At 52.3% G+C, this 230,686-nt stretch carries 214 protein-coding genes, 1 tRNA gene, 15 pseudogenes and 1 riboswitch (2 of these 231 only partly in view); of the genes and pseudogenes, 98 read left to right on the forward strand and 132 right to left on the reverse strand.

What is annotated here, in order from left to right:
• On the reverse strand, positions 1 to 1,377 hold the 5' portion of the coding sequence (locus VSR74_RS02240) for an NAD-dependent malic enzyme (protein WP_347793189.1). Its footprint begins 321 nt before the window's first position; only the first 1,377 of its 1,698 coding nucleotides appear in the window; it begins with the start codon at positions 1,375 to 1,377; its stop codon lies off the left edge, out of view.
• A gap of 174 nt (positions 1,378 to 1,551) precedes the next feature.
• On the opposite strand from VSR74_RS02240, the gene VSR74_RS02245 reads away from it, so the two are divergent.
• Positions 1,552 to 1,983: an OsmC family protein gene (locus VSR74_RS02245; RefSeq protein WP_347793190.1), complete on the forward strand. Its 432-nt coding sequence runs from the start codon at positions 1,552 to 1,554 to the stop codon at positions 1,981 to 1,983.
• A 180-nt stretch (positions 1,984 to 2,163) separates the two neighbouring features.
• Positions 2,164 to 3,129 carry a TauD/TfdA dioxygenase family protein gene (locus VSR74_RS02250; protein ID WP_347793191.1) on the forward strand — a complete coding sequence of 322 codons (966 nt, stop codon included), beginning with the start codon at positions 2,164 to 2,166 and terminating at the stop codon, positions 3,127 to 3,129.
• 44 nt (positions 3,130 to 3,173) lie between these two features.
• On the opposite strand, the gene VSR74_RS02255 is transcribed toward VSR74_RS02250, so the two are convergent.
• Both VSR74_RS02255 and VSR74_RS02260 read right to left on the reverse strand, forming a co-directional pair.
• Positions 3,174 to 4,271, reverse strand: a complete 1,098-nt coding sequence (locus tag VSR74_RS02255; protein WP_347793192.1) for an alpha/beta hydrolase — start codon at positions 4,269 to 4,271, stop codon at positions 3,174 to 3,176.
• A gap of 229 nt (positions 4,272 to 4,500) precedes the next feature.
• Positions 4,501 to 5,262, reverse strand: a complete 762-nt coding sequence (locus tag VSR74_RS02260; RefSeq protein ID WP_347793193.1) for a lytic polysaccharide monooxygenase — start codon at positions 5,260 to 5,262, stop codon at positions 4,501 to 4,503.
• A gap of 290 nt (positions 5,263 to 5,552) precedes the next feature.
• On the opposite strand from VSR74_RS02260, the gene VSR74_RS02265 reads away from it, so the two are divergent.
• The gene (locus VSR74_RS02265; protein ID WP_347793194.1) at positions 5,553 to 5,798 is read left to right on the forward strand and encodes a DUF2545 family protein; all 246 of its coding nucleotides are present in this window, start codon (positions 5,553 to 5,555) and stop codon (positions 5,796 to 5,798) included.
• Here VSR74_RS02265 and cho read toward each other — a convergent pair whose 3' ends face one another.
• The 5 genes from cho to ycgZ form a co-directional block, all read right to left on the reverse strand.
• The gene (cho, locus tag VSR74_RS02270) at positions 5,799 to 6,662 is read right to left on the reverse strand and encodes an excinuclease Cho (RefSeq protein ID WP_347793195.1); all 864 of its coding nucleotides are present in this window, start codon (positions 6,660 to 6,662) and stop codon (positions 5,799 to 5,801) included. It abuts the gene before it with no gap.
• A gap of 93 nt (positions 6,663 to 6,755) precedes the next feature.
• The gene (locus tag VSR74_RS02275) at positions 6,756 to 7,313 is read right to left on the reverse strand and encodes a helix-turn-helix transcriptional regulator (protein WP_347793196.1); all 558 of its coding nucleotides are present in this window, start codon (positions 7,311 to 7,313) and stop codon (positions 6,756 to 6,758) included.
• Between the two features lie 45 nt (positions 7,314 to 7,358).
• Positions 7,359 to 7,637, reverse strand: coding sequence for a biofilm development regulator YmgB/AriR family protein (locus VSR74_RS02280; RefSeq protein WP_411914222.1), 279 nt, complete (start codon positions 7,635 to 7,637; stop codon positions 7,359 to 7,361).
• A gap of 37 nt (positions 7,638 to 7,674) precedes the next feature.
• Positions 7,675 to 7,938 carry a hypothetical protein gene (locus VSR74_RS02285; protein WP_347793198.1) on the reverse strand — a complete coding sequence of 88 codons (264 nt, stop codon included), beginning with the start codon at positions 7,936 to 7,938 and terminating at the stop codon, positions 7,675 to 7,677.
• A gap of 108 nt (positions 7,939 to 8,046) precedes the next feature.
• The gene (gene ycgZ, locus VSR74_RS02290; protein WP_347793199.1) at positions 8,047 to 8,292 is read right to left on the reverse strand and encodes a regulatory protein YcgZ; all 246 of its coding nucleotides are present in this window, start codon (positions 8,290 to 8,292) and stop codon (positions 8,047 to 8,049) included.
• 321 nt (positions 8,293 to 8,613) lie between these two features.
• On the opposite strand from ycgZ, the gene VSR74_RS02295 reads away from it, so the two are divergent.
• The 3 genes from VSR74_RS02295 to VSR74_RS02305 all read left to right on the forward strand — a co-directional run bounded on the left by VSR74_RS02295 (position 8,614) and on the right by VSR74_RS02305 (position 11,153).
• Positions 8,614 to 9,834 (forward strand): diguanylate phosphodiesterase, encoded by a 1,221-nt coding sequence (locus VSR74_RS02295; protein ID WP_347793200.1) that lies wholly within the window; start codon positions 8,614 to 8,616, stop codon positions 9,832 to 9,834.
• Between the two features lie 228 nt (positions 9,835 to 10,062).
• Complete coding sequence (locus VSR74_RS02300) at positions 10,063 to 10,794, forward strand: MerR family transcriptional regulator (RefSeq protein WP_347793201.1); 732 nt, start codon at positions 10,063 to 10,065, stop codon at positions 10,792 to 10,794.
• Between the two features lie 200 nt (positions 10,795 to 10,994).
• Positions 10,995 to 11,153, forward strand: a complete 159-nt coding sequence (locus VSR74_RS02305) for a YqaE/Pmp3 family membrane protein (protein ID WP_347793202.1) — start codon at positions 10,995 to 10,997, stop codon at positions 11,151 to 11,153.
• A gap of 504 nt (positions 11,154 to 11,657) precedes the next feature.
• Here VSR74_RS02305 and VSR74_RS02310 read toward each other — a convergent pair.
• The 4 genes from VSR74_RS02310 to VSR74_RS02325 all read right to left on the reverse strand — a co-directional run bounded on the left by VSR74_RS02310 (position 11,658) and on the right by VSR74_RS02325 (position 14,302).
• Positions 11,658 to 12,197 carry an NAD(P)H-dependent oxidoreductase gene (locus tag VSR74_RS02310; protein WP_347794341.1) on the reverse strand — a complete coding sequence of 180 codons (540 nt, stop codon included), beginning with the start codon at positions 12,195 to 12,197 and terminating at the stop codon, positions 11,658 to 11,660.
• A 144-nt stretch (positions 12,198 to 12,341) separates the two neighbouring features.
• The gene (locus VSR74_RS02315) at positions 12,342 to 12,713 is read right to left on the reverse strand and encodes a DUF2255 family protein (RefSeq protein ID WP_347793203.1); all 372 of its coding nucleotides are present in this window, start codon (positions 12,711 to 12,713) and stop codon (positions 12,342 to 12,344) included.
• A gap of 127 nt (positions 12,714 to 12,840) precedes the next feature.
• Positions 12,841 to 13,044, reverse strand: coding sequence for a hypothetical protein (locus tag VSR74_RS02320; protein WP_347793204.1), 204 nt, complete (start codon positions 13,042 to 13,044; stop codon positions 12,841 to 12,843).
• A 160-nt stretch (positions 13,045 to 13,204) separates the two neighbouring features.
• A complete protein-coding gene (locus tag VSR74_RS02325) occupies positions 13,205 to 14,302 on the reverse strand; it encodes an alpha/beta hydrolase (protein ID WP_347793205.1) in 1,098 nt (365 codons plus the stop codon).
• Between the two features lie 29 nt (positions 14,303 to 14,331).
• Here VSR74_RS02325 and VSR74_RS02330 point away from each other — a divergent pair.
• Positions 14,332 to 14,514: pseudogene (locus VSR74_RS02330) on the forward strand (hypothetical protein); the annotation flags it as partial.
• On the opposite strand, the pseudogene VSR74_RS02335 reads toward VSR74_RS02330, so the two are convergent.
• Positions 14,461 to 15,471: pseudogene (locus VSR74_RS02335) on the reverse strand (iron-containing alcohol dehydrogenase); the annotation flags it as partial. The pseudogenes VSR74_RS02330 and VSR74_RS02335 sit on opposite strands and share 54 nt — an antisense overlap.
• Positions 15,472 to 15,579: 108 nt before the next feature.
• Here VSR74_RS02335 and VSR74_RS02340 point away from each other — a divergent pair.
• Positions 15,580 to 16,344: pseudogene (locus tag VSR74_RS02340) on the forward strand (AraC family transcriptional regulator); the annotation flags it as partial.
• 17 nt (positions 16,345 to 16,361) lie between these two features.
• On the opposite strand, the gene VSR74_RS02345 reads toward VSR74_RS02340, so the two are convergent.
• Positions 16,362 to 17,255, reverse strand: coding sequence for a LysR family transcriptional regulator (locus VSR74_RS02345; RefSeq protein ID WP_347793206.1), 894 nt, complete (start codon positions 17,253 to 17,255; stop codon positions 16,362 to 16,364).
• A gap of 185 nt (positions 17,256 to 17,440) precedes the next feature.
• Here VSR74_RS02345 and VSR74_RS02350 point away from each other — a divergent pair, with 185 nt between their 5' ends.
• The 5 genes and pseudogenes from VSR74_RS02350 to VSR74_RS02370 all read left to right on the forward strand — a co-directional run bounded on the left by VSR74_RS02350 (position 17,441) and on the right by VSR74_RS02370 (position 23,553).
• Positions 17,441 to 18,598 carry an iron-containing alcohol dehydrogenase gene (locus VSR74_RS02350; protein ID WP_347793207.1) on the forward strand — a complete coding sequence of 386 codons (1,158 nt, stop codon included), beginning with the start codon at positions 17,441 to 17,443 and terminating at the stop codon, positions 18,596 to 18,598.
• A 54-nt stretch (positions 18,599 to 18,652) separates the two neighbouring features.
• Positions 18,653 to 19,112: pseudogene (locus VSR74_RS02355) on the forward strand (MFS transporter); the annotation flags it as partial.
• Between the two features lie 316 nt (positions 19,113 to 19,428).
• Positions 19,429 to 20,604 (forward strand): NAD(P)-dependent alcohol dehydrogenase, encoded by a 1,176-nt coding sequence (locus tag VSR74_RS02360; protein WP_347793208.1) that lies wholly within the window; start codon positions 19,429 to 19,431, stop codon positions 20,602 to 20,604.
• Between the two features lie 143 nt (positions 20,605 to 20,747).
• Positions 20,748 to 21,956: an MFS transporter gene (locus tag VSR74_RS02365; RefSeq protein WP_347793209.1), complete on the forward strand. Its 1,209-nt coding sequence runs from the start codon at positions 20,748 to 20,750 to the stop codon at positions 21,954 to 21,956.
• Positions 21,957 to 22,359: 403 nt separating this feature from the next.
• Positions 22,360 to 23,553, forward strand: a complete 1,194-nt coding sequence (locus VSR74_RS02370) for a multidrug effflux MFS transporter (RefSeq protein ID WP_347793210.1) — start codon at positions 22,360 to 22,362, stop codon at positions 23,551 to 23,553.
• On the opposite strand, the gene VSR74_RS02375 is transcribed toward VSR74_RS02370, so the two are convergent.
• The gene (locus VSR74_RS02375) at positions 23,550 to 24,599 is read right to left on the reverse strand and encodes an alpha/beta hydrolase (RefSeq protein WP_347793211.1); all 1,050 of its coding nucleotides are present in this window, start codon (positions 24,597 to 24,599) and stop codon (positions 23,550 to 23,552) included. The two genes, VSR74_RS02370 and VSR74_RS02375, sit on opposite strands and share 4 nt — an antisense overlap.
• A gap of 239 nt (positions 24,600 to 24,838) precedes the next feature.
• Between VSR74_RS02375 and VSR74_RS02380 the strand changes: the two genes are divergently transcribed.
• The 12 genes from VSR74_RS02380 to VSR74_RS02435 all read left to right on the forward strand — a co-directional run bounded on the left by VSR74_RS02380 (position 24,839) and on the right by VSR74_RS02435 (position 37,052).
• On the forward strand, positions 24,839 to 25,519 hold the full coding sequence (locus VSR74_RS02380; protein WP_347793212.1) for a heavy metal response regulator transcription factor: 681 nt from the start codon (positions 24,839 to 24,841) through the stop codon (positions 25,517 to 25,519).
• 15 nt (positions 25,520 to 25,534) lie between these two features.
• The gene (locus VSR74_RS02385) at positions 25,535 to 26,995 is read left to right on the forward strand and encodes a heavy metal sensor histidine kinase (RefSeq protein ID WP_347793213.1); all 1,461 of its coding nucleotides are present in this window, start codon (positions 25,535 to 25,537) and stop codon (positions 26,993 to 26,995) included.
• 100 nt (positions 26,996 to 27,095) lie between these two features.
• Entirely contained in the window at positions 27,096 to 27,716 is a 621-nt protein-coding gene (locus VSR74_RS02390) for a flavodoxin (RefSeq protein ID WP_411914234.1), read from the forward strand.
• Positions 27,717 to 27,767: 51 nt separating this feature from the next.
• Entirely contained in the window at positions 27,768 to 28,424 is a 657-nt protein-coding gene (locus VSR74_RS02395) for a DUF4405 domain-containing protein (protein ID WP_347793214.1), read from the forward strand.
• 97 nt (positions 28,425 to 28,521) lie between these two features.
• Positions 28,522 to 29,001, forward strand: a complete 480-nt coding sequence (locus tag VSR74_RS02400; protein WP_347793216.1) for a (R)-mandelonitrile lyase — start codon at positions 28,522 to 28,524, stop codon at positions 28,999 to 29,001.
• The gene (locus VSR74_RS02405) at positions 28,979 to 29,740 is read left to right on the forward strand and encodes a carboxymuconolactone decarboxylase family protein (protein ID WP_347793217.1); all 762 of its coding nucleotides are present in this window, start codon (positions 28,979 to 28,981) and stop codon (positions 29,738 to 29,740) included. Before VSR74_RS02400 ends, VSR74_RS02405 begins: the two co-directional genes overlap by 23 nt.
• Before the next feature lie 132 nt (positions 29,741 to 29,872).
• On the forward strand, positions 29,873 to 30,724 hold the full coding sequence (locus tag VSR74_RS02410) for an aldo/keto reductase (RefSeq protein WP_347793218.1): 852 nt from the start codon (positions 29,873 to 29,875) through the stop codon (positions 30,722 to 30,724).
• Positions 30,725 to 30,735: 11 nt separating this feature from the next.
• Positions 30,736 to 31,782: an NAD(P)-dependent alcohol dehydrogenase gene (locus tag VSR74_RS02415; RefSeq protein ID WP_411914235.1), complete on the forward strand. Its 1,047-nt coding sequence runs from the start codon at positions 30,736 to 30,738 to the stop codon at positions 31,780 to 31,782.
• Positions 31,783 to 32,052: 270 nt separating this feature from the next.
• Positions 32,053 to 32,307, forward strand: coding sequence for a YdgH/BhsA/McbA family protein (locus tag VSR74_RS02420; RefSeq protein ID WP_347793220.1), 255 nt, complete (start codon positions 32,053 to 32,055; stop codon positions 32,305 to 32,307).
• Positions 32,308 to 32,372: 65 nt separating this feature from the next.
• Positions 32,373 to 32,723: a helix-turn-helix domain-containing protein gene (locus VSR74_RS02425; protein WP_347794343.1), complete on the forward strand. Its 351-nt coding sequence runs from the start codon at positions 32,373 to 32,375 to the stop codon at positions 32,721 to 32,723.
• Between the two features lie 18 nt (positions 32,724 to 32,741).
• The gene (locus tag VSR74_RS02430; RefSeq protein WP_459349918.1) at positions 32,742 to 33,911 is read left to right on the forward strand and encodes an efflux RND transporter periplasmic adaptor subunit; all 1,170 of its coding nucleotides are present in this window, start codon (positions 32,742 to 32,744) and stop codon (positions 33,909 to 33,911) included.
• Between the two features lie 6 nt (positions 33,912 to 33,917).
• Positions 33,918 to 37,052, forward strand: a complete 3,135-nt coding sequence (locus VSR74_RS02435; RefSeq protein ID WP_347793222.1) for an efflux RND transporter permease subunit — start codon at positions 33,918 to 33,920, stop codon at positions 37,050 to 37,052.
• Between the two features lie 34 nt (positions 37,053 to 37,086).
• Here VSR74_RS02435 and VSR74_RS02440 read toward each other — a convergent pair whose 3' ends face one another.
• Complete coding sequence (locus VSR74_RS02440; RefSeq protein WP_347793223.1) at positions 37,087 to 37,980, reverse strand: LysR family transcriptional regulator; 894 nt, start codon at positions 37,978 to 37,980, stop codon at positions 37,087 to 37,089.
• A 141-nt stretch (positions 37,981 to 38,121) separates the two neighbouring features.
• Between VSR74_RS02440 and VSR74_RS02445 the strand changes: the two are divergent.
• Positions 38,122 to 38,891 (forward strand): annotated as a pseudogene (locus VSR74_RS02445) (SDR family oxidoreductase).
• A gap of 43 nt (positions 38,892 to 38,934) precedes the next feature.
• Here the strand turns inward: VSR74_RS02445 and VSR74_RS02450 are convergent.
• The 5 genes from VSR74_RS02450 to VSR74_RS02470 form a co-directional block, all read right to left on the reverse strand.
• Positions 38,935 to 39,990: an NAD(P)-dependent alcohol dehydrogenase gene (locus VSR74_RS02450; protein ID WP_347793224.1), complete on the reverse strand. Its 1,056-nt coding sequence runs from the start codon at positions 39,988 to 39,990 to the stop codon at positions 38,935 to 38,937.
• 77 nt (positions 39,991 to 40,067) lie between these two features.
• Positions 40,068 to 40,898 carry an SDR family oxidoreductase gene (locus VSR74_RS02455; RefSeq protein WP_347793225.1) on the reverse strand — a complete coding sequence of 277 codons (831 nt, stop codon included), beginning with the start codon at positions 40,896 to 40,898 and terminating at the stop codon, positions 40,068 to 40,070.
• Between the two features lie 363 nt (positions 40,899 to 41,261).
• On the reverse strand, positions 41,262 to 42,380 hold the full coding sequence (gene asd, locus VSR74_RS02460) for an aspartate-semialdehyde dehydrogenase (protein WP_347793226.1): 1,119 nt from the start codon (positions 42,378 to 42,380) through the stop codon (positions 41,262 to 41,264).
• Between the two features lie 222 nt (positions 42,381 to 42,602).
• Positions 42,603 to 44,072, reverse strand: a complete 1,470-nt coding sequence (locus VSR74_RS02465) for a pyridoxal phosphate-dependent decarboxylase family protein (protein ID WP_347793227.1) — start codon at positions 44,070 to 44,072, stop codon at positions 42,603 to 42,605.
• Positions 44,073 to 44,081: 9 nt separating this feature from the next.
• Positions 44,082 to 45,467 carry a diaminobutyrate--2-oxoglutarate transaminase gene (locus VSR74_RS02470; protein ID WP_347793228.1) on the reverse strand — a complete coding sequence of 462 codons (1,386 nt, stop codon included), beginning with the start codon at positions 45,465 to 45,467 and terminating at the stop codon, positions 44,082 to 44,084.
• A gap of 617 nt (positions 45,468 to 46,084) precedes the next feature.
• Here VSR74_RS02470 and lysC point away from each other — a divergent pair.
• The 8 genes from lysC to VSR74_RS02510 all read left to right on the forward strand — a co-directional run bounded on the left by lysC (position 46,085) and on the right by VSR74_RS02510 (position 53,094).
• The gene (gene lysC / locus VSR74_RS02475; protein ID WP_347793229.1) at positions 46,085 to 47,446 is read left to right on the forward strand and encodes a lysine-sensitive aspartokinase 3; all 1,362 of its coding nucleotides are present in this window, start codon (positions 46,085 to 46,087) and stop codon (positions 47,444 to 47,446) included.
• Between the two features lie 99 nt (positions 47,447 to 47,545).
• Entirely contained in the window at positions 47,546 to 47,824 is a 279-nt protein-coding gene (locus tag VSR74_RS02480; RefSeq protein ID WP_347793230.1) for a VF530 family protein, read from the forward strand.
• A 65-nt stretch (positions 47,825 to 47,889) separates the two neighbouring features.
• Positions 47,890 to 49,218, forward strand: coding sequence for a glycoside hydrolase family 10 protein (locus VSR74_RS02485; protein WP_347793231.1), 1,329 nt, complete (start codon positions 47,890 to 47,892; stop codon positions 49,216 to 49,218).
• Positions 49,219 to 49,278: 60 nt separating this feature from the next.
• Entirely contained in the window at positions 49,279 to 49,722 is a 444-nt protein-coding gene (gene lysM / locus VSR74_RS02490; protein ID WP_347793232.1) for a peptidoglycan-binding protein LysM, read from the forward strand.
• A 77-nt stretch (positions 49,723 to 49,799) separates the two neighbouring features.
• A riboswitch (TPP riboswitch) is annotated at positions 49,800 to 49,901 on the forward strand.
• Between the two features lie 62 nt (positions 49,902 to 49,963).
• On the forward strand, positions 49,964 to 50,647 hold the full coding sequence (gene tenA, locus VSR74_RS02495; protein ID WP_347793233.1) for a thiaminase II: 684 nt from the start codon (positions 49,964 to 49,966) through the stop codon (positions 50,645 to 50,647).
• Positions 50,644 to 51,384 (forward strand): ABC transporter ATP-binding protein, encoded by a 741-nt coding sequence (locus VSR74_RS02500; RefSeq protein WP_347793234.1) that lies wholly within the window; start codon positions 50,644 to 50,646, stop codon positions 51,382 to 51,384. The genes tenA and VSR74_RS02500 overlap by 4 nt, the downstream gene beginning before the upstream one ends.
• Complete coding sequence (locus tag VSR74_RS02505) at positions 51,381 to 52,133, forward strand: ABC transporter permease (RefSeq protein ID WP_347793235.1); 753 nt, start codon at positions 51,381 to 51,383, stop codon at positions 52,131 to 52,133. Before VSR74_RS02500 ends, VSR74_RS02505 begins: the two co-directional genes overlap by 4 nt.
• Positions 52,134 to 52,143: 10 nt before the next feature.
• Positions 52,144 to 53,094: an ABC transporter substrate-binding protein gene (locus VSR74_RS02510; protein ID WP_347793236.1), complete on the forward strand. Its 951-nt coding sequence runs from the start codon at positions 52,144 to 52,146 to the stop codon at positions 53,092 to 53,094.
• A 46-nt stretch (positions 53,095 to 53,140) separates the two neighbouring features.
• Here VSR74_RS02510 and mqo read toward each other — a convergent pair whose 3' ends face one another.
• Positions 53,141 to 54,796 (reverse strand): malate dehydrogenase (quinone), encoded by a 1,656-nt coding sequence (gene mqo / locus VSR74_RS02515; RefSeq protein WP_347793237.1) that lies wholly within the window; start codon positions 54,794 to 54,796, stop codon positions 53,141 to 53,143.
• Between the two features lie 215 nt (positions 54,797 to 55,011).
• On the opposite strand from mqo, the gene VSR74_RS02520 reads away from it, so the two are divergent.
• Entirely contained in the window at positions 55,012 to 56,013 is a 1,002-nt protein-coding gene (locus VSR74_RS02520; protein ID WP_347793238.1) for a glycosyltransferase family protein, read from the forward strand.
• Between the two features lie 291 nt (positions 56,014 to 56,304).
• On the opposite strand, the gene VSR74_RS02525 is transcribed toward VSR74_RS02520, so the two are convergent.
• The 7 genes from VSR74_RS02525 to sad form a co-directional block, all read right to left on the reverse strand.
• Positions 56,305 to 57,219, reverse strand: coding sequence for a bestrophin family protein (locus VSR74_RS02525; RefSeq protein WP_347793239.1), 915 nt, complete (start codon positions 57,217 to 57,219; stop codon positions 56,305 to 56,307).
• 239 nt (positions 57,220 to 57,458) lie between these two features.
• A complete protein-coding gene (locus VSR74_RS02530) occupies positions 57,459 to 58,910 on the reverse strand; it encodes a tagaturonate reductase (RefSeq protein ID WP_347793240.1) in 1,452 nt (483 codons plus the stop codon).
• Between the two features lie 112 nt (positions 58,911 to 59,022).
• Positions 59,023 to 59,550 (reverse strand): GNAT family N-acetyltransferase, encoded by a 528-nt coding sequence (locus VSR74_RS02535; protein ID WP_347793241.1) that lies wholly within the window; start codon positions 59,548 to 59,550, stop codon positions 59,023 to 59,025.
• Positions 59,551 to 59,633: 83 nt separating this feature from the next.
• A complete protein-coding gene (locus tag VSR74_RS02540; protein WP_347793242.1) occupies positions 59,634 to 59,993 on the reverse strand; it encodes a DUF4186 domain-containing protein in 360 nt (119 codons plus the stop codon).
• Complete coding sequence (gene glsB / locus VSR74_RS02545) at positions 59,993 to 60,919, reverse strand: glutaminase B (protein WP_347793243.1); 927 nt, start codon at positions 60,917 to 60,919, stop codon at positions 59,993 to 59,995. Before glsB ends, VSR74_RS02540 begins: the two co-directional genes overlap by 1 nt.
• Positions 60,920 to 61,081: 162 nt before the next feature.
• Positions 61,082 to 61,234, reverse strand: a complete 153-nt coding sequence (locus tag VSR74_RS02550; protein WP_347793244.1) for a Hok/Gef family protein — start codon at positions 61,232 to 61,234, stop codon at positions 61,082 to 61,084.
• Between the two features lie 207 nt (positions 61,235 to 61,441).
• Complete coding sequence (gene sad / locus VSR74_RS02555; RefSeq protein WP_347793245.1) at positions 61,442 to 62,827, reverse strand: succinate-semialdehyde dehydrogenase; 1,386 nt, start codon at positions 62,825 to 62,827, stop codon at positions 61,442 to 61,444.
• A gap of 104 nt (positions 62,828 to 62,931) precedes the next feature.
• Here sad and ptrR point away from each other — a divergent pair, with 104 nt between their 5' ends.
• Positions 62,932 to 63,795, forward strand: a complete 864-nt coding sequence (ptrR, locus tag VSR74_RS02560) for a putrescine utilization regulator PtrR (protein WP_347793246.1) — start codon at positions 62,932 to 62,934, stop codon at positions 63,793 to 63,795.
• Between the two features lie 59 nt (positions 63,796 to 63,854).
• Here ptrR and VSR74_RS02565 read toward each other — a convergent pair whose 3' ends face one another.
• Entirely contained in the window at positions 63,855 to 64,661 is an 807-nt protein-coding gene (locus tag VSR74_RS02565) for a PhzF family phenazine biosynthesis protein (RefSeq protein WP_347793247.1), read from the reverse strand.
• 156 nt (positions 64,662 to 64,817) lie between these two features.
• Between VSR74_RS02565 and VSR74_RS02570 the strand changes: the two genes are divergently transcribed.
• Positions 64,818 to 66,017, forward strand: a complete 1,200-nt coding sequence (locus VSR74_RS02570; RefSeq protein ID WP_347793249.1) for a sugar transporter — start codon at positions 64,818 to 64,820, stop codon at positions 66,015 to 66,017.
• Positions 66,018 to 66,056: 39 nt separating this feature from the next.
• Here the strand turns inward: VSR74_RS02570 and VSR74_RS02575 are convergent, their stop codons facing one another.
• Entirely contained in the window at positions 66,057 to 66,728 is a 672-nt protein-coding gene (locus tag VSR74_RS02575) for a MarC family NAAT transporter (RefSeq protein ID WP_347793250.1), read from the reverse strand.
• Positions 66,729 to 66,968: 240 nt separating this feature from the next.
• Here VSR74_RS02575 and marR point away from each other — a divergent pair, with 240 nt between their 5' ends.
• From marR to marB, 3 genes are read left to right on the forward strand one after another with little or no spacing between them, the layout of a single operon-like run.
• Complete coding sequence (gene marR, locus VSR74_RS02580) at positions 66,969 to 67,403, forward strand: multiple antibiotic resistance transcriptional regulator MarR (protein WP_347794344.1); 435 nt, start codon at positions 66,969 to 66,971, stop codon at positions 67,401 to 67,403.
• 23 nt (positions 67,404 to 67,426) lie between these two features.
• Positions 67,427 to 67,810, forward strand: coding sequence for an MDR efflux pump AcrAB transcriptional activator MarA (gene marA, locus VSR74_RS02585; protein WP_347793251.1), 384 nt, complete (start codon positions 67,427 to 67,429; stop codon positions 67,808 to 67,810).
• 30 nt (positions 67,811 to 67,840) lie between these two features.
• Complete coding sequence (gene marB, locus VSR74_RS02590; RefSeq protein WP_347793252.1) at positions 67,841 to 68,059, forward strand: multiple antibiotic resistance protein MarB; 219 nt, start codon at positions 67,841 to 67,843, stop codon at positions 68,057 to 68,059.
• 33 nt (positions 68,060 to 68,092) lie between these two features.
• Here the strand turns inward: marB and eamA are convergent, their stop codons facing one another.
• Complete coding sequence (gene eamA / locus VSR74_RS02595; protein WP_347793253.1) at positions 68,093 to 68,992, reverse strand: O-acetylserine/cysteine exporter; 900 nt, start codon at positions 68,990 to 68,992, stop codon at positions 68,093 to 68,095.
• 143 nt (positions 68,993 to 69,135) lie between these two features.
• Here eamA and ydeE point away from each other — a divergent pair, with 143 nt between their 5' ends.
• The gene (ydeE, locus tag VSR74_RS02600) at positions 69,136 to 70,371 is read left to right on the forward strand and encodes an efflux MFS transporter YdeE (protein WP_411914236.1); all 1,236 of its coding nucleotides are present in this window, start codon (positions 69,136 to 69,138) and stop codon (positions 70,369 to 70,371) included.
• A gap of 7 nt (positions 70,372 to 70,378) precedes the next feature.
• On the opposite strand, the gene VSR74_RS02605 is transcribed toward ydeE, so the two are convergent.
• On the reverse strand, positions 70,379 to 70,798 hold the full coding sequence (locus VSR74_RS02605; protein ID WP_347793255.1) for a rhodanese-like domain-containing protein: 420 nt from the start codon (positions 70,796 to 70,798) through the stop codon (positions 70,379 to 70,381).
• A 122-nt stretch (positions 70,799 to 70,920) separates the two neighbouring features.
• Between VSR74_RS02605 and ftrA the strand changes: the two genes are divergently transcribed.
• Positions 70,921 to 71,883 (forward strand): transcriptional regulator FtrA, encoded by a 963-nt coding sequence (gene ftrA / locus VSR74_RS02610; RefSeq protein WP_347794345.1) that lies wholly within the window; start codon positions 70,921 to 70,923, stop codon positions 71,881 to 71,883.
• Between the two features lie 159 nt (positions 71,884 to 72,042).
• Here the strand turns inward: ftrA and VSR74_RS02615 are convergent, their stop codons facing one another.
• Positions 72,043 to 72,213 (reverse strand): hypothetical protein, encoded by a 171-nt coding sequence (locus VSR74_RS02615; protein WP_347793256.1) that lies wholly within the window; start codon positions 72,211 to 72,213, stop codon positions 72,043 to 72,045.
• A gap of 141 nt (positions 72,214 to 72,354) precedes the next feature.
• Complete coding sequence (gene dcp, locus VSR74_RS02620) at positions 72,355 to 74,400, reverse strand: peptidyl-dipeptidase Dcp (protein ID WP_347793257.1); 2,046 nt, start codon at positions 74,398 to 74,400, stop codon at positions 72,355 to 72,357.
• Positions 74,401 to 74,524: 124 nt separating this feature from the next.
• Here dcp and ydfG point away from each other — a divergent pair, with 124 nt between their 5' ends.
• Positions 74,525 to 75,274 (forward strand): bifunctional NADP-dependent 3-hydroxy acid dehydrogenase/3-hydroxypropionate dehydrogenase YdfG, encoded by a 750-nt coding sequence (gene ydfG, locus VSR74_RS02625; protein ID WP_347793258.1) that lies wholly within the window; start codon positions 74,525 to 74,527, stop codon positions 75,272 to 75,274.
• Positions 75,275 to 75,366: 92 nt separating this feature from the next.
• The gene (locus VSR74_RS02630; RefSeq protein ID WP_347793259.1) at positions 75,367 to 76,053 is read left to right on the forward strand and encodes a GntR family transcriptional regulator; all 687 of its coding nucleotides are present in this window, start codon (positions 75,367 to 75,369) and stop codon (positions 76,051 to 76,053) included.
• Between the two features lie 40 nt (positions 76,054 to 76,093).
• On the opposite strand, the gene VSR74_RS02635 is transcribed toward VSR74_RS02630, so the two are convergent.
• A complete protein-coding gene (locus VSR74_RS02635) occupies positions 76,094 to 76,528 on the reverse strand; it encodes a universal stress protein (protein ID WP_347793260.1) in 435 nt (144 codons plus the stop codon).
• 300 nt (positions 76,529 to 76,828) lie between these two features.
• Between VSR74_RS02635 and ydfZ the strand changes: the two genes are divergently transcribed.
• On the forward strand, positions 76,829 to 77,032 hold the full coding sequence (ydfZ, locus tag VSR74_RS02640) for a putative selenium delivery protein YdfZ (protein ID WP_347793261.1): 204 nt from the start codon (positions 76,829 to 76,831) through the stop codon (positions 77,030 to 77,032).
• Positions 77,033 to 77,086: 54 nt separating this feature from the next.
• Here ydfZ and VSR74_RS02645 read toward each other — a convergent pair whose 3' ends face one another.
• The 10 genes from VSR74_RS02645 to VSR74_RS02690 all read right to left on the reverse strand — a co-directional run bounded on the left by VSR74_RS02645 (position 77,087) and on the right by VSR74_RS02690 (position 87,086).
• Entirely contained in the window at positions 77,087 to 78,547 is a 1,461-nt protein-coding gene (locus VSR74_RS02645) for a mannitol dehydrogenase family protein (protein WP_347793262.1), read from the reverse strand.
• Between the two features lie 132 nt (positions 78,548 to 78,679).
• Entirely contained in the window at positions 78,680 to 79,957 is a 1,278-nt protein-coding gene (locus tag VSR74_RS02650) for a TRAP transporter large permease (RefSeq protein WP_347793263.1), read from the reverse strand.
• The gene (locus VSR74_RS02655; RefSeq protein ID WP_347793264.1) at positions 79,951 to 80,430 is read right to left on the reverse strand and encodes a TRAP transporter small permease; all 480 of its coding nucleotides are present in this window, start codon (positions 80,428 to 80,430) and stop codon (positions 79,951 to 79,953) included. Before VSR74_RS02655 ends, VSR74_RS02650 begins: the two co-directional genes overlap by 7 nt.
• Before the next feature lie 49 nt (positions 80,431 to 80,479).
• Positions 80,480 to 81,457, reverse strand: coding sequence for a C4-dicarboxylate TRAP transporter substrate-binding protein (locus tag VSR74_RS02660; protein WP_347793265.1), 978 nt, complete (start codon positions 81,455 to 81,457; stop codon positions 80,480 to 80,482).
• A gap of 49 nt (positions 81,458 to 81,506) precedes the next feature.
• The gene (locus tag VSR74_RS02665; protein ID WP_347793266.1) at positions 81,507 to 82,790 is read right to left on the reverse strand and encodes a TRAP transporter large permease; all 1,284 of its coding nucleotides are present in this window, start codon (positions 82,788 to 82,790) and stop codon (positions 81,507 to 81,509) included.
• Between the two features lie 14 nt (positions 82,791 to 82,804).
• The gene (locus tag VSR74_RS02670) at positions 82,805 to 83,290 is read right to left on the reverse strand and encodes a TRAP transporter small permease (protein WP_347793267.1); all 486 of its coding nucleotides are present in this window, start codon (positions 83,288 to 83,290) and stop codon (positions 82,805 to 82,807) included.
• A 107-nt stretch (positions 83,291 to 83,397) separates the two neighbouring features.
• Positions 83,398 to 84,372: a TRAP transporter substrate-binding protein gene (locus tag VSR74_RS02675; RefSeq protein ID WP_347793268.1), complete on the reverse strand. Its 975-nt coding sequence runs from the start codon at positions 84,370 to 84,372 to the stop codon at positions 83,398 to 83,400.
• Positions 84,373 to 84,402: 30 nt separating this feature from the next.
• Positions 84,403 to 85,428 carry a Zn-dependent oxidoreductase gene (locus VSR74_RS02680; protein WP_347793269.1) on the reverse strand — a complete coding sequence of 342 codons (1,026 nt, stop codon included), beginning with the start codon at positions 85,426 to 85,428 and terminating at the stop codon, positions 84,403 to 84,405.
• Between the two features lie 9 nt (positions 85,429 to 85,437).
• Complete coding sequence (gene manD, locus VSR74_RS02685) at positions 85,438 to 86,652, reverse strand: D-mannonate dehydratase ManD (RefSeq protein ID WP_347793270.1); 1,215 nt, start codon at positions 86,650 to 86,652, stop codon at positions 85,438 to 85,440.
• A 107-nt stretch (positions 86,653 to 86,759) separates the two neighbouring features.
• Positions 86,760 to 87,086 (reverse strand): YnfA family protein, encoded by a 327-nt coding sequence (locus VSR74_RS02690; RefSeq protein ID WP_347794346.1) that lies wholly within the window; start codon positions 87,084 to 87,086, stop codon positions 86,760 to 86,762.
• 149 nt (positions 87,087 to 87,235) lie between these two features.
• Between VSR74_RS02690 and VSR74_RS02695 the strand changes: the two genes are divergently transcribed.
• Together VSR74_RS02695 and speG are read left to right on the forward strand one after the other, a co-directional pair.
• Complete coding sequence (locus tag VSR74_RS02695; protein ID WP_347793271.1) at positions 87,236 to 87,577, forward strand: DUF1283 family protein; 342 nt, start codon at positions 87,236 to 87,238, stop codon at positions 87,575 to 87,577.
• Positions 87,578 to 87,640: 63 nt separating this feature from the next.
• The gene (gene speG, locus VSR74_RS02700) at positions 87,641 to 88,201 is read left to right on the forward strand and encodes a spermidine N1-acetyltransferase (protein WP_347793272.1); all 561 of its coding nucleotides are present in this window, start codon (positions 87,641 to 87,643) and stop codon (positions 88,199 to 88,201) included.
• On the opposite strand, the gene VSR74_RS02705 is transcribed toward speG, so the two are convergent.
• Positions 88,195 to 88,905, reverse strand: coding sequence for a YnfC family lipoprotein (locus VSR74_RS02705; RefSeq protein WP_347793273.1), 711 nt, complete (start codon positions 88,903 to 88,905; stop codon positions 88,195 to 88,197). The two genes, speG and VSR74_RS02705, sit on opposite strands and share 7 nt — an antisense overlap.
• Positions 88,906 to 89,006: 101 nt before the next feature.
• Between VSR74_RS02705 and VSR74_RS02710 the strand changes: the two genes are divergently transcribed.
• The 11 genes and pseudogenes from VSR74_RS02710 to clcB all read left to right on the forward strand — a co-directional run bounded on the left by VSR74_RS02710 (position 89,007) and on the right by clcB (position 101,808).
• Positions 89,007 to 89,276, forward strand: a complete 270-nt coding sequence (locus tag VSR74_RS02710; RefSeq protein WP_347793274.1) for a DUF1161 domain-containing protein — start codon at positions 89,007 to 89,009, stop codon at positions 89,274 to 89,276.
• Between the two features lie 132 nt (positions 89,277 to 89,408).
• Positions 89,409 to 91,844 (forward strand): annotated as a pseudogene (gene ynfE / locus VSR74_RS02715) (selenate/tellurate reductase subunit YnfE).
• 66 nt (positions 91,845 to 91,910) lie between these two features.
• Positions 91,911 to 94,340, forward strand: coding sequence for a selenate/tellurate reductase subunit YnfF (ynfF, locus tag VSR74_RS02720; RefSeq protein ID WP_347793275.1), 2,430 nt, complete (start codon positions 91,911 to 91,913; stop codon positions 94,338 to 94,340).
• A gap of 10 nt (positions 94,341 to 94,350) precedes the next feature.
• Complete coding sequence (locus tag VSR74_RS02725) at positions 94,351 to 94,968, forward strand: DMSO/selenate family reductase complex B subunit (RefSeq protein ID WP_347793276.1); 618 nt, start codon at positions 94,351 to 94,353, stop codon at positions 94,966 to 94,968.
• 1 nt (position 94,969) lies between these two features.
• On the forward strand, positions 94,970 to 95,827 hold the full coding sequence (locus VSR74_RS02730) for a dimethyl sulfoxide reductase anchor subunit family protein (protein ID WP_347793277.1): 858 nt from the start codon (positions 94,970 to 94,972) through the stop codon (positions 95,825 to 95,827).
• A gap of 46 nt (positions 95,828 to 95,873) precedes the next feature.
• A complete protein-coding gene (dmsD, locus tag VSR74_RS02735) occupies positions 95,874 to 96,488 on the forward strand; it encodes a Tat proofreading chaperone DmsD (RefSeq protein ID WP_347793278.1) in 615 nt (204 codons plus the stop codon).
• 277 nt (positions 96,489 to 96,765) lie between these two features.
• Positions 96,766 to 97,476 (forward strand): osmoprotectant ABC transporter permease OsmY, encoded by a 711-nt coding sequence (osmY, locus tag VSR74_RS02740; protein WP_347793279.1) that lies wholly within the window; start codon positions 96,766 to 96,768, stop codon positions 97,474 to 97,476.
• 16 nt (positions 97,477 to 97,492) lie between these two features.
• Positions 97,493 to 98,395, forward strand: coding sequence for an osmoprotectant ABC transporter substrate-binding protein OsmX (gene osmX, locus VSR74_RS02745; RefSeq protein ID WP_347793280.1), 903 nt, complete (start codon positions 97,493 to 97,495; stop codon positions 98,393 to 98,395).
• 9 nt (positions 98,396 to 98,404) lie between these two features.
• Positions 98,405 to 99,052, forward strand: coding sequence for an osmoprotectant ABC transporter permease OsmW (gene osmW, locus VSR74_RS02750; protein ID WP_347793281.1), 648 nt, complete (start codon positions 98,405 to 98,407; stop codon positions 99,050 to 99,052).
• On the forward strand, positions 99,052 to 100,200 hold the full coding sequence (gene osmV / locus VSR74_RS02755) for an osmoprotectant ABC transporter ATP-binding protein OsmV (protein WP_347793282.1): 1,149 nt from the start codon (positions 99,052 to 99,054) through the stop codon (positions 100,198 to 100,200). The genes osmW and osmV overlap by 1 nt, the downstream gene beginning before the upstream one ends.
• A gap of 315 nt (positions 100,201 to 100,515) precedes the next feature.
• Complete coding sequence (gene clcB, locus VSR74_RS02760) at positions 100,516 to 101,808, forward strand: voltage-gated ClC-type chloride channel ClcB (protein ID WP_347793283.1); 1,293 nt, start codon at positions 100,516 to 100,518, stop codon at positions 101,806 to 101,808.
• On the opposite strand, the gene bioD is transcribed toward clcB, so the two are convergent.
• The 3 genes from bioD to VSR74_RS02775 all read right to left on the reverse strand — a co-directional run bounded on the left by bioD (position 101,761) and on the right by VSR74_RS02775 (position 104,832).
• A complete protein-coding gene (gene bioD, locus VSR74_RS02765) occupies positions 101,761 to 102,456 on the reverse strand; it encodes a dethiobiotin synthase (protein ID WP_347793284.1) in 696 nt (231 codons plus the stop codon). The two genes, clcB and bioD, sit on opposite strands and share 48 nt — an antisense overlap.
• A 127-nt stretch (positions 102,457 to 102,583) precedes the next feature.
• Complete coding sequence (gene mlc / locus VSR74_RS02770) at positions 102,584 to 103,804, reverse strand: sugar metabolism global transcriptional regulator Mlc (RefSeq protein ID WP_347793285.1); 1,221 nt, start codon at positions 103,802 to 103,804, stop codon at positions 102,584 to 102,586.
• Positions 103,805 to 103,914: 110 nt separating this feature from the next.
• Positions 103,915 to 104,832 (reverse strand): LysR family transcriptional regulator, encoded by a 918-nt coding sequence (locus tag VSR74_RS02775; protein ID WP_347793286.1) that lies wholly within the window; start codon positions 104,830 to 104,832, stop codon positions 103,915 to 103,917.
• Positions 104,833 to 104,952: 120 nt separating this feature from the next.
• Here VSR74_RS02775 and VSR74_RS02780 point away from each other — a divergent pair, with 120 nt between their 5' ends.
• The 5 genes from VSR74_RS02780 (at position 104,953) to VSR74_RS02795 (ending at position 109,306) form a co-directional block, all read left to right on the forward strand.
• Entirely contained in the window at positions 104,953 to 106,203 is a 1,251-nt protein-coding gene (locus VSR74_RS02780; protein WP_347793287.1) for an MFS transporter, read from the forward strand.
• 97 nt (positions 106,204 to 106,300) lie between these two features.
• The gene (locus tag VSR74_RS02785; RefSeq protein WP_347793288.1) at positions 106,301 to 107,785 is read left to right on the forward strand and encodes a carboxypeptidase M32; all 1,485 of its coding nucleotides are present in this window, start codon (positions 106,301 to 106,303) and stop codon (positions 107,783 to 107,785) included.
• 153 nt (positions 107,786 to 107,938) lie between these two features.
• Entirely contained in the window at positions 107,939 to 108,229 is a 291-nt protein-coding gene (asr, locus tag VSR74_RS02790) for an acid resistance repetitive basic protein Asr (RefSeq protein ID WP_347793289.1), read from the forward strand.
• 72 nt (positions 108,230 to 108,301) lie between these two features.
• On the forward strand, positions 108,302 to 108,385 hold the full coding sequence (gene ydgU, locus VSR74_RS23295; RefSeq protein ID WP_459349919.1) for a small membrane protein YdgU: 84 nt from the start codon (positions 108,302 to 108,304) through the stop codon (positions 108,383 to 108,385).
• 102 nt (positions 108,386 to 108,487) lie between these two features.
• Positions 108,488 to 109,306, forward strand: coding sequence for a trypsin-like serine peptidase (locus VSR74_RS02795; protein ID WP_347793290.1), 819 nt, complete (start codon positions 108,488 to 108,490; stop codon positions 109,304 to 109,306).
• Positions 109,307 to 109,345: 39 nt separating this feature from the next.
• Here VSR74_RS02795 and mdtI read toward each other — a convergent pair whose 3' ends face one another.
• The 3 genes from mdtI to VSR74_RS23300 form a co-directional block, all read right to left on the reverse strand.
• Positions 109,346 to 109,675 carry a multidrug/spermidine efflux SMR transporter subunit MdtI gene (gene mdtI / locus VSR74_RS02800; RefSeq protein WP_347793291.1) on the reverse strand — a complete coding sequence of 110 codons (330 nt, stop codon included), beginning with the start codon at positions 109,673 to 109,675 and terminating at the stop codon, positions 109,346 to 109,348.
• Positions 109,662 to 110,024 (reverse strand): multidrug/spermidine efflux SMR transporter subunit MdtJ, encoded by a 363-nt coding sequence (gene mdtJ, locus VSR74_RS02805; RefSeq protein ID WP_347793292.1) that lies wholly within the window; start codon positions 110,022 to 110,024, stop codon positions 109,662 to 109,664. The genes mdtI and mdtJ overlap by 14 nt, the downstream gene beginning before the upstream one ends.
• Positions 110,025 to 110,140: 116 nt before the next feature.
• The gene (locus VSR74_RS23300; RefSeq protein WP_459349916.1) at positions 110,141 to 110,239 is read right to left on the reverse strand and encodes a protein YdgV; all 99 of its coding nucleotides are present in this window, start codon (positions 110,237 to 110,239) and stop codon (positions 110,141 to 110,143) included.
• A gap of 210 nt (positions 110,240 to 110,449) precedes the next feature.
• On the opposite strand from VSR74_RS23300, the gene VSR74_RS02810 reads away from it, so the two are divergent.
• Positions 110,450 to 111,484, forward strand: a complete 1,035-nt coding sequence (locus VSR74_RS02810) for an AI-2E family transporter (protein ID WP_347793293.1) — start codon at positions 110,450 to 110,452, stop codon at positions 111,482 to 111,484.
• Between the two features lie 47 nt (positions 111,485 to 111,531).
• Here VSR74_RS02810 and VSR74_RS02815 read toward each other — a convergent pair.
• Positions 111,532 to 112,948 (reverse strand): annotated as a pseudogene (locus VSR74_RS02815) (SmvA family efflux MFS transporter).
• 187 nt (positions 112,949 to 113,135) lie between these two features.
• Here VSR74_RS02815 and VSR74_RS02820 point away from each other — a divergent pair.
• The 3 genes from VSR74_RS02820 to VSR74_RS02830 all read left to right on the forward strand — a co-directional run bounded on the left by VSR74_RS02820 (position 113,136) and on the right by VSR74_RS02830 (position 115,113).
• Positions 113,136 to 113,711: a TetR family transcriptional regulator gene (locus tag VSR74_RS02820; protein ID WP_347793294.1), complete on the forward strand. Its 576-nt coding sequence runs from the start codon at positions 113,136 to 113,138 to the stop codon at positions 113,709 to 113,711.
• Between the two features lie 606 nt (positions 113,712 to 114,317).
• Positions 114,318 to 114,794, forward strand: coding sequence for a hypothetical protein (locus tag VSR74_RS02825; RefSeq protein WP_347793295.1), 477 nt, complete (start codon positions 114,318 to 114,320; stop codon positions 114,792 to 114,794).
• A gap of 166 nt (positions 114,795 to 114,960) precedes the next feature.
• The gene (locus VSR74_RS02830) at positions 114,961 to 115,113 is read left to right on the forward strand and encodes a hypothetical protein (RefSeq protein WP_347793296.1); all 153 of its coding nucleotides are present in this window, start codon (positions 114,961 to 114,963) and stop codon (positions 115,111 to 115,113) included.
• Between the two features lie 81 nt (positions 115,114 to 115,194).
• On the opposite strand, the gene patD is transcribed toward VSR74_RS02830, so the two are convergent.
• On the reverse strand, positions 115,195 to 116,619 hold the full coding sequence (gene patD, locus VSR74_RS02835; protein WP_347793297.1) for an aminobutyraldehyde dehydrogenase: 1,425 nt from the start codon (positions 116,617 to 116,619) through the stop codon (positions 115,195 to 115,197).
• Between the two features lie 333 nt (positions 116,620 to 116,952).
• Positions 116,953 to 118,365: an aminotransferase-like domain-containing protein gene (locus tag VSR74_RS02840; protein WP_347793298.1), complete on the reverse strand. Its 1,413-nt coding sequence runs from the start codon at positions 118,363 to 118,365 to the stop codon at positions 116,953 to 116,955.
• A gap of 309 nt (positions 118,366 to 118,674) precedes the next feature.
• Between VSR74_RS02840 and VSR74_RS02845 the strand changes: the two genes are divergently transcribed.
• Positions 118,675 to 118,890 (forward strand): ECs_2282 family putative zinc-binding protein, encoded by a 216-nt coding sequence (locus VSR74_RS02845; RefSeq protein WP_347793299.1) that lies wholly within the window; start codon positions 118,675 to 118,677, stop codon positions 118,888 to 118,890.
• A gap of 457 nt (positions 118,891 to 119,347) precedes the next feature.
• On the opposite strand, the gene VSR74_RS02850 is transcribed toward VSR74_RS02845, so the two are convergent.
• Complete coding sequence (locus VSR74_RS02850) at positions 119,348 to 120,238, reverse strand: nickel/cobalt efflux protein RcnA (RefSeq protein ID WP_347793300.1); 891 nt, start codon at positions 120,236 to 120,238, stop codon at positions 119,348 to 119,350.
• A gap of 122 nt (positions 120,239 to 120,360) precedes the next feature.
• Here VSR74_RS02850 and rcnR point away from each other — a divergent pair, with 122 nt between their 5' ends.
• Complete coding sequence (gene rcnR, locus VSR74_RS02855) at positions 120,361 to 120,633, forward strand: Ni(II)/Co(II)-binding transcriptional repressor RcnR (RefSeq protein WP_231827328.1); 273 nt, start codon at positions 120,361 to 120,363, stop codon at positions 120,631 to 120,633.
• A 14-nt stretch (positions 120,634 to 120,647) separates the two neighbouring features.
• On the opposite strand, the gene VSR74_RS02860 is transcribed toward rcnR, so the two are convergent.
• A tRNA-Glu gene (locus VSR74_RS02860) sits at positions 120,648 to 120,723 on the reverse strand.
• Between the two features lie 311 nt (positions 120,724 to 121,034).
• On the opposite strand from VSR74_RS02860, the gene VSR74_RS02865 reads away from it, so the two are divergent.
• The gene (locus VSR74_RS02865) at positions 121,035 to 121,337 is read left to right on the forward strand and encodes a hypothetical protein (protein ID WP_347793301.1); all 303 of its coding nucleotides are present in this window, start codon (positions 121,035 to 121,037) and stop codon (positions 121,335 to 121,337) included.
• A 47-nt stretch (positions 121,338 to 121,384) separates the two neighbouring features.
• On the opposite strand, the gene VSR74_RS02870 is transcribed toward VSR74_RS02865, so the two are convergent.
• Positions 121,385 to 123,343 (reverse strand): peptidase U32 family protein, encoded by a 1,959-nt coding sequence (locus VSR74_RS02870; protein WP_347794347.1) that lies wholly within the window; start codon positions 123,341 to 123,343, stop codon positions 121,385 to 121,387.
• A 189-nt stretch (positions 123,344 to 123,532) separates the two neighbouring features.
• Positions 123,533 to 124,114, reverse strand: coding sequence for a helix-turn-helix domain-containing protein (locus tag VSR74_RS02875; protein ID WP_347793302.1), 582 nt, complete (start codon positions 124,112 to 124,114; stop codon positions 123,533 to 123,535).
• A 118-nt stretch (positions 124,115 to 124,232) separates the two neighbouring features.
• On the opposite strand from VSR74_RS02875, the gene VSR74_RS02880 reads away from it, so the two are divergent.
• On the forward strand, positions 124,233 to 125,399 hold the full coding sequence (locus VSR74_RS02880; protein WP_347793303.1) for a benzoate/H(+) symporter BenE family transporter: 1,167 nt from the start codon (positions 124,233 to 124,235) through the stop codon (positions 125,397 to 125,399).
• On the opposite strand, the gene VSR74_RS02885 is transcribed toward VSR74_RS02880, so the two are convergent.
• Positions 125,379 to 126,251 carry an AraC family transcriptional regulator gene (locus VSR74_RS02885; RefSeq protein WP_347793304.1) on the reverse strand — a complete coding sequence of 291 codons (873 nt, stop codon included), beginning with the start codon at positions 126,249 to 126,251 and terminating at the stop codon, positions 125,379 to 125,381. The genes VSR74_RS02880 and VSR74_RS02885 overlap by 21 nt on opposite strands.
• A 181-nt stretch (positions 126,252 to 126,432) precedes the next feature.
• Between VSR74_RS02885 and VSR74_RS02890 the strand changes: the two genes are divergently transcribed.
• Positions 126,433 to 127,329 carry a DMT family transporter gene (locus VSR74_RS02890; protein ID WP_347793305.1) on the forward strand — a complete coding sequence of 299 codons (897 nt, stop codon included), beginning with the start codon at positions 126,433 to 126,435 and terminating at the stop codon, positions 127,327 to 127,329.
• Between the two features lie 35 nt (positions 127,330 to 127,364).
• Here the strand turns inward: VSR74_RS02890 and VSR74_RS02895 are convergent, their stop codons facing one another.
• The 3 genes from VSR74_RS02895 to tehA form a co-directional block, all read right to left on the reverse strand.
• Positions 127,365 to 128,033: a DUF3313 domain-containing protein gene (locus VSR74_RS02895; protein WP_347793306.1), complete on the reverse strand. Its 669-nt coding sequence runs from the start codon at positions 128,031 to 128,033 to the stop codon at positions 127,365 to 127,367.
• Between the two features lie 158 nt (positions 128,034 to 128,191).
• Complete coding sequence (gene tehB, locus VSR74_RS02900) at positions 128,192 to 128,788, reverse strand: tellurite resistance methyltransferase TehB (protein WP_347793307.1); 597 nt, start codon at positions 128,786 to 128,788, stop codon at positions 128,192 to 128,194.
• A gap of 2 nt (positions 128,789 to 128,790) precedes the next feature.
• Positions 128,791 to 129,789 carry a dicarboxylate transporter/tellurite-resistance protein TehA gene (gene tehA / locus VSR74_RS02905; RefSeq protein ID WP_347793308.1) on the reverse strand — a complete coding sequence of 333 codons (999 nt, stop codon included), beginning with the start codon at positions 129,787 to 129,789 and terminating at the stop codon, positions 128,791 to 128,793.
• 112 nt (positions 129,790 to 129,901) lie between these two features.
• On the opposite strand from tehA, the gene ydcK reads away from it, so the two are divergent.
• Positions 129,902 to 130,882: a YdcK family protein gene (gene ydcK, locus VSR74_RS02910; RefSeq protein ID WP_347793309.1), complete on the forward strand. Its 981-nt coding sequence runs from the start codon at positions 129,902 to 129,904 to the stop codon at positions 130,880 to 130,882.
• Here ydcK and rimL read toward each other — a convergent pair.
• The 4 genes from rimL to hglS all read right to left on the reverse strand — a co-directional run bounded on the left by rimL (position 130,874) and on the right by hglS (position 136,260).
• Positions 130,874 to 131,425: a 50S ribosomal protein L7/L12-serine acetyltransferase gene (rimL, locus tag VSR74_RS02915; RefSeq protein WP_347793310.1), complete on the reverse strand. Its 552-nt coding sequence runs from the start codon at positions 131,423 to 131,425 to the stop codon at positions 130,874 to 130,876. The genes ydcK and rimL overlap by 9 nt on opposite strands.
• A 56-nt stretch (positions 131,426 to 131,481) precedes the next feature.
• Positions 131,482 to 133,137 (reverse strand): glucan biosynthesis protein D, encoded by a 1,656-nt coding sequence (locus VSR74_RS02920; protein WP_347793311.1) that lies wholly within the window; start codon positions 133,135 to 133,137, stop codon positions 131,482 to 131,484.
• Positions 133,138 to 133,364: 227 nt separating this feature from the next.
• Entirely contained in the window at positions 133,365 to 134,876 is a 1,512-nt protein-coding gene (locus VSR74_RS02925; protein ID WP_347793312.1) for a carboxylesterase/lipase family protein, read from the reverse strand.
• A 40-nt stretch (positions 134,877 to 134,916) separates the two neighbouring features.
• On the reverse strand, positions 134,917 to 136,260 hold the full coding sequence (gene hglS, locus VSR74_RS02930) for a 2-oxoadipate dioxygenase/decarboxylase HglS (protein WP_347793313.1): 1,344 nt from the start codon (positions 136,258 to 136,260) through the stop codon (positions 134,917 to 134,919).
• Positions 136,261 to 136,478: 218 nt separating this feature from the next.
• Here hglS and pcaH point away from each other — a divergent pair, with 218 nt between their 5' ends.
• From pcaH to VSR74_RS02950, 4 genes are all read left to right on the forward strand, one after another.
• The gene (gene pcaH / locus VSR74_RS02935; protein WP_347793314.1) at positions 136,479 to 137,219 is read left to right on the forward strand and encodes a protocatechuate 3,4-dioxygenase subunit beta; all 741 of its coding nucleotides are present in this window, start codon (positions 136,479 to 136,481) and stop codon (positions 137,217 to 137,219) included.
• Positions 137,216 to 137,836, forward strand: a complete 621-nt coding sequence (pcaG, locus tag VSR74_RS02940; RefSeq protein ID WP_347793315.1) for a protocatechuate 3,4-dioxygenase subunit alpha — start codon at positions 137,216 to 137,218, stop codon at positions 137,834 to 137,836. The genes pcaH and pcaG overlap by 4 nt, the downstream gene beginning before the upstream one ends.
• A 177-nt stretch (positions 137,837 to 138,013) precedes the next feature.
• Positions 138,014 to 138,937 (forward strand): LysR substrate-binding domain-containing protein, encoded by a 924-nt coding sequence (locus VSR74_RS02945; RefSeq protein ID WP_347793316.1) that lies wholly within the window; start codon positions 138,014 to 138,016, stop codon positions 138,935 to 138,937.
• Between the two features lie 293 nt (positions 138,938 to 139,230).
• Positions 139,231 to 141,603, forward strand: coding sequence for a glucose/quinate/shikimate family membrane-bound PQQ-dependent dehydrogenase (locus VSR74_RS02950; RefSeq protein ID WP_347793317.1), 2,373 nt, complete (start codon positions 139,231 to 139,233; stop codon positions 141,601 to 141,603).
• 37 nt (positions 141,604 to 141,640) lie between these two features.
• On the opposite strand, the gene VSR74_RS02955 is transcribed toward VSR74_RS02950, so the two are convergent.
• The 5 genes from VSR74_RS02955 to cybB all read right to left on the reverse strand — a co-directional run bounded on the left by VSR74_RS02955 (position 141,641) and on the right by cybB (position 146,309).
• Positions 141,641 to 143,317, reverse strand: a complete 1,677-nt coding sequence (locus VSR74_RS02955) for a methyl-accepting chemotaxis protein (RefSeq protein ID WP_347793318.1) — start codon at positions 143,315 to 143,317, stop codon at positions 141,641 to 141,643.
• Between the two features lie 152 nt (positions 143,318 to 143,469).
• Positions 143,470 to 144,588 carry an S-(hydroxymethyl)glutathione dehydrogenase/class III alcohol dehydrogenase gene (locus VSR74_RS02960; RefSeq protein WP_347793319.1) on the reverse strand — a complete coding sequence of 373 codons (1,119 nt, stop codon included), beginning with the start codon at positions 144,586 to 144,588 and terminating at the stop codon, positions 143,470 to 143,472.
• Between the two features lie 24 nt (positions 144,589 to 144,612).
• On the reverse strand, positions 144,613 to 144,888 hold the full coding sequence (locus VSR74_RS02965; protein ID WP_347793320.1) for a metal/formaldehyde-sensitive transcriptional repressor: 276 nt from the start codon (positions 144,886 to 144,888) through the stop codon (positions 144,613 to 144,615).
• Between the two features lie 173 nt (positions 144,889 to 145,061).
• Positions 145,062 to 145,700, reverse strand: coding sequence for a leucine efflux protein LeuE (gene leuE, locus VSR74_RS02970; RefSeq protein WP_347793321.1), 639 nt, complete (start codon positions 145,698 to 145,700; stop codon positions 145,062 to 145,064).
• A 78-nt stretch (positions 145,701 to 145,778) separates the two neighbouring features.
• The gene (cybB, locus tag VSR74_RS02975; RefSeq protein ID WP_347793322.1) at positions 145,779 to 146,309 is read right to left on the reverse strand and encodes a cytochrome b561; all 531 of its coding nucleotides are present in this window, start codon (positions 146,307 to 146,309) and stop codon (positions 145,779 to 145,781) included.
• Between the two features lie 200 nt (positions 146,310 to 146,509).
• Here cybB and gap point away from each other — a divergent pair, with 200 nt between their 5' ends.
• A complete protein-coding gene (gene gap, locus VSR74_RS02980; RefSeq protein ID WP_347793323.1) occupies positions 146,510 to 147,511 on the forward strand; it encodes a type I glyceraldehyde-3-phosphate dehydrogenase in 1,002 nt (333 codons plus the stop codon).
• Positions 147,512 to 147,554: 43 nt separating this feature from the next.
• On the opposite strand, the gene VSR74_RS02985 is transcribed toward gap, so the two are convergent.
• Complete coding sequence (locus VSR74_RS02985; protein WP_347793324.1) at positions 147,555 to 148,355, reverse strand: YdcF family protein; 801 nt, start codon at positions 148,353 to 148,355, stop codon at positions 147,555 to 147,557.
• A 396-nt stretch (positions 148,356 to 148,751) separates the two neighbouring features.
• Between VSR74_RS02985 and VSR74_RS02990 the strand changes: the two genes are divergently transcribed.
• Positions 148,752 to 150,071, forward strand: a complete 1,320-nt coding sequence (locus VSR74_RS02990; RefSeq protein WP_347793325.1) for an MFS transporter — start codon at positions 148,752 to 148,754, stop codon at positions 150,069 to 150,071.
• Positions 150,072 to 150,114: 43 nt separating this feature from the next.
• On the opposite strand, the gene VSR74_RS02995 is transcribed toward VSR74_RS02990, so the two are convergent.
• Complete coding sequence (locus tag VSR74_RS02995) at positions 150,115 to 150,630, reverse strand: DUF805 domain-containing protein (RefSeq protein ID WP_347793326.1); 516 nt, start codon at positions 150,628 to 150,630, stop codon at positions 150,115 to 150,117.
• A 368-nt stretch (positions 150,631 to 150,998) separates the two neighbouring features.
• Between VSR74_RS02995 and VSR74_RS23225 the strand changes: the two are divergent.
• Positions 150,999 to 151,181: pseudogene (locus tag VSR74_RS23225) on the forward strand (transcriptional regulator); the annotation flags it as partial.
• A 177-nt stretch (positions 151,182 to 151,358) separates the two neighbouring features.
• Here the strand turns inward: VSR74_RS23225 and VSR74_RS03005 are convergent.
• The 12 genes and pseudogenes from VSR74_RS03005 to hrpA form a co-directional block, all read right to left on the reverse strand.
• Positions 151,359 to 151,970, reverse strand: a complete 612-nt coding sequence (locus tag VSR74_RS03005; RefSeq protein ID WP_347793328.1) for a hypothetical protein — start codon at positions 151,968 to 151,970, stop codon at positions 151,359 to 151,361.
• A gap of 205 nt (positions 151,971 to 152,175) precedes the next feature.
• On the reverse strand, positions 152,176 to 152,412 hold the full coding sequence (locus VSR74_RS03010) for an RHS repeat domain-containing protein (RefSeq protein ID WP_347793329.1): 237 nt from the start codon (positions 152,410 to 152,412) through the stop codon (positions 152,176 to 152,178).
• A 168-nt stretch (positions 152,413 to 152,580) separates the two neighbouring features.
• Positions 152,581 to 152,859 (reverse strand): hypothetical protein, encoded by a 279-nt coding sequence (locus tag VSR74_RS03015; protein ID WP_347793330.1) that lies wholly within the window; start codon positions 152,857 to 152,859, stop codon positions 152,581 to 152,583.
• Between the two features lie 2 nt (positions 152,860 to 152,861).
• Positions 152,862 to 153,269, reverse strand: a pseudogene (locus VSR74_RS03020) (RHS repeat-associated core domain-containing protein); the annotation flags it as partial.
• A gap of 151 nt (positions 153,270 to 153,420) precedes the next feature.
• A complete protein-coding gene (locus VSR74_RS03025; RefSeq protein ID WP_347793331.1) occupies positions 153,421 to 153,888 on the reverse strand; it encodes an Imm42 family immunity protein in 468 nt (155 codons plus the stop codon).
• Between the two features lie 139 nt (positions 153,889 to 154,027).
• A pseudogene (locus VSR74_RS03030) lies at positions 154,028 to 154,429 on the reverse strand (RHS repeat-associated core domain-containing protein); the annotation flags it as partial.
• A 54-nt stretch (positions 154,430 to 154,483) separates the two neighbouring features.
• Positions 154,484 to 156,082 carry an RHS domain-containing protein gene (locus VSR74_RS03035; protein WP_347793332.1) on the reverse strand — a complete coding sequence of 533 codons (1,599 nt, stop codon included), beginning with the start codon at positions 156,080 to 156,082 and terminating at the stop codon, positions 154,484 to 154,486.
• A 218-nt stretch (positions 156,083 to 156,300) separates the two neighbouring features.
• Positions 156,301 to 156,645, reverse strand: a complete 345-nt coding sequence (locus VSR74_RS03040; protein ID WP_347793333.1) for a DUF7716 domain-containing protein — start codon at positions 156,643 to 156,645, stop codon at positions 156,301 to 156,303.
• On the reverse strand, positions 156,642 to 161,294 hold the full coding sequence (locus tag VSR74_RS03045) for an RHS repeat-associated core domain-containing protein (protein ID WP_347793334.1): 4,653 nt from the start codon (positions 161,292 to 161,294) through the stop codon (positions 156,642 to 156,644). The genes VSR74_RS03040 and VSR74_RS03045 overlap by 4 nt, the downstream gene beginning before the upstream one ends.
• A 40-nt stretch (positions 161,295 to 161,334) precedes the next feature.
• The gene (locus tag VSR74_RS03050) at positions 161,335 to 161,760 is read right to left on the reverse strand and encodes a DcrB-related protein (protein WP_347793335.1); all 426 of its coding nucleotides are present in this window, start codon (positions 161,758 to 161,760) and stop codon (positions 161,335 to 161,337) included.
• 120 nt (positions 161,761 to 161,880) lie between these two features.
• A pseudogene (locus VSR74_RS03055) lies at positions 161,881 to 163,722 on the reverse strand (type VI secretion system Vgr family protein); the annotation flags it as partial.
• 235 nt (positions 163,723 to 163,957) lie between these two features.
• A complete protein-coding gene (hrpA, locus tag VSR74_RS03060; protein WP_347793337.1) occupies positions 163,958 to 167,860 on the reverse strand; it encodes an ATP-dependent RNA helicase HrpA in 3,903 nt (1,300 codons plus the stop codon).
• 238 nt (positions 167,861 to 168,098) lie between these two features.
• Here hrpA and azoR point away from each other — a divergent pair, with 238 nt between their 5' ends.
• A complete protein-coding gene (gene azoR / locus VSR74_RS03065) occupies positions 168,099 to 168,704 on the forward strand; it encodes an FMN-dependent NADH-azoreductase (RefSeq protein WP_347793338.1) in 606 nt (201 codons plus the stop codon).
• Positions 168,705 to 168,744: 40 nt separating this feature from the next.
• On the opposite strand, the gene VSR74_RS03070 is transcribed toward azoR, so the two are convergent.
• From VSR74_RS03070 to paaA, 14 genes are all read right to left on the reverse strand, one after another.
• Positions 168,745 to 169,614 (reverse strand): aldo/keto reductase family oxidoreductase, encoded by an 870-nt coding sequence (locus VSR74_RS03070; protein WP_347793339.1) that lies wholly within the window; start codon positions 169,612 to 169,614, stop codon positions 168,745 to 168,747.
• A 134-nt stretch (positions 169,615 to 169,748) separates the two neighbouring features.
• The gene (gene paaY / locus VSR74_RS03075) at positions 169,749 to 170,345 is read right to left on the reverse strand and encodes a phenylacetic acid degradation protein PaaY (RefSeq protein ID WP_347793340.1); all 597 of its coding nucleotides are present in this window, start codon (positions 170,343 to 170,345) and stop codon (positions 169,749 to 169,751) included.
• Entirely contained in the window at positions 170,326 to 171,291 is a 966-nt protein-coding gene (gene paaX / locus VSR74_RS03080) for a phenylacetic acid degradation operon negative regulatory protein PaaX (protein WP_347793341.1), read from the reverse strand. Before paaX ends, paaY begins: the two co-directional genes overlap by 20 nt.
• 129 nt (positions 171,292 to 171,420) lie before the next feature.
• A complete protein-coding gene (paaK, locus tag VSR74_RS03085) occupies positions 171,421 to 172,734 on the reverse strand; it encodes a phenylacetate--CoA ligase PaaK (RefSeq protein ID WP_347793342.1) in 1,314 nt (437 codons plus the stop codon).
• Between the two features lie 28 nt (positions 172,735 to 172,762).
• On the reverse strand, positions 172,763 to 173,968 hold the full coding sequence (gene pcaF, locus VSR74_RS03090; protein ID WP_347793343.1) for a 3-oxoadipyl-CoA thiolase: 1,206 nt from the start codon (positions 173,966 to 173,968) through the stop codon (positions 172,763 to 172,765).
• Positions 173,961 to 174,386 carry a hydroxyphenylacetyl-CoA thioesterase PaaI gene (gene paaI, locus VSR74_RS03095; protein WP_411914223.1) on the reverse strand — a complete coding sequence of 142 codons (426 nt, stop codon included), beginning with the start codon at positions 174,384 to 174,386 and terminating at the stop codon, positions 173,961 to 173,963. The genes pcaF and paaI overlap by 8 nt, the downstream gene beginning before the upstream one ends.
• Positions 174,379 to 175,794, reverse strand: coding sequence for a 3-hydroxyacyl-CoA dehydrogenase (locus VSR74_RS03100; RefSeq protein ID WP_347793344.1), 1,416 nt, complete (start codon positions 175,792 to 175,794; stop codon positions 174,379 to 174,381). Before VSR74_RS03100 ends, paaI begins: the two co-directional genes overlap by 8 nt.
• Positions 175,795 to 175,797: 3 nt before the next feature.
• Positions 175,798 to 176,586: a 2-(1,2-epoxy-1,2-dihydrophenyl)acetyl-CoA isomerase PaaG gene (paaG, locus tag VSR74_RS03105; RefSeq protein WP_347793345.1), complete on the reverse strand. Its 789-nt coding sequence runs from the start codon at positions 176,584 to 176,586 to the stop codon at positions 175,798 to 175,800.
• Positions 176,587 to 176,588: 2 nt separating this feature from the next.
• Positions 176,589 to 177,356: a 2,3-dehydroadipyl-CoA hydratase PaaF gene (gene paaF / locus VSR74_RS03110; protein WP_347793346.1), complete on the reverse strand. Its 768-nt coding sequence runs from the start codon at positions 177,354 to 177,356 to the stop codon at positions 176,589 to 176,591.
• Positions 177,353 to 178,423, reverse strand: coding sequence for a 1,2-phenylacetyl-CoA epoxidase subunit PaaE (paaE, locus tag VSR74_RS03115; protein WP_347793347.1), 1,071 nt, complete (start codon positions 178,421 to 178,423; stop codon positions 177,353 to 177,355). The genes paaF and paaE overlap by 4 nt, the downstream gene beginning before the upstream one ends.
• Before the next feature lie 7 nt (positions 178,424 to 178,430).
• Positions 178,431 to 178,928, reverse strand: a complete 498-nt coding sequence (gene paaD / locus VSR74_RS03120) for a 1,2-phenylacetyl-CoA epoxidase subunit PaaD (protein WP_347793348.1) — start codon at positions 178,926 to 178,928, stop codon at positions 178,431 to 178,433.
• A 13-nt stretch (positions 178,929 to 178,941) separates the two neighbouring features.
• Positions 178,942 to 179,694 carry a 1,2-phenylacetyl-CoA epoxidase subunit PaaC gene (gene paaC, locus VSR74_RS03125; protein WP_347793349.1) on the reverse strand — a complete coding sequence of 251 codons (753 nt, stop codon included), beginning with the start codon at positions 179,692 to 179,694 and terminating at the stop codon, positions 178,942 to 178,944.
• Positions 179,695 to 179,702: 8 nt separating this feature from the next.
• Positions 179,703 to 179,990 (reverse strand): 1,2-phenylacetyl-CoA epoxidase subunit PaaB, encoded by a 288-nt coding sequence (paaB, locus tag VSR74_RS03130; protein ID WP_015964556.1) that lies wholly within the window; start codon positions 179,988 to 179,990, stop codon positions 179,703 to 179,705.
• Between the two features lie 11 nt (positions 179,991 to 180,001).
• On the reverse strand, positions 180,002 to 180,931 hold the full coding sequence (paaA, locus tag VSR74_RS03135) for a 1,2-phenylacetyl-CoA epoxidase subunit PaaA (RefSeq protein ID WP_347793350.1): 930 nt from the start codon (positions 180,929 to 180,931) through the stop codon (positions 180,002 to 180,004).
• A 286-nt stretch (positions 180,932 to 181,217) separates the two neighbouring features.
• On the opposite strand from paaA, the gene paaZ reads away from it, so the two are divergent.
• Together paaZ and tynA are read left to right on the forward strand one after the other, a co-directional pair.
• Positions 181,218 to 183,257, forward strand: coding sequence for a phenylacetic acid degradation bifunctional protein PaaZ (paaZ, locus tag VSR74_RS03140; protein WP_347793351.1), 2,040 nt, complete (start codon positions 181,218 to 181,220; stop codon positions 183,255 to 183,257).
• 282 nt (positions 183,258 to 183,539) lie between these two features.
• Positions 183,540 to 185,807, forward strand: coding sequence for a primary-amine oxidase (gene tynA, locus VSR74_RS03145; protein WP_347793352.1), 2,268 nt, complete (start codon positions 183,540 to 183,542; stop codon positions 185,805 to 185,807).
• A 208-nt stretch (positions 185,808 to 186,015) separates the two neighbouring features.
• Here the strand turns inward: tynA and VSR74_RS03150 are convergent, their stop codons facing one another.
• Positions 186,016 to 186,330, reverse strand: coding sequence for a hypothetical protein (locus tag VSR74_RS03150; protein WP_347793353.1), 315 nt, complete (start codon positions 186,328 to 186,330; stop codon positions 186,016 to 186,018).
• Positions 186,331 to 186,963: 633 nt separating this feature from the next.
• On the opposite strand from VSR74_RS03150, the pseudogene VSR74_RS03155 reads away from it, so the two are divergent.
• A pseudogene (locus tag VSR74_RS03155) lies at positions 186,964 to 187,303 on the forward strand (transposase); the annotation flags it as partial.
• A 118-nt stretch (positions 187,304 to 187,421) separates the two neighbouring features.
• Here VSR74_RS03155 and VSR74_RS03160 read toward each other — a convergent pair.
• The 3 genes from VSR74_RS03160 to VSR74_RS03170 all read right to left on the reverse strand — a co-directional run bounded on the left by VSR74_RS03160 (position 187,422) and on the right by VSR74_RS03170 (position 189,535).
• The gene (locus VSR74_RS03160) at positions 187,422 to 188,495 is read right to left on the reverse strand and encodes a T6SS immunity protein Tli4 family protein (protein WP_347793354.1); all 1,074 of its coding nucleotides are present in this window, start codon (positions 188,493 to 188,495) and stop codon (positions 187,422 to 187,424) included.
• A 164-nt stretch (positions 188,496 to 188,659) separates the two neighbouring features.
• Positions 188,660 to 188,809: a hypothetical protein gene (locus VSR74_RS03165; RefSeq protein ID WP_347793355.1), complete on the reverse strand. Its 150-nt coding sequence runs from the start codon at positions 188,807 to 188,809 to the stop codon at positions 188,660 to 188,662.
• A gap of 189 nt (positions 188,810 to 188,998) precedes the next feature.
• Positions 188,999 to 189,535 carry a hypothetical protein gene (locus VSR74_RS03170; protein ID WP_347793356.1) on the reverse strand — a complete coding sequence of 179 codons (537 nt, stop codon included), beginning with the start codon at positions 189,533 to 189,535 and terminating at the stop codon, positions 188,999 to 189,001.
• A gap of 602 nt (positions 189,536 to 190,137) precedes the next feature.
• On the opposite strand from VSR74_RS03170, the gene VSR74_RS03175 reads away from it, so the two are divergent.
• Positions 190,138 to 191,349 carry a DUF3142 domain-containing protein gene (locus VSR74_RS03175; RefSeq protein WP_347793357.1) on the forward strand — a complete coding sequence of 404 codons (1,212 nt, stop codon included), beginning with the start codon at positions 190,138 to 190,140 and terminating at the stop codon, positions 191,347 to 191,349.
• Positions 191,336 to 193,474, forward strand: coding sequence for a hypothetical protein (locus VSR74_RS03180; RefSeq protein ID WP_347793358.1), 2,139 nt, complete (start codon positions 191,336 to 191,338; stop codon positions 193,472 to 193,474). The genes VSR74_RS03175 and VSR74_RS03180 overlap by 14 nt, the downstream gene beginning before the upstream one ends.
• A gap of 37 nt (positions 193,475 to 193,511) precedes the next feature.
• Here VSR74_RS03180 and VSR74_RS03185 read toward each other — a convergent pair.
• The 7 genes and pseudogenes from VSR74_RS03185 to VSR74_RS03215 all read right to left on the reverse strand — a co-directional run.
• Positions 193,512 to 193,817, reverse strand: a pseudogene (locus tag VSR74_RS03185) (aldehyde dehydrogenase family protein); the annotation flags it as partial.
• A gap of 229 nt (positions 193,818 to 194,046) precedes the next feature.
• The gene (locus VSR74_RS03190) at positions 194,047 to 194,442 is read right to left on the reverse strand and encodes a hypothetical protein (protein ID WP_347793359.1); all 396 of its coding nucleotides are present in this window, start codon (positions 194,440 to 194,442) and stop codon (positions 194,047 to 194,049) included.
• A 25-nt stretch (positions 194,443 to 194,467) separates the two neighbouring features.
• A complete protein-coding gene (locus tag VSR74_RS03195) occupies positions 194,468 to 194,845 on the reverse strand; it encodes a hypothetical protein (protein WP_347793360.1) in 378 nt (125 codons plus the stop codon).
• Between the two features lie 35 nt (positions 194,846 to 194,880).
• A pseudogene (locus VSR74_RS03200) lies at positions 194,881 to 194,982 on the reverse strand (hypothetical protein); the annotation flags it as partial.
• A gap of 49 nt (positions 194,983 to 195,031) precedes the next feature.
• Entirely contained in the window at positions 195,032 to 195,490 is a 459-nt protein-coding gene (locus VSR74_RS03205) for a hypothetical protein (RefSeq protein WP_347793361.1), read from the reverse strand.
• A gap of 196 nt (positions 195,491 to 195,686) precedes the next feature.
• On the reverse strand, positions 195,687 to 196,517 hold the full coding sequence (locus tag VSR74_RS03210; protein ID WP_347793362.1) for a T6SS immunity protein Tli3 family protein: 831 nt from the start codon (positions 196,515 to 196,517) through the stop codon (positions 195,687 to 195,689).
• 475 nt (positions 196,518 to 196,992) lie between these two features.
• Positions 196,993 to 198,492: an aldehyde dehydrogenase family protein gene (locus tag VSR74_RS03215; RefSeq protein WP_347793363.1), complete on the reverse strand. Its 1,500-nt coding sequence runs from the start codon at positions 198,490 to 198,492 to the stop codon at positions 196,993 to 196,995.
• Between the two features lie 235 nt (positions 198,493 to 198,727).
• Between VSR74_RS03215 and feaR the strand changes: the two genes are divergently transcribed.
• Positions 198,728 to 199,633, forward strand: coding sequence for a transcriptional regulator FeaR (feaR, locus tag VSR74_RS03220; protein WP_347793364.1), 906 nt, complete (start codon positions 198,728 to 198,730; stop codon positions 199,631 to 199,633).
• On the opposite strand, the gene VSR74_RS03225 is transcribed toward feaR, so the two are convergent.
• The 3 genes from VSR74_RS03225 to VSR74_RS03235 are packed head-to-tail and all read right to left on the reverse strand — an operon-like array spanning position 199,634 to position 202,795.
• Positions 199,634 to 199,954 carry a YdbL family probable chaperone protein gene (locus tag VSR74_RS03225; RefSeq protein WP_411914224.1) on the reverse strand — a complete coding sequence of 107 codons (321 nt, stop codon included), beginning with the start codon at positions 199,952 to 199,954 and terminating at the stop codon, positions 199,634 to 199,636.
• A gap of 10 nt (positions 199,955 to 199,964) precedes the next feature.
• Positions 199,965 to 200,156 carry a YnbE family lipoprotein gene (locus VSR74_RS03230; RefSeq protein WP_015964564.1) on the reverse strand — a complete coding sequence of 64 codons (192 nt, stop codon included), beginning with the start codon at positions 200,154 to 200,156 and terminating at the stop codon, positions 199,965 to 199,967.
• On the reverse strand, positions 200,153 to 202,795 hold the full coding sequence (locus VSR74_RS03235) for a YdbH family protein (protein ID WP_347793366.1): 2,643 nt from the start codon (positions 202,793 to 202,795) through the stop codon (positions 200,153 to 200,155). Before VSR74_RS03235 ends, VSR74_RS03230 begins: the two co-directional genes overlap by 4 nt.
• 351 nt (positions 202,796 to 203,146) lie before the next feature.
• Here VSR74_RS03235 and VSR74_RS03240 point away from each other — a divergent pair, with 351 nt between their 5' ends.
• Complete coding sequence (locus tag VSR74_RS03240) at positions 203,147 to 204,136, forward strand: 2-hydroxyacid dehydrogenase (RefSeq protein WP_347793367.1); 990 nt, start codon at positions 203,147 to 203,149, stop codon at positions 204,134 to 204,136.
• A 128-nt stretch (positions 204,137 to 204,264) separates the two neighbouring features.
• Entirely contained in the window at positions 204,265 to 204,705 is a 441-nt protein-coding gene (hslJ, locus tag VSR74_RS03245) for a heat shock protein HslJ (protein WP_347793368.1), read from the forward strand.
• Positions 204,706 to 204,710: 5 nt separating this feature from the next.
• Here hslJ and VSR74_RS03250 read toward each other — a convergent pair whose 3' ends face one another.
• Positions 204,711 to 204,977 carry a putative hemolysin gene (locus VSR74_RS03250; RefSeq protein WP_347793369.1) on the reverse strand — a complete coding sequence of 89 codons (267 nt, stop codon included), beginning with the start codon at positions 204,975 to 204,977 and terminating at the stop codon, positions 204,711 to 204,713.
• Positions 204,978 to 205,305: 328 nt separating this feature from the next.
• Between VSR74_RS03250 and nifJ the strand changes: the two genes are divergently transcribed.
• The 3 genes and pseudogenes from nifJ to VSR74_RS03265 all read left to right on the forward strand — a co-directional run bounded on the left by nifJ (position 205,306) and on the right by VSR74_RS03265 (position 210,614).
• Complete coding sequence (gene nifJ, locus VSR74_RS03255; protein WP_347793370.1) at positions 205,306 to 208,833, forward strand: pyruvate:ferredoxin (flavodoxin) oxidoreductase; 3,528 nt, start codon at positions 205,306 to 205,308, stop codon at positions 208,831 to 208,833.
• Positions 208,834 to 209,175: 342 nt separating this feature from the next.
• Positions 209,176 to 210,316: pseudogene (gene ompC / locus VSR74_RS03260) on the forward strand (porin OmpC).
• A 127-nt stretch (positions 210,317 to 210,443) separates the two neighbouring features.
• Complete coding sequence (locus tag VSR74_RS03265; RefSeq protein WP_347794384.1) at positions 210,444 to 210,614, forward strand: hypothetical protein; 171 nt, start codon at positions 210,444 to 210,446, stop codon at positions 210,612 to 210,614.
• Between the two features lie 60 nt (positions 210,615 to 210,674).
• On the opposite strand, the gene VSR74_RS03270 is transcribed toward VSR74_RS03265, so the two are convergent.
• The 4 genes from VSR74_RS03270 to VSR74_RS03285 form a co-directional block, all read right to left on the reverse strand.
• Positions 210,675 to 210,959: a heavy-metal-associated domain-containing protein gene (locus tag VSR74_RS03270; protein ID WP_347793371.1), complete on the reverse strand. Its 285-nt coding sequence runs from the start codon at positions 210,957 to 210,959 to the stop codon at positions 210,675 to 210,677.
• A complete protein-coding gene (locus VSR74_RS03275; protein ID WP_347793372.1) occupies positions 210,956 to 211,312 on the reverse strand; it encodes a hypothetical protein in 357 nt (118 codons plus the stop codon). The genes VSR74_RS03270 and VSR74_RS03275 overlap by 4 nt, the downstream gene beginning before the upstream one ends.
• Positions 211,290 to 212,435, reverse strand: a complete 1,146-nt coding sequence (locus tag VSR74_RS03280; RefSeq protein WP_347793373.1) for a transglutaminase-like domain-containing protein — start codon at positions 212,433 to 212,435, stop codon at positions 211,290 to 211,292. The genes VSR74_RS03275 and VSR74_RS03280 overlap by 23 nt, the downstream gene beginning before the upstream one ends.
• A 182-nt stretch (positions 212,436 to 212,617) precedes the next feature.
• On the reverse strand, positions 212,618 to 212,896 hold the full coding sequence (locus VSR74_RS03285) for a YdgH/BhsA/McbA family protein (RefSeq protein ID WP_015964590.1): 279 nt from the start codon (positions 212,894 to 212,896) through the stop codon (positions 212,618 to 212,620).
• 214 nt (positions 212,897 to 213,110) lie between these two features.
• Between VSR74_RS03285 and VSR74_RS03290 the strand changes: the two genes are divergently transcribed.
• Complete coding sequence (locus VSR74_RS03290) at positions 213,111 to 213,323, forward strand: KTSC domain-containing protein (RefSeq protein ID WP_347793374.1); 213 nt, start codon at positions 213,111 to 213,113, stop codon at positions 213,321 to 213,323.
• 163 nt (positions 213,324 to 213,486) lie between these two features.
• Positions 213,487 to 214,422: a tRNA 2-thiocytidine(32) synthetase TtcA gene (gene ttcA, locus VSR74_RS03295; RefSeq protein WP_347793375.1), complete on the forward strand. Its 936-nt coding sequence runs from the start codon at positions 213,487 to 213,489 to the stop codon at positions 214,420 to 214,422.
• Between the two features lie 45 nt (positions 214,423 to 214,467).
• Here the strand turns inward: ttcA and dbpA are convergent, their stop codons facing one another.
• The 3 genes from dbpA to zntB all read right to left on the reverse strand — a co-directional run bounded on the left by dbpA (position 214,468) and on the right by zntB (position 217,323).
• A complete protein-coding gene (gene dbpA, locus VSR74_RS03300) occupies positions 214,468 to 215,841 on the reverse strand; it encodes an ATP-dependent RNA helicase DbpA (protein WP_347793376.1) in 1,374 nt (457 codons plus the stop codon).
• 28 nt (positions 215,842 to 215,869) lie between these two features.
• Positions 215,870 to 216,061, reverse strand: coding sequence for a proline-rich small protein YnaL (gene ynaL / locus VSR74_RS03305; protein WP_459349920.1), 192 nt, complete (start codon positions 216,059 to 216,061; stop codon positions 215,870 to 215,872).
• A gap of 278 nt (positions 216,062 to 216,339) precedes the next feature.
• Complete coding sequence (gene zntB / locus VSR74_RS03310; protein ID WP_347793377.1) at positions 216,340 to 217,323, reverse strand: zinc transporter ZntB; 984 nt, start codon at positions 217,321 to 217,323, stop codon at positions 216,340 to 216,342.
• 432 nt (positions 217,324 to 217,755) lie between these two features.
• On the opposite strand from zntB, the gene VSR74_RS03315 reads away from it, so the two are divergent.
• The gene (locus tag VSR74_RS03315; protein WP_411914237.1) at positions 217,756 to 219,891 is read left to right on the forward strand and encodes an EAL domain-containing protein; all 2,136 of its coding nucleotides are present in this window, start codon (positions 217,756 to 217,758) and stop codon (positions 219,889 to 219,891) included.
• Positions 219,892 to 219,936: 45 nt separating this feature from the next.
• Here VSR74_RS03315 and VSR74_RS03320 read toward each other — a convergent pair whose 3' ends face one another.
• A complete protein-coding gene (locus VSR74_RS03320; protein ID WP_347793379.1) occupies positions 219,937 to 221,553 on the reverse strand; it encodes a peptide ABC transporter substrate-binding protein in 1,617 nt (538 codons plus the stop codon).
• Between the two features lie 177 nt (positions 221,554 to 221,730).
• On the opposite strand from VSR74_RS03320, the gene mpaA reads away from it, so the two are divergent.
• On the forward strand, positions 221,731 to 222,450 hold the full coding sequence (gene mpaA / locus VSR74_RS03325; RefSeq protein WP_347793380.1) for a murein tripeptide amidase MpaA: 720 nt from the start codon (positions 221,731 to 221,733) through the stop codon (positions 222,448 to 222,450).
• Here mpaA and ycjG read toward each other — a convergent pair.
• Positions 222,441 to 223,406 carry an L-Ala-D/L-Glu epimerase gene (ycjG, locus tag VSR74_RS03330; protein ID WP_347793381.1) on the reverse strand — a complete coding sequence of 322 codons (966 nt, stop codon included), beginning with the start codon at positions 223,404 to 223,406 and terminating at the stop codon, positions 222,441 to 222,443. The two genes, mpaA and ycjG, sit on opposite strands and share 10 nt — an antisense overlap.
• Positions 223,407 to 223,506: 100 nt before the next feature.
• On the opposite strand from ycjG, the gene tpx reads away from it, so the two are divergent.
• Entirely contained in the window at positions 223,507 to 224,013 is a 507-nt protein-coding gene (tpx, locus tag VSR74_RS03335) for a thiol peroxidase (RefSeq protein WP_347793382.1), read from the forward strand.
• A 51-nt stretch (positions 224,014 to 224,064) separates the two neighbouring features.
• Here tpx and tyrR read toward each other — a convergent pair whose 3' ends face one another.
• From tyrR to pspA, 7 genes are all read right to left on the reverse strand, one after another.
• Positions 224,065 to 225,606 carry a transcriptional regulator TyrR gene (gene tyrR, locus VSR74_RS03340; RefSeq protein ID WP_347793383.1) on the reverse strand — a complete coding sequence of 514 codons (1,542 nt, stop codon included), beginning with the start codon at positions 225,604 to 225,606 and terminating at the stop codon, positions 224,065 to 224,067.
• A 178-nt stretch (positions 225,607 to 225,784) separates the two neighbouring features.
• Complete coding sequence (locus VSR74_RS03345; RefSeq protein ID WP_347793384.1) at positions 225,785 to 226,837, reverse strand: YcjF family protein; 1,053 nt, start codon at positions 226,835 to 226,837, stop codon at positions 225,785 to 225,787.
• Positions 226,834 to 228,231: a YcjX family GTP-binding protein gene (locus VSR74_RS03350; protein ID WP_347793386.1), complete on the reverse strand. Its 1,398-nt coding sequence runs from the start codon at positions 228,229 to 228,231 to the stop codon at positions 226,834 to 226,836. The genes VSR74_RS03345 and VSR74_RS03350 overlap by 4 nt, the downstream gene beginning before the upstream one ends.
• 122 nt (positions 228,232 to 228,353) lie before the next feature.
• Positions 228,354 to 228,578: a phage shock protein PspD gene (gene pspD, locus VSR74_RS03355; protein WP_347793388.1), complete on the reverse strand. Its 225-nt coding sequence runs from the start codon at positions 228,576 to 228,578 to the stop codon at positions 228,354 to 228,356.
• Positions 228,579 to 228,590: 12 nt separating this feature from the next.
• Positions 228,591 to 228,950, reverse strand: a complete 360-nt coding sequence (gene pspC, locus VSR74_RS03360) for an envelope stress response membrane protein PspC (protein ID WP_347794350.1) — start codon at positions 228,948 to 228,950, stop codon at positions 228,591 to 228,593.
• A complete protein-coding gene (gene pspB, locus VSR74_RS03365) occupies positions 228,947 to 229,171 on the reverse strand; it encodes an envelope stress response membrane protein PspB (RefSeq protein WP_347793389.1) in 225 nt (74 codons plus the stop codon). The genes pspC and pspB overlap by 4 nt, the downstream gene beginning before the upstream one ends.
• 51 nt (positions 229,172 to 229,222) lie before the next feature.
• Positions 229,223 to 229,891 carry a phage shock protein PspA gene (gene pspA, locus VSR74_RS03370; RefSeq protein ID WP_347793390.1) on the reverse strand — a complete coding sequence of 223 codons (669 nt, stop codon included), beginning with the start codon at positions 229,889 to 229,891 and terminating at the stop codon, positions 229,223 to 229,225.
• A 151-nt stretch (positions 229,892 to 230,042) separates the two neighbouring features.
• Between pspA and pspF the strand changes: the two genes are divergently transcribed.
• Positions 230,043 to 230,686 carry the 5' portion of a phage shock protein operon transcriptional activator gene (pspF, locus tag VSR74_RS03375; protein WP_347793391.1) on the forward strand. 340 nt of this gene lie beyond the right edge of the window, so only the first 644 of its 984 coding nucleotides appear in the window; its start codon is at positions 230,043 to 230,045; its stop codon lies off the right edge, out of view.

Raw genomic sequence — 230,686 nt, forward strand, 5'->3', positions numbered from 1 at the left:
CGCGATAGGATAAACTTTATCTTTCCACACAACCGGGCTAAATGGGCTACCCGTTGCAACCAGTGCATTGCCTTCCGTCCAGGCGATAATATCCTGCGGAGTCGCTTCCACGCGCGATGTCGGGTTAGAAAGCGGCATCACAATCGGGCGCGGGCAGTGTTTATGCATTTCCCGGATAATCTCTTCCGTAAATAACCCGGTTTGCCCCGAAACGCCAATCAGAATATCCGGCTTCACGTTACGTACAACATCCAGCAATGACAGCACTTCGTTATCGCTATCCCATCCTTGCAGGTTGCTGCGTTTCTGTACCAGTTTGGTCTGGAAGGAGAGCAGGTTTGGCATCTGATCGGTCAGCAGACCAAAGCGGTCAACCATGAATACACGCGCACGCGCCTGTTCTTCACTTAGCCCCTCTCGCTGAAGCTGGGCGATAATCTGTTCCGCAATACCGCAGCCGGCAGAGCCTGCGCCAAGGAAAACAATTTTCTGTTCGCTGAGCTGACTACCGGCCGCACGGCTGGCGGCGATGAGTGTTCCAACCGTGACGGCAGCGGTGCCCTGAATATCATCATTGAACGAACAGATTTCATCGCGATAGCGATTGAGTAACGGCATGGCGTTTTTCTGCGCAAAATCTTCAAATTGCAGCAGGACGTTTGGCCAACGCTGCTTAACCGCCTGAATGAAATCATCGACGAACTGGTAGTAATCGTCATCAGTAATACGCGGGTTGCGCCAGCCCATATAGAGCGGGTCGTTGAGCAGTTGCTGATTGTTTGTTCCGACATCAAGCACCACCGGCAGCGTATACGCCGGGCTAATGCCGCCACAAGCCGTATAGAGAGAAAGTTTACCGATAGGTATGCCCATTCCGCCGATCCCCTGATCGCCGAGGCCAAGAATACGTTCGCCATCGGTGACGACGATGACTTTAATATTGTGGTTAGGGACGTTTTGTAGAATGTCATCCATATTGTGACGATTCTGATAGGAGATAAACACCCCGCGCGAACGGCGGTAGATCTCTGAAAAACGTTCACAGGCGGCGCCAACGGTAGGGGTATAGATGACCGGCATCATTTCATCGAGATGGTTTTCTACCAGACGATAGAAGAGCGTTTCGTTGGTGTCCTGAATATTGCGCAGGTAGATGTGCTTGTCGATTTCTGTTTTAAAACCCTGGTACTGGATCCATGCGCGCTCCGCCTGCTCTTCAATCGTTTCAACGACTTCAGGCAGCAGGCCAAGCAGGTTGAAATTGCTGCGTTCCTCTTTGCTGAAGGCGCTGCCTTTGTTCAGCAGCGGAAATTCCAGCAATACGGGGCCTGCGTAAGGGATATACAAAGAACGGTTGTTTTTGCCTTGTGACATCATTGACTCCATTGTCTTCACGCCAGCACTTTTACCGGCTGGCTGGAACAGCAGTACGGGGATTATAAAACAACTGTTTTCCGCTGTGTGGCAAAATTGCCAGCAACGCCGCCTCTTTTAGAGAGCCCGGAACGGATGTTCTATACTTATACGTTCCGAAAGCAAAAGGAGTGATATATGACGATTCACAAGAAGGGTCAGGCACACTGGGAAGGGGATCTGAAGCAAGGCAAGGGCACCGTATCGACTGAAAGCGGTGTGTTGAGCCAACAACCTTATGGTTTTAATACCCGTTTTGAGGGCGCGAAGGGAACCAACCCGGAAGAACTGATTGCCGCCGCACATTCAGCCTGTTTCTCCATGGCGCTCTCTCTAATGCTGAGTGAGGCAGGCCATGTGCCGACGTCGATTGATACGGTTGCGGATGTGTCGCTGGATAAAGTCGATGCCGGGTTTGCCATCACCAAAGTTGCCCTGCAAAGTAAAATTGTTCTGCCGGGTATTGATGCGGCTAAATTTGATGAAATTATTCAAAAAGCAAAAGCCGGTTGCCCGGTATCTCAGGTATTGAAGGCAGAAATTACCCTCGATTATCAGCTCAATAACTAATTTTCTTTCGGGCTGCGCATTCCGTGCGCCGCCCATTAAGTGACAATGTCACTTAATGCTTTGCTATTTTCCCCCTTAGCTTATGAAGCCGCGCCTTATAACGTAAGTCTGAGATAGCATTTGTCACCGTAGCACTTCGTTTTAGAGTGAAATTCCTGCTGACTCTTTAAGGAAAAAACGATGGCTACTGAATCTCTTCTTACCGACAGTGAATTTCCTTTATTAACGCTGCGTCGCGTTGCCGGGCATATTGGGGCGGAAGTGCAAAACATTGTGCTTTCCCCGCTACTGGATGATGCCACGTTTACGCAACTGAATGCGGCATTGGTGAAATACAAAGTGCTCTTTTTCCGTCGACAGGCGCATCTAACTGATGAATCTCATCAGGCCTTTGCTGCACGCTTTGGCCGCATCGTCGCACATCCAACAGTACCGTCACCGACAGGTACTCAGTTATTTGAGCTGGATGCTTCAAAAGGGGGCGGCCGTGCGGATTCATGGCATACGGATGTCACCTTCGTTGAGGCTTTCCCGAAGATCTCCATCCTGCGCGGCGTTACCATACCGGAATATGGCGGAGATACAGTCTGGGCAAATACCGCCAGAGCCTACGAACAGCTTCCGGACGAACTCAGGAAGTTTGCCGCTTCGCTGCGCGCTGTTCACAGCAATGATTATGACTATGGCGCAGAGCGGGTGGTCGTCGAGCCAGGTCGGCTAAATCATCATAAAAACGTGTTTGTTTCATCTGTCTGGGAAGCAGAACATCCGGTGGTGCATGTGCATCCAATTAGTGGAGAAAAATGTTTGCTGCTCGGTCATTTCTTTAAGCGTTTGGTCGGTTTTAGCAGCCGCGAATCCGCCACGCTATTTGAATTACTGCAAAATCGGGTGACACGGCTGGATAATACTGTCCGCTGGCAGTGGCAGCAGGATGATGTTGTTATCTGGGACAATAGAAGCACACAGCATTATGCCGTAAACGATTACGGTAACCAGCCACGCGTCGTTCGTAGGGTAACGGTTGAAGGGGCTGCGGCGGTAGGCGTTGATGGAACGCGCAGCCGAACCATTGCTCGTGGGCAGACCGATCCCCAACAGCATGCGGCGAATACGGATACTCGCCCTGGAAGTGTGGCTTCCTGAGTTATTGCGCAGGGAGATAGGCCTTGCGTTCTCCCTGCAATCGGTTATTTCGTGGTTGTACGTAGAATGAACGGTACAGAATCACGCAGTGACGGGTTAACGGTGCCGCTGTGATCCAGACCTTCGTAAATGCGAATTTCCGTTGGCGTACCGGCATCTTTCACTGCTTTCGCAAAGCGTTTTTGCATCGCCGTGGGAACATTGATGTCGTTACCACCAATACCGATAAATACCGGATGAGAAATCTTCATCGTTGGATAGGTCATCGAACCAATGCTCTCGCTTAACAAGGTCTCTATCGCGGGTTTAAGTGTATTCGCGGCATTGAGCTTTGCGGCCATCGTATTTTCCGTCAGCGGGGTGATACACAATTTTTGGGCTTCCTGCACCCAGGGTAACGCCTCGTTCTGGAAATAATCAGTTACTTTTAGCTCGCGGTTCCCATCTGCCGCAGAAAGGTAGATATAGAATATATAGGGAATTTTCGGATCGCCCGCGGTGCTTGGCGCCGCCGTGACCGGAGGCAAAATATCCGCCGCGCGCGTGTTTTTCTCAAAATAAGGTGTGCCGGTGAGCACCGTTGCCCTGATATTCAGCTCCGGGGCATATTCCGGTTGATAGCCTGCCGTTGCAAAGGCGGCATGTGCCCCCTGAGATTGCCCAACCAGGATCAGCTCATTACGCAACGGATAATCTTTCAGCGCTGCACGAACACCATCAAGAATGCTCCAGGCTTCGCCACGCGCGTTCAGATAGTGGTGCAATCCTGATGAACCCAGCCCGGCATAATCAGGTGCGACAACCGCATAGCCCAGTGAAAGCCAGGTGTTCAGATACTGCTTGTCTCTGTCAGTACGGACGTTAAGAGAGGGTGCGCAACCGCTCGCGACGCCGACGGTACCATGAGCCCAGACGACGACAGGCCACCCGCCGTCAGGTGTCTTACCATAGGGGATAAACACGGCTGCACTGTCTTCTCGCGGCGTTTTGCCATCCACGCCGCTGACAGAAGGGTAATGAATCAGCGATTGTTTCGCGGCTTCGCTGAGGCCGTGCTCTTTTGGCAATTCAATTGCCGCCTGCGTTGTTACGGAGGATAACGACAAGGACAGCGCAGAAGCCATAAGCACTATTTTTTTCATGGTATTCCATTCCTTACATACGATGCTCACAGTGTAGCGGAGCTGGAATGAATAGCAGTTTAACAAAGGCTATTAATCAGAAATACCTGATTTCAATAGTGAGGGAAATATAAAACATTCGCGTCGTAGCTATTTTACGTGTAAGGCGTCATTAATCTTCATAAATGGCCTCTCATTTGAGATGCGCCCGGACCAGGACAGTCCGGGCAAAGCAGGTTAACGTTTTGAATTAACCTTTTGAAAATTTCACGTCACTGCAGCTAAAGAAGGTTTCGTGCGGGCCTTCATCACGCTCCCATACGACATACAGCAATGTCTGCTGGTCATTAACGCGAGCCTCAGGAATTTTTACTTTGACCTCATAAATACCTGGATAGCGATAATTGTTCTTCTTATTTTTTGCTTGTTGCTCAGGAGGGACAATAACATCAGGTTTATCCAGTTCATCCAGATCGGCCCATTTCAAAATATCCGTATGGGCATTAAATGTGGGTTTAGCCAGATAAATCTTCCAGAGACTTGGCTCATGTACCTGTGTTGCGTCATAGGTTAACGATGCGATACCATCCTTCACGACAACAGTGCTGACGTGCCAGTCTTTATGCGGCTGATCTATACCAGTAAAGTTCTGGGGATTACCGGTATCAGATCCATCTTTCCCCCCTGCACACAATGCACCATCAGGGACTTTGTCTTTAGGATCAGCGCCGTTTAAGTTCTGAGAGTAGGCGGGCCATTCATTAAACATCTGGTTGCGTTGCCATGGTTCCAGATCAGGGACAAATAAATAAGCGTTTTTACACGCTGCATTTGGGATCCCAGCGCCGTCTGGGGGCGACTCGAAGTGCCCATCATTTTTACATTGAAGCTGGCGGGCGATTGGGTTTAACGTCGCGCCATGTTTAATTTCAATCCCCTTAGTATCTTCCGCATGTACCGGTACAGATAAGGTACATGCCATTCCAGCCAGAAGTAAAACGGTCTTATTCATATAAATACCTTATTTTTACGCATTGTAGGAGGAGTTATCTCGCAGTACTCAATTACTCTATGCTGCATAAAAATTGTAGGCGAAGAAATGAATTATGAAATTATACTTTTTAGTATCTGGGGTATTGATATCCAGAAATACAATTTCAAGGAGTGATTATATTATTTGCGTTTATTACTGGCGTAGGGTATTTCGAAAACGGCATAAATATTGATGGTGGTCAATGTGATCATGCAACGCGGCAGGCAACCTGACAGTAGAAGAATCGGTTAAAAAGAGCAGGGGGGCATATGTTATATTTATTGCTGTTTATCCTGGTGAGCATCGGTTCTGTTTCTTATTACAACGGTTCCGTGCTGGGCATCAAAAGTGGCTTACTCTCTCTTGTCTGCATGATACTCATCGCTTACGGTATCTATCTTTTTACGGATTGGCTGACTCAAGGGCACAACCTGGTGACGGGCTTATACATGATGCTATCTCCGGCTGCGGGGCTGATTGTGACGATTATGCTGAAGTCTGCGAGAGTGCGTTGATTATTCCAGCACATGAATGGGATAGGTGCCGCTCAATAGGGGTCGGCACAAAATTTTGTAACCATCCTGATCGAAACCTGATGCCGACCGTTTTAGCGTTTGCGCTTCGGTCAGAGAGGTGACAGCGCCCAGCCAGTACCAGTTATGGATAATATGGAACTGCGTCAGACCTTCGCCTTTTTCTTCCAGCGCAATCGCGGCTTTCCATGGCCAGCACACCAGTTGCAGATGCATCATCCCCTGACGTAAGCGGGCATTATGCGCATCCAACGTCTCGCGGCCGCAGCATGCGCCAGCACAGCGGCCAAGCATCGAACGAAAACAGGCGCGACCCCGATTAAGTGATTCCAGCCCCATAACGGAATAACAGAGTTGCTGTTCATCAGCGAGCGACTTCAGCATTTCCAGCGCAGCCCGCCGGTTGGCGAACAGACCATAGAGATCTGGCGTATGTGAGAAATCAACATCCCGGGAATAAACCACTTCCGGGCGATTACCGCGAAGCTGCAGGGAACAGAGTTGCCGGTTTCGCCGCAGGCGTTTATTGAAGAGCGGTTGTTGCTCTTTAATCAAACTGGCCTCAAGAAGCAGAGCCCCCAACTCGCCTGCGGTTTGTTGCCAGCTAATGCGGCGTGTTTGCTGCAGCAATGCTGCTTCCTCCGGGGTTCGGAAATGGGACATTACCCGGTTGCGAATATTGATGCTTTTACCAATGTACAGCGGCAGCGTGTCGCTCTCACCATGAAAAATATAGACACCAGGTAAGCGAGGAAGCGTTGCGAGAGCAGGGCGTAGATGCTCTGGATAGGTATATACCGGGCCGGAAGGAGGCTCAGAACGAAGAGAAACCCTGCGGTTGACCATAATAACTCCATATACTGTTTATGCGTACAGCATACCGGGCAGGAGGATAATGTCAATCCTGCCCGGAGTCGGCACAAACATCATGGAAGGCGTTTATACATGCTGCTCGGTGAGCCAGCTTTTAAAGGCATCAGTACGCAACGTCTGCATAAAATCAATATGGCCGGAACACCCCAGCTTCTTAATCAGATTGGAGCGAATCTGGTAAACTGTTTTAATATGGACGTTCAGATCCTGGGCCATCTCATTGATCTTTTTACCATCCGACATCTGATTAATCAGTGTGGTTTCACGCGGCGAAAGTTTCACTTTCTGTTCACTTCGGCGGGCTCCCTCCCGTGTCTTACGTAGTGACGTGAGGAACCTTGTCATCTCACCAATCGTTACTTTTGATGAAATATGGTTGACGGAAAAGGAGTCAAGAAAGTTATACAAATGGCCATCGCTCAGCAAAATAAAACAGTGGCGACGAAGATCATATCCATGATTCTTTACATGAGGATATTGATTCGCGGAAAAAATGACATAACGAATATCCCGATGCTCAAATCGAATATTGCCAAGAACCTGTCGCAGACCTAATTCAAGAAAATTATCTTCCAGCCAGAGATCAACCAATTCAAGTTTAACAGGGTTAGCTTCACCGTTCATAATGACTCCACATTAAAAAAGAATTGTTTATCGGAACACCTGATTTCAGATGTCGTCGAGGGTATAATCCATGACAATTTCAAGCGTTTTACGAATGACATCCGCGGAAACAACACTTTCTGTTTCCTCCAGTGCGCTGAGCAGAGCAGTAATAATACTCTTATTATTAATTTTTTCGCCGGTAGCAAGGAGTTGGCGAACTGTACTGCCCAGCACATCGGCTTCTTCAGCTAACATATCTCCCGCTTTCAGGAAATGTTCGGATAACGCTTTGTTGTGCAGGGATTGATAGAAATCATATTGCTGTAACATGGCGATTCTCAACTGTTAGTTGTGTGAGTATTGTTCATTGAAAACACTGTCAATGAAATTTTTTATTTCCGTGTTGCTGTTGCGATATTTCATTATGACTGGAGAAATCTCGCTCTTTCGCTGCCGTCAGGGCAGTAATCTCATGAATGATATTCTGCAATATCTGTAACCTTACGCTATCTAATTCCCTGCCAAGCATGGCATTTAATTTATTAAGCAAGGCAGGCGAGGTTATCGGCTTTTTATCCTGAATGATTGATATTACGGCTTCACCAATCAGGGTATCAGCCAGTTTTTTTTCACTACTTTTCATAACGACCATCTCTTATTGCTGTATGTCCCATGCGTGGACAACAGCATTAAGTTATCTCAGGGCGGGGGTTAACATGTATTCACGCGCACTGAGAGAAAACCTCCCTCATTATCGATTTTCAAAAAGTAAGCCAATCAGCGTGTTGTAGTGCTTCTCTTCTTCCATGCCGGAAGCTTGCTCCAGACGACCCAATAACTTAGTACACAATGATTTTCGGTTCAGGTTTTTACCATCCGCCAGGATCTCTACCACGATCTGCCCCAAAGTTTCTTGCTGGGTAGGGAGGGCCGCTTTATCAAAGTAACTGGAAATGGCACTGGCTGAATCCATAACGTACTGACGGTTCTGCTGCATGTGTCGCTCCTGTTAATAAGGTTATCTTTTGTTGGTTTGTTTTAACATGCTCGTAAAAATTGTACATAAATACTGTACACGTGACGCATTAATTTTTAACAAAAAATGCTAATCCTTTTAAATCAACATGATGTAGGTTGTACATGCATTTCTGGTTAGGAATTATCTGTACAGATCGCAAAAGGGGGCAATGAGGGATTGGGAAGCAAAACCGATATGTAGAGTTTGTTTGAAAGCAATGTTAAATCAATGTATTAAAACAAAAGCTATTTCTAATCTTATCTGTTAATGTTTAGAAAATTTCCTGTTGCCGGAACTTCTATGCTCACGACCATTATCTACCGCAGCCATTTATGTCACGAGGTTCCTGTTAAAGCCCTTGAGGGAATGGTTGCAGCAGCGAATATCAGAAATTCAAACCAGAATGTGACGGGAATACTCCTGTTCAATGGCACCCATTTTTTCCAGTTGCTGGAGGGGCCTGATGAGAATGTCCGCCGTATATACAGTGATATCGCAAAAGATAAGCGCCACTATAACCTCGTTGAATTACTGTGCGATCACGGCCCGACACGCAGATTTGGTAATGTGGGAATGGAACTCTTTGACCTGCGCGAGCATGCGCGCGAAGAGGTACTGCAGGCCGTTTTGAGTAAAGGCACATCGCCGTACCAATTGACCTACAATGACCGTGCATTACAATTTTTCCGCACCTTTGTCGAGTCGACGGAAAAGGGTAATTACTTCGAGATCCCACCTGCGGATACCTGGGCATTTATCCCGACAGAAGTCACGGATAGCCTTGGCCCTTATAAAGCATCGAATGCAGCGGAGTACACGCTTGCACTTCAGCCGATCATCGACCCGCTTGCCCAGGAAATTATTGCTCTTGAGGCGCTGATTTTTACCCCCCAGGGCGAGATTTCAGACGCCTATTTTGACAGCCTGAGTGGTGAAGAGATCTATAAAGTTGACCTTACCAGCAAAAAGGTCGCTTTCGAGATGGTCAAAGACCGCAATCTGCATGGGAAAATCGTCTGCATTAATTTGCTGCCAATGACGTTGGTCAAAATTCCCAACGCAGTGGATTACCTGCTTGATGAGATAAAACTGAATGGTCTGGTACCAGAACAGGTGGTGGTTGAATTTACCGAACACGAGGTCGTGTCTGGTATTGAAGAGTTCACCCGCGCAGTCAGGGCGCTAAAATCTGCCGGTATCAGCGTGGCCATCGATAACTTTGGCGCCGGTTTCGCTGGTTTGCAGCTTTTGGCACAATTCCAGCCCGACCGCATCAAGATCAATGCTGAGCTGATCCGCGATGTTCACAAAAGCGGGCCGCGACAGGCCATTGTGCAGGCGATTATCGGCTGCTGCCAGTCGCTGGAAATCGTCGTCTCAGCGCTGGGTATCGAAAAAGCGGAAGAGTGGATGTGGCTTGAATCCGCGGGCATCTCACATTTTCAGGGCGATCTTTTTGCCAGGCCATATCTTGAAGGGGTACCTGCCATCGCGTGGCCCGAGAAAAAAGGTCTCCTGTAAGGCTGTACAACTTTCCTGCTCCCATTTCCCTCTTGCCGCAACACGCCGCAAGAGGGCGATTAATCCTGGTTTTTTCTCTTACCCCCTTGAAGTTGCGACTTTTTAATAACTTGTTTAATAAAAGTTAATGACATCCATGCACTCAACGCGAAAAAGACTGTACAATAAAGTTTAAGTTATACAGATCTTCATCCTGACGGGGATGCAAGGGTTGAGTTGCGAGGTGTTATGGCTTTTTACAGTATCGGTGATGTTGCCGAAAGATGCGGAATCAACCCCGTCACGTTGCGAGCATGGCAGCGGAGATACGGGTTACTCAAACCCCAGCGTAGTGAAGGGGGTCATCGACAGTTCGATGAGGAAGATATTCAGCGTGTTGAAGAGATCAAACGCTGGATTAAGAGTGGCGTTCCTGTCGGCAAAGTAAAAGCGCTACTGGAAGAAAGTCGGACGATGACTCACGATGACTGGACATATCTTCAGGAAGAGATGATGTCGGTGCTGCGTTTTGCCAACCCGCCCAAATTGCGGGCGAAAATCGTCGCAGCAGGGCGCGAACATCCCATCGACGCACTGATAGACCATGTTTATATACCGGTGCGCCAGCGTTTGAGTCTCGATCACAATACGGCGCGTATCATGTGCAGCATGCTCGATGGCGTGCTGATAGAGTATGTTGCCGCTACGATGTCGGAACGACGCCGCAAAGCAGGGAAGGAGGCTCTTCTGATCGGCTGGGACATCGACGACCGTGCCCGTCTTTGGCTGGAAGCCTGGCGGCTCTCCCAATCAGGTTGGCATATTTCGGTTCTGGCAGAACCTCTGGAGGCGCCACGGCCTGAACTTTTTCCAGGGCAAACCATTTTCGTCTGGACTGGCGTCACACCAACACGCCGCCAGCAAGAGTTGCTGCAACACTGGAATGAACAGGGTTATACCATCACTTTTCATCAACCTTGAATGACCGTCTTGACATTTCTTCTCTCAATCGCGGTCGGCTAAAAACCTCGCGAAGCCGCTATGTGTTTTACAGACTTCCAATATAGAAAACTCTGAAAACTGTTCAGATATGGGTATAACTTAATGTTTTATCGTAAAAATTTTGCATAAACCACTATGCTTATCGTTGTGTTATTTGATGATGTAATAGGGAGTTAAAGATGGGATTCTGGAGAATTGTTATAACGATCATTTTGCCTCCTTTGGGGGTATTGCTGGGCAAAGGGTTGGGTTGGGCATTTTTGTTAAATATCCTCTTGACGTTATTGGGCTACATACCCGGTTTGATACATGCATTCTGGGTGCAGACAAAAGATTAATGAATGAGGCGGCGCATTAGCGCCGTTTTTGCTGGCGCAATTTTCGATAATACATTCATCCGGCCAGTTCGCTAATCTCAGTGAAGGCCGCAAGACATTTCAATCGTTAGGCGTACAAACGCAGCCATTAGCGACCAGGGCAATCATGACGACAAAACGCCGGATTCTATCTGATGTCACACTGGTACGCATAATGTATATTATGTTAAATCACCTACAGTGGTAAATAAGTTCACAAGACACTCCCACTAACTGATAAATCAATACGTTAGGATTTCTGATCTCCCTCTCGTTTCTTGCATCATGTTGATCGTTAACTTACTTCATGAACTTAGATGGTTCACATAAAATCATAGGGTTAAGTCACCCTTAATCTTTCGTTTGCTGGCATTATGTTTAAGAGCTATTTTCTTAATATCCACATATAGATAATGAAATTCGTTGTGATTTCTGACTACTCTCCGGATGGGAAGAATAAAATCCGCCTTCTGTGAAGGCGGATTTCTACTTTGTCAGGCGTTCAATCAGCTGGCGCTGGTATTCAGGCAGCTGGCTGGTTCTCACCCCCTGAAAAACAAGTGGCGGGAGCCATGTCATGCCCGCATGTAATGCACTGGCTTTCATGGGTGTGAAAACATCGACAAGCTCGGTACCTGTTCTGCCATTTTTTCCGTATGTTGAGTCATCACCGGCAGCAGTAGTAACAATAAGCATTTCCTTACCCTTCCATAAATCCGGGCCAACGCTACCCCATGTGTCATTCATATACGCTTTCATCATTGGGGTGATATTGAACCAGTGAGTGGGGAAGATAAACACTATCCTGTCATTCTGGCGTGTGATACGCCTCTCCTCATCACCGTTTATCTTGCGCGTATCGAAACCATAGAGCGTTTCAAGGTTACGAACTGTGACTCCATCTACGCTCTCAGCCGCCTGCTGTAGCCCTTTAATCATAACGGACCGTTCCGGATACGGATGAGAAACGATTACAAGCGTCCTTATATGGCTTTTATCTTTACTGATGGCAGCTTTAAGTGGCATCACTAAGACCAGCAGAAAAAGCGCCAGCATTTTAACAGGCAGCCCCGGAAAGAGTGGTTTCATACTTGCCTCCAGTTCAGGGAAATTAAAGTTAAACAGGCAGATTTTGCCTCACAGAACACGCAGTATCACTGCGACAGGAAATCACGAAGGTAAAATCTCAATCGTGGCCGCTCTGGCGCGTGTCCCTGTCATTGCGGAAACATAGCTGCTGCCGGAGTACTTTTTCTGGTAAGCCTGATCTATTTTATTTTCAAGCTCAGGGTCTGATGGTTTTGCGAACAGGACGTCGAACTCCTGTCCAATAGCCAGTATCTTACCCGCCTGCTGGGACAATGCAGCCTGATACCATTTTGAACGGGTACCACTATAGGCTCGGACGAAAAGTCGGTTATCCACCTTCACTTCCCAAATCCATGTCGGCGTACCGGTCGTATTCATATCGGGATGATACGGAGCGATTTTTAGGTCATCGGCCGCATCTATTCTTGTTAATACTTCAGAGTTCCAGAACATAAACCTCTCCTCTTTCATATGCGGCTGTTTTTTTCTCTTGCAGCATTAACTCGATAAATTAATGTTGCATGAGAAATTAGAGCCTGCGTCACCAGTAACAGCAGAGTGGCTGTTATTTGAATTAGGATTAATGCATCTCAGCGACGGAATTACCGGCTATCAACTGAATAATGTATTGGCGGTCCATAATAAAACTGAGCTGGCATGCCTTTCCTGCGGTTGCCAGTCGACTCCAGAGTACCAGCACTGCCTGTATTTTTGCCTGTTCGAGCGCAAATCCAATACCATCAAGACTGTCTGCGTTTGTCTGAAGTTCTTTTATCATCTTCACGCATTCGCCGGTCAGGTCATCATAGCTAAGTGAAAACGTTTGTTTAGTATCTATTCGGCACGCTCTTTAGGGGGAATACACAACACCCCATGCTAAGAGAGCAGTGTCTGTCGTTTGTCGCACAGACACTGCATCTGAAAACACCGGACGGTGCTATGGCTTACTTATTAAGATTTTTGTTGAAAAATGCAGTGATGTTATCGAACGGGATCTTATCCATACGATCATATAAATCGACATGTGTGGCATCTTTAACAATCAGAAGCTCTTTTGGTTGATTTGCCGCTTCATAAGCCGTTTTGGAGAAGTAAAGCGAATGCGCTTTTTCGCCATGGATGAACAGGATCGGGCGCGGAGAAATTTCCTTAATATAGGTCATGAGCGGGAAATTCATGAAGGCCATCGGCGTTGTCACGGACCATGAGTTACCAGAGTTGACGGCTCGTGGATGATAGCCGCGTTTGGTCATGTAATAGTCCGCATAGTCCACGAGGAACTGTGCTTCACCGCCCTTCAGTTTATTATAGGCTGGCTGGTATGCAGGTTTGCCGTTTGCCGCATCTTCCCAGAGCTGGAGGCTCATCTTCTCCAGCGCCTGCTCGCGTTGCTCCGGCGTTACGCTGTCGTTGTAGCCTTTCGACATCACGCGGCTCATATCATACATGGTGCTGGCAACGACCGCTTTTACGCGTTTATCCACGGCAACAGCGTTCAGGGCAATCCCCCCCATGCCGCAGATACCGATGACACCGATACGTTCACGATCCACATAAGGTTGTAGTCCAATGAAATCGACTGCGGCCATAAAGTCTTCGGTATTGATATCAGGCGAAGCAATATTGCGGGGTTCACCACTGCTTTCACCGGTATAAGACGGATCAAATGCCAGCGTCACGAATCCGCGCTCTGCCAGGGTCTGAGCATAAAGACCTGAAGCCTGCTCTTTTACCGCGCCAAATGGCCCGGAAATCACAAGCGCAGCAAGCTTCTTGTTCCCGCGCTCTTTAGGAAGATACACATCAGCGGCCAGCGTAATGCCGTAACGGTTCTTAAAAGTAACTTTTTGATGATCCACTTTTTCGCTCCTTGGGAAAGTTTTATCCCACGTCTGAACCAGACGGACTGAAGAATCTGCTGTGCCTGGTGCAGGCTGGGCGACCGCAGCTTCTGTTGAAATCAGAGCCATCGCTCCGGCAAGGAGTGCGCCATTAAAAAAGCGCGTTGAAGATTTTAGCGTCATGATATTAAAACCTTTCATCGGATATTGAGGGATATGTTTCAGACAGCATGCATGAGTATTTCAGTTACTACTTCCGGCGGGTAATCACTGGCGATACCAAACGCTTTGACATTGATCTGGACGTTCTCAACGATAGCGGGCAGATCTGCTTCCCTGATGTTCAGCTGTTCAAGACGTGTTGGCGTACCAATTTCTTCGAACCACTTCTCAAGCGCTGCGATGCCGTCATCTGCCGAACTGAGTCCGAACACATATTTTGCGAAACGCTCAAACTGCGGTGTATTTCGGTTTTTGTACCATTTCATCCAGGCGGGCATAACAACGGACAACCCTGCCCCATGCGGAACGTTGAAAAGTGCTGATAAAGAGTGCTCGATTGCATGATTCGGATAACTGAATCCGGCACAGCCTGACAGGATCAAACCGTTTTGGGCAAGGGTTGCAGCCCAGGCAAATTCCCCACGCGCAGCTTCATCATCCGGACTGGCGATGAGCGTTTGTGTGGTTTCAATTACCGTATTTAGGAGTGCTTCAACCAGACGCGACTGAATTGCAGGCTGAACGGTTGCGGTGAAGTACACTTCGATAAGGTGTGAAATGATATCAGCGGCAGAATAGACCAGGTAATCCCGGGAGACGCCCGCCATCAGTGCCGGACTCAGGACGGATACCACAGGACGCGTGTAGTCGTTACCGATCGATAATTTTTCATGTGTTTCTTCATTGGTGACAACGGCATACGGGTTCATTTCGCTTCCCGTTGCGGCCAGGGTCAGAATGGCAAACAAAGGTAAAGCAGAGGAAAGCTCGCCTTTACCAGCGAATAAATCCCAGACGTTACCATTATAATGTGCGCCGGCCGCAATAGCCTTAGCACTGTCAAGTACGGAGCCGCCGCCAACGCTCAGGATAGCGTCCACGTTATGTTGTTTGGCCAGTTCCACCCCTTCACGGACTTTGGATATCACCGGGTTACTTACGATACCGCCAAGTTCTATATACTCGATGCCGTTATCGGCAAGATTCTGGCTGACCGTATCGAACAGGCCTTCTCGTTTAATACGTTCGCTTCCGTAGCACAGCAGGACTTTACGTGCGCCAGCACTGGCAATGTGTGCACCGATAGTATCCTCTTTTCCGGAACCGAATTCGATTCGGGTTGGGTTGTAGAAAGTAAACTCTTTCACGTATGTCTCCTCCGGATAACCTGTCTGGCAGTTAAAATAGCTTTAACCTGAACGGTTTAAACTTGCTCGCTGTGAGACCTGACTTACAGGTCACAGCCTCATTTCAGGGTCCCTCCCAGTATCGTTCTGGTGGCTGATGGCGTGAAGATCATGTGGGTTGGGGGTGAACCTTACGAATATAATGCGGAAAAATTCCTGATCACCTCTCTTGACCTGCCAGCCAGTTCGGAAGTATTACAGGCTTCGGCATCCCGGCCCTGCGTCGGCGTAGCCTATAAACTTGACCAGCGCGTGCTGATGGAATTAATTGCACAGGGAAGCCTGCCGCCGGTCAAAAAACGAGATGCGGGAACGGGTGTCGGTATAGGAACTATTACTGATGTTTTGCTGGAGCCTTTCTGCCGTCTGCTTTCTTTGCTTGACGAGCCTGAAGCCATTCCTGTTCTCGGGCCGCTGATTCAGAGAGAGATACATTACAGACTTTTGATGAGTGATCAGTCTGATCATCTCAGGCAGATTGCAGCAGTAGACGGCCATGGTTACCGTATTGGTAAAGCTATCGACTGGTTAAAGACCAATATTGCTTCACCTTTACGTGTTGAGGAGCTGGCAAACCGCGTGCAAATGAGCACCCCCTCTTTTCACCAACACTTCAGGCAGCTTGCGGGAATGAGTCCGCTCCGGTATCAGAAATGGCTGCGCCTCAATGAAGCCAGGCGACTGATGCTGAATGAACATTACGATGTCACCACAGCAGCCTATGCTGTCGGTTACGAAAGCCTGTCCCATTTCAGCCGGGAATATACGCGGATGTTCGGGGAATCACCCAAGAAGGATATAACCGTGCTGAGAAAGTCAGCTGGTAAGCTTTAGTATTATCGTAATGTATTTTACCTTATCCTGTTATTGTACCGGTTGCGCAAAACTTGCAGGAAAGCCATAAAGGCGGGAGAATCCTGTCGGCGGTGAGGATAAAAGATGTGGTAGCCCTCAAACCAGGGGCACCACTCGGTCAGTACCACAATCAACCTGCCGTTTCTGATATATTCATCCGCAACATATTCTGGAAGGCAGGCTACGCCCAGGCCATCAAGAGCTGCATCAAGCTGATGTACCGTGCTGTTCGCAATATATTGCCCCTTCACCTTCAGGTTGAACTTCTGGTCTTCCTTCTCGAATTCCCAGGCATACAAACCACTCGTGTCGGAATACCGGACATTGATGCAATTGTGGTTCAAAAGATCCTGCGGTTTTTTAGGCTTCCCATAGCGTTGAAAATAATCCGGTGCTGCAACAATCAATTGCCGCCAGTCCTGGCTGATTTTAACGGCAATCATATCATTATTCAGCGCATCTCCGGGGCGGATCCCCGCGTCAAAACGCTGATCAACGATGTCGGTAAATCCATAATCAATTCCGATTTCAATCTGAATGTCAGGGTAGCGGCTCAGGAAGTCAGGCAACACCGGGCGGATCAGGTACTGGATAACGTCATCTGAACCCGTAAGGCGAATGATGCCAGTGGGCTTTTCACGAAGCTCACTCAGCCGACTAATTGCGTCATCAACCTGCTCCATCAAGGGGCCAATTTCGTTGATGAGCCTTTCACCCGCTTCTGTGGTGGAGATACTGCGGGTGGTTCTGGCCAGCAACCTGATCCCAAGCCTTTCTTCCAGGGATTTTACTGTATGGCTGACAGCTGAGGGCGTCACACCGATCTCTGCTGCCGCTTTAGTAAAGCTCTTGAGTCTGGCCACGCTTAAAAAAACTTTCAATTCATCCACACTCGCCTCCTCCAGGGGAGAAGCCAGCGTACCAGCCAATGGTTAATTATCAAATATTATTCACAAGTAAGTGAAATAAATGCTGATTAATTAATTTTATATCAAATGTTACCTTCACATCATCAATAGTGAGCGTGTCATTACTCTGATAACGCGTTTGTGGCTCTGATCCTGAGGTAACTGTTATGCAAGATTTCATCTATCAAAACCCGGTAAAAATTCTGTTTGGGCATGACCAAATCCCTGCACTTGCGCAGGAAGTCCCGCAGGATAAAAAGGTCATGATCGTCTATGGCGGGGGCAGCGTAATAAAACACGGCATTCTGCAACGCGTAAAAGGATCCCTTAAAAACACCCTTGTTTTTGAATTTGGTGGGGTGGAACCCAATCCACATTACGAAACCCTGATGAAAGCGGTCGAGATTGTCAAAGCGGAAAAAATTGATTTTCTCCTGGCCGTTGGCGGTGGTTCAGTCATCGATGGTACAAAATTCATCGCCGCGGCCGCTCTTTATGAAAATGATCCATGGGAAATTATCACCAGCTATGGCAGCGTAGTGAAACAGGCTTTGCCTTTTGGATGCGTACTGACGCTTGCAGCGACGGGGTCCGAGATGAATAACACGGCTGTGATTAATCGTGCCACCACGCAGGATAAACTCTTTTTTGCATCTCCGTGCGTTATGCCGCAGTTTTCCGTGCTTGAACCGGAAATTACCTACACGCTGCCTGAGCGGCAAACCGCAAACGGGGTTGTGGATGCCTTTGTCCATATACTTGAACAATATATCACTTACCCGGTAAACGCGAAGGTGCAGGACCGCCTGGCGGAAGGATTGCTCAATACGCTGAAAGAAGAAGGCCCGACAGCCCTTAAAAATCCTCAAGACTACGACGCCAGAGCGAACATCATGTGGGCGGCAACAATGGCCCTGAATGGGATGTTAAGTGCCGGTGTACCGACAGACTGGGCTTCTCACTTGATTGGTCAGGAAATTACAGCCTTGTATGGCATTGACCACGCCCGCACTCTGGCGATCGTGATGCCTGCCCTGTGGCGCTACTGCAAAAATGAAAAATCTGAGAAGCTGGCTCAGTACGGTGCTCGGGTCTGGAATATTCCCGAATCTGATACCGAAAAAATGGCCGATGAAGCTATCAATGCAACGGTCGATTTTTTTGAACAACTGGGGGTTAAAACCAGACTCTCTGACTATGATTTAGGGGATGAAGCCATTGCAGAAGTTATTCGTAAGTTAAAAGAACATGGTCACATTGCCTTGGGTGAGCATGGAAAAATTACGGCCAGAGAGGCTGAGGCCTTATTGAAGATGGCGCTTTAATAAGTATAGCCTGCGATTTTCGCAGGCTAAATATAACATGAACGATATTCTGCTATGCAGCAAAATAAAACATCCCTCCCTTATATGGCGTTAATGGCTTTCGCCATGACCGGTTTTGTCTGCATCATGACGGAAACAATTCCGGCTGGATTATTACCGGAAATAAGTAGTGCAATGAGCATATCCCTTTCCTGTGCGGGTCAGTGGGTCGCTGCCTCTGCACTGGGGTCATTATTTGCAGCTATTCCATTAACGGTCGCGACCCGTACATGGAACCGTAAATCAGTCCTACAGATGACGGTCGCTGGATTTCTGATATTTAATACCATTACCGCAGTATCATCGAATGTCTAATGACTCTTTTGGCTCGTCTGGGAGCTGGTGCGGCGGCGGGACTGGCATGGAGCCTGCTGGCTATTCACGCAGGATTGTGTTGCCGCATCTTCAGGGCCGGGCTATGGCCATTGCTATGGCGGGGACGCCACTGGCGCTGTCGCTGGGCGTCCCTCTTGGAAAAGAGTCAGATGCCCGACTCATTGCCGTATTAGCGAAAGACTGTACCTTCATTGTCACCGCACCACAGACTTGATCTACCAATACAATCCTCAGAGGATCAGGCAAGTAATTTGAAGTATTTGTGTATTTTATGTTACCTCAAGCCTGTAAATTGTTATCTGCTCACTTAACAGATGAATTTATCTGAAAGTACGCTGGCGTTTTCCTGGCCTCCAGGAAAATTTAACTTGCCGGGATTAACCATTATTAGCATACATTCGGCTTCCTTTCAGAAGCGGAAAGCAAACCCGGTCAAAAATATGAGCAGGAGTGTAATGATGGATGAAGAAAAAAATCTGACTCGTCGCGAATTTGTTGTTCGTTCTGGGGTTGTCATAGGAGCCGGTGTGTTGCTGAGCAGTCCAATTGGTTCACTTGCCGCTGATGTAAATGGTTCCAGAGTGAGAACTCGCGGTTATGCAGCGTTTGACACTTCCGGAAAACTCTCGCCCTGGTCCTTTGAACGCAGAGCAGTTGGTGACAACGATATTTTGATTGAGACTAAATATGCAAGTATTTGCCACTCTGATATCCATCAGATGAAAGGACACTGGGGGGTCCAAAAATATCCTCAGGTTCCAGGACATGAAATCGTAGGCATTGTGGCGGCGGTTGGAAAGAATGTCACCCGGTTCAAGATCGGTGATCGAGCAGGCGTTGGATGTATGGTCAACAGCACTCTTCCAGACTCAGAGCTGATGCAGCTTGAGAACACGGAGCAATACAGTCCAGCTACTGTCTTCACTTATGGTTTCCCTGAAAACGATTCTCCCACGGGAATTTCACAGGGAGGGTATTCCACAAACATCGTGGTGCGCGATCATTTTGCTGTCCATATTCCTGAAAACATTACCTTCCAGGAAGCTGCACCCTTGCTTTGTGCAGGCATTACCACTTATTCACCGCTCATGAAGGCTGGTATCGTCAAGGGAATGAAAGTTGGAGTGGCCGGAATTGGTGGTCTGGGCCATATGGCCATAAAGCTTGCCGTGTCTAAAGGAGCGGAGGTATATGCATTCACAACTACGCCATCGAAAGTTGACGATATTCTTTCCTTCGGGGCCAAAGAAGTAATTGTGGTCGATAGTTCTGACAAATTGAAGGCTTATCAGGGAAGTCTGGACTATATGATTTCCACGATCCCTTATCAGTTCGACGTCGCAGCCTACGCATCAGTTGTGAAGCCATACGGAACTTTCACCCAGGTCGGCATGCCAGAAGGTTTTCAGATTACACTCAATGCGCTTGGTCTTGCAGCATCAAGAGTTAATTTCAATGCGTCAATGATTGGCGGCATGAAAGAAACTCAGGAAGTGGTAAATTACTGTTCTGAAAATAAAATATTACCTACCATCCAGATAATCAAGGAAGAGCAGATTAATGAAGCATGGGATAACGTGTTTAATAAGAAAGCCCGATATCGCTATGTTATAGATGCGTCGACGATGTGATATCAGGAATATGTAACACTTTCCAGATTCATAAGTCCACTGACGTTGTGATGTTCATATTAATCCTCTCTTTTTAATTTTAACCCTCTTTTTGGGGCCGGTGGCCCCGTTTTTTTTCAATGCCCGTTTTAAAGGTACTGACGATGACAAAAAAGCATTCAAAAATAGAACAAACATATTTGAATGATACTTCAGATAATTCTAACTGGAATGGTGTATTCGCTATTTCACTCTGCGTGTTTGCTCTGATCGCTTCAGAGTTCATGCCTGTCAGTCTGTTAACTCCACTTGCCCATGATTTAGGGATAACGGAAGGTACAGCTGGTCAGGGAATGACAATCTCAGGTGTTTTTGCAGTATTTACAAGTCTTAGCATACGCAGACTAGCCGGAACACTGAACAGAAAGTTTCTTTTACTGGCGTTGACAGCTCTGATGGGATTATCTGCCGTGTTAGTCGCACTCGCCCCCAATTATCTTATCTATATGCTGGGGAGAGCCATGATTGGTGTTGTCATTGGAGGATTCTGGTCAATGTCAGTCGCTACAGCAGTAAGACTGGTGCACATTAGTAAGGTACCGCGTGCCCTGGCCGTGTTCAATGGAGGAAACGCTCTGGCAACCGTAGTGGCAGCCCCACTTGGAAGTTATCTTACGGCTGCCATAAGCTGGCGCGGAGCTTTTCTGTGTTTAGTACCTGTCGCAATAATTACGTTTGTATGGCAATGGATAAGCCTTCCTTCTATGGAGCCCGGCAAATCTGGTAAAACCGGGTCATCTGTTACCTCTCTTTTACGAAACAAGAATGTCGCGGTTGGTATGTGTGCTGCCGGTATCTTTTTCATGGGGCAGTTTACTCTGTTTACCTACATCCGACCGTTTCTGGAGAATGTCACGAAAGTTAATTCTGATGAAGTAACGCTAATATTGTTACTGATTGGGGTAGCTGGACTTGCCGGAACGACAGTGATTGGGTTTGTGATCAAAAATCGCCTTTATCAGACACTGGTTGGGATACCAATTGTCATGGCTTCAGTCGCTGTAATCCTGATCCCTATGGGTAACAATATTCCTACCGTCTGTGTTTTGTTGGGACTTTGGGGCGTGTTATCAACAGCTGCACCGGTAGGATGGTGGAGCTGGGTTGCCAGTGCCACTGCGTCAGATACAGAATCAGGGGGCGGTCTTATGGTAGCAACAGTTCAGTTCTCAATCGCACTGGGGTCTACAGTGGGCGGGATTTTGTTTGATCAGTTTGGTTTTCAAAGTACATTTGCGTTAAGTGCAGGAATACTTATTTTCTCAGCGATGTTGACTCTGTGGACCTCAAAGCTAAGAACAGTACCTGTATGAATCGTCGCTTAGCCTCCTTAAAGGGGGCTTTTCAAGCTATCTGGCACCATACCCCGTTGCCAATATTAAGTAGTTCATGAAGTGATCTTGAATTGAGTTAAGATTTACATTATAAATACCAAGTAAAACAATGATATATGACATTCGTTTCTTATGAACTGAGTTTTCGCACAACATAAGTTAAATCAAGGATGTCATTGCTGACTCCCGATAAGGTGTTAAAATACCGCCGTATTTCTCCCCCGGCACCTCATCACATATCCCCACTGAACTAATGAAGATCAAACGACGTATTTCATTTATTCATGAGTACGACTCATAACGCCTATCCAGCTTACGATGATTATTATTTGCCGACGGGTCGCTATTATTGAACGCAGTATTCTTTTTGAAGCAGGCGTTTATGAACCGTTCCCCCTCGGTTAAGACAACCGGACTACTTTTTATTATGATCCTCAGCGCCCTGATGGCGTTTACGTCCTTGTCTACCGATATCTATCTTCCCGCTATGCCCATTATGGCGAAGGAATTGCAAGGTGATGCTGAATTAACTATCACCGGTTTTTTGATTGGCTTTTGTCTGGCGCAGCTCATATGGGGGCCGGTTAGCGATCGCTTCGGTCGTCGCCCTCCCCTGATAATCGGTATGGTGTTATTTATTATCGGTTCGGCAGGATGCGCACTTTCAACTGACATCACGCATATCGTTTTCTGGCGCGTATTTCAGGCACTGGGGGCCTGCACCGGCCCGATGCTGGCGCGCGCCATGATTCGTGATCTGTTTAGCCGTACTCGTGCCGCCCAGATGCTTTCAACATTAACCATCGTTATGGCGATTGCCCCTATTGTTGGCCCGCTGCTTGGCGGGCAGATGATTAAATTCACCTCCTGGCATGCTATTTTCTGGTTGTTAACGGCCATTGGCGTGTTCATGCTGCTGTCACTCTACTGGCTTCCTGAGACGTTGCCGCTTGAACGTCGCGTATCGGCCTCAATTAATGGTGCATTCAGGACATATTATCGCTTGCTCAGTAATGTGAACTTTATGAAGTTCACCCTAAGTCTGACTTTTTATTATGTGGCCGTTTATGCATTTATTGCAGGCTCTCCGTTTGTCTATATCACCTATTTCCATGTTGATCCGCAGCATTACGGTTGGTTGTTTGCCGTCAACATTGTCGGCGTAATGGGGCTAAGTGCGGCGAACCGTCGTCTGGTGCATCGTTACCCACTGGAAACGCTGTTAAAAGGCGCCGTGCTGATTGCTGCTACAGCATCCCTGGTGCTGGCGGTTGCAACAAAACTAAATATCGGTGGCATAGCTCTGATTGCCCTCGCAATTTTCATCCTGTTTTCAATGAATGGCATTATTGCCGCCACGGCAACGGCTGCCGCGCTGGACGCGGCACCGAATGCTGCGGGGTCGGCTTCAGCACTGATCGGTTCACTCCAGTACGGCAGTGGCATCATTTCATCATTGCTGTTAGCGATGTTCAGCGACGGAACCCCCTGGACTATGGGCTGGGTTATCACCCTTTTCACTCTGGCCAGCGCAGCTATGGCGCTGACCACGCGAGTGAGTAAGGTGGGTCATTAAATATTTTTGCCAAAGAAGATATCAAGTTGCCCCATAGCGGCATCGACATAACGCGGTACCCAGTAGGTCTCGATATGCGTGGCTCCGTCAATCAGGAACAGTTTTTTATTCTGCGTGCCGGTGGCCTTCTGGAATGCGCTTTCGGTCATATACAGCGAGTCGGCTTTAGTGCCCGCCATCATCAGAAGCGGCTGATTAATAAGATCCATATTGCTTTGTGCATCAAAACGTATCAGCTCAAGCAGGCTACTGGTGGTATAGCGGAAAGTTGAGTTCGGATGGGCGTGGGTTTTCTTGTAATACTCGTAGCCCTGACGGTACAAATCATAGGGAAGTTTAGCAATCTGTTCGTCAGTAAGGTTGGCATCCCCGGAGTAGCTGACTTCACCCGTCGCCACTTCGCGTGAGCGCGCATCGCTCGCCTGCTGCAGACGTTCCTGGATGGTGGACAACTGTGAATCCTGATAACCATTACGGCGAACTAAACCGGAGTCAAACATGCTTAATGTTGCCAGAGCCTTAAAACGTTTATCAGTCTGTGCGGCTTTTAATGAATAACCACCGCCACCGCAAATACCTAACAGGCCAATGCGAGCGCTATCAACACCGGGATACTGGCTGAGGTAATCAGCCATACCGTGGATATCCTCAATACGATTAGCTGGTTTATCCACGTTGCGCGGCATTCCACCGCTGGCACCCTGGTAAGCAGCATCGGCGGTAATCATGATGTAGCCCTGCTCAGCAAGGCGCTGCGCATACAGCCCGGCAACCTGCTCTTTTACGCCGCCATTCGGATGTGCCACAACGATGGCCGGATATTTTTTAGCGGGATCGTAGTTAGCCGGGGTATAGACATTCGCGGCAATCTGGATGCCATGCAGATCGTATTTCACCGGATGAATGTTGATCTTACCTTTGACATTCTCAGTGATGGCACCGTCATAAACCAGTGTGAAGGGATTTTTTTTGTAATCAGCCGCATTAGCTGAGGTCGCTCCGGCCATTGCCGTGAGCAGCATTGCACTTAAAAAATTGAATTTCATTTTATCTCCCGGTGAGTGTCAGCCTGGTGATGCAGGCTTGCAGCATTCGATTTACAGACTCAGGTTAGGGAGTGATGGCTGTCAGTATCGTGACGGAGAAATAACATTTTCGTCAGGAAGCGAACGGTGATAACGAGGCCTTCCTGACAATGCTGTCAGATAACTGTCAGCGTTATGTTGGCTCCCGGAGAGCAAAATAGTTTTGATTACAGATTTTCAAAAGTAGAGGAAGCCCTGTTATGCGCCTGTTGTTAGTTGAAGATGAAGAAAAAACGTCAACCTATCTCAGCCGTGCGTTGAGTGAATCCGGGTTTACGGTCGATGTTTCTGCTGATGGTGCTGAGGGGCTTCATTACGCGCTGGAGTTCGACTACGACACAATAATTCTTGATGTGATGCTGCCCGGGATGGATGGCTACCGGGTACTTGAAGGTGTGCGGGCCGTCAAACAGACACCGGTACTGATGCTCTCAGCACGGGGATCGGTCGACGAGCGGGTTAAGGGGCTTCGTCTTGGCGCGGATGATTATCTGCCCAAGCCCTTTTCGCTTATTGAACTGGTGGCGCGTATTCAGGCACTGGTGCGTCGCCGCGCTACGGATGGCGCAGACATCACTCAGTTGCAGATTCACGATCTGCATCTCGACCTGCTGGCTCGCCGGGTATTTCGCGCCGGAACGCGACTGGAACTCACTGCGAAAGAGTTTTCTCTGCTGAGCCTTCTGGCCCGGCATCAGGGAGAGATACTGTCAAAGATGATGATTGCCGAGCAGATATGGGACATGAATTTTGACAGCGACGCCAATGTGGTCGAAGTGGCCATTAAACGCCTGCGAGCCAAAGTGGATGCGCCGTTCGACGTCAAACTATTACAGACCGTTCGTGGCATGGGTTATGTCCTCGAAGTCCGGCCCGAATAAATGAAGGGGATAAGCATGCCTAAGCGTTCCATCTCCGTTCACCTGGCGCTGATGTTTGCCTTATCCGCGCTGCTGATTGTGTCTGTTATCGGTATCCTGCTCAGAAGCTCTTTGCATGACTCTTTGCAAAAGCAAATGCACAACGAATTGTTGTTCCGCGAATCATTAATGAGCCCGTGGATCACCGCCCGAACGTCGGCTGACGGCTGGTCACTGCTTGCCAATAAATTCACCGTATTAACCAATTCCGAAGGTGAACGCGTTCGCTACTGGATCGTGAGCGATAACCCACGCTTTAGCATGGGAGGGACACCACCAGTGGGTGTTCAGTGGTCTTCTTTGCAGGAGGGCTTTAATAAAGTGCCCGGCGCATCGGAAGGTGCATGCTCGCTGTTCCTGCTAGTGAAAACTATCCCCGCCAACGGTGAAAGGCCTGAGTTGCGCTATATTGTTGCCATCGACTCCACACCGTACATGGGCACACTGAATGCCTTTACCAGGACGCTGCTCATCATAGCCGCACTGGGCGTCGTGATTGTCGCCTTGCTGGGATACATCGTATCAAGGATCGGTCTTCGTCCCGTAGGAGCACTCAGTAAAGAGGCCCAGCATCTTGCACCGGGAGACCATGGTCAGCGCCTGAACACTCGCGATTTGCCCGAAGAACTGCAGCAACTGGCGTCATCATTTAATGGCGTGTTAGAACGTCAGGAAATTGCCTGGCGTCAGCTTGACAGCTTTAACGCCGATGTTGCGCATGAGCTCCGTACCCCGCTGACAAACCTTATTGGTCAGACGCAACTGGGTCTCTCGCGCCGACGTTCGCATGATGAACTGGAAGAGTTATTGGGTTCCAATCTGGAAGAACTGGAACGCATGACGTCTATCGTTAACGACATGCTGTTCCTGTCCCATGCCCACGCGGGTGAACATGCTTCCCTGCTTACCCTGGTGTCCCTGAGAGAAGAAACCCTGAAAACAGCGGAGTATGTGGAACCCTCTTTTGCTGAAAAACAGCTTTCACTGGATGTAGAGGGCGACATCACCGTATACATCGACCGACGACTGTTCCACCGCTCGCTGGCTAATTTACTGGAAAACAGCGCAAGACACTCGCCGTCCAATAGCACGGTTACGGTGCGATTAAGCGAAAAAGGTCATCAGGCCTGTGTTGAAGTGTCAAACCCGGGCGATCCAATAGCACCAGAGCACTTACACCGACTTTTCGAGCGGTTCTATCGCGTTGACACCTCCCGGGCGAAAAGTGATACCCACCATGGACTTGGCCTGTCGATCGTCCGTGCCGTCGCCATTATGCACCGGGGGGATGTCTTTGCGCGTAGCGAGAACGGTATCAATACCTTTGGGCTGACGTTTGCTAAACAGCCTGACCCTACCCGCACAAAGGAACCCATGTCAGAGCAGCGCCTTCCCTCTAAGCCTGCTGACAAAATTGTAAGAGAGCCGTCAGTCTGATGTCAGGCTACCTGCGCCAGAATCACCGCTAAGACTCACAACGGCTGATTAAAGGAAGGAAACAGTGAGAATAAGAAAAATTTTTAGCGGGTTTCTGGCGATGATGGTCATGGGGCTTCTGGGACATCCCGCGTTCGCCGCAGAGAACTCATCCACACCGTCCCGCACGCTGATTATCTGGTTTTCCCAACCCGAGGAAATGAAGCCCGATGCTGTTGACGGTTTTTCCGGGGCCAGCGTATTGCAGAAATATACGCCGGAGACCGGCAGCACGCAGTTTGTTGCGCAGCTAATTCAGAAGCAGACGCTGGGCGACCTGTTTCGCCTTGAAACGGCCACTCCCTACCCTCGCCAGCATGATGCCCTGTTACGCGTTGCCGAAAAGGAGCAGCAAACTAACGCCAGGCCCTCACTGAAAACGCCACTCCCCGACCTCAGCAATTACGACACCATCTATGTTGGATATCCCATCTGGTGGTATACCATGCCAATGGTGATATATAGCCTCTTTGAGCAAAACGACTTTGCCGGTAAAACGATTATTCCCTTTACCACCCATGGCGGTAGTCGGTTAGCCGACTCCCTGCGACAAATAGCCCGCATGCAGCCGCAGGCCAGGTTAGTCACTCGCGCACTCTCGATCTCGCGCAATGATGTTTCAGGCCCTGACGTACCTGTGCAGGTTGAGCAATGGGTGAAACAAGTTCAGCCGCAGCGTTAACCCATCAACATGAAGAAGATTTATATTTTCCAGGTCATGCAGGATACGCTGATGATGTTACTTCTGCTGGTACTGATGGGGTTTCACCTTCATGGTGAAATCGTGCATGAATGGGTAGGGATTATTTTTACGCTGCTCATTATGTTGCATCTATACCTTAACCGGCATCGATTATGGTCACTGTCTCCGAATATTCCGTTAACGATGCAGAGAGTGAACAGAGTTATTAATGCAGTGACGTTCGTTGTCATCCTGACCGCTATTGTCTCTGGCATGATGCTGTCCCGGCATATTCTTCTGGCGCTGCCGTTTCACAACCCGGCGAATTGGGTCAGAAAAGTACACATGACGTCGGTTCATTGGGGGATGCTCATTCTGGCGCTGCATATCGGCTTGCACTGGAAAATGCTGGCCACGTTTTTCTGCCGGATCCTGAACATCTCCGGCAACTCACACGTTGCAAATGTCATTATGCCGGGCGTTTTTTCACTCATCGCACTACTGGGATTGTACGGACTCCTGAGTCAGGACTATCTCGATTATTTGCTGATGAAGGTCGATTTCTCCTTTTTCGATTACGATGAATCTGCCCTTCTTTTTTATTTCCGCAACCTCGCCATTATTGTTTTATTTGCCTTAACGACACGCTTTTTGCTTTGGTTTTTTATATTCAGAAAATGCAAAGCGATGTCACTTAATAGAGGTTAACTGACAGAATTGTCAGGCTGGCGTCAGTCTGACGACATGTCACCCTGATTAGAATCATTGCAGACCTTCCCCATCATCGTAGATAAGGATGCTTTGCATGATTAGACGTTTACGCTACCTCGGGCTTTTAATGCCCCTCTTCACATTTTCATCCTGGGCCGTAGAGCAAAATCCCGCCGTCCATATCGCCCCCGCAGGAAGTCAGGACGCGGTGTATGGGACGGCCGAGAACTTTACCGGACGCGTCCGGGTTGATCCTCTCTTCAGGCCAGATAACGACATCTCTGTTTCCGGGGCTTATGTCACCTTTGAGCCTGGCGCTCGTTCCGCCTGGCATACGCATCCGGCAGGTCAGCGGCTGATTGTGACCTCGGGTGTTGGGCTCACCCAACAAGAAGGCCAGCCGGTGCAGGTTATCCGCGCCGGTGACGTTGTCTCCTGTCCGGCGGGCGTCAAACACTGGCACGGGGCGGCCCCCGGCAGCGCGATGACGCATCTGGCGATAACCGGGATTGTGGATGGCAAAAGCGTTAACTGGATGGAGTTAGTGACAGATGAACAATACCACGCCCATTAAGGCATTAGCGGCAGCGGTACTGCTGACTTTTAGTTTTGGTCTCGCGGCACATGCTGCGCCGATCAATAAAGGAGCCTCAGAAATGAACCACGAACAAAAGGTTTCAGATACGCTGTCAGCACGCCAACAGGCCATCCCGCTGATTGCGGCATCGATGGCCAGCAGCCAGATGGATAAGCTGAATGCAGCACTGAATCAGGGGCTTGACGCAGGGCTCACGATAAACGAAGCCAAAGAGATTCTCATCCAGCTTTATGCCTATACGGGCTTCCCCCGTAGCCTGAATGCGCTTAGTGAACTGATGAAGGTCGTCGAAGCACGTAAACAACGTGGTATCAAAGACGTTGAGGGTAAAGAACCGGTTGCCCCGATCCCTGTCGGGGATGAGCTTCGCCGTGTCGGTACCGCAAATCAGACGAAAATCTCAGGCGCTCCCGTCCAGGGCCCGCTGTTTGATTTTGCTCCAGTGATTAACCAGTTCCTGCAAGCTCATCTTTTCGGCGACATTTTTGCCCGCGATAACCTCGACTGGCAAAGCCGCGAGCTGGCAACGGTTGGCGCATTAGCGGCCACGCCGGGCGTCGAATCACAACTGCTGTCGCATACGCGAGCCAGCATGCGGGTCGGCCTGACGGCAGCGCAGTTGCGCCAGTTGGCACAGGTTCTGCGTGAACATGGCCAAAATGATGCAGCAACGCGAGCTGAAAAGACGCTGCAGCAGGCGCTCGCAAACCATTAAGAAGGGAAGCTTTTCTGCTGGCGGTACTTCATTTATGAATACTGCTAATTAACCTTAGAAAATTTCCCCCTCTAATCAAATAAATAAGGCTGCGTTAAGCTCTTCTCACACCCTGAGATTGAGGATATTCATGTGCAAACAGTAAAACTGAACAACGGTATTGAAATGCCCCTGGCAGGTTTCGGCGTTTTCCAGATGACAGATGCGGCTGAATGCGAGCGTGCGGTGATTGACGCCATCGAAACGGGTTATCGTCTGATTGATACTGCCGCCGCCTACCAGAACGAAACTCAGGTCGGAAATGCCATAAAGCACAGCGGTGTTGATCGCGAAGAGCTGTTTATCACCACCAAACTATGGGTTCAGGACGTGAATTATGAGGGCGCAAAAGCCCAGTTTGAGCGTTCAATTAACCGTCTCCAGTTGGACTATGTCGACCTGTATTTAATTCACCAACCCTACAATGATGTCCATGGTGCCTGGCGAGCAATGGAAGAATTGCTTGCTGCCGGGCGAGTTCGCGCCATCGGCGTCAGTAATTTTCATCCAGACAGGCTTGCCGATCTTATCGCGTTCAATAACGTTGTACCGGCGGTCAATCAGATTGAAGTAAACCCTTTCAATCAGCAACTTCACGCCACGCCGTGGATGCTAAGCAGGCAGATCCAGCCTGAAGCCTGGGCCCCCTTCGCCGAAGGAAAGAATGGATTGTTTGAACATCCGGTGCTGGCGGCCATCGGCCAGAAATATGGTAAGAGCATAGGACAAATTATCCTGCGCTGGCTTTATCAGCGAGGCATTGTGTCGCTGGCTAAAACGGTCAAAAAATCACGCATGGAAGAAAATATCGCTATTTTTGATTTTGAGATAAGTGGTGAAGACATGCAGAAAATTACGGCAATCGATACCGCGACGAGTGCATTTTTCTCCCATCGCGATCCGGCGCGGGTGGAATGGATCGCGGACTGGAAACTGGATATCTGAGGTAAATCATGATTAAAACAATAAAAGCATTGGGCACCGATGCCGCAAACAACCCCTTACGGGAATTCAGCATCAAACGTCGTGGATTATTAAGTGATGATGTGGAAATAGAAATTCTGTACTGCGGCATCTGCCATTCAGATTTGCATCAAATCAAAAATGATTTTGGCGGTACCCATTATCCGGTTGTGCCCGGGCATGAAATCGTCGGCCGGGTGATAGCTGTTGGTGAGAGTGTCACCAAATTTAAACCCGGTGATTTTGCCGCTGTCGGCTGTATCGTTGATTCTTGCGGCGAATGCCCTGCCTGCCGCCACGATTTGGAACAATTCTGCGAATCGGGTACGACATTATCATTTAATACGCCAGATAAACATCTGGGTGGCATGACCTATGGTGGATTTTCACAAACCTATGTTTGCCGTGAAAGCTACACCCTGAAAATGCCGGATAATTTAGATCTTGCCGCCGCCGCACCGTTACTTTGCGCCGGTATTACCGTCTATTCGCCACTCAAACACTGGCAAGCTGGCGCCGGTAAAGTTGTGGGGATCCTTGGGATCGGCGGGCTTGGGCATGTTGCGATAAAAATAGCAAAAGCCATGGGCGCTCATGTTGTGGTCTTTACCACATCGCAGGCTAAAGTCGAGGATGCGCATCGCTTAGGCGCACACGAAGCGGTGCTCTCTTCCGATGCAGAACAAATGGCAAAATTTGCCGGCAAGCTGGATCTGATTTTAGATACCGTATCGGCAAAGCATGATGTTAATACATATCTGAAATTATTAAAAATTGATGGTTCCGTGGTGCTTGTCGGTCTGCCCCCAGAACCTATTGAAATTTCCGCATTTAATGTCGTGAAAGGCCGTCGTAGCTTCTCAGGCTCTAATATTGGCGGCATTGCTGAAACCCAGGAGATGCTTGATTTCTGTGCTGAAAACAATATTACCGCAGATATCGAACTGATTGATGTTAGCCAGATAAATGATGCATTCAGCAGGCTTGAAAAAGGTGATGTGAAATATCGCTTTGTGGTAGATATGACAACATTAAAATGATGAGTGTGTTGCAATGCAGCCTTCGGGCTGCATTTTTTTTCGCTTATTGCCATGAGTGCCTTCAAGATCATCTTATTACTCAAGTTCAATAATAACGACACTTTTAGTGATGGCATTCACAATATGCTCGTTTCAAATCTCGATAAACAATGCATTTATGCTTTTTATTCATAGGTGTTTGCATTCTGGCTATCTTAATCAACCGCGCTCAATCCGTTATGATGTCCTCGTTCCGTCATATTATTGAAAAAATTACTTACGAGGTTTCATATGAAAAGTATCGTATTAACTCTCTCCGCACTTTTGTCTATCTTGACCATTAACAGTGCATTTTCCGCACAGGTAATCTCCAGTGATGCCGGTAAAGTTAAAATTGGCGTAGTATCAGCCAGTGGTGCCAGCACGCTGGACGATCTTGTCGGCAAACTCTCAAAACAAGCAGATAAACAGGGCGCATCTTCATTTAAAGTTCTGTCGGCTACTGGTAATAATAAATTACATGGCGTCGCAGAGATTTATAAATAAACCTGCTTAGTTTTCTCACGGGTTCATTTGATCCTCTTACTGGCTAAAACAGCGTAAGACCGATGATGATTAAACTTGAGCAAATGATAAGCGAAATAATCCTATGGATAGACGACAATATACATCAGCCACTCAGTATCAATGATGTTGCCGCGCGCGCGGGGTACTCAAAGTGGCATCTCCAGCGTGTTTTCTTTCAGGTGAAGGGACAGAATATTGCAACTTATATTCGGGATAAAAAACTGGCGTTAGCGGCAAGCGATCTCATCCACAGCCGTGACAGGATACTTGATATCAGCTTCCGCTATGGTTTTGAATCCCAGCAGTCCTTCACCCGTTCATTCTCAAAAAAATACAGTGTTCCACCACAAGCGTATCGCCGCTTATATACCAAAAACATTTTTAAACTGCACTGATAATAAGAGTAAAATATGATGAAAAGTTCGGTGGCTTATTTGCCTCTGGCTATGCTATGCATTTTTGCTACGACGACAGGGCTGGCCGGGTGCGACGGTAACGATGCGTCTACCGCCAGCAAAAATATTCCTCCTGATGTCGTTGTCGAAACAGTAAAAGTAACGCCCCTCACTCTCACCAGCGATCTCCCTGCAAGAACGGTGGCATCTCGTATTGCAGAAATCCGCCCGCAGGTTTCAGGGATAGTGCTGTCCCGTGATTTTACCGAAGGCAGCGAGGTTAAAGCCGGTCAGCCGCTCTATCATCTCGACCCGGCGACCTTCCGTGCTTCAGTGGATAATGCCCGGGCGGCAGTCAACCAGGCGAAAGCCCAGTCGCAGCTCGCTCAGACGACACTTTCCCGCTATCGGGCGCTGAGCGGGAAGAATTATATCAGTCGTCAGGATCTCGATCAGGCTCAGGCCACTGCACATCAGTCGCATGCGGCAATCGATGCGGCCAGCGCAGCCCTTCGCTCTGCCGAAATCGACCTGGCCCACAGCACGGTGACGTCACCACTAAATGGCCGCATCGGGTTATCAAGCGTCACGGAGGGAGCGCTGGTTCAGAACGGACAAAGCACCTCGCTGGCCACCGTACAACAGTTAGACCCGATGTACGTTGATATCACCCAGCCGGGCGAGGCGTGGTTGCGGCTACAGAGTGCGCTGGCAAGCGGTCAGATTAAGCAGGAAAACGGCAAAGTGCCCGTCCATGTGCTTATGCAGGACGGAAGCACATATCCGCTGAGCGGCACGCTGGCGTTCTCTGATGTCACGGTGGATCAGACCACGGGCGCAATTACCCTACGCGCCATTATTCCTAATCCAAATCATCAACTGCTCCCTGGTATGTTTGTTCGCGCCCGTCTTGAAGAAGGTGTCGCACCAGAAGCACTGCTGGTTGCCCAGCAGGCTGTCACCCGTACACCACGCGGTGACGCCACGACGCTCGTTGTCGATAAACAAAACCGGGTGCAGCCCCGGGCGATAACCGTGACGGGAACGTCTGGCGATCGCTGGCAGGTCACTGAGGGTCTTCAGGTCGGTGAACGGGTCATTGTTTCAGGCAGTCAGCGCGTTAAACCTGGCGACGTTGTCACCCCACACGAACGCGCCACGCTCTCCGGTTCGTCTGCACAGGAATAATTATCCATGTCTAAATTTTTTATTAACCGCCCTATTTTCGCCTGGGTGCTGGCTATTATCGTGATGATTGCCGGGGGGATTGCGATTATGGGGTTACCCGTAGAGCAATACCCGGACGTCGCGCCAACGGCGGTACAGATACGCGTGACCTATCCTGGCGCCGATGCCACCACGCTGCAAAATAGCGTTACACAGGTGATTGAACAGAACATGACGGGTCTGGATGGACTCATGTACATGTCTTCAACCAGTGACTCCTCCGGGACGCTGCAACTGACTCTCTCCTTTAAAAATGGCACCGATCCGGATATCGCACAGGTTCAGGTGCAGAATAAGCTTCAGGTCGCAACCCCCCTGTTGCCGCAGGAAGTGCAGCAACAGGGGATTACGGTGATGAAATCCTCCAGTACCTTTTTCCTGGTACCCGGCTTTGTTGATGAAACCGGGCACATGAGCATGGAAGACATCGCCGACTTCGTGGCATCGACCATTAAAGATCCGATCAGCCGTATTGATGGCGTGGGCGACACGACGCTGTTTGGTTCACAGTACGCGATGCGCATCTGGCTGGATCCCAACAAGCTCAACAACTTTCAACTGACCCCCGTTGATGTCAGCAACGCCCTTAAGGTGCAGAACGCGCAAATTGCCGCAGGTCAACTGGGTGGCGCGCCCGCGATAAAAGGCCAGCAGTTGAATGCGTCTATCATTGCGCAGACTCGCCTCACCTCTCCTGAAGAGTTCGGTAACATTTTGCTCAAGGTTAACAGCGATGGCTCTCAGGTGACATTGCATGATGTGGCACGAATCGAACGCGGCGGTGAGAACTATCAGTTTGTGGTGAAAATAAACGGTAAACCTGCTTCCGCGCTGGGGATCCAGCTTGCCAGCGGGGCGAACGCCATGGATACCGCCAGGGCCATTCGCGCGAAACTGGCTGAGCTGGAGCCTTATTACCCGCAGGGGCTTAAGGTTGTTTACCCTTATGACACTACGCCGTTTATCAGCATCTCGATTCATGAGGTGGTGAAAACGCTGTTTGAAGCGATTATCCTTGTCTTCCTCGTGATGTATCTTTTCCTGCAAAGCTTCCGCGCGACGCTTATTCCCACTATCGCAGTCCCGGTCGTGCTGCTGGGGACGTTTGGCATCCTGAGCGCACTGGGCTACTCCATTAATACACTGACGATGTTTGGCATGGTGCTGGCCATCGGCCTGCTGGTTGATGACGCCATTGTGGTGGTAGAAAATGTTGAGCGCGTGATGGCCGAGGAAGGACTCAAGCCCCGTGCGGCAACGCGAAAATCGATGGATCAGATCCAGGGCGCGTTGGTGGGCATTGCGCTTGTCCTGTCAGCAGTATTTATTCCGATGGCCTTTTTTGGCGGTAGTACGGGCGTCATTTATCGCCAGTTCTCCATCACTATCGTCTCAGCGATGGTTCTGTCAGTGCTGGTTGCACTCACCCTGACGCCCGCACTTTGCGCCACCATCCTGAAACCGGTCAAACCCGGTGAACATGCTAAAGATCGAGGATTGTTTGGCTGGTTCAACCGCCGCTTCGATGCCAGCAGCTCACACTACTCACGAGCCATTGCCCGTATGTTGAACGGTACCGGGCGCTATTTAATCGTCTACGGCGTGATTGTACTCGGTATGGCCTGGCTGTTTGCCCGCTTGCCAACCGCCTTCCTGCCGTCAGAAGATCAGGGCGTCCTGGCGACGCAGGCGGTTCTGCCTGCTGGCGCCACGCAGGAACGTTCGCAGCAGATTCTGGATCAAATTAACGACTGGTATCTGAATGATGAGAAACAAAACGTTGCCAACGTGCTGACCGTCAACGGTTTTGGTTTTGCCGGGCGCGGACAGAACATTGGTATTGCCTTTATCGGCCTGAAAGACTGGTCTGAACGTGACGGTGGCGAAAGTAGCGTTGATGCTATCGCAGCCCGTGCTAACCAGGCGTTTTCGAAGCTCATTGATGCACAGATAGCAGCGTTCAACCTGCCCCCTATCATTGCGCTGGGTAACGCCACCGGCTTTGATTTTGAGCTGATCGATCAGGCGGGTCTGGGGCATGAAAAATTGATGGAAGCGCGTAATAGCTTGCTACAGATGGCGCAGGAGCACCCTGACGTGCTGATGGCCGTGCGGCCAAACGGCATGGAAGATACGCCACAGTATCGGATCAATATCGATCAACATAAGGCGTCCGCGCAGGGGGTTTCGCTGGATGATATCAACACCACGCTCAGCACCGCCTGGGCAGGCAGTTACGTCAATGACTTCATGGACAGAGGCAGGGTCAAAAAAGTCTATGTGATGAGCGATGCGGCATGGCGCATGATGCCGGACGATCTCAATAACTGGTATGTGCGCGCCGGTAACGGCAAGATGGTGCCCTTCGCAAGCTTTGCTGACGCGCAGTGGATTTACGGTTCTCCGCGCCTTGAGCGGTATAACGGCCTTTCTTCGCTGGAAATACTGGGGCAACCCGCACCGGGTCGAAGTTCAGGTGAAGCGATGGCTCTGATGGAGCAACTGGTCTCGCAGTTACCGAAAGGGATTGGCCACGACTGGACAGGGATGTCGTATCAGGAACGCCTTAGCGGCCAGCAGGCTCCAGCGCTTTATGCCCTGTCGTTGATTATCGTTTTCCTGTGCCTGGCGGCGCTGTATGAAAGCTGGTCGATTCCGTTCGCCGTGATGCTGGTAGTACCGCTTGGCGTCGTCGGTGCGCTGCTCGCGACAACCTTGCGTGGTCTCAACAACGATGTCTATTTCGTGGTCGGCCTGCTGACAACCATCGGTTTATCGGCGAAGAACGCGATTCTTATTGTTGAATTTGCCAACGACATGATGGTGAAGGAAGGCAAAAACTTGATTGAAGCGACGCTTGAGGCGGCACATATGCGTCTGCGCCCGATATTAATGACCTCACTGGCCTTTATTCTCGGGGTTCTGCCTCTGGCATTAAGTCGTGGTGCCGGGTCTGGCGCACAGAATGCCGTTGGCACTGGTGTCATTGGTGGGATGGTCGCGGCAACGCTGCTGGCTATCTACTTTGTGCCGGTGTTCTTTGTTGTGGTACGCCGCCGCTTTGCCGGCAAGCGTGTCACTGATGACGAGGATGATGAGTAATTAACCCCACCGGAGCGCCTGCTCCGGTGTTTTTTTACGCGCTATAGCGTAAGGCATCAATCATCAACGCAAAGGCTGGTGGATGCTGCTTGCGGCTGGGATAGTAAAGGTAATAGCCGGGAAATACCGGGCTCCACTCCTGCAATACCTCAATCAATGTCCCTGATTCAAGCTGCTGCTGGATCACATCTTCAGGGACGAACGAAAGCCCGAAGCCTGCTTCTGCCGCATCGATTCTTTCAGAGAGATGATTAAAGGTAAGCTGGCCCTCTACTTTAACCTGAAGGGGTTTGCCGTCCTTTTCAAATTCCCACTGGTATAGCCCTCCAAGCGTCGGAAGCCGCATGTTAATACAACGGTGGCGCTGAAGGTCATGTGGGGTATCGGGAATACCATAACGTGTAAAATAGTCGGGTGATCCCACCACGACCAGTCGCAGGTCTGGCCCGATGCGTACCGCAACCATATCTTTATCGAGGCTCTCCCCAAGACGAACGCCCGCATCGAAACGGCCTTCAACGATATTCACAAAGCCATTATCAACCACCAGTTCAACATTGATTTCGGGATATTCGCGAAGGAACGGTTTGAGCTTCGGCCATACCAGACTCTCTACCGCATGCTCTCCAGCCGAAATGCGGATATTCCCGGCCGCAATACCGTTGAGCTGCACCAGTTGCTCCAGCTCTTGCTCCAGTTCCGTCAGACGAGGCTCCAGACAGGCGATGATCCTCTCCCCCGCCTCCGTGGGTGCCACGCTGCGCGTAGTACGGGTAAGCAGACGAATGTTAAGTCTGGCCTCCAGCGCCTTCATAGCATGGCTTAATGCTGACTGGGAAACACCGAGTTTAGCCGCCGCCCGGGTAAAACTTCGCTCCCGCGCTACGGCAAGAAAGAGCTGAAGTTCATTAAAATTTTCTTTTAGCACGCGTAACCTCTGAGTGTTTTAGTTAAAAAATTAATCATGAGAAGGGTTCATAGACGCAATCATTTTAGCCCCGTTACTCTCAATAATCACAGTTGATACACTTATCACAGTGAAATTTTCCGATGAGATAAAGGGTTTATAATGAAAGTCTTAATTGTCGGTGCGACCGGCAGTATTGGTCGTCATGTTGTGGAAATGTCGATAAACATGGGTCATCAACCGAAAGCCCTTGTCCGTTCCCCGCAAAAAAGCAAATTGCTGCCACAGGGCATTGAGATTGTTTATGGCGATGTTTCTGTCCCGGAAACATTGACCAGCATTGGTGATGATATTGATGCCGTTATTTTCACTCTCGGCTCCGATGGATTAGGGCGCATTGGCGCACGAGCTATTGACTACGGCGGCGTCAGAAATATTCTGCAACGACTAAAGCATCGGCCAGTCAAAGTCGTGCTGATGACCGCTATCGGCGTGACAGAAAGAGAAGGTTCCTATAACCGCCAGACACAGGCGCATGACTGGAAGCGACGCGCGGAACGCCTGGTTCGCGCAAGCGGGCATCCCTATACCATCGTCAGGCCCGGTTGGTTTGATTACAACAAACCAAATGAACAACACATCGTCATGCTGCAGGGAGACAGACGTCACTCAGGCACACCGGCTGATGGCGTGATTTCCCGTAAACAAATTGCCAGAGTACTGGTTTGCGCATTAACAGATGACGATGCTAAGAATAAAACGCTGGAACTGATTGCCGAAAAAGGGAAAGAGCAGCATAGCCTCTCCCCGCTATTTTCAGCCCTGCAACAGGACAGCGCAGATAAAAATGATGGTATCCAGGATATAACAATATGCCCCTGGACTCAGAGCCTGAGTGCGTTATTCGCGATCTGAGTGCGATGGCGCAATAAAGAGCAACTTAAAAGCGGCGGTATATTCTACCGCCTTTCGTATTCACGCCTTCAGTGAAGCCATATCAATCACGAATCGATATTTCACATCACTCTTCAGCATTCGCTGCCAGGCCGCGTTAATATCCTGAATATTAATCAATTCAATATCAGACGTTATCTGATGTTCTGCACAGAAATCGATCATTTCCTGTGTCTCCGCAATCCCGCCAATGACCGATCCGGCCACCGATTTCCGCCCTAAAATGAGCGGCGTGCTGTTCAGCATTGGATTCAAATCCCCCAGATACCCCACAAGCACCAGCGTTCCGCTCAGCGCCAGCGTCGGAATATAGGGATTCAGATCATGAACATAAGGTACCGTGTCGATAATTAAATCAAACTGGTTATGAGCACCCTGCATCTGTTTTTCATCGGTTGAAATGACAATATGCGTGGCCCCCAGACGGCGAGCATCGGCCTCTTTGTTCGGCGAACGACTGAACAAGGTAACTTCAGCCCCCAGCGCTTTCGCTAATTTGATCGCCATATGGCCCAGACCGCCTAACCCAACGACCGCGACTTTGCTGCCAGGGCCAACATTCCAGTGGCGAAGAGGCGACCAGGTGGTGATACCCGCGCACAGCAGCGGTGCTGCCCCTTTTAAGTCCAGCGTCTCAGGCACTTTGATAACGAATTTCTCGGTGACCACAATCTTGTCCGAATAGCCGCCATAGGTTGGCATATGATCGTGCCGGTCAATATCGTTATAAGTGAGGGTATTGCCCTCTTCACAGTACTGCTCCAGCCCCTGTTCACATGGCTTACAATGCTGACAGGAATCCACCATGCAGCCCACACCAGCATAGTCACCCACGCGAAATTTGGTTACGGCCTTGCCAACCTGGGTGACGCGGCCAATGATTTCATGACCCGGCACCATCGGATATTTTGCACCGCCCCAGTCATTAAAAGCATTGTGGATATCTGAATGACAAACGCCACTGTATAAAATCTCGATAACCACATCATTATCGCGCGGATCGCGGCGGACAAAGTTGTGCGGTACTAAATCCTCTTTTGCGGCAAAAGCGGCATAACCTTTCACATTTAAGGTCATCTTTGAATCTCCGAATAAGTAGTGAAGCATTATGATTGCCACGCAGCGGCCATCATAACGTGGGAAGAATAAGCGATTTATTGCGGGCGTAATTCGCCATATTTATAAGACGCCGTTGCGCCGCCATCAATTAGCAGATCGCTTCCGGTGACATAGGTGCCATTAGGCCCAAACAGAAACTCTGCCAGCGCGCCAATTTCATCCGGCGTGCCGCCCCGGCCTGCCGGTGATTTATCCAGCATATTACGATAAAACTCTCCACGCTCTGCGCTATTAAGCTCGTCATAGGCCAGCGGCGTAAAGATGATCCCGGCGCTGATGCAGTTAATACGTGCACCACGCTTGCCCCACTTCACCGCTTCTGACATGACACGGAGTGCATTACAACGCTTGGCAATCTGGTAGGCATATAAGCTGTCTTCGATATCTTTGACCAGCGGCAACTTAAGCAGGTCTTCCGGCGGTAACGTGGCTAATGCATCCGCCTGTGCCTGGGTCAGCGCATCAACGGCTAAGCGATGGCTGGACTGTGAGCCAATCACCACGCAGGAGCCCCCGCGTGCAATCACGTTGCCAAACTCCTCAAAAAGCACGGCGGTACCGTACAAATCGACCCGGAGAAGATCCTGTGCTTTGGCCTGTGAAGGGGAAAGCCCTGCCGTATGAATAACGCCTTTAATCTCACCTAACGCACAGGCTGACTTCACCAGAGCCTGAACCGACTGGCGAGAGCTCACATCGACAGTCGTTGTGCTTACCACAAAACCCGCACGAGAAAGCGTATTTTCAGCCTGCCGGGCATTTTCTGTTTTGATATCGGCCAGAAGAATATGTTTCCCGACGCTGACGCGTCTTGCGATAGCTTGTGCGATAGAGCCACTACCAATAACAACCATGACATCTTTCATTTTTATCTCTCTTTCATGATGCTAACTGAAGAAGCATAGCGGCTGGACAAGCGTTGGTTAAGGTAGCCAGAGAACATGCCCTTATGAAAATTGTTCATGAATGAACACGTTTGTACCTTCTTTCTGAAAGTAAGTCTTTGTTCGCAGGAGGGAGAAAACAAAACTGTCAGGATATGACCGGGCGCGTGCGCGTTACATTACCGCCACGGTTTGAAAATCAGGATATTGTGCGTCACCTACTCCGCTTGCCTGGAACTAAAATCCTACACGACCTGTTCAGAGAATAGCCGGATTTCTGGCATCAAACATGGATCTGCCAAAAATCCGGATCGATTCAGTAGATATTTTGCTCAGAAGTATGTCTTAAATTTTGCCAAGCAGGATATTCAACATGCGGCGCAAGGGTTCTGCCGCTCCCCACAATAGCTGATCGCCGACCGTCAGAACCGAGTATATAGGATCGCCGTTTAACGACATTTTCTTGTAACGGCCAATACCAACCTGTAGGGAACCGCTGATATGAGCCGGGGTCAATTTACTGACGCTTTCATCCTTGTTATTGGCCACAAAATTGACCCATGGATGGGAATGTGTCACTAACTCTGCGAACTCTTCTTCGCTGACTTCACGCTTGAGTTTCAGGGTAATTGCAGCACTATGGCACCGGATCACGCCGACACGAATACACAAACCATTTACCGGGATCGTGCCGGGAGAAAGACCAAGAATTTTGTTCGTTTCTACCTCTCCTTTCCACTCTTCGCGACTATTTCCATCGCCTAAATCGCTATCAATCCATGGAATGATGCTCCCCATCAGAGGTGCGCCAAAATTCTGGATGGGCATGCCAGCACTGTTAATAATCTCACTAACTTTATTGACTAAAGGAAGAACTGAACCTGATGACGTCAGTTCATCGGAGGACAAATGCTTACTGATATATGCGCTTTGAGCGATTAACTCCCTAACATATTGCGCACCAGCACCTGATGCAGACTGATAGGTCATCACGCTCATCCATTCGATCAAGTCAGCCTTTATCAGTCCAGCCAGCCCCATAAGACTCAGAGTGATGGAACAGTTGCCACCAACAAAAAGTTTAATTCCTTCTTTGATTGCCCTATCGATATTGGGACGGTTGACGGGATCGAGAATAATACAGGCTTTCTCATCCATCCGTAATGCTGAAGCCGCGTCAATCCAGTAGCCGTTCCAGCCATGAGCAATTAAAGCAGGATATATTGCTTTAGTATAATCACCGCCCTGACAGGTTATGATGATATCCATTTCGGTAAGAGCACTAATGGAATTAGCATCTTTTAGCGTGTAGCTGACGCCACCTATAACAGGGCCGGCGGCACCGGCACTTGACGTACTGTAAAAATGAGCAGAAAAACCGTCGAAGTCATTCTCTTCGACCATTCGTTGTAACAAAACAGAACCTACCATTCCTCGCCAACCAACAATGCCGACCTGCTTCATTTGCTCAACCTTAATGATGTTATGATAGTGTTAATTTATTTTCGAAACACGTTATATCTCATCTCAAATTGAAGGTCATTACGCACTTCATAAGATTCATTCATTATTAAAATGTTTCATACGGCATCAGCGATTTTTATACTCAAACAAGAGTCGCGCACAAACAAAAAGCCTCTGCTTTTACACAGAGGCTTCTATCAGAGAATCATTGAGTATTTACGACTATGCGTTCAGCAACGTCTCCGCGGTCTCTTTAACGCTTGCCAGCAGAACTTTTACATCCTCCAGGCAAACCGTTGGATTCAGCAGCGTCAGCTTCAGGCAAGTCACACCATCGGCTTCCGTTACGCCAACGTTAGCGCTACCGGATGCCAGCAGTACGTCGCCGATGCGTTGATTCAGCAATGCAACAAATGCAGTATCGTTGCTTTCCGGGCGGTACCGGAACAGTACGCTGGCCAGTTGTGGCTGCATAACCAGTTCCAGGTGCGGTTGCGCGGAAACAAACTCAGCAACCTGCTGCGCCAGCGTAACGCCGTTATCAATAATTTCGGCGTACTGCTTTTTCCCCAGCGCTTCAAGACCCATCCACAATTTCAGGGCATCGAAACGACGGGTGGTTTGCAGCGATTTTGACACCAGATTCGGCACACCGTGTTCTTCGTCAAAATCAGAGTTCAGATAAGCCGCCTGATAACGCATCAGTTCATAATGACGCGCATCTTTCAGCAGAAACGCGCCGCAACTGATGGTCTGGAAGAACTGTTTGTGGAAATCCAGTGTGACGGAATCCGCAGACTCCAGCCCATCCAGGTAGTGACGATACTTCTCAGAAAGCAGCAACGCCCCGCCCCACGCGGCATCCACGTGAACCCAGATCTTCTCGGCAGCCGCCAGTTTAGTTATCTCCACTAACGGATCGATTGCTCCGGCATCGGTGGTTCCGGCCGTGGCAACAATCGCCATCACCTGCTCACCGTTAGCTTTCGCCTGCGCCAGTTTATCTTGCAGATCGGCAATATCCATACGGGAGAACGCGTCGGTTTTCACCAGCGTAACGGAGCGGTAGCCCAGCCCCATCAACGCCATGTTCTTCTGCACTGAGAAATGCGCATTTTCTGAACAGAACACTTTGATTTTGCTCAGATCGCCCGTTAAACCATTCTGCTGAATGGAGTGCCCCTGGCGGGCAAAGAATGCGTCACGCGCCAGCATCAGCCCCATCAGGTTGCTCTGGGTTCCACCGCTGGTGAAAACACCGGCGTCGCCAGCCGCATATCCCACCTGTTCACGCAGCCATTCGATCAGCTTCATCTCAATGATGGTGGCCGACGGGCTCTGATCCCAGGAGTCCATGCTCTGGTTGGTCGCGTTAATCAGCACTTCCGCGGCCTGGCTAATCACCAGGCTCGGGCAATGAAGATGCGCAACACACTGTGCATGATGTACAGAAAGGCTGTCTTTGAGGAAATACTCAACTGCACGTTCGATAGTGGCCTGGTTACCCAGGCCCTCGTCGGTGAAGTTCAGGTTAATTCGCTCGCGCAACTGGTCAACCGTTTTGCCCTGATACATCTCAGGTTGTTTCAACCACTCAACGACCGCTTTGCTGCTTTGTTCAATGGCGTCCTGGTAAGCGTTGATGCTTTGCGCTGAACCGGACAGAATCGGATTATTATCTGACACGTTCATAGACTCCGATTAAACCGGCTTAATGCCAGCGCCCAGCAAGGCGTTCTCGAATTTATCGAGGAAGATTTCCAGCTCTGCGTTGGTGATCAGCAGAGACGGCAGCAGGCGCAGTACGCAACCGTTACGACCGCCGCGCTCCAGAATCAAGCCAGCTTCAAAGCATTTTTTCTGCAGCAGAGCAGAAAGTTCGCCATCCGCCGGGTAGCAACCCATGTGATCCTGCGCTTCATTCGGTTTAACGATTTCCAGGCCGATCATCAGGCCCAGACCGCGAACCTGGCCAATCACCGGGTAACGTTTTTGCAGGTCAGCCAGTTTACCTTTCAGCCACTCGCCCTGGGCGGCAACTTTATCAGCAATCTTCTCTTCTTTGAGGATCTTGAGCGTTGTCAGGCCGGTTGCCATCGCCAGTTGGTTACCACGGAACGTCCCCGTGTGGTGGCCAGGAGCCCAGGCATCGAACTGTTTTTTGATGCCGAGCACCGCCAGCGGCAATCCACCACCAACAGCTTTAGACATGACGATGATATCCGGCTCAATACCGGCGTGTTCGAAGGCGAACAACTTACCGGTGCGCGCAAAGCCTGCCTGAACTTCGTCGATAATCAACAGAATGCCGTGTTCCTCGGTCACTTTGCGGATGCGCTGCAACCACTCAACCGGAGCCGGGTTAACACCGCCCTCGCCCTGTACGGCTTCGAGGATAACGGCAGCCGGTTTACGAACACCGCTTTCAACGTCGTTGATCAGGTTTTCGAAATAGTACGTTAATGCTTTAACGCCAGCTTCGCCGCCGATACCCAGCGGGCAACGGTACTGATGCGGATAAGGCATAAACTGCACTTCCGGCATCATATTGGATACGGCTTCTTTCGGCGACAGGTTACCAGTGACGGAGAGCGCGCCGTGGGTCATCCCATGATAGCCACCGGAGAAACTAATGATGCCTGAACGGCCTGTCACTTTTTTCGCCAGTTTCAGTGCTGCTTCTACCGCATCGGCGCCTGACGGGCCGGTGAATTGAAGGCAATACTCTTTGCCCTGACCTGGCAATAAAGAGAGTAAATAAGATGAAAATTCATCTTTTAAAGGCGTGGTAAGGTCAAGCGTATGTAACGGTAAGCCGCTGCTGATGACACTTTGAATACTTTCAAGCACGTCGGGATGATTATGACCCAGCGCCAGGGTACCTGCGCCTGCCAGACAATCAAGATACTGATTATTCTCGACATCAGTGATCCAAACGCCCTGCGCTTTGGCAATCGCCAGCGGCAGTTTACGCGGATAGCTTCTGACGTTAGATTCAAACTCAGCCTGTCTTGCTAAAAAGGTATCATTGCTTTGTGGTAATGAATTAGCACTTAAAGTATCAATACGGACTTTATCCGTCATCATATCACTCCCACAACCTCGGGTATTATTAACGCCGGGTTGAATAAAAGGTTAAGGGGATTGCCTGTAAAAAAACGCGGCTAATATATGTTGTTTTAAGGAAGGACTCAATCATTTATTTTCGTGCGACTTTTTATGGGATTTTTCACCCTAATATCAGTGACTAAGCAAATCCTTACCCCCACTCCCGTCTTAAGTTTTGTTACTCTTTTACCCAATCAGTTACCAACGGTCAAAGTGCATACAAGCTGATGAAATCCATCGTTTTGGCATGGATTTATCCTAACTTTACAGTTTTTTACTATTAATAACCCCTGCGCAAAGGCCATAAGACATTCATTTACACTGGATTAATAAGAAACATAATAAAAACATCGATCCATAAAGACAAATCACTTACTATGGCGCGCTTATTTGCACTTCACGTAAATAAAGAACTAATGCGCATCACACCGATAACGCGTAAGAGGCAATACATGTTATCGACAACAGGATGTTTTTCCTGGGTTGTCATCAGAAATGTTCGCGGGCGGACATTTCGTAAGGCGAAGCTGCTTCCCTTATGCCGAGAATGAAAATTTTCTAGCCATCTTTGTATGGCGCCCTGATATGAGATTGTTATGACACGCATTTATCCACAATTCGTCGTTGCCAAATTTGGCGGTACCAGCGTTGCTGATTTTGACGCGATGAATCGCAGTGCCACTATTGTCCTTGCAGATGATCATGTTCGTCTGGTCGTTTTATCTGCCTCCGCCGGTGTTACAAATCTGTTAGTCGAACTTTCTGAAGGGCTGGAAAGTTGTGACCGTATGGATAAAATCGATACCCTACGCACTATCCAGTACAACATCATTTCCCGTCTGCAGCGGCCCTCCGTTATCAGTAAGGAAATTGATCATCTCCTTGAAAATATTGCTCACCTTGCCGAAATAGCCTACTCAACGCCTTGCTCGTCATTGAGCGATGAACTTGTCAGCCACGGTGAGCTTATGTCGAGTCTGCTGTTCACCGAAGTGCTGCGCGAACGCGGTGCAGAAGCGCAATGGTTCGACGCGCGCAAAGTTATTCGCACTAACAGCGATTACGGTTGCGCCGAGCCTATTGTCAGCCAGGTGGCTGAGCAGGCGGAAATCCATCTGCGCCCGCGCATTGAACAGGCGATTGCCATCACGCAGGGCTTTATTGGCAGCGATGATGCGGGTCATACGACGACGCTTGGCCGCGGCGGCAGCGACTACACCGCGTCTCTTCTTGGCGAAGCATTGCAGGCTGCGCGTGTAGATATCTGGACTGACGTCGCAGGCATCTACACCACTGACCCGCGTATCGTGAACCAGGCTCAGCGCATCGACCACATCTCGTTTTCTGAAGCCAGCGATATGGCCGCCTTTGGCGCCAAAGTGCTCCATCCGGCAACGCTTTTACCGGCGATGCGAAAAAATATTCCGGTATTTGTCGGCTCCAGTAAGAACACGGCAGCAGGCGGCACGCTGGTGCGTCGGGAAACAGAAAACCCGCCACGCTATCGCGCCATTGCCGTTCGCCGTAAGCAAACTCTGCTGAGACTGCACAGCCTACACGAACAGCCCGCCTACGCATTCTTTGCCGAAATGTTTGCCATTCTGGCCAACCATGAGGTTGCGGTGGATCTGCTTACCACTTCCGAGAATAGCGTTGCACTGGCGCTCGACTCCACGGGGTCGACGTCCGGGGAAGACCACACGCTGACCACTTCGCTGCTGACGGCACTCTCCTCTCACTGTCGGGTTGAAATTGAAACCGGTCTGGCCCTTGTTACGCTGATTGGCAACCAACTTCACCAGGAAACAGGCGTATGCCGGGACGCATTTAGCGGCCTTGCCGATCATGCAGTGCGCATGATTTGCCATGGCGCTTCAGATAATCATCTGAGCGTCTTGTTACCGGGGGAATCCGCCGATAGCGCCGTCATTGAACTGCACCGCAGGCTGTTTGAGTAAGACGCATTGGGGCGCTAACGCGCCCCTGTTCATTGCTGAAGCAGCAAGTTTCTTGTAACCTTCCCCGCTTCCAGGTCGCACTTCACTACCGGACGCCTCATGACAACTCACCGCTCCAACGATCCTTTACACGGCGTTACGCTCGAGATGCAGATAAATGCTCTTGTTGCCCGCTATGGTTGGGAACAACTGGCTAAACGGGTCAACATTAACTGCTTCAAAAAAGATCCCAGTGTGAAATCCAGTCTCAAATTTTTGCGACGCACCCCGTGGGCTCGCGCAGAAGTTGAAGCGCTTTATCTCGATTCACTGGAAGATAACACCGCTCCCGAACCCACGTTTAACCCGTGGTTGCAGGGACGTGACGATAAGATCTGATTCCCTTCCCCCGCAAATCGTAAGAGAATATCGCCACTCAAGGGACTAGTAGAAAACAGGCGTTTATGATCATCTCTTTGCGGGGCGTCTCCCCGGTCACTCAGGTTAAAAAAATTGGCACCCTGGTTGCCGCCGCTTTACTTGTTGTCAGTTGCTCTTCTAAACCGCCGAGTTCGCTGGTTACACCCTCTGGCAATCAATCACAGCCTTCGGTGAAGTCACCACAAAACAGTGAACCGATGCGCGGCGTTTGGCTGGCGACGGTCTCTCGCCTCGACTGGCCTCCGGTTAACACCGTGAATATCAGTAGCCCGGCCATTCGTATTAATAAACAGAAAGAAGCGCTCACCGCCAAGCTGGACAATCTTAAACAGCTCGGTATTAACACCGTGTTTTTCCAGGTCAAGCCAGACGGAACTGCCCTATGGCCATCAAAAATTTTGCCCTGGTCCGATACGTTAACCGGCAAAATTGGCGAAAACCCCGGTTACGACCCCCTGCAGTTTATGCTGGATGAAGCGCATAAGCGCGGCATGAAAGTCCACGCGTGGTTCAACCCCTATCGGGTGACGACAAATACCAAACCCTCGACGGTGGCGGAGCTTAATCGCACATTGTCGCAGCAGCCGGCCAGTATCTTTGTTTTGCATCGTGACTGGATCCGCACCTCCAGCGACCGTTTTGTGCTCGACCCCGGTATTCCTGAAGTCCGTGACTGGATAACCAGCATTGTGGCGGAAGTGGTGACAAACTATCCCGTTGATGGCGTGCAATTTGATGATTATTTCTATACGGAAACCCCCGGTTCTGCGCTGAATGATAACCAGACATGGCGCACATACGGGCAGCAATATGCCTCGAAAGCGGACTGGCGTCGTCACAATACGCAGAGCCTGATTGAGCAGGTTTCACACACCATTAAGCAACTGAAACCTGGCGTTGAGTTCGGCGTAAGCCCGGCGGGCGTCTGGCGTAACCGCTCTCACGATCCGTTAGGCTCAGATACGCGCGGGGCGGCGGCTTATGATGAGTCCTTTGCCGATACACGCCAGTGGGTGAAACTGGGTCTGCTGGATTACATCGCCCCGCAGCTATACTGGCCGTTCGCCCGGGATGCAGCCCGTTATGATGTGCTGGCTAAATGGTGGGCAGACGTCGTTAAACCCACCAATACGCGGCTATACATCGGGGTGGCGCTTTACAAAGTCGGAGAACCCTCCAGGAAAGAGCCCGACTGGGCGATTAATGGCGGTGTGCCGGAACTGAGCAAACAGATCGATTTAAACGAATCGATTCCCGGTATCAACGGCACCATCCTGTTCCGGGAAGATAATCTTAATCAGCCACAAACGCGTCAGGCCGTGAACTACCTCAAAACTCGCTGGGGACACTAATGCACGGAATCGATAACCCTCTGCTATGCTTACCCTGACATTCTTTACTGGAGAAAGGATATGGGACTGTTTAACTTCGTGAAAGAAGCTGGTGAAAAACTGTGGGATAAGCTGACGGATACGCATCAGGATCAGGGTGAAAAAGTGATGGAGCACCTGAAGAAACTTAACATTCCTGGCGCGGATAAGGTTCAGGTCACCGTGGTCGATGGCAAAGCCAGCGTCACTGGCGATGGCTTAACCCAGGAACAGAAAGAGAAAATCCAGGTGGCGATCGGTAACGTCGCGGGCGTCAGTGAAGTTGAGAATAACATTAAGGCGGCGGATACTTCCGATGAAGCGACGTACTACACTGTGAAATCCGGTGATACGCTGAGCGCCATTTCAAAGTCGGTTTATGGCGATGCCAATAAGTATAACGCCATTTTTGAAGCCAACCGCCCTATGCTCTCCCACCCGGATAAAATCTATCCTGGCCAAACTTTACGTATTCCTAAAATCTGATACCCCCCGCTTACCGGGAGAGCTACCCGGTAAGCCTCCTCTCTCGTTGTATTCACAAGCGAAATATCGTATAAAACCTCCTGTCCGAGGGGTGTCCAGAATGGGCTGAGATGGCGTAAGCCGAACCCTTAGAACCTGATCTGGGTCATGCCAGCGAAGGGACGGGTTAGCCATTTTTCTGTACAGCCATTCCTGTTCTTCCCTCATTGCGCCCGGATCTCCACTCATTACTGGAGGTCCCATGTCTTTATCGATGTTTGAAAGCGGTCTTTACGGACGCCTTCGCCAGCAGGCAGGTAGCCACTGGCGCGGTTATGTCGCCCATGATTTTGTGCAGCAACTTGGCGCGGGCACTCTGCCTGAGCCTGCGTTCCGCCGTTATCTGACCCAGGATTATCTGTTTTTAATTCATTTCGCTCGTGCCTATGCTTTGCTGGTGAGTAAGCTGCAAACGCCTGCACAGATGCGTGCCGCAAGCGCATCGTTGAACGCCATTCTGAATGAACTTCCCCTGCATCTCAGTTACTGCCAGCAATGGGGATTATCGGAATCGGATATCATCCAGGTCGAAGAGGCCGCAGAGACCATCAATTACACTCGCTATGTACTGGATGTCGGCCATTCCGGCGATGTGCTGGATCTGCTTACCGTCCTGATGCCCTGCGTTGCGGGCTATGCCGAAATCGGTCTGCGCCTTCTGAATGACCCCGCGACAGTTTTCGAGGGCAACCCTTACGGCCCGTGGATCCGCAACTACGGTGATGAAAGCTATCTTGCCGGTGTTCAGTCATCACTGACCCTGTTCGAAACCCTGGCGCAGCAACGCGGCGGCGACAGCCGTTTCGCCGAACTGACTACGCTTTTTACCACCGCAACCCGACTGGAAGGCGCATTCTGGCAGATGGGGCTGGATGCCAAATCATGATGGATGTGAATACATCACCGGCCATCAGAGTGGCTGATTTAACGTTACGCTATGGGGCTAAAACGGTATTTGAAAAGCTCAATATCGACATTCCGGCGGGACGTTTTGTCTCTTTATTGGGCGCGAGCGGTGCGGGAAAAACCAGTCTGCTGCGTATCGTCGCCGGGCTGCTGTCCCCTACGTCAGGCACAGTAACGGATGACAAAGGTCGCCCACTAAGCGGGCGGATCGCCTGGATGGGGCAACGCGATTTGCTCTATCCGTGGCTGACGATTGAACAGAATGTGTGTCTCGGTTCACGTCTGCGCGGCGAAAAAGCTGACCGTGAGCGTGCGCAATATCTGCTGGAGCGCGTGGGGCTGAGCGGCTGCGGCGCATCACTCCCTGAAACGCTTTCTGGCGGGATGCGCCAGCGCGCCGCGATTGCACGAACCCTCTACGAGCAACAACCCATCGTGCTGATGGATGAACCCTTTTCAGCGCTGGATGCCATTACCCGGGCAACCATTCAGACAATGGCCGCAGAACTTCTGGCCGATCGTACCGTGCTACTGATTACGCACGATCCTGCGGAAGCATGTCGCCTCAGCCATAAGATCCTTGTGCTATCGCAACATCCGGGTGGAATTGATGATACGAACTCGCCCGACGGATCTCCGCCACGCCAGATTGATGACCCTGCGGTCATCCAGAGTCAGAGTGCCCTGATGAGATTGTTAACCAGGAGCACACAATGAGCGTTCTTTCACGTATCTGGCGCGGGTTAACCCTGTTTATTGGGCTAATCGGTTTGTGGTGGCTGGCGACGCTGGGAGATATTCCTGCTTTTCTGCTCCCGTCCCCCGTCGCGGTGATCCAGGCGCTTCACGATAACGCCCGCTATCTGGGGTGGCACACGCTGATTACTCTTTCTGAAATCGCCAGCGGTTTGGTCATCGGCGTGCTGCTGGGGGCGATACTGGCGCTCTGTATGGTCTTTTCTCCCCGCCTTCAGCGCTGGGTTATGCCAGTGGTGTTAACCAGTCAGGCGATCCCTGTCTTTGCCCTCGCCCCTTTACTGGTGCTGTGGTTTGGCTTCGGGATGAGCGCCAAAGTGACGATGGCGGTATTAATTATCTTCTTCCCGGTGACATCCGCGCTGTTCGATGGCCTGCGGCGGGTTAGCGGTGATTATCTGGATCTTGCCCGTACCCTGGGAGCCTCGCGTTGGGCGTTGCTACGCCATGTTCAACTGATGGCCGCCCTTCCTGCTTTCGGCTCCGGGCTGCGCATGGCCGCTGCCGTCGCCCCCATCGGCGCCATTATTGGTGAATGGGTCGGCTCGGCTGAAGGGCTTGGCTATGTGATGCTAAATGCCAATGCGCGTATGCAAAGCGATATCTGTTTCGCCGCCTTATTAATATTGATTCTGCTGACCATCTCCCTGTGGATGGCCATTGATACCCTGCTTCGCCGCCTGATTTACTGGGTGCCGGATAACCATTGAGAAACGACAAATGACGAAAAACAGGATTAAACCCGCTCTTGCTGTCCTGCTGGCCAGCAACCTTGTTACACAGAATGCATGGGCGCTGGAAAAAGTTTCGCTGGTGCTGGACTGGTATATCAATCCGGATCATGCCCCTATTATGGTGGCACAGCAGATTGGCGCGTTTAAAGACGAGGGGCTGGAAGTGACGATTATTCCCCCGTCAGACCCTGCACTCCCCCCACGACTGGTGGCGGCAAAGCAGGCCGATCTGGCTATCACCTATCAGCCGCAACTGCATTTCTTTGCCGATCAGGGTTTACCGCTGATGCGCGTGGGGGCACTGATCAATACGCCGCTGAACACGGTGATAGCGCTGGATAAAAACATCAAATCACCGGCGGATTTAAAAGGCAAAAGCGTGGGATATTCGGTAAGCGGCATTGAGCAAGCAACGCTTGATACCATGCTGAAACATGTCAATACCCCCGCAGAGGCCGTCAAACTGATCAACGTCAATTTCCAGCTTACCAGTGCCCTGCTGACCGGAAAAGTGGATGCGGTGATTGGAGGTTATCGCAATATCGAAGCGCTTGAAATCAAGCTACAGGGGAAAGATCCTGTGGTCTTTAACGTCGAGGATTATGGCGTTCCTGCCTACGATGAGCTGATTCTGGTGGCACATAAAGAGGCCATAAATGAACCGAAGATTAAAAAATTCCTCGCCGCGCTGAAAAAAGGCAGTGATTACCTGCACGCACATCCGCAGGAAAGCTGGAATACCTTTGCCAGTGAGCACCCGGAGCTGAACACCGAACTAAATCGGCAAGCCTGGATGAAAACGTTGCCACTGTTTACCCAGAACCCGGCAAAGCTTGATAAAGCACGCTACGCGCACTACGAGCAGTTCTTATTTGATAACAAGCTGATTAAAAAAATAACCCCGGTTGAGCAATATGCCACCGGGGTTACTGAGTAAGTTATCTTTTGTCGGATGGCGCAATTTACCGCCATCCGGCAATCATTTACAGCGCCATGTCGTGCTGCGCTGAGGCTTCGGGTTGTTTCGCCTCTTGCGTGACGTTGTCACTTGCAGGCGTCGTCATTTGAATCACTGGCGGTTTAACCAGTTGCAGCGTTGCCGCTGTATCATCCCAGACCTGCTGGGTCAGCGCGCTATTACCGTTCAGTTTCTGGCCGTAGCTTGGGACAATGGCGTGAATCTTTTGCTGCCACTGTTCTGAGTTAAACTGCGCCGGGAACATCTTCTTGATCACGTTCAGCGTGATCGGCGCGGCGGTAGATGCGCCAGGAGAAGCCCCGAGCAATGCGGAGATAGTGCGTTGCTCATCCAATACCACTTCAGTACCCAGCTTCAGTACGCCGCCTTTATCAGCATCTTTTTTGATGATCTGTACACGCTGGCCGGCCTGAATCAGTTTCCAGTCCTCTTTGCGCGCCTGCGGATAATACTCTTTCAGCGCCGCAAAGCGGTCATCATCACTGAGCATCACCTGGCTTATCAGATATTTCACCAGATCAAAATTATCCAGCCCGACGTGTGTCATCGGCATCACGTTACTGGTAGTTGTAGTGCTCAACAGATCGAAGAACGAGCCATTTTTCAGGAATTTGGTGGAGAACGTTGCAAACGGCCCGAACAGCACCACGCGTTTACCATCAATAAAACGCGCATCGATGTGCGGTACGGACATCGGCGGTGCGCCTACCGAGGCCTGGCCATACACTTTCTGCAAATGCTCTTTGGTGATCGCCGGGTTTTCCGTCATCAGGAAAGAGCCGCCGACCGGGAAACCCGCATAATTATCAGCTTCAGCAATGCCGGTTTTTTGCAGCAATTTCAGCGCCCCGCCGCCAGCACCGATAAAGACATATTTTGCGTCAATCGCATGTTCTTTACCGCTATTCACGTCTTTGATGGTTACATGCCAGGAGTTATCACCATTGCGTTTAAACTCAGTAACTTCAGATGACGTTTGCAAAGAGAAATTCGGGCTTTTTTTCAGGCTACCGATAAGTTGACGGGTAATTTCGCCATAGTTCACATCAGTACCGGCTGGCGTCCAGGTGGCCGCCACTTTCTGCTGTGGGTCACGCCCTTTCATCACCAGTGGAGCCCACTGCTGAATCTGTTGATGATCGGTGGAGAATTTCATCCCCTGGAACAGGGTCGTTTTTTGCAGCGCATCGTAACGTTTCTGCAAATAATTAACGTTGGTATCGCCCCAGACAAAACTCATATGCGGCGTGGAATTAATGAATGAGTGAGGTTCGCGTAAAACACCTCGTTTTACCTGCGCCGTCCAGAACTGACGAGAGATCATGAACTGCTCATTAATATCCAGCGCTTTACTCACGTCGATGGAGCCATCTGCGCGCTCAGGCGTGTAGTTCAGCTCCATATTCGCGGAGTGGCCGGTTCCGGCGTTATTCCATCCATTAGAGGATTCCAGCGCGACACCGTCGAGTTTCTCGACCATCACCTGTTTCCAGTCAGGTTGAAGTTCCTGAAGCCAGGTTCCCAGAGACGCGCTCATAATACCGCCGCCAATCAACAGGAAATCAGTTTTTTGAGGGTTATCAGAATTAGCCCAGGTTGCTGAACTAACAAACAGCGCTACAGAGGTGAGTGAGATAATTGTCTTTTTGAATGCAGGCATAATAGTAATATCACATAGCATTGATGAAACATGGACTATTATAGTAATGCATTTTTACTGTATTTTAAAATATTCACAACATTTTTAGCACTAAATATATTTAATTACTTTATTAAGTTATTTAATTAAATAAATAAACAACACTCATTGTCTGGTATTTACACGCGTTGATTTCAGCTATGCTGTAAAAAGGTTCCATTATCAGAGTGTTAGCCATGACAAAATCGGTAATGCAGTTCCCCGGGAGTTTGCTTTCTGATAACGCGCATATTGTTGCCTCCTGGGATATTGAGCAAGGCAAAACCTACGGCCAGGTGATGCCGCTGCATCACCCGTCAGTGCTCAATGCCGCGCTATCGCCGATTCAGGTCAGCTATACCGAGGGGATGCGGCTCAACCTGATTAATGCCATGGGAGTCACCATCGGCGATTCCATTGTTGGCCTGAACGTCTGCCATTATCTGAAGTATGTCTGTCCGGAAATACACATCAATCTGCTACGCCCGGAAACACCTCTCCCCGCCGTCGATGCAATCTATCACCTTGCCCGACGAACTGGAGTGATTGATACCTTCAGTTGCCTGCCCTGGCCATTGGCCTACGGCGGCGACTACGATGTCAATATTGATATGGGGAATCAGCTCTATCGCGATAGCTTTCAGAGCATGGAAATGCATGATTATTTTTACCATAGCGTGGGGCTTGCCCCCCAAAGTGTCCCGGACAAGTTCAAACAAAATTGCTGGCTGCAACGGCATTTCAGCAAAAGTGACCGTTCACCGTATATTCTTTTTTGCCCTGGTGCCAGTACACCACTAAGAGCAATACCGGACGTTTGGCACCGGCGTATTATCACCGGGCTACAGGAGCGCTACGCATTACCCGTCCTGGGATTTAGCCCTATTACCCTGCCCGGCTATCAGAATATCAGCCAGCAGGTAACCACGACGGATGCCTATATAAATGTCATTCGTCAGGCAGATTTTGTCTATACGGCGGACTCATCTGCCCTGCATATTGCGGCAGGTTTTGCCATCCCTACTCATGCCATTTTCACGTCAATCGATCCGGCCCTGCGTGTCCGTTACTACCCACAAGTCACCTGGTCGCTTCCGGGTTCAATTGAGCCGGATGGCGCACATGCTTCAGCCGATAGCCAACGACTGGCGCAGCTACATCAGCACTATGCGGATTTCTATCAACGGGGAATTATGTGAGTGATACCCCCGCCCGTCGGGCGAGGGAGAGAGGAAAGTGATTACCAGCTAAAGTCCCGAACCAGCGATAGATCCCAGGCGGTAGCAAACAGTGAAATAAAGATGATTAGATTCACCGCGGTTTCGATTCTTTTTTCCATTTTGATTCTCCTTATGCCGGTTACAACTATCTAACACGGAAAACCTTAATGATTTCTTAATGCTGCCACCAGTATCAAACGAACGCAGCAGAATGTGAATACGAGTATGCCAATAAAAAACGGTGACGTCCCCCTCTTTTACCTTTCGACGCTAGGTAAGCTGATAATGTTTGTCGGCGGTAAGTCGGGCCGGGATATTCGTCTCATCATTCATCTGTAACAGTTCTATCTCGATAGCGTTGCAGATAGCATCCAGCGGTAAATCGTTATTTTCCATGCCAAAGGGCTCTTCCAGTTCTTCCGCAAGGGTATCAAGCGCAATGAAGGTGTAGGAGATCAGTACTGATACAAAAGGCGTCATATAGTGAAGGTCAACGACCAACGCAAACGGGAGCATAATGCAGAACAGGTATACGGTGCGATGCAGGATCAGTGAGTACGCGAAAGGTACCGGTGTATTGGCGATGCGCTCACACCCGGCCAGCACGGAAGACATGTCATTCAGCCGATTGTTCAGGCTGTGGAACAAAATATCGGAAAGCTTACCTTCACGACGGCGTACTGCCAGCCACTCGCCCATCATTAACAAAATGCGGTTAGCCGGTGTCTGAACCGCAAGCACCTGCGCCAACTGCTGTTCATCCAGATAGCGAGCAAGCACGTCTTGTGGCGGCTGTCGACGCAACTGCAAGCGTAAACTGTGCGCAAACGCGATTTGCAGCCGGGTAAATTCAGCAATGTGCGGCTCATCATGCAGTGTGTTCTTCACTTCGCGCAGGAGCGAGCGTGAGGCAATCATCAATTGCCCCCACAGTAAACGCGCCTCGACATAACGTGCATAACAGGCGTTATTACGAAACCCGAGAAAAATAGCGATAGCGACGCCGAGAATACTGAATGGGGCGACGGTCAGTTTAATACCAAGCGTGGTGTACCAGGGCAGGATCATGATCACCACAATAGAGAGCAGGAAGTTAAGCAGTAACCGTGAGGATATTTTTGGAAGTACCGAGCCATGCCAGACGAGAATACGGGGCAACCAGTGTTGATGAGGACGCGCGATCATAAATTTATCAGCCAGGTTAAAAACTTGTTTATTAAACGTGATTGTCGTCACACATTCAAGCGATTTACCCCACTCCAGGGTATACTGTTACGCCCGTCCACCACTGCTCAGCACACCGTGGCAGGTTGTTTCATTTGCGATTAATAATATACAACAAATGTATGTTGTAACTAATTAGACTTATAAATAAACCCGGCAAGCGCCGGGCCTTTTCTACACTACATAGAATGAGAGCAATCTTAGCAGAGCGGCTGAACCGCTTTACGCATCCCCTGCAACAGAATGGCATCCAGGTCGAGAGAAACCTGTTCTACCAGTCCTGAAATCTGGGTCAAATCCTGCTCCCAGTGTTCGCTGACGGAAAGTACTGCTTTTACCAGCTCGCTGGTGCTGATTTGCTGGTCACGGTGCTGTGCCCACAGTTGCTGATAACGTTCAATCCAGTGCGCATCATCCTGAACCGGGTATGTTTCACCGTCGCGCTCGGCCCGGTAGAAAGCAATCAACGCAGCCAGTGCAAACGTCAGACGCGCAGGCAATTTACCGGTCGCCTTCTGCCCTGCCAGCAGTTGCGGCAAAATACGGGTACGGAATTTGGTCATCCCGTTCAGGGCAATAGAAAGCAATTGATGTTTGATATACGGGTTACGGAAACGGCTCGTGACGGCGCTGGCAAAGGACTCCAGCTCATCACGCGGTAAATCCAGCACCGGGATAATCTCTTCGTAGATAGCCTTCTCCACAAACGCGCACACTTCTGCGTCATTCATCGCCTCACCAACTGTATCAAGCCCGGCCTGATACGCAACCGGCACCAGCGCAGTGTGGGCACCGTTGAGGATCGCAACTTTACGTTCTTTATACGGTTTGATGTCATCAACAATCAGGACGTTCAGTGGTAATTTGTCGAGACGCAGTTCACCGGCGAGCGATTTTGGCCCCTGGATCACAAACAGATAGAAGTGCTCTGCGGTATCCAGGAAACCATCTTTGTAACCAAGCCCGGCTTCAATCTCCGCGGCTTCGTCGCGAGGATACCCCGTCACGATACGGTCAACCAGCGTGGAGCAGAACGTGTTGGATTCATTCAACCAGGTAACAAATTCCACCGGCAGCGCCCACTCCTGTGCGTAACGCAGCACCAGTTCATGCAGGGCATCACCGTTATAATCAATCAGTTCGCACGGAATAATCACCCAGCCTTTATCTGCCGCGCCATTGAAGTGCGTATAGCGTTCAAACAGCAGGCGCGTCAGCTTGGCGGGATAGCTTACGGCTGGCGCATCATCAAATTTATCACCCGCGTGGTAGCTTATCCCGGCTTCGGTGGTATTAGAGAAGACAAAACGCATGTCCGGGTTGTGTGCCAGTTTCAGGAAAGCGTCGTAATCGGTATAGGCGCTGATTTCACGGTTAACGGAGCGAATCAGACGCGCATCGCTCACCGCTTCACCCTGCTCATTCAGGCCACGAATAATAGTGGTATACAAACCATCCTGAGTGCTGAGTGACGGCGGGAAATCACTGGCAATCGGGCGAACAATCACCACCCCGGCATTGAGATCGGTGTGCTCGTTCAGCAGGTCGATCTGCCAGTCAACGAATGCGCGCAGGAAGTTACCTTCGCCAAACTGAATGATACGTTCAGGGTATTGCGCTCCGGGAAAGTCCTGGCGGTTCAGAGTCTTCACAATCGTTTCCTTCTAATTAGTCATACAACCTGGTTGAATTGGTGTAATAACTTACCAGATTTTTCGACAATGAAACCCTGTTTTGATCAAAATGTGGAGACTAATTCCTGAATCAGAGGAGTTTGTAGAATACGCTGGTTGCCGTGAGTTCTCCCCCGGGCAACAGAGCATAGCGCGGGATTTCCCCCGCCTTTTGCCAACCGTTATGTTGGTAAAATGTCTCCGCCCCACTCCCGGTTGCGGTGTCGAGCACCAGTACATTTTTGCCTGCTTCCCGCGCAATGTTCTCCAGTTGCATCATGAGTGCGCGTCCAACACCATCACGACGAGCCGCTTCATGAACCAATAGCTTAGCGACATCAGCCCGGTGTGGCTGGTTTTCGGGTTGATCGGTGATGAGCTGGACTGTGCCCACAATTTTATGCTGCTCATTTTCAGCGACCAGGACAATACGTTCGCTTGCGGCCACGCTTGAAGCGGTGCGTTGCCAAAAGGCAATGGCGCTGTCCCGGCTCAGGGGCGACATAAAGCTGACCGATGCCCCGCCTTCGACGCAATTGATCAGAACATCGCTGAGTGCAAAGATATGCGAAAGAATATCGTCACATGATAACGTGCGCAGAATAAGAGAGTGCCCCATGAAATTCTCCATTATGAATTTCATATCACTATCACTGGTGGCGCGTAACAGCACAAGTTATGCCGTCATCGCATTTACTTATGTCAGGGATTATTCATCTGGATAACCAGCCAGTGATGGATAACGCTAACGATATAGCGCTGTTGGGCATCATCCAGCGTCGTTCCGGCGGGGATGTTATGCCATTTTGCCAGGCAGCCGCGACAGCAGGTAGCCGTCGCATGTTGAGCGATAAACACCGGATGCCCGCGCATCGGCGTCTGTTTACCATCGTTTTTAGGTAAAGCAGGCGCCAGACGGGTGGCGATAAAATCCGCCGCATGGCGGTCGATGACTTCCGGGCCCTTGTCATAGCAATACTGCCGCTCTTTTACGCCCAGTTTAAAACGGCTGCGAAACGGCGAACGCGCCAGGCGCTCAAACAGATTATCGAGTGGAACCATTAGTACACTGAACGTCCTATCTTTTGCGTTAATCTTTCCAGAACGGCGACACCCGCCAGGGAGTTACCGGCTTCATCCAGTTCCGGGCTCCAGACAGCAATAGCCATCTCATGCGGGACGATTGCCACCACACCGCCACCAACGCCGGATTTTGCAGGAAGCCCCACACGCCACGCAAATTCACCGGCATTCTGATACATTCCGCTGGTCGCCATTAGCGCGTTAACCTGACGCGCCTGCATCGGTGAAATAATCGGGTGATGAATATGCGGCGCTCGCCCCTGATTGGCCAGAAACAGAAATGCCCGCGCTAACTCGTTACAACTCATCTTCAATGCGCAATAGTGGAAATAGTTTTGCAGTACCGTTGCCACATCATTATGAAAATTGCCGAACGACTTCATCAGCCAGGCAATCGCCGCGTTGCGGGCAGAATGCTCAAACTCCGAACGCGCGACAACCGGGTCGTAGGCAATATCCTGAATGCCGCACAACTGGCGAACAATCTCCAGCATGCGCATACGCGGCGCGCTAAGCCTTCCCTGCAGCATATCGCAGACAACCAGCGCTCCGGCGTTAATAAACGGATTGCGAGGTTTTCCCTGTTCGATTTCCAGTTGTAACAATGAGTTGAAGGGCTGACCGGAGGGATCTTTACCCACGCGTAGCCAGATTTCCTCTTCCGGATAGTGGTTCATCGCCACCACCAGACTGAGCACTTTTGAAATGGATTGAATGGAGAAACGTTCGTCGGCATCACCTGCCGAGAAGTGATGACCATCTACCGTACTTATGGCAATCGCCAGCTTATTACCGCTTACCTGAGCCAGTGCCGGAATGTAATCCGCCACCTTACCTTGCCCAATCAGCGGCCTGACGTCAGTTAAAATCGACGCCAGCATGTCATTATCGATGACCGTAGTCACTTACTACTCCTTGCCCGCAGGCTATTTCCGGCCTGCAAGTATAACAGAGCATGATGGATGAAACATAAGAAAGCCCGCACGAAGCGGGCTGAGGAAAATTGGGTGCGTTGTGGATATGCCCGACACAGAAAGAGTGGCGGGGAACGCTCCCCGCTGGTGCTCTTACACGGATCGGCACGCTGTGAAAACAGCAATCTCTGTTTGGCCAGTTCGGATGTGAACCTCACAGAGATCTTTTCTCATGACCAGCACCGCCACATTGGCGGAAACACAGATAATGATCAGGGCCAGTAGCATCCCTTTGTACTGTTTCATCGCGCTCTTTTCCTTGACCTTACGGTCTGTAAGAGGCACTCTACATGTGCTGACATATAGGGGGCCTCGGGTTGATTGAAAAATCACTCGGGGCTTTTCTCTATCTGCCATTCTGCAAATGCCTGAGACAGATAGCCTCAAGCACCCACAATCATCTTACGCCGCACCTTCCCTGTTTACGCATTGATAAATAAATCGTTTTCGGAATTATCGACGGTCTTTCCACACCGTTTGTACGTTGCAGAACTCATGCAAACCAAAATGCGACAGTTCTCGACCAAATCCGCTTTTCTTCACACCGCCAAAGGCAACGCGCGCGTCACTGGCGCTGTAACCGTTGATAAATACCCCGCCGCATTCGAGCTGTTCGGCAAAGCGCTGAGCCTGGGCATCATCTGCGGTAAAGACGGTTGCTGACAGGCCAAATTCGCTGTCGTTTGCCAGTTCAAGGGCATGATCCGCATCACGTGCTACGGCGATCGCCGCAACCGGGCCGAACATCTCCTGACGAAACGCTGTCATTTGCGCAGTAACATTGCCCAGTACGGTTGGTGCATAGAAGTTTCCGTCCCCTGCCATTTTTTCACCACCAAGCAGCAGTGTCGCGCCTTCGGCAAGCGTCGCTTCCACTTGCTGATGAAGTTCATCGCGCAGATCGAATCTCGCCATTGGCCCCAGATAGTTCTGCTCATCCAGAGGATCGCCCATCTCCAGTTGTTCCGTTGCGGCGACAAACTTGCGCGTAAAAGCATCTGCGACACCCGCCTCAACGATAAAGCGTTTCGCCGCCGCGCAAACTTGCCCGGTATTCTGATAACGCCCGATAACCGCCGCCTGCACCGCAGTATCGAGATCCGCATCGTTCAGCACAATAAAGGGATCGGATCCCCCCAGTTCAAGCACGCATTTTTTCAGCGCCGCGCCTGCTTGTGCGCCAATAGCACGACCCGCGCGCACGCTTCCCGTTACCGTAACCGCAGCGATACGCGGATCGTTAATCGCCTGGGTAACGCCATCATTTGTGGCATTAACCCAACCAAAAACGCCCTCGGGAAGACCGGCTTGCGCAAAAATCTTGCCGATCAGTGCCGCACTGCCCATTACATTAGGCGCATGCTTCAGCAAATAGCTATTCCCCGCAAGCAGGATAGGCACCGCCCCACGCAGAACCTGCCACAGCGGGAAGTTCCACGGCATAATTGCCAGAATCGGCCCCAGAGGACGATACTCAATAACCGCTTTTTGTTCTTCCACCAGCGTCGCTTCGGTGCGTAGCATCGCGGGGCCGTGTTCCGCATACCAGTCACACAGGTTAGCCGATTTCGCCACTTCTCCCCGCGCCTGGGCAATGGGTTTACCCATCTCGCGGGAGATCATTTGCGCCATCTCTTCGCCGCGCTGACGCAGGACATTCCCTACAGAACGCAGTGCGTCCGCACGCGCAGCGACGGGGGTATTGCGCCACTGGCGGTATCCAGCCTCAGCGAGGGTTATCGCATTATCGACCTGCGCCGTTGTCGCCCAGGGCAGCGCTGAAAGGGTTTCGCCATTAGCCGGGTTGATGGAAATCGCGTGAGTTGCAGGTGAAGTCATTCTCTTCTCTCTTATCCGGTGATGTGATGCTGACATCCTGGCCCCTTGTTGTCTTTCTGGAAAGTGAATAATATTGAGCCAACCATTCACGAATCGAGAATACTATGGATCTGACGCAGCTTGAGATGTTTAACGCCGTCGCGCAAACCGGCAGTATTACCCAGGCGGCGCAAATAGTGCACCGCGTTCCGTCCAATCTCACCACCCGGATTCGTCAACTGGAAGCAGACCTTGGCGTGGAGCTATTCATCCGCGAAAGCCAGCGGCTGCGGCTTTCGCCCGCCGGACACAGTTTTCTGCGCTACAGCCAGCAGATCCTCGCACTGGTCGATGAAGCAAGAATGGTCGTTGCTGGTGATGAACCGCAGGGGCTGTTTTCCCTGGGCGCGCTGGAAAGCACCGCCGCAGTGCGGATCCCGGAAACGCTGGCTCGTTATAACCAGCGTTACCCGAAAATCCAGTTCGACCTGGCCACCGGCCCTTCCGGCACCATGATTGACGGGGTAATGGAGGGAACGCTGAGTGCCGCATTCGTTGACGGCCCGGTCATGCACCCCGGTCTGGAAGGGATGCCGGTCTACCAGGAGGAGATGATGATTGTCGCAGCCAGCGGCCACCCTCAGATTACCCGCGCCAGCGAGGTTAACGGCACCAGTATTTATGCCTTCCGGGCTAACTGTTCTTATCGCCGTCATTTTGAGAGCTGGTTTCAGGCTGACCATGCCACGCCGGGCAGGATCCATGAAATGGAGTCATACCATGGAATGCTCGCCTGTGTCATCGCGGGAGCAGGCTTAGCGTTAATGCCGCGCAGTATGCTGGAAAGTATGCCTGGGCATCATCAGGTCGAAGCCTGGCCGCTCGGTGAAAAGTGGCGCTGGCTGACGACATGGTTGGTCTGGCGGCGAGGCGCAAAGAGCCGACAACTGGAGGCATTTATAGCCTTGCTGGATGAAACGGTCGCTTAATCCGCAATAGGCGGAACCTTACGTGATCCGCATTCTGGCGCTCTGTGCCGGAGCTGTAGTTATCTTCCCAATGTAACCTCAGGCAAAAAAAGCGTTCCTTTCAAATAAAGGGACGCTTTACCGCCCATCAGCACCCGACTCCCCTGCCACTCGCAGCGTACATCGCCACCGCGTGCGGAAACCTGACGCGCCAGCATCTGCGTTTTACCGAGCTTTTCTCCCCAATAAGGAATGAGCATCGTATGCGAAGACCCTGTGACAGGATCTTCCCACACCGCTTCGCCCGGAGAGAAAAAGCGGCTGACAAAATCATATTCACCATCACCGCGTGCGGTAATCGCCACTTTATGTTCACCGGGGATCATTGCGCTGATGTTCGGCGTCACCGCTTCAACCTGCTGACGGTTTTTGAGCTCAATCACCCAGGCCCGGCCTTTGCGCGCGCTCACATAATCGGTAATGCCTAATGCCTGAAGCATCCCGGCGGGCGGCGTTGCGGGTTGCGTTTCACCGACGGGAAAATCAAGCGTCAGCCATTCACCATCACGGGTTACGGTAAGCTGACCGGATGCGGTTTCAAAACGCACTATGCGTTCCGGATAATTAAGCTGCTGGAAAATCACATACGCTGTCGCAAGAGTTGCATGCCCGCAGAGATTCACTTCCTGACGCGTCGTAAACCAGCGCAGTTCAAAACCGCTCGGATGCTGAACCACAAACGCGGTTTCCGATTGGTTATGCTGCTGTGCCATCTTCAGCAACAGCGGGTCTGGCAACCAGTTTTCCAGCACACATACTGCAGCCGCATTCCCTTCAAAGGGGCGTTCGCTGAACGCATCCACCAGATAAATATCGATTTCCCGCATTCTTCTCTCCCGTCGTGTTGAAAACATAAAATGACATGTTTCTATTGAGAGAACAGATAGCAAAACGAGATCTAAATCACAAATTTATTGTCAGGCAACCGATAATAGCTTTAAGATCGACCACCTCATCCTGACCAGACTATCCCAGAAAATCCTATGACAACGAACACAGTCTCGCGCCACATCGCATGGCTTCGGGTGGTGACGCTCGCCATCGCGGCCTTCATTTTTAATACCACGGAGTTTGTGCCGGTGGGCCTGCTCTCTGACATCGCTGACAGCTTTGACATGACAACCGCGCAGGTCGGGATCATGCTGACAATTTATGCGTGGGTGGTGGCATTAATGTCACTGCCATTTATGCTGTTGACCAGCCAAATGGAGCGACGCAAATTATTGATTGGCCTGTTCGTTCTGTTCATTGCCAGTCATATCCTGTCGTTCTTCGCATGGAACTTTACCGTGCTCGTCGCCAGCCGTATCGGCATTGCTTTCGCTCATGCGGTGTTCTGGTCGATAACCGCTTCACTGGCCATTCGAATGGCACCTGCCGGAAAACGTGCGCAGGCGCTGAGCCTGATAGCCACCGGCACCGCACTGGCGATGGTCTTCGGTATTCCGATTGGCCGTGTCGTCGGGCAATATTTTGGCTGGCGCACCACCTTCCTTGCCATTGGCATCGGTGCATTATTGACGATGGTGGCGCTGATAAAACTGCTGCCGAAATTGCCAAGCGAACATTCCGGCTCACTCAAAAGCCTGCCGGTACTGTTTCGTCGTCCGGCGCTGATGAGTATCTACCTGCTGACCGTGGTAGTGGTTACTGCTCACTACACCGCCTATAGCTATATTGAACCCTTCGTGCAGAACGTTGCAGGTTTAAGCGGCAACTTTGCCACCATGCTGCTGCTCATTCTCGGCGGCGCGGGCATAATCGGCAGTGTTCTGTTTGGTAAGCTTGGGAATCTTCACGCCTCCGGGCTTATCAGCATGGCGATTGGCCTGCTGCTGGCCTGCCTGCTGCTGCTGTTACCGGCATCGCATCAGGCTGGCAACCTGGCAGTGCTCAGCGTCTTCTGGGGCATCGCCATCATGATTATTGGCCTGGGTATGCAGGTGAAGGTGTTATCGCTGGCGCCGGACGCGACCGATGTGGCGATGTCGCTGTTTTCGGGGATCTTTAATATTGGTATTGGCGCGGGCGCGCTGTTAGGAAGCCAGATCAGCAGCCATGTATCCATGTCCTCAATTGGCTATGTCGGCGCCGTCCCGGCGCTGGCGGCATTGATTTGGTCAGTGATTATTTTCCGCCGCTGGCCCGCGGCATCATTAGAAGAGCAGGCACACCGCCCGTAATGATGTGACAGGCGCCGGGTAACACCCGGCGCCTTTCCATTAAATACCCGGCCAGGTGGTGATGATTTCCACCACGCCGTTGATGATAAACTGTACGCCCATACACACCAGCAAAAAGCCCATCAGCCGTGAAATCGCCTCAATACCGCCTTTCCCGACCCAGCGCATAATCGCCCCGGAGCTACGTAAACTGCCCCACAGAATAATCCCCACCAGCGCAAAGATAATCGGCGGTGCAATCAATACCACCCAGTCAGGGAAACTGACGCCATGCTTAATGGTAGAGGCGGAGCTGATAATCATGGCAATTGTCCCCGGCCCTGCTGTGCTCGGCATCGCCAGCGGGACAAACGCGATATTAGCCGTCGGCTCATCTTCCAGCTCTTCCGATTTGCTGGACGCTTCCGGTGATTCATGCGCCTTCTGCTGCGGGAAAAGCATCCGGAAACCGATAAAGGCCACGATCAACCCCCCGGCAATACGCAGACCAGGTATAGATATGCCGAATGTATTCATCACCAGTTGCCCGGCATAGTACGCCACCATCATGATGGCGAAGACATAAATCGATGCCATTCTTGCCTGATGGTTACGTTCTGCCGCGTTCATATTTCCCGCTAAACCCAGAAACAGCGCGACGGTGGTCAGGGGGTTTGCCAGCGGCAAAAGCACCACCAGACCAAGCCCAATTGCCTGAAAAAGTTCAACCATATGAGATATTAGCCTTCTCTGTTTTATCAATGAAATAGCAGTCTACGCCATGCAGTATAGCGTTTTCGCAGCATCTCTTGCTATGCAGCGACATTTCACAGAATTTTGTCTGACGCGTTGCTGGTTAGTCTCTGTTCAACGTTTTAGCAAATCGTGGCATCGATCAATCCATTCAGTTGACTTATGATTGCACGGGAAATAATATCCACCGCAACTAAAGTACTTGCCAGGGCAACCATCGTGAATATCACAAGCGACCTCTTCGATGAAATCATCCCGCTTGGGCATTTGATTCACATGGTTAATCAGAAAAAAGATCGTTTGCTCAACGAGCATCTATCGCCCGAAGACATTACTTCCTCACAGTTCAGGGTTCTCTGCTCTATCCGCTGCAAAGGCAGCATTACACCGGTAGAGCTGAAAAAGATCCTTTCGGTCGATCTGGGCGCGCTTACCAGAATGCTTGACCGATTGCTTTGCCGGGGCTGGATTGCCCGTTTGCCGAATCCCAATGACAAACGCGGCGTGCTTATCCAGTTAACAGCAGAAGGTGCTGAAATTTGTGAGAAATGTCATCGACTCGTTGGGCAAGACCTGCACCAGGAATTAACAAAAAACTTAACGGCAAACGAAGTTGCAACCCTTGAGCTTCTGTTAAAAAAGATTTTGCCGTAAACAGAAAAGAAAGAGGTAAGACGATGTCCAGACGCAATACAGACGCTATCACCATTCATAGCATTTTGGACTGGATCGAAGATAACCTTGAATCGCCCCTGTCGCTGGAAAAAGTGTCAGAGCGGTCGGGTTACTCCAAATGGCACCTGCAACGGATGTTTAAAAAGGAAACCGGACACTCTTTAGGTCAATACATTCGCACCCGTAAATTGACCGAGATTGCCCAGAAATTAAAAGAGAGCAATGAGCCGATTCTGTACCTGGCGGAACGCTATGGTTTTGAATCTCAGCAGACGTTAACGCGAACCTTTAAAAACTATTTCGATGTGCCACCGCATAAATATCGCGTCACGAATATGCACGGGGAAGCTCGCTATCTCTACCCACTCAACCACTGTAGTTATTAATCGCCTGCACAAGACGTATTGAGGAATACCATGAAACTGTTCGCCTCCGCTGCCTTCGCTATTTTGGCGTTGGTTTCCAGCCAGAGTTATGCGGAGCAAACCCTGACCCCAACGCAACACAACGCCCGAGACACCATGATTATGCCGTCAGACAATCAGCAGTCGCCGTTTGATTTTAATCATATGGATGCCGGTAGCGACAAATCTGACGAGCTGGGAGTGCCTTACTACAACCGGCATGGTCTCTGATTTGTGTCCGCCCCGCATATGCGGGGCGTTGCTTTATCCCCTCGCCGCCCGCATGCCGGGTAATCGCAAGCCAAAGACATTAATAAACAGCCCAGCCATAATCAGCACCGCCCCCAATAATTGCAGCGCCGACAACGTTTCATCCAGCAGCAATGCCGCACTTGCCAGCCCGACCACCGGCACCAGCAGCGATAACGGCGCAACACGCCAGGTTTCGTAACGCCCCAGCAACGCTCCCCAAATACCGTAACCAATAATCGACGCCGCAAAAGCCAGGTAAACCAGTGACAGAATGGTCATGAGATCGATGGCCAGCAGACTCTGCGCCATCCGCGTTGCCCCGTCAAAAATCAACGAACTGAGAATAAACGGAATGATCGGGATCAGCGCGCTCCACACCACCAGTGACAGTACCGCAGGCTTTGATTCGTGCTGCATAATCCGCTTATTGAAGATATTGCCGCATGCCCAACTGAACGCCGCCGCAAGCGTCAGCATAAAGCCCAACAACCCGACATGTTGACCATTCAGGCTGCCTTCTATCAGAACCAGTACGCCAAACACTGCCAGCGAAATTCCCGCCACCTGCTTACCCTGCAAGCGTTCACCGAAAACAAACGCTCCGAGAATAATGGTAAAGAACGCCTGCGCCTGTAACACCAGCGAGGCAAGCCCGGCGGGCATACCGAACTTAATGGCGCAAAACAGAAAAGCGAACTGACCAAAACTGATGGTCAACCCATAGCCCAGCAACAAACGAAACGGAACCTTTGGCCTGGCGACAAAAAAAATCGCCGGAAACGCCACTAACATAAAGCGCAACCCTGCCAACAACAGTGGCGGCATGTTGTGCAGGCCCACTTTGATCACCACAAAGTTGATACCCCACACTATCACCACCAGCAATGCCAGTAGCCCATCTTTACGTGTCATACCCTGCCTCATTATTTATTAAAATTATGTAAACAGATTCAACATAACGAAAAATAGCAAGATCGAACAGATCATTATTTTTAGCGGGGAGAAAACGCCAGACAACCGCTCAGCGTGGGTATACAACTGCTCTGCGCCATGATATTTCTGACAAAACACAACATAAAAAAAACAATTCATCAGGCACAAAAATGAAAGCAACTCTACGACGCTCCACGGGCGCGCTGCTGGCGTCGTCACTCCTGTTGACTATCGGACGTGGCGCAACGCTTCCCTTCATGACCATCTACCTCACGCGCAAATATGCCATGACCGTGGACACCATCGGTTACGCCATGACGATAGCTCTGACGATCGGCGTGATTTTCAGCCTGGGTTTTGGCATCCTTGCGGATAAATTCGACAAAAAACGCTACATGCTTCTGGCGATCGCGGCGTTTATTGCCGGGTTTATCGCCATTCCGCTGGTCAATAGCGTCACGCTGGTGGTGCTCTTCTTTGCGCTCATCAACTGCTCTTACTCCGTTTTCGCAACCGTTCTGAAAGCATGGTTCTCCGACGCCCTTTCCTCGACGGAAAAAGCGCGGATCTTCTCACTCAACTACACCATTTTGAATATCGGCTGGACGGTCGGCCCGCCGCTTGGCACCCTGCTGGTGATGTACAGCATTAATCTGCCATTCCTGCTGGCGGCCATTTGCGCCGCGCTACCGCTGGTATTCATTCAGCGCTATGTTCAGCGTATTGTCGTGGCCGACAAAGAAAATAGCCCCGCAGCCTGGGATCCCACCGTTTTGCTGCATGACAAAGCGCTGATGTGGTTTACCTGTTCGGGATTGCTGGCATCCTTTGTCGGCGGTTCGTTCGCCTCCTGCATCTCACAATATGTGCTGGCTATCGCAGACAGTGAGTTTGCTGAAAAAGTCGTGGCCGTGATCCTCCCGGTGAATGCCGTCATCGTGGTCACGCTGCAATACGCCGTGGGCCGACGTCTTACCGCCAGTAATCTGCGCCCATTAATGACGTTTGGCACGGTCTGCTTCGTGCTTGGGCTGCTCGGGTTTATGTACTCCGGAAGCAACCTGATCTACTGGGGGCTGGCCGCGGCGGTGTTTACTCTGGGTGAGGTTATCTACGCACCCGGCGAATACATGTTGATCGACAACATCGCACCGCCGGGCATGAAAGCCAGCTATTTTTCCGCCCAGGCATTAGGCTGGCTGGGCGCGGCGATGAACCCTATGCTTACCGGGCAGATCCTCACCCATCTGCCTTCTGCGTCTCTGTTTATGATTATGATTGCCGCCATCGTCATGGCCTGGTTTCTGATACAGAAAGGCATGCGCGCCAGCAGGCGTAAAGAAATTGCATCGCTTTAATCTTCCCTCAGCGCGCGTTTACTGCGCGCGCGGATTCATCAGCAAAAGCGAATCCCTCGTCCCGCCAGCCGGTTATTCCTCCGAGCATCAATTTCACCGGACGACCAAGCTGCGCCAGCTTAAGCGCGGCACGGTCGGCGCCATTGCAGTGCGGCCCGGCGCAGTAAACCACAAACAGTGTGTCCGCGGGCCACTCCGCCATTCGCGCTGCCGTTATCTGGCGATGTGGCAGATGTATCGCCCCCGGAATATGGCAGCCGGAAAAATCCTGCGGACTTCCCACGACGTGAAGCAGCACAAAATCCACATCCTGCTGACGCTGTGCGGCGTGCACGTCTGCACAATCGGTCTCCATACTCAAACGCTGACGGAAATGGCGTAATGCCTCCTCTGATGAAGCCACCGCAAATTCACTCACATAACTCATAGTCACATCCTCTGCTCTGTGTTAACACTATATTTACCGCAACAGCGGTATTGACTAACGTGAGTATAAACATGGGATTAACCGCTAATCCGCCCGTATTCCTGACAGAAAACGGCCAGAAGATGACAATTGCCACCTCCCACAACGTTGTTGTGCTGGCTTACGATGGGCTTTGCACATTTGAGTTCGGCGTCGCCGTTGAGATTTTCGGGCTACCGCGTCCGGAGATGGGCGGTGACTGGTATCGCTTTGCGGTGGCGGCCGTTGATGAAGGCGAGATGCGGGCGACGGGCGGTATTCGCCTGGTCGCTGATGGTGGGCTGGATCTGCTCAATGAAGCCAGTACTATTGTCGTCCCTGGCTGGCGCGGCATTGATGCATCCGTCCCGCAAGCGCTTTGTGAAGCACTACGTCAGGCACATGCCCGTGGCTGCCGAATTATCTCCATCTGCTCCGGCGTCTTTGTGCTGGCGGCCGCAGGATTATTAAACGGCAGGCAAGCCACCACCCACTGGCGCTATACCGATACGTTACAGCAGCGTTTCCCGGCGATCGATGTCGTCGCGGATGTGCTCTACGTCGCACAGGATAATGTTTTCACCTCGGCGGGCAGCGCTGCCGGAATAGATCTTTGCTTACATGTCGTCCGGCTCGATTTCGGCCTGGCGGCCGCCAATCGGGTGGCTCGTCGGTTAGTTGTCCAGCCTCATCGCGACGGTGCGCAAAAGCAGCAGGTAGAGCGCCCGGTTGCGCGGGATCGAGAAAGTTTGCGTCTGGGCGCGCTGTTCGATTATCTGCGACAAAACCTGGCGGATAACCACACCGTCGCGTCGCTGGCGCAGCGTATGGGGATGAGTGAGCGCACGTTTCTACGCCGTTTTCAGGAAGCAACAGGTAAAACCCCTGCCCGCTGGTTGCTCGACGAACGCCTCAGCCAGGCACAGCATTATCTGATCACTACCCGCATCGGCATGGAGATCATCGCGGAACGTTCAGGCTTCGGTAACGGTAAAAATCTGCGCCGCCACTTTCAACAACACATGGCAATGAGTCCTGTTGCCTATCGAAAAAAATTCACACCATGACAAATACGGAAGTTCAGGCAAAAAAAAAACCGCCAGGTAGCTGACGGTAAATGCTTGCATGGATAGATCTGTGTTATTGATTAAACAATCAGTCGTAGGCATCCGTGATTACGATGATTGTTGTTGTAAGCATCCTGACACAGACATCCTCAATGAAGATTAAACAACGAATACGTTATTTGCCGTATTCGCCTTCCAGCCCTTTTTGCTTTTACAGCAGGCGGTACGCTCCGCCCACAATCTGCCAGAACGCGACGTCTGTAAGTCCTGATTTTCTGGGGTCGTAGACCAGGTAACGCCACGGCGAATTTTACGTGTGATATTTTTCATACTACCCTCCGGCAGATTGTCGACATTTAATCCGTTAACTCAACAAGTTACAAAGCAATAGTAGCATCCTGAATAGCGATTTATTTCAATAAATGCGCGTATTTGTAAAGACACCGTGAGGTACTGTACGATCCCGCTGATTTACTCGCTTAACCCGCGGTTTCTCAGCATCGGATCAATCAACGGATCGTGCCCGCGCCACACGCGATAAAGCGTTTCTAAATCACTGCTATTGCCGCGCGATAAAATCGCCTCGCGAAAACGCTCGCCATTTTCACGACTCAACCCGCCGTGTTCCTCAAACCACTGATAGCCGTCATCTGCCAGCATCTGCGTCCACAGATAGGCGTAATAACCGGCGGCATAGCCACCGCCAAAAATGTGCGCAAAATAACTGCTGCGATAACGTGGCGGCACGGCAGCGAGATCCAGATGTTCCTGCTGTAACGCCTGTACCTCGAATTGTTCAACGCTGTTTACCACCGTCTGCCCATCCAGCGTATGCCAGTGCATATCGAGCAGCGCCGCGCTGAGCAATTCCGTCATATCGTAGCCCTTATTAAATTTCGCCGCGCGGAACATGCTGTCGCGCAACGCTTCAGGCATGGGCTCACCCGTCTGGTGATGACGCGCATAGTGAGCGAATACGTCAGGATGACTGGCCCAGTGCTCATTGATTTGCGAAGGAAACTCAACAAAATCGCGCGGCGTGCTAGTGCCGGAGAGCGTCGCATATTTCTGGCGGGCAAACAGGCCGTGTAACGCGTGACCAAACTCATGGAACAGGGTGATGACATCATCCCAGGAGAGCAACGCACTATTCCCGTCGACCGGTTTTGCGTAGTTGCAGACGTTGTAAATCACCGGGCGCGTATTCAGAAGCGTCGACTGCTGGACAAAGTTATCCATCCATGCCCCGCCGCTTTTGCTATCACGCGCGAAGAAATCACCATAAAACAGCGCAATTCCCTCGCCATTTTCGGCGAAAACCTCCCAAACACGCACGTCAGGATGATAGACGGGAAGGTCAAAACGCTCGACAAATCGCACACCAAAGAGCTGTGTCGCCGCCCAGAACACACCGTCGATCAACACACGCTCAAGGGCAAAGTACGGTTTGATTTGCGCTTCATCAATCGCGTATTTCTCACGGCGAACCTGTTCAGAGTAGAAGAGCCAGTCCCACGCCTGTGCCGAAAATGGCTGTGGTTTAGCATCGATAATTTGCTGAATATCCGCCAGTTCGCGCTCTGCGCGCGCCCTCGCAGCCGGAGCAATTTCCCGCATAAAATGCAGCGCGGCATCGGGTGTCTTCGCCATTTGATCGGCCATGCTCCAGCTTGCGTAATCGGCAAAGCCCAGCAGCTTCGCCTGTTTTGCGCGGATCTCCGCAAGCGTCAGCACCAGTTTGCGGGTGTCATTTTCGTCACCCTTTTCCGTGCGCGACCATGCCGCTTTAAACAGCTTTTCGCGAGTCGATTGATTACGCAGGGTTGCCAGTAACGGTTGTTGGGTGGTGTTCAGTAGCGGCAGCAGCCAGCTATTATTCAGACCGCGAGCCTGCGCTGCCGCTCGTGCAACGGCCAGCTCTTCCGCGCTCAGGCCGTCAAGCTCGAGAGGATCCTCGACGACAAGCCCCCCTGCTTTGCTGGCTGCCAGCAGGCGTTGATGAAACTGGCTGCTGAGGGTCGCGGCCTGGGTGTTCAGTGCTTTCAACTGCGCTTTTTGCTCAGCGCCGAGCGTGGCGCCAGCCAGAATAAAGCGCTGATAAATCACCTCGACCAGCCGGAGAGACTCTTCGTCCAGAGACGACGTGTCTCGCGCCAGCCAGACCGTTTTAACCCGCGCAAACAGGGCATCATCAAGATAAATATCGTTAGCCAACTCCGCCAGTTCCGCAGAGAACTGCTCATCAAGACGCTGGATCTCATCGTTGGTATGAGCAGCCGCCATCGCAAAAAAGACGCTGGTGACGCGGGTTAACAGTTCACCGCTTTTCTCCAGCGGGATAAAAGTATTTTCGAAGGTAGCCGGTTGCGGGTTTTGCGCAATCGCCTCGATCTCTTTACGTTTACGTTTCACGGCTTCATTAAACGCCGGGCGGTAGTCGCTATCGCTGATTAAATTGAACGGCGGTGCCTGATACGGCAGTGTACTGGCGGCGAAGAAAGGATTGCTGGCCAACATGATCGACTCCCTGGAATGACTTTCCCATAGAGTAGGCACCCCCAGGAAAGACCGCAACCACTTCCCGCGAGAGAAAAGAGCATGCTATCGTAATAACACACAAAAAGCGTTGAGGAACAGAGAGATGATCATACTGGTTACCGGGGCAACGGCAGGTTTTGGTGAAAGCATTACACGTCGTTTTGTCGCCAATGGGCACAAAGTCATCGCCACAGGACGCCGTCAGGAGCGTTTGCAGGTATTAAAAGATGAACTTGGCGATAGCGTGCTGACTGTTCAACTGGATGTCCGCAACCGTGCGGCCATTGAGGAGGCCATCAGCCACCTGCCCGCAGACTGGCAGTCTATTGATGTGCTGGTGAATAACGCCGGGTTAGCGTTAGGTATGGAACCGGCGCACAAGGCAAGCGTTGAAGACTGGGAAAACATGATAGACACCAACAACAAAGGGCTGGTGTATATGACCCGCGCGGTGTTACCGGGCATGGTGGAACGCAATCGCGGCCATATTATCAATATCGGTTCGACAGCAGGAAGCTGGCCTTATGCAGGCGGCAACGTGTACGGCGCAACGAAAGCATTTGTGCGTCAGTTCAGCCTCAATCTGCGCACCGACCTGCACGGCACAGCCCTTCGCGTGACCGACATTGAACCCGGCCTGGTTGGCGGCACGGAGTTCTCAAATGTGCGTTTTAAAGGCGATGATACGAAAGTGGAAAAAACGTACGAGAACACCCATGCGCTGACGGCGGAAGATGTCACTGAAGCCGTCTGGTGGGTGGCGACGTTGCCAAAACACGTCAATATCAACACCGTTGAAATGATGCCGGTTAGCCAGACCTACGCCGGTCTGAGCGTTCACCGCCAAAATTGATCTTTTTGCCCCTGCCCGACGCCCGTCGGGTATGGGCTCATCAACAAAAAAAGCGTAAAATAGAGGCCAATTCAGCTAATAAGAACGAGTCAATGGCCGCCGAAACACAACTGAACCCAACACAGCCTGTTAATCAGCAGATTTATCGCATTCTTCGTCGCGATATCGTGCACTGTTTAATCCCGCCGGGAACGCCTCTTTCTGAGAAAGACGTGTCGATGCGTTTTGACGTCTCGCGCCAGCCCGTGCGCGAAGCCTTTATCAAACTGGCAGAAAATGGCCTGATTCAGATTCGCCCGCAGCGCGGCAGCTACGTCAATAAAATCTCGCTTTCTCAGGTTCGCAATGGCTGCTTTGTACGCCAGGCCATTGAATGTGCGGTGGCGCGTCGGGCGGCGGGAATGGTCACTGACAAGCAGCTTTACCAGCTCGAACAAAACCTTCATCAGCAGCGTATTGCCATTGACCGGCAGCAACATAATGACTTCTTCCAGCTTGATGATGAGTTTCATCAGCTTCTGTCACTGATTGCTGACTGCCAACTGGCATGGGATACCATAGAAAATATTAAAGCGGCGATTGACCGGGTGCGCTATATGAGCCTCGACCACATCTCATCACCGGAAATGCTCCTCGCGCAACACCACGAAATTTTTACGGCGCTGGAAAAACGCGACCCGGACTTAGTGGAAAAGGCGATGACGATTCACCTGCAGGAAATTAGCGAATCGGTACAACTGATTCGTCAGGAAAAGCTCGATTGGTTTAGCGAAGAGTAATAAGAAACCTTCACACGTGTGTGAAGGTTTCTTAGTGCATTCAGGATCCTCTGACAACCATCGTCGGTATTGCCGCATGGCGCAGAATCGACTCGGCATTTGATCCCAGAAGATGCGTAGTCCTGCCCGGCGAGCGTGAACCAATAACAATGGCGTCGTAGCCGTCATTTTTGCTCATCTCGATAATCTCATCACGGATATTACCAAAGCGAACCTCGGTACGCAGACGAGACTCAGGAATATCTAATAAGCGAAACAGGCGTTTCATCTTAATTTCCGATTCGTTTTTCATAAATGAATCGAACTTTTTAATATCTGAGGCGAAGCCGCGTAACAGTGAACGACTGCTGTTAGGCAGAACGTTTACCAGCGTGATCTCCCCCCCTTCACCGGCCAACCAGGCCGCATGGCGCAACGCTTTGTCACTCAAATCCATTTCAAAAACATCTACAGGCATCAATATTTTTTTGTACATAGCCCGAGCTCCTTATTCCAGAGAATAACTATTGCAGCCACGTAACAATGACATAATTAAACTGAACAAAAAAGCATTAATTACTCAATTAAACTATTCACCACTGAAAATATTCGTCCATTAATTCAGCTACTATTAATTAACCTAAAGATATGTATATCCCCACCCTTTCTCTAAAAAAAACGAGTAATTGATCAAAAACAATTTAATTTTTGCAGAAAAGCGTATCTATAAACACCGTCGTTGCCAAACCGTCTTTTGTAATCGGCTTCGATGTGAAAGAAAAGAAAGGAGAACACCATGATGACTTACGATCGTAACCGCAATGCAATTACTACTGGCAGCCGTGTAATGATTAATGGTACCGGAAAAACCGGTACAGTTAAGGCGATTAACGCTAACGGCCTGACACCTGCTCAGGTGCGCCGCAGCAAAACAGTAGAAATTGATGGTTGTGACGGAGAGTTTGAGCCGATCGAGCTTATTCGCCTCGGCATGCACTAATTAGTGGTGTAATTCGGGTGGTCTTGTTCTTAGACCACCCGGTAAGATAATGCATTAACCCTTAACAAACTCCGCAACCGTCGCTTTCGCACCCTGCGTCAGCAGTGACTTGTACGCCTTTGTCACTTGCGCCACAAATTTCGCTTCGTGTGGTAGCTCATTACCAAAGATAGCTTCAATACCCAGCAGCGCTTTCACGCGGGCTTCACCCTCTTCGCTCTGCGCCACTGTCGCCTGAATCACTGCCAGCAGCGGATCGCACACTTCAATTGCAGCGCCCTGCTCATCCACACCACCGACATAACGCATCCAGCCCGCCACACCCAATGCCAGCAGAGCAAAGCTGCTGTTATGTGCCAGGTGCCAGCGAACAGAGTCCAGCATACGCTGTGGGAGCTTCTGGCTACCGTCCATCGCTATCTGCCATGTGCGATGGCGCAGCGCCGGGTTAGTGTAACGTTCAATCAGCAGATCGGCATAACGCGCCAGATCCACACCCTGCACCTTCAGGGTTGGCGCCTGCTCTTTCAGCATCAAATCATGCGCGGCACGACGATAGTTTTCATCTTCCATGCATTCATTGATATGCTGATAGCCCGCCAGATAACCCAGATAAGCCAGGAATGAGTGGCTACCGTTCAACATACGCAGCTTCATCTCTTCGAACGGGATGACGTCAGAAACCAGTTCTGCGCCCGCTTTTTCCCACTCAGGACGACCTGCGACGAAGTTATCTTCAATCACCCACTGACGGAATGGTTCGCACGCCACACCAGCCGGATCGCGCACACCGGTCAGATGTTCAATTTTATCCAGCGTATCGGCGGTAACGGCTGGAACGATACGGTCAACCATGGTAGACGGGAACGTCACGTTCTGTTCAATCCATGTCGCCAGTTCTGCGTCAACCGCACGGGCATAAGCGGTGACGACGTTGCGCATCACATGGCCGTTTTCCGGCATGTTGTCGCAGGACATCACGCTGAAAGCCGGCAAGCCTGCGGCCTTACGGCGCGCCAGGGCTTCAACAATGACGCCAGGTGCCGATTTCGGCTGCTGCGGGTTCTGCAAATCCGCCACGATAAAGGGGTGATCGAGCATCAGTTGCCCGGTTGCCGGAGAGTGGCAGTAGCCTTTCTCGGTGATCGTCAGGGACACGATAGCCACCTGAGGTTCACACATTTTGGCGAGTACGGTTTCAAGACCGTCAACCTGCGCATGCAGGGCTTCTTTGACCACGCCTACAACACGCGCAGTCCAGGCGTCGGCAGACATCTCCGCTACCGTGTATAAATTGTCCTGGCTCTTCAGGTCAGCAATCTGCTGCTCGCCGCCAATCAGGTTAACTTCGGTATAACCCCAATCGCTGCCGTGCTCTGTGGCAAGGATATCGGCATAGATTGCCTGATGGGCGCGATGAAACGCACCGAATCCGAGATGAACAATGCGCGGCACCAGTTTGCTGCGATCAAAGCTCGGGCGGGTTGCTTTAGCGGTTAATAGCTTATTTTGCATCTTTATGACTCACTGTAGAGAACGTTGATTGCCATACTAGATTAACGAGTTGATTCTGCGTGTTTTTGATTTGAGTTAACTTATTGGCGATTGGTATGACATGATTTTTAAGTTGTGTGACAGCTATCGCCACTACATGAGTGTCTCCGGCAGGAAGAGAACGATTTGCGGAAAGATCACCAGCATCGCAATGAAGATAAAAAAGGCGATGAGATAAGGAACCGATGCCCGAACAAATGCCACAGTACTACAGTTCAGGATCCCGCAGACGGTGTACATACAGATGCCAACGGGTGGCGTATTCGCCCCTAAGAGGGTCAGAACCACGAAGATTAAACCAAAATGGATGGGGTCAAAACCGGCTTCAATGGCGATAGGCAAAAGAATGGGGGTTAATAGCAACACGATAACGCTCCCATCAAAAAGCATGCCTGCTACAGTGATAAGCGACAGTAACAGTATCAAAATGCCATATTTGTTCTCCGTCAGTTGCAGGATAGATTCCGCAAGCTGTTGGGGGATTTGATCAAGTATGGTGATGTGACCAAGAATAGCCGCCGACATAATCAATAGCATGACCACGCCAATGTCATTAACCGTCTGTTTAAGTACCTCCCACAAAGCCTGATTATCCAACGCCTTATAGACGTAACGGCCAATCACGAATGAATAAAGCACAATAAACGCCCCCGCTTCAGTGGTGGTAAAAATACCGAGCCTGATAACCACAATCAGGACAACGGGAAACATCAGCGCCCAGAAGCTGTTTTTAAAACTCACCCAGAGATCACCGCGGTTTGGTTTTGACATCATCTCTGGCCGGATATCCATTTTTTTAGCCAGCACATAATTCGTCCCCATCAGGATGAGAGTCAGCAGCAGCCCCGGAAATACGCCAGCAACAAACAGCTTTCCGATTGAAACATTCCCGACGAACCCATAGAGAATAAGCAATATGCTGGGGGGGATGGTTGCCGTAATGAGTGAACTGAATGCAATGACAACCGCACTGAACGCCTTTGGATAACCACGCTGAACCATTGGCAGCCCCAGCACCCTCGACTGCATCGCGGCATCCGCTGTGGCTGACCCTGACACCCCACCCAGTAAACACGCCAGCAAGACGTTGATTTGCGCCAGGCCGCCGACCATCCAGCCGGAAATCACCCGGGCAAAATCCAGTAACCGGCTGGTGACGCCCGACTTGTTCAATAAATTACCGACAAGGAGAAAAAGCGGTGTCGCCAGAATAGGGAAAGATTGTGTGGGCGCAGAAAATTTCTGGAACGCAATACCGACCGGGAGAAAATCGGCCATAAAGAAATAGCTCAGGCTGGAAATGGCAATAACCATACCCACAGGCATGCCGATGATTAAAAGCACGGTAAATAAACAAACTGTTATCAGCATACATCCTCCCTGCTCTGTGTATTTTCCTTCCCGCGCCCCCTTTTTAATAGCCATGACAAGGATGTCAGAACCATCAGTAAACATCCGGTTGGTACTGCGCTGTTAAGCCAGGCGAGCGACAACTCAGTTACAGGTAAAACCTGATGCTGTGTAGTCCAGGTAAATTTAAAGCCGTACCACACGCCACAGAGTAAAAATGCCAGAATAAGAAGTTCATTTATCCACAGACAGGCGCGTTGAATTTTTACTGGCAACAAATTAACTACGGCATCAATGCCGATATGGCGTCGGGTCTGAAAAGCGTAATCAATAGCAAACATGCTTACCCAGGCAAACAGCATCATGGCTATCTCCAGCGACCAGATAATGGGATGTCCTGTTGCCCTGCCCACGCCACCTGCAAGAATAATCACAACAATTGCCAGCAGGCCTATTCTGGCAATGCTCAGTTCAAACTCACGAAAACGATCCATGACATGCTCCCTGCCAATATGCAGGACTTACGCCCTGCATTAAGTCAGCTTAATTAATTACGCTATCAACTTGCTCTTTCGCTTTTGCCAACCCGAGTTTTTCAGGAACATATTGGCATCCTTCAATGAAGGGCTTCACGTCCACGTCCGTAATGGTCATGCCTTTTTTCGCCATTTCAGCCAGCAGGATATCGCCGGCCTTTATCGTATTCTCCGAGGCCGCATCGCCACTCTTTGCGGCTTCTTCACGCAGAATGGTTTGCACTTCCGGGCTCTGGCTGGAGAGCCATTTTTGCGAAACAATCATGCCGGTCATCAAATGGATATGGTTGGTTTTAGTAATGTATTTGGTGATTTCATACAGTTTGGAACCGTACACGGCCGTCGGTTGTGCTTCTGCCGCATCCACGACCCCCGTCTGAATGGAGGAATAAATTTCCGACCACGCGAGTGGTGTCGGCGCGCCCCCCATGCATTTGATGGTTTCAATCGTGACTGGCGCTTCCAGTGCGCGGACACGCACACCATTAAGATCGGCTGGCTTCGAGATGGGTTTCTGCGTCACCAGCATCCGGGCGCCCTGATACCAGTTGAATGAGAGCGCCGTCAGACCTGCATCTGTCGACATTTTTTCACTCCACTGGTTAAACACCGGGCTGGAAATAAACCTTTTCAGGGTCTGATAATCCTTAAAAACGAAAGGCGCGGGAATTATCGCCATCTCTGGCACAAACTGCGCAAGCCTTGCGCCGTCAACAATCACCGCGACGTTACTTCCGGCCTGCGCATGCTGCAATAGTTCATTATCCGCACCAAGCTGGCCGCTGGAAAAAAGCTTTATTTTCAGTTCGCCTTTGGTTCTGCTTTCAACCCCCTTTTTAAACGCCTGCAACCCTTTGTAGACAGGATCATCCGGCGATAATGACGTGCTAACATTTAGTGATTCCGCCCCCCAGCTTGCGCTGGCCGCTAAAATAGAGAGCGAACAGACCATTTTTATAAATCGGGTTCTTTTTATCTTTTCCATTTCTGTATTGATCCTTTTTAAACCAGGCTGATTAACGGCGCATGTTTGATTATTTCATTCCCAGCAATGTGGGTAACCACAATGACAGGCCAGGAATATAAGCGACTAAAAACAGTAAGATAATATTGCTGGTGATAAACGGGATAACGGCTTTACTGATTTCCCCCAGGGAGACCCGCGCAATCCCCTGGGAGACAAAAAGACAGACTCCAACAGGCGGCGTTGTTAATCCAATAACCAGGTTCATCACCATCATGACGGCAAAGTGGATAGGATCCATACCTATTGCCGTGGCGACGGAAAGCAGTGGTGTAAATAAAATTAATAATGCTGCAATGGTTTCCATAAACATCCCCACCAGTAGCAGCAACAGGTTAATCATCAGAATCAGAACGTACTTATTCGAGGTTAAAGAGAGCATGCCATTGGCAATCTCCTGCGGGATCCCTTCGGATGTCAGTATCCAGGCAAAGACATTGGCAAACCCCACCAGCATCAGGATCCCCGCGGTGCCACTGATGCTTTCCATCATGCAGCCCATAAATTTCTGTACGGTCAGGTCGCCATAAACAAAGAACCCGACAATCAGCGAGAAAACGACGGCAAATACTGACGCTTCCGTTGGCGTGAATAATCCTGTCACCAGGCCGCCAATGATCAGAAGTGGCATCAGAATGGCCCAGATTGCGCCACGCGTTGCCTGTAAACGTTGACGGAATGTCGCGCGCTCACCTTTCGGATACCCTCTCTTTTTCGCCAGGTACCAGGCGATGCCTGCCATGGTTGCCCCCATCAGTAATCCCGGTACCGCGCCGGCAATAAAAAGCTTACCAACGGAGAGGCCCGTCAGCGTCCCCACGATAATCATCGGTACGCTGGGGGGAATGATTGGCCCGACAGTTGACGCAACGGCCGTAATCGCCCCTGAGAAAGGCGCATCATAACCGCTTCGTTTCATGGCCGGGATCATCACCGAACCAATACTGGCGGCTTCCGATACGGCAGTACCAGAGATGCCGGCAAATATCATTGAGCCACTGACATTCGCCATTGCCAGACCGCCGCGAATATGACCAAGCCAGGCGTTGCCAAAAGAGACAATGCGCTCGGTGATCCCACCCCCGTTCATTAACCCGCCAGCCAGTAAAAAGCCGGGAATACATAACAGCACAAATGAGTCCATACCGCTGAAAAACTGATTCGCCATGATGGCAATGCCCATGTCCGTGGCCATCAGATAAAATATCGAGGATAACGCCAAAGCAAAAATAACCGGCAGCCCTAACATCAACGAGATAAAAAAGATTAAGAACAGACCAATTGTTGGATTCATACGTAGTTCTCAAGTTAGTGAGTTTTATTCGCTATCTGCGGCGTCAAATCCCGGATTAAGTTGAATAACGTAAACAATATAATATTCACAGTTATAATAATTACCGATGAAGTGACCCAGGCCTGTGATATTGGCAAGGTAGTTGCCATACGCCAGTAAGTGCTTTCAACGTATTCGAAAGAGTTAATAAGCAGAGTGGAAGAGCAGAATATAATGGTCAGATCGATTACCACCATCAGGTAACGCTTTAGTTTCTGCGGCAACAGACCAATAATTAAATCAACATTCACCAGCTCACGCCGCCCTGTTGCCAGACCACAGCCAAATGCCACCACATAAACCAGCAGAAAACGCGCCGCTTCTTCCGTCCATGCAGGAGAACTTATCGGTAACGGCCGGGAAATAACCTGAATCAAGACCACGCAAATCAGCGCAATTAAAAGCACGGAGCCAATAATAAGATAAATTCGTTCAATATATCGATATAATGAATGCAACATCTTTTGTCCCTCAGGATGTTGTGCAGTGAAAGAGAAAATGACACTTTCAGTTCAGCTTATCCCTGTCGTCGTCACCTTCTCTTCTCATTTTTAATGGATTCACTAATTTATTTTGTATCTCTTGCTTTTTCGTACAGCGGCTTTATTTGAGGGTTAATCAGTTTTTCTACTGCTTTGTTGGCGATAGCGGCAAATTCATTCTGATGCACATCGACCAGAATCATGCCTTTGGCCTGTAAGGTATCAATCAATTTTGCTTCATCGGCAAGATAAAGCTCATGCTCATAACGTTGGGCTTCCTTACCGGCATCCAGAATCGCCTGTTGATATTCGGGCTTCAGTTTATTAAATTTTTTAGAGCCCATCATCAGGTAGATCCAGCCACGCACGTGCTCGGTACGGTTAAGATACTTTTGCACTTCAAAGAAGCTCCCACTCATAATCATAGACAGCGGGTTTTCCTGGCCTTCGATGACGCCCTGCTGCAAGCCAGTAAAGACTTCGGAGAAAGCCATTGGCGTAGGCTGCGCACCCAGTTCCTTCCAGACACCGATGAACAGAGGCACATTCGGCAGACGTAACGTCAACCCCTTTAATTCCGAAGGATTGGTTATCGGGCGATTAGCCGTCAGATTACGCGGGCCGCGTTCAAACCATGCAATGGTTTTAAGTTTTGCTTTCTCTTCAATATCTTTTGCAATTTGCGCACCCACTTCGCCGTTAACAATCTTCGCCATCTGCTCTGATGAGGTGATCATATAGGGAACACCGAGCAGTGCGGCCGAAGGGGCCCAGTTTTGCAAAGACTCCCCGGTAATGGTCATATCCACGCTGCCAAGTTGGATGGCGTTGATAATATCCATCTCTTTCCCCAGCGACTCATTGGGATAAACTTTTACTTCTACCTCACCATTGGTTTTTTGCTTTACCTGTTCTGCAAATTTCAGCGACGCTTTATGCCAGCTATGCTCTTCATTTACCGGATGGCCTAATTTCAATGTCACATCAGCAGCCCATGACGACACGGAAAATGAACATGTTAATAAAACGCCTAACGCCAGCGACAGATTTTTTCTTATCATAATCCAAACTCCTTTTAAGGATGGTTTACATTACTCAGAGGTATGTGGGAATTTTAGTAAGACTTTACAAACACCGTCCGCTTTCGAATCAGCGAGGTGCATGGCGCTATCTATATCTTGAATATCAAAAACATGGCTGATAATATTTTTCGGATGAATTAACTCTTGTTCCATCCATTTAATAACCGTCGAAAACATACGACAATTCAGGCGTGAAGAATAGAGTGTTAGCTCACGCCGCGTTAATTCTTGCTGTATCACAGAGGAAGGCGATGCGGAAAAACCTAACAAACCAATACGCCCTGCCGGTGATATAAGTGTGACCGCTTCTTCAAGTATGGAGGGATGGCAAACGACATCGATAATCAGCGTTGGCAATAATTTCTGCTGCTGCAGAAATTCCGCCACCGAACCATGACTATTATTAAATACCCAGTTTGCCCCACAGCGCTGCGCTTTCTCCAGCCGTTGCTCATTTTTATCGATGACAATAACCGGAACCTGCCAGACGTGGCGCAACACATCAATAATCGTCATCCCCGCGGGCCCGGCACCATAAACCAGCGCCACATCATTCGGGTAAACGCCAGTTCGCTGGGTCACATTGGCGGCGACCGAATACGGCTCAATCGTAACCGCTATTTCGGCCGGTATCGAACGAGGAACCGGCCAGGCATTCGTGGCTGGCACACAAACGAAATCGGCAAAGCCACCGTCGCGATGAACCCCCAGCACCACAAGGTTTTCACAGACATTAGGACGCTTAATAGAACAGGGGTAGCAGTGTCCGCAACTGATCACCGGATCAACCGCCACGCGCTCGCCTTTTCGCCCGGGATCGACCCCCTCGCCCACAGCGACAATCTTGCCGACAAATTCGTGTCCAACCACTCTCGGATAAACAGCGAAAGGATTCGCGCCATGGTAAATATGCAAATCAGAACCACATATTCCGGCATATTCAACCTGAATACACACCTCGCCCGCCTCGGGTGGCTGGCATTCCGTCTCCTGGCGTCGCATCACGCCTGGTTTCTCAATCACCACACTTGCCATTGTTTTCTCCTACCAGTTCCACAGCGTGCCATCTTCCAGGCGCGCTACCGGCAAATACGCCGGATCATAGGGATATTTCGCAGCCAGTTTTTCATCGAACTCAATGCCCAGCCCGGGTTGATCTCCCGGATGCATATAGCCGTTATCAAACGTCCAGCTATGGGGGAAGACTTCCAGCATCTGTTCGGAATAGCCCATGAACTCCTGAATGCCGAAATTTGGCACCCAAAGGTCGAAATGCAGCGCCGCCGCCATACAAACTGGCGAGAGATCGGATGGGCCGTGCGAACCGGTGCGCACCTGGTAGAGTGACGCGAAATCAGCGATGCGACGCATGCCGGTAATACCGCCAGCGTGAGTGAGCGTAGTGCGGATATAGTCGATGAGCTGCTCTTCAATTAACTGCTTGCAGTCCCAGATACTGTTGAACACTTCACCGACGGCCACTGGCGTGACCGTATGCTGGCGAATGAGGCGGAAGCTCGCCTGATTCTCAGCGGGCGTGGGATCTTCCATCCAGAACAGGCGATAATCCTCAACGCTTTTACCAAAGCGCGCGGCTTCAATCGGCGTCAGGCGGTGGTGCATATCGTGCAGCAGATGTTCGTCAAAACCGAACTCGCGACGCACGGCGTCAAACAGTTTCGGCGTAAAATCGAGGTATTTTTCGCTGGCCCATAGCTGTTCTTCCGGCCACAGCCCTTTAGTTGCAGGTTCGTAAGCCAACCCTTTGCCTTTCGACATACCGTAGGTCGTTTTCATTCCCGGCACGCCGCACTGGACGCGAATCGCTTTAAAACCCATCTCTTTATGACGGGCATAATCCTCCAGCACGTCATTAAGGGTGTGACCAGTGGTGTGGCAGTAGACCATTACCCCTTCGCGGGAAGCGCCACCCAGCAACTGATAAAGCGGCATATTGGCGGCTTTCGCTTTAATATCCCACAGCGCCATATCGACCGCGGAAATCGCCGACATGGTAACCGGGCCACGACGCCAGTACGCGCCTTTATAGAAGAACTGCCAGATATCTTCGATCCGCTGCGCATCGCGGCCAATCAGTTGCGGGCAAAGGTGATCTTTTAGATAAGAGGCGACAGGGAGCTCGCGCCCGTTAAGCGTTGCGTCTCCATAACCCACCAGCCCTTCTGCCGTGGTGATTTTTAGCGTGACAAAATTTCGCCCCGGACATGTGACAAAAACATCTGCTGCAACAATCTTCATCTCTATTCCTTGTTCCTGTCGGTAGTGCCGCCAATTTACTCAGCGACAGAACTACCATACAAGTATATAGATCAAAATTGTCGCAACCGATCACAAAAAAAGAGGCGCTATGCGCGCCCCCATCCAGCCACAATGATCAACATGCCGCAGAAGGCTACCCCTGCGCCGACCCAGTCATAAAGCGACAGTTTCACCCCATCGACAACCCGTAGCCAAATCAATGCAGCCATGACATAAACCCCGCCGTAGGCGGCATAGACCCGCCCGCTTGCCGCAGGATGCAATGTCAGTAACCAGACGAACATTGAAAGCGCCACCGCCGCCGGGAGAAGCAGCAATGGGGTTGCGCCACGTTTAAGCCATAACCAGGGAAGGTAGCAGCCAAGAATTTCACACAGTGCCGTCGCGAAGAAAAGTAAGGCGGTTTTTAGCATCATTGTCGTTACGTTAAGAGAGATCCCCCCATGATACGAAATAATCATCAGCAGGATGCCCCATTTTTCTCATGGGTATGCCGCGCAAATGAGTTGTAGTAAACTTATCGGTAGGGTTTATCATTTAAGTAACGCCAAAGGAATCTGCAATGAATATGACATCTGGCAAACGCCTGTGCCTGACGGCGATGCTGGCACTGAGCGCCGTTATGTATACCGCGTCGGCTTCAGCAAACACCAGCAAACTGATCATCGAGTCTGGTGACAACGCCCAGACGCGTCAGGATGCAGCAATGGACAAAGAGCAGTGGAACGACACGCGTTCGCTGCGTAACAAGGTCAACCATCGCGTAGAGAAAGAGTGGGATAAAGAAGACGCCGCCTTCGACACGCGTGATAAATGCCAGCAGAGCGCCAACGTGAACGCGTACTGGGAACCCAACACCCTGCGTTGCCTTGACCGCCGCACTGGCCGTACCGTTAATCCGTAGTATCCGGGCGCAGCCTGCGCCCTTTTCCTCTTTTCTCTCAACGTCAGCCTGAAAGGATTTCACATGAGTGACGCCTGTAATATCAGACTCCGCCCGCTTGAGCGCGAAGACCTGCGATTCGTCCACCAGTTAGATAACAATGCAAGCGTAATGCGTTACTGGTTTGAAGAGCCTTACGAAGCATTTGTCGAGCTTTCCGATCTCTATGACAAGCACATCCATGATCAAAGTGAACGCCGCTTTGTCGTGGAGTATGAAGGTGAAAAAGCCGGTCTGGTCGAGTTAGTGGAAATTAACCACGTTCACCGCCGTGCAGAGTTCCAGATCATTATTTCACCGGAATATCAGGGAAAAGGGTTAGCCTCGAAGGCCGCTAAACTGGCGATGGATTACGGTTTTACGGTGCTGAACCTCTATAAACTTTACCTGATTGTTGATAAAGAGAACGAGAAAGCGATTCACATCTACCGCAAACTCGGTTTTATGGTGGAAGGCGAGCTGATCCACGAATTTTTTATCAATGGTGAATACCGTAACACCATCCGCATGTGCCTGTTCCAGCATCAATATATGGCGATGCACAAACCTCAGACTTCCGGGTTACTTAAGCCGACGGCTCAATAGTAGTCAATCACGTTTTTGATAGTGTAGCGGAGAGTGGTCGCCGGGTTGACGCTCATGTCGATCATCTCCAGCTCGCAATTAAGCGGGTTATCATGGCGATCGTAATCACACCGCTGCTTCACGTTACCGACAGGCTGCTTGTTGAATAACGTCACGGAGGTGTAGTCGAGTTTTTTACGGGGATCTTCTGAAGGCGTGGACATTATCGCCAACGTATCGCCTTTGGTTTGCGATGTTTTGCCAAGCGGATAGCCCTCTTTATCGTACTGGTACTCTACTTCCCGATCTTTACTGAGGGATTTCACCACAAACCCCTCGTCATTTGTCTCCCATGCCACGCCTGCCGCGGGCAGTTCTGCCAGTTGACACTTGCCCTGAAGGCGAACCTTTTTCTCCTGAGTGATGCCATCGACATAATAGTTAGCGTCCAGCACCAGCGTCGCGCCGGTCTCATTCTCCAGGTCGTGAAACTCCAGCACGTCAAAGCATCCCTCTTCGGACATCCGTCCGCTTACCCGCTTCGCCACTTCGCCCTTCTCATTCATTAACGTCTGGCTGAAATCTTTAACCGGCCCCCGTAGCGGATCAAAATCGAACTCATTAGAAAAACTCGCCATTTCCGGAGAGAAAGCAGCAGGTGAATCATTTTTATCGCAACCTGCAAGTAGCACCAGCAATGGCGTTAACAACAGAAGTCTCTTCACAGCAGGATCCTTGGTAGAGAATTTTCTCAATCATATTAGCAAATACAGCTATTTACACTAATTTTGCTATACTTCATTTACATTTCAAAAAGGAGATTACCATGAGATCTTCACGCTGGTTACTCGCGTTATTGTTAGCCGGAGCCGCTGTGCCTGCGCTGGCTGCACCTGACTCATGCGAACGTGTCAGGAGTGATATTCAACAAAAAATCGTTAACAACGGGGTTGCGGAAAGCGCGTTCACCCTCGAGATCGTGCCAAACGATCAGGCAGATAAATCGGGGGCACAGGTCGTGGGCCACTGCGCCAATGATACGTTTAAAATTCTCTACACCCGCACGGACAACACCCCTTCCGACGATGCGCAGTAAGCATTAATTATTATCCCTGGCTTGACCAGGGATAATAATTACCTACCCCTTAATATGTATTATTCGCTCACCATTAGCCTTAATTTAATTTCACTATGAAATTAATTAGTCAAAATAATAATGGAGTGAGCGATGTCAACAATGGAATCTCCCGCCGGGATAAGCCGACGGACGCTTATAAAATCTTCAGCGATGGGCTCACTGGCCCTGGCCGCTGGAAGTTTATCTTTACCCTTTGCCCTACGCCCTGCCGCTGCAGCCCTGTCATCCGCGAATCAACCCGAAGATAAAGTCGTCTGGGGCGCCTGCTCCGTTAACTGCGGCAGCCGCTGCGCCTTGCGCCTGCATGTACGCGATGACGAAGTGTATTGGGTGGAAACGGACAACACCGGCGACGATATCTACGGCGATCACCAGGTGCGCGCCTGTCTGCGCGGACGCTCTATTCGCCGCCGCATTAACCACCCCGACCGTCTTAATTACCCGATGAAACGCGTAGGTAAACGCGGTGAAGGTAAATTTGAGCGCATCTCCTGGGATGAGGCTCTCGATACTGTCACCAAGAGCCTGAAAAAAGTGGTCGCGCAGTACGGTAACGAGGCGGTGTATATCAACTATACGTCGGGGATCGTCGGCGGCAACATCACCCGTTCGTCACCCTACGCCTCCCTGGTTGCCCGCCTGATGAACTGCTACGGCGGTTTTCTCAGCCACTACGGCACCTACAGCACCGCACAAATTGCCGCCGCCATGCCCTACACCTACGGCACTAACGAAGGTAACAGTACCTCCGATATCGAAAACAGTAAGCTGGTGGTGATGTTCGGCAACAACCCGGCAGAAACCCGTATGAGCGGCGGCGGGATCACCTGGTTTCTCGAACAGGCGCGCGAACGCTCGAATGCGCGCATGATCGTTATCGATCCGCGTTATACCGATACCGCTGCGGGTCGGGAGGATGAGTGGATCCCCATCCGTCCGGGAACCGATGCGGCGCTGGTGGCAGGTATCGCCTGGGTGTTAATTAACGAAAATCTCGTCGATCAACCTTTCCTCGATAAATATTGCGTTGGTTATGATGAGAAAACCCTGCCAAAAGATGCGCCGGTTAACGGCCATTATAAGGCCTATATTCTCGGCCAGGGCGAAGACGCTACAGCGAAAACGCCCGAGTGGGCATCGCACATTACCGGCATTCCCGTTGACCGCATCATTAAACTTGCCCGTGAAATTGGCACGGCAAAACCGGCATATATCTGTCAGGGCTGGGGGCCACAACGCCAGGCTAACGGTGAACTGACTTCCCGCGCAATTGCGATGTTACCCATTCTGACCGGTAACGTCGGCATTAACGGCGGTAACAGCGGCGCCCGTGAATCAACCTACACCATCACCATTGAGCGCATGCCGTTGCCGGAAAACCCGGTAAAAACGCAAATATCCTGCTTTAGCTGGACTGACGCCATTGACCATGGGCCAGAGATGACCGCCCTGCGCGACGGCGTCCGCGGCAAAGATAAGCTTGATGTGCCCATTAAGTTCATCTGGAACTATGCCGGCAACACCATTATCAACCAGCATTCTGATATCAACCGCACCCATGACATTCTGCAGGACGAGTCAAAATGCGAAATGATCGTGGTTATCGAGAACTTTATGACCTCATCGGCGAAATACGCCGATATCCTGCTTCCTGACCTGATGACGGTCGAACAGGAAGATATCATCCCCAACGATTACGCCGGAAACATGGGCTATCTGATTTTCATTCAGCCCGCCACCGCCGCAAAATTTGAGCGTAAACCGATCTACTGGATCACCAGCGAAGTGGCAAAACGGCTGGGGCCAGATATCCACCAGCGCTTCACTGAGGGTCGAACGCAGGAAGAGTAGCTGCGTTACTTATACGCTAAAATGGAAGCCAAAGATCCGCAACTTCCATCTTATAACGCGTTGAAAGAAATGGGGATTTATAAGCGTAAAGATCCGAACGGCCACTTCGTTGCTTACAAAGCCTTCCGCGAAGACCCTCAGGCAAACCCGCTAAAAACGCCGAGTGGAAAAATTGAGATTTACTCCAGCCGTCTGGCAAAAATCGCCGAAAGCTGGGCGCTGCAAAAAGACGAAGTGATAAGCCCGCTTCCCGTTTACGCCTCTACATTTGAAGGCTGGGACGATCCGAAACGCAGCCGCTTCCCGCTTCAGTTGTTCGGTTTTCACTATAAAGCCCGGACGCACTCCAGTTACGGCAACGTTGATGTGTTACAGGCCGCCTGTCGGCAGGAAGTGTGGATTAACCCGGTTGACGCGCAGTCCCGCGGCATTGCCAGTGGCGATATGGTTCGCGTGTTTAACGATCGTGGCGAAGTCCGTCTGCCAGCCAAAGTCACCCCGAGGATCATGCCCGGCGTGAGCGCCATGGGCCAGGGAGCATGGCACGACGCCAATATGGCGGGCGACAAAATCGACCACGGCGGCTGCGTCAATACCCTCACCACGCAACGACCTTCCCCGCTGGCGAAGGGCAATCCACAGCACACCAACCTGGTACAGGTCGAAAAAGTATAACCGTTTTACCCGAGTGCTTCGGCACTCGGGTGTTTGTGATTATGGAATAGCAAAAAGTGAGCCACTATGAAAATCATTGCGCCTGAGGCGCTTATGACGGCGAAAGTCAGCCGCCGAAATCTGGTGAAAACCTCCGCGATAGGCAGCCTTGCCTTCGCCAGCAGCGCCTTCACTCTCCCCTTTAGTCGCATTGCCAATGCGGCGGATAAACTCGTACCGCCTGAAGAGAAAGCCGTCTGGAGTTCGTGCACCGTTAACTGCGGCAGCCGCTGCCTTCTGCGGCTTCACGTAAAAGACGACAGTGTCTACTGGGTCGAATCAGACACCACCGGCGATGATATCTACGGCAATCATCAGGTTCGTGCCTGCCTGCGCGGGCGCTCAATTCGTCGGCGTATGAACCATCCGGATCGCCTCAAATACCCAATGAAACGCGTGGGTAAACGAGGTGAAGGGAAATTTGAACGCATCTCCTGGGATGAAGCGCTGGACACCATCGGTGATAACCTGAAACGCATCCTTAAAGATTACGGTAACGAAGCGGTTCATGTGCTTTACGGCACAGGCGTCGACGGCGGCAATATTACCAACTCCAACGTGCCGTATCGCCTGATGAACGCCTGTGGGGGTTATCTGAGCCGTTACGGTAGCTACAGCACCGCGCAAATCAGCGCGGCCATGAGCTATATGTTCGGCAGCAACGACGGTAATAGCCCGGATGATATCGCGAACAGCAAGCTGGTGGTGATGTTCGGCAACAACCCGGCGGAAACCCGCATGAGCGGCGGCGGCGTCACTTACTACGTCGAACAGGCGCGCGAACGCTCCAACGCCCGAATGATCGTTATCGACCCGCGCTACAACGATACCGCCGCCGGGCGTGAAGATGAGTGGCTGCCGATAAGGCCTGGCACCGACGGCGCGCTGGCGGCGGCGATAGGATGGGTGTTAATTACCGAAAATCTCGTCGACCAGCCCTTCCTTGATAAATACTGCGTGGGTTACGACGAAACCACCCTCCCTGCCAGCGCTCCGCGTAACGGACACTACAAAGCCTGGGTTCTGGGGGATGGCCCGGACGGTATTGCCAAAACCCCGGAATGGGCCGCGAAAATCACCAGCATCCCGGCAGACAAAATCATCAAGCTGGCCCGTGAAATTGGCAGCGCTAAACCGGCCTATATCTGTCAGGGCTGGGGGCCGCAACGCCACTCCAACGGTGAGCAAAATGCCCGCGCGATTGCAATGCTATCCGTCCTGACTGGCAATGTTGGCATCAACGGCGGTAACTCCGGCGTGCGTGAAGGCACATGGGATCTTGGCGTTGAGTGGTTCTCCATGCTCGATAACCCGGTGAAAACGCAGATTTCTGTTTTTACCTGGCCGGATGCTATCGATCACGGCGAGAAGATGACCGCTATTCATGATGGCGTGCGCGGTAAAGATAAGCTTGATGTGCCAATCAAATTCCTTTGGTGTTACGCCAGCAACACGCTCATCAACCAGAACGGGAATATCAGCCGCACCCATGAGATTTTGCAGGACGACAGCAAGTGCGAAATGATTGTTGGCATTGAGCACTTTATGACGGCGTCAGCAAAGTATTGCGACATCCTGCTACCAGACTTAATGCCCACTGAACAAGAAGATCTCATTTCTCATGAATCCGCCGGGAATATGGGCTATGTGATCCTCGGCCAACCGGCGACCAGCCGTAAGTTCGAGCGCCGTCCGATTTACGAAATTCTTTCTGACATTGCAAAACGCCTTGGCCCGGATGTCTACCAAACCTTTACCGAGGGGCGTACCCAGCATGAGTGGGTTCAGTATCTGCATGCGAAAACCAAAGAGCGCAACCCGGAAATGCCCTCCTATGAGGAGATGAAAAGCCTCGGGATCTTCAAGAAAAAATGCCCGGAAGAGCACTATGTCGCCTTCCGTGACTTCCGCGAAAACCCGGCCGCCAATCCACTGAAAACGCCATCGGGGAAAATTGAAATTTACTCTGAACGGCTGGCTGAGATCGCGCAAACCTGGGAGCTGAAAGAGGATGAGATTATTCACCCGCTTCCGGTTTACGCGCCGGGCTTTGATGGCGTCAGCGATCCGGCACGGAAAACCTACCCACTGCAGCTAACCGGCTTCCACTACAAAGCGCGTACCCACTCAAGCTACGGCAATATTGACGTGCTGCAACAGGCATGCCCGCAGGAAATCTGGATCAACCCGGTAGATGCGCAGCCACGCGGCATTCACAACGGCGATACGGTTCGTGTCTCCAGCCAGCACGGGCAAATGCTGATCCCGGCGAAAGTGACGCCGCGCATCCTGCCTGGCGTGACCGCCATTGGTCAGGGTGCCTGGCTGAAGGCGGATATGTTTGGCGATCGTCTCGATCACGGCGGCAGTATCAATATTCTCACCTCTCACCGTCCATCTCCGCTGGCGAAAGGGAACCCGTCCCACAGCAATCTGGTTCAGGTTGAAAAGGTATAAGGAGTAACCGATGACAACCCAATATGGCTTTTATATCGATTCCGCCCGCTGCACAGGCTGCAAAACCTGCGAACTGGCGTGCAAAGACTACAAAGATTTGGGCCCTGACGTCAGTTTCCGTCGCATTTATGAATACGCGGGCGGCAACTGGCAGGAGGATAACGGCGTCTGGCATCAGGACGTTTTTGCCTATTATCTCTCAATATCCTGCAACCACTGCGAAGATCCGGCGTGTACCAAAGTCTGCCCGAGCGGCGCAATGCACAAGCGGGAAGATGGTTTCGTCGTCGTGGATGAAGATGTCTGCATCGGCTGCCGCTATTGTCACATGGCCTGCCCTTACGGCGCACCGCAGTACAACGCCGCCAAAGGCCACATGACCAAATGCGACGGCTGCCACGACCGCGTCGCCGAGGGTAAAAAACCAATCTGCGTCGAGTCCTGCCCGCTGCGCGCGCTCGATTTCGGCCCGATTGACGAACTGCGTAAAAAACATGGCAATCTGGCGGCCGTCGCCCCGTTGCCGTCTGCGCACTTCACCAAACCCAATATTGTTATTAAACCTAACGCTAACGCGCGCCCGACCGGCGATACCACCGGTTATCTGGCAAACCCAAAGGAGGTCTGAAATGGGAAATGGATGGCATGAATGGCCGCTGGTACTCTTCACCGTACTGGGCCAGTGCGTTGCTGGGGCGCTGATCGTCAGCGGGCTGGGCTGGTTTGCGACGAAAGATGATGGCGTAGCCCGCCAGCGCCTGGTGCGCAGCATGTTCTTTTTATGGCTGGTAATGGGCATTGGTTTTCTCGCCTCGATCATGCACCTCGGTTCGCCGCTGCGTGCATTTAACTCGCTGAATCGCGTGGGTTCATCCGCATTGAGTAATGAGATTGCCGCCGGGTCGATATTCTTCGCCGTGGGAGGATTCTGGTGGCTGGTCGCCGTACTCGGTAAAATGCCGGAAGCGCTGGGTAAGCTCTGGCTGCTCGTCAGCATGGTGCTGGGGCTGGTATTTATCTGGGCAATGACCCGTGTTTATCAGATCGATACCGTGCCAACCTGGTATAATGGCTATACGACACTGGCGTTCTTCCTTACCGCCTTCGTGAGCGGCCCACTGTTTGCGGCATTACTGCTACGATCTGCGCGCGTGAGCTTTAACGGTGTCACCTTTGCGGCCATCGCTGTTCTTGCCCTGCTGGCAAGCATTGGCGTTATCGTCCTGCAGGGCGTGTCGCTGGGTGAAATCCATAGCTCCGTGCAACAGGCCAGCGCGCTGGTGCCGGACTATGGTCGCCTGCAGGTCTGGCGCATCGTGCTTATCGCCGCGGGTCTCGGCTGCTGGATTTGCCCACTGGTTCGTCGCAAAGACCCTGCTGTCATGGGTCTGCTGGCGGGGCTGATTCTGGTGCTGGCCGGCGAACTGATTGGCCGGGGGCTTTTTTACGGTCTGCATATGACCGTTGGTATGGCCGTTGCGGGTTAACGAATGACATTGTGCGGGGCAACCCGCACCTTTTAGGATGGTTTTAATGACTGATTTTTCCCAACACGACGCATTTCCCATGACGGCCCGCGTTCTCGGCGCGCTGTTTTATCTGTCACCGGAAAGCCCGGAAGCCGCACCGCTGGTTGAGGCTCTGAAAGGCAGCGAATGGCTGACGCAGTGGCCATTAGCGCAGGATCTCCTGCTACCGCTGCACGAGAAATTTAATGCGGAGTGCGAGGAGTCTCTGCCCGAAGCCTGGCAGCGGCTGTTCGTCGGCCCGTATGCATTACCTTCACCGCCATGGGGCTCCGTATGGCTCGATCGGGAATCGGTACTGTTTGGCGATTCAACCCTGGCGTTGCGCCAGTGGATGCGCGAAAACGGCATTCAGTTCGACATGGAGCAAAACGAGCCGGAAGACCATTTTGGCTCGCTGCTGCTGCTCGCGGCCTGGCTTGCCGAAAATGGGCAACATACCCTGTGCGAACAGTTGTTAGCCTGGCATCTCTTCCCGTGGGCCGGGCGTTTTCTCGATGAGTTTGTCGCCAACGCGAATCACCCGTTCTACCAGGCGTTGGGGGAGTTAGCACAACACACCCTCGCGCAGTGGCAGTCGCAACTGCTGATCCCGGTTGCCGTGAAAACCCTGTATCGCTGAGTGTTATATTGCCGGATGGCGGCGTGAATCCCCTGTCCGGCCTGCAACGCCCGCCCTCATTGTGACGGTGTCACTTTTCGTTTTTATTTTTAAGACTATTCTATACCTGCGCCTCAATCCGTTATCCCATATAGGCAAACCTCTGATTTTCTTCAGAACCTCAACAAATTAAATTGCCACTTTTCTGGAATCCCTGCGACTACGTTGCTATAGGTCAAATGCGTCACTGCGAAACATGATGCGTTTATAAAAACCAATAACAGGGAGAAACACAGCAATGCACGCTTCCCCCCTCATGCGCTTTTTGGGCATAACTGGCGCGATTATTCTGGTACTGGCTCTCCTGGTCTGGAGGATCGGCCCGGAAACAATCAAAGCCCGACAGGTTGACCTTATCTACCTGGGTCAACAACATCTCAAACTGGTCTTTATTTCCATGTTCTTTGCGCTGCTGGTTGGTATTCCCAGCGGGATCCTGCTGAGCCGTCCGGCGGCAAAAGGTATCGCTGAACACGTCATGCAGATCTTCAACGTCGGGAACACCCTACCGCCGCTGGCGGTGCTGGCACTGGCCATGGTGGTTATCGGCATTGGTGATTTACCGGCCATCGTTGCGCTGTTTCTCGCCTCGCTGCTCCCGATTGTGCGTAACACCTACTCTGGCCTTAAATCGGTACCGCCCTCGCTGATAGAAGCGGCAAACGGGATAGGCATGACCAAACTACAGCGCCTCTGGCAGGTTGAACTACCTAACGCCTGGCCTGTCATGCTTTCCGGTATACGTATTGCCACCGCGATCAACGTCGGTACGGCGCCGCTGGCCTTCCTGATTGGCGCCAGCAGCTATGGTGAACTGATCTTCCCCGGCATCTATCTTAACGACTTCCCAACGCTGATTTTAGGCGCGACAGCCACCGCCCTGTTCGCCCTGATCCTTGATGCCCTGCTCGCCTGGCTTGGCCGCATTCTGAGCCCGCACACAGCCTGAACATAAGGAACATGACATGACACTGAAAAAGCACCTTCTGGGATGGCTTAGCGCAACGCTACTGTTTACGGCAACCGCGCAGGCCGCGCCCATCACGCTGGCAACGAAAAGCTTTACTGAACAGCACATTTTATCCGCCATGACCGTGCAGTATCTGCAAAAGAAAGGCTTTCAGGTACAGCCGCAAACCAACATTGCTACCGTCATCTCGCGTAATGCGATGATCAACAAGCAAATTGATATGACATGGGAGTACACCGGCACCTCACTCATCATCTTTAACCACATCAACAAACGCATGAGCCCGCAGGAATCTTATGACACGGTAAAACGCCTTGATGCCAAACTCGGCCTGATATGGTTAAAACCAGCGGATATGAACAACACCTACGCCTTTGCCATGCAGCGCAAACGCGCTGAAGCAGAAGGCATCACCACTATGTCGCAGATGGTGGAAAAAATTGAACACATCCGCCAGACCGACCCGGACAAGAACTGGCGACTGGGGCTGGATCTGGAATTTGCCGGGCGCAGCGATGGCATGAAACCGTTACAGGAAGCCTATAACATGCCGCTCGATCGCCCGCAGATCCGTCAGATGGATCCGGGGCTGGTCTATAACGCCGTGCGCGATGGCTTTGTTGATGCGGGGCTTATCTATACCACCGATGGCCGTGTAAAAGGTTTCGACCTGAAAGTGCTGGAAGATGATAAAGGTTTCTTCCCGAGCTACGCCGTCACCCCGGTGGTACGCAAAGAGGTACTGGAGGCGAATCCGGGTCTTGAAGAAGCGCTGGATACGCTTTCCGGTCTGTTAAATAACGACGTGATTGCAACCCTCAACGCACAGGTTGATATCGACCATAAAACCCCGCAGCAGGTGGCCCGTAAATTCCTGCAAGACAAAGGCATGCTGTAAGGAGCGCTTATGGACACTCTGCATTACATGATGGATAACGCGGGTTATCTCGCCACCCTCACCCTTCAGCACCTGTGGCTGGTGGCGCTGGCGGTTGGCCTCGCGATAATTATCGGCGTACCGCTTGGTATTCTGATTGTGCGCCATAAATGGCTGGCAACGCCGGTGCTGAGCATCGCCACGCTGTTACTGACTATCCCTTCCATCGCGCTGTTTGGCTTGATGATCCCCCTGTTTTCGCTGATCGGTCACGGTATTGGCGTCCTGCCTGCCGTCACCGCCGTCTTTCTTTACTCTCTCCTGCCCATTGTGCGCAATACCCATACGGCACTCAGCGCCCTGCCGCCGGGGTTGCGCGAAGCCGGACGGGGTATCGGTATGACCTTCTGGCAGCGTCTGCGCTGGGTCGAAATTCCCATGGCGCTGCCGGTCATATTCGGCGGGATCCGTACCGCCGTCGTGATGAATATCGGCGTGATGGCGATTGCCGCGGTCATTGGCGCAGGCGGCCTGGGGCTACTGTTGCTTAACGGTATTGGCGGAAGCGATATCCGCATGTTGATTGCTGGCGCACTGATGATTTGCTTACTGGCGATTGTACTCGACTGGCTGCTGCACCGCCTGCAAATCGCTCTGACACCAAAGGGGATACGATAATGATAAAACTGGAAAACCTCACCAAACAATTTTCACAGAAAAATGGCCAACCGCTGAAGGCCGTCGACAACGTCAACCTGAATGTGCCAGAAGGTGAAATGTGCGTTCTGCTGGGGCCATCTGGCTGCGGCAAGACGACCACGCTCAAGATGATCAACCGTCTGATCAAACCGAGCAGCGGCACAATCCTCATCAATGGCCAAAATACCGATGAAATGGATACGGTTTCGCTACGCCGTAATATCGGTTATGTCATCCAGCAAATTGGTCTGTTTCCAAACATGACCATTGAAGAGAACATCACCGTAGTGCCGCGTATGCTCGGCTGGGACAAAACGCGCTGCAAAAATCGGGCAGAAGAGTTAATGGAAATGGTGGCGATGGATGCGAAAAAATTCCTTCACCGCTACCCACGAGAAATGTCCGGCGGGCAACAGCAGCGTATTGGCGTGATCCGCGCACTTGCGGCCGATCCGCCGGTGTTGCTGATGGATGAACCTTTCGGCGCCGTCGACCCCATTAACCGTGAAGTGATCCAAAATCAGTTCCTCGAAATGCAGCGCGCGCTGAAAAAAACGGTGATGCTGGTAAGCCATGATATTGATGAAGCACTGAAACTGGGCGATCGTATCGCGGTTTTCCGTCAGGGGCGCATCATCCAGTGCGCCAGCCCGGATGAGCTACTGGCGAAACCCGCAAATGAATTTGTCGGCTCGTTTGTCGGCCAGGATCGCACACTGAAACGCCTGCTGCTGGTTTCTGCGGGCGATGTGACCGATCAGCAACCCACAATCACCGCTCGCACCTCAACCCCGCTGACGGAAGCGTTCGGGATCATGGACGATAACGACATTCGCGCGCTGACGGTGGTCGATGAACAGGGTAAGCCACTCGGCTTTGTGAAACGTCGCGAAGCGCGTCATGCCACCGGCGTGTGCGCCGACCTTATCCACCCTTTCCGCGTCACCGGCAAAGCGGAGGATAACCTGCGCGTCGTACTGTCCAAGCTCTATGAGAGCAACACCAGTTGGATGCCGATTGTTGATGAAGAGGGACGCTACAACGGCGAGATTTCACAGGATTATATCGCTGATTATCTCAGTTCCGGTCGCACGCGGCGGGCGCTGAATATTTATAGCGAGAACTAACCCCTCACCCCGGCCCTCTCCCCAAAGGGGAGAGGGTGAAAACCGCACACGCTTTACCACTGGCTCTTTCAGTTTCCCTCCCTGCGGGAAAATGGGTGAAAACCGCACCCACTTAACCACTGGCACTTTCAGTCCCCCTCCCTGCGAGGAAGAGGGTGAAAACCGCACACGCTTTACCACTGACACTTTCAGTCCCCTCTCCCTGCGGGAGAGGGTTAGGGTGAGGGGTGGGGTTTCACCGCACCCACAGCTTTTGCATCTCCCCTGCTTTCCCCGCAAAATAGCCGCCTGACCTTCTTTGTGTTGAAACCGCTCATGCATCGTCTCCACGCCTATCCGGATCTGCGTACTATGCTGCGCCGCCTGCTCTTCGCCGCCATCACCGGTGTTCTTGCCGCGCTGGCCGTGGCAGGTTTTCGTCATGCGATGCTATTCCTCGAATGGGTATTTCTCAGCAACAATACAGGAAGCCTGGTCAACGCGGCGACGGGGCTTTCAGAATGGCGACGGGTGCTGACGCCCGCCCTTGGCGGCCTGGCGGCAGGATCGCTGCTGTGGGGCTGGCAGCGCCTGAACCGACAGCGCCCCCATGCGCCAACGGATTATATGGAAGCACTTCGCACCGACGGTCAGTTTGACTATGGCGCAAGCCTGGTGAAATCACTGGCCTCTCTGCTGGTGGTTGCCAGCGGCAGCGCCATTGGCCGGGAAGGCGCGATGATCCTGCTGGCGGCGCTGGCCGCGTCCTGGTTTGCTCAACGTTTTACTTCACGCGACGAATGGAAACTATGGATTGCCTGCGGGGCGGCAGCCGGAATGGCGAGTGCCTATCATGCCCCGCTGGCGGGTAGCCTGTTCATCGCTGAAATTCTGTTTGGCACCCTCATTCTCGCCTCGCTCGGCCCGGTGGTGGTCGCCGCCGTGATTGCGTTACTCACCACTCATCTTATTGGCGGCGGCAGCGCGCCGCTCTATACCGTCCACCTTCCGCAGGAACTCGATATCACTGCGGGTCTGCTCATCGCCGCCACCGGTTTGCTGGCAGGTGTGTGTGGCCCATTATTGATGTGGCTGATGAACGCCAGCCATCGCCTGTTTTTACGTCTGAAACTCTCGCCTCCCGTACAGCTTGCGCTGGGCGGGCTGATTGTCGGCCTGCTGTCGCTCATTACACCTGCCGTCTGGGGTAATGGGTACAGCGTGGTACACGCCTCATTGTTGGCGCCACCGCTGCTGGCGGCGATTAGCGGAATTTTTATCTGCAAGTTACTGGCTATTCTTGCCAGTAGCGGCTCCGGCGCACCGGGCGGGGTCTTCACGCCAACGCTGTTTCTGGGAATGGCGAGCGGCATGCTGTTTGCACAATTGTGTGGGATCTGGCTGGTGGATCAACCTTCGATGGCGGTACTGCTGGGAATGAGCGGAATGGCTGCGCTGCTGGCGGCAACGACACATGCGCCGATCATGTCGACGCTGATGATTTGCGAAATGACCGGGCAATACAGCGTACTGCCCGGTTTACTGATAGCCAGCGTGCTGGCGTCGGTGCTGTCGCGAACCCTACGCCAGGATTCTATCTACCGTGAGCATGTTGCCCAGCAGGGATAAATTGATGTACTGACTCAACTCACGCTGCTCGGCGCGCGGCAGATACGGCAGTTCGCCAATCAACGGAGCCGGCAATTTTTTGCTCAGCACGTCGATGATTTCCGCGTAATGGGCAAGACCCGGGTTAATACGGTTGGCCACCCAGCCAATCAGCGGAAGGCCGTCATTGGCGATGGCCTGAGCGGTCAGCAAAGCGTGGTTGATACATCCTTCCTGAATACCCACCACCATCACAACCGGGAGTTGCTCCTGAACCACCCACTCGGAAAGGGGGCGCAAATCGTTCATCAGGCTGCGCCAGCCGCCGGTGCCTTCGACCACCACGTTGTCAACTTTCTCGCTCAAACTCGCCAGGCCGTTGGACAACAGGGTGTAATTAATAGGACAGCTATGGGCGACGCTGCTCTCCTCTTCGCTCAGGGCGATAGGGTTGACTGCCTCGTAGGGCAATTCCAGCGACGAGACGCCCTGCAGCACCAGCGCATCTTTGTTGCGCAGCCCCTCGGGGGTTTCTTTGCTGCCTTTTGCCACAGGTTTGTACCCGGCCACTCGTTTCCCGCTGGCTGCCAGCGCCTGCAGTAGCGCACGGGAAACCACCGTCTTGCCGACAGAAGTATCAGTACCAGTAATAAAGAAACGGTTTAGCATTACTAACTCCACAGTTATGCCGGTGAAATATACATACCAGAAATAATTTAAAGTGGTGAAAGTCTACGTGATGAACCAGAAACCCGGCTTGAGATAGCGCAATTTTTTGCGCAACTGTGCAAAAATGTTAACCCTGTAACAGCCTGATCAGCAAAGTTCCGTTATAGAGCGCGTCTTTGACCAACGCCGCCCCGGCCATCGTCCCACGGTTAGAAAACTGCGTCTGTTCGACGGCAGTATGCTTGCTATAAGCCGGAAGTGATTGCTGGCGAATGCAGTCGCTAATCGCCGGGAAGAGGATCTCAGCCGCCTGATTAAATGGCGAACCGATGAGTATTTTTTGCGGATTGAATAAATTCACCATAATTGCCAGGATACGGCCGACGTTGGTACCGACGCTGGTGATAATATCTTTAGCCAGTAAATCGCCTTTGACAGCGGCGAGGCACAGCGACTCAACGGTCAAGGGTTGCTGATGAAGCATTGAACTCATGGACTGATTCATGCGCACCTGCGCCAGTTCCAGCACGCTTTCAACGCTGGCAATGGTCTCCAGACAGCCGTGGTTTCCGCAGTAACAGCGCTTGCCATAGGGATCAACCTGAGTATGACCAATCTCCACCAGGCTACTGCTACCGGCATGGAGCAAACGCCCGTCGGTGATCACCCCGGCGCCAACGTTATGATCAATCACCACCTGAATAACATCCCGCGCGCCGCGCGATGCGCCAAATAGCGCCTCGGCCATGGTCCAGGCGCTGATATCATGCTGAATGTACACCGGCACACCCGTATGCGCCGCCAGCGTTTCACCGAGCGGCATATCTTTCACATCTTCGTAAAACGGCATGCGGTGAATGATGCCGCTCTCTGTGTCTATAATCCCCGGAAGCGTAATCGCAATCGCCGTTAAGCGCTCCAGTTTGCCCTGATGCCGGATAAAGAACTGATCAATGTGCGTAATGATGCGATGTAAAAGAGGCTGCGCGTCCTGAAGCGCCAGCTCCAGCCGTTCTTCCACCACCAGCTTGCTGCTAAGATCGCGCAGAGCAAGATGAATTTCACCGCGGCTGACGCGTAACGCCAGGTAGTGCCAGGCTTCCGTTTCTACCATTAACCCCACAGCAGGCCGCCCGCGGCTGCCAGGATCCTGAATTTCCGTCTCCTGAACCAGATGCGCTTCCAGCATTTCACGGACAATTTTGGTGATGCTGGCGGGCGCCAGTTGTGCAAGTCGGGAGAGATCGATACGCGAAACCGGGCCAAGCTGATCAATCAGGCGATATACCGCGCCAGCATTGGTCTGCTTTATTTGATCGATATGGCCTGGTTGACTGTCCGCTACCACCGTAGACTCCCTTTATTTTCGCGCTTCGAAATAATCTCAGGGCTATGGTGAAGGACTTCAATGGGGGACGCCAAACTTTTCCTTAGCCTTGTGATTTACTGCACATTTTTTCATGCATTTTCCGCAGAAACGCTTAACTTTGCCGCAGCCAGTAATTGCTGTTTAAAACGCTGCGCCGCCTGACTAAGTTCATGATGTTTTGACCATACCAGCCACATCTCCGATACCGCATCCGCTTCGATAATCGGTACCCAGCGCATTTCCATCAGTTGCACCCGACGAAACGACGCCGGAAGGATAGAAACTCCCAGCCCTGATGCCACCAGGCCAATAATAGTCATCGCCTCTCCCACCTCCTGGGTCATGCGCGGCGTCACGCCATAGCGACGCAGCAGCCCCAGAATATCGTCATACAGCCCGGTGCCAACGTGCGGGTCGAAAAAGACAAAGGGCTCATCGGCCAGATCCGCCAGGCTTACGGCCTGCTTCTGCGCCAGAGGGTGCTCATGATGAATCATCGCCAGCAGGGGTTCATGCAGGATAACCTCCCATGCCAGCGTATCGGGAAGCTGCGTATTGCGCATTAACCCCAAATCCAGTGAACCCTCTGTGAGCGGCGAGATTTGTTCACGCGTATTGGTTTCGCGGGTCTGAATATGCACATCAGGATAGCGGCGGCGAAACGTCGACAGGGTATCGGAAACCGCCTTGATAAACGGCGCAGAGGAAGTAAAACCGATATTTAACTCACCCGTTTCACCATGATGCAAGCGCCCGGCACGAGCCGCGGCCTCTTCCACCTGCAACATAATTTGTCGGCTGTCCGCGAGAAACTGCCTCCCCGCCGCCGTCAGATTAACGCTGCGGTTAGTACGGGCAAACAGACGAGCACCAATTTGTTGTTCAAGAATTTGAATTTGCTGGCTTAATGGCGGCTGAGAGATATTGAGTCTCGCAGCGGCGCGGCCAAAATGCAGCTCTTCTGCCACCGCAATAAAATAGCGTAAATGGCGCAGCTCGATATTCATATTTGTTACATATCAATTGAGATTATTAATATATTAGACAGAATATTTGCGTTTTCCTACTCTAATTATGTGACCTGTGTCGCTAGTTTCTACCTTTTGTTTTTACGCAAGGATCTTCCCGTGAGCCGTACAACCACCGCAGACAACGAACCGGCTATCGATGTCCGCGACACCGCACCTGCTAAGCCAAACCAGTTTATTACCCGCGGCACACCTCAATTTATTCGGGTTACTCTCGCCCTTTTCTCAGCGGGGCTGGCAACCTTTGCTCTGCTTTATTGTGTTCAGCCCATTTTGCCGGTGCTCTCTCATGAGTTCGGCATCTCGCCTGCGGGCAGCAGTATTTCCCTTTCTATCTCTACCGCGATGCTGGCAATCGGGCTGCTCTTTACCGGGCCGCTTTCCGACGCCATCGGCCGCAAGCAAGTGATGGTGACTGCATTACTTCTGGCCTCCTGCTGCTCTCTGCTCTCGACAATGATGACCAGTTGGCACGGCATTCTGATCATGCGCGCATTAATCGGTTTATCGCTGAGCGGCGTGGCGGCGGTCGGCATGACCTACCTGAGTGAAGAGATCCACCCCAGTTTCGTCGCCTTCTCGATGGGGCTTTATATCAGCGGGAACTCCATCGGCGGAATGAGCGGACGTCTGTTGACCGGCGTTTTTACTGACTTCTTCGGCTGGCGCGTGGCGCTGGCGGTGATTAGCGCCTTCGCGCTGGCCTCGGCGGTGATGTTCTGGAAGATCCTCCCGGAGTCACGTCACTTTCGCCCCTCATCCCTGCGCCCGAAAACATTGCTGCTTAACTTCCGCCTGCACTGGCACGATCGCGGACTGCCGCTGCTGTTTGTCGAAGGTTTTCTGTTGATGGGGGCATTCGTTACCCTGTTTAACTATATTGGCTATCGCCTGATGCTTTCACCCTGGTCGCTGAATCAGGCGGTGGTTGGCCTGCTCTCGGTCGCCTATCTGACCGGGACGTGGAGCTCACCAAAAGCGGGCACCATGACCACCCGTTACGGACGCGGCCCGGTGATGCTCTTCTTCACCGGCGTGATGCTGCTTGGCCTGCTGTTAACGCTCTTTTCACCGCTGTGGGTGATTTTCCCCGGCATGCTACTCTTCTCGGCGGGCTTCTTCGCTGCACACTCCGTAGCCAGTAGCTGGATCGGCCCACGCGCCCGTCGCGCCAGAGGCCAGGCATCATCACTCTACCTTTTCAGCTATTATCTGGGCTCCAGCATCGCCGGTACTCTTGGCGGCGTCTTCTGGCACCGTTATGGCTGGAATGGCGTCGGCGCGTTTATCGCCCTGCTGTTAGTGACCGCCCTGCTGGTTGGCACGCTGCTGCATAAACGACTGCATTAATACGCCGGGGCGCGATTTTTTTGCGCCCCGTCATCGCCCTGTGATAGATCTGAAGCCATCGGCGCATGCCGCCTTCTCATCATAAAAACAGGGCACTATGGAAAACAAAAACTACCAACACCTCACCCGTACCTTCCAGCGTCTCTCCCGTTTTTCACACCTTTCCGCCATCGCCGGGTGGGACATGTTTGCCATGATGTCCCCGGCGGGCAGCAATGCGCGCAGCGAAGCGCTGGCGGAACTGGGGGTTTTACAACACCAGATTCTGACTGATAAACAGGTCGCTGAATGGCTGCGCAATGCGGAACAGGAAGATCTCAACGATCTCGAACAGGCCAACCTGTGCGAGATGTCGCGTCAGTATCAGCAGGCCGCGTTACTGCCGGAAAGTCTGGTCGAAGCCAAATCGCTGGCGGGAAGCCGCTGCGAGCACGCCTGGCGCACCCAGCGCCCGAATAACGACTGGCAGGGTTTCGCAGTCAATCTGAAAGAGGTGGTGAAACTCAGCCGCGAAGAAGCGCGTATTCGTGCCGCTGCCAAAGGCTGCTCCCCCTACGATGCGCTGTTGGATATTTTTGAACCAGAGATGACCAGCGCCCGTCTTGATGTGCTGTTTGGCGATCTCAAATCCTGGCTGCCGGCGCTGTTAACCCAGGCGGTCGAGAAGCAGGCTGGCAAAACGCTGATTGCCCCGCAGGGCCCGTTTGATATTGAAAACCAACGCCAGTTGGGGCTGGAAACCATGAAGCGGCTGGGCTTTGATTTCAATGCGGGGCGTCTGGATGTCAGCGCGCATCCTTTCTGCGGCGGTGTTCCGGAGGATGTCCGTATCACCACCCGTTATAACGAACATGACCTGTTGAGCGCCCTGTTCGGTGTGATCCACGAAACCGGGCACGCGCGTTATGAGCAGAATCTGCCGCGCAACTGGCTGGGGCAACCGGTCTCACACGCGCGTTCCACCGCTATTCACGAATCGCAAAGCCTTTTCTTTGAGATGCAACTGGCGCGCAGCGAGGCATTTCTTCAGCATCTGCTCCCGGCCGTTATCGCGCAGTTCGGCTCGCAGCCAGCCTTTGAAACCGCCAACTTTATCGCCTGGAATCAGCGCGTGAAACCCGGTTTTATCCGCATTGATGCTGATGAAGTCAGCTACCCGGCGCACGTCATTCTGCGATATGAAATCGAACGTGCGTTGATCGATGGCGAAATTGAAGTGGACGACATTCCGGCACTGTGGGATGAGAAGATGCGCCACTGGCTGGGGCTCTCCACCGAAGGCAACTATCGCGATGGTTGTATGCAGGATATTCACTGGACGGATGGCGGCTTCGGCTACTTCCCGTCCTATACGCTCGGCGCGATGTATGCCGCGCAACTGATGCATGCGGCACGTCATGCAATGCCTGATCTCGAATCGCGCATTGCCAGCGGCGATTTCAGCCCCCTCTTTGAGTGGCTGCGCCAGAATATCTGGCAGCACGGTAGCCGCTTTGGCACGTCACAGCTTATCCAGCAGGCCACCGGTGAAGAGCTGAACAGCCGCTATTTCCGCGAACATTTAACCGCCCGCTATCTCTAATCGTTTCTGCGCCGGAGCTAACACCTCCGGCGTTGTACATATGGTTACACGCCGATACCAATCACTCACGGAAAGCCTGATAACTCAGGGATATAGTTCTTTCAACGGCCCCGCAGTGGGGTTGAATGAAAAAACCAATTCGAGGGTATGAGAATGAAAAAAGTATTAGCTCTGGTTGTTGCCGCTGCTATGGGTCTGTCATCTGCTGCATTCGCGGCTGAAACTACCGCAGCGCCAACTGCCGCTAAAACGGCACCGGCAAAAACCATGCACCACAAAAAACACCAGAAAGCGGCTGTTGAACAGAAAGCGCAGGCAGCTAAAAAACATCACAAAAAAGCGGCTAAAACGGAAGCGACCAAACCTGCAGAGCAAAAAGCGCAGGCTGCCAAAAAGCAGCATAAAAAAGCAGTGAAACACGACGCTGCCAAACCGGCTGCGTAATCGTCACCGTTCGTATCGTTCTGATGACAAATCGGCGCTGTTTCAGCGCCGATTTTTTCCCGGAGAGCAATGATGTTGCGGCGCTATCGTTTCGAGCTCATCCTGGCTTTACTCATAATCTGCGCACTGATTGCGACACGCTTTTTCCTTTACTGATCGTAGTTCGCTGATTTTGCTCCCACTTTTCATTCGTCCCGTCTATAGTAATCACATTGGGTTTAACTTTTAATAATCATAATTACCCCACCAGAGAGTGATATGCGTAGAGCTGTTTTCGTTTTACTGGGATCGTTGAGCGCGCTGTCCATCGCTGTGCATGCGGATGACGGTGATAGCGGCATGAGCGCGAAAGATATCAAAACGTTGTTTTTCGGCCAGGATGATCGCACCCTGGTTCAGGACGTCACGGACTCGCCATGGGATGCCATTGGCCAACTGGAAACCGCCAGCGGTAATCTGTGTACCGCGACGCTTATTTCCCCGCATCTGGCATTAACTGCCGGGCACTGTTTGCTGACTCCGCCCGACGGTAAACCAGACAAAGCCGTGGCGCTGCGTTTTGTGTCACTAAAAGGGGTCTGGCGTTATGAAATTCACGGTATCGATGGCCGGGTGGATCCTTCTCTCGGTAAGCGCTTAAAACCCGACGGTGATGGCTGGATTGTCCCCTCCGCTGCCGCGCCGTGGGATTTCGGTTTGATTGCCCTGCGCTATCCGCCTGGGGGTATTACACCGCTACCGCTGTTCGAGGGCGATAAAGCCGCGCTGACTGAAGCCCTGAAAGCGGCCGATCGTAAAGTCACCCAGTCCGGATATCCGGAAGATCATCTCGATTCACTTTACAGCCACCGCGACTGCGTCGTCACCGGGTGGGCGCAAACCTCCGTGCTGTCGCATCAATGCGACACGCTTCCCGGCGACAGCGGTTCGCCACTGATGCTTAAAACGGAGAATGGCTGGCAGTTGATTGCAGTGCAGAGTTCCGCTCCGGGGGCGAAAGATCGCTGGCGGGCGGATAACCGCGCCATTTCGGTGACGGGTTTTCGCGACAAACTGGAAGCACTGGCGAAAGAGTAACATTCTGCCAGGCAGCATTACGCTTGCCTGGCAGCCGCATCAGGCCATTTTGATCAGCACCATGCCGATAATCAGCAAACCGAGTCCCATCCAGCCTTTGTTATTCAGGCGCTGACCGAACAGGATCCAGCCCGCGGCCAGCGTCGCCATAATCCCGAACGCTCCCCACAGCGCATAAGCGACGGATAAATCAATCCCTTTTACCGCCTGGGAGAGCGCACTGAATGCCGCCAGTACCGCGGTAATAGACAGCAGGCCATAGAACTTGCGGCGAAAACCATCAGAGAACTTCAAAAAGATATTTGCGACAATTTCCAGCACGATAGCCAGCCCCAGCCAGGCGGCGTGGAACCACTCAAACTGTTGCATGATGCGTCTCCGTATGCTGGGATTTCGCTTTGCGGGTGCCGGATTTAATCAGCACAATCCCCACAACCAGTGTCGCCAGGCCTGCTATTTTCATCGCCGACAGCGCTTCATCAAACAGCATGACGCTGAACAGCGTAATCAGCAAAATACCGATACCTTCCCACAAGGCATAAGCAACACCCAGCGCGATTTTTTTCACAGCAAAGGCGAGGAAAATATAAGAAATGGCAATCATCACCAACATCAAAATAAAACCGGCAGAACCATGGCCGACTGCGGCCCATTTCATTGAAAGTGTGCCGATAATTTCAGCAACGATCGCAAGGGATAAAAGAATCCAGTAAAACATGCTATTTCTCCTGCTTGAGAATATATTCCGTTGCGGCTCACAGCGAAGTGCAAACCGTAAAATCCAGGTTGTAATGAGTCCTGACGGTGAACGTCAGTTCAGGCAGAAGAAGTAGACTAAAGCGCGTTGCGCCAGTGTTGCTCAGCGGAGAGCAAGGCAGAGGTAGGTAAAACAGCAGTATGAGTGGAGATGAAAGTTTTGAACCGAATGTCCATAAATATACAATTATCCGCGGTATTGCTTCTCTTCGTTGCGGAAAAAAATTGTCCTCAGTAGTTAAACACAGCTAATTTTTAGCACACCCCCCTGGTTAACTCAAAATATTTTCAGTTCTTTACCATAAATATTAGAGCTAAGTGAGTTTATTCTCAGACCATTCACAATTATGATACTCATGTTTGTTGTACTCTTTTTCAGGATACTTTATGGCCAGGCCCATCATTACGCTTAATGGATTAAAAATCGTCATCATGCTGGGCATGCTGGTCATCATCCTGACTGGTATACGCTTTGCGGCCGATATCATCGTTCCCTTCGTGCTGGCGCTGTTTATCGCCGTGGTGCTTAACCCGGTAGTTCGGGTACTCACGCGCTGGCGCATCCCACGCGTGCTGGCCATCTCGTTATTAATCGTGCTGATTATTCTGGTCGCGGTACTGCTGCTGGCCTCACTGGGAACATCACTCAATGAACTGGCGCGAACGCTGCCACAATACCGCTCCTCTTTACAGGTACCGCTACAGAATATTCAGCCCTGGCTGGAGCGTTTTGGCGTGACGGTGTCGGCCGATGAGGTGATTAAGTATATCGACCCGAACGCCGCGATGACCTTTGTCACCAGCCTGCTGACGCAGCTCTCTAACGCCATGTCCTCCATTTTCCTGCTGCTGCTCACGGTGGTGTTCATGCTGCTGGAAGTCCCGCAGCTTCCGGCCAAACTCCAGCAACTGATGGTGAAACCAACCGAGGGAATGGCCGCCATCCAGCGCGCCATCGACAGCGTCTCCCATTACCTGGTGCTGAAAACGGCAATCAGTCTGGTTACAGGTCTGGTGGCCTGGGGGATGCTGGAAGGGCTTGGCGTGCGGTTTGCATTTGTCTGGGGATTGCTGGCCTTCGCATTGAACTACATTCCTAATATTGGTTCCGTGCTGGCGGCGATCCCGCCGATTTTACAGGTGCTGGTGTTTGGCGGATTTTATCAGGCACTGGTTGTGCTGGCGGGATATCTGCTGATCAATCTGCTGTTTGGCAACATTCTGGAACCGCGCATCATGGGGCGCGGACTCGGTCTTTCTACGCTGGTCGTCTTTCTGTCGTTAATCTTCTGGGGTTGGCTGCTTGGCCCGGTGGGCATGTTGCTTTCGGTGCCGCTGACGATTGTTGTCAAGATTGCGCTGGAGCAAACCATCGGCGGCAGAAATATTGCTGTGCTACTAAGCGACCTTAGCGATAAGTGACAGCGTCACAAAACGCTGCCGATATTCACCGGCAGCGTATCCTTACCCTATTCTCTTCCCACTTTCGCCAGGCTGAACCACATTCCCACGGCCAGCAGCAACAGCATTACTCCGGCACTGCTTAACGCCACGCTGTGCGAGGTCGTAAAGGCTGTTCGAGCCGCATGGATGGTGGCTTCCGCCAGCGATGGCGTCAGCGTTTGCGCCGCTTTTACCGCTTCACCGATAGAGGAAGACGCCCGCGCCGCCACATCACTACTCAGCCCCTGAGGCAATACAATTGACGCCATAAAGCTGCGGCTCAGCAGCAGACCGAAGATAGCGATGCCCAGCCCCGCGCCCAGTTCATATGCCATGGTTTCGATTGCCCCGGCTGCCGCCGCTTTCTCTTTCGGCGCTGCCGCCATGATGGCCGCCGTTGAAGCCAACAGTGCGCTGGCGGCGCTAAAGCCGAGCAGCACCATCAACCCCCACGCCTGCCACTGCTGAGTACTAAAATCGAGCATCGACAGACCAAGAAAGCTCAGCGCACTGAGCCCCATTCCGCTGGTTGCCACAGTGCGCAGACCAAGACGCGCCACCAGCGCCCCGGCAATCGGCCCGCTGAAGCCGCTGGCAACCATAAGCGGCAGCATAAATTTCCCGGCCTCAAACGGTGTGAACCCGTGGACAAACTGCAGTTCCTGCGCCATCAGCAGCTCAAACCCCACCAGCGCAATCATTGCGGTCATCGCCATCACCACACCGCTTAAAATAATGCGATGGCTGAACAGACGCATATCAATCATCGGCCTGGCCGCGCGTAGCTGAATACGGACGAAGGTGGCGAGCAACAGGGAGCCGATGACAAACGCACCGCCCGTCACCCACGGTGCGGCCAGCCCTTTCATCGCCGTTTTCGCGCTGTAGACCAGTAGTAAAATAGCCACTATCAGCATGATGGCATGATTCAGATTGAGCGCCTGATCGCGACGCCCTGGCTGACGCGGCACAAAGCGCGCAGAAAGCGCCATCACCAGCAGAACAATCGGCACATTAATCAGGAATACCGACCCCCAGTAGAAGTGTTCCAGCAGCATGCCGCCAATCAGCGGGCCAAAGGCCGCCCCACCGGAACCCACCGCCGCCCAGACGCCTAGCGCGATAGTACGCTGACGCGCATCAATAAACAGCGTGCGGATGCCGGCCAGGGTTGCCGGAACAATCATCGCCGCCCCCACCGCCAGTACGGCGCGCGCCGCAATTAACCACCCGGCTCCCGGGGCAAATGCCGCCGCCAGTGATGCCAAACCAAATTCCACTGCCAAGCAGCAGCAGACGCTTAAAACCGATGCGGTCGCCCAGCGCCCCCATCGGCAGTACCATTCCGGCCATCACCAGCGAATAGATATCAATGATCCACAGTAATTCGTTACCGCTCGCCCCGAGCGTCATGCTCAACGTCGGCGCAGCCACATGCAGCACCGTCGCATCGATGGCGACCGGAATGTAGACCAGCACGATAATCACTAACGCTAACCACTGACGAAACATAATTCTCCCTCATTGTTGAAACCTGGACATCCGTCCAGAATGGCGATCCTACTGAAAGTTGAACGGCTGTCCAGCTTTTTGTTACACTCGTTGCACCGTGATTAAGGGTGGGAAGACGATGGGTTATTTGAGTAAGGACGAACGCCGGGAAGAGATCATGCAGGCCGCGATGCGTGTGGCGCTGGCCGAAGGCTTCCCCGCAATGACCGTCAGACGTATCGCCAGCGAGGCGAGCATGGCAACCGGTCAGGTGCATCATCATTTTGCCAGCGCAGGTGAACTTAAAGCGCAGGCGTTTATCCGTTTGACCCGTGCTCTTCTCGACGCTAACCCCTTGCCCGAAGGTGCTTCGTGGCGCGATCGTTTATGCTCCATGCTGGGCAGCGATGATGGTGGGTTTGAGCCCTATATCCGTCTCTGGCGTGAAGCACAGTTGATTGCAGCAAAAGATCCCGATATCAAAGAGGCCTATATTCTGACCATGCGAATGTGGCATGACGAAACCACCGCCATTATCCGCGAGGGCCATGCCGCGCAGGAATTTACTCTGCGTGACGAGCCCGGGAATATCGCCTGGCGCTTAATCGCACTGGTTTGCGGGCTGGATGGTATGTATGTACTGGGTATGGCGGATATTAACGATGATGCCTTTGATCAGCATCTGGATGCGGCGGTGAAACTGGAGCTGTTTTAACGCTTTCCACTCCTGCTCCTTGACAGGTTTGATGCGGCAAGGCACACCTTCCCTGGCGCATCAAACCTGTCGCTAATTAACCATATTCATCCTACACAATATTCCTTGATTGAAAGATATAGCGTCACTTTTGTGGCGTTAATGGCAAATTGATGCTGTGGCACATAATTTTCTTTCTGCCAGACTGTAATTGAGAGCAAAAAAGATATTACTGAAACAAGGGATATTGATGAAGACCACTCAGTTCACACATAAAATTATTGCCGTGTCAATGGTGAGACAAGCCGCCTGGCAGCCAGATAAAACGCAACGAGAAACTCTCTGGAGAGCCGTCATCCACTATGCAAATGACAATATTCACTGTCCAACATTCCGGAATTGGGTGCACTCGAGCGCTGAAATCGATAGAAGACAAGAAAAGTAAAAAGTATCCGTACAGAAGGTTCTGTTTATCAGGAGCGTAATATTTATTGCGTCATGGAGGGCAAATGGAAAGTTCACCTGCCAGCCACAGACAAAATGCCATTTCCACTAATCCGACAGTGAAACTAACATTTTCCGAAAACTGTTCCATACTTGCCTTTCCCATACAAAAGGAGAATACGCATGACTATCAATAATATTCTGTTAACCCCTGCCGGGAATGCGGTTGAATCAAGCAATAATCTTCAGGCCACAATCAACGGTATACAGTTCAATCCTGACGTTGTCGGCGGGCGCTACGACGGCGAAGATCACCCGGAAAAATGGACAAAACGCTACTCCTGGGGAACAGGGCCGCTGTCAGCGGGTGACTCACTCCACACGCTGATATTTATTACCTGCGATCCCGGTATGGTAAATGGACAGGAATATGATCTCTCCCAGGCGAATATTCCGGTCGGCATTCAGTTTTCTGACGTATTTCCGCCTGAACACGAAAATGAAGACGATTATCTAAAACCGGTCTTAAAAGGAAAAATAACGTTGACGCATGACTTCTCTCTTTATCTTGTCACGGGTCACTTTAGTTTCGAATTTACTAGCGAAAATAGCAAAACTTACACCGTAGAGAATGGAACCTTGTCCATCGGCCCCAACTGAGAAGTCAAACTGACGACATGAGGTTATTCTTAAAATAACAATGAAAAACGGTTGAAGCGTCAGCAATAAGGGAGATTCTGTGAAGATTGCCGCCTGACGCTAACCGGGTAAATAATCCTGTGTTATATATTCTCCGTATTAAGTGGAGAACATAACAGGAAGCGTAATGAAAAAATTTGCAATGATCGTCGCCATTATTCTGGCAACCGCAACTGTAAGCGGCTGTGCGCCCTGGTGGGGACACGGCGGCCCTGGCGGGCATGGCGGTTCACACTCTGGCGGGCCGGGCAATGGTCATGGCGGCCCGGGCGGTCGTTAATTCCGCGAATAACTCAGGCCATTTGGCCTGAGTTATTATGTGAGAGGTATTTGCCACCCTCATTCATTCGCTGAGTATCATTTAGTGTTTTACCATTACGTGGCGCACCACCGTATAATCCTCAAGCCCGTACAGCGACATATCCTTACCATATCCCGAAAGTTTCTGCCCGCCGTGTGGCATTTCACTCACCAGCATAAAGTGAGTATTAACCCAGGTGCAGCCATACTGTAACCGCGCGCTGACGCGATGCGCGCACCCGACATCCTGAGTCCAGACCGATGACGCCAGCCCATACTGCGAGTCGTTCGCCCACTCCAGCACTTGTGCTTCATCAGTAAATGACGTCACACTGACCACCGGCCCAAAAACTTCACGCTGTACAATGTCATCCTGCTGCTGCGCGCCTGCCAGCAACGTCGGCTGGAAGTAGTAGCCTTTACCCTCGGCTTTTTGTCCGCCGGTTATCACTTTAACGTGCGCAAGCGCTTTAGCCTTCTCCACCGCGTCGCTGACGCGATTAAGATGCGCCTGAGAACTGAGCGGCCCCAGTTCGGTATGCTCATCATTGGGTTCGCCCATTTTTAAGCTGGCTACCGCCGCCCCCAGTTTTTCGACCAGCCGATCGTAGATACCGTTCTGGGCATAAATACGACAGGCGGCAGTACAGTCCTGCCCGGCGTTATAGAAACCAAAAGTGCGAACGCCCTCAACCACCGCATCGATGTCTGCATCATCAAAAACAATCACCGGCGCTTTACCTCCCAGTTCCATGTGGGTACGTTTCACGGAGGATGCCGTGTGGGCGATGATGTGCTCACCCGTTGCAATTGAGCCAGTCAGCGACACCATTCGTACTTTGGCATGCCCGGTCAGTGGATCGCCTACCGTCTTACCCCGGCCAAACAGCACGTTGAGTACCCCCGCCGGGAAGATATCTTTTGCCAGTTCAGCCAGCGTCAACGCCGTCAGCGGGGTGATTTCAGAAGGTTTAAGCACCACGCAGTTCCCCGCCGCCAGCGCCGGAGCCAACTTCCATGCCGCCATCATTAGCGGGTAGTTCCACGGCGCAATAGAGACCACAACGCCCACCGGGTCGCGACGGATCATTGAGGTATGCCCTTCCAGGTATTCACCCGCCGCCAGGCCATTCAGACAGCGCGCTGCCCCCGCAAAAAAACGGAACACATCCACCACCGCGGGCAGTTCATCGTTCAGCACACAATGCAGCGGCTTGCCGCAGTTCAGCGACTCCAGCTTCGCCAGCGTCTGCGCGTGTGCTTCAATGGTATCCGCCAGCTTTAACAGACACTCCGCCCGATGTTTCGGCGTGGTTCCCCCCCATGCGGCAAAGGCGTGCGCGGCCGCCTCTACAGCGCCGTCCACCTGGCGGGGAGAGGCTTCGGCTATCTCCAGCAATACCGCGCCCGTCGCCGGGTTGTACACAGGCTGCATTTCGCCTTCACCAACGACAAGTTCACCATTAATCAATAAGTTGTGTTGCATTATTTTACCCTATCCTGACTGCGTTACTGACCACCGCAGGCGGTTATCTCGTCATCGAGAGTCCACTACCATGCCAGTATCATGAAAGTGAGCGGCAGCCATGCCGTAAAAATATCTCCCTTAATAAAAATAGACGTCGCCACTCAGGGGCTCTCTGGTGCGCGAAAAAATTTGCGCAGGTTGTGACAAAGTACGCATTCCACGAGTTATCAATAGACGGCTATTAAGAATATGGATTATAGACAAGGAGTTAGAGCGCAGCGCGGCTATGCGAATTTCCTATGACCGCGTGGCGATAAAATACGCACAGCCATTTCTGAAATGGCTGAAAATTTAATTTAAAAGCTGGCGAATGAGTTTACCGAGCATTTTCACTGCATTATCTTCGCGCTCCCCCCAGCCCCACGCCGTATTAAAGCGGAAAAAAGAAGCCCAGTTATCGGTGGTGGAAAACATTTTCCCTGGCGCGATACTGATTTGATGTTCGAGCGCCAGCGAGCTGAGTACCCCCGCATCGACGCCCGCCGGGAGTTCCAGCCATAAGAAATAGCCGCTGTTGTTGTGGTGGATCTCCACTTCCGGCGGAAGATGGCGCTGTAACGATTGCCAGGCAAGCTGTTTACGCTCGGCCAGTTGTCGGCGCAGACGCCGCAGATGCGCGTCATAGCGCCTGGATGAGAGGTAATCCACCAGCGCCAGTTGCATCGGTGAGCTGGTAGAGAGCGTGCTCATTAGTTGCAAATGCTGGATCCGCCTGGCATGTTTACCCGCGGCAACCCAGCCAATACGGAACCCCGGCACCAGACACTTGGAAAAAGAGCTACAGTGCAGCGTCATGTCGTTTCGATCCCATGCTTTGGCTGGCAAAGGTTTATCGCGGCCAAAGTAGAGTTCGCTGTACACGTCGTCCTCAATCAGCGTGACATTGTGCGCCGTCAACAAAGCCACGAGCTGCGCTTTCTTTTCCGCGGTCAGGGTAAAGCCCAGCGGATTTTGACTGTTAGTCATCAGCCAGCACGCTTTGACCGGGTAATTTTGTAATGCCTGCGCCAGCGCATCGAGGTCAATCCCTTCGTTAACATCCGTCGCTACCGACAACGCTTTCAGCTTCAGCCGCTCAAGAGCCTGTAGCGCGCCATAGAAACAGGGGTTCTCGACGATAACCCAGTCGCCGGGCTCCGTCACAGCCTGCAAACTCAGATTAAGCGCTTCCAGCGCCCCGGCGGTGATCACAATTTCATCCGGTGAAATGGTCATGCCCTGCAATGCATAACGCCGGGCAATCGCATGACGAAGCCCGGCGTTCCCCGGCGGCAGGTTTTCAATCACGCTCATGGCGGTGGCGGTTTTACTTACCTGCGCCAGCGAGCGGTTAAGCTGCGGCAGAGGAAACAGGCGCGGGTCAGGAAATGCAGAAGCAAACGGCAGCACCGAGGCATCGCGGCTGGCCTGTAGTACTTCAAAGATATAGGTGTTGATATCTACGGCCTCATCACGCATGACCTGCGCAGGAGCCGTTGCGGGGCGTTGTGTGGCCGGGCGTGGCGCAACGTAATAACCGGATTGCGGGCGCGCGATGATCCGTCCCTGGCTTTCCAGCAGTTGATAAGCATGACTGACGGTCATAAAGCTCATCCCGCTGTTTAGCACCTGTTCACGCAATGACGGGAGCTTATCGCCCGGTAGCCAGACGCCATGGGCTATCTGTTCTGCCATCTGCTGTGCGAGGTGCTGGTACTTTTTCATCGTTTCGTCCGATTTACGATTGCGCAACCAGCATCTTATAACAGTTTTACAAATAATTCATTTTCATGTAACTGTCATGAATTATCCGAAAATGCGATTTTCCTGAAGCGCGTAATAGACTTGAAGACGTTGAATGCTAATCATAACTTTATTCACAGCCTACTCCCGATGTGGAATAGCCAATGACAACAGTAAGGATCACACTGTGTTAAAACATGTGGATTTGTAAAACGGATTAAAAATCCGCAAAGAATGAGCTGGACACTGGAAAAGATATCGCAGTGAGATAAGCATTATTGAGGAGGAAATATGACATTAAGGAACACCATGCAGGTACGAACCTATTTCTGCCCCGCTTGCCAACAACCGATATTTAAACCGGGAACGGTGATCTACACCCCTGAAGAGATTAGCGGTTGCAACTGTAAGCAGTGCGGGCGCGCATACACACCAGAGGATGTGATAAACCAGGCGCGCAAAGCCGCAGCAGAACTGTTGCAGAGTGCCCTGCACACCGGGGAATGACAGCCATTACGCGTATAGCCAGGTTAGCGCCAGTAGGTATGCCGCTTTTTGATAGGCCCCCGGAATAAAGAAGGCGAGGCTTTCTTGCTACGGGTCAATAAAATAAGCAGCACACACATAAAACTAATAAAGCCTAAAAAGACGCCCTGACCTGCGGCGATCATTAGGTGCATTAAAGATGTATATTCGACAATCATATCAGCCAGATTTCTTGGTACTCTTACTGCCCATTATGGGTGGTCAAAAAAAACAGCAAAAGAAGATTCGTCATTATCAGACACAGTTTTTATTAGCCGACGAAGAATATCCCCCACCGGATAAGCGCCGCAAATTATATTACAGCCGCGAGTGAAAACGGAACTGCTAATTTTAGTCATCGCGCAGTGGATCACAGGAAAAAAGATGACAAAATGTTAAATCACATCTTATCCGGTGATGCCACAACGCTTCTGCTGACTTAACTCATCACGCCCAGAAAGCCGTGGATCCCCATATACACCCCGACTGCGCCAATTAACACCCCGGAAAAGTAAGGCGCGCGGCGAGCCAGCGTATCAAAACCACTCCAGCGTTTTGCAACCTGACGGATACTTACTGCCGCCCCCACGCCAACGGTGACAAGCGTAAGCGCCAGGCCAATACTAAAACTGACAACCAGGGTCGCTCCAAGGGTTATCGCTTTAAGCTGAATACAGATGAGCAGTACCGTAATGGCTGCCGGACAGGGGATAAGCCCACCGGTCAGACCAAACAGCAGGATTTGCCAGTTAGTCACTTCTTTGCCGCTAAAACGACGTTTGATATCTGAAGCGTGAGCCAATGCGTGGGCATCCTGGTACTCACGGGAGTTCACATCCAGACCTGCAAACCCGGCATGAGTGTGGCCATGATGATGGCCATGATGATGTTCATGGTCGTGGTCGTGGTCGTGGTCGTGGTCGTGGTCGTGGTCGTGGTCGTGGTCGTGGGGATGATGTTCCCCTCCCCGCATCTCCGCCAGCCAGTTTTTTTCTCCCCGCCAGGTACGCCAAACCATCCAGAAAGCCGTCGAGAGAATAATCACCGCTGACACCAGTTGCAGCCAGGGCTCCGCTGACGCTGCGGTAAATTTATGACTGACATACATCCCGCCGAACGCGATAAGCCAGACCACCGCCGTATGCGAGAGCGTTGCCGCCAGCCCGAGCATCGCCGCCTGACGAACCGTACCTTTGATGGCAATAATAAACGCCGCCATCATTGTTTTTGAATGGCCTGGCTCCAGCCCATGCAGCGCACCTAACAAGATTGCGCTCGGAATAAAAAACCAGGCGTTTCCCTGCTGAAGAAGTGAAGTAAATTCGTTCATAAGAATCGTTTTGGGTTATAAGATGACCCATAAATTCTACTCCCCCCCAGTACCGAATACTACCCCCCAGTACTATCCTAATGCTATAATTAGCATAGATTTTAGAAAAAAGAGAGACCGTCATGTCGCATACTATCCGTGATAAACAGAAGCTTAAAGCCCGCGCCAGTAAAATTCAGGGCCAGGTTGTGGCGCTCAAAAAAATGCTTGATGAACCTCACGAGTGCGCGGCTGTCCTGCAACAAATTGCGGCGATACGGGGTGCGGTAAATGGGCTAATGCGGGAAGTCATTAAAGGCCACCTGACGGAGCATATTGTTCATCAGGGTGAAGAGTTAAAGCGTGAGGAAGATCTTGAAGTGGTGCTGAAAGTGCTGGATTCTTACATCAAATAAAATCCCGCAAGAATTGGGCCGCCATCGAGGCCTCGAACCCCGTACCTTCCAATAGAAAATCGTCTGCTCTTCCTGTTGAGCTAATGGCGGTTAATGCGTGCTGTTTCGCAACGTGCAAAAGAATAATGAATATAATATCAACGAAAGCTAAACGGCATCATGAATCATTGAAAATTCTTACAATCTCGCTGAATATTTTATCGCTAAGCTAATCCTGAATACAGATGACTTCTGAAACCATTGTTATATAAAAGTACGACTTTTCAGTAAATACTCCTCTTTGTTACGCAGGATGTTATTTAGCCATACCCGGAGATTTCTGATTTCGCCCCCGTTCCACACTTCCTCCATAATTTACGCGTTAACTGAGGCTAACGTTAATAGAAGTGATGGAGTGATAGATGAAAAAGAGTTTGGTACTTCTCGCCGCACTGGCGTTCGGCCTTTGTTCCGGGGCATTTGCCGCTAACCCGCCCGCAAAACAGGGCAAGCAGCCGGTGACTCAGAGCCACAAAGCCCCACAACACCACAGTGGGAAAAAAAGCAGCAACAATAAAAAACCAATGAGTCACAACCGTTCACAGAAGAACAACGGTAAACCGCAGGTGAATAATAATAATCGCCCACAGGATAATAACCGCCCGCAGAATAATAATCGCCCACAGAATAACAACAGCAATAACGCCCTGGTACAGCCGCGTTAGTCTCTAACAGGTTCTGGACTCTCTCAAAGAGAGAGTCCTTTTTAACTTTACTTCCGTTTCGGCAACGTCTTTAGCAGTTCGTCCGGGCTAACCGACGCCACCACACTTCCCGGGAGCGGCATTTTCAGGATGTGATTTTTGATTTTCCCGACCACATGCATTTCGCACGGGCGGCAGTCAAAACGCAGCGTCAGCACCTCATCGCCATGCACCAGTTGCATCGGCGTAGCGCGCCAGCTCTTGATAGAACCCTTTGCCTGTTTCGGGCACAAATTAAACGCAAAACGCAGGCAGTGTTTGGTGATCATCACCGGCACATCGCCCTTCTCTTCGTGCGCTTCAAAGGCCGCATCGATAAGCGTCACACCAAATTTCTGGTAAAACTCGCGTGCCTTATGATTATAGACGTTAGCAAGGAAGCTGAGATGGGTATCAGGATAGACGGGGGCCGGGGTGGCTACCGCTTTACGACGACCGCGTTGATACGCCGCCATGCGCGCCGATTCCAGTAACTCCACGGTTTCACGACGCAGTTGATTCAGCACACTGTTTGGTACAAACAGCGCCTCAGCCAGATGAACGTCTGCGCTGCGCGGGTAGTAGCACGTCTGACCCAGCTTCGCGATCCCCTCCTGCAACTGCGCCAGCGCTTTCTGCGCATTATTCGCGGGCGCGAAATCGCCGTCCAGCGTGTGGGTTACCGTGACACCGTCCTCGCAGGTCATCGTCAGCACCAGTTGTTCCTGCCAGCCAGAAAGCGCCACATCCACACCGATTCGGCGCTCGCTTGACGTCTTCAGTAACGCCTGCTGCCAGTTGTGATCCAGGTTACGGTTAAGCACGTGGTTCGGCCGCACTTTATGCAGATCGGCAGGCATTTCATTTGGCCACACGCGATAGCGATTCTCACCGGTTTTCTCCACCGTATTGGCGCGGAACCCCACCACCTCACGTTTGATCAGTACATTCAGACCATCACCGTTCGCCAGCGGTTCGCTGACTTCCACATCCAGATGATCTTTGCTGACCTTCAGCACTTCACCTACCGGCAGGCCGACAAATTTCGGCGAGTCAAACGCGCCGATATCGCCCTTACGCGCGTTAACAAAATAGTCGGTGCTACCGCGATGGAATGTTTTGTCGGTTGACGGCACAAAGAAGTGCTCCGTGCGCCCTGCCGATGCACGGGCCAGGTCGCCACGCTCTTCGATAATGGCATCGAGCATCTGGCGATAATGAGCGGTGATGTTTTTCACGTAACTCATATCTTTGTAACGCCCTTCAATTTTGAACGAGCGTACACCGGCGTCGATCAACGCACCCAGGTTGGCGCTCTGATCGTTGTCTTTCATCGACAACAGATGTTTTTCAAATGCCACCACGCGCCCCTGATCGTCCTTCAGGGTATACGGCAGACGACAAGCCTGAGAGCAGTCGCCACGGTTAGCGCTGCGCCCGGTCTGCGCGTGTGAAATGTTGCACTGCCCGGAATAGGCTACGCACAGCGCGCCATGAATAAAGAACTCAATGGTGGCATCGGTATTCTCGTGGATAGCCTGAATCTGTTGCAGATTCAGCTCTCGCGCCAGGACTATCTGGCTGAAACCGACATCGGAAAGAAACTTCGCTTTTTCCACGCTGCGGATATCGCACTGGGTGCTGGCGTGAAGTTCAATCGGCGGAATATCGAGTTGCAGAATGCCCATATCCTGCACAATTAATGCGTCCACCCCAGTCTCATAGAGCGAGGTGATCAACTTCTGCGCGGGCTCCAGCTCATCATCATGAAGAATGGTATTAATGGTGATAAAAATCTTCGCCCCGTAACGGTGCGCAAACGGCACCAGTTCGGCGATATCGCTCAGGCTGTTGCTGGCGTTATGGCGAGCGCCAAAACCAGGGCCGCCGATATAAACAGCATCCGCACCGTGAAGAATGGCTTCGCGGGCGATCGCCGTATCACGGGCCGGGCTCAGTAATTCAAGATGATGGTTTTGCAGGCGCATACTGTTGTTGTTATCCGTTGGGGTCAAAATGGCGGCTATTGTAGTCAGTTCCGGGCGCAGACCAAACACTTTTCCACTGCAAGAACGCGGGCAATTTCTCTTTTCCGGCAAAGTATTGAAGAATTAACTATTTCCGCACGCGTTAAGCGCCAGGTACAGTAAACACGTATTCCGGATTTCCTCGTCACGTTATTGATAATTATTGTCCCTCTGACGCACCGCAAGCTCGCTTGCGGTTTTTTCTTTTGGGTAGTGGATAAGCGAGTGAAAGTGCGTCACCTGCTGGGTACTATTGCGATAGCTATGGGCCTCATCGCCCGCAAAGCGTAACCCTTCCCCCGCTTCTAAACGCCGCCACTCACCCGCAACGTACATATCAAGGGTGCCGCTTATGGCAATAACGTGCTCGATAACCCCTTTTTCATGCGGAGTTGACTCACTTAATGCCCCAGGCGCCAGTAAGATGGAAAAGTGATCGAAACAGAGTTCAGGATCCCAGGGAAATACCGGTGTCACGACCATTGCCTGCTGCTGCGGGTCAAACGCCCCAGGGGTTTCGCTCTGCGGCGGCGTGATAAACAAGGAGAATGGCACATTCAGCCCGGTGGCGATTTTCCAGAGTGTTGCCACTGTCGGGCTGGACTCATTACGTTCAATTTGCCCCAGCATCGCTTTCGACACGCCCGTCTCATCCGCCAGACGCGACAAACTCCATTCGCGCTGCTGGCGTAGCGATTTCAATGTAGCCGACAGATGTTGCGCAATATTCATTCAGACTCTCCAGTACGGGAATGGACAGATTATACACATCCTTTTTCAAGCCGCCTCTTGTGCGTTATAACGCCCGGCGCTACACTCCATCGGACGTTATAACGCACAAGGGGGTGTCATGCGCCAGAGTTTTTGCCCGTTACCTACGCTGCTGGCAGGTTTTGTCGCCGTACTGGTGGGCTATGCCAGTTCGGCGGCGATTATCTGGCAGGCTGCCGCCAGCGCAGGGGCGAGCACCACGCAAATTGCAGGCTGGATGACAGCGCTTGGTCTGGCGATGGGCGTCAGTACGCTGGTGCTGACGCTATGGAATAAAGCGCCTGTCTTAACGGCCTGGTCGACGCCAGGCGCGGCGCTGCTGGTAGTCGGGTTACAGGGGGCAACGCTCAACGAAGCGGTGGGGATCTTTATCTTTGCCAACGCCCTGATTGTCTTGTGCGGCATAACCGGGCTGTTCGCCCGTCTGATGAAACTCATCCCCCATTCGCTCGCCGCCGCGATGCTGGCAGGCATTCTGCTGCGCTTCGGATTACAGGCCTTCGCCAGCATGCAAAACCATTTTTTACTCTGCGCAAGCATGCTGCTGGCCTGGCTCATCGCCAAAATGGCGGCTCCGCGCTATGCGGTGGTCGCCGCGCTGGTGGCGGGCAGTATGGTCGCCGGGCTTGCAGGTGAAGTCCACAGCGAAACACTCTCTTTCGCCCTTGTGGCTCCCGAATTTATTGCTCCTCACTTTTCTCCCGCCCTGCTGTTGAGCGTCGGCGTCCCCTTTTTCCTCGTCACCATGGCATCACAAAATGCGCCGGGGTTTGCCACGCTTCAGGCCGCAGGATATACCACTGCGGCCTCACCGTTGATTATCGTGACAGGCAGCCTGGCACTCCTGCTTTCCCCCTTCGGCGTCTACTCCATCTGTATCGCCGCGATCACCGCAGCCATCTGCCAGAGCCCGGACGCCCACCCGGATGTCGCGCAACGCTGGCGCGCAGCCGCCGCCGCGGGGCTGTTTTATATGCTGGCGGGACTCTTTGGCGGTTCGATAACATCCCTGATGGCGGCGCTTCCCGGAGCCTGGATCGAGATGCTGGCAGGGCTGGCGCTGTTGGGCACACTGAGCGGAAGTCTTTACCAGGCGCTTGGGCAGGCCAACGAACGCGACGCGGCGATGGTCACTTTCCTCACGACCGCCAGCGGCGTCACGCTGGCTGGAGTTGGCTCTGCTTTCTGGGGGCTGGTTCTGGGGGGCGTGAGCTATGCGCTGTTGTCACTGGCTCGACGCACGTAACTGCGTTGGGGTGACACCCAGCACACACTTAAAGCGATTACTAAAGTGGCTGGCCGAACTGAAACCACAGGCCAGCGCAATCTCCGTCAACGGCTGCGTGGTGTGGCTCACCAGTTGTTTGGCGTGATCCATCCGCCGCTGCATCACATACTGATGCGGCGCAAGCCCCGTCGACTGACGAAACATGCGCGCAAAATGGTATTCGCTGAGTGCCGCCTGGGCTGCCAGTTCGGCCAGGGTTAAAGGCTGTGACAGATTCGCATCAATCCACGCCAGCACGTTACGCAGCACCGATGGCGCAAGCCCGCCCTTTACCGCGGGTATGCGCCACTGAACCGTCGAGTAATTCTGAATGAGATGGGTCAGCAACAGCGTACTGGCGCTGCTCAGGGTTAATTGATTCGCAGGCTGCTGCCAGTCGCAGCTCAATAAAAACTGGCGGTAAAGCGCAGTGATTTTGTCATCTTCGGCGAAAGATTTTTCTTCAAGCGTAATAGATGCCGGGCTGCGATCCCAGATTTGTTCGCCAACGCGTTTCAGATGCTGGTCAGTACAGTAGAGATGGACAAATGAGAGATCGCCGCGAATATCCCACGTTGACTCACACTCCTGCGGCATCAGGCAGAAGCGATCCGGCCCCCCGCCATTTTTCCAGCCATGCGGCGTTTTCTGATAGCTTTCATAGCCATCGGCAACATAAAGGCTCAGGGTGTGATGGTCACTGGCAACGGTGACAGTGTCACAATTATTATACCAGGCTGCGAGCTGAATACCCGAATTGAGCGCAACGGTTTCCCGCAGTACGGCATTCTGGCTGCGCAGACGTTCAAGCGTGGCGTAGGTATGGGTCATTGACGATCAGTTTCATGATGATTCATAGCTCCAGTCTATGTAGCGTTGCCTCTGATTTCCAGCCCGGTTCTCGCCGCCCGCTAAAAAATCCGCAAGATTTTGCAAGTCACCGGCAAACCGCTGCAAGCCAGCCCGGCGCGGAAAATGCAGACTGCTATTTTTGAGTCATTAAGGTATACGCATGAACGCACTACTCTACGTACTGGTCGTCGCTATCTGGGGCACGACCTGGATCGCCATTTTTCTTCAGCAGGGGCCGGTACCAGCCACCGTCTCTATCTTCTGGCGCTTTGCCATTGCCAGCGTGACGATGCTCACCATTCTGCTTCTGATGGGACGCTTGCGCCGCCTGGCCATGCGCGATCATCTGTTCTGTGTACTACAGGGCTGTTGTGTTTTCGGGTTTAACTTCTGGTGTTTCTATACTGCCGCCAGTTGGATTAATACCGGGCTGGAGTCGGTGATTTTCTCCATGGCGGTGTTATTTAACGCCATCAACAGTTTCCTCTTTTTCCGCCAGACGCCGCCAGCACGCTTTTATCTTGCTGCGCTGCTGGGGCTGGTTGGGATTATCACACTGTTCTGGGACGATCTTCAGGCATCCGGTCTGAGCAGTACAATGCTACCGGGCATTGTGCTGAGCGCACTGGGCACATACGGGTTTTCGCTGGGAAACATGCTCAGCATCCGCCACCAGCGACGCGGGCTGGAAACGCTCACCACCAATAGCTGGGCAATGTTCTATGGGACACTGATTATTGGCGCCGTTGCGCTGCTTCGCGGTGACGACTTTACGCCCCAATGGACATTCAGCTATCTGGGCGCCCTGTTCTACCTGGCGATTTTCGGCTCGGTGATTGCCTTTGGCGCGTACTTTACGCTGGTGGGAAGAATCGGCGCCAGCAACGCGGCGTACAGTACATTACTGTTTCCCCTGGTCGCACTTACGCTCTCGACGATATATGAAGGTTATCAGTGGCATGCCAGCGCGATTATAGGCCTGGTGCTGATTCTGGTAGGAAATCTGGTGATGTTCGCGCGCTGGCCTGGCAGACTATTGCAGCCGCGCAGCGTGTAGAAAAACGGGGTGGCGCAGTACCACCCCGTCCATGTTTATTTCATCGCAGGATCGAATTTCACCGCATCGATAGCCATATCATCGATAGTCTGTTTCAGGGTTTGCAGGGTCATTGGGGTATTCTCATTGTTGAGATCCTTCCCTTCGCCTTTACGCACCACTTTCACTACCGGTTTATTGGTTGCCGCGTCAATCAGCTCCCCCTCGAAGAAGAGATGGGTATCCATCGTGCGGTGACCTGTTGCCATTTGGGTACCGGCAACCACCAGCGCGACAGGCACCACTTCATAGAACTGAAGCCCTTCTTTGCTGGAGTCGACTGCCGTAATCGCTCCGCGGAAAATCAGGCTATGCGCCCCCGGCGTGGTCACGATTTTTTTGTGCTGCGAGACGGCCTGTTTGATTTGCTGGTCGGTGTAAGTACGGATATCATCCAGCGCTTTTTGGCCAATCTGGGTGCTTGGCTTAGGCTGCGGATAATAGGTCACCGGGTTATAAACAATACTGTCGTAATTTTTTGGATTGTAATTCGGATCCACCCAGCGCAACGTCGGTTTACCCGTGGCGGAAGTGGTTTCCTTCAGATTCGAATAATCTTTTAAAAAGCCGGAGTATTGAGATTGCTCAGCAACTTTTGATGCGCAACCTGACAGAGCAAGAACGCCAGCAAGGGCGGCAACTTTAAAAAACGTATGAGTACGCATGGGAAGAATCCTGAAATATGCACAAATGCAAATGAGTTATAGCAAATGATTCAGGTGGCTGTTGTTGCAAAAACTGTTGTTGCTCGCAATTTATAGAAAAAAAATAATTAGTTAGCGGGCGAATTAAAATAATACCGACCCTGAGGGCCGGTATACGATCAGGCCTGCTTTTGTGCCAGCATGGTGGCAAAACGCAGTTTAATACGGTTGCCGTTAGCATCGGTGCGATGCAGCTCACCCGGGTTCTCGTTATATTTAAGGAAACGCCAGCCTGCATAGTAGTTGCTTAACTCTTCAGGCTTGAAAGCAAACGGGAATCCCACCGTGCAGGGATAGTCTTCGGTATCCATCGCCGCGACAATCAGGTTATACCCGCCGGGTTTTGTGCAACGCTGCATATTGGCAATCAGGCCGGGGATGGTTTCTGGCTGAAGGAACATCATCACCACGGTCGAGAGAATAAAATCATACTCTCCATCAAATTTCAGGCTGTTGAGATCCTGAATCGCTGACTGCAAATTCTCCAGCCCTTCTTCACGGCGGATCGATTCCAGATTATTGATGCTCGCCGGATTCTTATCCCAGGCCGTCACATCAAACCCCTGTGCCGCCAGATAGAGCGAGTTACGCCCGTTACCACAACCCAGATCCAGCGTTTTGCCGGGTTTAATCACTTTTGCCGCCTCCAGCACATCAGAGTGGGTACGGGTCAGGCCATATTTTTCACTGAAATAATTTTCATCACGAATCGTCATTATCAATCCTTATTTTTCGCTAATACGGAACGGTCGACACGAACCAGCAGTTTTCCCTGAAACAGCAAAACCAGTGTACGTATCAATAACAGGCCAATAATAAAATTGGTAAATATGAACATCGGTAACGCCAGGGTGTGATAAAACCCCTCACCGCTGGCGTGGCCCAGATGCAGTGCGGTGGTCGCCAGCGCAGAAATACCGAACGAGAAACTCCAGAACGATGCATTAAACGCCTGACGCAAATACCAGGGCATCAGACGCAGCATGAACAGCAGTTGCAGCAGGCCATAGCCGAACAGCATTTTGGCGAAAACATCCGCCTGCCCGCCATTGACGCTCAACCACGCGCTACAGGCCACCAGCGCCGGAGCCAGTTGAATACCAAGCGATGTGCGTAACGGTATCGGCAGTTCACCGCCGCTGCGCAGCCGCTGAACGATGGCAGGCTCAAGGGTTATCCACGAAATCACCCCCGCTCCCAGAAATGCCAGCCCTGCGTCGTGAAAGCCGAGCGCACCACAGGCCATGGTGCTGATAAAATTGTTGGCGACAGTCGGCAAATAGAGCCCCGGCGTCGTCGCGCTTTCGGGATGCTCACCGCGCCACAGCCCGGCGGTCTGCCAGGCGGCATAGCCGAGTTGCAGCGTCACGCCAATGGAAAAGAGAATCAACGCAATCGGGCGATCCCATGGCGTTACGCCAATCGACACCAGCATCGTGGTGGCCGGAAACAGGCTGACAAAACTGCTGGCTATAGGATGACGCATCTCCTCAATCACGCTGTACGGGAAACGCACAGCCCGGCTAATAAACGCCAGCGCCAGCAGACCCCACATGACGATAGCCAGGATAACCAGCCCATCGCCAATGGCGTGGCTCACGGGCCAGATTGTGCTGGCATAGCGCCAGGCAAACCCCATCCCGATAGTCCCCAGCACCATACCAAAGTAGCCTGCGGGTAGGTTCAACACTTTGCTCTCACACTTCGTATTCTTCATTTTGTTTATATTATCAACTATTTTTGAAGGTGCATTTTAAAGTAATCTTTAAATGCCCGCCACCGGGAATATTTGCTACGTTTATCTTAGTGCCTGAACGCAGGGATCACCGATGAAAAAATATCACCTCAGCGAACACACCCGCACACATCAGTTTGCTGAAAATGGCGTAAAACAGAGTGTCGTGGTGCGGCAGATTATCGCCCTGCGTGATTTTGCGGATGTCACCTGCGGCAGCGCTGGCGGCTGGGTCGACGAGGAGAGCGCTCTCAGCCAAAACGACGACTGCTGGATTTACGATGAAAACAGTGTGGTATTTGGCGGTGCCCGCATTGAAGGCAACGCCCGGCTAACTCAACCCTGTGAAGTCAGCCATCATGCGCGCATCGGCGGCAACGTATGGATTGACCACAGCACCGTGCGCCATCACGCGCGAATAAGTGACAATGTCACCATTCAGTTTTCCACCATTCGTGGCGCCTGCCATCTGTTCGGCAATGCGCGCATTTTGCATCACAGCCAGGTGATTGCCGCCCAGGGCCTTACGCCCGATAACGATCGCGTGCTGCAAATCTATGATCATGCAACAGTAAGCCGCTCACGCATCATCCATCAGGCGCAAATTTACGGCGAAGCCATCGTGAATTACGCATTTGTCGAACATCGGGCGGAGGTATTCGAATGCGCCCTGCTGGAGGGTAACGAGGAAAATGACGTTTGGGTGTGCGACTGCGCGAAAGTATACGGAAATGCGCGAGTGATAGCGGGACGCGGCGAAGATGCGATTCCGACGCTGCGCTACAGTTCACAGGTTGCAGAGAACGCGGTCATTGAAGGGAATTGCCTGCTGAAGCATCATGTGCGGGTCGGCGGCCACGCCCGGCTAGAGGGTGGCCCTATTCTGCTCGACGACAACGTACTGATTTATGGACGCGCGCGTATTCGCGGCGATGTGGTGATCGAACATCATGTGGAAATCGACGACGACGCCATCGTTGAGGCATTCGGCGACGACGCGATACATCTGCGCGGGCGGGCGGTGATCCGTGGCGAACAGCGGATCACCCGCACACCCCTTTTGGGTTCACTGTGACGATTTGTCGATAATACGCGCGTAGATGTTCTGGTCGTAATAGACACCATTAAGAAATTCCGCCTGCTTCAGGCAGCCTTCCAGCGCAAAACCGTTACGCAGTGCGACCTGATTACTGCGCGCATTATCCACCCGGCATTTAATCACAAACCGCCGAATATCGCCGGACTCGACAAAGTAATGAATAAACGCCTGCAACGATGCGGATAAAATCCCGCGTCCCTGCGCCGCTTCATCCAGCCAGTAGCCGATATAGCCCGTTTTATTGGCGGGTTCTATCTGATTGAACGACAGCACACCAACCAGTTCGTCGCCCTGAAAAATCATAAACATTTTCGCGATGCCGCGCTGGTGCAGCATGATGTTGCCGAGTACGAACTGACGGGTATCCTGCTCACTGTTGACCAGCAGTGGCCAGTTCATTGATTCGGAAAGCCACATTCTGTTTTTCATGACGAGCTGGTGCAACGCCGGGATATGGCTCTCATTGACGGCGTCTAAACGCACGCTGGCGTTGACTGCAATGCTCTCCTGCTGTGACACGGGATTTCCTCTGGTGAGATAACATCAGGCCGGGTACGCATACCCGGCCCTCCGGTTTACTTCATCACACGGTCGTCAACATACTGACGTTTATCCGGTGCTGGCGGGAAGTACTGGTACAGCCAGGTTTCACTGATGGCGTCGCCCTGGCAACGCAGGAACATACGCATATCGACCGGTTCGGTAGAGTCTGAGGTTGGGTACCAGTCAAACAGAATACGGTAGCCGTCAAACGGTTCGACGTAGAGGATCTCAACCTGTTTGGCTTCCCCGCTGGAGAGCGTGATCACCGGCTCAATGCCTTTTGGTGCAGACGCTTTCAGATCGCCACCGATGAAATCGATAGCGAAGCGGCGAGACCATTTCTCAGGATAATGTTCACCCGGCGCCCAGCCTTCCGGGAAACTACCCATCCCGGTACGGGTCGCCATCACGCGAGCCAGCGGTGAACGCACCGGCGGCATCGCGCTCCAGTAGAGACGATAGCTGAAATTGAGTTTATCACCCGCTTTGACCGGTTTTTCCGGCTGCCAGAAGCAGACGATGTTATCCAGCGTCTCTCCGGTCGTCGGGATCTCCATCAGCGACACCGCCCCTTTTCCCCACTGATTACGCGGTTCAACCCAAAGGCTCGGGCGCTTGTTGTACCAGCCCATGACATCCTGATAGTGAGTAAAATCACGATCGAGTTGCAGCAGACCAAACCCTTTCGGGTTTTTATCCTGATAGGCGTTAAATTGCAGCTTCTGCGGGTTGTTCAGCGGGCGGCAGATCCACTCACCGTTACCCAGCCACATTGCCAGGCGATCGGAGTCATGAATTTGCGGATGGATAGTATCGCAGACGCGGCGTTCGTTGTTACCGCAACTGAACATACTGGTCATCGGTGCGATACCCAGTTGTTTGACATCTTTCCGCGCGTAGATGTGGTTTTCGACATCCATAATCACCTGGCTTTCCGCACAGTTGATAATGAACTTATATGCGCCGGTGACGCTCGGGCTATCGAGCAGAGCGTAGACCGTAAAGATGGTCGCTCCCGGTTTTACCGTTTCAAACCAGAAAGAGGTGAAATCAGGGAACTCTTCCAGGCTGTCAGTGTAGGTATCTATCGCCAGACCGCGTGCGGAAAGGCCGTACTGATAGGTGCTGTCTACCGCGCGGAAGTAGCTCGCCCCCAGGAATGAAACGATATCGCGACGCGCAAGCTCCGGTGATTTAAATGCGCGGAAACCGGCAAAACCGAGGTCAGTCTGCCCTTCCAGTTGTTTGGTATCGACACCGGTATCGGTGTATTTGAACAGTTCAGGGCGGAAGTGAACTTCCCGCGCCTGCTGAGTCGCCGCATCGACGGAGAACATTCGCACCCGGCGACGGAAACCCATGCCGACGTGGAAGAACTGGATGTCCAGTTGCCTGTCGTCAATGTTATTCCACAGGGATTGCGAAGCATCATACTGGATACTGTTGTAGGCCTGCGGCGTCATATTCGCCAGCGTTTCTGGCAATGCGCGCGGCGCACCGCCCCACGGCTGACGGGAGAGATCGTGAGCCATAGACTGCAAAACAGTGAAATCGAAACGACGGGTTTGCCCATCCGCGATATCCGACTCCTGCGCTAACGCAGCCTGAGAAAAAAGAGAGGCTACACCGGATGTCCCGCACACGGCGGCAACAGCCATTGATGATTTGAGAAAGTGTCTGCGGTTCATGCCTGAGAAAGCGTCCTTTTTATGAGAAGAATGCGGCGAACGAATACGTCGTTAAGTCCGACCACTCTAGACAAAATCGATTAATAATCCAATTGTTGGCACAAGAAATTGTTCCGAGTGACGTAAAAAGAGTCTGTCGAGGAGAACAGGCTGAATATCATGTAAATTTGTGTATAAATCAGACCAGGAATGGCGTGTTGCGAGGAGTACGCCAAACCCGGTTTTCATTAATCAAGCGTCACATGGTGCTTCATCACCCGTTTAAACAATGCCAGTCGCGCCCGCATAAAACGGTTCTCCACTTTAAACCCGGCATGCTTATTGAGCCCGATACGCAGTAATCGATCGCGCCCCTGCACCGACGCCGGCCAGCGCGTCGGCCCGCTGAGCGTGGTGCAGGTGGCGCTGGCGTGACGCGCAAAATTCACCCAGTAATCGGCAACCTGTGCGGAAAATGCCAGGTCATGCTCATTGACGTAGAATCGTGCAGGCTCCGCCAGCGTCAGGGTATCGAATACGTAAGGCACCTCATTCCCATGCCAGGCGCCAAAGGCATAGGTGTCGTGCTCCGCCTCGGCAACGTAATCAAACCAGTAGCGCCAGCAGGGTTGATTCACCCGCTGCTGGGCCTGCATCACCACGTAACCCAGCGCAGTAAATGCCATATCCCGGCAGACCTGACGCCCCAGTTCAGTATCCCCCCTGACGCCCGGATAGAGCAGACGGATCAACCCTAACCCCAGCCGTCGGGTACGCCGCAGTTTTGCAATTTCTCCAGCCAGATCAACGCCAAAAACCGCCATCACGCTGGCTTCATCACTGTTTGAGCCGATCAACACCGGCATCGGATGCTGTTTCCCGCTAAAGAAGATATCCAGCATCGGCTGCGGCAGTACGGCATCCCCCACAATCGGCGTCGGGCCAATATTGAGCGGCGCTTCGAGCGGCCAGAGCGCCTCCGCCGGGATCGCGCGCAACTCTTCTGCCGTAGCATTTTGCAGGCCAAAATGCGCCGCCAGTCGCTCCCCCTTCTCCAGCGCCTTTTCCCGCGGGGTATCCGGAAGCGTATAGCCGCTTTGCACAATCGCTTTTTGAAATAACCCCGTCGCTTTTGGCGATGTCATCAACGACAGAACGCTACGCGCCCCCGCCGACTCCCCGAACAAGGTGACATTCGCGGCATCACCGCCAAACGCCGCAATATTCTCCTGAACCCAGCGCAGCGCGGCAATTTGATCGGCCAGAGCGAAATTATTGAGCGGTTCCCCCTCTTCACCTTCAAGCGATGGATGGGCGAAAAAACCCAGGTGCCCAAGGCGATAATTAACCGTTACCACCACCACGTCACGCTGCGCCAGCGCTTTACCGTCGTAAGGCGGCAGGCCACCGGCACCGATGGTATAACCACCGCCGTGCAACCACACCATCACCGGTAACGGCGCAGAACGCTTTGCTGGCGACCATACGTTGAGGTAGAGACAATCTTCAGAAAAACGCCCCGGATCGCCTCCGCCCAGTTCACGACAGAAGTCGATGTTCTGCCAGCAGGACGCGGAGAAGGTATCAGCCCGTCGAACGCCGGGCCAGGGCTGAACAGCCTGCGGAGCGCGCCAGCGCAGCGGGCCAATCGGCGGCGCGGCATAGGGAATGCCGCGCCAGAAGTGAATATTCTCGTCAACCAGACCTGATAGTGTGCCCTGGCGGGTTTCCGCCAGCGGCGTCGTTGAGGGGTTATGCATCGATTCCGTCCTTTACCAATATCCCCCAAGAGTACCTGTTTCAGAGCAGACCGCAACGCCGCTTGCTGCGGATCTCTGCCTGTTCATAGAGTGCAAACTCATCCAATACCGGGCAGCCCAGCGCCTGTTCAAAGGCGTCGCGGCTGGCATTGCCATGGCTGAGCGCGGTATTTCCCGCCCCCAGATTTGACTGAAAAATCCCGGCGGCGCTGACGGGCAGAAAATCTTCATAGATGATGGGCTGCGCAATGACCCAGCCGCGTTCAATCAATGGCTGCGGATCATCTCCGGGGTGGAATGCCTGTCGATGCGCCTCTCCTGTGGGCGTCAGGCGGTAGCGGAACCAGGCGAGCCCCTGCTGACGTAATAAAAATTCGCTATCCGGGAAAGCGCTGAATACAGTCTGCAAATGCAATTGGTGGGTCAGGTTATCACTGCCGACGCCTGCGTCATTCAGTAATTTGTCATACAGGGCGCGCCCCTTGGGCGTTAGCGCCACCCCGCGTTGTTCAATTTCACCAAAACGCGCGGTATGGGTTCCCTCAGCATCACCGACAAATTTCACCGGCTCCTCAAGCGCCTTAAAGCTGGTCTGGCGTAGCAACAGCGGAACCTCGCGGCGCGGCGGGCCCTCAATCACCGCTTTGGGTTCGATACCGTACTCTGACATTAGCGACTGAACGCGGTCGATATCGAGCGTGCGCGGTGTTAAGTGGTTGATATGGCAGCTGGGGAAGCAAACCACATCGGCAATCAGCCGATGCTGCTGGTGCAGCGCCTGATACGTTTCCCGATCGACGGTAGCCGATTGATGCCAGCGGAACGTCTCCAGCGCTTCCTGCACAAATTCCTGCGCCTGTGCCGCCGTAAACGCCCCCTCTTGTTCATGCAGGGTGATCAGCGCGCGACAGCGAGGCGTGAAAATATCACGTTGCTGTAAAATCGAAGCCGCTCGCGCTCTCAGATCCGGGTCGTCAATCAGTTCCAGCCGTAGCAGCGAGGTAAAAACCCGGAAGGGATTGCGTGACAGCGCAGCGTCATCCACCGGGCGAAACGCCGTGGAGTGCACCGGTACACCCGCCTGCGACAGATCATAATAACTGACCGGATACATACCCATGATGGCGAACATCCGCCGCAGCATAGACAACTCTTCTGCCGTCCCGACGCGGATCGCACCGTGACGCTCGACGTTCAGCCGCGCCAGCTCGTCCGCATTAACCAGTTGTTCATGCAGGCGCGTGTTATTTTCCAGTACCGCCAGATTCACATCCGCGACCAGCTCCAGCAGCGTTCCATACTGAGGAACTTCCTGCTGATACATTGCCGACATCGCTTGTGAAAAATCTTCCCGAATCTCATCTGCCGTGATGCTCTGCGCCATGATGTCTTGTCTCCAGTGAATATATTCTGGAGTGTAGAAAAGTCCGTGAGCCTGCGTGGCAAGAATTTGGAAAGTGTGATCCCCGTGACGCTGTATGCCTGATGAGGCGTCATAACCAGACGTTATTAAACATCCCGCTTAATTTCACTTTAAATTAACATATAATTTACACACACTCACAGTGGCGACAAAAAATACACCCTACACGGAGCCACCCTATGAGCAATAAATGGTCACCGCAAGAAGTTATCCATCGCGACTATAATAGTCACCCGCCCGCCTTCGCGCCGGGGTATAAAACCAGCGTACTGCGTTCACCGCGTAACGCCCTTATTTCCCTGCAAAACTCGTTGTCTGAAATCACCGGGCCGGTCTTTTCAGGCGACGATCTCGGCCCGCAGGACAACGACCTTATTCTGAATTACGCCAAAGATGGCTTACCGATTGGCGAGCGCATTATCGTTCACGGCTACGTCCGCGACGGCTTTGGCCGCCCAATGAAGAACACGCTGGTCGAAGTGTGGCAGGCAAACGCCGGTGGGCGTTATCGCCACAAGAAAGATCAGTATCTGGCGCCTATCGACCCTAATTTTGGCGGCTGTGGTCGCGTACTGACCGATGAGAACGGTTACTACTTTTTCCGCACCATCAAACCAGGCCCGTATCCATGGCGTAACCAGGCGAGTGACTGGCGTCCTTCGCATATCCACTTTTCGCTCTCCGGCGATGCTTTTGCCCAACGCCTGGTGACTCAGATGTACTTCGAAGGCGATCCGCTGATTAAGCAATGCCCTATCATAAAAACGATCAACAACGAGGATGCCATTCGCACACTCATTGCCGAACTGGATACGCATGCCGCCATTCCACTGGATTGCCTGGCGTACCGTTTTGATCTCGTACTGCGCGGCCAGCGCGCGACGCTGTTTGAAAACCGCACTCAGGGGGCTGCACGATGAAAGACTATTTACCTGAAACTGCCTCACAAACCGCCGGGCCCTATGTCCATATTGGCCTGGCGCCCGACGCTGCGGGTTTTCATATTTTTGAGAAGAATTTCGGCCCGGTGCTGGTAAACAGCCACACCGAGGGTGAGCGGATCACCATTGAAGGTCGTGTACTGGATGGTTCAGGCACCCCGGTTCGCGATGTGCTGCTTGAGATCTGGCAGGCCAACGCCAGTGGACGCTATAACCACCCGGCGGATCAGCAGGAAGGCAAAGCGCTGGATGCGGATTTCCGCGGCTGGGGCCGGGCCTGCTCGGACTTTGACAGCGGGATCTGGCGTTTTGAAACCATCAAACCAGGGCCGGTTGTTGGCCGTGACGGGCGTATTATGGCCCCGCACGTCAACCTGTGGATTGCTGCGCGCGGCATTAATATCGGCCTGAATACGCGAATGTATTTCTCCGATGAACAGGCCGCGAACCAGGCTGACCCGGTGTTAAACCTGATCGAATGGGAAGTCCGTCGCCAGACACTTATAGGCCAAAAAGAGATGCGGGGTAATGAGACGGTGTACCGTTTTGATATCACGCTTCAGGGTGATAAGGAAACGGTCTTTTTCGATCTTTAACCCACTGCGCCCGGTAGCGCTCTGCTCACCGGGCCGATTATCCGCTGACTCACGTTCAGCGTCACAAAAAGAACTTGTAACTCAAATAGATCAAATGTTAATAATAATTTGCTATCAGGTTATCAATTTTAAATAGTATTACTTGTCACCTCTGTACAACTGTTCTTAACATCGCATATGGAAAAAAATGCTCTCTTTAGTCAGCGCATTCGTCTGCGCCATCTGCACACTTTCGTTGCCGTCGCCCAACAAGGAACTTTGGGGCGTGCGGCTGAAACCCTTAATCTCAGCCAGCCAGCCTTATCCAAAACGCTCAACGAACTGGAGCAACTGACCGGCACGCGTCTGTTCGAACGCGGCCGCCTTGGGGCGCAACTGACCCTCGTGGGCGAGCAGTTTCTGACGCACGCGGTAAAAGTGCTTGATGCGCTCAATACCGCGGGCCAGGCCCTGGCTCGCAAAGAGGGCAACCTCCACGATGTGGTTCGCATTGGGGCTTTGCCGACGGCGGCGCTGGGGATCCTCCCCATGGTACTGGGTCAGTTTCATCAACAGCAAAAGGACGTCACGCTACAGGTCGCCACCATGAATAACACCATGCTGCTGGCGGCGCTGAAGTCGGGTGATATTGATTTTGGAATTGGGCGGATGTCTGACCCGGAACTGATGACCGGGCTGACATATGAGCTGCTGTTTCTCGAATCACTCAAGCTGGTAGTGCGTCCTGACCACCCTCTGCTGCATGAAAACATTACTTTAAGCCGCGTGATGGAGTGGCCGGTTGTCGTATCGCCAAAAGGTACCGTGCCCCGGCAAAATGCGGAGACCCTGCTTCAGAGCCAGGGGTGTAAAATGCCCACCGGCTGCATTGAAACGCTTTCAGCCTCACTCTCAAGACAGCTTACCGTAGATTATAACTACGTCTGGTTTGTCCCTTCAGGCGCGGTAAGAGATGACTTGCGGCACGGTTCGCTGACCGCACTGCCTATCGCGACTCAGGGCCAGGGGGAACCCATTGGCGTGTTAACCCGGGTAGACACCCCTCTTTCTTCCGGCGCGCAGACACTACTGGCATCGATTCGCAAATCAATGCCTGTCTAATCCCCCGCTCACCTCGCTTCTCTGTTTGAGGGCGAGGGTGACATTTCCCCTTTTCTCGCCTGCTTTTTCGTCACCGAAGATCAATTAATGCGAAATTTTTTATTAACAATTGCGCAATGTGATTTAACAGATCTATGATAGCCATAAATTAACCAAATGGTTCATACGCAATCAATATAATTACCGTATGAACATTGATAACAACGAAAACCCTTTCATATAAAACAAAACCCCCTCTATGTGTGATTCATTTGGTACACGCATTTGGGTTTGGCTGTCATCAGGAGAACAGTATGGCAACGGGCATTGCACTCAAAGGACTCCCCCGGGTTCTTAAATGGCTTCTCGCCGGGCTGATGTTTATCATTGGTCTGGCGGTTGGCGCGCTGGGAATAAAACTCGCCACCGTGGGAGGAACCTGGTTCTTCGCCCTGATGGGGATAGCGATGATCGTCGCTGCGGCGCTCATCTCCCGCAACCGTCGTAGTGGGATAGCGCTTTATGCGCTGGCGTTTATCGTCGCGATTATCTGGTCTATCAGCGATGCCGGTTGGGACTTCTGGCCACTCTTCTCGCGCCTGTTCACCTTTGGCGTGCTGGCGTGCCTCAGCGCTATCGTATGGCCATACCTGTCAATTTCTGCGCAGGCCAAAAAAGGCCCGGCATTTGGGCTCGCCGCCGTCATTGCCGTGGTATTGCTGGCGAGTGTCGGCGGGATGTTTAAAACCCATACTCTGGTGAGCGCGAAAGAAGATGTCCCGGTTAAAGCGGTCAGCGCGGGCGAGCAGCAGAAAAACTGGACTCACTGGGGAAATACTCCCCACGGCGATCGCTTTGCCGCACTCGACCAAATCAACAAACAAAACGTCAATAAACTGCAGGTGGCATGGGTCGCCCATACCGGCGACATTCCTGTCAGCAATGGTTCCGGTGCTGAAGATCAGAACACCCCGCTGCAGGTTGGCGATACCCTGTATGTCTGTACGCCCTATAGCAAAGTACTGGCGCTCGATGTCGACAGCGGCAAAGAGAAGTGGCGTTATGACTCAAAAGCAACGGCGCCAAACTGGCAGCGCTGCCGTGGCTTAGGATATTACGAAGAGGCACAGGCGACGCCTGTCAGCAACAGTACGCCAGCGGCCTGCCCGCGTCGCCTGTTCCTGCCGACCACCGACGCGCGCCTGATTGCGATTAACGCTGATGACGGCAAACCCTGCGCCGATTTTGGTGACAATGGTGTGGTGGATCTAAGCCTCGGTATGGGAGAAATCAAACCGGGTTATTACCAGCAAACCTCAACGCCGCTGGTGGCCGGAAATGTCGTGGTGATTGGCGGTCGTGTGGCCGATAACTTCTCCACCGGCGAGCCTCCGGGCGTGGTGCGCGCATATGATGTGCACACCGGGAAACTCGCCTGGGCGTGGGATCCGGGCAACCCGAATATCACCGGGCTGCCGCCGGAAGGCCAGACCTACACGCGAGGGACGCCGAACGTCTGGTCGGCAATGTCTTACGATGCCAAACTGAACCTGGTGTATCTGCCAACCGGGAACGCCACGCCAGACTTCTGGGCCGGTGAGCGTACTGCGCTGGACGATAAATACAGTTCTTCCATCGTGGCGGTTGATGCGACGACCGGTAAAGTCCGTTGGCACTATCAGACCACACACCATGACCTGTGGGACTTCGACCTCCCTTCCCAGCCGCTCCTGACCGATTTGCCGGATGGTAAAGGCGGCACCACGCCGGTGCTGGTTCAGACCAGTAAACAAGGGATGATCTTCATGCTTAATCGCGAAACCGGTAAACCCGTCGCGAAAGTGGAAGAGCGTCCGGTTCCGGCAGGTAATGTGAAAGGTGAACGTTATTCCCCGACCCAGCCGTACTCTGTTGGTATGCCAATGATTGGCAACGAAACGCTGAAAGAGTCGGATATGTGGGGTGCCACACCTGTCGACCTGCTGCTGTGCCGCATTCAGTTCAAAGAGATGCGCCATCAGGGGATCTTTACGCCACCGGGCGAAGACCGTTCACTGCAGTATCCGGGCTCGCTCGGCGGCATGAACTGGGGCAGCGTTTCTGTTGACCCCAACAATAATCTGATGTTCGTTAACGACATGCGTTTGGGGCTGGCGAACTATATGGTTCCACGCGAGAAGGTCGCTAAAGACGCCAGCGGGATCGAAATGGGTATCGTGCCGATGGAAGGTACACCTTATGGGGCAATGCGTGAGCGTTTCCTGTCACCGCTGGGTATTCCGTGCCAGAAACCGCCATTCGGCACCATGACGGCGGTAGATCTTAAATCCGGACAAATTGTCTGGCAGGTACCGGTTGGAACGGTAGAAGATACCGGCCCGTTGGGGATCCGTATGCATATGCCTATCCCGATTGGGATGCCAACCCTGGGCGCATCCATGACCACCCAATCCGGCCTGCTGTTCTTTGCCGGCACACAGGATTTCTATCTGCGCGCCTTTGATACCGCGACCGGGAAAGAGATCTGGAAAGACCGTCTGCCGGTCGGCAGTCAGTCTGGCCCGATGACCTATGTCTCACCGAAAACCGGGAAGCAGTACATCATCATCAACGCAGGCGGAGCCCGCCAGTCACCGGATCGCGGTGATTACATCATCGCCTACGCGCTGCCGGACGCGCAGAAATAACCATCAGGGCCGGGCAAGCATCACCCGGCCCCACCGCTTAAAAGCGTTCCCAGCTCTCTCCCCCGGCAACCGCTAAGGTGGGCGGCAGAGCCGGAACGCTCTCCTTCTTTATTTCTTCATGCGTTTGCAGCCGAAATACCCCGACCGCTTCGGTTAACCGCGCCGCCTGCTCTTCGAGCGACGCCGCGGCCGCCGAGGCTTCTTCCACCAGCGAGGCGTTCTGCTGAGTCACATTGTCCATTTCGGTAATTGCCTGGCTGACCTGTGTAATCCCCCGGCTCTGCTCATCCGACGCGGCCGCAATTTCCAGCATGATATCGGTTACGCGCTTCACCGCATCCACAATATCGGTCATTGTTGCCCCGGCATTCATTACCTCTTCGGAACCGCGCTCAACTAACGTCACCGACTCAGAAATCAGCCCTTCAATTTCCTTCGCAGCCTGCGCGCTGCGGCTGGCGAGAGTTCGAACTTCACTGGCCACCACCGCAAAACCGCGCCCCTGTTCACCGGCACGCGCCGCTTCAACTGCGGCGTTCAGCGCCAGAATATTGGTCTGGAAGGCAATGCTGTTTATCACAGCCGTAATTTCAGAGATCTTCTTCGAACTGGTGGAAATACTGCCCATCGTGGCCACCACTCCCGTCACCAGTTGCCCACCACGCATGGCTTTACCCGACGCGTCCTCCGCCAGCTTGCTGGCATGATGCGCGTTATCTGCGTTCTGTTTCACCGTCGCGGTCAACTGCTCCATACTGGCTGCCGTTTGCTCGATGGCGGCGGCCTGCTGCTCAGTTCGTGAGGAGAGATCGGTATTGCCTACGGAAATTTCGCTGGTGCCGCGGTAGATGGCTTCAGCACCGAGGCGCACCGTGCCGACCGTCTGCACCAGCGCATGCTGCATTTTTTGCAGGTTATGACTGAGTTTGCCGATTTCGCTGCGCCCGGTACGCTCATCTGCGGGCGTCAGATCGCCGCTGGCGATTTGCGCAATGCGTTGGCCAGCTCGCTGTAGCGGCGTAATGACAATACGGCGCAACACCACAAAGGTCATTAGGGTCAGGATCAGCGCCAGACCAAATGCCGCCGCCATAAACAGTAACCCCAAACGGGTGCGATCGTGCGACAGTTTTGTCAGATGATCCGCTCGATCAGTACGAATCTGAATCACCTTCAGCAGAACGGCGTTGTAGTTATCATCCAGCGGCTTCGCTTGCTCATTTTCGTGATTAATGATCGCTTCAAACATGCCGTTTTTGGCATATTTCAGCATCGGCTTCAGGCCGTCAATGTAAGCGGTGTAACGTGTTATAAGCGCTTTATCCAGCGCCTCATCCGCCGCCGTCTTCACCCGACGTTCACGGTACTCGGAAAAAGCGGCCTGGGATTGCTGGATACGCGACTCCGCCATGGCAATGTTGCGTTTCATCTCATCCATTTCCGCGATTCGGCTGGCGGCTCCGGCGTGGATCATCTCAATGCGCGCGGTACGCAGATGGTTGGCACTGTTCGACAGGCCCATTCGCACATGCAACTCTTCAGTGATGTCTTTTTGATCCCGTTCAGCCTGCATCAAAAAATACCCCGCCAGCCCGGAACTCAGGGCAAACAGCAGGATAATGCCGCCAAGAATGGCAGAAAAAAGCGGAACTAAACGGATATGGTGCAGGAAGCTGAGTTTTGTCGGTGGGTGCTGCGATGTGATGTTGTCCATACCTGGCGGCTCTCTTTTTGATAAACGACGTACAAATTCGTCCGTAAGAAAGACATCGGCCAGCCAGTAGATTTCATTATGATGAAAAACGGAAGGTGAGTCACAGTTTTGGGTAAAAAACGACCTCTCCCGCAGGGGAGAGGTCATGACTATTATTCTTCGCCGAAATGAATAACCGTGCGGATAGATTTGCCTTCGTGCATCAGGTCAAACGCTTCGTTGATCTGCTCCAGCGGCAGGCGGTGAGTAATAAACGGATCAAGCTGGATTTTACCCGCCATCGCTTCTTCCACCATCCCCGGCAACTGAGTACGGCCTTTCACGCCGCCAAAAGCGGAACCACGCCATACGCGACCCGTCACCAACTGGAACGGACGGGTTTTGATCTCCTGCCCCGCGCCCGCAACGCCGATAATCACGCTTTCGCCCCAACCTTTATGGCAGCATTCCAGCGCGGAACGCATAACGTCAACATTACCAATGCATTCGAAACTGAAATCCACGCCGCCATCGGTCATTTCGACAATCACGTCCTGCACCGGTTTGTCGTAATCTTTCGGGTTAACAAAATCAGTCGCCCCCATTTCCCGGGCCAGCTTAAATTTTTCCGGGTTGGTATCAACGGCCAGAATGCGCCCGGCTTTCGCCTGCACAGCGCCCTGAATCACCGCCAGCCCAATACCGCCGAGGCCAAAGACCGCGACCGTATCACCCTCTTTGACTTTCGCTGTGTTGTGAACCGCGCCAATACCGGTGGTGACGCCACAACCCAGCAGACAAACCTTATCGAGAGGCGCCTGCGGATTCACTTTCGCCAGTGAGATCTCGGCACATACGGTATATTCGCTGAAGGTGCTGGTTCCCATGTAGTGATAAATGGGTTCGCCGTTATAAGAGAAACGGGTTGTACCATCCGGCATCAGCCCCTTGCCCTGCGTGGCGCGAACGGCCTGGCAGAGGTTCGTTTTACCGGATTTGCAGAACTTACACTCGCCACACTCTGCCGTATAGAGCGGAATAACGTGATCGCCAGGTTTCAGGCTGGTGACGCCTTCGCCGACTTCAACGACAATACCGCCGCCTTCATGACCCAACACCGCCGGGAACACGCCTTCCGGATCGTCGCCAGAGAGCGTAAACGCATCCGTATGGCACACCCCGGTATGGGTGATTTTTACTAACACCTCGCCTTTCTTCGGCGGCGCGACATCGATTTCAACAATTTTCAGCGGTTGACCCGGGCCAAACGCCACTGCGGCACGTGATTTCATAGCGGTCTCTTCCTTTCTGATGATTTATTTTAAATAGGATCGTAGCAGATGACCGACTTCAGCCATGCGCACGGCGCGCTGATCGGGCGTCGTTTCGCCGCTGACCAGTTCGTCTTTGAGGTGCATTTCGACCAGTTCGCCCATCAGGCCATTGGCGGCGCCGCGAATAGAGGCAATCTGTTGCAGGATAGTCAGGCATGGTTCGCCCGACTCCAGCGCACGTTCGAGGGCATCTACCTGCCCTTTAATGCGTCGAACCCGGGTTAAGGCCCGTTTTTTATCTTCAGGTGAATGCGGCATGCGCCCTCCTTTGGTATAGGGGGGTATACTATCATTGATATGATAAGAATGAAAACAATCAGCAGGTAAATGAATTATGGAGATTCAGCATTTCGGCTGAACAGCGTTGAAAAAATGTCGTGTTGAGCCGGAGGAGTGCCGGATAACGCATGCGCGCATCCGGCAAAAGAGATTCAGGACTGTAACGTCGCCAGACGCGCCGCAAAACCGACAAATACAAGGCCGATAAGGCTGTTGCCGATTTTCGCCATTTTTTTACGGGTTTTCACATAGCGCGTCACCAGAGAGCCGGAAACAATCAGGAAGCTCAGATAGGTGAAGCTCACCAGCTCAAGCGTCAGCGCCAGAATAAAGAATGCCAGCCCCGGTGTGGCGGACTTCACGTCGATAAACTGCACAAAGAACGAGACGTAAAACAGAATCGCTTTCGGGTTGGTTAAGCTCAGCGTCAGCGCACGTTTAAAAATAGCATGACCGGGCTCGACGTGCCCTTCCTGCTCCCCAGCTTTACGCTTCAGCGTACTGTAGAGCATTTTGCCGCCGAGATAGAGCAAGTAAATCGCCCCAAGGTAACGCACCAGATTAAACAGAACGGGCGTGGTCTTGATAAGCGTCGCCACGCCCGCGTAGGAGAGAAACATCAGCACGGCATCGCCAATGAACACCGCCAGCGCCGCCATGTAGCCGCCACGAATGCCGTGCGTCACGCCCGTTTTCAGTACAAAGAGGGTATTTGGCCCGGGTACAAGAATGATAAATATCGCCCCGACCACATACGTCCAGTAATTTAGTACGCCAAAATCTGCGAACACCTGCTCTTCCTTACCCAATATTTACCATCGTGGCGGTATGGTAACGCACGCCAGAAGGCCAATAAAGGACTATTCAGATTAACCACGTTTGCGCGGCATCATGCGCAGCAGCGTGTTGTCTTTCCACACATAGTGGTGAGCCAGCGCCGCCAGAGCATGCAGACCAATCAGCCAGTAGCCGATATTCGCCAGCAGACTGTGATACTCCTTCATCGTATCGACGATATCGAAGTTAGACTCCGCGGCATACGGCATGGTCAGCCCAAAGGCATACCACGGGTTCCCCCGGTTATACATCATCACCAGGCCGATAATCGGCAGTGCAATGAACAGCAGATAAATCGCCAGATGCCCCAAATGCGCAAAACCGGTCATCATCGGTTTCGGTTTGGGCACAATTGGCGGGGCCGGACGCTTCAGGCGAATCAGCAGACGCGCCACCATCAGCAGCAGAATCGAGATACCACAGGAGACGTGAATCATGTTAATGACCGGGCGCGCACTGCGGGGAAAGAAGCCGCGAAATTCCATAGCGCAGTAGGCGATGATAACCAATAAAAAGACCAGCCAGTGAATGCCTATTTGCAGGCCCGAATATTTTTCGCGCATCGCGATCTCCCTGATAAGTAATTAACAAAAAAGCAAAATAGCCCTTTTCCCTTAAAAATTCATTAACTTTTCTATTGTTACCTTGATCACATTCATCTCTTTAATGCGTTAAGTGCGAAAATGGGTTGCCCATCAGCAGATGCTGGACTATGCCTGGTAAAGTAAAAAACACCTATCCTCTCAAACAGACGGAGAACACCATGAGTAAAATTGGCATTAACGGATTTGGGCGTATTGGTCGACTGGTACTGCGTCGTCTGCTGGAAACCTCAAGCAGCAATGAAGTGGTTGCGATTAACGACCTCACGTCGCCAAAAGTACTGGCCTATTTGCTGAAGTACGATTCCAACTACGGGCCGTTCCCGTGGAGCGTCGATTTTAACGACAACGCGCTGATTGTTGACGGTAAAACCATCAAGGTTTTTGCAGAGAAAGATGCGAAGAACATTCCGTGGAAATCGGAAGGTGCAGAGATTATCGTGGAGTGTACGGGCTTCTACACCTCAGCAGAAAAATCGCAGGCGCACATCGATGCGGGCGCGAAAAAAGTGCTCATTTCCGCTCCGGCCGGCGACATCAAAACGCTGGTCTATAACGTGAACGACGACACCCTGAACGCCAGTGACACCATTATTTCGGTTGCCTCCTGTACCACCAACTGCCTGGCGCCAATGGCCAAAGCGCTTAATGACGCGTTCGAAATTAAAGTCGGCACCATGACCACTATCCACGCCTATACCGGCACTCAGGCGCTGGTCGACGGCCCTCGTGGGAAAGACTTACGCGCCTCTCGTGCGGCAGCGGAGAACATCATTCCGCACACCACCGGTGCCGCGAAAGCGATAGGCCTGGTCATTCCGGCGCTGGTGGGCAAACTGAAAGGTCATGCCCAGCGCGTACCGACCAAAACAGGTTCAGTTACGGAACTGGTTTCGATTCTGGGCAAAAAAGTGTCCGTTGATGAGGTTAATGCAGCGCTGAAAAAAGCGACAGAAAACAATGAGTCGTTTGGTTATACCAACGATGATATCGTCTCAACCGATATTATCGGTACCCACTTTGGTTCCGTATTCGATGCCACCCAAACGGAAGTCACTGAGGCGGGCGACCTGCAACTGGTAAAAACCGTCGCCTGGTACGATAACGAATATGGTTTCGTCACCCAGTTGATTCGTGTACTGGAAAAATACGCCAAACTGTAAAAAAATGCCCGGACTCGCGTGTCCGGGCCATCATCACGGCCATTTAGCGCAACGCACGAATGGCCGACATATGACGTAGCGTGTCATCTTCGGTTAATTGCAGCCAGGCCTGTTCAACCGCCAGAGGTATATCCACATGGGCAATAAAGTTTTTCCCTTTTGGCCCATACCCCCCTGCATCATCGCGTAACCGCGGCAGCTCGCCGAGAATTAAAGAGAGATAACGTTCCACCGGCCACAGCCCGGTAGCATCCCCTTTGAACGCCACACCATTATCGCTATTAAACAGTTCAGGCTGACATCCTGGATAACTACGCCAGTGCGGTGCAATAGCCACATCCTGCCAGACATGTTTGAACGTCGCCATGGTACGGCGCTGCATGGTTGGATCCTGCACAACCACGCCGCTATTTACGGCTATCCCCCGCGTATCTATCATGCGCCGGGCAAAACGGGCATTCTCACCGCAGTTTGTCGATACATCTTCTACCAGAATCTTCTCACGCGGGAGTTTCCAGAACTGATGCGCAATCTCAGCGAGGATTGCCGCTTCTGATAATCCGGTGGTACGAATCGTGTTATAGCGTGGATGCCGGGCAATAGCGGCATAAAGAAACGTGGTCGAATGACCAATGCCGCCGCTAATTAGCAGCCTCTTCCCCTCGTCCGCAGCCAACTGACAGGCAGCATCAATGGTGGGGATCACAGCGTTGCCCGCCAGCACCACCAGTTCATACTCATCAGGCTGAGGGCGGGAGGCAAAATCGTTTTGGGCGAGCCAGCCGCCAAGCAGATTAGCCGCGGACAGCGTGCTATCGGGTAATTGTGGCAATGTTGTCAGCATAATCCTCCCTCTCTGTGGTTCTGATAGCACAGGGTAACGCGTCTGAAGCTCGGTGACAGTGGATCTCTCCGAAAGCAGCAATTTTGCGCCCCTGCTATTATGTAACACTCAAGAAATAACCAGAAACATCTAAAAATAACGCGGTTGCACCTGAATAAATCACTGGTGAAAATTGCATACGTAATTCATTAAACCAAAAATAACCACGTTTGCGGATTATTAGTCTGACAAATTAAGGGCGTTTAGCGCAAAAATACTCCCCTCTCCCTTGCCAAAAATAGTCCCTGCCCCTAACTTGCTTAACAAACAAGCAACCTTTTTAACACATTCCAGGTTGCACCTTTGGGGCATCAGGTGGCACCTGATTCTAACTTAATGTGGCGGGAGTTTTCCTTCATGACGACGCAAGAAAGCAGCAGTACGATCCTGAAAAAAAACAAACGGGTACTGATTGCCAGTTTGACCGGTAGTTCCATTGAATGGTTTGATTATTTTTTGTACGGCACCGCCGCCGCACTGGTGTTTAACAAAATATTCTTCCCAATGGTCGACCCGGTTATTGGCCTGATTCTCTCCTACCTCTCTTTCTCGCTAACCTTTTTTATCCGCCCTATTGGCGGTGTCATCTTCGCCCACATTGGCGACCGCATAGGTCGTAAAAAAACGCTGGTATTAACCCTGTCGCTGATGGGCGGTGCAACCGTGATGATTGGGCTGCTGCCGACCTACGACCAGATTGGTATCTGGGCGCCGATTTTGCTGATCCTGATGCGCATTATTCAGGGAATGGGAATTGGCGGCGAATGGGGCGGCGCATTGCTGCTGGCTTATGAATATGCCCCGGAAAAACGTAAAGGGTTCTTCGGCAGTATCCCACAAGCGGGCGTCACCATCGGCATGCTGATGGCGACCTTTATCGTCTCACTGATGACCCTGTTTAGCGAAGAGGCATTTCTCTCCTGGGGCTGGCGCATCCCATTTTTGATGAGTGCCGTTTTGGTGCTGTTGGGATTATGGATCCGTAAGGATATCGATGAGACACCAGAATTTAAAAAGGTGAAGCAGTCTGGTCAGGTCGCCAAAGCGCCGCTGCGCGATACGCTGACACAGCACTGGCGTGAAGTGCTGATTGCGGCAGGCCTGAAAGTGGTTGAGACGGCACCGTTTTATATCTTCTCCACCTTCGTGGTGAGTTATGCCACGACCACCCTGACCTACCAGAAATCCCAGGTGCTTGAAGCCGTCACCCTTGGCGCACTGGTGGCCACGGTGATGATCCCACTGATGGGTCTGCTGTCAGATAAAGTTGGCCGCAAAAGAATGTATGCGGTAAGCGTCATCCTGCTGGGACTATTTATCGTGCCATGGTTTATGCTGCTGGACACAGGAACAACCTGGGCCATTATGCTGGCCACCGTCGTGATGTTCGGCATTATCTGGGCGCCGATTACCGCCGTACTGGGTACATTATGTTCGGAAATTTTCAGCGCCAATGTTCGCTATACGGGCATCACACTCGGCTATCAGATTGGTGCAGCATTAGCGGGCGGAACCGCTCCTCTTATCGCAACAGGGTTACTGGCAAAATATAACGGCGACTGGGTTCCGGTAGCGTGGTACCTGGGCGTAACAGTGACTATCTCGCTGATTGCCATCTTCTTTGCCAGCCGTAGCCGTCGAATTGATGCGGTGAATGCGCAGACGTCGGGAATGTAAATTGTTTGCCCCTCTATTTGTAATAGAGGGGCATTGTGGTTCGCTATGTTAGCGACCGATTTTGTTGGGTTGAGGGTTTCATGCATAGCCAGAGGATGAATAATATAATAATTACATCCATTGCCATCTTAATATATCCAAGAGCATACATAAACGCATAGTCGACTTCGCGAGATATCAGAAAGGTAAAGATCTTCGAAAATGCTATCGGAAGCACGATAAGTTCAAAAAGTATTGGTATGCCAAACCACCAACCAGAGCGGCCACTATCATGCATTCTCCTAACCCCTAACGAAATAAAAGGGAAAATCAGGATCAATGTGGCATACTTACGTAAAGGATAATATACGTAGTAAGACCATGCAAATATCAACCCACCCCGACTGGTATGATCAGACACACCCCAGACCAGAGTGTAATAACTTACCAAAGCAATAAATACAACGATTAGTATATTAATCAAAACGAATAGAAAAAACTCACTCCGATTGGAACGAGTTTTATAATCAAAAGTCTTTTTCCATCCTTGCCAATAGCATTCTGCAAAAGAGTAATTCATTTCCCGCCATCCATTTCCATATTAATTTATTTGCAAAAAGAACGAATATATTCCAATATGCCCTAACATCGCCAGGGCTCACCATCTTACTTTTCTACACAGAAGAAATACTGCTAGCAGAGACAAACTATCTGTACACCCCGGCGGCTGTCACCTGGTTATGCAGCACCGGAGGGCTCAGTTCTTCCGTCCTGTTCGACGCCGCATCATAGCGGAACACTTCCCGCCCCGTATCCGTGATGCGCGCCATTATCCTGCCCGTCGCGTCATACCTCGTTTCACGCAACAACCTCCCCTGGCTTCGCTGCGTTTCACGGTGCAGGCGGTCGCGCTCAAACTCCGCCAGAACATAATGCTCATCGCCCAGGTCCAGATTAATCTGCGTTTTTCTGGAGAATTTGCCGGGCGAAGAGCCGGAGAAGATCGTCCGTAAACGCGGTCCGACCCCGAAGTGGCAGCAACTTATTGAAGAGATCGACAGTTTGCCGAAGGCAAAGCAGAAGATGATTTCGAGGATGTTAAGCGCCCTGATTGTGCAGGCACGTAACTGACTGATATTTAACGCGGTAGCTAAGGGCGGCAACCCTTAACCACCGCTCACCACAAGCAACTAACAGGAGTACCGCCACCTGCTTTTGGTGTTTCGTAAGAATATTCTCGACCAGCGCTATTTTATGATTGGCTGATCGGTTGCTGGCTTGTGGATATTATTATAAATTCATTAGTGATCACCATGCATTTAGATTATCTATTGAACCAACTTCTTGTGTATCAATGTTATTACCCTTACAATATTCTATCGCTTTACTCCATATTTCATCACTAAATAAAATTAAAGTCTGCCCTGCCATTGGTGTAAAGACAAAATTAAATAAAAAATCAAATTTATTATTTATGATTTCGTTTACCACACCCACTTTTATTTTGTTGTCACTATAGAGTTCAAATAACAACGGTTTTTCAGTGTGAGCCTCTTCAGGTAAACCTCTGCTAATTTTTAATTTATTTTTTAACATTAATTTATTATATTCATTTATTTTCTTGTCAATTTCCCCAATCTTATTCCCATAAAAATAAACTCCTCGCTTATCAAGCTTTGAACAAAGATCTAGTTTATTTTTATTCTTATCAAAAAATACAATATTAGAAAATAAAAAAGACAATAATTTATCAGATGCTATAGTAGAAAATCCATATGGGCCAAAACCATTACCATCGATATCATATTGATAGCAAACACAATAAGTTGATGATGGTAATTCTTTTGTAAAACCGCTTGCTTTAAGCATCCATTCTGAGATGGGAAACTTAATCAATTTTTCATTTGCGTTAATCACCATGTAAAAATGACCTCATTACCCTTAGGCTCTATTGCATGTATATGACCGCCCGAATGATGTTCAGGTATTCCTGGCTGACCGGCATCAGGATGACCATCAGGATGTTCAAACCACTGATTTTTCCATTGGGTATACAGGTATGTCAGCCGATCCCTTTCGTCGTATTCCCGCCGTACCGTATGCCCCATCGGGTCTGTCACCACGCTCAGGCGACCATTATGTCGTACTGCCAGCGAACCGGGTTGCTGTACCCCATCCGGTAGCTTTCCGGCTGCCCTTTCCGGCTCCAGCTAAGGCTTGCCACCCAGTTATCTGCGCGCAACATTTTTACCGGACGCCCTGCCGGGCTGTACTCATACTGTGTACTCTCCCCCCCGGCATCCGTTTCTTCCGCCAGCCGGTAAGCCTTATCGTAGCGGTAATGAGTGACCTTAACCGTCATACGTAAATTCCAGTTTGTCCGGGTAACGAAGTACCAGAACTGTGCGGAAACTTTATCAGGTTAAACAGGTGGTTAAGGGAATTAAGGACGGGATAGTTAGTGTACTGAACGAGAGTAAATAATAAAAAAACCGGGAAGATTTAAAGTCTTTCCCCGGATTTTTGTATTTTAATCCCCATCAGCAATTATAATTTCATTTTCGCTGCTGGATTTAATAAGAAAATTAATGAAGTTTATTACATCTATATCTTTAATGTTTACCAAATAATTAATTAATATTTTTTGGTGGTCTGGGTAAATTCTTGTTTTACCATACGGATCTATATAAACCCCTGTTTTTTCTTTCAAAGAAAAAAAAGGATTTTCTAATTTCCTAATTGTTTTGTCATGCAAAATCAAAGATGGCTTACTCCCATCACTATCTGATAAATAAGAAAAATCAAGCATAATCAATCCTCTAAATTCGCAGGATATGATGTAATCACTTTACCTTTGGCTGGATCATAAATAGTGACATGACCTTTCTCGCCTCTAGTCCCAATAACACGATCATAAACTCGCTCATATCTAATCCTCCCGTCAGGTTGATGTAAAACTCTGCTGGGATCTCTCATTGTACGATCTTCTAACTTCCTATATTGACTTGGTTTTCTATACTTACTTTTACTTCGCAATTTAATTCTTTCTTTCAGAGAGAATTTACTATTCCCAATATTATTATGCCGCCTAATATGACGATTGGGCACATGTTTAGTGCGAGTAGGAGCACAAGGTTTCAATCCCAGCGGATCGATCCAGCTTAACGGATTAGGCCCATAAGCATATAAGTTTATGCCCCCCGCCAGCCCTATCGGGTCAGGATACGCAATCCACCTATCTTGCCAATCATACCGTTAATTTTGTATGTAGTTCGGAAAAATCACAACATCATAGTACATAACATATGGGAAAATTTTAGTAGACTCATTTATGGGCTGGGAATGATTTAAGACTATTCCCAGCTTTTAATTAAGATGACAATCTATTAAGCAATAATTTAATTTTTCCTAAAACATACCCAGAAGGAAGATGTGTTTCCCTGATAGTTTCCGAGTTAAATTTCTTCCAGATAACTCTATCATATTCATCAGTGGATAATAAAATAAAAACTTCCCCATCAAAACACGGTGTTAAATCTAAAGTAATCCAAACAGAGCTAAAGTATTGCGAATCTTTCCAGTTTTCTGAATTTCTATATCCATCAACAATATATGAAAAAATAGCATCTTTATCAAAATTAACAATCTTATCAGCTAAAGAATATTCATAATTACTTATTTTATCCTCCAGTAAAGCGAGAAAAGTATTCAATAGAGTATACTCGTCATTATTGCCAATCTCATCGTAATCACAAAATATAGACACACTAGCAAACTGCTTATCCGTTTCTAATCGAATGGCAAAAAGCGCTTTATCACCTATGATTAAATTATCCACATTTACCTCCTGACCGTTTAATTTTAGCAGCCATTTGGTTAAATCTCTTGCGTATCCATGTAGGAACATCTAACCCTCTACTGGATTTCTCTCTACCATTCCAGTGAACCTCACCATTTTGGCCCTGATAACGATAAAACTACCCCTCACTGTTCTGCTCATACCATTTTTTGCCAGTGGAATCAGCAGGTACAGCTCTTCGATAAACGTCCTCTGCATCTGGAGGTAATGGAGTTGTTTTACTACCACCGCCTCTGAAATCAGGCGAAGAAGGATCATGATGTGTCGCAGGATCATATGTTGGCTTGCGACCATGATAGGGAGATTCTGATTTATATTCTTTGGTTAACCCTAGAGGGTCGATCCAACTTAACGGATTAGGCGCATATTGGTATAAGTTTAATCCACCAAGCAGACCTATCGGGTCAGGCGTTAAAAACCGCCCCATATCAGGCGCATAGTACCTGAAGGTATTGTAGTGAAGCCCAGTTTCCCTGTCCAGGTACTGTCCGGCAAACCGCAGGTTCTCTTCCGGTATACCGTCCTGTTTCCGGAACCGGCAACCGCCACTTTCATCGGCGTATTCGCCAAACGTTTATCCCCAGGTGTCCACCTCAAGACGCCAGTGTTGTTTCCCCTGCTCATCTGTCAGTGCTTCCGGCATTCCGTTCTGGCTGCAACGGTAGTAGTCCACCCGGGCTTTTTCTCCGCTGCCCCATATTCTTGCCAGCGGTGTATAACTTTCTGTATCTTCATACACATATACCAGTGGCAGACCGTCCCGGTTTTCCGCCAGCAACCGCAGCCCTTCCCACACGAAGGTTGTCACGCGCTGTGTTTCTTTTACCTGACCCCTTCCGTTTTCGAACGCCTTCACCACACTGCGCTTTTCTGTTCTCCTGCCCAGCGGGTCGTAACTGAAATGCACCTCGTGCCGCGTTTTACCCATCCACGTCATCGTGGGGATTTCCGTCACCGCTTCCGTCATACGGTGCTCACTGTCATAGCGGTAACGCCATATCCCGCCCGGCCCGGTTTTTTGTACCAGCCTGCCATACACATCATATTCACACGCTTTCTGCCGGCACAGCGTCTGGCGGTTATACTTCAGCGCCCCCCCGGCCTGTGACGCCTCCAGCAGATTACCTGCCGCGTCATACTGCCACTGACGGCTGCCCCTGTGACGGGTCTCATGCCGCAACACACGATCTGCGTCGTCATAGCTGTAATCCTGGTATCCATAATCATAAATCTGCGTTTCACTCAGCAGATTATGACGGCTGTCGTACCGGCGGTGCCACGCTTCCACCGGTCGTATCCGGTTCCCTTCCCGGTAGATTTCCCGACGCTCCGCTCTTCCCAGACGGTCATACTGCGTTCGCATCGTCAGGCTGCCCTGCGTACGGCTGACTTCCCGGTGCAGGTTGTCGCGACTGAACCCGGTTATCATCCTTCCGTCAAGGCTGATGTTCAGCACATGTCCGCTGCCATAGTACAGCGTTTTCAGACTGCGCCCGTCGGGAAGCTGTACCGCCGTCCGGTTTCCCAGCGCGTCCAGAGTGTAACTCACCCGCCCCGTATCGGTATCTTCGGCTGTCAGTTGTCCCAGTGCGTCATATTCCAGCCTGATTTTTCGTGTGGGCAGGGGGAGGCCATGTTCATCCAGACCCGCCGGGAAGAACCTCGCTTCTTTCAGTTTTCTGCTGGCCGAGTAGCGGTACTCCGTCCGCCCGTCCGGGGTTATTTTTTCTGTGACTTCACCGGCTGCGTTGTACTGCCAGTGGTGTGTCAGTGCATCCGGCGTACCAGCGGCCCATGTCTTGCTGATAACCCGGTCACAACTGTCATATTCGTAGCGGGTGATAATTCCGTCCAGTCCCTGCTCTTCATGCAGCCGGTCATTGGCCCCCTGCACAAACCGGTACATCTCGCCATTTTCGTTATACAGGTGTGTCAGCCGATCCCTTTCGTCGTATTCCCGCCGTACCGTATGCCCCGTCGGGTCTGTCACCACGCTCAGGCGACCGTTATTGTCGTACTGCCAGCGAACCGGGTTGCTGTACCCCATCCGGTAGCTTTCCGGCTGCCCTTTCCGGGTCCAGCTAAGACTTGCCACCCAGTTATCTGCGCGCAACATTTTTACCGGACGCCCTGCCGGGCTGTACTCATACTGTGTACTCTCCCCCCCCGGCATCCGTTTCTTCCGCCAGCCGGTAAGCCTTATCGTAGCGGTAATGAGTGACCTTAACCGTCATACGTAAATTCCAGTTTGTCCAGGTAATGAAGTACAAGAACTGTGCGGGAACTTTATCAGGTTAAACAGGTGGTTAAGGGTGCGGTTGTTTAGTGGGCTGAACGAAGGTTAAATAATAAAAAAGCCGGGAAGAGTTAATTTCCTTCCCGGCTTGTAAATCAAAAATCTATGAAATTATCATTCTCTAAATAAAAGTTTAACCCGGCTATAAAGTCTTCCATTGATGGATTTTCTTTCTGAACAGATATGTTCCTTAGTACATCTAAAAATTGCTCTCCATAGAAAAAAAGCTCCAATGAGTTATTAATAATAAACTCTGGATATATTTCCTCATCATCGTCGCTGATAACAGGGTAAATATCTAAATAACAAATAAGATCTGCTCTAGCAGATGATTCGTATTCCTTTGTATACAAGCAGAAATTATCTTTCTTATATCCACTCATAAATTTAGATATCAAATCATTTAAGATATAAGCCTTTCTATATTCTAACTGACTCATCCACATTTCCCCCCTTTAGGTTTACCTGTTACTCCATCCAGTTTACCTCTACGACCGAGTTCCGCTCCGCCCCACATATCACGCCCGCCTTTCCCGGTAGAGTGATAAAGACCATGATTATCGGCGTGATCTATACGGTCAACTAAAACCAATCGATTAACATCTTCATGATGATGCCATGTTAAACCTGGAGGGCTTGATGCTTTATTCGGATTTTTCAACCAATCACCTAATTCGGGATGACGACCTAACATATCTCTTCTAAATGCAGGATCGCTGTTCATCTTATTAACAAAGTCAGTGTTTGCTCTATTAAATTGAACACCATCGCTTGAGTATCTATATTTGGAATCAAGGGAATAATCATGGAATATATTATACTCACCATTATTAGGTCTATTTGCTAACCCCAATGGATCGATCCAAGTGAGAGGATTAGGCGCATACTGATACAGGTTTAACCCGCCCCTTAGCCCTATCGGATCCTGCTGAGTAAACCGTCCACACTCTGGCGCATAATACCTGAAAATATTATGGTGTAATCCCGTTTCGCTGTCAAAATACTGCCCCTGAAAACGCAGGCTCTGCTTCAGCGGACACCTGCCGCTCTGCTCCTCCCGCTTCAGGTTGCCCCACAGCCCGTATTCTCCCCGCCAGACGACATCTCCCTCTCCGTCCGTCAGCTCTTCCGGCAGACCGTTCAGGTGCGTGTGGTAATACCATACCCTGCTGCTGCTCCCTTTCTCCGTCTCCTGCGTGCTGACACAGGCCAGCGGCTCGTAACTGCCCGGGTTATACACATACATCAGCCGCAGCGTCGAGTTATCCCGTTTCTCCCCGCACAACTGCATCCCGTGCCAGAAGAACGTCGTCGTCTCCCTGCTTCCCCTGCTGTCCGCCTTATACACCGTCTTCCCGGTTCGCCGGCCCAGAATATCGTAACGGTATTCCGCCTTACTGTTCTCTCCACCCGAAAATCGCACCCGGGTCAGTTGCTGCTCGCTGTTGTACTCCAGATACTGCGTAATACCTGTTCGGTTGTTATGCCGCTCCGCCAGCCGGCCAAAGCCATCATAGCGGTAACGGTACTCCCCGGCGGCTGTCACCTGGTTATGCAGCACCGGAGGGCTCAGTTCTTCCGTCCTGTTCGACGCCGCATCATAGCGGAACACTTCCCGCCCTGTATCCGTGATGCGCGCCGTCACCTGCCCGGCCAGGTCATAACTGTACTCTTCCCGCCTGCCCGGCCCGTACTCAAACGGTGCCGACGTTTTGCCATACGTGGTCAGCCGCCCGGTCAGGTTATCACCCGCATCCCAGAACCAGCGCTTGTCAATCACCGGGGCGAAAACGGAACTTATCTCCCCCACCCGCGCCACCTGCGCCGTTATCCTGCCCGTCGCGTCATACCTCGTTTCACGCAACAACCTCCCCTGGCTTCGCTGCGTTTCACGGTGCAGGCGGTCACGCTCAAACTCCGCCAGAACATGATGCTCATCGCCCAGGTCCAGGTTAATCTGCTGAAGGTGGCCCGACCCGTAACGCAGGTAACGCTGCCGGTTGCCCCCCGGGTACCCGCTCTCCACCAGGTTGCCCAGCGCATCACGCCGATACACGTATGTTCCGCCGTGGTTATGTTCCTCGCTTATCTCACCGTAACTGTCATACGTAAATTCCAGTTCGTGCAGATACACCGGGAACCGTCCTTCCTGATGCGCCTGCCGCCACTCACTGAGCCACGCCCGTTTCATCTGCACACGCTTTTTGTCACGAATGAAATCGGTACGGTATTCCTCTGTTTCGCGCCCCGTCAGCCGCCCGATGGCATCACGCTCAAAACGGATCTCCTGCGGCGGCAACATTGCCCCCTGCCCCGTGTCCACCGGGTGGCTGACCACCTTCATCACGTGGCCCAGGCTGTTGTAGTGGTACGCCTTCCGCTGCCCTGTCAGACCGTACTCACAGGTCAGCCGGTGCAGCGCGTCGTAATCAAAACGGCTGGCTTCAGATTTTTCATTCAGCAGCACTTTCAGCCGCCCGAGACGGTCGTATTCAAAACGCACCGCCTCACCCGCCGCATTAATCCGCCCGGTGATTTGCCCCCGGCTGTTTCGCTGCAGGCGGATGATTTCTCCTGACGGTGACTCCCGGGACTTCAGTTGCCCCGCATCATCCCACGCGAAACGGTAAACCCGCCCGTCCGCAAGCGTCTGCGAAAGCAGTAAATCGGCGTCAGAAAACGTCCAGGCCGTCACACCACCCGCGGCATCGGTCACACACTCCGGCCTGCCCCATTCATCATAATCCAGACGGGTGACATATCCTGAACAGTCCGTCTGCTGGAGCAGTTGCCCGCGTCCGTTATACCGGTACCGGTACGCATTACCCAGCGCATCAGTCTGCCCTGTACAGTTTCCGTATTCGTCCCAGACGAAGCGGGTGATATGCATTTCCGGGTCGATGAGTTTAACGACATCCCCTTTTTCGTTATGCACCCAGCGCCACACAGCCCCATCCGGAAACTCCCGCGAAAGGGGAATCGCAAAATCCTTGTCCCATTCGGTGATAATTTTCTGTCCGGCGGGGTCTGTTTCAGCACAGATATTCCCGCGCTCATCGTAACTGAAACGGTATACCCCCTGCTGCGGATCTGTCGCCGCCAGCAACTGGCGGGCATCATTCCAGTCGAACAACCATTCGCCGTTCAGCTCATCGATAAACCCGGTGATCTGGTGCTGGCTGTTCCAGCGCCGAAAGGTGGTGCCGACACCCGTCTGCGTCAGGCGCAGGGTGCGTTCTGCCAGATCATAATCAAAAAAATATTCCTCCAGCCGCTCCCCGCCATTCTCCTGTAACCAGTGTTCCCTCACCCGCCACTCAGTCTGCCCTTCATTTTCATAACGGCGCCAGCGATAATGCGCCTGCAGACCGGTAGCATATTCATGCATGGCCATCAGGTTGTTACTGGTATCCCAGGCAAAACGCCGGGTAATACGTCCGTCGGCATCCTGTACCGCCGTCAGTTGCCCCTGGTCGTTGTAAAAATATTCAACCAGCAGCCGTTCGTGTTCTTCACTGCCGCGCTGGGTGACAGAGCGCAGATATCCGGCCGGGGAATAGTGAAGCTGAACCAACACGTCATTCAGTTCATCGTGAATATGCGTCAACAGGCCGTCAGGGTTATAACGGTAAAGCAGCGCGTTATCATGCCTGTCGAGCGTCCGGGACAGACGCAGTCTGTTTTTGCAGAGCGGATCAGCCTCAAACAACTGATATTCACCGTCCTTTGTTTCCAGCAGGAAGATATTTTGCCGGCTGCGGTAAACCCGAAAGCCTTCATCCATGTAATAAACATCCTGCCCCGGCGCTAACGACCCCAGTTTCAGCTCGCGCCCGGACATATCGGTATAGATATACTCATTTTCACCGGGATGTGTCCGGGAGTTTTCAATATGCAGGGAAACGTCAAACGGCAGCGTCCAGCCAGTCCCCAGGCGTCCTGACCGTGTATTCCGGCTGTTATAGATGCGCTGCCAGACGAGGGGAATATGTCCTTCCAGCGTAAAATCCCGGTCTTCCGGGCCGCTCAGGACTTTCGCGCCGGTGGCGGCATGAACGGGGTGCCCCGTAGAAAATGCCCTGCTTATTGCACCACTAACAACCGCGCCCAGTCCCGAACTGACTATCTCGATGGCCAGCATACAGCCAACTTCTTGCAGGCATTTTCGTACCGAGCCAAGAATCCCCACGCCCAGCGAGCCCAGAATCTCACCCGCCATGCTGGCCCAGGGATTTTTACCACTTTTGATGTCCCGAACAACCATTCCCGTCCCGCCAATCCGCACATACGGCTCACTCTGTTTGTGTGTGATAACCGCTTCACAGGTACTGCGATCACCGTTACGGCAGGCGGGCTGGCTGTTAATCTGGACTTTTTTAGAGCCTTCGGCCAGATACAGACCGGACTCTGAATACATATGCCATTTCTCGCATGTTATTTTATCCATATCCGCCGGGGCGGCATAAGGATTTTTGGGGGCAACCACGGGAGAAAACACCCCCTCCCAGAACCCCTGCTCCGGTGACGGAATAACGGGAGGAGCACCTTCAGGATCAGGCTCTGCTTTATTGTCTGCAAGCAGGCCGGAGATAAACTTTCCGGCAGCCATGCCCATCCCCATTGGGGTCAACAGCCAGCCTTTTCTGAGAATGCCTTTCGCGATGGACAGGGCTTTACCGTCCGGCGGATTTTTTGCCTCCGCTTCAAGCACGGCATAAATGACGTCTGCAGGAACCTTACCCGCCGCCCTGGCGGCCGGGAGTCCTTTTGTGTGAACGCTGGCAGAGCCCGTTATGATTGTTGCATCGGGTGGCCCTTTAACACCAAAAAAATCCAGAATGCAGTCAACGCCGTCTCCAATACTGTCCGTAATAGCGTCAATAGCCTCTCCCAGCACAAACCCGGTGACAGCGCCTGCCGCCAATCCGACAGCGAGAGCCACCGGGCCGACCGCACCGATAGCCATAGCGGCAGCAACCCCCACCGCAGCGTAAATTGCCCCTTTGACCAACCCACTGGCAAAATCCGCAAGAAATGATGTATGTACCAGGGGATCGTTTACCTTTGCCGCCAGATAATCACTGCCCATTACGATAGTCCTCTCCGTTGACTGAAATTCGCCTATTCCGTTACGCAGTAACAGGCCGGAAACTGGCCCGGATATCTTTCCAGTGCTGAATATCCGCAGGAGTGAAAGGGCGGGTCTGGGACCAGGCCAGCACCAGGAGTGACTGGCCGGACTGAGAAATCAGAAGGCACTGGTATAACCGCTGTCCCTGCTGTTCAAACTCACAGTGGATCTCTGTGGCGTTCATGGCTGCAGGATCAACGGAAAAAGGAACCGTGATTCTGTCTCCGGCAATAAAGTTCTTCATACTCTTTCTGAGCGCAGCCATCTGCGTGGTGATGTAGTTATCCACCGTCATGTTATCCCGCAGAACTGCGCGGGTTACGACCAGCGAGGCACCCAGTGCCGGAAATTTAAGGATATTGACGCTGTCATCTTCAGCCGCCCATGGCAGTGTCAGGGTTCCTTCATTGATCAGATAGTTCATACAAATCCTTATCCCTTCTTACCCTTTACTGCCGAAAATAGCTTCTTTCGCTGCAACAATTGATTCTGGCGTCGGGCCAGTCCTGTCAATCCCCGGGCCACCGTTTTCCATGTTCAGATCCAGTATTTTGCCTGTGCCGATCTGCCCACTGTTGGTGGCATAAAAGTTAAAGTTCTTACAGAGGAAGTTGATATTGCCTTTGTTATCCATCTCAATAACTGTTTCCCCACAGGCAAAGCGGATCCCTGTCGCTGATGCCGCCACCAGCGCCCCCTCAACCAGTTCCGTTTTACTTCCGCCAATCACAATGCTCTGGTCTTCCTGAACGGCAAGTGACTGTTTCATATGGACAGTAACGGCCTGATCCTGTTTTACTGTAACAATCTGCTTTCCTCCCACTATCTCCGCGTGGTTCGCCTTCACAGCCGTCATTCGGTTATTCAGCACCTCGGTGTGCATATCCTTCTGGGCGTGCATGTACAACTGCTCGTTCCCCGTCGCATCCTCAAAGCGCAGTTCATTAAACCCGCCCCCCTTGTACGTCTTCGAGCGGATGCTCATCTGCGTTTTCGTCCCCGGCAGCCCCCCCTGCGGTTTGTTGTCCTCACGGTACGTCCTGCCCATAATAATTGGCTGATCCGGGTCGCCGTTCAGGAAGTCCACTATCACCTCCTGCCCCACCCGCGGTATCGCCAGGTTGCCGAACCCCGTTCCCGCCCACGCCTGCACCACCCGTATCCAGCACGAGCTGCTCTCATTCGCCGGGTTGTACCTGTCCCAGTTAAACTGCACCCGCACCCGCCCGTACTCGTCGCAGAAAATCTCCTCGCCCGCCGGCCCCGTCACGGTCGCCGACTGCGGGCCATCCACCGACGGCTTCTCATGCGGCACCGGACGCCACGTTCTGTCCGCCGGTATCACCTGAAACTGATTCTCCAGCCGCGTACCCTGCCCCCGGTTGCCTGAACGCGCCTGCGGCTGCTCGCCATGCAGTTCGCTCTGCACCACCTGCCATTCCCGGTTCAGCGTCTGCTGCGGATGCCCTGTCAGCCGGAAGCGTATCCCCGGCCACAGCGTCGGCGACGGGCTGCGGCACTCCGCCACCTCCGCATTGTTCCGCCAGCCTTCCATCTGATAGCGCGCAAACGCCTTACCGTGCGCCTCATCCTTGAACCGTCCCGGCCAGTCGTACACCTCATACTGGCTGCGCTGCCAGTCCAGTTGCTCTCCGGGATGTTCAAAACGCCCCGCCCAGCCCGGCCGTTTAAAGGTGTAGTCTTTGGTTAATACCGATGAAGGGCGTATCTGCGCGCTGAAACGGAAGCGGTTAATGAAGTCACTCGTGACGCCGGAACGGGTATCGGGGTTAAAGGCGATGTCCACCGGGTCAGGCAGGAATGCCACGTTGTCGCACAGCACCAGACTCTGGTTTGTGCTCTTCACCGCGTGCTCCTCGTAGCTGAAAATGCCTTCCTCCGCCAGAAGGCGGCTGAGGAAGTCAAAATCCGTCTCCCCGTACTGCACACAGAACTCCCGCGGCGGATGCGGGTCACCCAGTAGCGGGCTCCACGCCTTCACATCGTTTTCCTTCAGCAGCGTACTGACAATGGTTTTGATATCCTGATTCTGAAAGATGCGGAAGTTCTTACGCAGCGCTGCGCGCCACAGCGGCGGGCGTACCTTCATGGCGTACAGCATCCGGTGGCCGTCGTACTCCCCCAGTTCGAAGCAGGTCACCACGCCGTTCACCCGGCGCTGCGGCGCCATGCCCTGCCAGATGGTCAGGTGCGCTGTTTTCTCCAGCACCTGCTCAAACGCCAGTGACCGTTCGGCGCTGGCCAGCGTCAGCTCCAGCGAAAAAAGGGCAGAAAGCGACTGACTGAGATGAAACGCAGTAACCGCGAAGGTGTCCGGCGGCAGGCCGTCCACCTCCAGTGTGAAACGCAGCCCTGATAATGACATTACGACCTCCCTGGTTTATCCACAGGTTCAAGGAACCATGACGCCTGCGACCATGGCAGCTTTTCGCATCTTGCTCCCCAAGCTACCGCCCCATCCTGATCGCCGATCTGCACGCGCACAGATTACTCCTTCGCCTCGCCCCAGAGTACGCCAGCCGCCGCTTTTCGGAATCTATAAAGAAACCCGGCAGCAGAAGCTAACCGGGTTTCGTGGGGAGTGAGGCGTGGCTGTTGGTCTACGCGCTAATTTGCTCCATTGCCTGCAAGACACGTTTGTCGGAAATCGGATACGGCGTGCCCAGTTGCTGAGCAAAGAAACTCACGCGCAGTTCTTCAATCATCCAGCGGATCTCCTGCACATCATCATCATCCCGGCGCGCTGGCGGCAGTTTGTTCAGCCACTGCTGCCATGCCTGCTGCACGCTTTCCACCTTCAGCATTTGCGCACGGTCACGGTGCGGGTCGATTGCCAGTTTTTCCAGTCGTTTCTCAATCGCCTGCAAATAACGCAGCGTGTCGCCAAGACGCTTGAAGCCGTTACCAGTGACAAAACCGCGATAAACCAGCCCGCCCATCTGCGCTTTGATGTCCGACAGCCCCAGCGCCATGGTCATATCCACACGCCCTTTCAGGCGCTTGTTGATGTTGAAGACAGCCGTGAGGATCTGCTCAACCTGCTTTGCAATCACGACTACCGTGTCGTTCAGTTCGGCGCGGACTTTATCGTGCAGCTTCGTGAACCCTTCTTCTGTCCACACCGGGCCGCCCGCTTCATCAATCAACTTATCCACGCCGCAGGAGATGCAGTCGTCAATGAGATCCAGCACTTTGCCGTATGGGTTAAAGTAGAGCCCCAGTTTGGCTTTGTTTGGCAATTTCTCATGCAGATATTTAATCGGCGACGGGATATTCAGCAGCAGTAGGCGGCGCAGACCACGCCACATCGCCTGTTGCTGTTCCTGCGGGTTATCAAATAGCTTGATCGCCACGCTTTCACGTTCATCCACCAGCGCAGGCCAGGCCTTCACTTTGTAGTTACCGCGTTTCTGCTCGTAGTGATCCGGCAGGTTGCCAAAGCTCCAGATATGCAGGCCACTTTGCTCGATACCATCGTCGGCGACGGCGGAAAGCGTTTCCTGCACTTTCCCTTTAAGCGTATCTTTCAGCGCCTGCAGGGAACGCCCTTCCTGAAGTTTCTTGTTTTTGTCATCCACCACGCGGAAAGTGATTTTCAGGTGATCGGGCACCTGATCCCACTGCCAGGCCTCACGATCAACCGTCACACCCGTCATACGACGCAATTCACGTTCCAGGCTATCAAGCAATGGCAGCTCCAGCGGCGTGACTCGACCTAAAAAGGCTTCGGCATAATTGGGAGCGGGAACGAAATTACGCCGTACCGGTTTCGGCAGCGATTTAATCAGCGCGATAATCAGTTCGCGACGCAGGCCGGGGATCTGCCACTCAAATCCGGCTTCATCAACCTGATTAAGTAACGGCAACGGAATATGCACGGTCACACCGTCCGCATCCGCCCCCGGTTCAAACTGATAGCTCAAACGCAGCTTAAGGTTGCCCTGATGCCAGAAGTTCGGATAGTCCAGCTTACTGACTTTCTCCGCGCCCTCTTTAATCAGCATGCTCTTCTCAAAGTTGAGCAAATCCGGCGTCTCGCGGCTGGCTTTTTTCCACCAGTTATCAAAATGACGGGCGGAGATCACATCGTGGCTGATGCGCTGGTCGTAAAACTCAAACAGCGTTTCGTCGTCCACCAGAATGTCGCGGCGGCGCGATTTATGCTCCAGCTCTTCAATTTCCGTGCGCAGCTTCAGGTTATCGCGGAAGAAGGCATGGCGCGTCTGCCAGTCTCCTTCCACCAGCGCGTGGCGGATAAAGAGCTCACGACACAGCGCCGGGTCGATCTGGCTGTAATTCACCTTACGCGCAGCCACAATCGGCAGCCCGTAGACGGTGACTTTCTCCGTCGCCATCACCGCACCCTGCGCCCGTTCCCAGTGCGGTTCACTGTATGAACGTTTGATCAGATGCTGAGCCACGGGTTCAACCCATTCCGGATCAATGCGCGCGGCGATACGCCCCCACAGGCGGCTGGTTTCAACAAGCTCGGCGACCATCGTCCATTTCGGCGGTTTTTTGAATAAACCGGAGCCCGGGAAGATAGAGAAGCGCGCATTCCGGGCGCCAGTAAATTCCTGTTTATCGGCGTCTTTCATGCCAATATGGGAAAGCAAACCGGTGAGCAGCGCGATGTGGATTTCCCGATATTCCGCCGGTTCACTGTTGACCGGAATGCCCAGTTCTTTCACCACCTGGCGCAGTTGGGTATAAATATCCTGCCACTCGCGAACGCGCAGGTAGTTAAGAAAATCAGTCCGGCACTGACGGCGGAAGGCGTTCGATGACAGCGCTTTTTGCTGTTCCCCCAGGTAGTTCCACAGATTTACAAACGCCAGGAAGTCAGACTCTTTATCATGAAAACGACGGTGTTTCTCATCAGACGCCTGCTGTTTATCCATCGGACGCTCACGCGGATCCTGAATAGAAAGCGCAGAAGTGATAATCATCGCTTCACGTACACAGCCATGTTTCTGCGCTTCCAGCACCATTCGCGCCAGACGCGGGTCGACCGGCAGTTGCGATAACTGGCGACCTAATGGCGTCAGCTTATAAGCGCTCGCCTGTTCATCGGTAGCAATCGCGCCCAACTCTTCCAGCAAACGCACACCATCCTGAATGTTACGTTTATCCGGCGCTTCGACGAACGGAAACGCAGCGATATCACCCAGCCCCAGTGCGGTCATTTGCAGGATAACGGAAGCCAGGTTAGTACGCAGAATTTCCGGATCGGTAAATTCCGGGCGCGACAGGAAATCATCTTCCGAATAGAGCCGGATACAGATCCCTTCCGATACACGCCCGCAGCGGCCTTTACGCTGGTTTGCGGAAGCCTGCGATACGGGTTCAATGGGCAAACGCTGTACTTTAGTGCGGTAGCTGTAGCGACTGATACGGGCAGTCCCCGGATCAATCACATATTTAATGCCCGGCACGGTCAGTGACGTTTCCGCGACGTTGGTCGCCAGCACGATACGACGCCCGCTGTGTGCCTGAAAAACGCGGTTTTGCTCGCTGTTAGAGAGGCGAGCATAGAGCGGCAGGATCTCCGTATGGCGCAGATCCCGCTTGCTAAGCGCATCGGCGGTGTCGCGAATTTCGCGCTCGCCGCTCATAAAGATCAGGATGTCACCCACACTTTCCCGCCCCAGTTCATCTACCGCGTCAAAAATCGCCTGCAACTGGTCACGTTCGGTGTCATCAGCCTCTTCAACGATGGGGCGATAGCGCACTTCCACCGGATAGGTGCGCCCCGATACTTCAATAATCGGTGCGTTATTAAAGTGGCGTGAGAAGCGTTCCGGGTCGATAGTCGCCGACGTAATGATAATTTTCAGATCCGGGCGACGCGGCAGCAGCTCTTTCAGATAGCCGAGCAGAAAGTCAATGTTCAGGCTGCGTTCATGCGCTTCATCAATAATGATGGTGTCGTACTGCATCAACAGCCTGTCCTGCTGGATTTCCGCCAGCAGAATACCGTCGGTCATCAGTTTGACCATGGTGTTATCGCTGACATGATCGCTGAAGCGGACTTTGTAACCGATGCAGCCGCCTGGCTCTGTTTTCAATTCTTCGGCGATACGGTTGGCAACGGTTCTCGCCGCCAGTCGACGCGGCTGGGTATGGCCAATCAGGCCTTTGATGCCGCGCCCCAGTTCCATGCAAATTTTCGGCAACTGCGTAGTTTTACCGGAACCCGTTTCCCCGGCGACAATCACCACCTGGTTATCACGCACCGCGGCGAGAATATCGTGTTTCTTCTGGCTTACCGGCAGATTATCCGGATAGGTAATTTCCGGCCGTGCGGCTTCGCGCAGCAGGACTTTACCTGCTGCCAGTTCAATCTCTTTCGCCATTTCCTGGTAAATGGCCTGTTGTGCATCAGGATTTTTAACCTTCTTCACGCCGTGCAGGCGACGTGCAAAGCGCTGTTTATCGCGCAGCGTTAGTGCATCGAGCTGCTGATTCAGCGCTGCGAAGGTGAGTTTTTGTTGTTCTGTCATAGCGTTATCGGGCACCGATGTGCCGGAAATATTCTCGTCATACGTTCTCTACAGGATACCACACCTAACCTGACGCCGAACTGTTTTCACGGCTGAAGGGATAAGGTTCCGGGGGTGTTGTTCAAAAAAATCGAACAGAGGATTCGATATATTGCGCTATCCCTGTGGCAGGATTGTGAATAAAGTGTCTGCAAGCAACCGGGCAAGGCCCGTCACTCAAAGTATAAAGGAAACACCCATGAGCAAAGTATTGGTTCTGAAATCCAGCATCCTGGCAGGCTACTCCCAGTCTAATCAGCTGTCCGACTATTTTGTTGAGCAGTGGCGTGAAAAACACAGCGCGGACGAAATCACCGTGCGTGACCTGGCAGCGAACCCCATTCCGGTGCTGGATGGCGAACTGGTCGGCGCACTGCGTCCGAGCGATTCTCCGCTGACCCCGCGTCAACAGGAAGCACTGGCGCTTTCTGATGAACTGATTGCCGAACTGAAAGCCCATGACGTTATCGTGATTGCCGCGCCGATGTACAACTTTAACATCTCAACCCAGTTGAAAAACTACTTCGACCTGGTTGCCCGCGCTGGCGTCACCTTCCGTTACACTGAAAACGGCCCTGAAGGCCTGGTTACGGGTAAGAAAACCGTGGTGATCACCAGCCGTGGCGGCATCCATAAAGATACCCCGACTGATCAGGTGACTCCGTACCTGTCTACCTTCCTCGGCTTTATCGGCCTGACCGATGTGAAATTTGTCTTCGCTGAAGGCATTGCTTACGGCCCGGAAATGGCCGCCAAAGCGCAGGCTGATGCGAAAGCGGCGATTGACGCTGTCGTTACTGCATAATATTTAAGAGGCCTCCCGCGAAATCGGGAGGCCTTTTTATTTAACCCGCATTTTTCGCAATGCTGTTCAGCGTTGCCAGCACGTCATCAGATAGCCTTAATTCCCCTGCCGCCATATTCTCCCGCAAATGGGCCACTGAAGAGGTTCCCGGAATCAACAGGATATTCGGTGAACGCTGCAACAGCCACGCCAGCGCAACCTGCATCGGCGTCGCGCCAAGACTTGCCGCCACGTCAGAAAGGGTTGTCGATTGCAGTGGAGTAAAACCACCAAGTGGGAAGAACGGCACATACGCGATGCCGTCGCGCGCCAGCGCATCAATTAATGCATCATCAGCGCGGTGTGCAATGTTGTATTCATTCTGCACGCAGACAATTTCTGCAATGTTACGCGCTTCCGCCACCTGAGTCGGGGTGACATTACTCAAACCAATGTGCTTCACCAGCCCCTGCTGTTGCAGTTCGGCGAGCACCGTAAAACTGGCTTCGATGGAGCCTTCCGCAGGCCCGTGACCGTCGCCGAGCATGATGCGCAGGTTAACCACATCCAGCACATCAAGACCGAGATTTCGCAGGTTGTCGTGTACCGCTTGTTTCAGTTCCGCAGGCGAAAACGCCGGAAGCCAGGAAGCATCGTTACCACGACGCGCGCCAATTTTGGTGACAATCGTTAGCTCGTCGCCATACGGGTGTAACGCTTCACGGATAATCTGGTTAGTGACATGCGGGCCGTAGAAATCACTGGTATCAATGTGATTAACCCCCAGCGCCAGCGCTTCGCGTAGCACTGTAATCGCCACATGGCGATCTTTCGGCGGGCCAAAGACGCCGGGGCCTGCCAGTTGCATGGCGCCATAGCCAAGTCGATTGACGGATTTCGAACCAAGGATAAATGGATCACTGCTGCTCATAACACCCTGTCCCTATTTAAGACGGATTAAGAGCCAACAGTATAGGAACGAACGTGTGACGATGAAACGTGTAAAAAATGCGATTGTGTAAAAAACCGCAACCCAATGCGGGAAGCGGCTTTTGCGGCTATGGGCTAGCTCTGCGATTTAGGCCGCAGATCTTTATCAAACGTTAGTCGCTTGCGCCCCTCTTCTTCGGCGCGTAACGGCTCAACCTGGTGCATTGTTTTCTTGCAACGTTCCACCAGCACCTGATACTCGCGCGTGCCCTGTTTTTTCCAGGCTAATTCTTGCTCACTTAATTCCCGCATCGCTTTCGCCGGGCTGCCAATAATCAGGTGATTGGCCGGCATTTCCGCTTTGGCTTTGACGAATGCCGCCGCGCCGACGATGCTGTTTTCGCCAATCACCGCGCCGTCCATCACTACCGCGTTCATTCCCACCAGCGCGTTGCGGCGGATAATACAGCCGTGCAAAATCGCGCTATGGCCGATATGCCCCTCTTCTTCTACCACCGTATCCTGCTCCGGGAAACCGTGCATCACACAGTTATCCTGAATGTTCGCGCCGTCTTTCACCACAATACGGCCAAAGTCGCCACGCAGGCTGGCATTCGGGCCGACGTATACGCCTTTGCCGAGGATCACGTCGCCAATTAACACCGCAGTCGGATGCACATAGCTCTCGTCCGGCACCACCGGGGTTAAGCCGTCAATCTGATACACTGGCATAAGACCTCCCTTCGTTAACCGGCAGCCCGCCAAAGCGTTGATAGAACAGCGAACCCGGCGCAGGCAATTCGCCCACCGGGGTTTCACCTTTTTCGCTGACAAAAGCCAGCGCAGCGGGCGCCACACGTTGATAAATATTAATACAGAGTTGTCGCGCCGAGCCGCCAGGCCAGTGCGCCGGAAGAAGCTCCTCCGGCAGGAGTGGGTCTTTCAACACCACGCGACGATAGAAGTGGATTAAAAGCAGTTGGATCTGGAAGCAGCGTTCCGGTGTCAGCTCATCGGCATCCACCTCACGCAGTAGCGACAACAGCGGGCGGAATAGCTGAATGAACGTATCGTACATCACGTTCTGTTCCGTTAGCTGCCAGCACTCCTCTACTCTGGCGCGTAATGCCGCCCGCGACAGCGCCAGCGGAGAATGCGCTTCGAAGCAGATAACGTTGTCCGCCACGCCTGCTTCATGCAGCAGCGACTGCACATCCGCCAGCTTTTGCGATGGCGAGGCCATCAGGCTCGGCGCAAGCGTGCCAAACCCTTGCCAGATAAGCTGTTTTTTGACATCTGAAAGCGTTGCACGATCCAGCCCTTCCGAGAGTAACAACAGCCAGGTGCCGTCCCAGGCGGGGGTTTCGGCACGATAGATTTTATTTTCCGCCCGCCGGGTTAAGCGCTGGCCTTTGTCGCTCAGGCGGTAAAAGCTGCGGCGGCCGATGCGTTCCACATCCAGCCAGCCCTCTTTGTTGAGGCGAAACAGCGCGGTTCGGACAAAGCGTTCGCCAAATCCCAGGCCTTCGAGCATCGCCGCCAGGCTACCGAGCCAGACGGTACCGCCGCGATGCAACAGGGAATCACCATACAGCGAGGCAATCAGAGAGGTGCCGCTAATCGGCACTGAGGAGACGGCCTGTTGTATGAAAGTGTCAATCTTACTCATCTGATTCATCCTGTTGTTATTATTTTGATTTATGAATCATAGCATAGGTTTCCCCTCAGCCCGGCCCTCTCCCAAAGGGAGAGGGAGAAAACCACACCCATCAGTCCCCTCTCCCTGAGGGAGAGGGTGAAAGCTTTATCACACGCTGGCAATCTTGCGCAAATCAAACACCCGGCACGCTTTGCCTTCCGAACGCGGGATAGCTCCGCAGTTGACGATAGTGACATCGGTGGAAATCCCCACCATCGACTTAATGCGGTGACGCAACTGATGGCACACCTGGCAGCGCTGTTCGTGGCTCAGATACAAACTGCTCTCTTTCAGTTCAACCTGAATCGATAGCGAATCAAGATGTCCACGACGGTTTACTTCCAGTTGATAGTGTGGAGAAAGATGTTCGAACTTCACAATCTCCTCCTCCAGTTGTGACGGGAAGACATTGACGCCGCGAATAATCAGCATGTCATCGCTGCGCCCGCTGATGCGATCCATCCGGCGCATGGTGCGGGCGGTGCCCGGCAGCAGGCGCGTCAGGTCGCGGGTGCGGTAGCGGATCACCGGCAGCGCTTCTTTGGTCAGGGTGGTGAACAGCAGTTCGCCGTGCTCGCCGTCATTCAGCACTGTGCCATCGTTCGGATTGACGATTTCCGGGTAGAAGTGATCTTCCCAGATGGTCGGGCCGTCGGCGGTTTCAATGCACTCCATCGCCACGCCCGGCCCCATCACTTCCGAGAGACCGTAAATATCCAGCGCGCTGATCCCCAGACGGCGCTCAATCTCTTTACGCATCGCCTGCGTCCACGGCTCTGCGCCAAATACACCAACGCGCAGAGAGCACTGGCTGGCGTCGCCGCCCATCTGGCGCTCCAGCTCTTCAATCAGGTTCAGACAGTAGGATGGCGTCACCATGATCATATCCGGCTGGAAATCACGAATAAGCTGTGCCTGCTTCTCGGTCTGGCCGCCGGACATCGGGATCACCGTGGCGCCCAGTCGTTCCGCACCGTAGTGCGCGCCCAGCCCGCCGGTGAACAGGCCGTAGCCGTAAGCAACGTGGATTTTATCTTTCGGCGTGCCGCCCGCCGCCCGCAGAGAACGCGCCACAATATCGGCCCAGGTATTAATATCGTTCTGGGTGTAGCCGACCACCGTCGGCTTACCGGTGGTGCCGGATGAAGCATGCACGCGCACTACCTGCTCCATCGGCACCGCGAACATGCCGAACGGATAGTTATCGCGCAGATCCTTTTTGGTAGTGCACGGGAATTTCTGGATGTCCTTTAGCTCTTTGAAATCATCCGGGTGAACGCCCGCTTCATCGAATTTGCGGCGATACATCGGCACATTTTCGTAAGCGTGTTTAAGCGTCCATTTCAGACGTTGCGTTTGCAGCGCCTGCAGTTCGTCCAGCGATGCTTTTTCGATTGGGTCAAGCTTTGTATTTGTTGTCATTATAGGGTACTCGCAGGTAAAAATTAGCTCACACACGCTCCAGGATCATGGCAATGCCCTGACCCACACCAACACACATCGTACACAGGGCATAGCGACCCTGACGGCGCTGCAACTCCAGACTGGCGGTCAGCGCCAGTCGTGCGCCGCTCATCCCTAACGGATGGCCTAAGGCGATGGCGCCTCCGTTCGGATTAATATGCGGCGCCTCATCCGGCAGCCCTAATTGTCTGAGGACGCCCAGCGCCTGCGCGGCGAAGGCCTCGTTCAGTTCGATAACGTCCATATCGGTGATACTTAGGCCCGCTCGTTCCAGCACTCTGTGCACGGCAGGCACCGGCCCCAGCCCCATCAGGCGCGGCTCAACCCCGGCGGTTGCCATAGCGACAATCCGCGCGCGCGGCGTCAGCCCCTGGGCGATGGCCTGCTGTTCGCTGGCGATGATCAGCGCCGCCGCGCCATCGTTGACCCCGGAGGCGTTGCCTGCCGTAATCACGCCATTCGCGCGGAACGGCGCTTTCAGCTTGCCAAGCTGTTCCAGCGTGGTTTCCGGGCGCAGATGCTCGTCATCCCGCACCTCGGTATAGGTGCCCTTTTTGCCCGGCACGCGTACTGCCACGATCTCTTCGGCAAACACGCCGTCGCGCTGGGCTCTGGCGGCCCGTTGCTGGCTGTTCCAGGCGAAGGCGTCCTGATCGGCACGGCTAATATTTAACAATTCAGCTACATTCTCCGCCGTTTCCGGCATGCTGTCAGTTCCAAATTGTTGCTGCATGAGCGGGTTCACAAAACGCCAGCCAATGGTGGTATCAAACATCTCCGCCTGGCGCTGGAAAGGCGCGCTGGCCTTACCCATTACGAATGGCGCACGCGACATCGACTCCACGCCGCCCGCCACCAGCAAATCAGCATCACCGGATTTAATCGCCCGCGCCGCGAAACCAATGGCGTCCAGGCCGGAGCCACACAGGCGGTTAATGGTGGTACCGGAAACATCCTGCGGATAGCCCGCCAGCAGCAGCGCCATTCGCGCCACGTCGCGGTTATCTTCCCCAGCCTGGTTGGCGCAGCCGAGGATCACGTCATCAATGCGCGTCGGGTCAAGTTTCGGGTTGCGCGCCAGTAGTTCGCGCAGCGGCACCGCCGCCAGGTCGTCGGCACGAACGCTGGATAACGCCCCCGCATAGCGGCCAATCGGGGTACGAATGCCGTCACAAATAAATGCATCACGCATCAGCTTCTCCTGTTACCGTGCCGCCGATGCGGTGGGATTTACCGCGAAACAGGGCTACCGTTTTTTGTTGTTGGTTAACAATTTCAATGTCATAAACGCCGGTCTGCTTGCCCTGGTGTTTTACCCGGGCGGTGGCGGTTAACTTGTCGCCCGCAAAGCCGGGGCGCAGAAAATCAATTGAGCAGGCCGAAGCCACCGCCGCCAGCCCCTGACTGTTGCAGGCGTAAGCAAAAGCGGTATCCGCCAGCGAAAAAAGCTGGCCGCCGTGGCAGGTCTGGTGGCCGTTGAGCATCTGCGGCGCCACCGTCATGGTGAGCACCGCAAAACCTTCGTCCATTTCGAGGATGTCGATCCCCAGCGCCTGCGCGCAGGTGTCGCGTTCATACATTGCATGGGCATTACGCCAGGCGTTACTCATGATGACTCTCCAGCAGCGCACGCTGGCGCAGTAAGGAACTCGGGCGATAGCGCTCTTCACCGTAGTGGGATTGCAGGTTTTCCAGTACGCGCAACACGTTCTGCCAGCCCAGTTCAGCGCCCCATTGCAACGGCCCTTTCGGGTAATTCACGCCAAGGCGCATCGCCGTATCGATATCCTGTTCGCGGGCGACCTGTTTCTGCACCGCGTCCAGCGCTTCGTTCGCCAGCATCGCGACCGTGCGCCACACCAGCAGCCCCGGATAATCAGCAATTTGCAGCACTTTTTTGCCCTGCTGCTGGAAGTAGTAGACGGCTTTATCGGTGTCGGCCTGGGCGTTGGTCTGTGCGGCAGCCAGCACCACCACATCCCCCTCGATACGGTCAAACACCACCGCCGGGCGCTGATGGCGCACAGCCAATGCCAGCGCAGTTTCGCCTTGTGTTTCAATCAGCAGCAGATCGTCAATTGTGACACTGTCACCATTTTCTGTTATCTCGCCTGGGTCGACCGAAACGTCTGCCAGATACGGGTCTGATACCGCTTCCACTGGCCAGCGATAAACCCCCTGTCCGCTCTTCTTACCCAAACGCCCGCCCAGCACCAGTTCCTGTTGCAGCAGCGAGGGTAAGAAACGGCGGTCTTGCCAGAAGGCGTTGAATACCGAGCTGGTAACGGCAAAGTTAACGTCATGGCCGATCATATCGGTCAGCGCCAGCGGCCCCATCGGAAAGCCGCCGCCTTCGCGCAACGCCGCATCAATGACTTCCGCCGTCGCCACCTGCTCTTCCAGCGCCCGCCAGGCTTCGGCGTAGAACGGACGGGCAATGCGGTTGACGATAAAGCCCGGCGTCGAGCGGCAGCGCACCGGCTGTTTGCCCCACGCGGTGACGCAGTTGCAGAGCGTATCCGCCACTTCCGCCGAGGTTGCCAGGCCGCTGACCACTTCCACCAGTTTCATGACCGGCGCCGGGTTAAAGAAGTGCAGCCCCGCGACGCGCTCCGGGTAGCGCACATCGGCGGCAATAGCGGTGATTGAAATAGAAGAGGTATTACTGGTCAGCAAGGTTTGCGGCGGGCAAATTTCCGCCAGTTGACTGAACAGCGCCTTTTTCACCTCCAGGCGTTCGGAAGCCGCCTCGACAACCAGATTAGCCGGAGCCAGTGAAGCGATATCCGCCACCGGGTAGATTTTTTTCAGCGTCTTTTCGCAGACTTCAGCGCTCAGCTTGCCGCGTGACACGCGGGAGGTCAGGCGCTGGCGGATGCCGTCAATGGCACGGGTGAGCGCCTGCTGATTGATATCAAACAGCAGCACATCGTGCCCCGCCGTCGCCGCCACTTCCGCAATGCCTGCGCCCATCGTGCCGCTGCCAATCACGGCAACCGTTTTGATTTCATGGCTCATGGTTTATTTCCCGCAGAACTGGGGTGGACGTTTCGCCAGAAACGCGCTGACGCCTTCGCGATAGTCATCGCTGCGCCCGGCCAGACGCTGGAAGTCACGTTCCATATCAAGCTGGTTGTCCAGCGTTTGCGTTTCCGAGGCCAGCAATGCCTGTTTGATAAGGCCCAGGCCGTAAGTTGGCTGCGTCGCCAGATGGCGCGCCAGCGTCAGGCTGGTATCCGCCAGTTCGGCGTCATCCACCACCTGCCAGATCATGCCCCACTGCTGCGCCTGCTCAGCGCTCAGTTTGTCGCCCAGCAGCGCCAGCCCCATGGCGCGTGCACGCCCGGCAATTCGCGGCAGCAGCCAGGTGCCGCCGCAGTCAGGCACCAGCCCCAGCTTACTGAACGCCATCACAAAATTCGCCGAACGGGCGGCAATCACCATGTCGCAGCCCAGCGCCAGCGTGGCGCCCGCACCTGCCGCCACACCGTTCACTGCGGCAATCACCGGCTTCGGTAGTTTTGCCAGGCGGCGTACCAGCGGGTTATAAAACCGCTCGACGGACATCCCCAAATCCGGCGCAGGGCCGTTAGGATCGACGTTGCGATCGTTCAGATCCTGCCCCGCGCAAAATCCGCGTCCCGCGCCGGTAATCAGCAGGCAGCGAATGGTCTCATCACGTTCGGCTTGCTTCAGGCACTCGGCAAGTTGCTGATGCATCACATCGTTAAAGCTGTTGAGACGTTCCGGGCGGTTAAGCGTAATGGTCATCACGCCCTGCTCAACATGACTCAAAATAAAAGCATCCACGATTAACGTCCTTTAAATTCCGGTTGGCGTTTTTGCAGGAAAGCATTGATGCCCTCCTTACGATCTTCGGTCGCGCTCAGCAGGGTAAAGAGCTGGCGCTCCTGTTGCAGACCCGCATGCAGCCCCACTTCCTGCGCCTGGCGCAGCGCCTGTTTTGCCGCCTGTAATGCCAGCGGCGAGTGGCGGGCGATGGTTTTCGCCAGTTTCAGGGCATATTCGAGGGTGAGTCCCGCCGGGTGGATGTCGCTCACCAGTCCAGCCTGCTGCGCCTGGCGGGCGTCAATTGCCTCGCCAGTCAGTACCATGCGGCTGGCGAGCGCCTTACCGACGCTACGAATTAAACGCTGGGTGCCGCCTGCGCCCGGCATAATGCCAAGGGTAATTTCCGGCAGGCCGAAACGGGCGTTATCCCCCGCCACCACCGTGTCGCACAGCAGCACGAGCTCGCAGCCTGCGCCCAGCGCGTAACCGTTGACGGCGGCGATCAGCGGTTTATTGAACGCGTCAATGCGCGCCCATAAACGCGGGCGAATATCGTTGAGCGTGGCGGGCAGATCGTTGGCCGCCATTTCGTTGAGATCGGCTCCGGCGGCGAAGAAACGCTCGTTGCCGGAGATCACACAGGCGGAAATCTCCGGGTCGCCCGCGGCGCGTTCCAGTTCGCTGGCGATGTTTTCCAGCAGCGCATTGTTCAGTGCATTACGCGCCTGCGGACGATTCAGCGTCAGCAGCAGCACGCGCTCATGGCGCGCAACGATCAGTTCGCTCATGCCATCCCCTTCGCGTCGAAATCGACAATCACGCCATCGCCTTTCGGCAGCGCCTGGCAGCTCAGCACATAGCCCGCCGCCACTTCGTCCGGCTCAAGGCTGTAGTTAGTCGCCATCTCCACTTCACCGCGCAGCACTTTACATTTGCAGGTGGCGCAAACGCCGCCTTTGCAGGCATACGGCAGATCCGCGCCCTGACGCAGCGCGGCATCAAGAATGCTGTCATCTTCTGCGTTGAGGGAGATCTGACGGTCGCGGCCATCGTGACGAATGGTGACGCTGCGCCCTTCAGCCTGCACGGTAGAGACGCGTTTAACGATGCTGCCCGGCGTGTTAAAGCGCTCCAGGTGAATCGCTTTTTCCGGCATTCCCAGATCGCGCAGGGCGATTTCCGCCTCATCCATCATCGCCGCCGGGCCGCAGATAAAGGCTTCATCAAGCTGATCGAACTGCACCAGATTGCGCGCCAGGGCGTGCAGCTTTTCACTGTTGATATGGCCGGACAGCAGTTCGCTTTCCACCGTCTCCTGGCTGAACAGGTTGATCAGTTGCAGGCGCTGCGGGTATTTATCTTTCAGGTCGGCCAGCGCCTGGCGGAACATCATGCTCTGGCTGCTGCGATTGCCGTAAATCAGGGTGAACTGGCTGTGGGTTTCGATGGCGAGCGTGGCTTCGATAATCGCCAGCATCGGCGTAATGCCCGAGCCCGCAGCAATCGCCAGATAGCGTGCGGTGCGCTCCGCCTGTGGCTGGTAGCCGAAGTGGCCCTGCGGCACCATCACCTCAAACGCCATGCCCTGTTTGATATCGCTCTGGGCAAAGCGGGAAAAACGCCCGCCTTCGATGGCCTTCACCGCCACGCTAATCTGCCCCGGCGTAGCGGTGCGGCAGATGGAGTAACAGCGGCGCAGCTCTTCCCCGCCCAGGCGGGTTTTCAGCGTCAGGTGCTGACCGGGACGGAAAGCGTAGGCCTCCCGTAACGTGTCGGGTACGGCAAAAGTAATGGTCACCGCATCGCGGGTTTCCGGTTCCACTTTTGCCACCGTTAGCGAATGAAACGTCGTCATGGCAACCTCAAATACATTTGAAATAGTCGAAAGGTTCGCGGCAACTGTCGCAGCGGTAGAGCGCTTTGCAGGCCGTGGAACCAAATTCGCTGATAAGCGAGGTGTGAGTGCTGCCACAGCGCGGGCAGACCACATCCTCAGGAACCGATGCGTGGCAGGCGTGGGCCTGCGGCGGGCTAATGCCATACTGGCGCAAGCGCTCGCGGGCATCGGCGTTCATCCAGTCGGTGGTCCAGGCAGGGTCAAGTTGCAGCACGATATCTACCGGGGTGAAGCCATGCTCGGTCATCACCTCGCGGATTGCCCCCAGCAGATGCTCCGTCGCCGGGCAGCCGGAATAGGTTGGCGTAAAGCCAATCACCCAACCGTCACCCTGCGGCGCAACGCTGCGCACCATACCGAGATCGGTGATGGTTAACACCGGCACTTCCGGGTCGGGGATCTCGCTCAGTACGCGCCAGATCTCATGCACTTTCGAGGGTGCTATCGCGACAATTCGTTGCACGTTGACCTCCTGATTACCACTGCTGCGCGGGGTAGATGCGTTGCAGATACTGCATTTCCGCCAGCATCGGCCCCAGATGTTCCGTATGCAGACCCTGTTTCCCGCCGGTACGGAAAGCGTCTTCTTCCGGCAGTTGCAGGCAGGCATCCGCAAGCGCGCCGCGCACGGTGCTCTCCCATTCGTCTTTCAGTTCACGCACGTCTACGGCGATCCCCTGTTCGATCAGTTCCAGATCCACGGCATCCACCTCGAAAAGTTCGCCGGTGAAGCGCCAGATGTTGTTCAGCGCCTGTTGCATCTTCTGCGCCGACTCCGGCGTACCGTCGCCCAGACGCACCAGCCAGCCGCGGCTGAATCGCAGGTGATAGCGAACTTCTTTAATCGATTTGGCGGCGATGGCGGCGATTTGCGCATCACGGCTCTGCACCAGGCGGCTGTAGAGCGCCACATGCCAGGCATCCATCAGGAACTGGCGGGCGATGGTGTCGGCGAAGTTGCCGTTCGGCTGTTCCACCAGCAGCAGGTTGCTGAACTGGCGCTCTTCGCGACCGTAGGCCAGCGTGTCTTCATCGCCGTTGCCGTAGCATTCGGCGGCATAGCTGAGGAAGTTGCGCGCCTGACCAAGTAAATCGAGGCCAATATTGGCCAGCGCCAGGTCAATCTCCAGCTCCGGCGCATGGCCGCACCAGGCGCCCAGACGCTGCGAGAGCACCAGGCCGTTGTCACCCAAACGTTGGGCGTAAATCGCGACGGAATTTTTAGTCATCACCCACCTCACATGTGCTCGATGCCATCAGGGATGGTGTAAAAGGTCGGGTGGCGGTAGACCTTGCTTTCCGACGGGTCGAAAAACTCACCGCGCTCTTCCGGCTGGGAGGCGACGATTTCGCTCGCCTTCACCACCCAAATGGAGCAGCCTTCATTACGCCGCGTATAGGCATCGCGCGCGTTTTCCAGCGCCATTGCGTCATCGGCGGCGTGCAGGCTGCCAACGTGACGGTGGGATAACCCCTGTTTGCTGCGAACAAAAACTTCATATAAAGGCCAGTAAACATTGCTCATCGTGCTTCTCCTTATGCCGCATTGCGGGTTTGTTGTTTTTGCGCATGCGCCAGTGCGGCTTCCCGCACCCACGCGCCCTCTTCCCAGGCTTTACGCTTCGCGCCCAGGCGTTCGTGGTTGCATACGCCGCGGCCGTGGATCACTTCGTTAAATTCTTGCCAGTCGATTTCACCAAAGCGGTAGTGGCCGCTTTCTTCATCAAATCGCAGGTCTGCATCCGGCACCGTCATGCCGAGCATTTCTACCTGCGGAATGGTGTTATCAACGAAACGCTGGCGCAGTTCGTCATTGGTAAACAGCTTGATGCGCCACTCCAGGCTCTGGGCGCTGTTTGGCGAGTTGTCGTCGTTTGGCCCGAACATCATCAGCGCCGGCCACCAGAAACGGTTGATGGCGTCCTGCAACATCTGACGCTGTGCTTCACTGCCCTGCGCCAGCGCCATGCAGGCTTCGTAGCCCTGGCGCTGATGGAAGCTCTCTTCTTTACAGATTTTCACCATCGCCCGGGCATACGGCCCGTAAGAGGTGCGGCACAGGGCCACCTGGTTGACAATCGCCGCGCCATCGACCAGCCAGCCGATAACGCCGATGTCCGCCCAGGAGAGCGTCGGGTAGTTAAAGATGGAGGAGTACTTCATGCGGCCGTCGAGCATCTTCTGGTAGATGTCTTCACGGGCACAGCCGAGGGTTTCCGCCGCGCTGTAGAGATAGAGGCCGTGCCCCGCTTCGTCCTGCACTTTTGCTAACAGGATGGCTTTACGACGCAGGGTCGGCGCACGGGTGATCCAGTTACCTTCCGGCAGCATGCCAACAATTTCAGAGTGGGCGTGCTGGCCAATCTGGCGGATCAGGGTTTTACGGTAGGCGTCGGGCATCCAGTCCTGCGGTTCGATGGCCGTTTCCTGCGCGATGCGCTGGTTAAAGCGTTGTTCTTCTGTCACGTCATCACCTTTTATGATTCCAAAAACATTCACACAAAACATATATGCGAATCACTTTATGCTTTAAAAGTTACGCGTTAGTTAAATAAAACCACAAATTTTGTTTGTGAATTATGTGATGACACTCGCAAACCATTTAACAAAATCTTTTAAAAACATGAATATAAGCAATTTAAAAAGTCACACCACGATCACAATGTTAAAAAATCATTAAAATTCAGCTTGCGATTTATGATTCACAATTTAACTATGTATAACGAAATCACGTAACATTTGGAGATTAGCGATGCAGCAGTTAGCCAGCTTCTTATCCGGCGCGTGGCAAACCGGCCAAGGGCGCGCCCGTACCATTCATCACGCCATCAGCGGCGACGCGCTGTGGGAAGTCACAAGCGAAGGGCTGGATATGGCGCAAGCCCGCCGCTATGCCATTGAGAAAGGCAGCAAAGCGCTCCAGGCAATGACCTTTATCGAGCGCGCCACGATGCTGAAAGCGGTGGCGAAACACCTGTTAGCGGAAAAAGAACAGTTTTATGCGCTGTCGGCGCAAACGGGCGCCACGCGTGCGGATAGCTGGGTGGATATCGAAGGCGGGATCGGCACCCTCTTCACCTACGCCGGGCTGGGCAGCCGCGAACTGCCGGACGACACCCTGTGGCCGGAAGATGAGCTGATCCCGCTTTCTAAAGCGGGTGGATTTGCCGCACGCCATGTGCTGACCTCCAAATCGGGCGTGGCGGTGCACATCAACGCCTTTAACTTCCCCTGCTGGGGAATGCTGGAAAAACTGGCCCCAACCTGGCTTGCCGGGATGGCGGCAATCATCAAACCGGCAACCGCCAGCGCACAACTCACCCAGGCGATGGTGAAATCGATTATCGACAGCGGGCTGGTGCCGGAGGGCGCGCTAAGCGTGATTTGCGGCGGCGCGGGCGATCTGCTCGAAAAGCTCGACAGTCAGGATGTGGTGACTTTCACCGGCTCGGCAAACACCGGGCAGCAACTGCGCGTGCATCCGAACATTGTGGCGAAGTCGATCCCGTTCACCATGGAAGCCGACTCACTGAACTGTTGCGTACTGGGTGATGACGTCACGCCTGAACAGCCGGAATTTGCCCTCTTCATCCGTGAAATTGTGCGCGAGATGACCGCTAAAGCCGGGCAAAAATGTACCGCGATTCGCCGTATCATCGTGCCGCAGCGGCAGATCAATGCCGTCAGTGAAGCGCTGATTGCGCGTCTGGGAAAAATCGTTGTTGGCGACCCGGCGCAGGAAGGCGTGAAGATGGGCGCGCTGGTGAATATCGACCAGCGTCAGGATGTGCAGGAGAAAGTGGATTTGCTGGTTGCCGCGGGATGTCAGATTTTGCTTGGCGGCAAAGCGGACGAGAAAGCCGCCGGGGCGTTCTTCCCGCCAACATTATTGCTTTGCCCGCAGCCGGATGAGATCAAAGCCGCGCATGCCATTGAAGCCTTCGGCCCGGTGGCGACACTAATGCCGTATCAGAATCGCGACCATGCGCTGGCGTTGGCGCGAGCAGGTGAAGGCAGCCTCGCGGGCACGCTGGTAACAGCCGACTGCGCGCTGGCGCGTGAGTTTATTCTCGGTGCGGCGCGGGCGCACGGGCGTATTCAGGTGCTGAACGAAGAATCAGCGAAAGAATCAACCGGACACGGTTCCCCGCTGCCGCAACTGGTACACGGCGGGCCGGGTCGCGCGGGCGGCGGTGAAGAGCTGGGCGGGTTACGCTCGGTGAAACACTACATGCAGCGTACCGCCATTCAGGGCAGCCCGACCATGCTCGCCGCCATCGGCAAACAGTGGGTACGCGGCGCACAGGTCAACGAAGATCGCGTCCATCCATTCCGTAAATACTTCGAAGAGATCCAGCCCGGCGACAGCCTGCTGACCCACCGCCGCACAGTCACCGAGGCGGATGTGGTGAACTTCGCCTGCCTGAGCGGCGATCACTTCTACGCGCACATGGATAAACTCGCCGCCGCCGAATCATTGTTTGGCGAGCGCGTGGCGCACGGTTACTTCCTGATTTCCGCCGCTGCGGGGCTGTTTGTTGACCCCGGCGTCGGGCCGGTGATCGCCAACTATGGCATGGAAAACCTGCGCTTTATCGAGCCGGTAAAACCAGGCGACACCATCCAGGTGCGGCTGACCTGTAAACGCAAAACCATCAAGCGCCAGAAAACGACGGAAGAGACGCCCACCGGCGTGGTGGAGTGGTCGGTTGAGATCTACAACCAGCATCAGCAGGCGGTGGCGCTGTATTCGATCCTGACGCTGGTAGCGCGTCAGAACGGGGATTTCTAAGGCGCACAGCCCCTCTCCCGCAGGGAGAGGGAACTGCCCGAGCCCATTTCTCAAACCTGCGCTGGCTTTCTCCCTCTCCCTGCGGGAGAGAGCCGGGATTAGGGGGTATCTCCGCACAACCATGCCTCCCCGGAGGCATTTTTTCTATCTGGCAAAACTGCCCAATAACCTGGCAGGTGCAGGCAAACTGTTTTACCGCAGGGCTGATAGGGTGAAAGCGTTAAAAACCGCCCGCGAAGAGCGGTTGCGAGCGAGAAACACAACAACAAGACGAGGTTTATAATGGGAAGCTCCTCTATTCTTTCTCCCCGTAAGACGGCTCTGGCGCTGGCCATCGCCCTGTTTTGCGCCTGGCAATCCCCGGCATTCGCCCACGGCGGCGAAGCCCACATGGTACCAATGGATAAAACGCTGGCCGACTTTGGCGCTGACGTGCAATGGGATGACTACGCACAAGTTTTCACGCTGATTAAAGATGGCGCTTACGTTAAAGTAAAACCGGGCGCGAAAACCGCCATTGTCAACGGCCAGCCGCTGAAGCTGCAGGTGCCGGTAGTGATGAAGGACAACAAAGCCTGGGTTTCTGATACCTTCATCAACGATGTGTTCCAGTCCGGCCTTGACCAGACCTTCCAGGTGGAGAAAGCCCCGCATCCGCTTAACGCCCTGAGCGCAGACGAAATCAAACAAGCCGTCGAGATCGTGAAAGCGTCGCCCGATTTTAAACCGAACACCCGCTTTACCGAGATCTCCCTGCGCGCGCCGGAAAAAGCCGCCGTGTGGGCGTTCGCGCTGGAAGGCAAAGCCATCAACGCGCCGCGGACAGCCGATGTGATCATGCTGGATGGCAAACACATCATCGAAGGCGTTGTTGACCTGCAAAACAAAAAAATCCTCTCCTGGCAGCCAATTAAAGACGCGCACGGTATGGTGCTGCTGGACGATTTCGGCAGCGTGCAAAGCATCATCAACGCCAGCACGGAATATGCCGAAGCGCTGAAAAAACGCGGCATCACCGACCCGAAAAAAGTAATTACGACTCCGCTTACCGTGGGTTATTTTGATGGCAAAGATGGCCTGAAACAGGATGCGCGTCTGCTGAAAGTGATTAGCTATCTGGACGTCGGCGACGGCAACTACTGGGCGCACCCGATAGAAAACCTGGTCGCTGTTGTTGACCTGGAACAGAAAAAAATTGTGAAGCTGGAAGAAGGCCCAGTGATCCCGGTGCCGATGGCCGCGCGCGCCTACGATGGCCGCGACCGCGTCGCCCCGGCGGTGAAACCGCTGGATATCATTGAACCGGAAGGGAAAAACTACACCATCACCGGCGATATGATCCACTGGCGCAACTGGGATTTCCACCTGAGCATGAACTCCCGCGTCGGGCCGATGATTTCCACCGTCACCTTTAACGACAACGGCACCAAACGTAAGGTGATGTATGAAGGTTCGCTGGGTGGGATGATCGTGCCTTACGGCGACCCGGATATTGGCTGGTACTTCAAGGCGTATCTGGACTCCGGCGATTACGGCATGGGCACCCTCACCTCGCCTATCGCGCGCGGCAAAGATGCGCCGTCCAACGCCGTGCTGCTTAACGAGACCATCGCCGATTACACTGGCACGCCGACCGAGATCCCGCGCGCCATCGCCATTTTCGAGCGCTACGCCGGGCCGGAGTATAAACACCAGGAGATGGGCCAGCCGAACGTCAGCACCCAGCGCCGCGAACTGGTGGTGCGCTGGATCAGCACCGTCGGCAACTATGATTACATTTTCGACTGGATCTTCCACGAAAACGGCACCATCGGCATCGATGCAGGCGCAACCGGCATTGAAGCGGTGAAAGGCGTGAAGGCCAAAACCATGCACGACCCGAGCGCGAAAGACGACACCCGCTACGGTACGCTGATCGACCATAATATTGTCGGCACCACCCACCAACATATCTATAACTTCCGTCTCGACCTCGACGTGGACGGCGAGAACAACAGCCTGGTGGCGATGGATCCGGTGGTGAAACCGAACAGCGCAGGCGGCCCGCGTACCAGTACCATGCAGATCAATGAGTACGCCATCAGCAACGAGAAGGACGCGGCGCAGAAGTTTGACCCCGGCACCATCCGTCTGCTGAGCAACCCGAACAAAGAGAACCGCATGGGTAATCCGGTCTCTTACCAGATTATCCCTTACGCGGGCGGTACCCATCCGGTTGCTAAAGGCGCGCAGTTCGCCCCGGACGAGTGGATTTATCACCGCCTGAGCTTTATGGATAAACAGTTGTGGGTGACGCGTTATCACCCTGACGAGCGCTTCCCGGAAGGGAAATACCCGAACCGCTCAACGCACGACACCGGGCTTGGGCAGTACACCAAAGACAATGAGTCGCTGGACAACACCGATACGGTGGTGTGGATGACCACCGGAACGACGCACGTCGCCCGCGCCGAAGAGTGGCCGATCATGCCGACCGAATGGGTGCATACGCTGCTGAAACCGTGGAACTTCTTTGATGAAACGCCAACGCTGGGGGCGAAGAAGAAGTAAGGTTAATTGGGGGAAAACGGCGCTAAGCGCCGTTTTTTGGTGGGGATATGCTCTTATTCATCTTCCTCTTCTGACTCGATGTGTTCAATAATTACGTCTTAACCCTGCCTTGAATACCTTATCATTCGTCAAAATATTAATAGCGATGTGCCTACCCTGTGCGTCTGCCATTAAGGTTTACGGCAACAATCGACCAGCATCACCGTATTCATGATTTTGGGTTGATTTTTGATGTATTCAAGACTCTCGACCTCAAAATATTAACCCCATAATTATTTTCTATTTTATTAAAATCATTTATACAAAAATCACTTGCCGATTCAATAAGATGAACTAACGTAGAAGTCAAACCATAGCATCCATCATTACCAAATAATAAAACAAGTGCATTTGCTTCTTCTCTTGATATAGGCGGTGAAATGCTATCTATTATTTTTTGATATTTATCATATACAGAAATGTCCTCATTATCTTCTGATGGCAGTTGCCCCATACTGATTAAATCAACAACAGCTTTCCTCATTATTAGCCACCTCTTTTTATTAATTAGTTCAGGGAAATTCGAAAGATTTGATGCCTTATATTGGTGTCCTCCCCCATTGACACATGCTCCCCCCCCTTTAAAGAACGGCTTTCCACATCAACCCGGTTCAAAAACCACACTACCACTTCTCTACCCTTCAATCACATCAATTTACACACGCTACCGCCACACCCTGATACATTACGATCTGCCCGCTCCTGCCCTATCACAAACATCAACGACGAAAAGACTTTACATATCTGCTGGCAGGATATTATTTATTACTATTTTATAACCATCATCAATAAAACATATATTTCACCACAAACCATGATTACAATAAATAATTATCCATCATCGCTTCAATCTCTCCTTTCGGGCGAAATTCCTAAATAAGACGCCAGCCAACAGAAGTGGTTTCTGGATAATAATAATCAACACAATGTTCTTTCGGTTTTTAACCAACACATAATATGATTATGTCTCTACGCTAATGGATTGCCGCCTGCGTTCTGCTTCTGTTTTTTGTCATGAGTTGCAGCCTGTATTCCTTATCTGGGCTTTGTTGAATAAATCGAACTTTCAGGAGATTGGCGGATCTGATCGCTACAGTCGTTTCAGCATCGGGTCCCTATGGCAAAGCAAAAGTTTAAAATCACCAACTGGTCAGCCTACAACAAGGCGCTCAGGCTGCGCGGTTCGCTGACGGTCTGGCTTGATGAATCCGCTATTGCAGCATGGACTGACAATGCGCAGCCTGAAGGCCGCGACCGACCGCGCCACTACACCGACATAGCTATCACTACGGTCTTTATGGTGAAGCGCGTGTTCAACCTGCCGCTCCCAAGGCCCCGTTGACTCGATATTTACGCTGATGGACCTGTCGCTGTGCTGCCCGGACTGTTCTCCGGTCAGCAAACGGGCAAAGAGCGTCAACATCAGCATAAAAACGCCAACTCGTGGTGAAATCTCGCCCTCTATTAATACAGGGCGAGAACATGAGTTAAATTTGTGTTAACCCTTTATATCATCATCACGAAATCCAGGTTCTGAACAGGTTGCGAGCACTTCCCCCCATACACGTTCCCTGATTAACGATGCTTTACCGAACTGACTATATGTTCTGCTATTTCCTTAAGTTCATCAGGCGAAATTCGTGGATGACCCTCTGCATAGTCTGAATAACTGGTGATAAAAACCTGCAAATCGGGTTCTTTTGTGCTGTTTTTAGGATCGGCGCGAACAAATGCCAGATAGCCATAATCTTTGTCTCCATCTTTTCGTGTAACCTCAAGAAAAGAGCCGGAGCCTTTTCTGCCATCCATTGTCACACTAAACCAGCCCGGAAAAAGGAGTTTCCTTTTTTGTTCGGGATACAGCATATAAATATTGTTCCACATCCATTTGGCATAGTCTTTGGCATCATAATTCTTCATTCGCTCAAAATTAGAATCCTGTGGAATCATACCAGGAAATTGATAACTGGCATCCTGGAAGAGAATCATTACATCCGGGTGATTATTCATTCGATACATGACTGCCATACTTCGTTCTTCATTCCCGGAATCATTAGATATAAATCCGTATGGCAGGCAAAAACCCTGACCTGAAGGAATTTCAAAGAGTTTTCTCGTCTGAAAATGCGCCAAAAAAGGAATTGCACTTGATTCCGTTGAAAAATACTCCTTAGCCCCCGGAAGGATAATTCCATCATATATTTTCATAAACTGATATAATCTATTTTCTTTTTTTAGAAAAAACGAATGATATTTTTCGTATGAAAGAAAAAAAGAATCCGGATAATAAGAAGTTATTTTATACTTATGGTAATTATCTGAAAGTAATTCTTCAACTTGTTTCTGGTATTCATTGAGATCCATAAAATCATCTCTGGAAACCATTACTTTATATTTCCCGTAATAAAACCCGGCATAATCACCCTCAATATTTTTACCTTGATAGCCATATTCGTGAAATTTACCAAATATAGAACCAGATGATGAATCTTTAGTTATGATTCTCTCAGCAGGGTAAAGCCCAACTTCTAAATCACCGGGTAATTGCAATTGATAGTATCCGACACATTCATTCTTCCATACAGTATCACCCGCACAAGAAACGCATGAATAAAGTAATAACAATGATAGTAAAATCACCTTCTCCATTTTACACCTCATTTCAATTTCATATTTTTGATTTATGGTATATATAAACCTGGTTAACAATCTCCATATGATAATCAACTAAATTATTCTCACCTTCAGTCCAGTGAATGGGTAATATGGTTATATATCCTTTTATATCACTCAATGCACCCAGGTCATTATTATTATATTTTCTCCAGAAAATCGCTGTATTCTCCGGCAGCACCCCCTAACATAGCAACACCCAAAAACACTCTAAATACACGATTATTGAACAATGGACGAAAAGCTTTCAATGCTCTTAATATCCGTAAGATTTTTTTCATATCACCCACCAATATCGCCTTTTAATTTAAAATATTTGACTCTACAGATCCATAAATCTCTCCCCTTGCAATATTCGCTCCAGTGCCCAATTCACCACTGGCTCCGTAAAATTAGATTTTCAATATTTACCCCTCCGTATTTAAAACATATTTCTTATGTGCTCTCGTTAGCTTCTCTGAATCCCCCCAAAAAAATATTCAATGCACATTGCTTAAATTATAAATTTCATATCCATTTGTATCAGGGAGAGCATCAGAGGAGTAAGTTTCCTTTGTGTTATCGTAAATAACATACCTACCCTGCCACTCGCCTACAGCATTATCATTTTTAATGATAATTAATGTATTAATTTTACCAAACCAGACAGATTCAGGTATATTTCTCTCTGCAAAACAAAACCAATCAGGTTTAACTTCTACTTTAGTCATGGCTATCAAACCTGTTATCAGGCATCCTTTAATGTATGGCGAACCATAATTTAAAGCAAAAATAAGAGAATGATTTATACATTTCGCAAGAACAAGATCTCCAGAAGTTTCTTTTCCTTCAAGGAAGGCATTCACAATAACGTTATCGAAAACCAAATAGGGAGTATCACCATCAATTGTCCTTAATGAAATCAGTTTAACTTCAAGCCCTTCATTTAACTCACATGTTTCAATGTCTTTAATAGTTCCAGATAAACAATAAAAAGGCATCAACAGAAAAATCAATAGATAATAATTGAGACGCATATTAATTCCAAATAAAAATATAGATTAAAAACCCAGATTTCCCCTGATCAGAAAAAATATCATCATAGATAACGCTTTGCACCTAATAACTTTTCAAATTAATTAAAAATTGTGAACCATTATCTCAAAAAGAAAATAATAATATTTTTATACCAACAATTCACTAACTTTAACAGTATTACATCCTCCACGCCCCACAAGAACCGATGCGAGGCGGTTACTTTCCATAACTATTTGCCACATCAATACAGCCAAAAAACCGCACCACCACTTCTCTATCCTTCAATCACATCAATTTACACACGCTACCGCCGCACCCTGATACATTACGATCTGCCCGCTCCCACCCTATCACAAATAGCAACAACGAAAAGGTTTTGCATATCTTCCGGCAGGATATTATTTATTACCATTTTATAACCATCATCAATAAAACATATATTTCATCATAAACTATGATTACAATAAATAATTATCCATCATCGTTTCAACCTTTCTTACGGGCGAAATTCCTAAATAAGACGCCAACATACAGAAGCGATTTCCGGATAATAAGATCAACGCTATGCTCTTTCGGTTTGGGATCAACACGTCATTCGATTATGTCTCTACGCCAATGGATTGCCGCCAGTATTGTGCTTCTGCTTTTTGTCCTGGGCTATGGCCTGTATTTCCTTATTTGCGCAAAACCACCAACGCCTCTCGCTCAACAGGTCTATATCTGGCAGCGCATCTGGACACCCCATCATCAACACGCGCTGCAACAAAGCCATTCCCTCTTTTCAGCCCTGCGCGTACTGGGGTTACAGATACATCCGCAGGAAGGCATTCGCCATATTGCCATCAACAACGCGCTGCTCAAGCAGGATGGACGTCCGGTGTGGCTGGTCATAAGGCTGGACGGGCAACTTGCTCATCTCAACCCGTCACTCATCATTCAGCAGGTTCAATGCACTGCGCACGCGTGGGCGAACGCAGGCATCCCTCTGGCCGGGGTTGAAATCGATTACGATGCGCCAACGGCTAAGCTTGCGGATTACCAGCAACTGGTGAGTGCGCTGCGCAAATCACTTCCGCAGACCTTGACGCTCAGCATCACCGCCCTTCCCACCTGGCTGGAATCGCCTCTGCTTCCCACGCTGTTGCATACCGCCGATACCTCAGTATTACAGGTTCACAACGTGCAATCGCCCGCCAACGGGTTGTTTGATCCGCACCTCGCGCAACGCTGGGTCACTGAATACGCCAGCAAAACACGGCATCCATTTTTTGTCGCGCTACCGGCCTACGGTTCCGCGTTAACGCCTGACAACCGCGTCGAGAGCGAAGCGACGTTATCGTATGCCGACCAGGAGATGCAGGAACTGAGCGTCGCGCCACAAACGGTAGCCGATTTGATGCGGCAACTGGAACAACAGCCGCCGGAGGGTTTGCAGGGTTTCGTGTGGTTTCGCTTACCCCTCGCCGGGGATCGTCTTAGCTGGTCGATGGCGACGCTGAAAGCTGTGATTCATCATCAACCACTCGTCCCCCGCTGGTCGGTGATCGTCACGCCGACTGCCGATCCCATGCTTTTCGATCTGGCAATCAACAATAGCGGGCAAATCGATGCGCCGCTGCCCGAACAGGTTGCTCTGCAAAATGTGGATTGCGAATTTGCCGATGGCGCAAACCACTACCGTTCAGAACTGGCGAATAATGCACTGCACTTTACGCGCATCAACCTACAACAACTTCGCGCCGGAGAAAGCAGCCCACTGGGATGGGCGCGCTGTGCGAAGGCATTACAGGGAAAATTCGATGTTGCACCGTAAACAGAGTCGTATTGCGCAAGGGATGATATTCGCCGGATTGCTGGTTCTCAGTACTCAGGGTCGCGCCTGTGGTCCTTTTGCGCCGAATTATTTATTGCATGACCGCGCCGGGACATTAGCTGAAATGCCCAATGGCAGTTTTATATATGAAGCCCGCCACCTGGTTGAACGCGATCCCCAATTACCTTTCTCACAGGAAACGCCCACGGAGCCTGTCAACCTGGAAGAGTACAGCCGTTATTATGAGACGCATCCGAATGGAAGCGAGCAGGATTTCCGGCGCGAAAAACGCAAGCTGGAGATTGAAGCCAGACTTCAGACCCCGCTCCCGGTGGTGGAACGGCTCTATTATCTGGGCGCACGCGATTATTATAACCGTGTTTATGACAGCCCCTGGTTTCGTCAATTGCTGGCGCTACCCAAAACTGAGCAAGGCCAATGGCGGTTGAAGACACTGTATACACTGGCTCGTGATGAGTTTGATGCCACTGACGATGGCTTTTTCTATGATCAGAATGGGCATGGTCCATCAACCGGGCTCAACGCGCAGTTACTAAAAGGCATCGCGCTTTATCAACAAATTATCGATGAGGTCCGCAACGGCGAGCCCGATCCCGAACAGCTTTCCATTGCCAGCCTGGGCCAACTGGGCCTTATGAAATTACGCAACGCCGAGATCGGCGCAGCCATTCAATACTATGCGCAGCAGGCCGCGCAAGGTTCATCTTCAGGCAAAGCCTCACTGCGCAGAATTTCACGCTACCTGACAACAGAGAGTCATTTTGCCCAACTGGAAAAGATCATTGATGATCCACGGGTGCAAAAATTAATTATTGCCGAACTTTTTATCCGCCATGACAGGGTTTACCGACAGGAAGGGTGTGGCGACGAAAACAGTGAATATGGCTGCCCGGCCCAGCGAGACAAGCTCATCAACCTGCTGGTTACACACCGCATTAAGGGATTTGCCTACAGCGATCGCCTGGCGGCGCTGGCCTATCGCAACGGTGACTATGCGTTAACGCACGCTTTATTAGAGGACGCGCCAGAAAGTGGTTTACACGAATGGTTAAACGCCAAAATGGCGCTACGCGCCGGAGATATTACGCTGGCGACTCGCTATTACGCCCGTGCGGCGAAATTCTTCCCCGAGGATGAAACCTGGGGAAACCCGATGACGGAAAGCGATTATTACCACGGGAACGAGATTATCGCGCCGTCGTGTCGCGTGGCCAGTGAGCAGGCCATTCTGGCGCTTAAACGCGACGATTATTTACAGGCGATGGCGCTATTTTATAAAGGCAAAGATACCTACTGGGCCGATTTAGCCGATGTGGCGGAAAGCGTTTTAACCCTGCCCGAACTGAAAGCGTTTGTGGATAAAAACGTGCCCGCGCCGCAGCAACCGCTTAAGCCCTTTAAGTTGAAAGCCCATTTTGGCGATGATGGCGATTATGCGGGTGAATTTGTGCCACCTACGCTCATCCCCACGGATGTAAAACTCCGCGCCCTGCTGGCGAGAAGATTGATTCGTAACGGCCAGTATCAACAGGCAATTGCCTATTTTGATATCCCCAACTACCGGGACGCGGCGCAAAAACTGGCGGATTTTATGGCGCAGACGAAACAGAAAAACATCAGCCGCCGTGAGCGCGCTCAGGCGCAATATCAAGCGGCCCGTCTCCTGCGTTATCACGGTATTGAGCTGGTCGCGTATGAAATGTACCCCGACTACGCCATCACCGGTGGTCAGTATTCCTCGCCTTACGACTATTCCACAGAAGGCGGCTGGATCAGCGCAAAAGAACGCCAGCGCTGGCGTGTCGCCATTCCCGCAAAAGAGAGCCACTTCCTTCACTACCGCTGGCGGGCGGCAGAAATGGCCGGGCAAGCCGCTGATTTACTGCATCCTAAAACGCAGGCGTGGGCGGCGGTGCTGTGCAATGCCGCCAGTTGGGTGAGATATCCTGACCCGGAAACGGGCGGTGAAATTTACAAGCGGTATGTGAAAAGCGGTAAAGCCTTCGACTGGGCGGCGCATTTTGGCCGCGATTGCCCGGAGCCGGTGTTTGCGAAACGGGTTACGGATAATGCAATGGCGGCTAAGGGTAAATCCGGCCTGTAAGCCCGGCGCACACGCCACCGGGCATAAAACGGGGGGATTAATACCTTACGCACACCGACTTTGTTTCACACCAGCCGTCCAGCCAGTCTGGCCCGAAGTCGCGCCCGGTGCCCGACTGCTTCATACCGCCAAATGGCAGGTTGGCGTCGATTAGGGTGTGGCTGTTCACCCATACGGTGCCAGCTTCTAAGCGGTCGCCATATTCCAGCGCCTGCGACAGATTTTGTGTCCAGACGCAATGCAGGCGCGAGACCAGCGGGTTGATGTGCGCCGACGGTGACATGCCCGGTCCGACCTGTAATGACTTCACCGCCTGCTCAAAGCCGCTAACCAGCGTGTCATATTTTCCGTTCTTCTCAGTTTTCTGCCATCATGGATACCAACATAGAATCTGCATTTTCTTTCACGAGGCTAATTTCTTCAGGCGTCCAGTTCCTGATAAGTTCCGCTTATTTCATCAGTTGTTTATCACAGATTATGGAAAAATAAATTATTCTATACTACCAGACTACACTGCGGCATCGACAACCATCATCATCACTCACAATGTACGCTATATAATTTTAATCAATTCAACGCTGGCAATCATGTGCAATTGAAATCACTTTACCATCATTCCCTAACTCTATTTTTTTATCATCCATTTTTAAAATAGTCCATGCATTAATACTATCCTGTTCAGCTTCATCTTTATGCTGAGCAATACTAGTCGTAAAGCAAGGATAATTTAAAAACCATCTAAATCTCCCATTGTATATACTCAAGCCAATATCCATATATTTTTTATGGTATGGGAATGGATATCCAGAAACAGCCTTATCGTCGCTTACACTGTCAATATAAACACTCACGGCATAATCATTAATCCATTTAAAACTAATTATTCTATAATAAAATTCAGTTTTCAACATAAAGAAAAGTGAAATACAAGAACATATTACAATAATAGTAGGGTTTCTATATTTCATAAAGGCCATACTCGAAATAAAGACATCAATTTATAACGTATTTATTATCACCAATAAAAGCAACACCTTCTTTTCCGCACATTATTTTACTCCATTTATTAATTGCTATTTGAGCATTAACCTCTGTAGCGATAACATCTGTAAAATAAAGTCTATATGGTCTCCATATACTTAACATTCTACGTTCATACAACTGCCCACGAATGATCACCTCCCCATTCCCGTTGTTTACCATGTATATATATATACCACGATACCGGCTATATTTATTATAATCAACTCTACACCATTGAACAGCCAGTAGCTCTTTACTGTTTCTTACATCTGAATAAAAGCAAATCACGATATATACAGTAAAAAGTAACAAAAAAAAGATAAAAGCATTGATGATAAACTTAAGCACTTCTCCCCCCAAAGGTTTTCTACCACAGGGCAAGATTACGAAATCCCGCTCCCCGCAAGGACTGATGCCAGGTAGTTTCTGTCCATGGCTGCTTTTCGCATCTTACGTCTTAACCCTGCCTTGAATATCTGTATGTTCTTTGCGCCCAATTTTTATCTTCAGTTTTACTTAAGCAGATGCATCTCCCTAATTACATCTGTATAATTCCATTTCTGGAATATACTCTTCATAATCATCATGACTGAAAATTGCTATAGCCTTTTGGTCAAGAAAACCATCATGGAAGCCAGTTATAGATATTTTTAATTCCATGAAAAATATCATGCCGAGCGATAGGTAAGGAGAATCATCATATTCCATTAATTTTTTAATGACAATTTCAGGATCAGCTAAAAATACATTAACATCATCAAATATAATATTCTTCATTTGCCGACCAAAGCCAATGTGATTAACCATTTGTGTTGGAGGCGAAGTATATGACACATTCATAAACGAGCGAAATTCCGTTAGTTTGTTCGTTCTGTCCACTCTGGAATCATCACTTTTCCCTAAGATGTGCTCAACGTCATCAGGTGACATTCCAAATTCTATCAATCCAGTGCCTTTATTAGGGTACAATTCAAAGGTAGTATTAATGTTCATCAGTTATCTCAATAATAGATTATGTTTCTCTAAATAATTGAAGTATTCCATCATTTCTGATATAGCTGCGCCTAATACCGCTACACTTTTGCCTGCCCATGTCTCCCGCCGGGGAACGGGCTGGCAGCAGGGAAAAAGGATAAATTAACTTTCTGTTAAATTGCTCTTTTTCTCGCTCCGAAAACCAGGCGCTATTTCATTTTCTTTTTCCTGGCTCCGCTAAGCCTGCATTCAGATCGCAATGCATATGATCCCAGCCAGTATAATCCCTCACTTCCGGAACCTTATTGGGGATATTTTTCCAGTTGGTTTCCTCAGAAAAAGTTAACCAGGCATCAGGCCCACTGACAGAACGCCATGATGTATAATTCTTCCCCCAATAACTGTTATCAGTGGTGCCATTATATCTGGGCTGCATGTGGTGTTTTACTCCGTTGTATACATAATCTATCCCTGTACCACCGGGCAGCATTCGTGGATCATCAAAGGGTTTCGAACTGATATACAGATCCCCCCATCGGGTAAGTAAAAACCCCTGGTCGTTCACCACCGTCATGGAAACCACATCCTTTCTTATCGGGCGATCATATTCACCTGCTATGACCGTTATCCCATAATCGTTTATTCGGGCAGGTATCCGTTTGCCATACCGATCGGCTCCTCCACCAGGAGAAAAACTGGCGTCCCCCCAACTCTGTCCATAGTCTCTGGAGATTAAAAACCCTGACAAATCCCCCCACGGAATGGCAATATATTTTTCGGAAGGATGAACGTATTTAAAAAAAGAAACCCTGAATATTGGTGTATCCCGTGCCACCACTTCAGAACGGATTTTTCTTTGCGTATCGACATACCAGAGTGCGCCTTCGCAGTAAAATCCCTCCAGTTCCAGATAGCGGTGATCGTCAAAGCGGTAAATCACCTGTTTTGGTGGTGCTGGTCTGGAAACGTGAGGATTTTGCTGATCGCAGCCGGAGCAGAAACAAAGGCCAGCCAACAAAAACAGGGGGTTTTTTATCTGCCACATATGTTCTTTCCCAGCTAATCAAAACGCTTTATCCATTTATTTAACTCTGTACCGCTATCAAAAGGTTCCTTGAAATAGCTATCTCTGATATACGCTACCGCCGTACCCTGATACATGACGATCTGCCCGCTCACACCCTATCACAACCATCAGTAACGAAAAGGATTTGCATATCTACTGGCAGGATATTATTTATTACCATTTTATAACCACCATCAATAAAGCATATATTTCATCGCGAATTATAATTGCACTAAATAATTATCCTCTCATCGCTTCAACCTTTATTACGGATGAAATTCCTGAATAATACGCCAGCCAACTCAACAGTTGGATGAGTTATCCTGGCCCATATACGGGCGGTGAGATTTGCCAGGCGATATATGAAAAGCGGTAAAGCCTTTTACTGGGCGGTGAAGGGGCAAGGCTGCTGCCTGTGAGCCCGGCGCAGACGCCACCGGGCGTAAAACGGGGATTAATACCTTACGCACACCGACTTTGTTTCACACCAGCCGTCCAGCCAGTCTGGCCCGAAGTCGCGCCCGGTGCCCGACTGCTTCATGCCGCCAAATGGCAGGTTAGCGTCAATTAAAGTGTGGCTGTTGACCCACACAGTCCCCGCCTCTAAGCGGTCACTATATTCCAGCGCCTGCGACAGATTTTGTGTCCAGACACTGGCGGTCAGGCCGTATTCGGTGTCATTCGCCAGGCGCAGCGCTTCTTCGCCATCGGCGACGCGCACCAGGTTCACCACCGGGCCAAAGACCTCTTCGCGGGTTAAGCGCAGCTTCGCATCCGGGTTAATCACAAGCGTCGGCGCAACATAATAACCGTCGCCCGTCGGGCCATTCGCACCACGGATCAGCTCAGCATTGTGCGCCTCGGCATCATCAAGGAATGAGAGCACTTTGTCGCAATGCAGGCGCGAGACCAGCGGGTTGATGTGCGCCGACGGTGACATGCCCGGCCCGACCTGTAATGATTTCACCGCCTGCTCAAAACCATCGACCAGTGTGTCAAACAGCGGCGCTTCGATATAAATACGCGAGCTGGCGGCGCACACCTGGCCCTGGTTGAGGAAGCTCCCGGTCATCAGGCCTTCAATCACCCACTCCGGATTGGCGTCTTTCAGCACAATCGCCGGGTTTTTACCGCCCAGTTCCAGCGTGACGCGGGTTAAACGATCGGCTGCGCTGCGGGCGATTTGTTTCCCTGTGGCAGTTGAACCCGTAAAGCTCACTTTCGCCACCTGTGGATGAGAGGTTAACGCCGCGCCGCAGACCGCGCCGGAACCGGTGACGACGTTAAATACGCCTTCCGGAACTCCCGCTTCCACAGCCAGTTCTGCCACGCGTAGCATGGTCAGCGGTGTGGTTTCCGACGGTTTAATAACAATAGAGCAACCCGCCGCCAGCGCGGGCATCACCTTCCACATGCCGATCATCAGCGGGAAGTTCCACGGCACCACGCCCGCCACCACGCCGACAGGTTCTTTGCGCGTCCACGCCTGGTAGCGCGCGCCCTGGGGCAGCGGAATGGAGAGATCCAGCGTTTTACCGGCGATTTTGGTCGTCAGCCCGGCCGTGTAACGCATCCAGTTCAGTGTGCAACCCACTTCAAACGCGCGGGAAATGGCGATTGATTTGCCCTGCTCCAGGGTCTCCAGTTGCGCCAGCTCTTCGCTGTGCTGTTCCACCAGGTCGGCGAAACGCAGCAAAATGCGTTCCCTCTCCGCCGGTAAACGTCCGGCCCACACGCGTGAAACAAACGCTTTCCAGGCCGACATCACCGCCTGATCCACATCCGCTTCGTTCGCATCCGCCGTAGAGGAGATAGCCCGCCCGGTTGCCGGATCATAAATCGTCAGCCGCTTGTCGCTCTGCGACGGTTGCTGACGGCCATCGATCCAGAGACCGTGCTGGCGGTCGAGAAATTGTTGTACGTTGTTAAGTACCGCTACTTGCGCCTCTGACATCATTTTTCCTTATTATTTACCCATCGTGATGACAGTCTATGCACTCTGTGACGAGAGCGCTTTTTTCCCTGTGACAATCGCTTTTCCCTCTGTGACAGGCTCCGCAAATAGCGACAATAATCCGCCTTCCCTCTATGCCGGGTGAGACTTCTTTCCTATAGTCAGCGTCATTAGCTTCGTTTAATGCAACATAAATGCAACACTAATAAAACCTATAGCAGAGCGATAAAGAGCCATGACTCCCATAGTGAATCACCATTTTGAACAGTGGCTGAACCAGATAAACCAGGTCTGCGGCAACTTTGCCGGGCAGCCACTGACGGACGATTTTGTTGGTGAACTGGAAACCAGTTACGCCAGGGGGTTAAAACTCAGCACCGTCACGACCCGGGGGGCAAATCTGTTTCGCACCTCGAGGGAAATTAGAGGCGGTGATGACGCGTGGTTTTATACGGTGTTTCAGCTTAGCGGCCAGGCAATGATGGAGCAGGATGCTCGCCAGGTGGTGATTGGCGCGGGCGATATGACGCTGATTGATGCATCCCGCCCCTGTTCACTCTACTGGCAGCAGGATTCCCGACAAATCTCGTTATTGCTGCCGCGCACCTTGCTGGAGCAGCACTTTCCCCATCAGAAAATTGGCTGCGCCGAGCGGCTGGCGGGCAGCCTTCCGATGGTGCAACTGAGCCATAGTCTGTTACAGGAAAGCATGAATAATACCGCCATGTCCGAGAGCGAAAGCGAAGCGGCACTTCAGGCGATGGTCTGTCTTCTGCGTCCGGTGCTGCATCAACGCGATTCTGCGCCGCCGCGCCGTGAGCGCCAGTTTCAGAAAGTGGTGACGTTGATTGACGATAATATTCGTGAAGAGACGCTGCGCCCGGAGTGGATCGCCGGAGAAACGGGAATGTCGGTGCGCAGCCTGTACCGTATGTTTGCTGATAAAGGGCTGGTGGTGGCGCAATATATTCGCAACCGTCGCCTCGATTTTTGCGCCGAGGCGATTCGCCATGCGGGGGAAGATGAAAAGCTGGCCGGGATTGGTTTTAGCTGGGGTTTCACCGACCAGAGCCATTTTTCAACGGCCTTTAAGCAGCGTTTCGGCCTGACGCCAGGCGAGTACCGCCGCAAGTGCCGCTGATTATTTGCGAACCCACTTGCCGTTAATCCCCTGAACATACTCGCCGGGCTGGGCTTTGGCGATAAGCTTTTTACCCGCCAGTTTTGCCACTTCATTCACCGGAATATTGTTCGTTTCCGCCAGTTGCTGATAGCTCTGGCTGCGCGCCTGATTAATATTCTGCACCAGCGCCGCCGTCTCTTTATCCTGCTTTAAGGCAGCAATATAGCCGTTTTGCGTCTCGCCGACGCGCCCTTGCTGGCGAGCCTCATTCAGGGTAAGCGCCATCGTCTGCACGCTAAAAAGCCCCAGCGCCAGCAATCCCACGATACGTTTTTTCATCATCCTGACCTCAGAACAGATCGCTACGGGATTTCAGCAGATTCTCCACATCTTTATCGACCTTGATGTGGATCTCGTGCTCAATTTTCACGTTCATATTGATGGTGATTGGCTCCTTTGGCGCGGCCACTTCAATGCGTGGCGTACAGCCTGACAGCAGCGTGGTTGCCAGCAAGCCCAGCATGGCGATAGTGATTTTCATTGTTGCTCCTTACATTCCTTGCCGCTATCACACCGCGAAAGCGGAATCGTCGCGTGTTGCTCAAGCCATGACTGAAGATTGTCGCCAAAGCGCAGGCTTCGCCACAAATCAAAAACGTTTTCCTGGTGCGTGTAATTTAAATGCACCGTATTACTTTTGCCATCAACACGACTGGTGCCGCTGATGGTGGCTTCCAGGGTTAACATCCCGAGGTTATCTAAATTGATTTTCGTCCACGAGCGGGAAATTTCCATATAGCGCAGCCAGTTAATCGCCGCCCCGGCAGCGATGTTGTCTTCCACAATCGCATCCGCCGTGTCTTTATCCACACGCAACGTCATAGGGCCTGGGTTATTCAACCAGCCATCTTTGATAATCCATTTGTCATTATTGAGCCACAGCGGCAATGCGCCGTTCACCGCACCGGACATGGCGAACTGTTTTGGATTCACCGCGCCGATAAGTTCGCTGGTTGAGATATTTTGCAAACGCAGTAGCGCCGGATCATGCTGCGGCATACGCAGTTGCTGCATGGTCAGCTTGCCGCCCAGAATATCGACGCTGACGTTGCTTAGTTGCAGCGGGGAGGATTCGCTCCACGGCCAGGTTCCCTGCAGATCGGCAGTGACGTTTTTCGCTGTCACCTGATTGACGATTTCAGCAATACGCAGCGACACCGGATGACGTGTTCCCAGATCCCACACGCCCTCTTTAAAGCGGAATGGCAGTACGAAATCGACGCCATTGACCTCGTTATCCGGCATCCACGCGCTACCGCCCTTCAGCACACCGTGGCCGCCCGCTTCAAAACCTTGTCCGGCAGCGGCGGAAAAAGCGACCTGTGCGTAAAGCTCGCCGTCACGCAGCGCCATTTTAAGATCCGGCGGAACGAGCGGCTGAAAGACCGTCAATGACTGTTTTGGCCACCACGCCTGCCCGCGCAGGCGCTCACCGTCCCAGCGGCCGTTTAGCTGGATAGGGCCAATCGCCTGCGCACGCAGGTCGCCCTTAAACTGGAAGAAGGTCGGGTCGCGCCCATCAACGCTAAATTTGAAGGTCGACGGTGGCAGAACACTGCCTCCGGTAAAGGTGGTTTCCGCCGCATCCAGCGAGAGTGCGCCTTTAAAGGAAGGATGCTGCGCGTCGCGATCCCAGTGGATCGGTTCCTCCAGCACCAGGCGCGGATTCGCCATTTTCATGGTGCCATACTGCAATTTATCGAATCCGGTGGAGAGCGTGTTAAGCACGATAGCGCTGTCGCGCCACATCCCGGCGCCCTTCACATCCCATCGCGCCTGCATCGGTGCGAAGTGTCCATCCCCCCAGTAACGCCACGCCCAGGTGCCTTTGTCCGGCATAAAGTTTTCGGCTTTGCCATCCAGGTGTAAGACGAAATCACCCGCCTCTTCTTCATGGGCGCGCAGGATCGCCTGCAAACGACCATCCACACCCTGGCGTGAAATTTTAACCCCCGCCAGCGGCCAGCGGATGTCATCAATATTCAGAGAATCTATAATTCTCCCGCGGGAACGCAGCAAGGCACCGGGCTGGAAGGTCAAGGTGGGGTCAGTTAACATGCCTCTTAAGTGCGCCGGCAGCACAGCATAAAGAATTAAATCATCCTGTTTCGCTTCACCGGTTAGCTGAAGCGGCATGTCGCTGTTGTCCATGCTAAGTTTACCCGGGCCGATAGTCAGCACGGCGTTCCCCTTTCCTGCCTCGCCCGACGTCAGCACGTTCAGGCGGCCGCTGATTTGCATCTGCTCCAGCCCTTTTTGCCAGTCGTCCACTTTCAGCCCAAGACGACCGCTCAACGGAATCCCCTCCTGGAATGGCCAGTTCCAGCGCCCATCGCTGAGGGTGAGCTGCTGTTTCGTCACGGTCCAGGGAAGGTCAAGCAACGGGTCAGGCACCCCTCGCGCCATGACCAGCAATTGCCCCTGATTCCCTGTCCAGTTGAGCTCTGCATCCACCAGCGACGGTACCTGCGGAAGCTGGAATACGGATTCCGCGTGGCCTTTGACCGGCAACCCATCCGGCACCAGCGGCAGAGTAAATTGCCCCACCAGCTTCAGCGGCGGTTCATCATCCAGCACCTGCGCTTCAAATTCGCTGACGGTCAGGGATTGCCCCTCAAGACGCGCACTTAGCTTCGCGTCCGGCCCTGCGTAGCGGATGTCCTGACGCTGGGGAGTCAGTGAGAGCGTCAGTTTACCCTGCCACTTTTCCCACGGCGCAAATCGCAGGTTATCAATGGTAAGCCAGGTATTAGGCAGCATCGACTGCCACTCTGCAAGCGTGCGCGGCGCCCCAGGCACAGCATCCGATTGCGGCAGTTTACTGAAACAGGCGGAGTCAATATTGACGCTACCGGCATGTAACAGCCAGCGGCTGGGATGCGAGAGCGAGAGATTATCCAGTCGGGCCAGCGCGCAATCCCCGGCAAAATAGCGGAGATCGGGGATCTGCAACCCTGAACGGGTCAGTTTCGGGCTTTGTTCGAAAGCAATTCGGGTTCCGGCTGGCAGCCAGATGCCCACCAGCGTAGGCACCCAGTAACCCAGCGTCATGACCAGCGTTAACGGCAGGAGAATTATCAGTAAAAGTATCGCTAAAGCGGCTCGGTATTTACCCTTCATGGGTCAATTAATATCCAGATTTATCAAGCGTAAAGCCGTGTAAGGCGGGTATTGTGTCATGGCAGACCTGCGAGATAAAGCAAACGCACTCCTAAAGCATAGCGCGTCCAGGCGAAACGGCAGAGATTAAGTTGATTCTCATCACATCGCCCCTATATCCGTTAACACTCATTATGTGGCTTTAAATCAAGTCGAAAATCAGAAAACCATTCCGCGGTACAGAGAGTGATAAAGGTCTTATACTGACCTTCAGGATCTTCTCTATGACTTTATATTTAAACTATTTTTTATAATTTGTAAGATAATTTTAGCCATGCTAATCTGGCTTCATAATCACCGGAGAAAAGTCTTATGAAAATCGCCGTTTATAGCACAAAGCAGTACGACAAAAAGTACCTGCAAAATGTAAATGAGGCCTATGGCTTTGAGCTTGAATTTTTCGACTTTCTGTTGACGGAAAAAACCGCCAAAACCGCCCACGGCTGCGAAGCGGTGTGTATTTTCGTCAATGATGACGGCAGCCGCCCGGTGCTGGAAGAGTTGAAGAAAAATGGCGTCAAGTACATCGCTCTGCGCTGTGCGGGCTTTAACAACGTCGATCTCGATGCGGCTAAAGAGCTTGGCCTGCGCGTAGTGCGCGTTCCAGCCTATTCGCCGGAAGCCGTCGCCGAACACGCCATCGGCATGATGATGACGCTGAACCGCCGTATTCACCGCGCGTATCAACGTACCCGTGATGCTAACTTCTCGCTGGAAGGTCTGACCGGATTCACCATGTATGGCAAAACCGCCGGGGTGATTGGTACCGGGAAAATCGGTATTGCGGCGCTGCGTATCCTGAAAGGTTTTGGCATGCGTTTGCTGGCGTTCGACCCCTACCCGAGCGCGGCAGCGCTTGATCTCGGCGTTGAGTATGTCGACCTGCCGACGCTGTTCTCACAGTCCGACGTTATCTCCCTGCACTGCCCGTTGACTCCTGAAAACTATCATCTGCTGAATGCTGATGCGTTTGCCCAGATGAAAGATGGCGTGATGATCGTTAATACCAGCCGTGGTGCGCTGATTGATTCTCAGGCCGCAATTGATGCGCTGAAAACTCAGAAGATTGGCTCGCTGGGGATGGACGTGTACGAGAACGAACGCGACCTGTTCTTTGAAGATAAATCTAACGACGTGATTCAGGATGACGTGTTCCGTCGCCTCTCCGCCTGCCACAACGTGCTGTTTACCGGCCACCAGGCGTTCCTGACCGCTGAAGCGCTGACCAGCATTTCTGAAACGACCCTGGAAAACCTGCGTCAGATTAACAGCGGCGCAGATTGCCCGAACGCGCTGGCGTAAACTTACGGTCTGCGGGTGGCGCCCAAAGCTACCCGCAGAAGCACTTTCAGATAATCCCCACAGACCTTCTTCACTGTACAGTTACAATTCAAAATCATTGATCAAATGAATAATTTCTGGGGCGATAAATGAAAAGAAAGGTCTACCTGTTAGCAGCTATTGCACTGCTGGCAGGCTGTGTCTACAACAGCAAGGTTTCCACTGGCGCAGAACAGCTCCAGCACCATCGTTTTGTGCTTGAAAGCGTCGATGGGAAAGCATTAACACAAAGCAAAACGCCGCTGGAACTGAGTTTCGGTCAGCAGACCTCAATCATTCACCACCTGCACGTTTCCGGCAACATGTGTAACCGCTTTAATGGCACAGGCCGCGTTTCCGATGGCGCGCTGAAGGTCAAAGAGCTGGCAATGACCCGCAAACTTTGCACCGATCCTCAGTTAAATGAACTGGATCAAACCCTCAGCACCATGCTTTCTGAAGGGGCGCAGATCGATTTAACCGAGTCACAATTGACGCTGGCCACGGCGCAACACACGCTGGTTTATAAACTTTCCGACCTGGTTAATTAACCCGGTTAGTAGCTTCCACAGCTTCCGACGGCGAGAGATTGCTCGCTGCACCGCTTACCGTTCGGTAATGCGCACATGCCAATACTGGAACCGTCGAGCTGCCTGGCCACAGAGAGTGCCCCGCCAATCATGGCGCAATTCGCCTGCCCTGAACTGGACATCGCGGCTCTCATTCCTGGCGTGACGTGCGCGGCAGTTGCCTGTTGAACGGGCTCACTGCTGCACGCCGATAATAATAATGCGGCACAACCAACGAAAAACGCTGCTCGCATGTCTCTCTCTCCGTAGCAAAATAATTAGCAAACCTATGCATAATAGGCATCACAGCCCTTCTCGTCGAGAGACGGAATGCGCATTTATGCGCCACAGAAACATTTTCTGTCAATTTTTATGACCAGAATCATCTGATGTCGGGAAATCACTGCGATCAAGGACACAAAAGCAAAAATGATTCAGCCTGACGTTTGCTAGACTTTACAGGAAATCATCCCCAGGAACGCCGTGGAATTATTTCCGATTCGCGGCGAACAGAATGATGCTTACCAGGCTCGGAGGGTTATCGCCCACGAGTATATTTTTGCGCAATGTAAGGTGTTCTCGATGATCACAATTGATGGTAATGGCGCAGTAGCAAGCGTTGCGTTTCGCACCAGCGAAGTTATCGCGATATACCCAATTACCCCCAGTTCCACGATGGCTGAACAGGCGGATGACTGGGCGGGTAATGGCCTGAAGAACGTTTGGGGCGATACCCCTCGCGTGGTAGAGATGCAGTCAGAAGCCGGAGCGATCGGTACAGTGCATGGCGCACTGCAAACCGGTGCGCTGTCGACCTCTTTCACATCATCGCAGGGGCTGCTGTTGATGATCCCAACACTGTACAAGCTGGCTGGTCAGTTAACGCCGTTTGTTCTGCACGTCGCCGCGCGTACCGTTGCCACCCACGCACTCTCTATTTTTGGCGATCACTCGGATGTTATGGCGATTCGCCAGACCGGTTGCGCCATGCTCTGCGCCGGTAGCGTACAGGAAGCGCAAGACTTCGCGCTGATTTCCCATGTCGCCACGCTGAAAAGCCGTATTCCGTTTATTCATTTCTTCGATGGCTTCCGAACCTCACACGAGATCAACAAAATCGTCCCGCTGGCCGACGACACAATTCTCTCGCTGATGCCGGAAAAAGAGATTGCCGGGCATCGCGCCCGGGCGCTGAACCCGGAACATCCGGTGATCCGCGGTACATCAGCTAACCCGGACACCTATTTCCAGTCTCGCGAAGCCACCAACCCATGGTATGACGCCGTCTATGAGCACGTCGAGCAAACCATGCGCGACTTCGCTGATGCCACCGGCCGTGAATACAAACCGTTCGAGTACTATGGTCATCCGCAAGCCGAACGCGTCATTGTGATAATGGGCTCCGCGATTGGCACCTGCGAAGAGGTCGTCGATGAACTGCTGACGCGCGGCGAGAAAGTCGGCGTACTGAAAGTGCGTCTCTATCGCCCCTTCTCGGCTCAGCATCTGTTGCAGGTGCTACCCGAAAGCGCGCGCAGCGTTGCCGTGCTTGACCGCACCAAAGAGCCAGGCGCACAGGCGGAACCGCTTTATCTCGATGTGATGACCGCGCTGGCGGAAGCGTTTAACCAGGGCGAGCGCGAAACCTTGCCGCGGGTAATTGGCGGGCGCTACGGTCTCTCTTCAAAAGAGTTTGGCCCCGAGTGCGTACTGGCCATCTTCAGTGAACTTCAGCAGGCAAAACCGAAACCGCGCTTTACCGTCGGTATTTATGACGACGTTACAAATCTGTCGCTGGCATTGCCAGAAAACAGCCTGCCGTCACGCGCGAAGCTGGAAGCTCTTTTCTACGGTCTCGGTAGCGATGGCAGCGTCTCAGCAACCAAAAACAACATTAAGATCATCGGTAACTCCACGCCGTGGTTTGCGCAGGGTTATTTCGTCTATGATTCCAAAAAAGCGGGCGGACTGACCGTCTCGCATTTACGCGTCAGCGAGGAACCGATTCGTTCAGCTTACCTGGTCGCGCAGGCCGATTTCGTCGGCTGCCATCAGCTCCAGTTTATTGATAAGTACCAGATGGCTGAACGCCTGAAGCCTGGCGGCATCTTCCTGCTTAACACGCCGTATCACGCGGACGAAGTATGGGGACGCCTGCCGCAGGAAGTTCAGGCGGTGCTAAACCAGAAAAAAGCGCGATTCTATGTCATTAACGCGGCGAAAATTGCCCGCGAATGTGGCCTGGCGGCGCGTATTAACACCGTAATGCAGATGGCTTTCTTCCATCTGACACAGATTCTGCCTGGTGATAGCGCGCAGATGGAACTTCAGGGCGCCATCGCCAAAAGCTACAGCAGCAAAGGCCAGGATCTCGTTGAGCGCAACTGGCAGGCGCTGGCGCTGGCCCGTGAATCGCTGTTCGAAGTGCCGCTTGAACCCGTCAATGCCAGCAGCCCGAATCGGCCGCCGGTGGTTTCCGACGCCGCGCCTGATTTCGTGAAAACCGTTACCGCCGCGATGCTGGCAGGCCTGGGCGATGCCCTGCCCGTCTCCGCGCTGCCGCCGGACGGCACCTGGCCGATGGGCACCACGAAGTGGGAAAAACGCAATATCGCAGAAGAGATCCCCATCTGGAAAGAGGAGCTGTGCACGCAGTGCAACCACTGTGTCGCAGCCTGCCCACACTCGGCTATCCGCGCCAAAGTGGTCTCCCCGGAGGAGATGGAAAATGCACCGGCCTCCCTGCACTCGCTGGATGTGAAGTCACGCGATATGCGCGGTCAGAAATATGTCCTGCAGGTGGCGCCGGAAGATTGCACCGGCTGTAATCTGTGCGTGGAAGTGTGCCCGGCCAAAGACAGGCAGAACCCGGAAATCAAAGCCATCAATATGATGTCGCGCCTCGAACACGTCGAAGAGGAAAAAGTAAACTATGACTTCTTCCTCAACCTTCCGGAAATCGACCGCAGCAAACTGGAACGTATCGACATCCGAACGTCCCAACTGATTACGCCACTGTTCGAATACTCTGGCGCATGTTCCGGCTGCGGTGAAACACCCTACATTAAACTGCTCACCCAGCTTTACGGCGACCGAATGTTGATTGCCAACGCCACAGGTTGTTCGTCCATCTACGGCGGTAATCTGCCCTCGACGCCCTATACCACCGATATTCACGGTCGCGGCCCGGCATGGGCAAACTCGCTGTTTGAAGATAACGCTGAGTTCGGGCTGGGCTTTCGTCTGACGGTGGATCAACACCGCCAGCGCGTGATGCGTCTGCTTGATGGCTTTGCTCAACATATTCCGGCTGAGCTGAATGAGGCGCTGCATACCGAAGCGACACCGGAAGTGCGCCGTGAACAGGTCGTACAACTGCGAGCGGCGCTTGCCCATGTTGAGGGCGCACAGGAGTTACTGACCGATGCCGATGCGCTGGTCGAGAAATCCGTCTGGCTGATTGGCGGCGACGGCTGGGCTTATGATATCGGTTTCGGCGGTCTGGATCATGTCATGAGCCTGACCGAAAACGTCAATATTCTGGTGCTGGATACGCAATGCTACTCCAACACCGGCGGCCAGGCGTCGAAAGCCACCCCGCTGGGCGCGGTGACTAAATTTGGCGAACACGGTAAACGGAAAGCGCGAAAAGATCTCGGCGTCAGCATGATGATGTACGGCCATGTTTATGTCGCGCAGATCTCCCTGGGAGCGCAGCTTAACCAGACGGTGAAAGCGATTCAGGAGGCTGAATCTTATCCTGGGCCATCGCTGATTATTGCCTATAGCCCATGTGAAGAGCACGGCTATGACCTCGCACTCAGCCACGACCAGATGCGCCAGTTAACGGCTTCTGGTTTCTGGCCGCTGTTCCGCTTCGACCCGCGTCGTGCCGATGAAGGGAAAATCCCGCTGATGCTGGATTCCCGTCCACCGTCCGCCGCGCTGGATGAGACATTGATGAACGAGCAACGCTTCCGCCGCCTCAATACCCAGCAGCCGGAAGTGGCAGAGCAGCTCTGGAAAGATGCGGCTGAGGATCTACAAAAACGCTATGACTTCCTCGCCATGCTGGCCGGGAAGGCTGAAAAACCCGCATCCGGAGAATAAGTTTCTTCGCAACGCATAAAAAAAAGCCCGAATGAATATTCGGGCTTGTCTTTTATAAGACGGAAATAAAAAGGACACACGGCAATAAAAACAGGTGTGTGACAATAAAGGCATATAACGGTTGCATCTTACTGTACAAACAGGAAATTGAATAATTTTTATTTTATATATTTTCAATGAATACATTCACCAAAATTATCACTATTTCATAAGAATCATATTCTTGAGATTTTACTTATTCCGTAACAATTGTTTTTTACCATATCCCCTTTGACTCAATTAGCATGATTTAGTTCCCCGATGGGAATCGAGTGTATAAAAACAATCTAAAGGAATAACTAAATGAAAAGAAAAGTACTGGCCCTTGTCATTCCTGCTCTGCTGAGCGCTGGCGCAGTTCACGCGGCTGAAATTTATAATAAAGATGGCAATAAATTAGATCTTTACGGCAAAGTTGATGGTCTGCATTATTTTTCTGATGACAGCAACAGCGATGGCGACATGAGCTACATTCGTCTCGGTTTTAAAGGCGAAACCCAGATTAACGACATGCTGACCGGCTATGGTCAGTGGGAATATAACGTTCAGGCGAACAATACCGAATCCAGCAGCAATCAGTCGTGGACTCGTCTGGCATTCGCAGGCCTGAAGTTTGGTCAATATGGCTCATTTGATTATGGCCGTAACTATGGCGTGCTGTATGACGTTGAAGGCTGGACTGATATGCTGCCGGAATTTGGCGGCGACACATACTCCAAAGCTGACAACTTTATGACCGGCCGTGCTAACGGTGTTGCGACCTACCGCAACAATGACTTCTTTGGTCTGGTCGATGGCCTGAACTTCGCGGTGCAGTATCAGGGAGCCAACGAGAATCAGGCCTCTGACGAGATTCAGGGCTGGGATCAGGAAGGCACAGGTAACAACAATGGCCGCAATATGAAGAACTCTAACGGCGACGGCTTCGGTCTCTCATCGACCTATGACACTGGCATGGGCGTGACTTTCGGTGCGGCCTATAGCAGTTCCGACCGTACAACCGAACAGGTGAACAATTCCACTGCTGGCGGCGACAAAGCGGATGCCTGGACTCTGGGCGCGAAATATGATGCCAACAATGTTTACCTGGCTACCATGTATTCTGAAACCCGCAACATGACGCCATATGGCGATCAGTCTGGCACCATCGCCAACAAAACGCAGAACTTCGAAGCAACAGCACAGTACCAGTTCGATTTCGGCCTGCGCCCGGCCGTCTCTTTCCTGATGTCTAAAGGAAAAGATCTGCAAACCACCAACGGTGTCGGTGATAAAGATCTGGTGAAATATGCCGATGTGGGCGCCACCTATTTCTTCAATAAGAATATGTCCACCTACGTTGATTACAAAATCAACTTGCTGGATGAAGATGACGCCTTCTACAAAAATAACGGGATCTCAACTGACCGATATTGTCGCTATGGGTCTGGTTTATCAGTTCTAATGCTGAAAGCCCGCTGTTACCAGCGGGCTTTTTTTATGCAAAACCCGGAACAATTAAAAATATCCCATCAGTTTTTCTTCATCTTTTTGTTGGCTATATTTCAGATACACCAACAGGAGATACCATTATGCGTCATATCGAATCATATTTACAGGTTATGAAAAAGGTCTGGCAAAAAGAGCCGAGAATCAAAAGTAAATTAATGCCCTTTTACCTGACGCCAGAAGAGCGCTATGAACGTTTACAGGAGATAATGAAACCGCTCAGCCAGGAGACAAAACATTCAGGGAACAAATAACATGATGCAACGGGATCAGGCGAGCCGCATTAATTATTCGACTCGCCGTACAATAAATAATTACTGTACTTCCACCACGTTATTTATTTCACCTTTGAAACCCGTCTTCGCAATCGCGGCCAGTAATTGCCGATCGTCGAAACCATCCGGAACCGTGACCAACGCCTGACGCGTTTTCAGCGACGCTTTAGCTTTGATGACGCCATCGGTACTGCGGAGCGCCTGATTAATCGAAATAACGCACAGCGAGCAATTCATCTCACCCACGTCAATCGTCACCAGTTTATTGCCCGCCCAACCGAGGGGCGACGCCAGCAACAGCGCGGCACAAAGTAATTTTTTCATTCCATCATCTCCCAGATCCACGGCAGCACATAGGGATACGTCAACAGCGCCAGCACCAGCGGCACTGATATCCAGTAGAGCCATACCAGCACGCGCCGACTCACCACATTCACGCAAATCGGTTTCGGTGACAGGTATAAACGCCAGAATCCACGCGCCATCAGACCGACAGAGAGCAACAGCATGGGGATCTGTAGCCAACTTGCGCCTGGAATACCAATCAGCCCGGCTGCGGAAATACCAAATAGCAGATACAACAACGGCCCGATGCAGCACAGGGTCGATGCACCAGCGGCGACAACCGCCGCCAGTAGCGTAACCAGCCCGCCCTTAATGCTGTTCGACGCTGACATAGTCATAGCTGAAAAGCGCAGGATCGTAGAAATTCAGTGGATCGCCATCCACTTCCGCATACGGGTAGCCCAGATTATTCACATCACCCTGTTCTGCCGCCGGGAAGAGCGCAAAATCGCGCGCATGGTTGAAGCCGACCCAGTTCATCTCCCAGTTGCCAAAGAGATAATCATTCACCGCTTTCACCGCGGGGTCGCCATTCTCTTTTTTCTCGGTAAGACGCATTTTGGTGACGTCAGCCGGATCGGCTGGCACCCAGCCAAAGCCCGCCAGCCAGAACATGGCGCGACAGTGCTGACCACCGCTCACTTTCGCCACGCCCTTCGCATCCGCGCTGCCGAAGGCTTTTTTCGAATAGTTATCGAGCTTCACAGATGCACCCAGGCGAATGCCAAACATCTCACGCGCCGGGATCCCCGCGGCGCGGCAAAGCGCGACAAAGACGGAGTTAATATCGGTGCACTTACCGCCCAGTTTATTGGTTTTCAGAATTTCACCGACATCACCGGTACCGCAGCCAATCACTGCATCGTCGCGATGCATATGGGTGCTAACCCAATCGTGGATCAGGCGCGCCTGTTTAAGCGGGGCTTTTTCCTGACCGATGATTTTCAGTGCGGTTTCTTTCACCAGACCATCAACGGGAATATGCGGTGTGGCATGCAGGAACGGCTTTATTTCATCCGGAATGATGGCGTCGTGCTCAGGCAACTGCCAGTCTGCCAGAGCATTCTCTTTGAGCACTTCCCAGTCCCGCGTTTCAATGGTCATTTCAACCTTGATATCCAGCGCGCCTTTAGAATCGGCCCAGCTAACAAAAAGCATTTTTGCGCCGTAACGGTTGTTGGCGTTCAGGGCTGCGTTCTGATAATTACCGCTGAAGGAGAGATCAAGCAGTTGCTGGAAGGCGGTATTTTCAGGTATCGGGATCCACAAATTGACCCGGCCCTCAGACCCTTTTGGCGCTTTCAGACTGTATGTTTGCGTCATCACAAAGCGGCGTGTTTTACCACTGGAGATAACAGCAGGCTGAGTCACCTGTTTACTTTCGGAGAAGACCGGGCTGACGAGACCCAGCGTGGAGAGTGCGGCTGCGCTTTTCAGAAAATTACGCCGTTCCATTACTATTCCTTCAGTCACGAGTAAAAGCTCGAACTTAACCCCGCACCTGCGGAGGTCTGCGCTATTATGCGGCGACATCGCTCACTCGACAACTGACTCTTGCCAACTCTGAATGTTAAGCGCCCCAAATAATAAAAAAGACCCGCCTGAGCGAGCCTTATCCATAACACTGATTTGCGTTTTTACTTAAAGACTTCTGCGACCGCTTCGAAGTTCGGGCCATGCTCACGCGCTGCAATAATCACGTAATATTTCCCGCCTTTCTTATCGGCAAGTTCAGACAATTTTTTATGCAGATCGGATGGGGAAGAAACCTGACCATTGGTCGCGCCAACTGAGACGTTACCGATGTACTCCAGTTTAAAGTGATGAGCTTCATCTTTAGAAATTAAATCGGCTGCTGAGGTACTGAATGCCACCATAGATAACGCTGCCATCGTCCCTAACAATACTTTCTTCATCGCATACTCTCCTGTTAACGGTTTGTCTTCGTCTGTAACAGTATAAGCAATTTCTCAAATCTTCAATGACAAAGGGAAACATTTAATCAATATATCCCAAACCAACAGCAACTTTACCTGTCTTTGGATAAAGAGACATTAGGACTGCGGCGCCCCTCACAATCTTGCCAAATGCGTGTACTATAGAGGTTATCTGACTGCAAAAGGCAAAATAATGCGACGAGAAAGTGTTTCTTCTTCACGGATAAAATCAATCGGTTACGATGAGAAAAACAAAGTTCTCGAGATAGAATTTTTTTCGCTGGGTATTTACCAGTACATTGGTGTTTCTTTAAAAACGTACCAGACATTTTTGACGGTAAAATCCAAGGGGCGCTACTTTGATGGCGTCATCAATAATAAGTACCTGTGCCGCAAAACAGGGTGATCGGTACGAGCCCTCGCTTCCCGCTGCAATTGATGCTGGCATTCGTCGCCGTAATCCGTACCATACACGCCACACAGTCGTAAGCTAACCCAGGCTAGCCTATGCTTAGCGGATGTTTCCGCGTTATGCATCGCGCTCCTTTCGATTTTTGAGTAATTATTAAATGCAACAGAATCAAGAAATTAGCAAAAAAGAAATCTACAACCTCAACAAGTTGCAGAAGCGCCTGCGTCGTAACGTTGGTGAAGCCATTGCTGACTTCAACATGATTGAAGATGGCGACCGCATCATGGTTTGCCTCTCCGGCGGTAAAGACAGCTATACCATGCTGGAGATCCTGCGCAACCTGCAGCAGAGTGCGCCAATTAGCTTTAGCCTGGTCGCCGTTAACCTCGACCAAAAACAACCGGGTTTCCCTGAGCACATCCTGCCAGAATATCTGGAGAAACTGGGCGTCGAGTACAAGATTGTCGAAGAGAATACCTACGGTATCGTGAAAGAGAAGATCCCGGAAGGTAAAACCACCTGCTCGCTCTGCTCACGCCTGCGCCGCGGCATTCTTTACCGCACGGCAACCGAACTGGGCGCGACTAAAATCGCCCTCGGCCATCATCGTGACGACATTTTGCAAACCCTGTTTCTGAATATGTTCTACGGCGGAAAAATGAAAGGTATGCCGCCGAAACTGATGAGCGATGATGGCAAACATATTGTTATCCGTCCGCTGGCCTACTGCCGCGAGAAAGATATCGAGCGTTTTTCAGAAGCCAAAGCGTTCCCGATTATCCCATGCAACCTGTGCGGCTCGCAGCCAAACCTGCAACGTCAGGTGATCGGCGATATGCTGCGTGACTGGGATAAACGTTATCCGGGGCGCATTGAGACCATGTTCAGCGCCATGCAAAATGTGGTGCCATCGCATCTGTGCGATACTGAACTGTTCGATTTCAAAGGGCTTACGCACGGTTCGGAAGTCGTTAATGGCGGCGACCTGGCGTTTGACCGTGAAGAGATGCCGTTACAGCCTGTCGGCTGGCAACCCGAAGAAGATGATACTCAGCTTGATGAACTGCGTCTGAACGTGGTGGAAGTGAAATAAACGCACTGCGCCTGGCTGACCATCCGGTCGACCAGGCGCATAAAATTACTTCAGCAATCTCACGCGGCACGCTTTGCCTTTAATCTTCCCTTTCTGCAACTGCTTCCACGCCTGATGCGCGACGTTTTCCCGCACGGCGACATATACATGCGCCGGATGCACGTCAATCTTACCGATATCCGCCCCCACTAAGCCCATATCCCCGGTCAGTGCGCCCAGCACGTCACCGGCTCGCATCTTGGCTTTTTTACCCCCGTCAATGCACAGCGTTGCCATTTCCGGCGCCAGCGGCGCAATACGGATCTGGGACGGTTCCGGCATCCAGTTCAGCTTAATTTGCAGCATTTCCGCCAGAATGTTGGCGCGTTGCGCCTCTTCAGGCGCGCAGAAGCTAATGGCCAGACCGCTGTTGCCCGCACGCGCAGTACGACCAATGCGGTGTACGTGCACTTCCGGATCCCAGGCCAGTTCATAGTTCACCACCAGCTCCAGTGATTTAATATCCAGGCCACGCGCAGCAACATCGGTGGCCACCAGAACGCGAGCGCTGCCGTTGGCAAAGCGTACCAGGGTCTGGTCACGATCGCGCTGTTCAAGGTCGCCATGCAGCGCCAGCGTACTCTGCCCGGCCGCATTCAGCTCCTCATACACAGCCTGACAATCTTTTTTCGTATTGCAGAAGACAACACAGGAGGCGGGCTGATGCTGGGTAAGCAGCTTTTGCAGAAGCGTAATTTTCCCGTGACGCGATACATCGAAGAACTGTTGTTCAATGGCGGGTAGCGCATCGACGCTGTCGATTTCGATCGTCACCGGGTCACGCTGTACGCGACCGCTGATTGCCGCAATCGCCGCAGGCCAGGTGGCGGAAAACAGCAGAGTCTGACGGTTGGCAGGGGCAAAGCGGATCACTTCATCAATGGCGTCGCTGAAGCCCATATCCAGCATACGGTCAGCTTCATCCATTACCAGCGTTTGCAGATCCTCAAGAGAAACCGTGCTCTTTTGCAGGTGATCCAGCAAACGACCCGGCGTGGCGACAATAATGTGCGGTGCATGCTGAAGGGAGTCTCTTTGCGCGCCGAACGGCTGACCACCACAGAGGGTCAGCACTTTAATATTAGGCAGGTAGCGCGCCAGGCGGCGGATCTCCCCCGCCACCTGATCGGCCAGTTCACGTGTCGGACACAGCACCAGCGACTGGGTCTGAAAACGTCCGGCATCAATATGTTGTAGCAGACCCAAACCGAATGCCGCCGTCTTACCACTCCCGGTTTTCGCCTGCACGCGAACATCTTTTCCGGCAAGAACCGCCGGTAGCGCAGCTTCCTGAACAGGGGTCATGGAGAGATAGCCCAGATCGTTAAGGTTGTCGATCTGGGCGGCGGGCAGTGAATTCAGTGTTGAAAAAGCGGTCACAATATTTTCTCGCGGTAAAAGGCTATCGTCAGCAGGCGCGTATCCTCGCAGATCTGGGCGTCTGATGCGACAATTTAATCGGTTCTTCATCCGGCGGCGGATCCGGCATAGGCTGCGGGCGCGGTATCGGATCGCGTCCCGGAGGCGGATCAACGGGAATCGGGTCAGTCGGAATTGAATGGATGTGCTGGAATGCCTCAAGTCGTAGTGCCTGGTACATCATCTTCCCCTCTGAAAATCAGGTTGGTTCTTTAAGGGTAGATGCCACAGGAACAGAGGCCAAAAAAAAGCCGACTATTCAAGTCGGCGTTGTACGAATCAATTGTGCTATGCAGTAATTCAAAAAAAGGAAGTAAGACAATATGGAGCGCAACGCCCATCGCTTGACGTTGCATTCACCTGCGAGAGAGATATTGCCCTGATTAGGGGTGTCGTTTATTGACCTCGCTCAATTTAATTGCCGTTTTTGTGTTCAATAACTGTTAAAAAGGTTAATTTTTACAGCCATTTACTGCGATGTAACCACCAGGTAACACCCCCGATGAGCAATACCAGCATGATACAAAAGGAGTAAAAGCCGAAATGCCACCCGCCACCGGGAATCCCCCCCAGGTTTACGCCGAATAATCCCGTCAAAAACGTACTGGGTAAGAAGACCATCGCCATCAGCGACATTGTATAGGTGCGACGCGACAGTGATTCCTGCATCACCTGGGCGATTTCATCCGTCATCACCGCCGTGCGCGCGATGCAGGCGTCAATCTCATCCAGCCCGCGTCCAAGCCGGTCGGCAATATCCTGCATACGACGCCGCTGATCGTCGGTCATCCACGGTAGACGTTCACTCGCCAGCCGGGCATAGACATCACGCTGTGGCGCCATATAACGACGCATCACAATCAGTTGCTTGCGCAGCAGTGCCAGGAACCCGCGCGGGGGAACCTGCTGTTCCAGCAAATTATCTTCAAGGTCGATAATCCGGTCATGCAGTTGTTCAATAAATTCACTGGCGTGATCGGTCAGCGCATCGCAAACATCCACCAACCAACCGCCGCAGTCTGTCGGCCCGCTGCCTTCTTCAAGATCGTTAATCACATCGTCCAGCGCCAGCACTTTGCGCTGGCGGGTGGAGACAATCAGGCGTTCATCCATATAGAGACGCATCGCCACAAGTTGATCGGGGCGTTCATCGGTGCTGCCATTAATGCAGCGCAGGGTGATCAGTGTCCCCTCGCCCATCCGGCTCACGCGCGGGCGCAGGCTTTCTCCGGACAAAGCATCGCGAACGCTGTTAGGCAACAATGGTGTCGACGCCAGCCATTGCGCGCTCTCCGGGTTGGTATAATTCAGATGCAGCCAGCATGGATTTTCTTTAGTGATCACATCGCTCTCATCAAGCGCTTTCACTCCACCCTTGCCATCCAGTATCCACGCGAACACGGCATCCGGTACGTTAAGATCCGATCCCTTTATGGCTTCCACATCACCTCCACTGACGACACAACATTTTGCTAGTCTAGCCATCTGTCCCGGTTACGCAATCACTCTGGTGCCCATCACGCTGAAATTGCTCATAAAAGCAGCGATGCATGCGCGCCATTGCCATTTAATGAAAAAGAACTATTGCCAGTGTCCAGATATGCTCTATGCGCAAGAATATATTCTTTTATAATTTTATGAAGATCACATATTCAATAAAATTCAAAATCACCAATAAATAAAGCCATAATTACAGTGAGTGTATTTTAAAATAAATTCTCCGGAGACTTTTAGTTTAACGCGATTCAGCAATACTTATTTAAGTCAAACACCGTCAATCCGTTAAAAAACCGTGATCTATCAAGTTATTTCTGTAGCTTATTTCAGATTATTCCTGATAGATTAATTCCAAAATCTAAGAATGTGGATGACATGATGCTGCATGTTTCGTGGGACCCGGTTCTGGTTGGCGTTTCGTTCCTGGTGGCGTTCATCGCCTCTTTCGTCGCCCTCGATAGCGCAGGGAAAATTGCTGCATCCAATAAAAAAGCGGCAATGTTCTGGCGTATCTCGGGCGGAGTGACATTAGGTATTGGTATCTGGTCGATGCATTTTATCGGCATGCTGGCAATGAGAATGCCTATGGAGATGAGCTATCACCTGGAATTAACGCTGCTTTCGTTGCTGGCGGCAATAGCGGCTGCGACGCTGGCGATAAATATAGCCGTCGCCGGGCCGACACTGTCGCCAAAACGGCTGGCAATTGCCACCCTGCTACTCAGTAGCGGCGTGGTGGCGATGCATTATGTCGGCATGGCGGCGCTGATGATGCACGGTGGCATTATCTGGAGCATTCCTCGCATTATAATCTCGATAGTGATTGCGGTTATTGCTTCCTGCGTTGGATTATTTCTGGCCTTCAGCCTGCGACTGAACAGCAAACATGTTTTGCTCTGCCGCATCGCCGCCGCCATGGCAATGGGCATTGCTATCGCCGCAATGCACTATACCGGCATGAGTGCGGCGACATTCTCAAGCCACTCTCATATGATGACTGGCCACATCCACCAGGTCGGCGAAGAGGGACTTTCAGTATGGGTTTCCGCAGTCACGCTGCTGTTGCTGGGCACAATGCTGGTTATTTCAATGGTGGATTCGCAAATTCGGACGACCCGCCTGACCGAGAACCTACAGCAACTGAATAAACAGCTAGAACAACAGGCACGCTTTGACGGACTCACGGGGTTAGCAAACCGTAGCCAGATTGATATGCGTCTGCTCGCCTGCCTGCAACAGGCACGGTTAACGCGTGCTGAGTTTGGGTTAGTCCTGATGGATCTCGACCGGTTCAAACTTATCAACGATGCCTGGGGGCACCACGTCGGTGATAACCTGTTGGTTTCCGTCGCCAATCGGCTGAGCGCCTGCCTGCCGCCTAAAATGACGCTTGCCCGTATTGGCGGTGATGAGTTCATTCTGCTGGCGCCTCACAGCACGGAGGCTGAACTCGCAGAGTTGTGCAATCGTCTGGTAGAGAGCATCCGTCGGCCTTTTTATCACTCCGGGCAGATCCTGCAAATCTCATTGAGCGCGGGTATCAGTATGTACCCCGCTGATGGTGACTCCCCGCAGGAACTGAAACTGTGCGCCGACACCGCCATGTATCATGTCAAACGCAATGGCCGCAACGGCTGGGCGGTGTATGGCGATGCGATGCTCGATAGCTCCTGGCAGGGAGCCCACCTGCTGCAGGATCTCACCCAGGCACTGGAACGTAACCAGTTCGAACTGTGGTATCAGCCTAAATTCCATGTCCAGGAAAATCGCATTTATGGTTTTGAAGCGCAACTGCGCTGGCGTCATCCTAAAAAAGGCATTCTGCTGCCGAATGTATTTTTACCGACGTTACAAAATACGAGCTTAATACTGCCAGTAGAGAGCTGGGCTATCGACCAGTCTTGTAAGCAACTGCGCCAGTGGAGCAAAGAGGGGCACGATGACTGGACGTTATCCATTAATATTTCGGCTAATCAGTTCGAAGAACAGAATATCTATGAATTACTGTGCAATACGCTTTCGCGTTATCACCTTTCTCCGCTGCGCTTAACAATCGAATTAACAGAAACGACGGCCATGCACGGTCTCGATCGTAATCTACAAATATTCCATGACTTCAACCGTATCGGCTTGACCGTATCCATTGATAACTTTGGCACCGGTTATTCCAATATGTTGTTACTGCAAACACTTCCCGCGCGTGAACTGAAAATTGACCGAAGTTTTATTAAAGATATTCGTGATGACAGCAAAAATGTGAAAATCGTTTCGTCGATTATTCATATCGCGCATTCGATGAATATGAACGTCGTAGCGGACGGCATTGAAACGGAAGAACAGCAGCGTTTACTGACACAACTGGGTTGCGATGCACTGCAAGGCTCGCTCTTCTGTGAGGCCTTACCTCCACAGGATATTGAAGCGGCATTGAGTCGGATGCCCTTTAATAGCAGGGCGGCAAACACTGCTACAGCACCTATCCCCATCCGACAAAATAGAGTGAAACATGCGTAAATAATGCCCTGATGCGCAAAATCGCATCAGGGCGTTATTCGTATATTAGTGCTTCACAATATACATCGTGCGCGTATACGCCACGTCTTCCGGGTTCTCAATCGGATACCCCTTCAGCCACGGTTTGATTAAACGCCCGTTGGTATACTGGTAGATAGGCGCAATTGGCGCTTTCTCAGCCAGAATCTTCTCCGCTTCGTTATAGTCTGCGTTACGTGCTTTCGCCGTATTTTCAAGCGTGGCCTGATTCACCACTTTATCGTAGGCTGGATTATTAAAGCGCGAAATATTGCCGGTATTGGTCGACGTCAGCAGCGATAAGAAGGTCGACGGTTCGTTATAGTCCCCTACCCATGACGCGCGGATCACATCGAAATTACCGGTGTTGCGGCTGTCGATATAGGTCTTCCACTCCTGATTTTGCAGTTTCACGTCAACACCGAGATTCTTTTTCCACATTGATGCGACGGCGATGGCAATCTTCTGATGGTTCTCAGAAGTGTTATAGAGCAGTGTTAAATTCAGTGGACGATTCGGGCCATAGCCCGCCGCCTGTAGCAGGGTTTTCGCCTGTGCATTCAGCTCTTCCTGACTGCTCTGCTCCATTTGGGTCGGTTCCGCTTTAAATCCTGCGGTGACATCAGGCGTAAAATGCCACGCCGGTTTTTCACCGGTTCCCAACACTTTCTCAGCAATAATCCGACGATCAATCGTCATGCTCAGCGCTAAGCGGACGCGCGCATCCGCAGTTGGCCCTTTCTGAGTGTTAAAGGCGTAATAATAGGTACCGAGCTGCGCGGGTGTATAAACCTGCCCTGGGATATCCTTCAGCAGTTTCTTATACAGGTTTTTCGGGAAGGATTCGGTAATATCGATATCCCCGGCCAGATAGCGCTTGGTTGCCGACGACTCCTGGTTGATTGGCAAGAATGTGACTTTTGTAATCACCGTCTTTGCGTTATCCCAGTAGTGAACGTTTGGCACAGCCACCAGTTTTTCATTCACCACGCGGTCTTTCAGAATATATGCGCCATTGCCAATCAGTTTGCCGGGTCGCGTCCAGTTTTTATCGCTTTCTACATTGGCTTTTTGCACCGGGAAGAGCGAAAAATTAGCCGTCAGATTAACAAACCACGGCAGAGGTTTATCCAGTTGCACACGCAGAGTATGGGGATCCACGGCGGTCACGCCCAGTGATTCCGGCTTCGCTTTACCATCAATAATTGCCTGCGCATTGTTTATCCCCGCCAGCGCCGCGAACCAGGCAAATGGTGAGGTGGTTTTAGGATCAACCAGGCGCTGCCAGCTATAGACAAAATCTTCAGCAGTAACGGGCGTACCGTCTGACCACTTTGCATCGCTGCGCAGTGAAAAGGTCCAGGTTTTGTGATCGTTACTTTGCCAGCGGGTGGCGACGCCGGGAATGATATTCCCTTTTTCATCCTGATTAACCAGCCCTTCGAAGAGGTCACGGATCACCTGAATTTCTGGCAACCCTACGGCTTTCGCCGGATCCAGAGAAGCGGGTTCATCTTTGATATGGCGAACCAACTCCTGGCTGGGTGCCAGCGCCGTCCCGGCAGGAACTTCCGCCGCCAGGGCAACTGAACTCAGACTACCGAGCCATAACGCACAGCACGACAACGTGAAAGGATACTTCATGACATCCCCTTAATAAGGCAACTTAATGAAAACATTATTTGTTTCGGGCCAGTGAAATGCAAACGGCTTATCACATAAAATTGATATGGCGAATGTTTTTCAGCGAGGGAAACCATTTGATTCACGGTCAATTTTGCACAACACTCCTTGTATCAGCACCACGAACCAGGAAAATCTATGTCCGTCACCCGTCCCCGCGCTCAGCGCGGTGCGTTTCCACCCGGCACCCAACACTATGGCCGTTCGCTGCTGGGCGCTCCGCTTATCTGGTTTCCCGCGCCGCTCGCCGATCATGCCAGCGGTTTGATTATTGCCGGCACCCACGGCGATGAAAACGCCTCCATCGTTACCCTCTCCTGCGCGTTACGGACGCTCTCTCCCGAGTTACGCCGCCATCACGTGGTGTTGACGGTGAATCCGGACGGCTGTCAGCTAGGGCTACGCGCCAATGCCAATGGTGTCGACCTGAATCGTAATTTCCCGGCAGCGAACTGGAAGCCGGGGGAAACGGTTTATCGCTGGAACAGCTCAGCGGAAAGTCGTGATGTTGTGCTGCTCACCGGCGATAAACCGGGGTCAGAACCCGAAAGCCAGGCTCTGTGCCAGCTTATTCATCAAATCCAACCGGCATGGGTGGTGTCATTTCACGATCCGTTGGCCTGTATTGAAGATCCGCGCCACAGCGAACTCGGGCGCTGGCTGTCTGAAGCGTTCGCACTGCCGCTGGTCAGCAGCGTGGGCTACGAGACGCCAGGCTCGTTCGGTAGCTGGTGCGGCGATATTGGCCTGCCCTGCATCACCGCTGAGTTCCCGCCCATCTCATCCGATGAGGCGAGCGAGAAATATCTCAGCGCGATGACCGCCTTGCTGCGCTGGCGCGCCGCGGCTCAGAGATGAAGCTCGCCGGTCGAAAAATGCAGTGCGGGTTCCGCGTCAACCGCCAGCCAGGTCGGGCCATCAAGATCGGCAAATTTTACCTGCGGCGTAAGCGGCAACGCCGCGGTGATTGCGCGTGAAGTACATAACATGCAGCCCAGCATGCGTTCAAAGCCCTGCGCCCGCGCCTCTTCAGCCAGCGCCAGGGCTTCTGTAAGCCCACCCGTTTTATCCAGCTTAATATTCACCATATCGTACCGCCCACGCAACGCAGGCAGGCTTTCCCGCGTATGACAGCTTTCGTCTGCACATATGGGCAGCGGGTGAATAAAGTTCTCCAGTGCGCTGTCATCCGTTGCCGGGAGCGGCTGCTCGAGCATCGCGACCTTCAGATCCGCCAGTAGCTGACAGCGAGCCGCCAGGCCATCGCCATGCCAGGATTCATTCGCATCAACAATCAGCGTTGCATCCGGTGCTGCCGCACGGATCGCCACCATCCGCTCCGTAATCAGGTGATCATCAAGTTTAACCTTCAGCAGTTGCGCCCCGCTTTCAGCCAACGCTTTTGCGCTGGCAGCCATCTGCTCCGGGGTACCAATAACCACGGTTTGCGCCGTCACGACCGTTTTCTCCAGCGAAAGATTAAGCATGGCCGGTACCGTAGTATTGGCGAGCCGCGCCTCGAGATCCCACAGTGCGCAATCCACGGCATTGCGCGCCGCACCTGCGGGCAGCACGCCGGCGAGCGCTTCACGCGTAAGCCCCTTTTCCAGTTGTTCGCCGAGAGCAACTATCTGCGCCATTACCGAAGCAATACTTTCGCCATAGCGTGGATACGGCGTGCATTCACCAACGCCTTTTACCCCATCCTGTTCGAGTTCCACGACGACCACTTTCGCCTCACTGCGACTGCCGCGAGCGATAACAAAAGGTGTATGCAGCGGCCAGGCCTCTTCAAAAACTCTGACACTTCTCATCCCCTGCTCCTTTAATGCAATGTAAATAGGGTTTGCCGTGTTAACACCTGATGACATACACTGGTTCCGACGTTAATTATATGTAAACAGGAAGATTATCATGTCACAAACTGTACATTTCCAGGGCAATCCCGTTTCCGTTCAAGGTGCTATTCCGCAGGCAGGCGACAAAGCACAGCCTTTCACGCTGACCGCGAAAGACCTCTCTGACGTCGCACTCAGCCAGTATGCGGGCAAGCGCAAAGTGCTGAATATTTTCCCGAGCATTGATACCGGCGTATGCGCAGCATCCGTGCGTAAATTCAATGAACTGGCGTCCAAACTGGATAACACCACTGTGCTGTGCATTTCTGCTGACCTGCCGTTTGCCCAGTCTCGCTTCTGCGGCGCGGAAGGCCTGAGCAACGTCGTGACCCTGTCCACCCTGCGTGCGCCAGAGTTCCTGCAAACTTACGGCGTGGGCATCGCTGATGGCGCACTGAAAGGTCTGGCGGCTCGTGCTGTTGTGGTTATCGATGAAAACGACAACGTGGTTTACAGCCAACTGGTTGACGAAATCACCAACGAGCCGGACTACGATGCGGCGCTGGCTGCACTGAAAGCGTAAGGTTAACCCCCAAAACGCCTGAAAAAATAGCCTCCATTCGGAGGCTATTTTTTACTCTTCACTCTTCTTATTGCTTAACCCATATTCGCGCAGTTTATTGGCAATCGCCGTATGCGAAACGCCAAGACGCTTCGCCAGTTTGCGTGTGCTGGGGTAATTGCGATAAAGCTGAGTCAGCACCGAACGCTCAAAGCGACGGGTGATATCGTCCAGCGACCCCTCCATCGCCTCTTCACCCACCGCAGTGGTGGTCACATCGGAATCCGGCAGTAAGACATCCTGCGGACGCAGTTCGTAACCTTCAAGCTGAGTTAATGCGCGATAGACTGCATTTTTCAACTGACGAACGTTGCCCGGCCAGCCATAGCGGGTTAACACATTATTCAGTTCGCTGGAGAGTTTTGGCCGCGAAATCCCCTGCTCATCGGCAAAACGGGCGACGAAAAGTTCGGTCAACGGCATCACGTCCTGCGGACGATCGCGCAGCGGCGGCAGATTCAGCGTCAGAACGTTCAAACGATAATAGAGATCTTCCCGGAACAGCCCTTTTTGTACCAGCTCAACCAGGTTTTTCTGGGTAGCGCAAATCACCCGAACATCGACATGCACTTCCTGATCTTCGCCCACGCGGCGGAACGTTCCGTCATTCAGAAAACGCAGCAGTTTGGTCTGCATACCAGGCGACATTTCACCAATTTCATCCAGTAGTACCGAACCGCCATTCGCCTGCTCGAAGAACCCTTTTTTCCCTTCCGGCGCATGGCCGAAAAGTTCGCTCTCGACGGCATCTTCCGGAATAGAAGCACAGTTCAGCGCCAGATAAGGTTTCGCCGCGCGCGGGCTCGACAGATGGCAGGCATGGGCCACTAAATCTTTCCCGGTACCGGTTTCACCGACGATCAGCAATGGCGCGGTCAACAGCGCCAGTTTACGCGCCTGCTCGACCACCTGACGCATTTTCGGGCTGACGGCGACAATCTGGCTAAACGCGCTAACATCCTGACGGGTCTGGGTTTGTAGCTGACGCCCCATTCTGAGAGTAGAACGCAGCATGACCACCGCACCGGCAAGAATACGTTGCTCATGCTCGCCGCTCATATAGACCGGGGTTATCTCCAGCAAAAAATTTTGCCCGTTGATCACCACATGCTCAGCCTGCGTATCTACCGGCTCGCTCTCCAGCCAGCGCTGAAAGTTATAGCCGCTTATCAACTGACCGGCGGTGTGATTACGCAGTTTGTCGGCAGACATGCCGAACAACTGGCAGCTTGCCGGGTTGGTGCGTTCGATTTTGCTACGAATATCCAGCGAAAGCACCGGCTCAGGCATCGCTTCCAGCAGCGCGCTCAGCGCCAAATGTTCGCGTTCGGATGGCATCCACGGTACGGTTCGCACATCGGTAACACCGGAGATGCGGCGAATTTCCGCCATCAATGTACTGAAGCTTGTGAACTCAAGCTCAGCAAAATTTAGGTAGATTCGGCCAATAGGGTCGATGTCGATACCGCGCAAATCAATGCCGCGCAGCACCAGCAGATCGAGTAATTCACGTGTCAGACCGAGACGATCTTCACAAAAGACTTCAAGACGCATGGGAATTTTCACCCTTATAAGCCAAAGACCTGTGAATAATAAGCCACTTATCGTTTGGCGGGAAGCAGGCTGTCAACAATTATTGACAGTATGGCGGAAAATCGACCATTGCGCTGTAAAGATTTTCGTTCAGCAGGAAAGGATATTCAGGCCGCCACCAGGAACGGCCTGTAAGAGGTTATTTTGCGGAACCTTTCTGGACGACGCCTTTAAGCTGACCAATCAGCTCGCGACGGAAATCACCCAGTTTCGGTTTATCGTTATCGATCCAGGGCAGAGGGCGACACAGCTCCATCGCTTTAATTCCCAGGCGCGCAGTCAGCAACCCGGCACCAATTCCCTGCGCGGCACGGGCGGAGAGTCGGGCAGCGAGATCCTGCGACATCCAGTCCATGCCGATTTCGCGAACCAGCTCACTCGCCCCGGCAAAGGCAATATTAAGCAGAACCAGTTTGAACAGGCGCAAGCGGCTGTAATACCCCAGTTCAATGCCGTAAAGCGTGGCAATACGGTTAATCAAACGCAAGTTACGCCAGGCGATAAACGCCATATCCACCAGCGCCAGCGGGCTTACGGCGATCATCATCGCCGATTCCGCCGCCGAACGGCTAATTTCGCGCCGCGCCTGCGCATCCAGCGCCGGTTGCACCAGATGCGCGTAAAGGCTCACGACTTCCCGATCGTTTTGCGTTTCGTGGATTGCCGCATACCAGCGCTGCAGCGCCGGATGCGCCTGATCAATGCCCGCCTGCTGCGCCAGTTTTTCGCAGAAGGCCCGTGCTTTACCGACGCCGTGGCTCTGCATCAGTTCTCTGGCTTCATCGCGTTCCTGTGCGCGCTGACGTAAACGCCACAGACGACGCCATTCGGTCGCAACTGAGCCCACGCCCGCGCCGACGATAAGCAGCCCCGCAGCGCAGCCGCCCAGCGCGACCCAGTCCTGAGTTTGCCAGGCATTCATCGTCCACTGCACACCCTGCGCCACTACGCTGACGCCAAATATCCCCAATCCGGCGGCGACCATTTTGCGCCACAGGCTCCGTTTCGGGCGCAGAACGGACTCCACCACCAATTCTGCCGCCCCCTCTTCCACCTGCGTCTCATCGACCACGGCGGGAGCGAAGTTTTCGGCTATATCAGCGGAAAATGTCTGTGACTGCCTGAATTGCTCGTTTTTTTCCGCCTCCAGCGGCCCGTCGAAATCGATGCGCGGTTTTAACGGTTCGGTCATCGCAATTTATCTCCAATCAAAAATTCCAGCGCCGCATCCAGACGAATATGCGGAAGCGGCTGGTCGACATCCATCACCTGCGGACGAAACGCTTCAAACTGAAACCCCTGCTTATCCCAGAACGCTTGTCCCGGCAGACGCGGCGGCACTTCGCCCGGGTAAACGGTTAGCGGCTTACCGTCGCTCAAACGATTGCCGCGCAGCGCGGGGATCTTCTCACCATTAACCTCAATCAACCCGCTCTGTGTCGCCTGAACGGACGCCAGCCCTAAACAATCCATGGTGATACCTTCAAAGGCAGCATTCTGCCAGGCATCCTGAATCAGTTGCTGAAGAAGCGACACCATATTGCTGTGCTGATCAACGGTAACGTGATCCGCTTTGGTCGCGGCGAACAGCAGTTTATCGATAACCGGCGAAAACAGGCGACGGAACAGCGTGCGCTGCCCGTAGTGAAAACTGTGCATCAATTGCGTTAAAGCGAGGCGCATATCATTAAACGCCTGCGGCCCGCTGTTGAGCGGTTGCAGACAATCGACCAGCACAATCTGGCGGTCGAAGCGCAGGAAGTGATCTTTATAGAAGCCTTTTACCACTTTCTCGCAGTAATAGTTAAAACGTTCGCGCAGCATCCCGGCATTGGTGTGTTTATCGGCCTGCGCCAGTTTCGCCTCACCGACGCCATCAACATCCGGCCAGGGGAAAAACTGTAGCGCGGGCGCGCCCGCCATATCTCCGGGCAATACAAAGCGCCCGGGCTGAATAAAGTGCAGGCCTTCCTGCTTACAGGTGTGAAGATAATCCGTCCACGCCTGGGCAATTGCCGCCAGCCGATTTTCATCAGCCGCCGCCAGCGGATCGAGCCCTTCGCACAGCTTACGCCAATGGGCAGACCACTCGCCACGCTGCCCCTGTAGCAGCCCGGTCATCTGTCGCGACCAGCTTAGATAATCCTGGGCCAGCATGGGCAGATCCAGCAGCCATTCGCCCGGATAATCGACAATTTCCAGATAGAGCGTAGAAGTATCTTTAAAGTGGCGTAACAGCGATTCATTGGAACGAAAACGCAGCGCCAGACGGATTTCGCTGACCCCACGCGTCGGTGTCGGCCAGGTCGGCGGCTGGCCGTAAAGCTGCGCCAGCCCTTCATCATAGGTAAAACGCGAAATCCCCATATCGCGCTGCGGTACGCGTTTAACCCCCATCAGCCGCTCTTCACGCACAGCGCTCAGTAACGGCAGCCGCGCCCCCGCATGCAGGCTTAACAGTTGGTTCACCATCGCGGTAATAAACGCCGTTTTGCCGCTGCGGCTCAGGCCAGTAACGGCCAGGCGCAGATGCCTGTCGACACCGCGGTTAACCAGCGCATTAAATTCATTTTTTAGTCGCTTCATTGCGGTTCCATTGTGCCCTGAAGGAAAAAGTATTGATGACATATTACATGAGGGTGATGAGGAAAGATGCAAAAGCTGAGAGTCACTACAGACACAACTCATGTTGTGTCTGCTCGATGATTTTATTGCCCGCTATAGCGTTTCGACAGTTTTGCCGCCGCGCGGCTGAGCAAGGGTTCCAGCGCCACCGCCAGCAGCATTTTCAATGGACGACGGGCGACGGATTTCACCGCCCAGCCAGCAACCCCTGCCGGGCCATAGCGTAACGCGGTCAGAAGTACCAGCTTACCTGCGATTTTTAAGCCGGGTTTAACATGCTGCCCGGCGCGTTGCCAGCGACTATTCATCTCAATCCTCAATTACAGTTGGCGGAAACGGCTGCGTAACGAAAAAGTATCAGACGTTACGTAACGCTCCAGTTCACGCAGGCGTTGTTCCCCTGCGGAGAGTTGGGCATCCACGGCGTCGAGTAACTCGCTGCTGGTGGGGCCATTCTCATTTTGCATCACCCCTTCCGGCATCGGATCAAGGGCAAAGGTCAGAATTATGTAGGCGACGACCACAAAGAAAAACAGGCCAAAAAGCATCGCCAGCACGGTGATAATTCGTACCAGTTTTACCGGCACATCAAGATAGTGCGCGATCCCCGCACATACCCCTTTCACCATGCCTTGTTGAGGAATACGCCACAATTTCTTGTTAAAATCTAAGGCCATTATTTATCCCTCCAGTTCGGATGTTCGGCATCCAGAATCGCTTCCAGCGCCTGAATGCGTTCGCGCATACGCCGGGCATCATCTGTGAGCTGTAACAGACGCTGCTGCTCATTTTGCGTTAATCCACTGCTACGGGAGCGGTTGCTGTAATGCAGCCAAATCCACACCGGCAGTACGAACAACACAAACAACGTCAGCGGAATGGCAAGAAAAAGCGCGCTCATAGGTACTCCTTACAATGATGAGCAGCGGCACGTCACGTGCCGCCTGAATAATTATTGGTTGTCCTGCTTCATTTTGGCTTTCAGTTGCGCCAGTTGTTCACCAATTTCATCGTCCGCTTTCAGTTCGGCAAATTGCTGATCCAGTGACGGCTGTTTGCCAAAGCGATGGCTTTCTGCTTCCGCTTCCATATGGTCGATGCGGCGCTCAAAGGATTCAAAACGCGCCATCGCCTGATCCAGCTTACCGCTGTCTAGCTGACGACGCACATCGCGGGACGAGTTCGCCGCCTGATGGCGCAGCATCAGCGCCTGCTGACGAGCACGAGTTTCGCTCAGTTTGTTTTCCAGCTCGCCAATCTCTTTTTTCATACGCGCCAGCGTTTCATCAACCAGCGTAATTTCATGCTCCAGAGTAGAGATAAGCTCGGTCAGCTTCTGTTTTTCAATCAGGGCCGCACGTGCCAGATCTTCTTTCTCTTTACGCAGCGCCAGCTCTGCTTTTTCCTGCCATTCAGCCTGCTGAGAAAACGCTTTCTCAACGCGGCGCGTCAGCTCTTTCTTCTCAGCCAGCGCGCGGGCAGAGGTGGAACGCACTTCCACCAGCGTGTCCTCCATCTCCTGAATCATCAGACGTACCAGCTTTTGTGGATCTTCTGCTTTTTCCAGCAGGGAGTTGATGTTGGCGTTCACGATGTCGGCAAAACGAGAAAAGATACCCATAATATAGTCCTCATAATTTCTGTTTTAGGCGTTAGCCTGCTGAATAGTTAATACAATTCCCGTGCCAACTTTGTATCTCATTGATTATGCAGGTTGTGATTGAATTTTGTGCGCTAAACACATAGAGTAGGTTAGCGAATTACACTAACTAATGGTGAATTTCATCATGGCAGAATACAAAGATAACCTTCTCGGCGAAGCCAACCGCTTTCTGGAGGTGCTGGAACAGGTTTCAAGGCTGGCTCCGCTCGATAAACCCGTGCTGGTGATCGGCGAGCGCGGAACCGGTAAAGAGTTGATCGCCAACCGCCTGCACTATCTCTCTTCTTGCTGGCAGGGGCCTTTTATCTCTCTTAATTGCGCAGCGCTAAACGAAAATCTGCTCGATTCGGAACTATTCGGCCACGAAGCAGGCGCATTTACCGGCGCGCAAAAGCGTCATCCGGGGCGTTTTGAGCGCGCCGACGGCGGCACATTATTTCTTGATGAACTGGCAACCGCCCCCATGCTGGTGCAGGAAAAACTCTTACGCGTGATCGAGTATGGTGAACTGGAACGCGTTGGCGGCAGCCAGCCGTTGCAGGTGAACGTGCGCCTGGTCTGCGCCACGAATGCCGACTTACCGCAGATGGTAGAAGACGGCACATTCCGCGCCGATCTCCTCGACCGTCTGGCATTTGACGTTGTACAACTGCCGCCGCTTCGCGAGCGTCAGAGCGACATTATGTTGATGGCAAATCACTTCGCCATCCAGATGTGTCGTGAACTGGGTATGCCGCTGTTTCCTGGTTTCAC

Source organism: Pseudocitrobacter cyperus (assembly GCF_039889165.1).
Classification (GTDB): Bacteria; Pseudomonadota; Gammaproteobacteria; order Enterobacterales; family Enterobacteriaceae; genus Pseudocitrobacter; species Pseudocitrobacter cyperus.

Coding starts and splice junctions, on each gene's coding strand:
- VSR74_RS02245 (WP_347793190.1), top strand. CDS start 1,552: ATGACGATTCACAAGAAGGGTCAGGCACACTGGGAAGGGGATCTGAAG.
- VSR74_RS02250 (WP_347793191.1), top strand. CDS start 2,164: ATGGCTACTGAATCTCTTCTTACCGACAGTGAATTTCCTTTATTAACG.
- VSR74_RS02255 (WP_347793192.1), bottom strand. CDS start 4,271: ATGAAAAAAATAGTGCTTATGGCTTCTGCGCTGTCCTTGTCGTTATCC.
- VSR74_RS02260 (WP_347793193.1), bottom strand. CDS start 5,262: ATGAATAAGACCGTTTTACTTCTGGCTGGAATGGCATGTACCTTATCT.
- VSR74_RS02265 (WP_347793194.1), top strand. CDS start 5,553: ATGTTATATTTATTGCTGTTTATCCTGGTGAGCATCGGTTCTGTTTCT.
- cho (WP_347793195.1), bottom strand. CDS start 6,662: ATGGTCAACCGCAGGGTTTCTCTTCGTTCTGAGCCTCCTTCCGGCCCG.
- VSR74_RS02275 (WP_347793196.1), bottom strand. CDS start 7,313: ATGAACGGTGAAGCTAACCCTGTTAAACTTGAATTGGTTGATCTCTGG.
- VSR74_RS02285 (WP_347793198.1), bottom strand. CDS start 7,938: ATGAAAAGTAGTGAAAAAAAACTGGCTGATACCCTGATTGGTGAAGCC.
- ycgZ (WP_347793199.1), bottom strand. CDS start 8,292: ATGCAGCAGAACCGTCAGTACGTTATGGATTCAGCCAGTGCCATTTCC.
- VSR74_RS02295 (WP_347793200.1), top strand. CDS start 8,614: ATGCTCACGACCATTATCTACCGCAGCCATTTATGTCACGAGGTTCCT.
- VSR74_RS02300 (WP_347793201.1), top strand. CDS start 10,063: ATGGCTTTTTACAGTATCGGTGATGTTGCCGAAAGATGCGGAATCAAC.
- VSR74_RS02305 (WP_347793202.1), top strand. CDS start 10,995: ATGGGATTCTGGAGAATTGTTATAACGATCATTTTGCCTCCTTTGGGG.
- VSR74_RS02310 (WP_347794341.1), bottom strand. CDS start 12,197: ATGCCACTTAAAGCTGCCATCAGTAAAGATAAAAGCCATATAAGGACG.
- VSR74_RS02315 (WP_347793203.1), bottom strand. CDS start 12,713: ATGTTCTGGAACTCTGAAGTATTAACAAGAATAGATGCGGCCGATGAC.
- VSR74_RS02325 (WP_347793205.1), bottom strand. CDS start 14,302: ATGAAAGGTTTTAATATCATGACGCTAAAATCTTCAACGCGCTTTTTT.
- VSR74_RS02350 (WP_347793207.1), top strand. CDS start 17,441: ATGCAAGATTTCATCTATCAAAACCCGGTAAAAATTCTGTTTGGGCAT.
- VSR74_RS02360 (WP_347793208.1), top strand. CDS start 19,429: ATGATGGATGAAGAAAAAAATCTGACTCGTCGCGAATTTGTTGTTCGT.
- VSR74_RS02365 (WP_347793209.1), top strand. CDS start 20,748: ATGACAAAAAAGCATTCAAAAATAGAACAAACATATTTGAATGATACT.
- VSR74_RS02370 (WP_347793210.1), top strand. CDS start 22,360: ATGAACCGTTCCCCCTCGGTTAAGACAACCGGACTACTTTTTATTATG.
- VSR74_RS02375 (WP_347793211.1), bottom strand. CDS start 24,599: ATGAAATTCAATTTTTTAAGTGCAATGCTGCTCACGGCAATGGCCGGA.
- VSR74_RS02380 (WP_347793212.1), top strand. CDS start 24,839: ATGCGCCTGTTGTTAGTTGAAGATGAAGAAAAAACGTCAACCTATCTC.
- VSR74_RS02385 (WP_347793213.1), top strand. CDS start 25,535: ATGCCTAAGCGTTCCATCTCCGTTCACCTGGCGCTGATGTTTGCCTTA.
- VSR74_RS02390 (WP_411914234.1), top strand. CDS start 27,096: ATGATGGTCATGGGGCTTCTGGGACATCCCGCGTTCGCCGCAGAGAAC.
- VSR74_RS02395 (WP_347793214.1), top strand. CDS start 27,768: ATGATGTTACTTCTGCTGGTACTGATGGGGTTTCACCTTCATGGTGAA.
- VSR74_RS02400 (WP_347793216.1), top strand. CDS start 28,522: ATGATTAGACGTTTACGCTACCTCGGGCTTTTAATGCCCCTCTTCACA.
- VSR74_RS02405 (WP_347793217.1), top strand. CDS start 28,979: ATGAACAATACCACGCCCATTAAGGCATTAGCGGCAGCGGTACTGCTG.
- VSR74_RS02420 (WP_347793220.1), top strand. CDS start 32,053: ATGAAAAGTATCGTATTAACTCTCTCCGCACTTTTGTCTATCTTGACC.
- VSR74_RS02425 (WP_347794343.1), top strand. CDS start 32,373: ATGATTAAACTTGAGCAAATGATAAGCGAAATAATCCTATGGATAGAC.
- VSR74_RS02430 (WP_459349918.1), top strand. CDS start 32,742: ATGAAAAGTTCGGTGGCTTATTTGCCTCTGGCTATGCTATGCATTTTT.
- VSR74_RS02435 (WP_347793222.1), top strand. CDS start 33,918: ATGTCTAAATTTTTTATTAACCGCCCTATTTTCGCCTGGGTGCTGGCT.
- VSR74_RS02450 (WP_347793224.1), bottom strand. CDS start 39,990: ATGACCTTAAATGTGAAAGGTTATGCCGCTTTTGCCGCAAAAGAGGAT.
- VSR74_RS02455 (WP_347793225.1), bottom strand. CDS start 40,898: ATGAAAGATGTCATGGTTGTTATTGGTAGTGGCTCTATCGCACAAGCT.
- asd (WP_347793226.1), bottom strand. CDS start 42,380: ATGAAGCAGGTCGGCATTGTTGGTTGGCGAGGAATGGTAGGTTCTGTT.
- VSR74_RS02465 (WP_347793227.1), bottom strand. CDS start 44,072: ATGAACGTGTCAGATAATAATCCGATTCTGTCCGGTTCAGCGCAAAGC.
- VSR74_RS02470 (WP_347793228.1), bottom strand. CDS start 45,467: ATGATGACGGATAAAGTCCGTATTGATACTTTAAGTGCTAATTCATTA.
- lysC (WP_347793229.1), top strand. CDS start 46,085: ATGACACGCATTTATCCACAATTCGTCGTTGCCAAATTTGGCGGTACC.
- VSR74_RS02480 (WP_347793230.1), top strand. CDS start 47,546: ATGACAACTCACCGCTCCAACGATCCTTTACACGGCGTTACGCTCGAG.
- VSR74_RS02485 (WP_347793231.1), top strand. CDS start 47,890: ATGATCATCTCTTTGCGGGGCGTCTCCCCGGTCACTCAGGTTAAAAAA.
- lysM (WP_347793232.1), top strand. CDS start 49,279: ATGGGACTGTTTAACTTCGTGAAAGAAGCTGGTGAAAAACTGTGGGAT.
- tenA (WP_347793233.1), top strand. CDS start 49,964: ATGTCTTTATCGATGTTTGAAAGCGGTCTTTACGGACGCCTTCGCCAG.
- VSR74_RS02500 (WP_347793234.1), top strand. CDS start 50,644: ATGATGGATGTGAATACATCACCGGCCATCAGAGTGGCTGATTTAACG.
- VSR74_RS02505 (WP_347793235.1), top strand. CDS start 51,381: ATGAGCGTTCTTTCACGTATCTGGCGCGGGTTAACCCTGTTTATTGGG.
- VSR74_RS02510 (WP_347793236.1), top strand. CDS start 52,144: ATGACGAAAAACAGGATTAAACCCGCTCTTGCTGTCCTGCTGGCCAGC.
- mqo (WP_347793237.1), bottom strand. CDS start 54,796: ATGCCTGCATTCAAAAAGACAATTATCTCACTCACCTCTGTAGCGCTG.
- VSR74_RS02520 (WP_347793238.1), top strand. CDS start 55,012: ATGACAAAATCGGTAATGCAGTTCCCCGGGAGTTTGCTTTCTGATAAC.
- VSR74_RS02525 (WP_347793239.1), bottom strand. CDS start 57,219: ATGATCGCGCGTCCTCATCAACACTGGTTGCCCCGTATTCTCGTCTGG.
- VSR74_RS02535 (WP_347793241.1), bottom strand. CDS start 59,550: ATGGGGCACTCTCTTATTCTGCGCACGTTATCATGTGACGATATTCTT.
- VSR74_RS02540 (WP_347793242.1), bottom strand. CDS start 59,993: ATGGTTCCACTCGATAATCTGTTTGAGCGCCTGGCGCGTTCGCCGTTT.
- VSR74_RS02550 (WP_347793244.1), bottom strand. CDS start 61,234: ATGAAACAGTACAAAGGGATGCTACTGGCCCTGATCATTATCTGTGTT.
- sad (WP_347793245.1), bottom strand. CDS start 62,827: ATGACTTCACCTGCAACTCACGCGATTTCCATCAACCCGGCTAATGGC.
- ptrR (WP_347793246.1), top strand. CDS start 62,932: ATGGATCTGACGCAGCTTGAGATGTTTAACGCCGTCGCGCAAACCGGC.
- VSR74_RS02565 (WP_347793247.1), bottom strand. CDS start 64,661: ATGCGGGAAATCGATATTTATCTGGTGGATGCGTTCAGCGAACGCCCC.
- VSR74_RS02570 (WP_347793249.1), top strand. CDS start 64,818: ATGACAACGAACACAGTCTCGCGCCACATCGCATGGCTTCGGGTGGTG.
- VSR74_RS02575 (WP_347793250.1), bottom strand. CDS start 66,728: ATGGTTGAACTTTTTCAGGCAATTGGGCTTGGTCTGGTGGTGCTTTTG.
- marA (WP_347793251.1), top strand. CDS start 67,427: ATGTCCAGACGCAATACAGACGCTATCACCATTCATAGCATTTTGGAC.
- marB (WP_347793252.1), top strand. CDS start 67,841: ATGAAACTGTTCGCCTCCGCTGCCTTCGCTATTTTGGCGTTGGTTTCC.
- eamA (WP_347793253.1), bottom strand. CDS start 68,992: ATGACACGTAAAGATGGGCTACTGGCATTGCTGGTGGTGATAGTGTGG.
- VSR74_RS02605 (WP_347793255.1), bottom strand. CDS start 70,798: ATGAGTTATGTGAGTGAATTTGCGGTGGCTTCATCAGAGGAGGCATTA.
- ftrA (WP_347794345.1), top strand. CDS start 70,921: ATGACAATTGCCACCTCCCACAACGTTGTTGTGCTGGCTTACGATGGG.
- VSR74_RS02615 (WP_347793256.1), bottom strand. CDS start 72,213: ATGAAAAATATCACACGTAAAATTCGCCGTGGCGTTACCTGGTCTACG.
- dcp (WP_347793257.1), bottom strand. CDS start 74,400: ATGTTGGCCAGCAATCCTTTCTTCGCCGCCAGTACACTGCCGTATCAG.
- ydfG (WP_347793258.1), top strand. CDS start 74,525: ATGATCATACTGGTTACCGGGGCAACGGCAGGTTTTGGTGAAAGCATT.
- VSR74_RS02630 (WP_347793259.1), top strand. CDS start 75,367: ATGGCCGCCGAAACACAACTGAACCCAACACAGCCTGTTAATCAGCAG.
- VSR74_RS02635 (WP_347793260.1), bottom strand. CDS start 76,528: ATGTACAAAAAAATATTGATGCCTGTAGATGTTTTTGAAATGGATTTG.
- ydfZ (WP_347793261.1), top strand. CDS start 76,829: ATGATGACTTACGATCGTAACCGCAATGCAATTACTACTGGCAGCCGT.
- VSR74_RS02645 (WP_347793262.1), bottom strand. CDS start 78,547: ATGCAAAATAAGCTATTAACCGCTAAAGCAACCCGCCCGAGCTTTGAT.
- VSR74_RS02650 (WP_347793263.1), bottom strand. CDS start 79,957: ATGCTGATAACAGTTTGTTTATTTACCGTGCTTTTAATCATCGGCATG.
- VSR74_RS02655 (WP_347793264.1), bottom strand. CDS start 80,430: ATGGATCGTTTTCGTGAGTTTGAACTGAGCATTGCCAGAATAGGCCTG.
- VSR74_RS02660 (WP_347793265.1), bottom strand. CDS start 81,457: ATGGAAAAGATAAAAAGAACCCGATTTATAAAAATGGTCTGTTCGCTC.
- VSR74_RS02665 (WP_347793266.1), bottom strand. CDS start 82,790: ATGAATCCAACAATTGGTCTGTTCTTAATCTTTTTTATCTCGTTGATG.
- VSR74_RS02670 (WP_347793267.1), bottom strand. CDS start 83,290: ATGTTGCATTCATTATATCGATATATTGAACGAATTTATCTTATTATT.
- VSR74_RS02675 (WP_347793268.1), bottom strand. CDS start 84,372: ATGATAAGAAAAAATCTGTCGCTGGCGTTAGGCGTTTTATTAACATGT.
- VSR74_RS02680 (WP_347793269.1), bottom strand. CDS start 85,428: ATGGCAAGTGTGGTGATTGAGAAACCAGGCGTGATGCGACGCCAGGAG.
- manD (WP_347793270.1), bottom strand. CDS start 86,652: ATGAAGATTGTTGCAGCAGATGTTTTTGTCACATGTCCGGGGCGAAAT.
- VSR74_RS02690 (WP_347794346.1), bottom strand. CDS start 87,086: ATGCTAAAAACCGCCTTACTTTTCTTCGCGACGGCACTGTGTGAAATT.
- VSR74_RS02695 (WP_347793271.1), top strand. CDS start 87,236: ATGAATATGACATCTGGCAAACGCCTGTGCCTGACGGCGATGCTGGCA.
- speG (WP_347793272.1), top strand. CDS start 87,641: ATGAGTGACGCCTGTAATATCAGACTCCGCCCGCTTGAGCGCGAAGAC.
- VSR74_RS02710 (WP_347793274.1), top strand. CDS start 89,007: ATGAGATCTTCACGCTGGTTACTCGCGTTATTGTTAGCCGGAGCCGCT.
- ynfF (WP_347793275.1), top strand. CDS start 91,911: ATGAAAATCATTGCGCCTGAGGCGCTTATGACGGCGAAAGTCAGCCGC.
- VSR74_RS02725 (WP_347793276.1), top strand. CDS start 94,351: ATGACAACCCAATATGGCTTTTATATCGATTCCGCCCGCTGCACAGGC.
- VSR74_RS02730 (WP_347793277.1), top strand. CDS start 94,970: ATGGGAAATGGATGGCATGAATGGCCGCTGGTACTCTTCACCGTACTG.
- dmsD (WP_347793278.1), top strand. CDS start 95,874: ATGACTGATTTTTCCCAACACGACGCATTTCCCATGACGGCCCGCGTT.
- osmY (WP_347793279.1), top strand. CDS start 96,766: ATGCACGCTTCCCCCCTCATGCGCTTTTTGGGCATAACTGGCGCGATT.
- osmX (WP_347793280.1), top strand. CDS start 97,493: ATGACACTGAAAAAGCACCTTCTGGGATGGCTTAGCGCAACGCTACTG.
- osmW (WP_347793281.1), top strand. CDS start 98,405: ATGGACACTCTGCATTACATGATGGATAACGCGGGTTATCTCGCCACC.
- osmV (WP_347793282.1), top strand. CDS start 99,052: ATGATAAAACTGGAAAACCTCACCAAACAATTTTCACAGAAAAATGGC.
- clcB (WP_347793283.1), top strand. CDS start 100,516: ATGCATCGTCTCCACGCCTATCCGGATCTGCGTACTATGCTGCGCCGC.
- bioD (WP_347793284.1), bottom strand. CDS start 102,456: ATGCTAAACCGTTTCTTTATTACTGGTACTGATACTTCTGTCGGCAAG.
- VSR74_RS02775 (WP_347793286.1), bottom strand. CDS start 104,832: ATGAATATCGAGCTGCGCCATTTACGCTATTTTATTGCGGTGGCAGAA.
- VSR74_RS02785 (WP_347793288.1), top strand. CDS start 106,301: ATGGAAAACAAAAACTACCAACACCTCACCCGTACCTTCCAGCGTCTC.
- asr (WP_347793289.1), top strand. CDS start 107,939: ATGAAAAAAGTATTAGCTCTGGTTGTTGCCGCTGCTATGGGTCTGTCA.
- ydgU (WP_459349919.1), top strand. CDS start 108,302: ATGTTGCGGCGCTATCGTTTCGAGCTCATCCTGGCTTTACTCATAATC.
- VSR74_RS02795 (WP_347793290.1), top strand. CDS start 108,488: ATGCGTAGAGCTGTTTTCGTTTTACTGGGATCGTTGAGCGCGCTGTCC.
- mdtI (WP_347793291.1), bottom strand. CDS start 109,675: ATGCAACAGTTTGAGTGGTTCCACGCCGCCTGGCTGGGGCTGGCTATC.
- mdtJ (WP_347793292.1), bottom strand. CDS start 110,024: ATGTTTTACTGGATTCTTTTATCCCTTGCGATCGTTGCTGAAATTATC.
- VSR74_RS23300 (WP_459349916.1), bottom strand. CDS start 110,239: ATGGACATTCGGTTCAAAACTTTCATCTCCACTCATACTGCTGTTTTA.
- VSR74_RS02810 (WP_347793293.1), top strand. CDS start 110,450: ATGGCCAGGCCCATCATTACGCTTAATGGATTAAAAATCGTCATCATG.
- VSR74_RS02820 (WP_347793294.1), top strand. CDS start 113,136: ATGGGTTATTTGAGTAAGGACGAACGCCGGGAAGAGATCATGCAGGCC.
- VSR74_RS02825 (WP_347793295.1), top strand. CDS start 114,318: ATGACTATCAATAATATTCTGTTAACCCCTGCCGGGAATGCGGTTGAA.
- VSR74_RS02830 (WP_347793296.1), top strand. CDS start 114,961: ATGAAAAAATTTGCAATGATCGTCGCCATTATTCTGGCAACCGCAACT.
- patD (WP_347793297.1), bottom strand. CDS start 116,619: ATGCAACACAACTTATTGATTAATGGTGAACTTGTCGTTGGTGAAGGC.
- VSR74_RS02840 (WP_347793298.1), bottom strand. CDS start 118,365: ATGAAAAAGTACCAGCACCTCGCACAGCAGATGGCAGAACAGATAGCC.
- VSR74_RS02845 (WP_347793299.1), top strand. CDS start 118,675: ATGACATTAAGGAACACCATGCAGGTACGAACCTATTTCTGCCCCGCT.
- VSR74_RS02850 (WP_347793300.1), bottom strand. CDS start 120,238: ATGAACGAATTTACTTCACTTCTTCAGCAGGGAAACGCCTGGTTTTTT.
- rcnR (WP_231827328.1), top strand. CDS start 120,361: ATGTCGCATACTATCCGTGATAAACAGAAGCTTAAAGCCCGCGCCAGT.
- VSR74_RS02865 (WP_347793301.1), top strand. CDS start 121,035: ATGAAAAAGAGTTTGGTACTTCTCGCCGCACTGGCGTTCGGCCTTTGT.
- VSR74_RS02870 (WP_347794347.1), bottom strand. CDS start 123,343: ATGCGCCTGCAAAACCATCATCTTGAATTACTGAGCCCGGCCCGTGAT.
- VSR74_RS02875 (WP_347793302.1), bottom strand. CDS start 124,114: ATGAATATTGCGCAACATCTGTCGGCTACATTGAAATCGCTACGCCAG.
- VSR74_RS02880 (WP_347793303.1), top strand. CDS start 124,233: ATGCGCCAGAGTTTTTGCCCGTTACCTACGCTGCTGGCAGGTTTTGTC.
- VSR74_RS02885 (WP_347793304.1), bottom strand. CDS start 126,251: ATGACCCATACCTACGCCACGCTTGAACGTCTGCGCAGCCAGAATGCC.
- VSR74_RS02890 (WP_347793305.1), top strand. CDS start 126,433: ATGAACGCACTACTCTACGTACTGGTCGTCGCTATCTGGGGCACGACC.
- VSR74_RS02895 (WP_347793306.1), bottom strand. CDS start 128,033: ATGCGTACTCATACGTTTTTTAAAGTTGCCGCCCTTGCTGGCGTTCTT.
- tehB (WP_347793307.1), bottom strand. CDS start 128,788: ATGACGATTCGTGATGAAAATTATTTCAGTGAAAAATATGGCCTGACC.
- tehA (WP_347793308.1), bottom strand. CDS start 129,789: ATGAAGAATACGAAGTGTGAGAGCAAAGTGTTGAACCTACCCGCAGGC.
- ydcK (WP_347793309.1), top strand. CDS start 129,902: ATGAAAAAATATCACCTCAGCGAACACACCCGCACACATCAGTTTGCT.
- VSR74_RS02920 (WP_347793311.1), bottom strand. CDS start 133,137: ATGAACCGCAGACACTTTCTCAAATCATCAATGGCTGTTGCCGCCGTG.
- VSR74_RS02925 (WP_347793312.1), bottom strand. CDS start 134,876: ATGCATAACCCCTCAACGACGCCGCTGGCGGAAACCCGCCAGGGCACA.
- hglS (WP_347793313.1), bottom strand. CDS start 136,260: ATGGCGCAGAGCATCACGGCAGATGAGATTCGGGAAGATTTTTCACAA.
- pcaH (WP_347793314.1), top strand. CDS start 136,479: ATGAGCAATAAATGGTCACCGCAAGAAGTTATCCATCGCGACTATAAT.
- pcaG (WP_347793315.1), top strand. CDS start 137,216: ATGAAAGACTATTTACCTGAAACTGCCTCACAAACCGCCGGGCCCTAT.
- VSR74_RS02945 (WP_347793316.1), top strand. CDS start 138,014: ATGGAAAAAAATGCTCTCTTTAGTCAGCGCATTCGTCTGCGCCATCTG.
- VSR74_RS02950 (WP_347793317.1), top strand. CDS start 139,231: ATGGCAACGGGCATTGCACTCAAAGGACTCCCCCGGGTTCTTAAATGG.
- VSR74_RS02955 (WP_347793318.1), bottom strand. CDS start 143,317: ATGGACAACATCACATCGCAGCACCCACCGACAAAACTCAGCTTCCTG.
- VSR74_RS02960 (WP_347793319.1), bottom strand. CDS start 144,588: ATGAAATCACGTGCCGCAGTGGCGTTTGGCCCGGGTCAACCGCTGAAA.
- VSR74_RS02965 (WP_347793320.1), bottom strand. CDS start 144,888: ATGCCGCATTCACCTGAAGATAAAAAACGGGCCTTAACCCGGGTTCGA.
- cybB (WP_347793322.1), bottom strand. CDS start 146,309: ATGCGCGAAAAATATTCGGGCCTGCAAATAGGCATTCACTGGCTGGTC.
- gap (WP_347793323.1), top strand. CDS start 146,510: ATGAGTAAAATTGGCATTAACGGATTTGGGCGTATTGGTCGACTGGTA.
- VSR74_RS02985 (WP_347793324.1), bottom strand. CDS start 148,355: ATGCTGACAACATTGCCACAATTACCCGATAGCACGCTGTCCGCGGCT.
- VSR74_RS02990 (WP_347793325.1), top strand. CDS start 148,752: ATGACGACGCAAGAAAGCAGCAGTACGATCCTGAAAAAAAACAAACGG.
- VSR74_RS02995 (WP_347793326.1), bottom strand. CDS start 150,630: ATGAATTACTCTTTTGCAGAATGCTATTGGCAAGGATGGAAAAAGACT.
- VSR74_RS03005 (WP_347793328.1), bottom strand. CDS start 151,970: ATGGTGATTAACGCAAATGAAAAATTGATTAAGTTTCCCATCTCAGAA.
- VSR74_RS03010 (WP_347793329.1), bottom strand. CDS start 152,412: ATGACGGTTAAGGTCACTCATTACCGCTACGATAAGGCTTACCGGCTG.
- VSR74_RS03015 (WP_347793330.1), bottom strand. CDS start 152,859: ATGCTTGATTTTTCTTATTTATCAGATAGTGATGGGAGTAAGCCATCT.
- VSR74_RS03035 (WP_347793332.1), bottom strand. CDS start 156,082: ATGCCGGGGGGGGAGAGTACACAGTATGAGTACAGCCCGGCAGGGCGT.
- VSR74_RS03040 (WP_347793333.1), bottom strand. CDS start 156,645: ATGAGTCAGTTAGAATATAGAAAGGCTTATATCTTAAATGATTTGATA.
- VSR74_RS03045 (WP_347793334.1), bottom strand. CDS start 161,294: ATGGGCAGTGATTATCTGGCGGCAAAGGTAAACGATCCCCTGGTACAT.
- VSR74_RS03050 (WP_347793335.1), bottom strand. CDS start 161,760: ATGAACTATCTGATCAATGAAGGAACCCTGACACTGCCATGGGCGGCT.
- hrpA (WP_347793337.1), bottom strand. CDS start 167,860: ATGACAGAACAACAAAAACTCACCTTCGCAGCGCTGAATCAGCAGCTC.
- azoR (WP_347793338.1), top strand. CDS start 168,099: ATGAGCAAAGTATTGGTTCTGAAATCCAGCATCCTGGCAGGCTACTCC.
- VSR74_RS03070 (WP_347793339.1), bottom strand. CDS start 169,614: ATGAGCAGCAGTGATCCATTTATCCTTGGTTCGAAATCCGTCAATCGA.
- paaY (WP_347793340.1), bottom strand. CDS start 170,345: ATGCCAGTGTATCAGATTGACGGCTTAACCCCGGTGGTGCCGGACGAG.
- paaX (WP_347793341.1), bottom strand. CDS start 171,291: ATGAATCAGATGAGTAAGATTGACACTTTCATACAACAGGCCGTCTCC.
- paaK (WP_347793342.1), bottom strand. CDS start 172,734: ATGACAACAAATACAAAGCTTGACCCAATCGAAAAAGCATCGCTGGAC.
- pcaF (WP_347793343.1), bottom strand. CDS start 173,968: ATGCGTGATGCATTTATTTGTGACGGCATTCGTACCCCGATTGGCCGC.
- paaI (WP_411914223.1), bottom strand. CDS start 174,386: ATGAGTAACGCCTGGCGTAATGCCCATGCAATGTATGAACGCGACACC.
- VSR74_RS03100 (WP_347793344.1), bottom strand. CDS start 175,794: ATGAGCCATGAAATCAAAACGGTTGCCGTGATTGGCAGCGGCACGATG.
- paaF (WP_347793346.1), bottom strand. CDS start 177,356: ATGAGCGAACTGATCGTTGCGCGCCATGAGCGCGTGCTGCTGCTGACG.
- paaE (WP_347793347.1), bottom strand. CDS start 178,423: ATGACGACGTTTCATTCGCTAACGGTGGCAAAAGTGGAACCGGAAACC.
- paaC (WP_347793349.1), bottom strand. CDS start 179,694: ATGACTAAAAATTCCGTCGCGATTTACGCCCAACGTTTGGGTGACAAC.
- paaB (WP_015964556.1), bottom strand. CDS start 179,990: ATGAGCAATGTTTACTGGCCTTTATATGAAGTTTTTGTTCGCAGCAAA.
- paaZ (WP_347793351.1), top strand. CDS start 181,218: ATGCAGCAGTTAGCCAGCTTCTTATCCGGCGCGTGGCAAACCGGCCAA.
- tynA (WP_347793352.1), top strand. CDS start 183,540: ATGGGAAGCTCCTCTATTCTTTCTCCCCGTAAGACGGCTCTGGCGCTG.
- VSR74_RS03150 (WP_347793353.1), bottom strand. CDS start 186,330: ATGAGGAAAGCTGTTGTTGATTTAATCAGTATGGGGCAACTGCCATCA.
- VSR74_RS03160 (WP_347793354.1), bottom strand. CDS start 188,495: ATGGAGAAGGTGATTTTACTATCATTGTTATTACTTTATTCATGCGTT.
- VSR74_RS03170 (WP_347793356.1), bottom strand. CDS start 189,535: ATGCGTCTCAATTATTATCTATTGATTTTTCTGTTGATGCCTTTTTAT.
- VSR74_RS03175 (WP_347793357.1), top strand. CDS start 190,138: ATGTCTCTACGCCAATGGATTGCCGCCAGTATTGTGCTTCTGCTTTTT.
- VSR74_RS03180 (WP_347793358.1), top strand. CDS start 191,336: ATGTTGCACCGTAAACAGAGTCGTATTGCGCAAGGGATGATATTCGCC.
- VSR74_RS03190 (WP_347793359.1), bottom strand. CDS start 194,442: ATGAAATATAGAAACCCTACTATTATTGTAATATGTTCTTGTATTTCA.
- VSR74_RS03205 (WP_347793361.1), bottom strand. CDS start 195,490: ATGAACATTAATACTACCTTTGAATTGTACCCTAATAAAGGCACTGGA.
- VSR74_RS03210 (WP_347793362.1), bottom strand. CDS start 196,517: ATGTGGCAGATAAAAAACCCCCTGTTTTTGTTGGCTGGCCTTTGTTTC.
- VSR74_RS03215 (WP_347793363.1), bottom strand. CDS start 198,492: ATGTCAGAGGCGCAAGTAGCGGTACTTAACAACGTACAACAATTTCTC.
- feaR (WP_347793364.1), top strand. CDS start 198,728: ATGACTCCCATAGTGAATCACCATTTTGAACAGTGGCTGAACCAGATA.
- VSR74_RS03225 (WP_411914224.1), bottom strand. CDS start 199,954: ATGAAAAAACGTATCGTGGGATTGCTGGCGCTGGGGCTTTTTAGCGTG.
- VSR74_RS03230 (WP_015964564.1), bottom strand. CDS start 200,156: ATGAAAATCACTATCGCCATGCTGGGCTTGCTGGCAACCACGCTGCTG.
- VSR74_RS03235 (WP_347793366.1), bottom strand. CDS start 202,795: ATGAAGGGTAAATACCGAGCCGCTTTAGCGATACTTTTACTGATAATT.
- VSR74_RS03240 (WP_347793367.1), top strand. CDS start 203,147: ATGAAAATCGCCGTTTATAGCACAAAGCAGTACGACAAAAAGTACCTG.
- hslJ (WP_347793368.1), top strand. CDS start 204,265: ATGAAAAGAAAGGTCTACCTGTTAGCAGCTATTGCACTGCTGGCAGGC.
- VSR74_RS03250 (WP_347793369.1), bottom strand. CDS start 204,977: ATGCGAGCAGCGTTTTTCGTTGGTTGTGCCGCATTATTATTATCGGCG.
- nifJ (WP_347793370.1), top strand. CDS start 205,306: ATGATCACAATTGATGGTAATGGCGCAGTAGCAAGCGTTGCGTTTCGC.
- VSR74_RS03265 (WP_347794384.1), top strand. CDS start 210,444: ATGCGTCATATCGAATCATATTTACAGGTTATGAAAAAGGTCTGGCAA.
- VSR74_RS03270 (WP_347793371.1), bottom strand. CDS start 210,959: ATGAAAAAATTACTTTGTGCCGCGCTGTTGCTGGCGTCGCCCCTCGGT.
- VSR74_RS03275 (WP_347793372.1), bottom strand. CDS start 211,312: ATGTCAGCGTCGAACAGCATTAAGGGCGGGCTGGTTACGCTACTGGCG.
- VSR74_RS03280 (WP_347793373.1), bottom strand. CDS start 212,435: ATGGAACGGCGTAATTTTCTGAAAAGCGCAGCCGCACTCTCCACGCTG.
- VSR74_RS03285 (WP_015964590.1), bottom strand. CDS start 212,896: ATGAAGAAAGTATTGTTAGGGACGATGGCAGCGTTATCTATGGTGGCA.
- VSR74_RS03290 (WP_347793374.1), top strand. CDS start 213,111: ATGCGACGAGAAAGTGTTTCTTCTTCACGGATAAAATCAATCGGTTAC.
- ttcA (WP_347793375.1), top strand. CDS start 213,487: ATGCAACAGAATCAAGAAATTAGCAAAAAAGAAATCTACAACCTCAAC.
- ynaL (WP_459349920.1), bottom strand. CDS start 216,061: ATGTACCAGGCACTACGACTTGAGGCATTCCAGCACATCCATTCAATT.
- VSR74_RS03315 (WP_411914237.1), top strand. CDS start 217,756: ATGCTGCATGTTTCGTGGGACCCGGTTCTGGTTGGCGTTTCGTTCCTG.
- VSR74_RS03320 (WP_347793379.1), bottom strand. CDS start 221,553: ATGAAGTATCCTTTCACGTTGTCGTGCTGTGCGTTATGGCTCGGTAGT.
- mpaA (WP_347793380.1), top strand. CDS start 221,731: ATGTCCGTCACCCGTCCCCGCGCTCAGCGCGGTGCGTTTCCACCCGGC.
- ycjG (WP_347793381.1), bottom strand. CDS start 223,406: ATGAGAAGTGTCAGAGTTTTTGAAGAGGCCTGGCCGCTGCATACACCT.
- tpx (WP_347793382.1), top strand. CDS start 223,507: ATGTCACAAACTGTACATTTCCAGGGCAATCCCGTTTCCGTTCAAGGT.
- tyrR (WP_347793383.1), bottom strand. CDS start 225,606: ATGCGTCTTGAAGTCTTTTGTGAAGATCGTCTCGGTCTGACACGTGAA.
- VSR74_RS03345 (WP_347793384.1), bottom strand. CDS start 226,837: ATGACCGAACCGTTAAAACCGCGCATCGATTTCGACGGGCCGCTGGAG.
- VSR74_RS03350 (WP_347793386.1), bottom strand. CDS start 228,231: ATGAAGCGACTAAAAAATGAATTTAATGCGCTGGTTAACCGCGGTGTC.
- pspD (WP_347793388.1), bottom strand. CDS start 228,578: ATGAATAGTCGCTGGCAACGCGCCGGGCAGCATGTTAAACCCGGCTTA.
- pspB (WP_347793389.1), bottom strand. CDS start 229,171: ATGAGCGCGCTTTTTCTTGCCATTCCGCTGACGTTGTTTGTGTTGTTC.
- pspA (WP_347793390.1), bottom strand. CDS start 229,891: ATGGGTATCTTTTCTCGTTTTGCCGACATCGTGAACGCCAACATCAAC.